This window comes from Arthrobacter agilis (assembly GCF_006494655.1).
Lineage (GTDB): Bacteria > Actinomycetota > Actinomycetes > Actinomycetales > Micrococcaceae > Arthrobacter_D > Arthrobacter_D agilis.
This window is the reverse complement of record NZ_VHIM01000002.1, coordinates 227,328-449,572: the sequence shown is the minus strand read 5'-3', so window position 1 is coordinate 449,572 and position 222,245 is coordinate 227,328. Positions and strand designations below refer to the sequence as shown.

Genomic DNA, 222,245 nt, shown 5'->3' with positions numbered 1-222,245 from the left:
CCGTGAACGGACTCATCGAACTCCACCGCCGCGTCGCCCGAGGATTCCGCAACCGAGACAACTACCGCCTACGCATGCTCCTCATCGGCGGCGGACTCAGCCACTCCCACCTCAAGTAAGAAGAGCCGCTTTTGCTACCACTTTGGCCACATATGCAGCCACCGATTCGGCCGTCATCGCTCGCCGCCTAATCGCAAAGCCAGTTCAAAACGGCGCTCCTGAGTAAGGGCCGGCTCTGCGGCGAGTGCTTCATCGATAGCGCGGGCGAGTTTAGCGGCGGTGAGATCACGCCGGGCCGCGGTTGCAGCTTCTATATTTCCGTGCCTGGTCGCTAGGGCAACACGGGAACGCGCGGTGAGGACTGGATCGGACATCAAGAACTCCTGTTGAAGAGGCGCATCTTGATGTCGAGTTGTCGGGTCTTAGCCGCGGGCCGTTTTCCTTCTGGCCTCGAAGGGTGAATCTTACGAGTTGCCTCGATGCGCGAGGGCTGATTGATACACAAGTAAGTCTGAACTACTTTTGCACTTAATTCAAGTACACGCGCGCATTAATCAATTGTCAATCCGAATTGTTGCGCCACGTAACTTGAACCTGTTCTGGCGTGAACCTGATACCGGGTCCGCTGGGCAAAATGGAGATCGTGGCGAGTGTACGAATGATGAGCCGCCGTCGCTCGATGGACGCAGCGGCCCACGCCTTCGCTGCACCCGGTCCCGTCATGCCATCGAGCACCCTCACCGGCTGATACCTCCGCACGTCGGTCTCAGCGGCTGAAAGTTGCACTGTTAGTTGCTCGTTGATCCGGGCCAGTTGCCGGCCCGTGATGTCGCCACGCGCGAAGCTGTCGGCGGCGGTGTCCATCCGCGCCAGCACAGCATCGCGCGTGGTCGCAGCGGTCGTCAGAGCGTCAGGCTGATCGGCAAGGTGAGCGAGTACATCCGGCTGTGAGAGGCGAGCAACCATGACTGCGTTTACGACGTCGTGCACCGGTTCCATCTGCCGCGCGAGCTTCATACAACCTGGGCAGGCGTAGGTCGGCTTGCGCTTAGGACTGATGTTGGGGCGCATCTCGGTGCCACAGCGCCCACATTGGACCAGCCCGCTAAGGAGGTACTTGATCTCGACGCCGCCCGTATGACGCCTGCCCGGCGCTGTTAGGACCGCTAGCGCCTGATCGTAGGTATCCTGGCTGATGATCGGCTCCCACGCGGCTTTGCCGATGTCTTGCTTGGCATGCGCGTAGCGCCCGGCATAGCGAGGCTTCCGAAGCATGTTGCCGACCACGTTGCCTTGCCAAGGGTTGCCGCGGATTGTCTTCATACCTTTTTCATTGAGGTACTTGGCGAGGCTCCGCAGAGAGTCACCCGCAATCACCATCCGGTAAATCTCCCTGATGGCTTCGGCTTCTGCAGCGTCGATCACGTCCTGCGTTCCCACTACACGACCGGACTCATCTAGGACGGGCTGGCGTCGGTAGCCAAACGGCGTGATGCCGTGCGGAAGACCTTGCTTGCGGTTTTCCTCGAACTTCCGCTTAAGCCGCTTAGACAACTGCTCAATTTCCTGCCGTGCCACAGTGCCCTTGATTCGGGCAGTCATCCTGCCGTTGGGCGTGGAGAGATCCGTATCTCCGCCAACATTGGCGAGCTGCAGACCGTGACGGTCTGCTAGGTCGATGATGTCCTCGAGCTCGCGCGGCGTACGGGTCAGCCGGTCGATGTCCCAGACGACAAGCGCGTCTATCTCGCCAGCCCGGATCGCTTCGAGCATGCGCTGATACTGCGGTCGAGCCCTCGACCTACTGGCGCTAACGTCGTTGTCTACGAACTCGGCGGCGACGGTCCAGCCGCGGCGCACAGCCTCCTTACTGCAGTCGTCTACCTGCCGCGCCACGCCCAGAGCAGAACCATCATCAGAGGAGATTCGGGCGTAGATGCCGCAGGATCGTGCTGGATCGCTCATGATTGCCAGTATGCGCCCGAAACAACATAAATGGAATCTTGGCTGGTGCGTTGATCCAGACCTCCTCGACCGTAGGGTCGTCGAGGAACGGCTGCAGGGCGCCGAAGCCGGCAACCGCGTCGTATACCTGCTTGCGCGCCACATCGAGTCGTCCGAGCGGGGGAAGGACGCCCAGCATGGACCTTTCGTCATAGTCGGCAACGGCGTCGTTGACCAGGACCTGCACCTGGGAGGCCTGCCGCGACGGATCCAGGCCACGACGGCGGATGAGTTCCCGAACTTCCCCCTCGACGAGCCGCACACCGTCCATCCGAAACTCCCATTGTCATGGTTCCGCATAGCCCCCGGGCCGCTCCGCGCCGGCGCGTCCGACCTTCACCCTACTGAAGCCCCCGCAGGGCGACCAGAGTTATCTGCAGATGTGGACATCCTGCGTTCACGGCGTCTTTATTGCGGAATGGACGTGTGCCCATCGACACGCCGACCCAAATACGATGACAGGCGCAGGTTTTACCTAAGATTCTTCCTTCACTTCCGAAACGTGGGTCCCACTAGTAACAGGGCTGTACTCTTTCGAGCAATCACTCAGCTGGCTAACGCCCGGATTCTGCTGGAGAAACCCGTGACTTTGCCCTCCCCCGCCCGGCTTCTGTGTGCCGCTTTACTGTCCATCAGTCTCATGGGCAGTGCGGTTCCCGCAGTAGCAATGAACGAGGCGCCCGCCCCGTCGCCGTCCCCCACGACAAGCACGGCCCCGCCGGACCTGGCCGTACCGGAACCGGCGACGACGTCGGCACCTGTCGCCGAAGAAGCGATCCCGGAAGCGGTTCCGGTCCCGGCAAGCGAGCCGGCCACGACCGAGGAGGTACCGACGGAGTCGGTGTCGGATCCCGAATCAGACCCGGCTGCGACGCCGGACGAGATCACGTCCTTCGTTCCTGATCTGACGTGGAACCCGCTCGAGGATCCGGACTCCAACGCTCGGTACGGAGAGCACTTCGCCGAACCGGTCACGCCGCTGAAGGCGTCGTCCTCCCTCGGGGTCGACGACAGCGAGGGAAACGCGGCCCTCGCGCCGCGGACGGGCGACTTCAAGGTCACCCTGGTCACCGTGCAACTGTCGGGGAAGACAGTTGCAGACACCGACGCCATCAATATGACTGCCGCGCGCAACTCCATCACGAGTGCCAACAAATACTGGAACTCCGCGTCGGCCGGCCGGCTGACCTTCGCGAAAGTAAACGAGTACCGGCATAAGTCCGCGGCGAAGATCACGGATTCCTACGGAACCATCATGGCGACCGTGACGAAGGAATTGAACTGGCAGTACCGCGCCTACGAGTCGCTCGTCATCTTCGTGCCGCACGCCGACCTCAACTACAACGGCTCCTGGGGAATCCTCGGAGGCGGGTTCACCGACAGCGCCACGAGCGGCCGGGTCATCATGCCCTACCCCTCCGCGCTGACGAACAACGTCATCACCCACGAATTCGGTCACGTCCTCGGCCTCCATCACGCGAACTCACTGGCGTGCTCCAACGCCCGGGCCGACGTGCCGCGCGCCTCCTACGGCTGGGCCGACAGCTCCTGTTGGTCCTCCGAGTACGGTGACACGTCCGACCTCATGGGATACGCCCAGGTGAGCTCCCCCCAGATCAACGCGTTCCTGTGGGAGTACGGAGGGTTCGGTCGCGGGAACGAGATACGCAACCTGGGCACACCGTCGACGACGGCCAGGACCACCCTGAAGGCCTGGGCTGGGACCGAGGCGGGACGAGCGACCAAGTTCACCGATCCGGTCAGCAAGGACGTCTACTACCTGGAGCTCCGTCTTCCCGTCGGAAATGACACCGCAACCGCTGCGGGCGGTAACCGTGGCGTCAAGATCACGAAGATGGACGTGCTGGGCTGGAGTGGCAATGCTTCGGTGGTCCTGACCCCCAACAGCCTCCGCTCGGGGTGGGGCAACACGTCGCTGACCTGGCAACAGGGGCAGACCTTCAAGACGCACGGGGGAACCACGATCAAGATCGACTCGATCGGGACCTCGAGCGCAGCTGTGACCATCACGCCGCCGGGTGGAGGTGTGCCGGCTGTGGTTCCGGTGGTGGTTCCGGTGGTGTTGGACAAGTCGTTGATGACGGTCAATGCCGGGGATTTCAACGGTAACGGGACCGATGACCTGATCTCCCGCCGTACGGACGGAACCCTGTGGTTCCACGACGGGACCGGATCGGGCTCGTTCCGGACCGCTGTGAAGATCGGATCGGGGTGGGGTATCTACAGCCAGCTCGTCGGCGGCCAGGACTTCAACAACGACGGCCGCCCCGACGTCCTCGCCCGCAAGACCGACGGCACCCTGTGGTTCTACGCAGGAACCGGGCGCGTCAGCTCCGACACGGAGGGCTACAAACCAGCCGTCAGGATCGGCTCGGGCTGGAACATCTACGACATCATGGTCTCCCCCGGCGACTTCAGCGGCGACGCCAGGCCCGACCTCATCGCCCGCAAAGCCGACGGCACCCTCTGGCTCTACCAGGGCACCGGCCGCAGCGACAACCTGCTCGGCACCCCCGTACGCATCGGGACCGGCTGGAACACCTTCGACATGATCACCGGAGCCGGGGACTACACCGGAAACGGCAAAGCCGACCTCCTGGCCCGGAAGGCCGACGGCACCCTCTGGCTCTACGAAGGCACCGGGAACGCCAGCGCCACCAACCCCGGCTACACACCAGGACGCAGCATCTCCAAAGGCTGGTCGGCCTACGCCGACGTCATCGGAGCCAGCGACTTCAACTCCGACCGCAGGACCGACCTCGTCGGCTTCAAATCCGACGGAACCCTGTGGTTCTTCGCAGGCACCCCCATGAACGACAACGGGTACAAGCCCGCCACCCGCATCGCGACCACCGGATGGCAGAACTACGACATCCTCCTGTCCCCCGGCACCTTCAACAGCGGCAGCACCAACGACCTCATCGGCCGCAAGAAAGACGGAACCCTCTGGTTCCACAACGGCGACGGCAAAGGCGGCTACGGCAAAGCCGTGAAGATCGGCTCCCGCGGCTGGAACGCCTTCACCCAGATCCTCGCCCCCGGAGACTTCAACGGAGACGGCAAACCCGACCTCCTCGCCCGACACACCGACGGCAGCCTCTGGTTCTACGCCGGCACCGGAACAGTCAGCACCACCAGCGAAGGCTACAAACCAGGCCGCAAGATCGGCAACGGAGGCTGGCAGAACTTCGACCGGCTCCTCACCCCCGGAGACTACAACGGAGACGGCAAACCCGACCTCCTCGGCAGCAAGGCCGACGGAACCCTCTGGCTCTGGGCCGGAACCGGCACCATCACCAAAACCAACGAGGGCTACACCAAAGCCCTCAAAATCGGCAACGGAGGCTGGCAGAACTTCACCCAGATCATCACCCCCGGAGACTTCAACGGCGACAAACGAACCGACCTCATCGCCCGCAAACCCGACGGAACCCTCCTGTTCTACGCCGGAACCGGAAAAGCCTCCACCACGAACCAGGGCTACACACCAGCACGCACCATCGGAACCGGCTTCAACATCTACACCACCATCCTCGGCCCCAACGACACCACCGGAGACGGCAAACCCGACCTCCTCGCAACCCGCACCGACGGATCCCTCTGGCACTACACCGGCACCGGCATGCCCACCACCCCGGGCCACAAAACCCCCACCACCGCCGGAAAACTCTAACCACCGCGGCGACTGGCGATCGCAGCCAATCGAAGCCCTCTATCTGGAGATTCATCGTGATTTTGCCTGACCGGACAAGGCTCCTCGCCGTGGCTGTACTCACCACAACCCTGCTGGGCGGGCTCACGCCTGCGGTCGCACAGGAGACGCCCGTCGGGGTGCAACCGTCTCCGTCTGCGACCGCACAGGAATCACCTGCTGCAGGAGTGGCCGCTCCTACCCCGGGAGTACCTTCGCCGACCTCGGCGGCAACGGCACCTCAGGTGCCCCTGCCGCCGAAGGGGTCATCGGAGGAGGAGCCGTCATCATCGACGGCGGCTCCGGCTGAGGAGGGGACCGAGCAGGCAGGTCCCGATCCAGCAGAATCGGCCGATCTGTCCCCGGACGAGTTGGCTCGCAACATGACCGCGCTGTCCGAGCTCATCGGCCCCCTCGGAGCAAGTCTCGGCCAGGGCGTCGAGCGGATCGCCGAGACCGGTGACCCTCAGGTGCCTACGGAAGAGGAGTATGCCCGGCTGAGCGAGGAGCAGGCGTCGACCGGCGGCGTCGATCCGGCACCACTGCCCGGTACGACGACGGACGCGGATCAGGCCGCGTCCGCCACATCATCCCTCCAGGGCGGGGCTCCGATGGCCGCCCAGACGGGACTCCAGGCCATGATCAACTACTGGAGGCCTGCCGGGATCCTGGGCGTCGACGTCAGTAGCTACCAGGGCAACGTCGACTGGGCGGCCGCCTACCGGCAGGGATCCCGGTTCGCCTACACGAAGGCGACAGAGGCAGTCGTCTACAAGAACCCCTCCTTCGGCAGCCAGTACCAGGGGGCCGAAAGCGCCGGCATGGTGCGGGGTGCCTATCACTTCGCCATCCCGAGCGTCTCGAGCGGCGCGGTGCAGGCCGACTACTTCATCAGGAACGGCGGCGGCTGGTCTGCTGACGGGAAAACCCTCCCTCCCCTCCTGGACGTCGAGTACAACCCCTACGAAGAACTGGGGAACGCCTGCTACAACATGAGCCCAGCCCAGATGGTCACGTGGATCCGGGATTTCTCCACCACGATGGTCCAGCGGACCGGCCGCCTCCCCATGATCTACACGACCACCGACTGGTGGAACACGTGCACCGGGTACAGCACCGCGTTTGCGAATCACCCGCTCCACATCGCGTCCTACAACAACTGCTGCGCGGGTGCGCTCCCAGCGGGCTGGCGGTCGGATGCCCTCTGGCAGTACACCTCCGAAGGCCCCGTGGTCGGGGACTGGAATCGCTGGAGCGGAACCGCAGCCGGCCTTGATGCTTTCGTACGCAACAAGACGGCGTCGGCCGTGACTCCTGTGGTTCCGGTGGTGGTTCCGGTGGTGTTGGACAAGTCGTTGATGACGGTCAATGCCGGGGATTTCAACGGTAACGGGACCGATGACCTGATCTCCCGCCGTACGGACGGAACCCTGTGGTTCCACGACGGGACCGGATCGGGCTCGTTCCGGACCGCTGTGAAGATCGGATCGGGGTGGGGTATCTACAGCCAGCTCGTCGGCGGCCAGGACTTCAACAACGACGGCCGCCCCGACGTCCTCGCCCGCAAGACCGACGGCACCCTGTGGTTCTACGCAGGAACCGGGCGCGTCAGCTCCGACACGGAGGGCTACAAACCAGCCGTCAGGATCGGCTCGGGCTGGAACATCTACGACATCATGGTCTCCCCCGGCGACTTCAGCGGCGACGCCAGGCCCGACCTCATCGCCCGCAAAGCCGACGGCACCCTCTGGCTCTACCAGGGCACCGGCCGCAGCGACAACCTGCTCGGCACCCCCGTACGCATCGGGACCGGCTGGAACACCTTCGACATGATCACCGGAGCCGGGGACTACACCGGAAACGGCAAAGCCGACCTCCTGGCCCGGAAGGCCGACGGCACCCTCTGGCTCTACGAAGGCACCGGGAACGCCAGCGCCACCAACCCCGGCTACACACCAGGACGCAGCATCTCCAAAGGCTGGTCGGCCTACGCCGACGTCATCGGAGCCAGCGACTTCAACTCCGACCGCAGGACCGACCTCGTCGGCTTCAAATCCGACGGAACCCTGTGGTTCTTCGCAGGCACCCCCATGAACGACAACGGGTACAAGCCCGCCACCCGCATCGCGACCACCGGATGGCAGAACTACGACATCCTCCTGTCCCCCGGCACCTTCAACAGCGGCAGCACCAACGACCTCATCGGCCGCAAGAAAGACGGAACCCTCTGGTTCCACAACGGCGACGGCAAAGGCGGCTACGGCAAAGCCGTGAAGATCGGCTCCCGCGGCTGGAACGCCTTCACCCAGATCCTCGCCCCCGGAGACTTCAACGGAGACGGCAAACCCGACCTCCTCGCCCGACACACCGACGGCAGCCTCTGGTTCTACGCCGGCACCGGAACAGTCAGCACCACCAGCGAAGGCTACAAACCAGGCCGCAAGATCGGCAACGGAGGCTGGCAGAACTTCGACCGGCTCCTCACCCCCGGAGACTACAACGGAGACGGCAAACCCGACCTCCTCGGCAGCAAGGCCGACGGAACCCTCTGGCTCTGGGCCGGAACCGGCACCATCACCAAAACCAACGAGGGCTACACCAAAGCCCTCAAAATCGGCAACGGAGGCTGGCAGAACTTCACCCAGATCATCACCCCCGGAGACTTCAACGGCGACAAACGAACCGACCTCATCGCCCGCAAACCCGACGGAACCCTCCTGTTCTACGCCGGAACCGGAAAAGCCTCCACCACGAACCAGGGCTACACACCAGCACGCACCATCGGAACCGGCTTCAACATCTACACCACCATCCTCGGCCCCAACGACACCACCGGAGACGGCAAACCCGACCTCCTCGCAACCCGCACCGACGGATCCCTCTGGCACTACACCGGCACCGGCATGCCCACCACCCCGGGCCACAAAACCCCCACCACCGCCGGAAAACTCTAACCACCATCAAGCCTTCGCCCCGGGGGGGGGGGGGAAGCCGTGCTTCTAGTAAGCTGACGTGCAGCATGAATAATCTCCTAGCGACTCTTCGGCCCCTCCTCGCAACACTCCCCGCAGGAAGCCGACGGTTCCTCATCGGCTACGGCATCGCTACCGCATGTCTGTCCCTGTTGGACATCATCTCGCTCGGGCTCATCGCGGTGCTGCTTCCCTCCCTGGTCGGAGGTGCATCGGTCGAGTTGCCCATCATCGGAAGCGTGGCCAGCCAGACCCAGCTGCTCACACTCCTGGGCATCGCCTGCGCGCTGGTCGTCGCGAAGGGAGTCTTCGCCGTCCTCATCCTGAGGTCTGCGACTGCTCGTTTCGCCAAGCACGAGGTGGCGATCGGAGATCGTCTCCTTGCTTCCTACTTGTCATCGCCATGGGAAAAACGCCTGCAGACGAACTCCAGCGAGTTGGTCCGTGCAGTCGATGTCGGAGTCGGTCTTTCGGTGGCCGGCGTCCTGATTCCTGCGATGACCCTGTTCGGTGAGATCGGGACCCTCATCGCCGTCGGGGTCGTCCTCGCCGTGGCCCAGCCGGCCATCGCCGTGGTCAGCATCGTCTATCTCGCACTCGTCGCACTCCTTCTTGCCCGGGTCATCTCACCGCTGTCGGTGCGGATGGGCCAGAAGAATCTGAAGTGGTCGGCGAAGACCGTGAAGATCCTGACCGAAGCCCTAGCAGCCTTGAAGGAGATCACGCTGGCCGATCGGGCCGCCGAAGTGCGCGCGCAGGTCCACGAGACCCGCACGCATAGCTCGGCGGCACGGGCCAACTCCGTCTTCCTCGCTCAGGTGCCCCGGTACGTGCTCGAATCGGCCCTGATCGTCGGTTTCATCCTGGTCGGAGGAGTCGGATTCGCCACCGGGGGAACCGAGGGCGCGGTGAGTGCCGTCGGCCTGTTCGCCGTGGCGGGGTTCCGCCTCGTCCCCTCGCTGACGCGGCTTCAGGCCGTGCAGTCCCAGGTGAACTCGAATTCCGCCTTCGCCCAGCAGGTGGTGGCCGACATTCGCGAGAGCGAGCAGTTGCTGGCCGAGACGTCGAAGGAGCACCCGCAGCATGACCTCGGTACCCATCACGTGGACATCGTGCTGCACGACGTCACCTTCACCTATCCCGGTGCCGGCCAGCCTGCCCTTCGGGGGGTCAGTGCGACGATCCCGGCAGGTAGCCATGTCGCGTTCGTAGGGTCGTCCGGCGCAGGGAAATCGACGATCGTCGACATCCTTCTCGGGCTGCTGAAACCGACGTCAGGCCATGTGGAGGTGGATTCCGAACGCATGGACCGAGTGATGAAATCCTGGCGCAAGCGGATCGGATACGTCCCGCAGGACGTCTCACTCTTCGACGCCTCCGTGGGTCAGAACGTGGCACTGTCCTGGGACCCGGACAACGTGGACCACGCCAAGGTCGAGGCGGCCCTTCGGCGCGCCCAGATGTACGACGTCATCATGAACCGTGAGGGCGGGAGGGATGCGCTGATCGCGGAGCGGGGCCTCGCCCTGTCGGGAGGACAGAGACAGCGCCTCGGTATCGCTCGCGCCCTCTACAACGAGCCCGACGTGCTGGTGATGGACGAGGCGACGAGCGCCCTCGACACAGCCACCGAATCGGCCGTCACCACCGCTATCCGGGAACTTCACGGCCAGGTGACGGTCATCACCGTCGCCCACCGCTTGTCGACCATCCGATCCGCGGACATCGTCTTCTTCATGCAGGACGGACGGATCGTCGCCCAAGGAACGTTCGACGAAGTAGTGGCCAAGGTTCCGGATTTCGCCCGTCAGGCACAGCTCGCAGGTCTAAGCTAGACCGGGAGGATGGCCTCCTGCCGGGAACCCGGTGCCGGACAGGGCGACACACTCGAGCTATCCTCGGCCGCCCGGACGGGTGCTGACACCCTTCCGGGTTCGTGGACTAGAGCCGCGCGGCGGCGTAGATGGTGCGGAGCCGTTCGACCGTCGCTGCGGGGTCGTGATGAGCTGTGATCCAGCGCTTGCCGGCCACTCCCCGGCTCCGTAACGACTCGCTGTCCGAGAGCTCGGCGGCGATGAGTTCTGCCATCGCTCGCGGCGATTCGCAGCCCTCCTGTCCGACGGGAATGTCCGGCGGGTAGAAACCCGGAGTGAGGGTGATGAACAACGGCACGCCCAACGCCATGGCTTCCAACTCGCTCGCCGCAAGAATTCCGGCAGACTGCCCGATGGCCGCGTCCGAATTCACGATGTAGTCGAGGTACTCGGGATGGCTCATTCTCGGCACGAGCCGCACACCGGCACGCTCGGCGTCGGCGGCCTGCGGGCCCCAATCGAGCCCGACGACGTCGAAGGTCCGTCCTTCGATCTTCAACAGCTCTCGGGCGAGCTCCATCTGGCCCTCCGCATTCTTCGATTCGTCCCACCGGGAGACGAAGAACACCCTGGCTCTACCCTCACGGCCGGCGGTCGATGTGGGCAGTCCGCCCACATCGATCGACACGGGCAGATACACGGCGTCGGGCCGATGCGGCAGGATGTGTTCGCGAAGGTCAGGAGTGGTGTACATGACCGCTTCCGCATTGCGCACGCCGTCGAGGATGACCTTCCGCCACCGCTCCTGGTACTGGAGCGTGCGGATGTCGGTCCCGTGCAGCGTCAGCACGTACTTCTTCGGCACGAACCTGGTGTGCTGCGTGACGCTCCCGGAATGGACATGCAACAGGTCCGACGTGATTGCCCTGCGGACGAGCCCGGCGAGCCATAGGGCGCCGTCGACCGCGAAACGGGCACGGCCGACGAGTCCCGCCACCGGGTAGTTCGCCACCGCCCGCGGGTAGTAGCTCCAGGGCAGCCCGTCCTTCGATGCGGTGGCGAGGATCCGTTGGGCGTAGAAGGCGCAGTCGTTGACATGGACGACCCTGGTCTCGCCCTGGTCGCCTTTCGCCTCAGCGCCCGCCATCGGTAGCATCCCGCTCGTCCTTCGTCTCCCAGGGCCGCACGGCTTCGTCGAGGGCGATGCGCCGCGAGAGCTTCGTCAGCGTCATCTCCATGGAGTGGAAGCGCTGGTGCGTGGTGGACATGTAGACGAGGAACGAGACGATGAAGGCGTACAGCATGAGATCGGTCCCACGCCCGACTCCTACGACGCCGGCCAGCCGAGACAGAACGGTCGGGAAGAAGATGGAGAGGACCGCGGCAACGGCGAACAGGAGAACCATGATCCGCCGGATCGCCATGTGCTTGGCATTCGACCCGCCGCGGATGAGCACGAGGGAAACCCCGAGTACAACGAGCACGAGGACGATCTGAAAGACAATGATCATGTGACTTACCTAAAGAGCAGGTCCGCAACGATGTTGACGGAGTTGAGGAGGGATTGCCCCTTGGACTTCGAATATTCGGTGTAGATGATCTCCACGGGATGCTCGGCCCACCGAGGTTGCATGGCGGCAATCATCTGAATCAGCTCCGAGGCATGTGCCATGCGGTTCTGCGTGATGTGGATATGGCTCGTGACGTGGCGGTTGAACGCCCGGAGACCGTTGTGTGCGTCTGTGAGGGGCATTCCGGTGCTCCACCGGGTCTGCAGCGCCGCGGTCCGCAGCACGAGTCGTTTCACCGGTCCGATCTGCGTCCGATCATCCAGGAACCGCGACCCCAGAACGACGTCGGCCTCGCCCGATTCGATCCTCTGCACCATGGCAGCAGCATCGACCACCCGGTGCTGACCATCGGCGTCGAAGGTGACGATGCTGGTCATCGCCGGATCCTGCAATGCGTACTCGATGCCCGTCTGCAGCGCTGCGCCCTGACCGAGGTTCACCGGGTGATCCACCACGATGGCTCCTGCTGCACGAGCCGTGTCCGCCGAGGCGTCCGTACTGCCGTCATTCACGCAGACCACATGAGGGAACACCGGGAGAAGTTGTTCGATCACTGAGCCGATGACGGAGGCTTCGTTGAACAGCGGTATAACGACCCAGGTACGACTCACCGATCCAGTATCGCATGGTGCTCGCGTCGGAATGCCTAGGCTCCCCGCGCTGGCCGGGTCGGTGAACGTGACCGCGTAGGCTAGGAATATGGATGAATCAATGGATGCGGAGTCCTGACGAATGGCGCCCAGGATACTGTGCATTTCTTTTTCGGATATCTCCTCGGACGCTCGAGTACTGCGTCAACTGCGTCTCCTCGGCGAAGCAGGCGACGTCACCACCCTCGGATACGGAGGGCATCCCGAGGGGGCGCTCGAGCACCTCGAGCTCGACTCCGCCCTCCCCTCACTCCCCCAGACCGTATCCGGCGTCGCTCTGTTGGCCCTGAGGAGACACCGTCAGGTCGAGTTGGCCGCGCCGGCCGTCAAGGCTGCCCTTCGGCTGCTCGAAGGACGGCGCTTCGATCTCGTCATCGCCAACGAAGCACGTGCGCTTCCGCTTGCGCACCGAGTGGCGGCGGGCGCTCCCATCTGGGGTGATATGCACGAATGGGCGCCGGAAGAGCGGACCCAGCTCCTGTCCTGGCGACTCCTCGTCGCCCCGCACATGCGCTACGTCTGCCGGACCTATCTCCCCAAGACGGACGCCGTCACCACCGTCAACCAGTCCATCGCCGATCTGTACGATCAGCAATTCGGCCTCCGCACCGAGGTGGTTCGCAACTCCCTCCCTGACACTGGGCTGGCCGTCGCACCCCTCGACGGTGAGCGGATCCGGCTCGTGCACAGCGGCGGAGCGGTCCCTGGACGCAATATCGAAAGCATCATCGAGGCTGTCCGCGATCTCGACAAACGCTTCACCCTTGACCTGTTTCTCGTCGAGGCACGCGACGGCGGGCGCTACCTTGCGAAACTGAAGCACCTCGCTGGGGATTCGGACCGCATCACCTTTCATCCGCCGGTTGCTCCGGCCGCGCTCCCGGTCACGCTCAACGCGTTCGACATCGGCGTGTACCAACTGCCCCCCGCCACGACGAACCAGCGGCTCGCGCTTCCCAACAAGTTCTTCGACTTCGTGCAGGCCCGCCTGGGCCTGGTTTTCGGACCGTCGGAGGAGATCGCACGGCTGATCCGTGAGCACGACCTGGGGCGGGTCACGTCCGATTTCACCGCGGAGTCGCTCCGGACGGCTCTGGCGGACCTGACTTCCGAGCAGGTCATCGACTTCAAGGAGAACGCTGATCGGGCGGCATCAATCCTGAGCTCGACAGCGGATGAGGCAGTTGTACGGGGCATACTGCAGCGGTTGACGGTGGCGAAGCAGCACTAGCCACGCCACGCCGGCGACGAGGCAGGTCGTCCTCGAAGCCACGGCCGTCGAACCGCAAGGTCGTATTGCCGGCCCCTCCGGTCCTCGACCCGGCAGCGTGTAGAGAGCCCCCCGCAAACGCTAAGGTTGAAGTCATGCGTATCCTCAGTGTGGTTGGAGCACGACCCCAATTCGTCAAACTCGCCCCCATCGCGACAGCGATGAATGCTCACGCCCAACACCTCATCGTGCACACCGGGCAGCATTACGACGAGATGATGTCCGATGTCTTCTTCAAGGATCTCGGCATCCCGGTCCCCGACTTCAACCTCGGCGTCGGCTCCGGCAGGCATGGCAAGCAGACGGGCACCATGCTCGCCGGCCTCGAGGAGATCTTCGAGCAGGAGCGACCCGACTGGGTCCTGGTATACGGGGACACGAACTCGACGCTCGCCGCAGCAATCGCCGCAGTCAAACTCCACATTCCCCTTGCCCACCTCGAAGCCGGACTTCGTTCGTTCAATCGCAGGATGCCGGAAGAGCACAATCGCGTCCTGACCGATCACGCGTCGGACCTGCTGCTCGCGCCGACGGAAGTCGCAATGGCCCATCTAGCGAACGAGGGTCTGGCGGAGCGCAGCAGCCTCGTGGGAGACGTCATGACAGATGTGCTCTTCAGGACTCGGGAGACGGTGCAGGCGAGGAGCATGGCTCTACCTGCCGGCGTCGATACCGGCGAGTACTATGTCAGCACCATCCATCGTCCGGACAACACCGATGATCCGGCCCGGCTGTCCCAAATCGTCGACTCCCTCGCCCGCCTCGACAAGCCCGTGGTCCTCCTCGCCCATCCTCGACTGGTCGACCTCGCACGCCGTCACGGTCTGAATCTGTCGACAGGCGCGATTAGCGTTGCACCGCCGTTGGCCTATCCGCAGCTGATCAACGCAGTGATGAACAGCGCCGGTGTCATCACCGATTCCGGCGGTCTCCAGAAGGAAGCCTTCCTCCTCCGCGTCCCCTGCACCACGATCCGCCCGGAGACGGAATGGGTCGAGACGGTGGACCTCGGCTGGAATGTCCTCGTCTCGAAGGACCTCGGCTCACTCACCGCGGTCGTCGAGCGACCAGCACCCGCGCCCACCACGGCTACCCCCTACGGCACTGGCGTCGCAGCAGAGGCCGTGGTCAGCGCCCTTCTCGGAGGGCGCTGACCACTTCAGCCGCGGCCCGCCGTCCTGTCACCCGCAGCGACGCATTCGCCTCCACCCAGGCCGATCGCCGACCCCTGTCAGTGTCCTCGTGCAGGAGGAAGTGCAGCATCGTCCTGGCGACATCGGACACGGTGTAGGCGCTCGCCGCGCCCAGTCCGCTGTTGCTGACCATGTCAGCCGCGTCCCCGACACCGGCATAGACGACAGGCGTGCCGCAAGCCGCCGCTGCATAGATCTTCGTCGGTTTGGCGAAGTCGTATCCCTGACCGGGAACGATGCTGACGAGGGACGCCGCAGCACCACGAATCCAGCGGGCAGCTTCGTCCGGTGGCACGACCCCGCTGAAGATGATCCGGTCCGGGGCGACGTCCAGTGCCCTGGCCCGCAGGGCCTCTTCGGCCGAGCCCTGCCCGAAGAAGTGGAGCCGCACATCGGGGAACTGCTCAAGCACCGTGCGCAGGGCATCGATGAAGATCTCGGCTCCCTGCCACTCGGACATGGTGCCGGTGTACACGAAGTAGCGGTATCCCGGGTCTGCAGCCTGCCCGCGCGCAGCGAAGATGTCGGTGTTGACACCGTTGCCGACGACGACGACCTTCCCGGGATCGACGTTGAACTGCCGAGTCTGCCGGGCGACGCCGTCGGAGATGGCGATCACCTTCCCGGCCCGACGCAGGGCAATGCCTTCGATCGCGCGCATCACCCTCACCACGAGGGCAGGTGCAGCCGTCGCAGCGAGCGCGTCCGTCCAGATGTCCGCCGCGTAGTAGACGTACCCCCGGCGCCGCAGCAGAGTTGCGGCAGCAACCATCAGACCCGTCGTCGGGGGCGGCTCGGAGATCACGATGTTTCCGCGCGAGACCAGAAGGCGAAAGAACAGGGGCAGATCGAAGGAGAGGTACTGCACATAACCACGGACATTTCCCCCGCGGTCGCGCAGAACCGGCCACCGCTTCACTGCCGTGGTGGAAGATACTCCCTGGACCGGTGGCCGCGTCGTGAGCACCAGGACCTCTGCACCGGACTCCTCGAGGCCGCGAGTAAGTGCTTCGAGCCGAAAGGCAGCGGCTCCGACCTCCGGAGGGTACAGCCTGGTCGCTACAATTGCTCTCACCCTCACGCAGGAAGGCCGATCGTCGAGTTCGTGTTCGCGGCCTCGATGATCGCCTCCGCAACGCGAAGCGTGTTGAGTCCCTCCCGCATCGTCACGGTGTTGTCCGCCACACCCAGGACAGCATCTCGGAAGGCTTCGAGTTCGGAGCGCAGGGGTTCCCGCTTTGTGAGCGCCAGGCGGGTGATATTGCCCTCCGACACGCCTCGGAAGTTGGATACGGCTTCCCATTCCGTAGCGAACGTCCCGTTCTCGTAGAACGTGAGATCGGCGGTGAGTGTGTCGGCAACGAAGGCCCCCTTCTCTCCGGTGACCACGGTCAAACGCTCCTTCATCGGGGAGAGCCAATTGACCAGGTGACTCGTGATCACGCCGTTCTCCAGCTGACCCGACGCCGTGACCATGTCTTCGTGTGAGCGGCCGGAACGCATACTCGTGCGCGCCGAGACCGACGAGTACGGCGATTGTGCCAACCAGGCCGTGAGATCGATGTCATGCGTCCCGAGATCCTTCACGACCCCGACATCCGCGATCCGCGCCGGGAACGGGCCTTGCCTGCGCGTGGCGATCTGGTAGACGTCACCAAGGTCACCGGCTTCAAGACGGACCCGGAGTGACTGCAGTGCCGGATTGAACCGCTCGATATGCCCGACCGCACCGATCAGACCTGCACTCTCGAAGGCGTCGACCAGCCGCCGCCCGGCCTCGACCGTGTCCGCGATCGGCTTCTCGACCAGCGTGTGGACCCCTGCTTCAGCCAGTGCGAGGCCGACGGACTCGTGGAGGCCTGTCGGAACGGCGCACACCGCAAGGTCCAGTCGATGGGCGATCAGCTCGTCGACCGATCCGCACAGGGGAAGATCCCCCGCGACCCCGTGCGGATCCCCGTAGGCATCAGCCAGCGCCACGAGCTCGAGTCCGTCGACCTCGCGAATGGCACGGGCATGGTGACGTCCCATCATCCCGAGGCCGATCAGTCCTACTCTGAGGTCCCCCATGCCCTACGCACCCGCCTTCGCCAGAGCGTTGACGGCGGTGACGATCCGATCGAGGTCTTCCGCGTCGAGCGACGGGTGGACGGGTAGCGAGAGAACCTGCCGGGCCGCGGTTTCCGTCCTGGGGAGATCCTCCGTCCGGGCGAACGAGGGCAGGCGGTGGTTGGGAATGGGATAGTACACGCCGGAGCCGATGTTGTACTCGTCCTTCAGCGCGGCAGCGAAGCGGTCCCGGTCCCCCTCCACCCGCACGGTGTACTGGTGGTAGACATGGACGGCGTCCGCCGCGACCTTCGGCGTCGCCAGCCCTTCGATGTTCTCCGTGAGGAACGCCGCATTGGACTGACGCTGCTCCGTCCACCTGCCCACCTTCGTGAGCTGAACCCGTCCGATCGCTGCGTGCAGGTTGGTCATGCGCGCGTTGAACCCGACCAGTTCGTTCTCGTACTGCTTTTCCATTCCCTGGTTCCGCAGGAGTCGCAGCCGGCGCTCGATCGCGGGATCTCCCGTGGACACCATTCCGCCCTCGCCCGAGGTCATGTTCTTCGTCGGGTAGAGGGAGAACATGGCGAACTCCCCGAAGGTCCCGACCCTGCGACCACCCAGTGATGCACCGTGTGCCTGGGCAGCATCCTCGAAGAGCGCGATACCGTGCCGGTCAGCGAGCGCACGGAAGGCGACGACGTCGGCCGGGTGGCCGTACAGGTGCACCGGCATGATGCCCTTCGTCTTCTCGGTGATCAGGCTCGTCACGTGATCGACGTCGAGGGCATAGTGGTCCAACTCGATATCGGCGAAGACCGGGGTTGCTCCGGTCAGGGCGACGGAATTCGCCGTAGCCGCGAAGGTGAAGGAGGGAACGATGACTTCGTCACCCGGCCCTATCCCGGCGGCGAGCAGCCCGAGGTGCAGACCGGTCGTGCCGGAGTTCACCGCGACGGCGCTGCGCCCGTCAAGGAGTTCCTCGGAGAACTCCTTCTCGAACTCCGCGACCTCGGCGCCCTGCGCCAGCATGCCGGAGAGCAGGACGGCGTCGACCGCCGCACGCTCCTCATCGCCGACGATCGGTTTCGCCGCGGGAATGAATCCGTTACTCATGCCTCTACCCCTACCAGTGTCAATGTTCCGTTCGATTCCTCGTAGACGTCGGCGGTCTCCGGGCAGACCCAGCGACCACCGTCGTTCCTCAATGGCTGCCCTGCCCGCCCTACCCAGCCGATCCGCTTCGCAGGCACACCGGCGACGAGCGCATGAGGTGGCACATCCTTCGTCACGACGGCACCCGCAGCTACAGTCGCCCAGGCGCCGATGGTGACCGGAGCGACACACACTGCGCGGGCGCCGATGGCAGCACCGCGTTCGACCGTGACGCCCACCGGGATCCAGTCGTGAGCGCTCTTGAGCGCTCCCTCGGGCGTGATGGAACGCGGGTAGGTGTCATTCGTCAGGACGACGGCCGGACCGATGAACACGCCTTCACCCAGTACCGCGGGCTCGTACACCAGGGCATAGTTCTGGATCTTCGAGTTCGCTCCGACCTCGACGCCCGTGCCGACGTATGCGCCGCGACCCACGATGCAGTTCTCGCCGAGGCGCGCGCCCTCGCGCACCTGGGCGAGGTGCCAGATCTTCGACCCCTCACCCATCACGGCGTCCGGCGAGACATCGGCAGTGTCAGCTATGTAGTTCACGACGGTTCGTACCCCTTTTCATCATGCTGCAGAACTGGCTCCGACCTCGCACGTCCGGACGAGACCGACCCTCGGGACGTAGCAAGAGGAGGCCGTGAGAGTGCGACGGCGACACACGCGAACAGAACGATCCCCAGCATGGTCGGCACGCCCCGGTAGGCAAAGAAGGTGTGGATCTGTGAATGGTTGCTGAGCACCTCGTACCAGACCGGGATGATCAGAGCGGGTAGGGACAGCACGACCGCCGACAACGCGCCCCACACGCCATGGCGCCGGAGGACGACGATCATCACGATACAGACGAGCACCGACATGACGAGAAGAGTCCAGGGTGCGGTCGGTATCTGATCCCACCAGTACAGGACGTTCTTCCTCGTCGGCACCCCGAATGCATCTTCCACCCCTGGCCATTCACCCGTGGTCCGGTACTCGACATTGCTTCGCACGAATGCCATGACCTCCTCCCAGCCGAGGAAAGCCGCGGCGATGACCCACCGCGATACCCAGGTCAGACCGAAGCTGAGCGGCCAGAGGACGGCGATCCCCACGCCTGCAATGGATGCTCGGCCAAGACGTCCGGACCGACAGAAAACGATGACAGCGCCGACCACCGCGCCGAGCGCCCAGGGAATGGCAGGAGTCGTCAGCAGATCGACGAAACAGAAGAGTGCTGCTCCCAACGATGTCGAGCAGATCAGTCTGGTCCAACTCCCTCCCGCTCCCCAGGCGACGAGAGCGGTGCTGATCATGATGAAGGAGATCGACATCGCCTGGCTGAACGAGGTGGAGGGGGTGGACATGAGATTCGTCGAGATCACCAGCGGAGCCAGAAGACCCAGGGACGCAAATCCGCTGGTCCTTCGTGCTATCTGGGAGAAGGCCAGTGCCAGTGAGCCGAGAAGCATGGCACCCGCTACGATCCGCAGCCCCTCAAGGCCTGTCGCCGCCAGGACCGGACGGGTGATCGCGGTGTAGCCCGCCCAATACTTGTAGTAAGCGCCGTGCGCCGAGTCCTGATCCGCCGCCAGCGCCCGGATGTCGTCGGCGCCCTGCTCGCAGTTGGAGATACGTGGCATGTATACCGCGCGGTCCAGCGCGGTCTCCCCATCGAGGGCGCTGAGTCCTGTGCCCACGACCACGCATTCGGTGAAGGTGTCCGACACGCCGCCCATGCGGTCCGGCGCTCCCGATGGCCCGTAGGTGCCCGCATCCACCGAGTTGACGAGGTTGGCGATGATCGGCTCGTCCGGCACGGCCTGTCCTGCGATCAGCAGGAGGAAGAAGGTCACCTGGAGAAGCAGGAAGCCGCCGACGATGGACAGACTCTTCGCCCATAATCTGGGCTTGGGGCCGGTCGTTGTGGTGTCAACGGACATGACCGACCACTTCCCAGGAGAGGTACGCCAGGCGGGAGCTCTCATCCCGGATCTTTCGCAGGACGTCCATGAGCATGCCGACGATGAGTGCGAGCCCGGAGAGGATCATGAGCGAGGAGGCCAGGAGGGCAGTCGGAAGTCGGGGAACGAGGCCGGTGCTGATGAACTCGACGACGATCGGGACGCCGAGGATCAACGCGACGGCCGCGAGCAGGGCGGCGATCATCCCGTAGGCCTGGACAGGTCTTTCGTGAAGGGCGAGTTTGAGAACTGTGCGCAGGATCCGCTGGCCGTCATGATAGGTCCTCAGTTTGCTTTCGGTGCCTTCCGCGCGGTCGCGGAACCCTACGGACAGCTGTGCCTGTGGGATACGTGCACTGATGCTGTGGACCGTCAGTTCGGTCTCGATCTCGAAACCGCGCGAGAGCGCGGGAAACGACCGCACGAAGCGCTTCGAGAAAACGCGGTATCCGCTCAACATGTCGTCGACCCTGTAGGCGAAGATCATGCCGACGATGCCGTTGAAGAATCGATTGCCCAGAGCATGGCCGGATCGGTAGGCAGCATCCGATTCCGGCCTGCGCACTCCCGTCACCTGATCGTAGGGTCCCTCGAGCAACTTCTCGATGAGCTGCGGCGCAGCAGCTGCGTCGTAGGTGTCGTCTCCGTCAATGAGGAGGTAGACGTCGGCATCGATGTCGGCGAACGCTCGCCGGACGACATTGCCCTTGCCTTTTCTCTCTTCGAACCGCACGATCGCTCCAGCGGCCCGCGCCACGTCAGCAGTATTGTCATCGCTGCGATTGTCATAGACGTAGACTTCTGCCGCTGGAACAGCGGCCTGAAGCTCACGCACGACTTTTCCTATGGCCCCTGCTTCATTGTGGCAGGGCACAATGGCTGCTATCCGCATGCTCGACGTCACGCTAGGCCTTGCCGATCACGCGGTAGGTCACGCCGTGCCATCGGTCGGCGCTGCTGACGCGGCGCCCGTCGATGAATGCTGTGATTCCGGGCAGGTCTGCCGGAGAAAGATTCACGTACTCCGCATGATCCGCCTGCACCACGGCGGCATCCGCCGGCTCTCCGAGATGATATGGCGTGAATCCGAACTTCTCGAGTTCCTCGTCCGTGTACATCGGATCATGGACCAGCGGAACTGCGCCCCGGGACGCCAGCGATTCGACGGCGGCGAAAACACCGGAGAATGCCGTCTCCTTGACGCCCCCGCGGTACGCCGCACCGAGCACCACCACGCGCGCCCGGTCGAGGGGCCCGTATGCGCCCTCGAGGAGGCCGATGGTGTAGTCCGGCATCCCTGCGTTGGCTTCCCTCGCTGCCCTGACGACAGTGGCCGCCGGATCATTCCACAGATAGAGGCGCGGGTACACGGGGATGCAGTGTCCACCGACGGCGATGCCCGGCTGATGGATGTGACTGAATGGCTGGGAGTTGGACGCGTCGATCACCTGGTAGATGTCGATGTTGACGGTAGAGGCGTAGCGCGCGAACTGATTGGCGAGACCGATGTTGACGTCCCGGTAGGTCGTCTCGGCCAGCTTCGCCAGTTCCGACGCCTCGGCAGAACCGAGGTCCCACACGCCGTTGCCTCGCTCCAGGTCAGGCCGATCGTCGAAGTCGAGGACTGCCTCGTAGAAGTCGATCGCAGCCTTGGCCCCGGCAGGGGAGAGTCCTCCCACGAGCTTCGGATACTTGCGCAGGTCCTCGAAGACGCGCCCCGTGAGCACCCGCTCGGGGGAGAACACCAGGTGGAAGTCCGTTCCCTCGACGAGGCCGCTGCCGGCCTCGAGAGCAGGCTTCCACCGATCGCGGGTGGTGCCGACAGGGAGGGTCGTCTCATAGGACACCAGTGTGCCGGGGGTGAGATGCTGCGCCAGTTCGGTAGTGGCTGCATCCATCCACCCGAAGTCGGGCTTGGCCTCGGTATCGACGAAGAGCGGAACAACAAGGACGACGGCGTCCGCGCCGGGTACGGCCTCGGAATACTCCGTGGTCGCTCGGAGCTTTCCCGCCGGCACGAGCTCCGACAGCTTCTCCTGGAGGTGAGCCTCCCCGGGGAAGGGTTCGGTTCCTTCATTGACGGCGGCCACGATGGTCGGGTTCACATCGACACCGACCACGTCGTGGCCTTTCGAGGCGAATTGCACTGCCAAGGGGAGACCGATCTTGCCGAGTGCAATCACAGCGATCTTCAAGTAACACCTTCTTCATACGCGAGCTCCGCTCATCGCGGGTTGTCCCGATCAAGCTTATAGCCAGTCGCCGTAGCGCTTTCACGACGCTCGGCACTCGCTGCGCCACACCGCGCCAGTGTTCTCACTGCCCGCAGGCCTCGATGGCGAAGATCTTTGCACCGTCACCGCTACTGTCGACGAGATCGAGGTCAGCCGGGTCGACCCCCGCCGCCGTCAAACCGCCCATGTCCTTACGGTGAATGATGTCCGGCAGATACCTATGGTCATCGTCGTAGAAGTGGGTGACGCCGAAGCGTTCGATCAATTGACAGACGCGCGGATCCGAGTCGATATGGTTGAAATTCCTCGCGAGATACTTTGCGTCGTCCTCCCATGTTCCAGCCATGGTCCTGAAGACGGTATCTTTCCCCGCCAAGGAGTAGACGAGGGCTGCGCCCGACGTCGGGTCTCCCAGCACCACGGCATCATCAGGCAGCTCCTCTGCCAGACGCTCGATGAACTCGAGCTCATCGAGGCTCGCAATGCCGCCGTCCCATTCGAGATGCTCCCAGTAATCAGCGGCAAGCCGACCGGACTTCTCGTCCGCTCTTAGCTCGTCCGTCATGGGATAGACGGCAGCCATGACGCCGATCAGCACGACCAGCGATGAAGCGACAACCATCTCCTCCTTCACTCGTGATGGGAATGGGATCCACCCGAGGAGCACGACGATGGCCTTCAGCACCGCGTAGGACGCCAGTAATGACGTGAAAAGCGGAACGAGGCCTCCTACTCGCACAGGGTCCGAATACCACAGGCCGACCAGAGGACGCAGCATCGTCTCCTCACCCGCAGCAACGACGTACAGCACGACAGTGATGATCCAGCCCGCCGATATCCAGCGGTACTCGCGGCTCACGAGTGTAGTGATCAGTCCGGCGATCGCCAGCACGCCGCCCAGCCAAAAAGGCTCGGTATTGCCATGCCCCAGCGGCGCGAGCATCGTGTCGAAGATGGCAGCACCGACCGCGTCAGTCGCAGGGCCGACCGGGGTCGTGCGGAAGAAGAAGACGGTGCGGACTGCAGGCACAGTCATGACAACAACCGCGGCCAGTGCGCTGACGAACAGGGGCACCGCGATCAAAGCTCCAGCAGTGAGGCGCCTACGCCGACGCAGACACTGTCGCAGCACGCCATAGTAGCGGACGACGATAAAAGGCAGGCAGAGGTACGCTACGGCGACTGTTGCGGTCGGATGGCAGAGAGTCGCTCCTGCCAGTCCGACGAGTAAAAGCAGAGCGAGACGGAAACGTGCTGAGGGTCGTGTTCCTGGCGCCGTGATCACCAGCACCAGCGCGATGAGCGCGGGGACGATCGCAGTACCCATCGCCGCCGGCCAGATCGTGCCATAGGAAATCATGCGCGCGGGGAAAGCAACGAAGCCTGTGGCGACGATCGGCGCGAGGAGTGGCATCCACACCAGAGTCGGGAAGGCGATGCGCGCAAGGTAGGCGACCGACAAGGGCCAGATCAGGCACGCCATGGTCAGCGCAGCCACGTTGATGCTGGCGGATATGGGGAAAGAACCAACGGTAAGACTCACCAGGTCGTGCCAGGCGCCCGGATAGAACCGCGCGGCGTCGTTGTTCGACGCGACACCTCCCAGGTTCAGGCTTGAGCCGTCCCCCAAGTCGGTGATGTAGCGGATGGCGCTGTGATGGTGGATGGAGTCCCAGGTGAGAGCGGGAAGATCCACGCGGCCCATGCCCTCCTGGAGGGGCCCGAGACTGATGAGGCCGGCCGCCACGACACCACCCACCGGCGCCAGGATCGACGGAAGCGCTCTCGACGATCGCGCGGCCAGCACTCCGCGACTACCTCTGATGGACAGGGCACGCGCTTCGGGTTCCGCGGCGAAGAAACGTCCGGCTGCCTTCCTGCTGACGAGAATCGACAGCGCAAGCGCGACAGCGGTAGCGAATCCGAGATAGCTCGCCAGGCTCCATCGGAGGCCGAGGACGCTGAGGACCACTGCGCCGACCCCTGCGATGCCGAGAGAGAGCGCAGGTGCAAGCGCTGCCACACCCAGGCCGCGTACACCAGCGAGCAGGGCGATGACCATTCCCGGCAGGAAGAAGCAGGCGATCGTCGCGAGGGCGATTGGGAACGCATCACCCCAACTCATATCAACAATCCCTCTCTTCGCTCCAAACCGTAGGACCTAATGTCGATTCCTGAGGGTCTCCACCGCGTCAGCCACGTCACCATCCATGACTATGCGGCCGTGCTCGAGCAAGACGCCCCGACGACAGACCTTCGAAACGAGGTCGAGGTCGTGACTCACCACGATGAGGGTCTTTCCTGCATCGCCCAATTCCTTGATCTTGGCCAGGCATTTCTTCTGAAAGGGCTCGTCACCCACGGCGAGGATCTCGTCGATGAGGAAGATCTCGGGGTCCGTGTGGATCGCGACGGAGAACGCAAGCCGCAGGTACATGCCGGAGGAGTAGAACTTCACCTCGGTGTCGATGAACTGTCCGATCTCCGAGAAGTCGAGGATGCTCTCGAAGCGCTCGTTGATCTGTTCCTCGGACATCCCCAGGATGGCGCCATTGAGGTAGACGTTGTCACGACCGCTGAGATCCGGATGGAACCCGGCACCGACCTCGATGAGCCCTGCGACTCTCCCGCGGGTCCGCACTGTGCCGCTGTCGGGGAGCATGACCCCGGAGATGTGTTTCAGGAGCGTGGACTTGCCCGAACCGTTGAGGCCCAGCAGTGCCACCGACTCCCCCTGCTCCACCTGGAGCGAGACGCCATCGAGCGCATGGAACTTCTGCGAGAGATCGCCCTTCCGCCCCTTCACGATCCACACGAACGCCTCCTTGATGGACCGCGTGTGTCGAAGGACGAACTGCTTCGAGATCGACTGCACGTCGACGGCAACAACCATGTCACAGCTCCTGAGCGAATCGGCCTTCGAGGCGCCGGAAAGTCAGCTGGCCCCCCAAGATCACGGCGAGGGCGATCCCGAGTCCGATCGGCGTCCAGATGTCCAATAGATTCGGGGGGACGGCTAAGAGGGGATCCGTACGCGGCATGCTCGTCGTCGGCATCCAGAAGGCGAAGTGGAACAGTTCGACGGCGATGGTCAGTGGGTTCGTCTGGTAGACCGTGTGGAGCACTTCGCCCGGACCGCTCCCGAAAGCATCGAAGAGTCCGTCGCGCACCATCGTCCATGAGTAGAGGACAGGCGAGGCCCAGGTGGCGATCATCAGCAGCATGTCGACGAAGTTCTCCGAGTCGCGGAAGTAGACGTTGGCGGCACCGAAGAAGAGCCCCAGACCGACAGCGAGCATCGTGACGATCGCGAACCCGGCAACAGCAGCGGCGATCTGCACCGGGCCGGGCGACCAGCCACCGATGAAGCATGCGACCAGCAGGACGAGGAGTTGCGGCACGAAGTGCACGGCCGAGACCCAGACGGAAGCGACCGGGAACAATTCGCGCGGAAGATAGATCTTCTTGATCAAGCCTCCGTTGCCGACGATCGACCGTGCCGCGTTCCCCAGCGCCTCATTGAAGTAGTTGATGAGCACGATCCCGGAGAACAGGTAGATCGGGTAGTTCTCCGTGTTGCGGTTCATGCCGAGGAAGATTCCGAGTGCGAACCAGAAGACCACGAACTGCACGCCCGGTTTGACGTATGACCAGAGGAGACCGAGAACAGACCCCCGGTACCGCACCTTGAGCTCCTTCGCCACCAGGAGCCGCAGGAGATAGCGCGACCTGAGGACATCGCGTAGACCACCTCCGAAGCCTGGGGTCACCAGTTCGGCGCTGGACACCTCACTGATCCTTGGCCGAGTGGGACTCAAAAGTCTTCCTCCATGAGTCGAAGGAGGTGATGTCCTCGAGCGCGGCGCGGTACTGCTCGCGGAGGGTGGGCCAGCGGCGGAGGATCTCCGCGTTCAGGCGGGCGGCCTCGGCCAGAAGTGCACGCATCTCCCGAGGGTCGCGTCGATACCAGGACGCGCCGGTACCTTCCGCGTTCGAGACGATCGCGCTGTCGTACTGCGACATGCGCCACCACTTATTGTCCTGGTGCGCGATGAACGCCTGCGGCCTGTCCTGGCTGGACGGTGCAACCGGCGAACTGAGTTGGCGCGCTATCGTCTTCATCGCCCAGGGGACGAGCGTGGTGTACGACGGGGCCCGGAAGCCCTGTCCGTGCCGCGGGGGCTTGTCCATCTTCGGCGTCGGGAAGGTGTCCGGGTCGGACTCGAACTGCGCGTCGGAATACCCCTTGGCCATGGTCCGGATCTCCGGCAGCTTGGTGCTCAGGATCGAGTGCAACTGGTCCGGCCCCTTCAACACATCGCGCATGGCCATGACGCGCCCCCGGGCGGTGTGGTACTGCATCGAGACCAGGTGCTTGATATCCGAGTAGCCCGACTCACGCACCACCCGTCCGCCGCGCTCATAGGGGCTGTGCAGCAGGGCGGCGACCATGCGGTTGCGCGTATGGAAATAGGCCTGCCACCCCACCATGTCGTCCTTGTCGATCCACGAGACGTGCCAAACAGCCGCTCCTGGCATCGAAACGGTCGGGTAGCCCGCCTTCTTCGCACGCAGTCCGTACTCCGCGTCGTCCCACTTGATGAAGATCGGCAATGACAGTCCGATCTCCCGGATCACAGTCGTAGGGATGAGGCACATCCACCACCCGTTGTAATCGACGTCGATGCGGCGGTGCAGCCAGGGCGTCCGTCGGAGGTTCGCCCGCGCGAAGTCGTGTCCGAGAACCTGCTCGGCAACCGGTTGGTCGGGCTGGAACCGGTAGGGGTTCACGATCTCGCCGAAGGTGTGGAGTACCGTCCGGTTGTAGAGATCGAACATGTGACCGCCGACGATCGTCGGTGACTTGCAGTGTGTCGCGAACGAGAGAAGGCGTGGGATGCTTTCCGGCTCCATGACGACATCGTCGTCGAGAAGCAACGCGAAGTCGCTGCCGTTTTCGACGGCCTCGTACATCCCCCGGGCGAAACCGCCCGAACCACCCAGGTTGTCCTGATCGATAATGCGCAACTTCTGTCCGAGTTGCTCCTTCACCGCGTCGAACCCGGGTTGGTCAGCTACCTTCTGCGTGCCCTGATCCACGATGAGGATCTGGTGCACATCCTCGATCGCACTGGGATTGCCGGCGAGAATTTGGAGATTATTCAGGCAGAAGTCCGGCTTGTTCAGCGTCGTGATCTCGAGCGTGATACTCCCGCGTTCGGGCGCGGCGCCCTCCGCGAGCCAGTCAGCCTCGCTGAGCACGAAGCTGTCACTACCCGCGACGAGATCGAACCAGTACCAGCCGCCGTCTCCGAAAGGCTGGAGCGACAGATCGAAGGTACTCTTGGTCGACCCCTCGACCCGGGACGTCTCGACGTGCTGCAGGGCGCCCCGCGCATTCGACTTGTAGACGGAGACGACGCCGGAGCCTTCAGTGCGCACCTGGAGCCGTACCGCGCGAACGTTCGTCCACCGACGCCAGTAACTCGCCGGGAACGCATTGAAGTAAGACCCGAAGGACACACGTTCGCCAGGTCGCACGGAGGTCGACCGACGGGACCGGACATCCTCGACGTGCAATTCTGTCGTCGAGTCGGACGCCGCTCCGGTCGTCGACCCACCACCCACGGCGCTGCCGTCGGTGGTGTTCAGCTGGCTACCGAAAGCGCTGCCCGTGTCCATGTACAGCGCAGCAGTGTCCATCTGGCTCTGCTGCGGCAGCACGACCCGCTGAAGGATGTGCCAGGTCCGGTCCCTGTCCTGTGCATCGTCGGACATGATGGCCGATTCCGTCTCCGTCATGCGTCTACTCCGCCGCTCTCGAGCTTCTGCCCGCTGGTGAAGTGCGGGGCGATCTTGTTGTCGAACATGCTGAGTGCCGATCCGATGGCCATGTGCATGTCCAGGTACTTGTAGGTGCCGAGGCGCCCGCCGAAGAGCATCGACTTCTCGCCCTTGGCCAGATCGCGATAGGCGAGCAGCTTCGCGCGGTCCTCCGCGGTGTTGATCGGGTAGTACGGCTCGTCGTCCTTCTCCGCGAAGCGGGAGTACTCGCGCATGATGACCGTCGCGTCCTTGGTGTAATCGCGCTCCGGGTGGAAGTGCCGGAATTCGTGGATTCGCGTGTAGGCGGCGTCCTCGTCCGGGTAGTTCATCACCGGGCAGCCCTGGAAATCCTCGATGGGCAGGACCTCCTCCTCGAGGTCGATGGTGCGCCAGGAGAGATCACCCTCGGCATAGTCGAAGTAGCGGTCAACCGGGCCGGTGTAGATCACCGGAACCTGGCCGAGCGTCGTCGAACGCGAGTATTCGTGACCCTCGTCGAAGAAGTCGGTGTTCAGGTGGACGTCGATATTGGGGTGGTCCGCCATCCGTTCGATCCAAGCGGTGTAGCCGTTGACGGGCAGGCCTTCGTACTTGTCGTTGAAGTACCGGTTGTCGTAGGTGTACCGCACGGGCAGCCGGGAGATGATCTCGGCCGGCAGGTCCTTGGGGTCGGTCTGCCACTGCTTTCCCGTGTAGTACTTGATGAACGCCTCGTAGAGGGGACGGCCGATCAGCTGGATGCCCTTGTCGTTGAGGTTCTGGGGGTCGGTACCCGCGAGCTCCCCGGCCTGCTCCTGGATGAGGGCCTTCGCCTCTGCCGGGCCGAGTGCGGCACGAAAGAACTGGTTGATGGTGCCGAGATTGATCGGCATCGGATACACCTCGCCCTTGTGGCGGGTATAGACCTTGTGGACGTACTGCGTGAACTCGGTGAAGTTGTTGACGTAGCCCCACACGCGCTCGTTGGAGGTGTGGAAGAGATGGGCACCATAGCGGTGCACCTCGATTCCGGTCCGGGCCTCGTTCTCGCTGTAGGCGTTGCCCCCGATGTGGTGACGACGATCGAGGACAGCCACTTTGAGACCGAGCTGGGTGGCCGCCCTTTCCGCAACGGTCAGGCCGAAAAAGCCCGACCCTACGACAACGAGGTCAACGTTCACAAATGCTCCTGAGTTGGTTTCGACAACAGACACGCCCGGTCAAGGTTACCTGACCACGCGTCTCGAGGACGTCCCCTGGAGGAGAGCCGCGCACCCAGAGGCACAGGTGTCCCCTCTCGATTCTTCCCACGGTCACCGACGAGAAGCGTTTGTCACGAGCCTCACCGACTGCTCGGCGCTCCGCATGGCGGCCGGGGACGCCGGCAGCGTCCGCGACCTTGCTGTGATGCAGCTTTGAGGACGTGAAGGACACGCACGCCCTCCTCGGCGGTTGTCCACAACGGCCGCCCCGCCCGCTCTGCTCCGATTCGTCGGCCCTAACCTCGAGGGAGCCCGACGCCTGGAGGCACCTGTGGACCTGCATGTCACCCTCGTCTTCGCTCCTCCTTCGAGCGCTCCTTCCCGTGAGATCGTGATCGACACGACAGCCCTGCCGACCGGCGCCCTCCTGGCCGAGCGGCTCGAGGCTGCTGGCTACCCCCGTCCGTTCATGATCGGCGGGGTTTCCCTCACGATCATCGCGCCCGACTCCTCATCCGTTGCCCAGGGGTCGGTGATCACGTGCGGGGCGGCCGGCACCGTGCTCCCCGCGCCCGCCCCGTCGCATCTCGTCTTCGTAGTGCGGTCCGGGCCGGATGCCGGGCAGGTGGTGCCCCTGCGGCGCGGTACGTACACCATCGGGCGCACGGCGAACGACATCACGCTCTCCGATCCCTGCGTCTCCCGGCGACAGGCGCACCTGACCGTGACGAAGGACTCGATACTCCTCGAGGACGTCGGCTCGGTCAACGGAAGCTTCGTGGATGAGGAGTGCATCACCAGGGCGCAGCTCACCGTGGCGTCCCGGATCCGGCTGGGTACGAGTCGGTGCAGTATCGATCTGATGGATGGCGACCCGTGGCGGCCGGACCCCGAGGACGCCCTCGAGCCCATCACCGTGGGAGCCGCGCCCGGGAAACCACCGGGAGTCCTCACCCTGACGGCCTTCCTCCCACTCGTCCTGGGTGTGGTGCTGGCCTTGACCACAGGCATGTGGTTCTTCCTTGCATTCAGTGCGCTGTCCGCAGTCACCGGTCTCATACCGCTCATCACGTACCGCAGGGCGTCGGCCGCGTTCGAGGAAGTGATGCGCGACGCCGTGCTGCGGGACCACGGCCGCAGGACGCGTGCCGTCCCGGACGCGGGACAGACGGTGCTCGACGCGGTGCGCGCTACTGAGCCCGGCCGCCCGTCCGTGCCGGCCACGGGCCCGCCGGACCCACGCACGCCACGTCATCTCCTGAGGCTGGGTACGGCCCATCAGCCCGCGAACCTCCTCGTGGAGCGCGCTCGTCCCCCCTTCGCCGTGCCGAACCTGCGCGACTCACCCTTCCTGGTACCCGTCCAGGGTCCGGGCGCGGACGGGCGCACCTTCACGATCACCGGCAACCCGGAGGCGGCGCAGGCTCTTGTCCGGGCCATCCTGCTCCAGCTCTCCCATCCGAACTCACCGCCCCTTCGCGTCGTCTGCTGGGCGACCCTCGACGACGTCCCGCATCAGGCACGGTTCCTCCCCCACGTGCGGATCACCCATGATCCTCGCGTCCTGCTCGACCTGACACGATCGGGTGAACCCGTGCTCGTCCTCCGATGCTCGGCTGGACTGCCTGCTATCGACGCGTCCGCCCCGGTTTTCACGATCGGCGTCGTACCGGAAGGCAGCGGCTGCCCTGAGTCCGAGGACACGCCCTGCCCGACCGGTGACCACATCCTGCTCCGGACCGACGGCAGGGCGAGCGCCGTGCTCGGCGCTCGCTCGTTCGACGTCGAACCCGACGGCGTCTCGGCACGCGTCTTCGACTGGGCAGCACGCGCGCTCGGCCGCTCCGCAGACCATCGAACGGCAGCTCGCTACAACGAGCGAACGGCCCCCGGGCTGACGAGGAGCCTGCCGGTCAGGGCATCCGTGTGGACCCCGCACCTGAATCCTGACGTACTCCGGGACAGGATTCCCACCCGCTGGGACACTGCCGACCCCGGTCATCTCCTGAGCGACCTCGGCGTGTCAGCGGCCGGGACCCTGTCGATCGACCTCGTGACGGACGGTCCGCACCTCCTGGTGGCAGGAACGACCGGCTCGGGGAAATCCGAGCTCCTGAGGACCCTCGTCCTCGGACTGGCGCTGAACCAGCCGCCCGACAATCTGACCCTCCTGCTCATCGACTACAAGGGCGGGGCCGGTCTGGGCGTCCTGACCTCCCTCCCCCACTGTGTCGGCAGCCTGAGCGACCTGTCGTCGGAATCGACGGCCCGGGCGCTCGTCTCCCTGCGGGCCGAACTGCGTCGGCGCGAGGCCCTGTGCGCCGACAACGGAGCCGCTGACCTCGACGAACTGCGGCGCACCTGCCCGGCCCTTTGCCCGCCACGACTCGTGGTGGTCATCGACGAGTTCCGGGCCCTGATCGACGACGTCGCGACGGCCGTCACCGATCTCGCCAGGATCGCTGCGCTGGGCAGGTCGCTGGGCGTCCACCTCGTCCTGGCCACGCAGAGAGCACAGGGCGCGGTCACGCCCGACCTGCGCTCCAACGTCACCTCGAGCATCCTGCTGCGCGTGCAGACGGCCCTGGAGTCACAGGACCTCCTCGGCTCGGCTGTCGCATCCGACCTACCGGTCGGAACACCCGGTCGAGCCTTCTTCCGCAGGGGCTCGGACCCTCCGATCGCCTTCCAGGTGGCCTCATCGACCGAGGCACCCCCGATCGACCACCCCGCCGGCTGGATGGATCTGCGCGAGTACCTGGGTGGCGGACCTGCCCGTGTCGATGCAGAGAGGACAGCTGCTCCCGTTTCGACAACACACGAACAAGGGTCGGCCGGTCCGGACGGCCCCACGACCCTGCCCGGGGCAACACCGGATCCGATGCACGCCGACGGCATTTTTCGGCGGGTGGCGGCGAACCTCTCGGACCTGGCCCGCGACCGATCGACACCGCGCCCCCACTGCCCCGTCCTCCAGCCGCTCCCTGCCGTCCTGTCGACCGAGGACTGCCGGACCTTCCCGGACATGGCGCATCGGACCGAGGCCGGCCAGCCCCGCGGCATGTCCGAGCCGGGATCCGCCGGCGGCCCCCCGCCCGTCGGTCTCGGAGTCATCGATGCCCCGGACCGCCAGGACCAACGACGGCTCGTCTGGCACCCTGCCGACCACTCCCACCTCGCCTTCGTCGGGCTGCCGGGAAGCGGGGCTGTGGAGGCGATGGCTGCGGCTACGGCAGCCCTGACCGAGGCCGACCCCGATCTCCATCTCTATCTGCTCGACGGCGACGGGTCACTCGGGCAGCGCGGCGGGGAGCCACAGGTCGGCGCGTATGTTGCCCACCACGAGACCAGGCGGGCTGCCCGGGTCCTCGAACGCCTCTCCGCCCTGCCGGTCGGGTCGGCAACCGGGCACAGCATCGTGCTCGCAGTCACCGGATGGGGACGGTGGGCCGGCAGCTTCCGTCAGGGCCGTCTCGCCCGCGCCGAGGAGGATCTGCACACCCTCCTGCGGGACGGTTCGCGGTGCGGCGTCACCGTCCTGCTCAGCGGGGAACGGGAGATCACGGCATCCCGCTTCTTCTCCCTGCTGCCCAACAGGATCTACCTTCCGCTCGGCGCTCACCAGGAGACCACGCTGACGTGGCCGAAGATGCCGCCGGTCGCGGCTTCTGCCGGCCGGGGCTTCGCGCAGGGCCGCATCACGGGCGCTCTCGGTGACAACATCTGCCAACTGGTCCTGGCCGCACCACCGCCGGCCCGTCCCCCTCGACCACCGATCAATCCGCCCTTCCCCGTCCACCCGCTGCCGACCCTGCTGACCATCGGGGACCTTCGCCGACGCGCCGGACGGCCGATCGCGCGGAGCTCGGGAGTCGAGCTCGCCCTCGGGGTCCACGGGGACGAGCTCAGCCCCTACAGCATCGTCGCCCGTGACGGCGAGAGCTTCCTGATCCTCGGACAGGCCTCGACCGGCAGGACGAACGCGCTCCGCGTCCTGCACGACGCGGCATCGCGTCTGCCGGGCGACCTCCGGATCCTGCCGGCGCCGTCCGGCTCCACGCTGCGGGAGCAGGTTCAGTACTGGCGCAGCGTCGACGTCGAGTGGAGTGCCGTCGGAGACGGCACCTGCCTGGTCCTCGTGGACGACACCGACGACCTGCCGATGGATGTGCAGCAGGTACTGTCCGGCCTCGTGGCCCACGGCGCGGCGGTCATTGCAGCAGCCCGCCCGGGGCCGTCACTCATGGCCCGTGTCCCCCTGGCACTCCAGGCGCGCAGCTTCGCGCGCGGATTCGTCCTGTCGCCCACCTCGCCGACCGACGGGGACTTCTTCGGAGTCAGGCTCGACGTCGAACCGACGGGTATCGCCGGACGCGGGGTCGCCTGTACACCCCAGGGCGTGCAGGATGTCCAGGTGGCTGTCATGCCTGCGCCACGCTCGTCGCGACAGTGATGATCGCGGTCCGTCGACCGGTGCTACAGCGCTTTCCCCGCGCCGGTCGTCCTCACCGTGAACCCGAGGACGGGCCGCGAGAACAGCAGGACGATCACCGCGGCGGCCGGCACCATGAGGACGAACCCCAGGATCGGATCCCCAGCGGAGAAGTAGGGGAAGGACAGGATCACGAGGAAGAGCTGGATCACGAGGGCCGGCGACCGGGGCCACCGGAAGCCCTGCAGTAACCGTGCGGCGACAGTCGACAGACCGGCGGCGACCGCCAGGAGCAGAACGGTCAGAAAGACGGACCCGCCGACCGACACGGGTTCTGCGGTGAAGACGGTGACCAGGGAGGCGACGGCGAGCATGACGAGTGCAACTGCTTCGAGCACCAGGACGAGGGCGATGACGATGACGCCGAAAGGCGGAGCCGGTGTGCGGGAGGCGGAGGGAGGAGCCACTCTCGCACCCTACCGGACCGTTCGTCGCACTCTCTCACGGCCCGGTAGGCGCCCGCTGTGACAAACCACTCATCGACACCGGTAATTAGGGAGGTCGAACCCCTTGTTTACCCGCAGGTAACGTGACAGCCTTAAACGCAGAGCAAATCAGGGGGCCGAGATCGGCCCCTTTACTATGAGCCCCCTCGTGAATGTTTTCACAAAGCATCCGTGCGTGAGGCTGAAGGAGAATGTGATCACCATGGATTGGCGTAGTCGCGCAGCCTGTCTGGACAAGGACCCGGAGCTGTTCTTCCCGGTCGGCAACACCGGACCGGCGCTTCTTCAGATCGAAGAGGCCAAGAGCGTCTGCCGTCGCTGCCAGGTGCAGGATACCTGCCTGCAGTGGGCCATCGAGTCCGGCCAGGATGCAGGTGTCTGGGGTGGCCTGAGCGAAGACGAACGTCGCGCGCTCAAGCGCCGGGCGGCAAGGGCACGCAGAGCTTCCTGACCGGCACCGGTGGCAGCACCGGCAGTCAGGACCGGACGATCAGCATGTGGTACGAACGAAGGGCCGCCCTGTCGGGCGGCCCTTCGTCGTCGTGTCGGAGGTGTTGTCCGTGGAGCCGGCGGTCGGGAGCACCTGCCGTCCGCCGGAGTCAGCGCGTCATGGAACCCGCCCCAGGATCACGATCCCTGGTTCAGTCTCAGTCCCAGCTCAAGGGTGACCGACGTGCCCCCGCCGGTCCTCGTACTCCATTCGATGGTTCCGCCGAGCTCGCTCGTCACGAGCGTCCGGACGATCTGCAGACCCAGACCCTCCGCGTGGCCGCCCGCGGGCAGACCCACTCCGTCGTCGGCGATGGTCACGCGCAAGGTGTCCTCGCCGTCGGGCTCCGTCCGCCGGTCGGCCATCAGCCACACCGTCCCCGCACGACCGGACAACCCGTGCTCCACGGCGTTCGTGACGAGTTCGTTGATGACCAGTGCGAGGGGCGTGGCAAGATCGCTCGGCAGCTCGCCGAAGTCTCCGCTCCGTTCGGTCCGAACGGCCTGGGAGGGGGATGCGACTTCCGCGGACAGCCGGAACTGCCGTGAGATCAGTTCGTCGAAATCGACACTCTGCGCCAGGCCCTGGGAGAGCGTCTCGTGAACCAACGCGATCGTGGACACCCGGCGCATCGCCTGCTCCAGTCCGAGCTTGCCCTCGTCGCTGACCATCCTCCTGGACTGCATGCGCAGCAGCGCTGCAACCGTCTGGAGGTTGTTCTTGACCCGGTGATGGATCTCCCGGATCGTCGCGTCCTTCGACACGAGCTCCATCTCCCGGCGGCGGAGCTCGGAGACGTCCCGGCACAGCACGAGCGCGCCGAAGCGCTCCTTCTCGTCGCGCAGCGGGATCGCGCGGAGCGACAGGCTGACGCCGCGGGATCCGATCTCCGTGCGCCAGGGCATGCGGCCCGTCACCACCAGTGGAAGCGTCTCGTCGACCATCCTGCGGTCCTTGAGCAGAGCGGTGGTGATCTCGGCGAGAGGCCTACCCTCGAGGGTCTCGACATCGCCCAACCTCCGGAAGGCGGAGACCCCGTTCGGGCTGGCGTACTGGACGATCCCGTCGATGTCGAGCCGGATCAGACCGTCACCCACGCGCGGAGCGCCCCGCCGGGATCCCGTGGGCGTGGCGAAATCGGGCCACAGGCCGAGAGTGCCCATCCGGAGAAGATCGTAGGCGCACTGGCGATAGGTCAGTTCGAGACGCGACGGCATGCGGGAACTGGAGAGATCCATGTGCGTGGTGACGACGGCAAGGGTCCGCCCGTTGCGGACCATGGGTACTGCCTCGACACGCATCGCCATCTCGGTGGTCCAGTTTGTCTCCCCCGAGCGCTCGATCCGCTGGGATTCCCAGGCGACGTCGACCAGGGGTTGGAGGTCGGCGCGGATGCGCTCGCCGACGAAGTCACTGTGGAAGACCGTGTGTGAGGTCGAAGGCCGGGCATGCGCGAGGGCCACGTAGCCACCGCCGTCGAGCGGGAACCACAGGGCGAGGTCCGCGAATGCGAGATCCGCCACCATCTGCCAGTCACCCACGAGGAGGTGCAGCCACTCGGCGTCGCCGGGCTCGAACCCCGCGTACTCGCGGATCGGGTCAGTGAAGATGGCCATGGGATTCCTCTGGTGCTCGGGATGTGGAGTGCGGACCGGCCGGACAGCCGTGACCGTGCCGGGCGGTGATCGGACGGCCGCGGACCTCCAGTCTTCCACCCACGGTCGGTACGCGCCGACCGTGGGTGCCTGCGTGGGCCGTCGGCGGGTGCTACCGCACGATGGAGCGCAGGAGTCGCAGGGCTACGGACAGCGACGAGATGTCGTCCTGTTCCAGCCGGTTGACCTCAGCGAACATAGTGCTCGCGCGCTGAAGTTGGTCCGAGTTCTGCTCCTGCCAGGCCTCGAGCCGCTCGGTCGCATCGTGGTCGCGCAACTCCTGCGAGGCACGCATGACAGCGACGGCGATGTCGGCGATCGTGGAGTACAGGTCGTCCCGGAGGGCTGCCCGGGCCAGCGCCTGCCAGCGATCCGTCCGTGGCAGTGTGGTGATCCGCTCGAGCAGGTTGTCCACCTCGAAGCGGTCGTACACGGCGTAGTACACCTCCGCGATGTTCTCGACGGGTTCGTCGACCCGGCGTGTGCTGTAGGCGATGTCCAGGAGGGCGAAGGATTCGAACTGCTCCGCCCAGTGCCGGCCGAGTTCACCCGGGAGATCCCAGGCGGTGGCGGTCCGGACACCTGCCTCTGCGCGCTCCAGATCGCAGCCTCGAAGGTACTCGGAGAGCCGGGCCCGGAACGGGGCGATCAGGGGCTTGAAGGCGTCGATGTCCGCGTCCACCGGAGTCCCCTGCTCCACATGGTTGACGAACCACCGCACGGCACGGTCCAGCAGCCGGCGCAGGTCCAGATGGATCGTGGTCCACCGGTCCGTCGGGAAGTCCGCCGGCAGGGCCGCGAGTGCGTCGACGGTCTCGTCGAAGGAGTAGATCTCGCGCAGGGCCACGAAGGCGCGTGCGATCACCGGCTCGGTCACCGACGTCTCCTCCATGACGCGGAACGCGAACGTGATTCCCCCCAGGTTGATGACATCGTTGGCGACGATCGTGGAGATGATCTCGCGCCGGAGCGGATGCGTGTCGAGCAGATCGTCGAAGCGCTCCACCAGCTGCCGCGGGAAATAACGCCGGAGCGTGCCGCTGAAGTAGGGATCATCGGCGAGATTGCTCGCGGACAGTACACGGGTCAGTTCGATCTTCGCGTAGGCGGCGAGCACGGACAGCTCAGGAGCGGTCAGGCCGTGGCCGGACTCGATCCGCCGTCGGAGTTCCTGGGTGGTCGGCAACGCCTCGAGGCCCCGGTCCAGGTCGGCCTGTGTCTCGAGCCAGTCCATCATGCGCTCGTAGCTGGGGCTCCATTCGACGACCCGCTGCCGGTCGTTGAGCAGCAGGACGTTCTGGTCGATGTTGTCCTGCAGCACCAGCCGCGCGACCTCGTCCGTCATGGAGTGGAGGAAGGCCGCCCGTTCCTCCGGCGCGAGGCGGCCCGCACGGACCATCCGGTCCACGAAGATCTTGATGTTGACCTCGTGGTCGGAGCAGTCCACGCCCGCGCTGTTGTCGATGGCGTCCGTGTTGAGGATGACCCCCGACAGTGCTGCTTCGATCCTGCCGCGCTGCGTCATCCCGAGGTTGCCGCCCTCGCCCACGACGCGTGCCCGGAGATCGCGCCCGTTCACCCGGATGGGATCGTTGGCTCGGTCTCCGACCTCGGCATTCGTCTCGTCCGATGCCTTCACATAGGTCCCGATCCCGCCGTTGTACAGCAGGTCGGCGGGTGCTGTCAGAATCGCCCGCAGGAGCTCGGGCGGACTGAGCGACGTCGTTCCGTCGTCGAGCGCCAGTGCTTCCCGCACCTGCCCGGAGATGGGGATCGACTTCGCCTGCCGGGGGTACACTCCCCCGCCCTCGCTGATGAGCGCGGAATCGTAGTCCTCCCAGCTGGAACGCGGGAGGTCGAACAGCCGACGACGTTCCGCGAAGGACGTCGCGGCGTCCGGGTTCGGGTCGAGGAAGATATGGCGGTGGTCGAACGCCGCCACGAGGCGGATGCGCTCGGAGAGCAGCATCCCGTTGCCGAACACGTCGCCGCTCATGTCGCCCACGCCGACGACGGTGAACTCGTCGGTCTGGGTATCGACGTCGAACTCGCTGAAGTGGCGCTTCACGGATTCCCAGGCGCCACGGGCCGTGATGCCCATCATCTTGTGGTCGTAGCCGACGGACCCACCGGACGCGAAGGCATCCCCCAGCCAGAAGTCGTACTCGGCCGACAGTTCGTTGGCGATGTCCGAGAAAGCAGCGGTCCCCTTGTCGGCGGCGACCACGAGATAGGTGTCGTCGTCGTCGTGCCGGACGACCCTGGGCGGTGGGAGGACGCTCTCGGAGGTGCCGTTCGTGACGATGTTGTCCGTGATGTCGAGGAGGCCCCGGATGAAGGTCCGGTAGCTCGCCTGTCCCTCGGCGAGCCACGCCTGCCGGTCCCGTGACGCATCCGGCAGCTGCTTGGCGAAGAAACCGCCCTTCGCCCCCGTGGGTACGATCACGGCGTTCTTGACCGTCTGGGCCTTCACGAGCCCGAGGACCTCGGTGCGGAAGTCCTCGCGCCTGTCCGACCAGCGCAACCCGCCGCGGGCGACCTTGCCGAAGCGGAGGTGCACGCCCTCGACCTGCGGCGAGTACACCCAGATCTCGAACTTCGGCCGCGGAAATGGCGCGCCGTCGATGCGCGGCGTGTCGAACTTGAAGCTGACGTGCGGCTTGTCCTGGAAGTAGTTCGTCCGGAGTGTCGCCTCGATGAGATTCGCGAAGGTGCGCAGCACGCGGTCGGCGTCGAGCGTCGGAACAGCCTCCAGCGCGGTGTCCAGGGCAGCGCGGGCCCGGTCCGACGCCGTCTGCCGGTCCTCCGCGAGGTCGGGGTCGAACCGCGCGGCGAAGAGATCCACGAGCCCTCGCGCCACGGCGGCGTTGCGCAGCAGCGTCTCACCGACGAAGCCGTAGGAGTTCGTGTTGCCCATCTGACGCATGAACTTCGCGTAGGCGCGCAGGATCAGCACCTGGCGCCAGCCGAGCCCGTCGCTGAGCACCAGTCGGTCGAAACCGTCGGACTCGCTCCTGCCCGACACCGCGGCGCTGAAGGCGTCCTGCAGCAGGGCCGCGGTGTCGAGCGGGGAGATGCCCGCCGGGTATTTGAGCCCGAGGTCGTAGAGGAAGAACGAGCGTCCGTCCGAGCGGGTGATCTCGAAGGGGCGCTCGTCGAGCACCTCGAGGCCGAGGTTGTGGAAATACGGAAGGATCTGCGTCAGACTCTTCGCTTCCGTGAGGTAGAGCTTGAGCCGGGCGTCCTCGGCGTCGTGGTTCTCGGGCACGTAGACGTGCAGCAGCGGTGCGGCCGACTCCGCCGCGGCAAGCCGCTCGAAGCGGGCAACGTCCTCCAGTGCGTCCTCGACCTCGTAGTCGACGCGGTAGCCGAGGGGGAACGATTCGGCCCAGAGGGAGGAGAGGCGCTGTGCCGAATCCTGCTCGAAGCGGTCCTGCGCCACTTCCACGATGCCCTCGGACCAGGACCGCGCTGCCCGCACGAGCCGTTCCTCGAGCGCAGCGGCATCCACCTCCGGGATCTCCACTCCACGCTGGAGCCTGATCCGGAAGAACAACCGGGCGAGGGCCGATTCGCTCATCCGGGCCTCGAAGTCGATCGACTCGGCGTGGAGCGCGGCACTCAGTTCATCCTCGATCCGCCGCCGGACGCTGGTCGTGTACCGATCACGGGGAAGATAGACGAGGGCCGACATGAAGCGCCCGTAGACATCAGGACGGAGGAACAGACGCGTTCGACGTCGTTCCTGGAGCCTCAGGATGCCCAGCGCCGTGGAGACCAGGTCGGTGACCTCGATCTGGAAGAGCTCGTCACGGGGATAGGTCTCGAGGATGGACAGGAGATCCTTGCCCGAGTGGGAATCCGACGGGAACCCGCAGCGGCGGAGCACCTCGGAGACCTTGTCCCGCACGAGGGGAACGTTGCGGACCGACCCCGTGTAGGCACTCGTCGCGAACAGGCCGATGAACCGCCGCTCACCGCTCACATTGCCCTGCGCGTCGAAACTCTTGATGCCGATGTAGTCGAGGTACGCAGCCCGGTGGACGGTGGACCGTGAGTTGGCCTTCGTGATGACGAGTGCGCGGCGCTCCCGCGCCTTGGCTCGACCTGCAGCGGTCAGCTGTTGGACGTGCCCGCCGGCGGTGCCGTGCCGGAGCAGGCCGAGCCCGCTGCCCTCACGCACCCGGAGCGCGTCCACCCCCGCCTCGTCCGTCACGAGGTCGTACTCCTTGTACCCGAGGAAGGTGAAGTTGCCGCCGTCGAGCCACTGCAGGAGTTCCTGCGCCTGTCGGAGGTCCGGTATGTCTGCCGCACCCGCGATCGAATCGAGCGACGACTCGATGGCGCGGACCGTGGCGCGCATGGCGGCCCAGTCCTCGACCGCGGCGCGGACGTCACGCAGCACACGGTGCAGTCCGTCGATGACGGAGTCCTTCGACTCGGCGTCGGTGAGCCGACTGACCTCCACGGACATCCACGACTCGATATGCGTGGACCGCCCGTCGAGCCCCACGAGTTCGGCGATGTTCGGCAGGGCCGCCGTGTCGCCGCTGGACGCACCGGCCGTGGACGGCACCCGGCGCAGGGCCGTCAGGGCATGCGACTCGTCCTCCCGCACGGCGAGGAACGTGGGGTGCACCACGAGGCGGATCGCCGCGTTCTGCCGGACCAGTTCGGCTGTCACGGAGTCGACCAGGAAGGGCATGTCGTCGGTGACGATCATGACGATACTCGACGTCCCCTGGTCCATGATGCCGATCGCCGCAGTGCCCGGCTCACGCGACTCCGCCAGGTCACGGTGGGCAAAGGACCGCTGGCGCAGGTCGTCGGTCGAGTACCCGACGGCATCCTCGCGCGCGAGGTGCTCGAAGTAGTGCTCTACGAATTCCTCCCGTGACGTGTCCGACTTTGACTGATCCGTTGTCCTGGATCCAGACGACATGGAAAGGGCCTCCGTAACGAAATTAAAGGCCGCTCCATCGCGACCTCTTACCGTGGAAGCCTAGCCCGGTTACCGGGAAACTTCACGTTGCGGCCGCGCCCCAGCGGACCACGACGTCGGTGTCCCGCAGCCGGAACCTCGGCGAGTTCGGCGATGGCTGTGCGAAGTGGCGAGCCAGGGGTCGTCTCCAGCAGCGCGGTCCCCGCCAACAGTGCCTGATCCGCCGCCGCATAGTCCGCGGGCAGGAAGGCCGAGATGGCCAGGGGCGGGCCGAATCGTTCCCATGCCTCCCGCAGCTGTGTCTCCGGGGCCCGACCCGCGGCCGTGGGGCGGACCCTGTTGAACACGACCCTCGGAACAGCCGTCGGAACGGCGTCGCCGAGTTCCGTGAGCGCCTTGACCAGCCGAGGTACTCCGACGGCATCCGCGGCACCCACCGCGAGCACCGAATCGGCGATCTCGAGGCATTGGAGGGTGGCCCCGTTACGCCGCGGAGCCAGGGTGTCGAAGCTCAGCTCCTCATCGGCTTCGAGGCAGAATCCGCAGTCGACCAGCGTGACCTCCGCGAGCGATCTCGCCGCCCCCAGCACCCGGCTCAGCGCGGCCGGACGCACTTCGGGCCAGCGATCCGCCCGTGTGATCCCTGTCAGCACCCGCAGCCGCCCACCCTTGATGGCCACACTGACCGCGATGCGGTCCAGTGCCGCGCTGGTGAAAGCTCCCTGATCGGCGACACGGCAGGCCTGGGCGAGTCCGGCCGATTCGTCGAGCAGTCCGAGGAATACGCCGGCGCTGGCACCGTAGGTGTCGGCATCCACCAGAAGGACCGAGACGCCGGTGGCGGCGAGCTCGGCGGCCATGTTCACGGCCACCGTCGTCCGTCCCGGAGCGCCGGAGGGACCCCAGACGGCGAGGACACGTCCGTCACCCGTTGCCGTCGCGTCCTCCGTCTCGGGCCGGGCAGCGAGCGGGGCGACGTCGAGTGGATCCGCGTAGGCGAGGGAGCCGTGCGGTCTGGCATCGGCGTCGAACCGGTCGACGGCGCGCGAGACGGCGTCCGCCAGGGCAGTGGGCTCGATCGTCGCGTCCACGTAGTCGACGCCGTCGATCCTGGGCCCGGCGCCCCCGTCGGACAGTGCGACCACCACGACCCCGGCGAAGCGCAGCCGGTCGATCAGGGAGGCGCTGAGGTCGGCCGCGCCGGGAGCGATGATCGCGGCCCGCGCGAGCCCTGCCTGGCACGCCGCGATCAGCTCGGCCAGTTCCCCGCAGCGCCGGACCACGGTGACCGGCCCTCGCAGCTGCTCGAGTCCAGGCACATAAGCATTCGCGCCCGCCCCGAGGGTGATGACCGGAATGCTCACGACCCGGCACCGGGATTGAGCACGACCGCGATCCGCGCGTCGTTCGACAGGGCGTCGAGGAGCGCGGGCAGTGTCTCGTCCTCGACGAGGACCTGGACCAGCGTGGACGAGCTGGACCCGAGTGCCGACTCACCGACCGTCAGTTCGGCGACTTCCGCGGCCTCGAGCAGCCGCTGTGGTTCGTCGTAGCTGTTCGTGTCCGTGCGCAGCGACACCCAGACGTCGACACGGTCCCCCGCTGCGGTGCCGGTCGGCAGAGGATCCTCGACGGTGAGTCCGATGGGCTTCCTGTCGAGCTCGTCGCTCGTTCCGACGGCGGTCAGGGGTAGCAGTTCTCCCCCCGCCACGAGTCGGGTGACCACCGCTCGTTCGGCTATCCCATCGGCCACGCGCAGATAGGACCCGGACGCCTCACCGAGTCGCACCGGCATCGGCACGAGGTCCTCTGCGACGAGAGGGGCCCCCACCGGCAGATCGACACGTGCCGCGTACACCTGGGTCGTATCGTCCTGACTCTCGAGCAGAGCGACGATCCCGGCCGTCGACGCGACGACGAGCAGGAGCCCGATCAGCAAGCGTGGGTCCTTCCACGAGGGCTTCTTCAAGCGCGGAGCCTCGCCCGATGACTGCATGGTGCGCGAATCGGTACTCACACTCAACCCCCGACGGCCGGCACGGCCCCGATCGGGCCACGTCTCCGTGTCATTGTTCTGCACCGGCACTCGTAAGGGAACCGAATGGGGACAACGTGCCGTGAAGTGTGGATATCGTCGATCGAGGTCGCAGCGGATGGCAAACTTGGAGCATGATCGGAACCGACCATGAAAGGCGGACAGGTGGCCGAGCGGCGCTTCCTCACCCTCACTGACGTGGGGGAAGTACTGAACATCAGCTCGTCGCAGACCTACGCACTGGTCCGCTCCGGCGAGCTTCCGGCCATCCAGGTGGGCGGCCGCGGGCAATGGCGCGTGGAGACCACGGTGCTGGAGGACTACATCGCGAAGGCGTACGAGAAGACAGCCTCGGCCCTGAAAGCCGATTCCGCCCCCTCCCTCTGACGCTCCCGCACCCGGCTCCGTCCTCCTGGTGCTCGTCCTGGGCCTGGTCCGGGTGCATCCGGCTCTGTGGTCGATGCGCGGTATCGATCGTGCCGCGACGATCCACGGCCGACCCTCCGTCGGTCCCTGGGCTTTCCGCGTCCGAGGCTCAGTCCGGGGGGCGTGCAGCGTCCACGGTGTCGATCGAAGCGAAAGGCACCGTGACGATATCGCGACGGGTTGCGGGGCCCCGGGCGTCCCCGTCAGCGGTGCCCCCGAGTTCGAGGAAATCGGCGCCCACCCTGTCGATCACGCCGTCGAAGCGTGACGCGGGGGTGATCGACCACAGGGAGACCGGCGATCGGTTCCTCGAGAGGACCCGAAGGGCCGATCCCAGCCCGAGTCTCGCGTTGATCCCCGCCAGCGGCTGACCGACGCTTCGCCCCAGTCCCCGGAGGACCTGCAGGGAGCCGACGGGTACGAGAATCGACCGCTGGTCCGAGAGCAGGGCGATCCACCCCGAGCCGACGTTCGTGAGGACCCCGGTCAGCGTCCGTCCGCCACGCGTACCCACGGCAACATGCCCACCGATGTGTCCGCCGAGTCTCTGCGCCAGGGTCAGTCGTGATTGCTCGGCGCGCGTCCGGTCCCTGATCTCACCCTCCTGCTCGAGGGTCATGGCGGTCTGCAGCTGCAGTTCGAGGTCCGTGAAGAGGTCATCCCAGCGCATCGTCCCACGGTAGGCCGCCTGTTCCGGCCGGTCAATCGAGGTCAAACCGTATCGGCGGATTCAAACGTAGACAAATGGCGCCAAATAGCATCAAACTGGAGTCCGGAAAGGAACCCCATGACTTCAGGTGATGCAGCACAAGCGGGAATGCTCCTCGGGACCGGGGCCGTCTCGGGCTGGGCGGGTCAGACCATCGGCCGTGCGCACACGGACGGAGCGGTCTGGGGGTTCGAAGCCCTGCTCGGCGCCGTCCTGTCGGGCGTGGGCTTCGCGCTCGTCGCGTGGTGGATTCTCGCGCTCTGCATGGCCGTCCTGGCCGAGGCCGTCCTTCGGAATGGGCCGTCCGCGGCAGCGGTCCTGGCACAGCGGTGCACACCGGCGCTCATGCGGCGTCTCGCTGTCGCGGCGCTGGGCGTCAACATGATCGCTGTCCCCGCGGTCGCGCAGGCCGCCGGGGACCCGCCCGGACGACCGCCTGCCGGTGGCGTCCGCCAGGCGGCCGCGCCCGACTCGCCGTTGGTGCTCGCGCCTGACGGCCTTGCCGGCCCGCCCGGATCGCCGGGGTGGGACATGGACACCGCCGACGGGTCCGGCGCCGTGCACGAGCACCGGACGGGCATCCTCCAGGTGGAGGAGCCACGGCACGCCGCAGAAGACGCGGAACCCACCGCCGCGCCTGAGACTCCCGGGGGATCCGTGTCCCCCGCCTGGAAACCCGTCGCGATGCCGGTCCAGGGAGGAGCACTCCTCCGGGGGCCGACACGCGCTGTCGACCGGCCGGCGGAGGTGGTGGTGGTCCCCGGCGACTCGCTGTGGTCGATCGTCGAACAACACCTCGGCCCGCTGGCCACCGCAGCCGACATCGCGGAAGCCTGGCCCGCCTGGCACTCCGCGAACAAGGCAGTGATCGGCGACAATCCGTGCCTCCTCCTACCGGGCCAGGTTCTTCACGCGCCTCCACCCTGAGTCACACCGAACCCGGAGCCGCCCCGCCCCGCACCGGCGGTGCGCAACGATCAACCACCCCGGCCCCTCGTTCCCCAGCGCGCCCGTCGCCGACGCACGAAACTGCAGCCCCTCCACCCGAAGGAAAGGGAACCGATGTCATCCGTCACCCAGCTCCGCCGTACCGCAGATTCCCTGCTCGCCGACGCGAGCGGGGCACCGAGACCGGTGGTCGCCGCACCTCTTCTGCCGGCAGGGGCGACGGTCATCCAGCTCAGACCCTCACCGGAACCGGAGGCCCCGTCGACCACACCACCGCCGGCTCCTCCGTCGACGGCTCTGCCATCGGCTCCCGCCGGGCCGGAGGAGCACAAGGGTCACGGCTCAGAAGCGGTCCCGGGCTGTCAGGGCACGACCGGTTCTCCAGCCTCCCCGGCCCTCGAGGACGGCGAGACGATGCACCGGATGGCCGGCATCGCGCGCTGTGTCGCCCAGGGCTCGCTCGAAGTGCTGGCGGGTTCCCGCCCGCTCCAGCAACTGTCGCGGTGGCTCGACCCGGAGAACTACGAACGTCTCCAGCTCCGGGCGAACCTCGTCCGCTGCATCAACGGTTCCCGGACGGCCGGAGCGGGGCCCTCCTGCGCGCTGCGGCAGGTCGTGGTGCGCTCGGCCCGCGTCTGCAGGATCGACGACGGCGTCTTCGAGGCGTCGGTCGTCGCCTATGACCAGAAACGCGTCCGCGCCGTCGCTCTGAGGATCGAGCGACGGCGCGGGACGTGGCGGGTCACCGCCCTCGAGATCGGCTGACTACTTCTTCCTGGTCTTCTTTCCCTTGGCCGGCGCAGGCTGGGCCTTGCTGCGCTCGACGTGCATCTCGGCCTCGCCCTGCGCGTTCGGCGCGGAGAAGTTGAGGGTTGCAGGCTTCGCGGGTGCTTCGAGACCTGCCGCCTTGATCGTCGGCGCCTGCACGATTCCCCGGGCATCCGTCACGCCGGGCAGGCCGGTCTGCGCGGGCGCGGACACCTCGACGTCGAGGTTGAAGAGATATCCGATGCTCTCCTCGCGGATGGACTCCATCATCGCCTGGAAAAGGATGAACCCTTCACGCTGGTACTCGACCAGCGGGTCCCTCTGCGCCATCGCCCGGAGGCCGATTCCCTCCTTGAGATAGTCCATCTCGTAGAGGTGTTCCTGCCACTTACGCCCGATGACCGACAGGACGACGCGTCGCTCGAGCTCCCGGAGGGTCTGCTCCCCGAGCGCTTCCTCCCGCGCCTGGTAGGCGAGCCTGGCGTCCGAAAGGATCTCGTTGTGCAGGAAGTCGCGTGTCAGCCGTGAGGATCCCCCGGCCTCCTCGATGACCTCGTCGGCCGAGAGCGTGATCGGGTAGAGCGTCTTCAGGTTGGTCCACAGGAGTTCGTAGTCCCAATCGTCACCGTGGCCCTGCGCCGTCGCCTCGTCGACCATCGCCGTGATGACGTCCTCGAGGAAGAACTGCACCTTTTCCTTGAGGTCACCGCCCTCGAGGATGCGACGGCGGTCACCGTAGATGGCCTCGCGCTGGCGGTTCAGGACGTCGTCGTACTTGAGGACGTTCTTCCGCTGCTCGGCATTGCGTCCCTCGACCTGGCCCTGGGCGTTCTCGATGGCCTTCGAGACGAGCTTCGACTCCAACGCGACATCGTCGGGCATGGTGGAGCTGTTCATGATGCGCTCCGCACCACCGGAGTTGAACAGGCGCATGAGGTCGTCCGTGAGCGACAGGTAGAAGCGCGACCGCCCGGGATCGCCCTGGCGACCCGACCGGCCTCGGAGCTGGTTGTCGATCCGTCGCGACTCGTGGCGTTCCGTCCCCAGCACGTAGAGCCCGCCGAGCTCGCGGACCTCCTCCTGCTCGGCCTTCACGGCATCCTTGGCGGCATCGAGGGCCTCCGGCCACTTCGCCTCGTACTCCTCGACGTTGTCCGCCGGATCGAGGCCGAGCTTCTCCAGCGCGGCGACGGCGTTGAACTCGGCGTTGCCGCCGAGCATGATGTCGGTCCCTCGACCGGCCATGTTCGTCGCCACGGTGACCGCACCCTTGCGGCCCGCCTGCGCGATGATCGCGGCCTCGCGTGCGTGGTTCTTCGCGTTGAGGACCTCGTGGCGCACGCCGGCCTTGGCGAGCTGCTTGGAGAGGTACTCGCTCTTCTCGACGCTGGTGGTGCCGACGAGCACGGGCTGGCCGCTCTCGTGACGCTCGGCGATGTCCTTGACGACGGCGTCGAACTTCGCGACCTCGTTCTTGTAGATGAGGTCGGAGAGGTCCTTGCGTGCCATCTCCCGGTTGGTCGGGATGGGCACGACGCCGAGCTTGTACGTCGACATGAATTCGGCGGCCTCGGTCTCGGCCGTACCCGTCATACCGGACAGTTTGTCGTAGAGGCGGAAGTAGTTCTGCAGGGTGACGGTCGCGAGCGTCTGGTTCTCGGCCTTGATGTCCACCCCCTCCTTCGCCTCGATGGCCTGGTGCATGCCTTCGTTGTAGCGGCGACCGGCGAGGATGCGGCCCGTGTGCTCGTCGACGATCATGACCTCACCGTTGAGGACCACGTAGTCCTTGTCCCGCTTGAAGAGCTCCTTCGCCTTGATCGCGTTGTTGAGGAACCCGATCAGCGGCGTGTTGGCCGATTCGTAGAGGTTGTTGATGCCGAGGTAGTCCTCGACCTTCTCGATGCCGTCCTCGAGGACGCCGACCGTGCGCTTCTTCTCGTCCACCTCGTAGTCGACCTCGACGGTCAGCTTCTGGACGACCTTCGCGAACTCGTTGTACCAGCGGTTGACGTCTCCTGACGCCTGCCCGCTGATGATGAGCGGGGTGCGCGCCTCGTCGATGAGGATGGAGTCGACCTCGTCGACGACGGCGAAGTTGTGGCCGCGCTGCACGAGTTCGGCGGCACTCCATGCCATGTTGTCCCGCAGATAGTCGAACCCGAACTCGTTGTTGGTTCCGTAGGTGATGTCCGCGGCGTACTGCTCACGCCGGGTCGCGGGGTCCTGCTTCGAGAGGATGCACCCACTCGTCAGGCCGAGGAAACGGTAGACGCGGCCCATCAGGTCGGACTGGTACTCGGCGAGGTAGTCGTTCACCGTGACCACGTGGACGCCCTTGCCGCTCAGGGCGTTGAGGTAGGCGGGCGCCGTCGCCACCAGGGTCTTGCCCTCCCCGGTCTTCATCTCCGCGATGTTGCCGAGGTGGAGGGCTGCCCCACCCATCAGTTGGACGTCGAAGTGGCGCAGGCCGAGGGTACGGCTGGACGCCTCCCGCACGGCTGCGAACGCCTCGGGCAGCAGCTCGTCGAGGGATGCGCCGTCCGCGTGGCGCTTCTTCAGCCGGTCGGTCTCGCCGCGCAGCTCTGCGTCGGACATTCCACGGAATTCGTCCTCGAGGACGTTGATGGCGTCAGCGTAGTTCCGGAGTCGCTTCAGTGTCTTCTTATCGCCGGTGCGGAGTACTCGTTCAAGAAGTGATGGCACTGGTATCTGCTCCCAATCTGATGCTGCCCAAAGTTGGCGTTTCTAGTCTACGGGAGAGACGTTCGGCTCCCCGTCGTGGTTCCCGTGCGGCACGGTCCTGCGAGTCGGGACAGCGTGTCCGCTCAGGGTAGCCTGCCGACCTGAGCGGCGAGCGCGGCTGCGAGATCGCCTCGCATCTCCACGACGATCTCGTCCAGGCCGAGCCAGGTCGCGAGCAGTCGCAGCTCCGCCGCCAGTTCCGCCGCAGTATCCGGCGGGGCTCCCGCTTCCGCGTAGCTCCCCCGCACGAGCAGCCGCCCGTTCGCCCTGTCCGCCTTCAGATCGAGGCGCGCCACGATGGCGTCGCGGAGGAGGAACGGCAGGACGTAGTAGCCATGGACCCTGCGTTCGGCGGGCGTATAGATCTCGATGCGGTAGTGGAAGCCGAACAGGCGGAACAGCCTGTCGCGTTCGAAGACGAGCGAGTCGAAGGGGCTGAGGAGCGCCCGGCCCTGCGCCCGCCTGGGGATCGCGGCCGCTGCGGGGTGCAGGTACCAGGGCTCGCGCTCCCCTTCGATGCGGACGCGGTGCACCGATCCGGAGCCGGCCAGGACCTCGAGGGCGGAGCGGGTCTCGCGCACGGGCGTCCGGAAGTAGTCGGCCACCGAGCGGGCCGAGGCGACGCCGAGCGGGCCGAGTGCACGTTCAGCCAGAACCACGAGAGCATCGGCGGCATCGAGACGACCTCCGGCGGCCGCAGCGTTCGGGAGTACGTCTGCCAGAGGGGCGTACAGCCGCTCGAACTGGGCGTTCCGTCCCGCGGAACCGATCTCCCCGCGGGCGAAGAGATCCTCCAGCACGCGCTTCGCAGCGGTCCAGCGCCAGCCCCAGCCCTCCGATGGGCGGGTCGGGTCGCCTCCCACCATGCGCTGGACGGTGGACGCTGTCAGCGGGACACCCTGGTCGAGCAGCTCGAGGATGGCTGGCTCCAGGAGCGCCCGCTGCTCGTGCGGAAGGTTCGACGCGCCCATCCAGGTGCGCCGCTGATGCGTCACCAGGTGGGGGTACAGATCCGGCGGGACCAGGCTCGCCTCGTGCGCCCAGTATTCGACCAGCGCGCGCGGCGCGGCGGAAAACATCGCGTCGAGGCGGCCGCGCTCGTAGACGCCCACCCGGGAAAAGAGGGGGAGATAGTGGGCGCGGACCAGGACGTTGACGGAGTCGATCTGCAGCACCTGGAGGCGGAGCGCTTCCCGTCGAAGCGCCCGCACCGAGGTCGGCGCCTCGAGCCGCGGGCGGTGCAGCCCCTGGGCGGCAAGCGCGATGCGGCGGGCCTGGGCGATGGTGAGGGTCTGCATGCTCCGGTGAACGGTCTCCTGCACGGAGCTGCCCCCGCGCGGGGCGCGGGGGCAGATCCTCGTCGTTGGCGGGCGTCAGACGCTATGGACCTATGCGGTGGCCGCTTCCTTGGCGCGGTAGGCGAGCAGCTCCTCATGGGGCTCCTCGGTGCCTTCCGCGCACTTCGCGTCGAGCGTGATGACGCCGTAGGTCCACGCCTGACGGCGATACACCACCGAGGGCGCACCGGTCGCCGAATCCACGAAGAGGTAGAAATCGTGTCCGACGAGTTCCATGTTGTCCACGGCGTCATCGAGGGTCATGGGAGTACCGGAGAAGACCTTGCGCCGGATCAGCACCGGCGAATCGCCCGCCGGGATGTCATCGGGCGAGGAATAGGTATCGGTATCTTCTTCCCGGGCCTCGGGCTCGTGCACGGTCTGGTCGACATCAGCTGTCGCCAGGTAGATGGGCTGTGCCGTGTCGGCAGGTTCGAGGTCGGCGGTGGCCACGCGAACGGCCAGCGGGGTGTGCCGGCCGTGGTGCACCTTGCGTCGGTCCCGCGCCCGACGCAGACGCTCCAGCAGCTTCGCATAGGCGAGATCGAAGGCCGCGAACTTGTCGGCGGCCGAAGCCTCTGCCCGGACGACCGGACCCTTGCAGAGCACCGTCAGCTCGACCGTGAGCGAGGTGTCCGCCAGACGTGCGCTGGGCTCCTTGGTGATTTTCGCATCGACGCGCTGTACCTTGTCGCCGAGCTGCTCTATCTTGTCGATCTTCTCCGTCGCGTACTCACGGAAACGGTCCGATACCGCCAGGTTCCGACCATTGATCACAAATTCCATGGTGCCCTCCACATCGCTAGGTGACACGACGACGGCCTAGGCGTTGTGCAGAGCCGCCGCCGACGGGTACGTGTCGTCACTGCGTGGTACCCGTACTTCACGGTAGTTCACGGGTGTCCGTTATTCACCCCTCCACGCTGCAAAAACTTCCGCTGGTTGACTGGGGACTGACTGGAGGTCGACTGAGGGTTCAGCCGGCTGCACGGGTGCCGGGAGCGGGAGGTACGGCAGCAGAAGCCGGCCCGGCCGTGGCGGCGATCACCACGGCACCGAGGACCGTCGCAGCTTCGCCCCGGAGCACGCGATGGACCTCGCCGATCGTGGCGCCGGTCGTCAGGACGTCGTCGACGATGATGCACTGCGCCCCGGCCAGCCGGCGGTGTGCGCCCGTGGTCGGCGCCATCGACAGCAGGACGTTCGTGCGGCGGCTACGGCGTCCGAGACCCTTCTGCCCGCCGTTCCCGCCGCTGATGGACCGCCAGGCCCGGAGTCCGGTGGGACGCGTCGCCCCCGACCGCGCGAGCATCGCGCGGATCCGGTGCACGGCGGACACCTGCCGGACGACAGGAGCCAGCACCGTCCCGGCGGGGAGGAACTGCATCCGGTCGAGGCGGGTCAGGAGGACCATGAGCGGGTCGTATCCTCGTCGGCGTCGGGACGAGGACCGCGTGGGTACCGGCACCAGCAGGACGGGAGACGCTCGTGTGCCGCTCGGGCCCAGTTCCGTGCAGGCCATGTGCAGTGCACCCGCCAGGGCTGCGGCGATCGGGGCCGCGACGTCGACCCGGCCGTGGTTCTTGTACGCGAGCAGCACGCGAGACACCGCGGACCCGTATCGTCCGGCCGCGATGACGGGAAGCGGCCCGTAGTCCGCGTCGTGATCCGCGGGCGATCGGGACGTCCCTGCGGCCCGGTCGACATCCGGCAACGCCTCCGCCCCGTCCTCGGCGCGGAACGGGCACGACGTCGCCCGCCGGAACGTCGTGGCGCAGGACCGGCAGAGGGAGGTGTTCCATGCGCCGCACAGCAGGCAGGACGACGGCAGGAGGAGGAAGGCGAAGGCGTTGGCGGCGCCCCTCAGCATCCGGGCCGTCCGCCCGAAGAAGAGCCGGTCGAGGCGGCCCGCGATCGACGAGGCGGAACGGGTGGAGGACGGCGCAGTGGGCATGGCACCACTTCAGCACCGGCGACGGTCACCGTCCCCGGTGCCGGGCCCATATGTGGACAGGGTCAGCCCGGGAAGGCGGGGTCCAGGACATCCAGGTTCTCGTCCACCCAACTGGTGCCGAGCCGGCTGAACAGCGTCTCGGCCGTCTGCGCGTAGAAGGTGTCCTCCGCGTCCGACCCCGCGCTGATCCCCAGCACGCCGACCAGGGGCGCCATGGTCTCCTGCTCGCCGCTCAGCTGGAGCACCGTCGGTTCCACTTCCGCGTCGGCGGACACGGGGGAGGCCACGATGGTGCTTTGGCCCGCCCATTTGGCGGTGTCGACGGCCACCGCGACGGGCAGCGACAACGGCGTGGTGAGGGTCTGCGGTGCACCCTGCGCGGAGCGGGTGATGCCTGTGAGCAGGAGTTCGCCGGTCTCGCCGCGATCGGTCACGATCAGGGCCCGCGATCCGTCCCGAGAGACGCGCAGATCCTTCACACGACGGTCACCGAGCCACCCCGCCGCGAGGACGACGGCGTTGTCCTTGGACCCGCCGGGTGGGATCGCCAGCACCTCGGTGGTCCCGTCGACACGCCGCGAGGTCCACACCCAGTTGTCGGGATCGAACGACGGCTGGGTCAGCGATTCCCCGTCGGCGATCTCGCGCACCTCGCTCCCCGGCGCGGTCACGAAGAGCTTCGTGCGGTCCTCGTCCAGGAAGGAATAGGCACTGCCCGAGACCGACGTGGCCGGTTCCCTGGGGTCGAAGGACGACACGGACGGGAGGCCTTCGATCTCGATCACCGATCCATTGCGCACCCGCACCAGCTGGTTCCCGCTGATGGCCACCTGCTCGCCACCGACGTCGGGCGTGAGCTCGGGGACCACGAGGTCCGGCGCGGCGTCGCCCAGCTGGATGGGCTGGCCGCTCGTCATCTCCACCGAGGTGACATCGTTGAGACCCACCAGGTTGGCGCTGAGCTGCTGGTTCATCTGCTGGAGCGCGAGATCGGTCGCGTTGTCGAGGACTTCGGCCGTGAGATCGACCGAGGCCTTGCCCGAGGTGATGGGGACGGAGTCCCGCGCCAGTTTGACGCCCTCGGGGAAAGCACTGGTCACGGAGCCCTGGAGGTAGGTGACGGGGCCCCCGAGCATCGCGGCGACGATCCGCGCGGTGACTCCCGTCCGCCGGACGAACCAGCGGGCATCCGGTACCCAGTAGCGGTAGTTGCTGCTGTAGAAGTACAGGCTGTGCGAGATCAGGAGATCCCTGGCGCTGCTCTGCGCGATCATGATGCCGTCGGGTATCTCGTCGATGCGCCACTCACCGTCGACCTGGACCATGCGCACGCCGAGCGTCTCGGTCGACGGCACGGTGGTGTTGCTCCGGACGCCCCTGGCGTCGATCGTCCCGGTCGTCTCGAGCTGGATCTGGTAGACCCCTTCGGCCTCCCGCTTCTCGACCCGCGGGTCGGACCGGAACAGGACGATGCGTTCCTCGGGCTGCCAGGTGTCCTGCAGGCTGGTGGTCAGGAACTGGCGGGCCACGCTGTAGCCCTCACCGGCACCGGTCCCCGCCGTGATGAAATCCAGCAGGATGCGCTCGGGCGAGGCACCGGGGGCCGGGCCCTGCGGGTCGAAGACCGGTTCCACGGCCTCGGCGTCCCCGTCCGCGGCGGAGATGACACCGACGGGACCCGAGGTGGGGATGGCAGCACACCCGGTCGCGAGGAGGACGAAGGCCAGCAGGAGGGCGAGGACCGCCCGCGTCGCGCTACCTGCCATGGCTCCCCCTCGGGTCGGGTGTGGCGCCGGACCGGTGGGACTCGACCTCCGAGATCACCACCCGCCCGACGTCGTGCGTGACGGCCGACGGCGGAAGGGCCAGGGGCGACGCCGCAAGCTCGGCGCCCTCGTGCCGGGGCAGCGTGAGCCGGAAGCAGGCGCCGTCGCCCGGCATCCCCCACGCCTCCAACCAGGCGCTGTGCAGGCGGGCGTCCTCCGTGGCGATCGAGAGGCCGAGGCCGCTCCCTCCGGTGGTGCGTGCGCGCGCCGGATCAGCGCGCCAGAAACGGTCGAAGACACGCGAGGCCTCCAGCGGCGCCATGCCGATCCCGTGGTCCCGCACCGCGACGGCAACGGCTTCCGGATTGCAGGCGATGTGGACTTCCACGGGCTTCGACTCGCCGTGCTCCAGGGCGTTGACGATGAGATTGCGGAGGATTCGGTCGATCCGCCGGGCATCGGCGTCGGCGATGCACATCGTCTCGCTCGACACGATGGTGACCTGTGATCCGAGACGCTCCGCGAGGGGGCGCGCACCGTCGATGGCGTGCTGAGCGAGTTGCACGATGTCCACCGATTCCGCTTCCAGGACCGCTGCCCCCGCATCGAAACGGGAGATCTCGAGCAGATCGGCGAGAAGCGCCTCGAACCGTTCCACCTGGTCGAAGAGGATCTCCGCGGACCGCTTGTTGATCGGGTCGAAGTCCTCACGGGCGTCGTGCAGGACTTCCGCGGCCATGCGCACCGTGGTCAGGGGGGTCCGGAGCTCGTGCGACACGTCGGACACGAACCGCTGCTGCATCTGGGACAGCTGCGCCAACTGCGTGATCTGGTCCTGCAGGCTTCCCGCCATGTGGTTGAAGGAGACACCGAGCCGTGCCACTTCGTCCTCGCCGGTCACTTCCATGCGTTCCTGGAGTTCACCCGCTGCGAGCTTCTCCGACACGGACGCGGCATAGCTGACCGGCAACACCACGCTGCGCGTGACGTACCAGGCGATGGCGCCGATCACGACGAGCAGGACGAAGCCAGCGAACCAGAGGACGCGGTGGATGTCGTCGAGGGTGGACTGCATGGTGGACAGGTCGTAGTAGACGTACAGCGCATAGGGGGTCTGATCGGGAGGGAGCGCCACCTGGGTACCGAATGCCAGGCCCGGCGCGCTCGTCGAGCCGTTCTCCGTCACCGGGATCACCACGGGCGCCCAGTAGACGTCCTGGCCGGTCGCCACCGCTGCCTGCAGGTCCTCGGGCAGCATGCTCGCCGTGACCCCTTCCTGGCTGCCCGTGGTCGGGATGACCAGGTCCTCGTCCGTCGCGATCTGCACCAGGATGGCCTGGCGGGGTGCGTCGGAATCCATTCCGACGAGACCGCTGATGGAATCAACGACAAGCCTCGTGGTGGTCCCACGGTCCGTTGCCGACGAGTCCCGGAACACCGCCTTCGTCTCGTCGAGGGCTTCGGTCGCCTCGGCACTGAACTGGTCGAAGCGCTGGTCGTAGAGCGCATCGGCGATCTGGGTCGAGAGGAATCCGCCGACCGCGACGAAGGATACGGAGGTCAACAGCATCGTCGCGACGACGGTCCTGAACTGCAGCGACCTGCGCCAGTGGAGCGCCACAGAGGCGAGGGAGGATCCGACGGCGGACCGGGTCCGCGACCAGCCCTCACCGAGACGCTCGGTATACCGCGGGGATCCGGCCCCGACCCGGGGGGCGTCCGCTGCGGAGCGGACCCGGGGGGTGTCGTCCGGCTCCGAAGGGTGGCCGGAGTGCCCGACGTCGGAACCCTTTCCGCCATTCCGGCGGAGTCGGTCGAGCACGGTCACGGGGTGCTCGACGGTCGGCTGTTGCGCGACACCCGCCGGCGCCCTGCCGACCGATGCCTGCAGGACGCCCGCCTGACCCCCGCCGGGCTGCGGGGACTGGACCACCGGGGTGCCGGGAGAGTCGTCACGACCCCCCGCACCGCCGGCATCAGCCCTGACCGGCCTTGTACCCGACACCACGCACCGTCAGCACGATCTCGGGCGCCTCGGGGTCCCGCTCGATCTTCGAGCGCAGGCGCTGCACATGGACGTTGACCAGCCGCGTGTCCGCGGCATGGCGGTATCCCCACACCTGCTCGAGGAGCAGCTCGCGGGTGAAGACCTGCCAGGGCTTCCGTGCGAGCGCCACGAGGAGGTCGAACTCGAGGGGGGTCAGCGACACGCGCTCCCCGGCACGCGTCACCTCGTGCCCGGCGACGTCGATGCTCACCTCGCCGATCGTGAGAGTCTCGGGGGCCTTCGACTCGGCGGGCCGGAGGCGTCCGCGGACACGTGCCACGAGCTCTGCCGGCTTGAACGGTTTGGGCACGTAGTCGTCGGCCCCGGACTCCAGACCGCGGACGACGTCCGACGTATCGGACTTGGCCGTCAGCATGACGATGGGGAGATCGGATTCGGCACGGATCTGCCGGCAGACCTCGATGCCGTCGATACCCGGCAGCATCAGATCCAGCAGCACGAGATCGGGATTGCGCGCCCGGAAGACACCGAGCGCGGCCGACCCGTCAGCGCAGAACACCGGGTCGAAACCGTCGTTGCGGAGGACGATCCCGATCATTTCGGACAGGGCCTCGTCGTCGTCGATGACCAGTATGCGAGCCTTCATACCCCAATACTGTCCCATCAGGCCCGCAATGTCGCACCGGCCGGCGCGCGCGGCATGTCCAGGCCCACCGCGCCGCTGCCCGACCCGACCGGAGGAGGGCGGCTTCGCTCCCTCGTTCGAGCGCAGTCGTCACTATGATGCACAGGGGATGCAGCGGGTGCATACCGGAGCATCGATCGAGGGGACGCGATGATTGACCAGCCGACAGAGGGGACGGATTCCGACGGGATCCGGCCCGAGGGGGGCACCGCCCCGGAGCCTCCGGCCGCGGCACCCTGGGCGCCGCCGGGGAGTTCTGCCTCCGCAGCAGGCGCGCCCGGCAGTCCCTGGCACCCGCCGGGAGCCTCGCAGCCGGGACCACCGCAGGCAGACCGGCCGCAGCCGGGACTACCCTCCGATCCGCCGGCCGGCGGATCGCCATGGCCCCCCTCGGCCTCCGGCGTCCCACCGACCGCACCCCCACCGCCCGGTCCCTGGGGCAGGCAGCCGCCCGGCCCGGGCTGGGGCCAGCCGCACGCACCGCAGCTCCCCTGGCAGGGACAGCCGGCCTATGGAGCACGCATGCCGCTGCCTCCTGCCGGGTACCAGGCGCCGCCCAAGCCGGGAGTCATCCCGCTACGGCCCCTCGGCCTCGGTGAGATCCTCGACGGGGCATTCCAGGCCTGTCGCCGCAATCCCCTGGCCACCTTCGGCACTGCGATCCTCCTCCAGGCCGTCGTCGCACTCGTGACGGTTCTGCTCTTCGGCAATCTCCTCTCCTCCTTCGAAGTGTTCGACTCGCCGAATCCGAGCACCGACAGCCTCATCGGCGCCTTCGCGAGCCTCGGGGTGTTCGCCTCGGTCGCCGGCGTCGTCACGGCCGTCGCCCTGCTCGTGCTGCAGGGAATCCTCGTGATTCCGATCGCCAGGGCCGTCATCAACCAGAAGACCGGCTTCGGTCAGGCCTGGCGGCTCGCCCGCGGCCGCATCCTTCCGCTCCTCGGTTTCGGGCTCCTCTCGTTCGGCCTCGGGACTGTGGGCCTTGCGCTGCTCGTCGGGATCTCGGCGCTGGCCATCGCCGGCCTCCAGGAGTACTCCGCGCTGCTGATCATCCCGCTCGCCATCGGAGCGGTGGTCCTGATGATCTGGGTGAGCATGAAGCTCGTGGTCGCTCCTGCGGCGCTGATGCTGGAGGGAACGGGCCCCTGGACCTCCATCCGGCGTTCCTGGAGCCTCACGCGCGGCAACTGGTGGCGGACCTTCGGCATCGTCCTGCTGACGAGCATCATCGTGTCCGTGATCGCCTCGGTCATCTCGACCCCGCTCACCTTCGCGGTGTCGCTCTTCCTCGGGTTCAGCACCGATGCCTCCACCGCTCCCGACGCGCTCGATTCGCTGCCCGTGATCGCCGCGACCCAGGCCATCACGGCGCTCTTCACGGCCATCGGCTACGCCTTCCAGGCGGGGGTGACATCGCTGCTCTACGTGGACCTCCGCATCCGCCGTGAGGGATTCGACGTCGTCCTCATGCGTGAGCACGAGCGGGCCGGCACGGTGCCGTCGGACATCCTGCCCGGCGGCACCGGAGCCTTCGGGCACCAGCCGGGCGGACCGGCCTGATGGCCGTAGGGCCGGGCGTCCGTATCCGTGGCGCCGGCGGGACCGGCGGATGACCAACCGGTCCCTGCCACTGCTCGCGCCGGATGCCGAGGAGGCCCGGCGGCTCCTGAGGGAGGAACTGGAGAAGGCACCCTACGTGGACGCCCGCCCCGGCCTCCTCGAACGCGTCCTGACCGACGTCCTCCAGGGCATCCTGGGCGTGTTCGACGGCGTCCGGGGGCTCGATGCGGGGCTCGGCACGCTCGTCGTCGCGATCGGTGCCGCCGTGCTGATCGCGGTGGCGATCGTCCTCATCCGGCCACGGCTCAATGCCCGGGGCCGAACGGCCGATGCGAGCGTCTTCCAGGACGGGGCGCGTCGCTCGGCCGCACACCACCGCGATCGCGCCTCGGCGTGCGCCTCCGTGGAGGACTGGAACGGCGCCGTGGCCGAGGTGCTCCGGGCCGTCATCCGCTCCGCCGAGGAACGCGTCCTCGTTGCCGAGCAGCCGGGCCGGACGGCCACCGAGGCCGCCCTGCAGCTCGGAGCGGTCTTTCCCGCGTGCACCGGGGAGATCGGTCTCCTCTCCGATCTCTTCAACGAGACCCACTACGGCAGCGGGAGGGCGACGGAGCGGGACTATCGGCAGGCAGCCGGCCTCGATCAACGGCTGGAGACCGAGGACCTCCGCCGCGCGGACGCAGGGGCCGGAACGACGGCGCCGGCGGTGCCGCGATGAGCGCGGGTCCCCTGGATGAGGACAGGACGGCCCGGAACCGCAGGAACCCGAACGGGATGACCCAGGACCGGGACGTCGACGGCGCCGGCGCGATCCGTCATGAGGTCAGCCCTCCGGGTCGCGAGATCATGGGGGACGGCGGAAGCGCCCTGGGGACCGTCCGCTCCCGAGCACGGCGCGCACGTCCGCTGATCATCGGTGCCCTCGTGCTCGCGCTGATCCTCCTCATCAACCTCCTCCCCGGGTCCGACGGGGACGACGGCGCACTCTCACCCGGCAACCCCGCCCCGGCGGGAGCGCGCGCGCTCGCCGAGGTCCTGGCCGAGGAGGGCGTCGAGGTCGTCCGGGCGAGATCCTTCGATGCCGCGCGGGACGCTCTGGAGGGCGGGCCCGCCACCCTTCTCCTGAACGATGCACAGCAGTACCTAAGCGCCGACCAGGTCGCCGAGCTGGCAGGGCTGGCGGACAGGGCCGTCCTTGCCGCTCCTGGTGACCGTCAACTCTCACAGCTCGACGACGACTTCGCCCTGGTCGGGACGACGCCGTTCTCGTTCGGCGGTGATCCGGCCGTCCTGGCCGCGGAGTGCTCCGACCGGCACGCGCAAGCGGCCGGCAGCTTGTCGGGAGCCGGCAACCTCTACGCCGGCGGTGTCGAATGCTTCTCCCGATCCACCGACGGTGGAACAGTCAGCACGCTGGACGACGCCGGTATTGCCGGTACCCAGGACGACGGCTCCGGGGAGGACGGCGCGCCGGAGGGAGCCGGGGCGGGCGGCCTGTACGTGACGAATGCCGACGGCTCGGTGGCCCTGCTCGGAGCGCCCGGCATCCTCTCGAACAGCGCCATCACCGACGAGGGCAATGCTGCCCTCGCCCTCCGGGCGCTGGGCTCCTCACCCACGCTCGTCTGGTACGAACCCTCCGGAGGGGACGTCGTCTCGACCGGTGAGGGTATCGACCCCCTCACCCTTCTTCCGCCGTGGGTGGATCCGCTCCTGGTGTGGCTGCTCGTCTGCGCGGTCCTGGCCATGCTCTGGAAGGGGCGCCGGCTCGGCCCCCTCGCGACCGAACCGCTCCCCGTCGTCGTGCGCGCGGCCGAGACCGCGGAGGGCCGCGCGAGGCTCTACCAGGACTCGCGCTCCGTAGGACATGCGGCGACGAATCTCCGGGCAGCCGCCCTGGCCCGGATGGCCCGGCGATTACGGGTGGACCGGTCGGCGTCGCCGCTGGAGGTCGTCGACGCCGCCGCGCGGTACTCCGGACGGCCACGGGCCGAGCTCGAGGAGCGGCTGCTCCGCTCCACACCGACCACCCCCCGCGATCTTGTGCTCTGGGCACAGGAGATCCTCGACCTCGAGAAGGAGATCACGTCACCATGACAGACACCGAAGGCCGCCAGGACACCACCGCTCTGACGTCCGGAGCCGCCGACGGCGCGTCCCGGGCGCACCCCGACCCGGACCATCACCGCCCGCCCGAAGGCGCAGAGTACCGGAAGGCGGCGCAGGCGCGGGAGGACGACGACAGCGCCGCGCGAGCCGCACTGCTGCGCGTGCTGGCCGAAGTGGGCAAATCGATCGTGGGGCAGGACGCCGCCGTGACGGGGCTGCTGATCGGGCTGCTGGCGGATGGCCATGTGCTGCTCGAGGGGGTGCCCGGCGTCGCCAAGACGCTGCTCGTGCGGACGCTCGCGACGGCACTGGACCTCGGTACCAAGCGCGTGCAGTTCACCCCCGACCTGATGCCCGGCGACATCACCGGCTCACTCATCTACGAGTCGAAGACCTCGGAATTCACGTTCCGCGAGGGGCCGGTCTTCACGAACATCCTGCTCGCGGACGAGATCAACAGGACCCCGCCGAAGACACAGGCCTCGCTCCTGGAGGCGATGGAGGAACGGCAGGTCTCGGTGGACGGGGTCTCCCGGCCCCTGCCCTCGCCCTTCCTCGTCGCCGCCACCCAGAACCCCGTCGAGTACGAGGGCACCTATCCCCTGCCGGAGGCGCAGCTCGACCGCTTCCTGCTCAAGCTGACCCTCCCGCTGCCGGACCGTGATGACGAGATCGAGGTCATCCGGAGGCACAGCACCGGTTTCGACCCCCGGAACCTGCAGGCCGCCGGCATCCGTGCCGTCGCGGACGCCGACGACGTCGTCCGCGCGCGGGCCGCCGTCGAGCGGGTGGCCATCGCGCCCGAGGTCATCGCGTACATCGTGGACCTGGTGCGGGCCACCAGGGTGTCGCCGTCCTTCCAACTGGGCGTCTCCCCCCGCGGTGCCACCGCCCTGCTGAACACCTCCCGGGCCTGGGCCTGGCTCTCGGGCCGGTCCTTCGTGACGCCGGACGATGTGAAGGCCCTCACGCTGCCCTGCCTCCGCCACAGGGTGGCGCTCCGACCCGAGGCGCAGATGGACGGTGTCGACGTCGACGACGTCCTCAGCGGGATCCTCAGCACCGTCCCCGTCCCGAGGTAGGACACCCCATCCCCGACGCGGGAGCGAGCCCGAATGCCCGCGCCCGAGAGGAGACACCTTGGTCATCACCGGCCGCTTCGTCCTGCTGGCCCTGCTCGGCGTCCTGCCCGTCGTCCTGTTCCCCGAGGCCACCTCCCTGCTGACGTGGGCCGCGCTCCTGGTCCTGCTGGCGGTCGCGGACGTGGGCCTGGCCGCGTCACCGAGACGCGTCGGCGTCCTGCGGACACTGCCGGACAGCGTGCGGCTGGGTGAGCAGTGCAGCAGTGAGCTGGTGGTGCGCAACGACACGACGCGGCGGCTTCGCGCCACGGTGCGCGAGGCGTGGCAGCCCTCGGCGGGTGCGCAGGACCCCGAGCAGGGCGTCGTCGTCCCTGCCGGCGAGGCGAGGCGGATGACGATCACCCTCCGGCCGTCCCGGCGCGGCATCCTGCGCGTGGACGCCGTGAGTATCCGCAGCACCGGTCCCCTCGGTCTCGCGGCCCGCCAGGTCACGGTGCCCGCCGCCGGCGTGCTGCGCGTGCTGCCGCCCTTCGCCTCGAAGAGGCATCTGCCGTCGAAACTCCGCCGGCTGCGCGAGCTGGACGGCCAGTCCGCGGTCCAGATCAGGGGAGCCGGCACCGAGTTCGATTCCCTCCGCGATTACGTCAGGGGCGACGACGTCCGGTCGATCGACTGGCGGGCAACCGCTCGACGTCGTGACACGGTGGTGCGGACCTGGCGTCCGGAGCGTGACCGTCGTGTCGTCGTGGTGCTGGATACCTCCCGGACCTCGGCGGCCCGCGTCCTCGACGAACCGCGCCTCGACACGGGGATCGAGGCCGCACTGCTGCTGTCCGTCCTCGCGGAGCGCGGTGGCGACAAGGTGCACTTCCTGGCGTTCGATCGCCGGCTGAGGGCACGTGTGGACTCGACGGCGAAGGGGAATCTGCTCAGTTCTCTGGTGACCGCGATGGCGCCGCTGGAAGCCGAACTGATCGAGGCGGACTGGTCACGGGTCCCGGCGCAGGTCCGGGCCGCATCGCCCCACCGCTGCCTGGTGGTGCTGCTGACGTCTCTCGATGCGGGCGCCGCCGAGGAGGGCCTGCTGCCGGCGCTGCCGGGACTGACGCAGCGGCACGTGGTCGTCGTCGCGTCGGTCAGGGACCCCCGCCTGGACGAGCTGCGCGCAGATCGGTCGACGGCGACGGCGACCTTCCGCGCTGCGGCGGCGGAGCGCGCGCTGCTGGACCGCGCCGCCATCGCGCACCAGATCAGGCTGCTCGGTGCGGAAGTGGTGGACGCCGTACCCGCCGAGCTGCCGCCCCAGCTCGCCGACACCTACATCCACCTGAAGGCGGCCGGGCGACTGTGAGCGGCGTTGATTCCTGCCAAACGGTGCACGGGCGGATTCGGGGCGCGCGGCGGCGTGGTTGACTGGTGGTCCGAACGACGGAAGTGGGCGGGATGACCTCGATCTACCAGCAGGCGATGGGCAGCGAGTTCGGGCGCCTCCAGCCGGAGCTGCGCGAGTACTTCGGCACGGATGCCGCGAGCGGTCTCGCCGGCCATGGACGCGGCGTCTTCGATGTCGCAGGCTCCCCCGCCTGGTTCGCCCGGCCCGCCTTCCGGCTGACGGCCCTCGAGAACGCGTTCTTCCCCGAGTACAACACCGACGTCCCCTTCACGATCGACAATTATCCGCACGTCGATCCCTTCGGGCGTCCGGCCCTCACGGCCCGGCGGGAGCTGGACTTCGGCACCGCTGTCCGGCTCTTCGAGGACACCACCTCGCTGCAGGACGGCGTCCTCACCGACTACGTGGGCAGGCACCGCCGCATGGCGACCCTCCTGACCTGCACCGCGTCCGACGAGGGCCGGATGCGCATGGTCTCCTCCCGGACACGCCTCTTCGCGGGGCTGCGGCTCCCGCTCCCCGACGCCTTCGGCGCGCTCGCCTACGTGGAACAGTGGTGGGACGACGACGCCGGGGCCTTCCGCATCACGACGAACGTCGTGCATCGGCAGCTGGGCACCCTGCTCGTGTATGCGGGCCTCTTCGAGTACTCCACCCACCCGTTCGACGGCGTTCTGCCGCCGGCTGCGGAACCGGACCGGTGGGAGCGGCGGGTCTGAGGACCGGCGCGGCAGGCGAAGGCTAACCCTCGGCCCGCACCTGCTCGAGCGCATCGGCGGCCTGCACGAGCCGCGTGAGGGCCCGCACGGCCTCCGACGGCGACCTCGCGCCAAGTCCCGCGGACGACTGGAGGGTCACTGCCGAGAGCGCCTGGACCGGAAGGCCGATCCTGCGCCACGCTGCCAGGACCGGCTCGACGAGGGCGGTCACCTGCGGGACGGCGGCACGGGCGTCCAGGATAGCGAGCCAGAGCCCCTGCCCTGCTTCGACGTCTTCCGCCAGCAGCTCCCACTGGCGATCGGTGATCGCCGGTAGCGCCAGGGCCAGTGCCGTGGTGGACGCAGCCCGGGCCGCCTCCAGCACCACGTCGCCATCGCCCGGCGCAAGCACCGTCCCGGAGGCGCCCGCGGCGAGGACCGATGAGGTCAGGAGGTCCCACGCCTCGGTCGCCTCGCGCCGGTCAACCGCCCGCAGCGTGCGGTATCCGCTTGCCGTCGGTACCCGACCGGCGAGGACCCTGCCGGCGTCGGGCTCGTCGATCTGGACGAGGATCTCGGCGCCACGGGCGACGGCGGCCACGCGACGCACGAGTGCCGCCGCTCCAGCGGCCAGGGACGCGGCGAGCTCCCGCCGCGCACCATGGTCGACGAGGACGCGTTCACCGTTGTGGAGGTGCACCCCGGCGGCCAGGGACAGCGGGCCCTGCAGGTGCAGCTTGAGCCGGCCCGCGGCACGATCCTCTGCTCCGGCGATGTCTCCGAGCGCGTTGAGATCGGAGGACAGCGCGGATTCCGCTCTCCGCTGGTCGGCGCCGGGTCGCTGGACCAGACGCCAGCCGTGCGGCTGGAGGTCGAAGGGCAGCTCCACGAGGATCCCGAGCGTGCGCCCGACGTCGTCGCTCCCGGGCCCCCGCGCGGATAAGGCGGGAAGGAACGGGAGGTTCGGGTCTCCGAGCTCTCCGCGCACCGACCGCTCGGCCTCGAGGGGATCCGTACCGGGCCAGTCGCCGGCTGCCGTGGCGCGGACCGCAGCGGAACCGACCTCGTCAGGCACGAAGTTCGCCCGGGTCGACTGAAACGCCCTGGCCCGCCGGGTCGGATGCTGCCGGGTCGGCTGAACCGCCCTGGCCCGCCAGGTCGGATGCTGCGGAGTGGGCCTCGGCGGTGCCGGTTCTGCGGGTCGGGTCGGACCCGGGCCGGCGGTTCTCCGAGATGGCCTGATGGTGCCGGATGACCTCGGAGATGATGAAGTTCAGGAATTTCTCGGCGAAGGCCGGGTCCAGCTGGGCTTCCTCCGCGAGCATCCTCAACCGGGCGATCTGGGCGGCTTCGCGCTGCGGGTCACCCGCCGGGAGGTCGTGCTCGGCCTTCAGGTGGCCGACCCTCTGCGTCGCCTTGAATCGCTCGGCCAGCAGGTACACGAGGGTCGCGTCGATGTTGTCGATCGAGCTCCTCACGGAGAGCAGTTCGGCCATCACCTCCGGCGCCACGCCTCCCGCGAGGGAGCTGGCGGCCGGGTCGAAGCCACTGCGGGGATGCGTCATGACTCCAGTCAAGCAGACCCCGCCGGGGGTCCGTGAACTGCGACTACCCGTCGACCGCCGCGAGATCGGGGCGGAGGGCGCTGCGTGCCGAGTCGATGGTCGCCTGTCCGAGCACACGTGTGCCCTGGTAGAGCACCACCGTCTGGCCCGGTGCGACGCCCCGCATCGGCTCCACCAGGCGCACCACGAGGTGCGGGGCGCCGTCCGAGGTATCCACCCGGGCGCGAGCGGCAACAGGATCACCGTGCGCCCGGACCTGCGCCATGCAGTCGAACTCCTCGCCGGTGCCGGCCTCGGGGATGGGCAGGCCGGCCCAGGACACCTTGATCCCGCGCATCTCGTCGATCGCGAGCAGGTGCTCCGGGCCCACGACGACCTCGTTCTGCTTGGGACGGATCTCGAGCACGAAGCGCGGCTTGCCGTCGGCGGCGGGCGTACCCAGCTTGAGCCCGCGCCGCTGGCCGACGGTGAAGGCGTTGGCTCCTGAGTGGCTGCCGATCCGCTCGCCGTCGACATCGAGGATGTCGCCCTCGCTCATCTCGATACGCTTCTCGAGCCAGCCGCGCGTGTCACCGTCGGGGATGAAGCAGATGTCGTGGCTGTCGGGCTTGTTGGCCACCGACAGGCCGCGCCGCTCCGCCTCGGCGCGCACCTCGGCCTTCGACGGCGTCTCGGCCAGCGGGAACAGGGAATGCTTGAGCTGCTCGTGGGTCAGGACGCCGAGCACATAGGACTGGTCCTTCGCCCAGTCGGCGGCGCGGTGCAATTCGGGATTGCCGTCGGGGTCCTGGACGACCTTCGCGTAGTGACCCGTGCAGACGGCGTCGAATCCGAGCGCGAGCGCCTTCTCGAGGAGCGCGGCGAACTTGATGCGCTCGTTACAGCGCATGCAGGGGTTGGGCGTGCGCCCCGCCGCGTACTCGGCGACGAAGTCGTCCACGACGTCCTCCTTGAAGCGCTCGGAGAAGTCCCAGACATAGTAGGGGATCCCGAGGATGTCACAGGCCCGCCAGGCGTCCCGTGAGTCCTCGATCGTGCAGCAGCCCCGGCTGCCGGTGCGCAGGGTCCCGGGCATGCGGGACAGGGCGAGATGGACCCCGACGACGTCGTGCCCGGCCTCGACGGCGCGTGCCGCCGCCACGGCGGAATCGACGCCGCCGCTCATCGCTGCCAGTACCCTCATGATGAAAAACCCGTTCCTGCCGTCTGAATGGTCGATGCGTGCCCTGCCATGCCGGCCTTCCGTGCGCGCTTGTAGGCCTCGCCGATGGCGGCCACCACCGCGTCAACGTCCCCGTCCGTGGATGTATGCCCGAGGCTGAACCGCTGCGCTCCGCGGGCCTCGTCCTCGGCCAGTCCCATCGCGAGCAGGACGTGCGAGGGCCGGGGGACCCCTGCGGTGCAGGCGGAGCCGGTGGAGGATTCGATGCCGACGAGGTCGAGGAGGAACAGGAGCGAATCGCCCTCGCACCCGGGAAAGGTGAAGTGCGCGTTGCCCGGGAGGCGGGCGCCGGGGCGCGCCGGGTGCCCGACACCGCGCAGGACGGCGTCCGGCACCTCCCGCCCGATACCGTCGATGAGGCGGTCCCGGAGCGCTGCGAGGCGCTGTGCCTCGGCGGCGAGGTGCGTGACGGCGTCGTCGGCCGCGGCCGCGAAGGCCGCGATGCCCGCACCATCCAGCGTGCCGGACCGGATGTCGCGCTCCTGTCCGCCGCCGTGCTGGACGGGCGTGAGGACCACGTCACGGCGGACGAGAAGGGCCCCGACGCCCACGGGGCCTCCGATCTTGTGCGCGCTGACGGCCATGGTCGCGAGACCGGATGCCGCGAAGGAGACGGGCAGGGAGCAGAAGGCCTGGACGGCGTCACTGTGGACGGGGATGCCGTAGCGGGCGGCCTCGGCTACGACGGCCTCGACGGGCTGGACCGTCCCGACCTCGTTGTTGGCCCACATCACCGTGACGAGGGCCGTGCGCTCGGGTGCCTCGGCGAGCGCGGCGCGCAGGGCGTCGAGGGACACCACACCGGCGCTGTCGACGGGAAGCCACACGACCTCCGCGCCTTCGTGGCGTCCGAGCCACTCCACCGTGTCCTGGACCGCGTGGTGCTCGATCGCGCTGCAGAGGATGCGGGTACGCCGCGCATCGGCGGAGCGGCGGGCCCAGAAGAGGCCCTTGATCGCGAGATTGTCGGCCTCGGTGCCCCCGGAGGTGAAGATGACCTCCGAGGCGTGAGCTCCCGCCGCGGCGGCGACGGTCTCCCTCGAGTCCTCGACCGATCGCCGGGCACGGCGACCCGAGCCGTGCAGGGAGGACGGATTTCCACTGCGGCTGAGTTCGAGGGTGAGGGCGGCGAGCGCAGGCGCCGAGATGGGCGTGGTCGCCGCGTGATCCACATACACGGGCATGATCCGATTCTACGGGCGCCACGCCGTGCGTCCCATTCCGGTGGCGCCCATCACGGGAAGTCAGCGGCCGGCCGGACGCCCGGCCTCCGGTGGTATGAATGCAGGGTGCACAGTCAGGCAGCGACTCCTTCCTCCAGTACCTTCGTGCCCGCCTTCCGGCACGCGGTGCACTCCTTCGGCGCGCGGACGGTCGACTTCGACCGCCAGATCGCCCTGATGGCCGTGATCAACCGCACCCCCGATTCGTTCTACGACGCTGGGGCCACCTTCGCCCTCCAGGCCGCGGTGGACGCGTCCCTGGCCGCCGTGCGCGACGGCGCGGACTGGGTGGACATCGGTGGCGCGCCCTTCTCTCCCGGCGAACCGATACCCGCCGAGGAGGAGGCGGAGCGGATCGTCCCCGTGATCACCGCCGTCCGGGCCGCATCCGACGTCATCATCTCCGCCGACACGTTCCTCCCGGAGGTCGCCCGCCTGGCCCTCGCGGCCGGCGCGAACGTCGTCAACGACACCACGGGCCTGCGCGACCCCGACATGGCCGCCGTGGTGGCCGAGGCCGATGCGCACCTCGTCATCACGCACAGCCTCGCCGCGCCCCGCACCGTCTATCCCCGGCCCACCTACGGGGACGTCGTGCAGGAGGTCTCGGAGTTCCTCCTCCGCAAGGTCGACGATGCCGTTCGCCTGGGCATCGGCGAGGACCGCATCCTCCTCGACCCCGGGCACGACCTCAACAAGAACACGCTCCACTCGCTGGAGATCACCCGCCGGTTCTCCGAGATCGCGGGCCTCGGTTTCCCGACTCTCGCAGCCGTCTCCAACAAGGACTTCATCGGCGAGACGCTCGACCGCCCCAAGGGCGAACGCGTGGAGGGGTCGCTCGCGGCCGCCGTCATCTGCATCCTGGGGGGCGCCCGCGTGGTCCGCATGCACAACGTCGCGGCGTCCCGCGCAGCCGTCGACCTCACCGAGGCAGTTCTCGGCTGGCGGGAACCACTCCACCTCCGCCACAACATGGGCGACTACAACGAACCGGCGGCACCATGATCACCTCCCTCATCCCTTCCGCAGCAGATCCCACCGCCCCGTCGAGCACGGGGGCGGTGGACGACGGGGCCCTGCATCGCATCTACGCCTACCCTGCGGCGGACCGCCCCTACGTCCGCTTCAACTTCGTGGCCGCGGCGGACGGCGCGGCGACGAGCGGTGGATTCTCCGCCGGCCTCGGGAACGACGGCGACAAGCGCATCTTCACGGTGCTGCGCCGTCTCGCCGACGTCGTCCTCGTCGGCGCGGGCACCATCCGCGCCGAGGGCTACGAAGGAGAACTGGTGGACGACGACGCACGCGCCTGGCGCTCGGACCGCGGACTGGCCGGGCACCCGGGAATCGCCGTCATCTCCGGCAGCCTCGACCTCGACCCGGACAGCGGCTTCTTCACGAGGGCGCCCGTCCGGCCGGTGATCCTCACCTCGGGCAGCGCCGACGCCGGCAGGCGAGCAGCCCTGGCGGCCGTGGCCGACGTCGTCGATTGCGGCGCCGAGTCCGTGGAGGCAGCCGCGGTCCTCGCCGAACTCGGGCGGCGCGGGCTCCTCAAGGTCCTGTGCGAAGGAGGCCCGGCCGTGCTGGGCGACTTCACGCGATCCGGGGCCGTCGACGAGCTGGCGCTGTCCATCAGCCCGCTCCTCGCCGGTGGCGACGGACCGCGGATCGCGGTCGGTGACAGCCCCGAGGACGCCCTCCCCCTGACCCTCGTCTCCCTTCTCACCGAGGATTCCGCGCTCTACACCCTGTACCGTCGGAGCTGACGCCGCCCGCGCGCCCCGCGCCGACCCGTCCCGGGTGCTCGATAGATCACCCGCGCCGACGGGCACTGGCTGTGAGACGTGTCACCAGCGCGAACCGACGCCTCCCGTGCTCCGTTGAACCTGCATCGGGCTGCGCTGCGATTCCTCCGCCGGTGGCCGACACGAAGCGCCACGACCGGGTTTTTGTCCGCAGCCGCCCCCGACCTCTAGTCTCGGGTGATACCGGGCCGGCGCCGTCGGGGCCGGGCCGGCCTCCGAGAGGCACCGCACATCCCAGGAAGGCTCATCGATGGCAGAGGCACCACGGACGTCGTACTACGACATCCTCGGCGTGCCCACCGAAGCAGATCCGAAGGCCATCAAGAACGCCTATCGACGTGCAGCCCGCCTCGCTCACCCGGACCTCGGGGGCAGCGCGGCCCGCTTCCACGACGTGAGCGTGGCGTACGAGACCCTCGGTGATCCGCAGCTGCGGGAACGGTACGACGCCGAGACCGGGCGCCGGCGCACCCCGTCCCAGCGCGGCGCGGAGACGGCTCCCCCCGGTGCCGGCCCGGCGCGTGCTCCTCAGCCCGCCCGCACGCGCGCCGAGGACGAGGACGCCGCCAGGAACGCGCCGACCTACCTCCCACCCTTCTCACCGTCCGCTCCCCCGGCAGTGCCCCTGATCCTCGCCGGGAAGCAGGTCCACGGCTCACCACGGCAGCCCGGTATGTTCGGCAGGCTCAACGCCGGCGTCAGGGCCCGGATCGACGGCGAACTTCGGACCGCGGCCCTCCTCGAGCGAACCCTGTTGCCGACCTACCCTGCGGCGCGGCTGGTCAACGGGCTCGACTTCGACGACAGGAACGGCACGGAGGCGGGGCATGTCCTCCTGGCCGGCTACCGCCTGGCCGTCATCGACTCCTTCACGGCACCGCCGGGCAACTTCTCCTGGGACGGGCAGTCGCTCCGGCATCAGGGCCGCCCTGTCGAGTACCGCACGCCCGCAACGGTCAGGGCTGTCCAGGAACTGTTCCCTGACGTCAACGTCTCCGGGTGGGTGGTCATCCACGGAGCTCCCGACAATCCCTTCGCCCCGGTGATCGACGTCCCTCCGGGATTCGACAGGACGGCACCCGGATTCGTGCAGGTGGTGAATGCAGGAACCGCCGTCCGCACCATCCGGTCCTTCCTGGCGTCGGGGCCGTCCCCGAACGCCGTCCAGTTGCCCGTTCTCGCGCGGCTGCTCGCCTCGGCCGGAAGCTAGGATGGACGGGTGTTCCGCATCCTCTTCCATACCCCCGAGATTCCGGGCAACACCGGAGCGGCCATTCGTCTCGCCGCCGTCGCCGGCGCCGAACTGCACCTCGTGGAACCCCTCGGTTTCAGCCTCGAGGACTCCAAGCTGAGGCGGGCCGGCCTGGACTACCACGACCTCACCGTGCTTCACGTGCACCGCAGCCTCGAGGACGCCTGGGCGGCGCTCCAGCCCCGCCGCGTCTTCGCCTACACCTCCGACGGCGACGCCTCCTACACGGACATCGCGTACGAGCCCTCGGACGTCCTCATGTTCGGCCGGGAATCGGACGGTCTCCCCGAGGACGTCAAGCACGATGCCAGGGTCACCGCCCGCGTCCGGGTGCCCATGCTCCCGTCACGCCGCTCGCTCAACCTCGCCAACACCGCATCGATCGTCCTCTACGAAGCCTGGCGCCAGCAGGACTTCGCAGGCGCGCAGCGATGACCGAAGCTTAGGAGCACCCATGCCCGCTCGCCATGCCGCAACCCTGCCCGACGGCGGCGCGGAGGACTTCGACAGGCTCGCGCCCGCCGTGTGGAACCCGGTGAGCAACGCCGTGGTCGCCGCCGCCGACATCCTGGTGGGTGAACGCGTCCTGGACCTCTTCGCCGGCACCGGAGCAGGCACGGTGCCCGCGGCTCAGCTGTCCGGTCCCGACGGACACGTGGACGCCGTCGACCGGTCCTCGTCCATGCTCGACCTCGCAGCCGCCAAGGCGGAAGCGCTGGGCCTCGACAGCATCTCCTTCCACCGGACCGATCCCGCGGACTGGACTCCGGACGTGCCCTACGACGCCATCATCAGCTGCTACGGAGTGTTCCTCCTACTGGACATGGACACGGAGATGGACGGCCTCCTGCGCCTGCTGAGACCCGGCGGACGCGTGGCGCTGAGCGCGTGGGACGACGGCGCCCTCGAACCCTTCGGCACGATCCTCCTGGAGACACTGCAGGCCACAGTCGTGGGCACGGATGACGGACGCGTCGCCGGTGACGCGGCGGTACCCGTCTTCGTCGAGAACTGCGGTCGCCTCGCATCGGCCGAACGCCTGAAGGACTGGCTGACGGCGCGAGGCCTCACGCAGGTCACCGTCGAGCGGCTGGGACTCGCCGTGCCCCTCGAAGCCGACCTCGCATGGTCCCTCGCGCTGGGAAGCGGCTACCGCGGCCTCCTTCCCGACGATCCCGCTGAGCTGCACCGCGTCCGTGAGGCCTTCCTGGCGAGGCTCGGGGAGGACTTCGTGCTGAACGCGGACTCGCTGATCGGTGTCGGTACCTACCAGCCGACGGCCTAGGTCCACCCGGAACACCCTGTACACCTGGCGCACCGCCCGGCCATCCGGGCCCCGACCAGCTCCGAATGCTCAATGACAGCAGCGGGCAGGACTGGCGGGAGAGGTGAGATGGTGCTAGTGCAGAAGGAACGCGTCCGTTCTTCGCGGCACGAACCGCCCCACCCTGTTCGGTCTGGAGCACCCGGCGCTTTATGCTGGAGCCCTATGGAAACGCCACGAGTAAGCCGGGTCAATCCCCCCTCACCCGCAGCACACGAGTCGGCCGTTGATCCCAACGCCGGTCCGAGCCTCACCGATCTGCTGCTGCGGATCGCACGGCAGGACCGGTCCGCGTTCGCTCTGTTCTACGAACAGACATCGAAGCGCGTGTACGGCCTGGCACGACGGGTCCTGATCGACCCCGACCTCAGCGAGGACGCCACCCAGGAGGTCTATCTCCAGGTATGGAACACGGCCGAGCGTTTCAATCCGGCCCTGGGCAGCCCCATGGCCTGGCTCATGACGCTGGCCCACCGGAGGGCGGTGGACAAGGTGCGGTCGGAACAGAGCGCCACCGACCGGGAAGCCCGCTACGGTGCGGCCACGCAGACCATAGACCACGACGATGTCGTCGACACCGTGACGCAGCGTCTCGAGGCCGAGAGTGTCGTCAGGTGCCTGGACACGCTGACGGAGACCCAGCAGGAGTCGGTGAAGCTCGCCTACTACGGGGGGCTGACCTACCGTGAGGTGGCCGAGAAGCTGGGCGTCGCCGTACCGACCATCAAATCGAGAATCCGCGACGGATTACTTCGGCTCAAGACATGTTTGGGGGTGACCTGAGATGCAGGACAAGGATATGAACAGACAATTCGCAGCTGACCTCGAGACCGACCTTGCTCGTGGACACGTCCTCGAGTGGGCCGAGCTTTACGCGCTCGACGCGATCAGTGCCGAGGAGCGCCGCGCCATCGACGCCTTCGTCGAGGATGCCGCCCCGGCGATCAGGGACACCTTCGCGGACCGCGTCCGTACCTGCCGCGAGACCGTCACAGCTGCGTACGCCTCCGATCAGGTGGACCCTCCTGCGGATCTCTTCGAGCGCATCATGGATCGACTCCCGGGCGGTACCACGACCGGTTCATCCGATCACACCCGTGGTCCGGCTGTGCTGCGGTCCGTCGGATCGACCGGCAGCCCGCTCACCCCCGACCCCGGGACCGAAACCGAGGACCTTCGGACCGGTCAGGAAGTCGGAGCGGACGAGCTCTCGCAGCGACGATCCGCCAGGGCCTCGGTGTCCTCGCGTGCCGCCCGCTGGGTGGTTGCTGCAGCGGCAGCAGTCGTTCTGGCCGTGGGTGGTGTGACGATCGCCCAGAATCTGCAGCAGACGTCGCTCGAAGAGCAGATTCTCGAGGCCTCCGATGTCCGCACGGAGCAGCTCGCTCTGCGGGCGGGCGGGACGGCCGATCTCGCGGTCTCGACGGAGGAAGACGCAGCCGTGGTGACCCTGACCGGCGTGCCCGCTCCTGCGGACGGGTTCGTGTACCAGATGTGGCGTATCCCCGCGGATGGTGCTGCGCCGATCTCCGTAGGGACCATGACGGGTGAGGACGTGGCTGGATCTAAGGTCACGGAGCTCCCCGGGATCGGGGGGACGAGCGCGATCGCGCTCACGGTCGAGCCGGAGGGTGGCTCGGAGATACCCACACTCCCGATCGTCGCGCAGATTCCGCTGGGAGCCTGAGCCACACCGGGAGCAGGACGCACCTGACAACGGCCCCGACGATCATCGTCGGGGCCGTTCGCGTCGGGTCAGGGCCCTGGCTCTTCCCATGGGCCTCGTTCCCTGGGCGCCCCAGGGAGCCAACGGGGAGATCGGGAGGCAGGCGACGGTCGCTTCGCTCAGAATCCCGCGATCGTCGTATCGGTGTTGACACCGACCACGTGGAAAGCCTCCGCACTGCGCCCCTCGGCCAGTCCGCCGCGGCGGCCGTTCTCCTGGAGGAACTGGCGGACCATCGACTGCATGCGGTCGACGTCCGGATGCTGGCTCGCGTGCGCCGTGATCGCTGCGACCTTCAGGTCCTCCGAGCCGGTCACGTCGACGAAGCGGTTCTCCTGGTGTGCAGGTGCGCCGTAGAACCAGAGCCAGGGCACCCGGTAGCTCAGGAGTCCGGCCGCCTCCAGCTCGGGGTAGGCGAAAGGATTCTCGACCGCTGGGTAGATGGCGCGCGTCACTGCCTCACCACAGGCCAGGTGATCCGGATGGCTCTTCTGGATCCGGTCCCAACTCCGCTCCGGATGCATCGACACCACGATCTGCGGACGGACCTCGCGCATGCGTCGGACGATCTGCCGGATGACGTTGTCGCTCGGGGCGAGGTACCCATCCGGTTCCCCGAGGAACGTGACGTCGGTGACGCCGACGATCGCTGCCGCAGCGCGCTGCTCGTCCCGGCGGAGCTTCGCGACACCCGACCGGTCCTCGTCCGAGAAGCCGCCGGCATCGCCGTCCGTCAGGATGCAGTAGCTGACGGACGCACCGGCAGCGGTCCATCCCGCGATCGTCGCAGCGGCCCCGAAGTCGATGTCGTCGGGATGGGCGGCGAACACCAGGACGCGGTCCGGGGCCCCCGGGAGGGGTTCTGGGACCACGCTACAGTCCGCGCTTCCTGATCTCCTCCGTGGCCTGAGGGAGCACCGAACGAAGATCACCCACCACTCCGAAGTCAGCGATCTCGAAGACCGGTGAATCCGCGTCCTTGTTGATGGCGACGATGACCTTCGAGGTCTGCATGCCGGCCTTCTGCTGGATGGCGCCGGAGATCCCGACCGAGATGTACAGCTGCGGGGAGACGGTCTTCCCCGTCTGCCCGATCTGCGCGGAATGCTCGATCCAGCCCGCATCCGTCGCGGCGCGCGACGCCCCCACTGCCCCGCCCAGGACGTCCGCCAGCTCTTCGAGCGGACCGAAGTCGCCGTCGACCCCACGACCGCCGGCCACGATCACCCGGGCCTCCGTCAGCTCCGGCCGGCCGCTGGCGGGCTTCTCGGTGCGCCCCGTGACACGAGCCGCCGCGACCGGCACGTCCACCGCGAGTCGCTCCTCGCGGGGACTGGAGGAGATTCCGGCCTCCGCTGCCTCGACGCTGTTCGGCTTGATCGTCAGGATCGGAATTCCGGTCCTGACGCGGCAGTCGACCGTGTAGGAGCCGGCGAAATCGGCTTTCGTGGCGGTGAGATCGCCGTCCAGGGCCACGACATCCGTGATGACACCGGATTCCAGCCGCACTCCCGCGCGTCCGGCGATCTCCTTCGCCTCGTAGGAGTTCCCGAGCAGCACGATCCCGGCACCGGCGGCACGAACGGCCTCGGTGAGGAAGACCGCCTTGCCCGCGACCAGGACGTCGGACACCTCGGCAGACGCAGGACGGTACACGGTCCCGACGCCGTAGGAGCCGATCCCGTCGAGATAGGTCTGCTCGGCTTCGCCGGCGAGCGCCACCGCGACGTCTCCCAGCGAAGCGCCGAGCGAGAGCAACTCACGCTCACCCTTGGCGAGGCTCGCTCCGGCGTGGTCGAGGTAAACGAGGACTGTGGTCATGTCGGGGTCTCCTGGGACGAAGGGTGCGCGAAGAGGATCAGAGGAGCTTTTGTCCGGCGAGGAAGTCGACCAGCCGGATACCGGCGTCGCCTTCGTCCATGATGACGACACCCTGGCTGCGTGGCGGTCGCGGCGCGGCGGCCTCGACGCTCGTCCAGGATCCCGCGCGTCCTACCTCTGACGCATCGAGCCCGAAATCGGCGACGGACAGGGTTGTGATCTGCTTCTTCTTCGCCGCCATGATCCCCTTGAAGTTCGGGTAGCGCGGGTCGTTGATCTGGTCGGTCACCGAGACGAGCGCCGGCAGCGGCGCTTCGATGGTCTCCGCGTAGGTGTCGTTGTCCCGCCGAGCCGTCAGCATCCACCCGTCGCCGGCCCGGCCGAGGTCGAGGGACGCGGCGAAGGTGACCTGGGGAAGGGACAGGCGTTCCGCGAGCTGCGCCGGCACCAGTGAGGTCTCGCCGTCCGTCGACGCCATGCCGGTGAGAATCAGGTCGAAGGGGCCGCTGTGCTGCAGCAGCGCTGCGAGAGCCCTGGAGGTGGACGACGCATCCGAACCGGCCAGGGCACCGTCGCTCAGGTGGACGCCGTCGTCGGCGCCGATCTGGAGGGACTTCTTGACCGCGGCAACGGCCGCTGCGGGACCCATCGTGATCGCCGTGATGCGATGGCCGCCCGCCGCTCCGCCGTGCGTCTCGACGAGCTGCAGGGCCGCCTCCAGGGCGTACTCGTCGAGCTCGGACAGGATGCTCTCGGACCGGTCCGTCGTCAGGTCCTCACCGCTGATGTGCCGGTCGAACTGCGCGTCGGGAACATGTTTCACCAGGACCGCGATACGCAGTCCTGCTGCTGGGGCCTCGTCCATTGATGACCTTCCTCGTTCGGGGATCTTCCCTTCGACAAGCTAACCACAGCGCACCGACGCCGCGATGCCGCCGGGGGCATCGCGGACCGTGGTCCCGCGGACCGCCGCGCCTGCAGGCCACGCGGTCGGACACAGCGAAGGCGGTCCCGACTCCCGGGACCGCCTTCTGGGTGCTTCACCGCCGAGCGGCCTCCTGCGCCACGCGCACCGGACTACCGGCGGCTGCCGACGAGCATCGAGGGCGGTCGACGGCGATCGACGGCTACGGTGTCGGCGCCTGCGCGAGCTCGATCTCGACGGTGCGCGTCTCCCCGCCCCGGACGATCTCGACGGGTACCTGCTGGCCCACGGTCTGGATGCGCCCCGCAGCGGTCAAGGACTGGGGATCGGTGATCGTGTAGGTACCCACCTTCGTGATGACGTCCCCGACCTCGAGTGACGCGCCTTCCGCCGGGGAACCCGGTTCCACCGACTCCACGAGCGCTCCCGCGGAGAAGGTCGAGGTACTCTGCGCCCCGTCGCCCGAGGCCGCAGTCACGCTGACGCCCAGGAATCCGTGGGTGGCCTCGCCGTTCGCGATGATCTCCTTCGCGATACGGTCCGCGTAGTTGATCGGGATGGAGAAGCCGACACCGATGTTGCCGGTCGATTCGCCGGATCCTCCCGAGGCGATGGCGACGTTCACTCCGATGATGTGACCATCGGCGTCGACGAGCGCCCCGCCGGAGTTGCCCTGGTTGATCGCGGCGTCGGTCTGGATGACGTTCAGGTAGATGGAGCCCTGGGACTGCGTCTGCTGTTCGCCGGATCCTCCCGGCGGCAGGAAGTTGAAGCCCTCGCCCTCCTCCGTCTGCGCACTATCGGGCTGGTCCTCGGGGACGGCCGACGAGGCGACGCTGATGGTGCGGTTCAGGGTGGAGACGATCCCGTCGGTGACCGTGCCGCTCAGTCCGAGCGGAGCGCCGATGGCGATCGCGGTGTCGCCGACGTTGAGCTCGTCGGAATTGCCGAGAGTGGCGGCGGTCAGGTCCGGTGCGTCGATCTTGATGACGGCGAGGTCGCTGAGTGGGTCGGTACCGACGACGGTGGCCGGGTAGACGCGCCCGTCGTCGAGTTTGACCTCGACCGTCGGGTCGGAGACCTGTCCGCCGAGAGTCACCACGTGCGTATTGGTGAGGATGTGTCCGTCCGTGTCGAGGATGATCCCGGACCCGGAACCGCTGGCGGTGCCCCCGTTCACGGCGATGGTGACGACGCTCGGCGATGCGGTGACTGCCGCGCCGGTGATGGTGTTCACATCGTCCGTGTTGTTGACGACGATGGACTCGGGCGCTGTCCGGGACGTCGCGGTCGTCGTGCTGTCGTCCAGTGCGGAGATGGCCGCCGTCCCCACACCGCCGCCCACGAGTCCCGCCACGAGGACGCCGGCGGCGAAGGTGGTGAGGCCCACGCGCCTGCGCTCCCTTCGCACCGGCCGGTTGCCCTGCGGTGGCTGACCGTACGAACCCTGCCCGCCGTAGAAGGGCTGGTGCCCCGCGTAGGCGGGATGCGTCGCCGGCCGATTCTGCCCGGCGCCTTCCTGACGTGGCTCGCCGGCCTGGCCCCGGGCCGTCCGCTGGCCGGAGCTCTGCTGGGAATCCCAGCCCGAACCCCAGGTGGGCGGGGTCTGCGGCTGCGGAGGGAGGGCGCGCTCGGGCTTGCCCTGGGAACCTGGCTGCTCGTTCATGGGAGGTCCTTTCGTTGCTGTTGACCACATCATGGCAACCGACGCTGAGCAACACTCACGTGTTTGCTGTGCGGTGTCTGAGAAGTCGCTGAGCCGTCCACCGAATCCTGCACAGGAGTCCATCGTCTCCCGACCGAACCGCCCGGCAACCAGTATCGCCGCATTCGCCCCCGGTGCGTGCGGTTTCACTCCTCCCTGAGCGACTCCACCTGTGCTTTCGCTAGGGGCGCAGGAGGCATGGTGGACGCTCCCCCCACCCCATCCATAGAATCGGAAAGACAGGGAGCCTCCGGCGTCCGTCGACCCAGTCCTGGGATCGGAGTGGTCCGGAGGACGTGCCGAAGGGTCGAAAATGCGAATGTTGAGCAGGCGCACCCGCGTCTCTGCTGTGGTGGGCGCCGTCCTGGCGATCCCGCTGATCTCGAGTACCGCCGCGCTCGCCGATGAACCGATCACGTTCCCGCAGGGAGATTTCGTGGTCGACAACGCGGGCGTGCTCAGTGACGGCGACGAGGCCGAGCTCCAGTCCGCGATCGAGGATCTGCGGGCGAACGAGAATTTCACCGTGCGGGTCGTCTATGTCGATACCTTCGAGAATCCCAGCGATGGCGAGGCCTGGGCCGCTGCAGCCGCTACCGAGAATGCGACCTCCGCCGATGAGGCGCTCCTGGCCGTCGCCGTGGAACAGCGGAACCTGGGGTTCGTCGCCGGCGAGCGCTCCGGCATCTACCCCTCGGTGCAGGAGATCCGCACCGACGCCGTGACTCCGGAGTTGCAGGCGGGCGACTGGCTCGGTGGCGGACTGGCAGCCGTCGACGGCGTCGCGCAGGCGCTCAACGGCAGCAGCATCGGCGGTTCGGGCGGTGACGGAACGTCCACGGGAACGGGCACCGGTACATCGACGGGCGGCAGCGGGATGGGCGGGCTCGTCCTGGTGGGCGGGCTCGTCGCGATCGCCGGCGCCGGCGGCTACCTGGTCCTGAAGAACCGCGGCGGCACCAGTGCCCAGCGCCGACGCGAGGAGTACGGCTACGGTCCTGTACCGGCGGCGAGCGGCGAGGTGGTCGATCCCCTGGCTGCACTCAGCGTCGAGGATCTGCGGACGCGGGCCGGAAGCCTTCTCATCGCGGCCGATGACGCCATCAAGTCGAGTGAGCAGGAACTCGGGTTCGCCGAGGCGCAGTACGGCGCTGATGCGATCGCACCGTTCTCGGAGGACATCGCAGGCGCCAAGCGCCACATGAGTGAGTCCTTCAAGCTGCAGCAGCAGTTGGACGACCACATCCCGGACACGGAGCAGCAGCAGCGTGAGTGGCTCGGAGAGATCATCCGGCGCTGCGAGGACGTCAACGCCTCCCTCCAGGCCCACAAGGACGACTTCGATGCCCTGCGGGAACTCGAACGCAACGCGCCCGACGCGCTCGCAAAGGCGCAGGCGAGTGCCGGCGAGGCACAGCGACGCCTGAGCTCTGCCGAGCAGACCCTGCGGACATTGGAGGCACGCTACCTCGAGACTGCGACGTCGCAGGTCGCGGACAACATCGAGCAGGCACAGGAACGGCTGGCCTTCGTGAACAGCGCCGCGACCGAAGCGCAGTCCCGGATGTCCGACGGTGACACCGGGCGTGCTGTCGTGGCCGTCCGCGCGGCGGAGGAAGCCGTGCATCAGAGCACGGTCCTGCTCGATGCCATCGACAAGCGGGCAGAAGAACTGGCCGTGGCAGAACGCGACCTCGAACGAGCCCTTCCGGAGACGGAGCAGGACCTCGCCCAGGCGCAGGCCATGGATCGCACCGGGCAGTACCGCGACCTCGCCGGCCCCGTGGCGGCCCTGCAGACCGCGGTCACGACGGTGCGGCAGGAACGCCAGAACGCGAGGAGCAACCCTGTGGCACTCCTGCAGCGCCTGAAGGCTGCGCATGCTCAGCTCGATGCCGCGCTGGGCAACGTCCGGGATCAGGCCGAGAACGCCCGCCGCGCCCAGGAATCGCTCCAGCACGCACTCATCGCCGCGCAGTCCGCCATCTCGGGCACGGCGGACTACATCCGCGCACGCCGCGGCGGCGTCGGGAGCGAGGCCCGAACACGTCTCGCGGAGGCCGAACGCAACCTGCACGTCGCCGTCGACCAGCAGCGGTCCGACCCCGTCACGGCCCTGTCACATGCCCAGCAGGCCGCGCAACTCGCAGATCAGGCCGCGCAGCTCGCGCAGCAGGACGTCGACGGTTTCGGCCGCGGCGGAATGGGCGGGATGGGCGGAATGTATGGTGGCCGCCGGGGCGGCGACGGCATGGGCGGAGCACTCCTCGGTGGAATCCTCCTCGGCGGACTCCTGAACGGCGGAGGCGGCGGGGGGATGTTCGGCGGTAGCGGCGACGGTGGCGGGGGCTTCGGAGGAGGCGGCGGCAGCTTCGGCGGCGGCGGCTTCGGCGGGTTCGGCGGCGGTGGCGGAGGCTTCGGCGGGTTCGGCGGGGGCGGCGGCGACTTCTAGTCGACCGACCCGGCGGATCAGCAACACGTAAGGATCATCATGAAGAATCGAAAGGGAAACCCCATGGTAAAGCAGTCAATATTCGGCAGGATCGCCCAGCTCACGCGAGCCAACATCAACGCGTTGCTCGATTCGGCGGAAGACCCGCAGAAGATGCTCGACCAGATGGTGCGTGACTACACGAACAGCATTGCCGAGGCCGAGAGCGCCGTCGCGCAGACCATCGGCAACCTGCGCATGATGCAGGACGACTACAACGAGGACGTCGACAACGCCCGGAGCTGGGGCAACAAGGCCCTCGCCGCCTCGCGCAAAGCCGACGAGTACCGCTCGACCGGTGACACGACCGATGCCCAGAAGTTCGACAACCTCGCCAAGGTCGCCATTCAGCGGCAGATGGCTGCGGAGAACGAAGCAAAGGGTGCCGAGCCGACCATCGCGTCGCAGACGGAGATCGTCGACAAGCTCAAGGACGGCCTGAACCAGATGAAGGGCAAGCTGGGCGAGCTCACCGTCAAGCGGGACCAGCTCATCGCCCGTTCCCGCACCGCCCAGGCACAGCAGCAGGTGCACGACGCCGTCAAGAGCATCGACTTCATGGACCCGACGAGCGAGGTGGGTCGATTCGAGGAGAAGATCCGCCGCGAGGAGGCGAAGGTCCGTGGTCAGCAGGAACTCGCGTCGTCGAGCCTGGACGCCCAGTTCGAGAGCCTCGAGGATCTCGGCGAGCAAACGGAAATCGAAGCCCGCCTCGCGGCCCTGAAGTCGGGATCCGGAAGCCCGTCCGCGATCGGTCAGGGAGCCGGCACGGGCGCCGCCTCGGGTACGCCGTCGACCACGGGCGAGACCACCTACTGATATCAGCAGGGCACCGCAAGCCCCCGCATAGCACAGGGGAACCACGGTCACCAGAGCGTGGTTCCCTTGCCGTTCCGCCCGGTCCTGGGTCCCCTCGGCGCGGGTTAGATTGAAGTCATGGCTGTGACTCTGGTGTGGTTCCGCGACGACCTCCGTATCTCCGACAACCCCGCGCTCGTCGCGGCGGCGGAGAGCGGGGATGACGTGGTCGCCTGCTATGTCCTCGATGAGGAGACGGAGGGAATCCGGCCGCTGGGGGGCGCCTCGAAGTGGTGGCTGCATCACTCGCTCGATGCTCTGGCCGGATCACTGGCAGAGCTCGGGGTCTCCCTGGTCCTCCGCAAAGGGCCCGCCGAGGTTGTTCTTCCGCAGCTCGTCGACGAGAGCGGCGCGCACGCCGTCGTCTGGAACCGACGCTACGGTCTGGCCGAGCGCACGATCGACGCCGCACTCAAAGCCACGTTCGGTGACCAGGGCATCGAAGCGACGAGCTACCAGGCCAACCTGATGTACGAGCCGTGGGAAGTCACGGCCGGGTCCGGTGAGGCCTACAAGGTGTTCACACCCTTCTGGCGGGCATGCCTCGTCCTCCGGACACCCCGCAGGCCCCTCGCCGCACCCGAAGCCCTCCACGGGCCCCCGCCGGACTCTGAGGCGCTCGATGCATGGCACCTGCTACCCACGACGCCAGACTGGGCCCGGGGGCTGCGGGAGACCTGGGTACCCGGGGAGGCGGGCGCTCACGCGCGGCTCGACGACTTCCTCGACGACGCCGCGCACGGGTACAAGGACAACCGCGACCGGCCCGCGCTGCAGGGGACGAGCATGCTCTCCCCGCACCTGCGCTTCGGCGAGATCAGTCCGTTCGAGGTCTGGCACGCAGCGCAGGACCACAAGGATCCGTCCACAGCCGAAGACATCCGGGTCTTCGGCTCCGAGCTCGGCTGGCGGGAGTTCAGCTGGCAGCTGCTCTACTTCAATCCCGAACTCGCGACCGTCAACTACCGCCCCTCGTTCGACGGCTTCGCGTGGGAGCGGTCCACCCGGGACGAGCTCACGGCGTGGCAGCGGGGCCGGACGGGATACCCGCTGATTGACGCGGGGATGCGTCAGTTGTGGGAGATCGGCTGGATGCACAACCGGGTGCGGATGGCGACGGCGTCATTCCTCATCAAGAACCTGATGATCGACTGGCGCGTGGGCGAGAAGTTCTTCTGGGACTGCCTGGTGGACGCCGATGCCGCCAGCAACGCGGCGAGTTGGCAATGGGTGGCCGGCTCGGGAGCCGATGCAAGCCCCTACTTCAGGATTTTCAACCCTGTCCTCCAGAGCAAGAAGTTCGACCCGGACGGAGCCTATCTTCTCCGTTTCGTCCCGGAGCTCGCCGAGGCGGAGAACCTGCACGAGCCCTGGAAGGGTTCGGCGCCCGAGTACTCGCCACCCATCGTGGACCTCAAGGAGAGCCGCGAGCGGGCGCTCAGCGCCTACAAGGCTCTGTCCGACTGAATCCGGCGCTCAGGAGGCTGCCCCGAGCCGGCGGAGATCGATACCTGCGGAGGACGTGCGCCGACAGGGCCCGGACCATCGGCGCCTGACGAGGGAGCCCGCCCTGCTGCGTCCGACCCTGATCGGCACACCACGTCGATCCGCTACAACAAGAAGTCCGGCCCACCCGAAGGTGAGCCGGACTTCTATCCGTTGCGGGGACAGGATTTGAACCTGTGACCTCTGGGTTATGAGCCCAGCGAGCTACCGAACTGCTCCACCCCGCGGCGTGTAACTAACGTTACCGGCCGCGGGGCCAGGAGGCAAATCGAGCCGGTGCCCGGCCCCTTGCGGGCCTAGCCGGCGTCTCCCGCGACCTGCGCCTCGGCGTCCAGGGCCCGCTGCAGGGCGTCCTGCAAGCGCTCCTGGGCTTCTCCGTAGGTGGCGAAATCGCCAGCCGCGAGCGCCGCGTTACCTTCCTGGATGGCCGTGTTGGCATCGTTGAGCGCAGTCCGGAGATCAGCTGCAGGATCGCCCGTGGTCGTTCCGGGGCCTGCATCCGGCGTCGGAGCGGGCGTAGGCGTCGCTCCTTCTCCGCCCTCTTCCACCGGCGGAGCAGCCGGGTCCTCGGGGGTCTCCCCCACGTTGTCGCTGTCCCCCGTGGTCGCACCCGAGTCGCCACCGAAGACCTGGTCGAGCGCCTCGGCGAGCGTCGGAGCGAATCCGACATCCTCGCCGAAGCTCACGAGGACGCGTCGCAGGACGGGGAAGGACGAACTGCCGGACGACTGCACGTACACGGGCTGCACATAAGCGATGCCCCCGCCGATCGGTAGTGTCAGCAGGTTGCCGTTGATGACCTCGGATGCGCCCTGCCGCAGCAGGTTCAGCTCCTGGGACACGGTCGTGTCCGAGTTGAACAGGTTCTGCGCCTGTCCCGGACCGACGACCGAGTCCTGTCCGGAGCTGTCGAGCAGCGTGAGCCGGCCGTAGTTCTCGTTCTTGACGCCGTCCTCGCCGGTTCCCGCATCGCCGTTGGCCGCGAGGAACCCGTAGAGCACATTCCTCGGAGTCTGGCCAGCAGGCACGAAGGGGATGTAGGGCGTGGTCAGCGAGAAGGCCGCCTCGTCCTGCTCGGGCATCTGCAGCGTGAGGTAGAACGGCGGCTGCCGGGGCGTGCTCGCCGTCGCCGTTCCGTCGGAGAGCGCGCCGGGATCGGCCGGGACGCTCCACGCCTGGCTGTTGTCGAAGAACTCATTGGTGCTGGTGACGTGGTACCGCGCCAGCAGCTCCCGCTGCACCTTGAACAGATCCTCCGGGTAGCGCACGTGCGCGAGGAGGTCGGCGGACATCTCGCTGTAGGAGGTGAGCGAGGACGGGTAGACGTTCTGCCATGCCCTCAGGATGGGGTCCTGATCGTCCCACGCGTACAGGGTCACCGAGCCGTCGTAGGCGTCGACCGTCGCCTTCACGGCATTGCGGATGTAGTTCACCTGCTCGGCAGGCAGCGCTGCCGTCAGGCCTTCCGCGGTCTGCGAATCCTGGGTGGCCGTCTCGAGGCTCTGTTCCTGCGAGTACGGGAAGTTGGAACTCGTGGTGTACCCGTCGAGGATCCACTTCACGCGCCCGTCGACGATCGCCGGGTAGCTGTTGCCGTCGAGCGTCAGGTAGGGCGCAACCTTGCGCACGCGGTCCACCGGGTCGCGGTCGTAGAGGATCTGCGATTCGCTGTTGACCTGATCGGAGAGCAGGAGGTCCGTGGACTGGAACTTCAGGGCGTAGACGAGGCGGTTGAAGGGGCTGCCGACCATTGGCCCACCGTCGCCGTCGAACGTGGTCCTGGAGTCCGTGTCCGAGTTCTCATCCTGCGGGCGGTCGATCTCCGCCGGGTCGGACCCCTCGGGGGCGCCGACCACGGAGTACAAGGGAGAGCTCTCGCCGAAGTAGATCCTCGGCTCGTAGGTGGACTCGTCTCCCAGCAGACCGGTGGAGGGGATGCCCGACTGCAGGAACTCGGGGCGGCCGTCGGGCTGCACCGTGGCGCCTGCAGCGGCGACCACGCCGTAGCCGTGCGTGTAGAAGGCGTGCTCGTTCACCCAGCCGGTCGGGACGCCGTCGGTGTCCAGTTCGCGGACGGCGATGACGGTGTCCTGGATCTCCCCGTCGATCTCGTAGCGGTCGACGTTGAGGGTCTCGGGGAACTGGTAGTACTGGCGGAACTGCTGCAACTGGCTGAATGCGTCGGAGACGAGATTCGGATCCAGCAGGCGGATGTTCGCGGTGGTCTCACCATCGGCGTTCAGCGCGCCCGCCTGGGGGTTGTCCTCCGGCCGGTAGGTCGAGGTCTCGACGCGGTCGAGTCCGTACGCCTCCCGGGTCATCTCGATGTTGCGGTCGATGTACTCACGTTCCGCGTTCAGCTGCGAGGGGTCCACCTGGAAGCGCTGGACGATCGACGGGTAGACGCCACCGGCCAGGAGCGCCGTGATGATGAGCATCGCGGTCCCGATGAGCGGCAGGCGCCAGCGCCCGATGAAAGCGGACACCACGAACAGCACCGCGACGATGATGGCTGCGACGGCGAGGATGGCCTTGGTCGGGATCACGGCGTTCACGTCCGTGTAGAGCGCACCGGCCCACCTGCCCTGATTGAGCAGCGTGTCGTAGCGGTCCACCCAGTAGTTGACTCCCTGCAGGATCAGGAAGAGGGCTGCCACGATCGCGATCTGGAGCCGTGCCGCCTTGGTGGTGAACAGCCCCTTCTCCTCGAGGCGGATGCCGCCGTAGAGGTAGTGCGTCAGGACGGTGGCGATGGCGCTGATGATCACCACGCTGATCAGGAACCCCGTGACGAAGCTCAGGAAGGGAAGCGTGAACATGTAGAACGCGTAGTCCATCCCGAACTCCGGGTCCTGGCGGCCGAACGGCACCTGGTTCAGGAACAGCAGCACCTGTTGCCACTGCGACGAGGCCGCGGTCCCTGCGAAGGCGCCGAGAACCACCGGGATGCCCAGCATGAGCAGGCGACGGATGGGTTCGAGTTGCGCCTGGTACCGGTTCAGATTGTCCTGGACCGCGCTGTCCGGCGCGTAGATGGGCCTACTGCGGAACGCGATGCGGAGGCTGAAGTACACGGCACTGGCCATGATGAGGAAAGCGGCCAGGAAGAGGACTATCCGCGAGAGGTTCTCCGTCACGAAGACCTCCAGGAAGCCCAGCTGGTTGTACCAGAGCACGTCCGCGTAGACCTGGGACAGGTAGACGAAGGCTATGACGATCACCGCCACGACGATGATCGTCGGGATCAGCGGATTGCGTCGCCGATTCGTTGATGTACGGGCTGAGCTCGGCCTGCTGCCGAACGGACGGTCTGGTCCGGATGTCACATCTACCTCATCGTTAGGTGCTGCGGGTCACGACGACCGGTGTTCCGAGCCGCCCCTGTGCCCGCGCACGGGTAGAAGACAGCATGCAGTCACGCCCCTCGTGATTTCATTCTGCCCTGTCCACGCTCGGCCGGACCAATTAGGTTCCCGGTGACCGCCGACCCGACGCGATCGTCACCGAACCGTGTCCTCGCGTCTGCACCTCGTCGGGCCGGCTCCCGGGATCAGCAGGACGCGAGATCCTCCGCGCCGTCGCCGGACCCGAGCGTCTCCACGGCCTCCACGGCATCGTCGAGCGTCTGCACACTCACCACCGTGAGCCCGTCCGGGATGTGCCCCACGACCTCCTCGCAATTGGCGGCAGGGGCGAGGAAGAACTCGGCACCACCGGACCGTGCCCCCACGAGTTTCTGGGCGATGCCCCCGATGGGACCGACAGCGCCGGCCGAATCGATGGTGCCCGTGCCGGCGAAGTGCCGACCGCCGGTCAGGTCGCCCTCTGTCAGAGTATCGATGATGCCGAGGGCGAACATGGTCCCCGCCGACGGTCCGCCGACGTTGTCGAGCTGAATGGTCACGTCGAAGGGGAAGTCGAACGTCGACGTCAGGAGAATCCCGAGCTGGAACTCGCCGTCGGCCGATTCCTTCGGCGTCACGGACAGCTCGAGGTCCTCGCCATCCCGCACCACGGCCAGCGTGGCGGGGGCGCCTTCCGCATCCGTAAGCGCGGACCGCAGCGTCTCGATCGTGTCGATCGCCGTCCCGTCGATGGAACGCAGGACATCCCCCTCCTGCAGGATGCCCGCGGACGCCGAGTCGCCCGGCAGGCCGGCAACGGAGAGTTCCTCGCTGAAGGGGATGTCCTCGTGCGTGAGCGCGGCGGCGATCGCTGACTCCTGGGAGGACGTCATGGCCACCGCGTTCTGCTCCTGGAGCTCGGACGACGTGGTCCCCTCCGGGTAGACGAGCTCCTCGGGCACCACGTTCTCGCTCGGGTCCACCCACGCCCGGAGGGTGTCGAGGACGTTGACCTGGCCATTGGGACCCCCTCGGACGAAGACCGTCGTGAGATCCAGCTCGCCTTCCGGAGGGTAGCTCTGCGTTCCCTCCACCCGGATGAGCGGCTGCCCGTCGACTTCCCCGATGGTGTTGAACGTGGGACCCGGGGCCTCGATGATGTACGGCGAGGGAAGCAGGACGGCAGCAGCACAGAGAACGACGGCGAGACCTCCGGACACCGCCATCGCCCGGAAACGCGGGTCGCGCGGGGTCGGCGTCCCATGACTGGTGGTCTCGACCTGGACAGGCTGCGTCACTGTACTTCTCTCTGTAGGGCGGGCCGTGCGATGCGGTAGCTCAGCATCCGACCGGCACATTCAGGGTAAACGCTGGAACCGGCCGGACCGGTTCCACTCGGGGCTGGACGATCGGGAAAACGCGAGGCAGTGCCGGGCACGGGCCTCCGCGTCGCGTCCCCGGCCCCGCCGGGACGGCGCCGTGGCTCCCTGCGCACGGTGCTTTGCCCTCAGCGAACGAAGCGCGACGGGCCGGACACGGGCACGTCCGGGCCGGTAGCGTGTTGCCCACAGCCGCCCGGCGTGGGTCACACCCCCCGGCCGGACCCACAAGCTACTCCCAGGACCGGTGGTATCAGTGACCAACCCATCCAACCCGTCGAACGGCGACGACGACTCGCCCCAGGATCCGCTGTCGGAGATGCTGGCGAAGATGTTCGGCGGGGGCACCGGAGGGATCGACCCGCAGGAGATCGCGAAAGCCGCAGGGCTGCCGTCGGACCCCGCGGCCATGGCCATGATGATGCAGCAGGTTCAGGCGATGTTCTCCACTCCGAGCGAGGGCCCCGTCAACTGGCAGATGGCCCACGACCAGGCCCGCAGGGTGGCGGCCTCCGAGAACGACCCGTCGGTGACCCCGCTGCAGCGCCGGAGCGTCGACGAGTCGCTGAAACTCGCCGAGATGTGGCTCGATCCGGTGACGGATTTCCCCAGCACGGGCCAGCTCGGACGCGCGTGGTCCCGTGCCGAATGGGTGGAAGCGACGATGGCGACCTGGCGGCGGCTCACGGAACCCGTCGCGACCAGCATCGCCAAGGCGCTGTCGGATGTGATCTCCGAACAGCTTCCCGAAGAGATGAAGTCGATGATGGGCATGATGGGAGGCCCTGCCTCCATGCTGCAGAACGTCGGCGGTGCGATGTTCGGGATGCAACTCGGACAGGCCGTCGGCGCACTGTCGAAGGACGTCGTGGGTTCGACGGACATCGGCGTGCCGCTCGCGGAGGGCCGTATGGCGCTCCTGCCGACCAACGTCGCCGCCTTCGGTGAGGGCCTCGATATTCCCGAGCAGGAGGTCCAGCTGTTCCTCGCCGTCCGGGAAGCGGCGCACGTCCGACTCTTCACGCACATACCGTGGCTGACGGGACATCTCCTCGGGAGCGTCGAACGCTACGCGCGAGGCATCCACATCGACATGGACAAGATCGAGGAAGCTGCACGGGACATCGACCCCACGAATCCCGAAAGCCTCCAGGGCGCACTCTCGCAGGGCGTCTTCATGCCCCAGCGCACCCCCGAGCAGGACGCGGCGCTGGTACGACTCGAAACGACCCTCGCCCTCGTGGAGGGTTGGGTCGACGAGATCACGGCCGCGGCCGCTGCGAACCTCCCGTCCGCGGGTGCCCTGCGCGAGATGGTGCGCCGCCGGCGGGCGACCGGTGGACCGGCGGAGCAGGCCTTCGCGGCCCTCGTGGGTCTCGAACTGAGGCCCCGACGACTCCGGGATGCCGCCGCGCTGTGGTCCCTCCTCACCGCGGAGCGCGGTATGGAAGGCCGAGACGCGCTGTGGCAGCACCCGGACCTGCTGCCGACCGCCGAGGACCTCGACGACCCGGCCGGCTTCTCCGAGAGGCGCCGGCTCCTCGAATCCTCCGACGCTGATGTCGACGCCGCACTCGAGCGTCTGCTGGACGGTGGCTTCGAATCCTCGGACGCTCCCCATCCGGAAGAAAGCGGCGCCGCGTCGTCCGACGCCGGCGAGGGCTCCTCCGGCGCTGGCTCCGATGCCCCGGATGCGCCCGGTCACGACGCCGCCGCGGACGACGACGACCCCTCGGGCGACGCCGCGTCAGGGCGGTAGTCGACACCGGAGGGACCGGCACGGGGAGACCACGCACGACGGTCGCCGGCGCTGCCGCCTCCCGCGCCACCGCGACCGGTTCGTCGCCGTCTCTGGTCGCGACTTGGCCTGCCACGGTCGGGGCGTTTGCGACCGGTGTGCCACGGTCTCTCTGCTCTCGCCGTTGCCTGCCACGGTCGGGGCGGTCGATGCCCAGCCGGTTCGCTGTGGGACCGGCCGGGCCAGGGCCGACCACGGCACGGCCGTCAGGCCGGGTGCGCCGGGCTTCGTTGCGCAGCGAAAGCAGCGCCCTCGAGGAAGGCCTTGGCAGTCTCGGTCCGGGGATATCCGGTGAGCAGGGCCCAGAAATGCGCATTGTGCGACGGCTCGATCAGATGCGCCATCTCGTGCAGGATCACGTAGTCCACCACCCAGTCCGGCATCCCCTGCAGTCTGTGCGACAGCCGTATGGTCCGAAGCGCAGGGGTAGCGGACGCCCAGCGGGTGTTCTGGTTCGTCACCCACCCGATCGACGCGGGTATCCCCTGGCCGCCCAGATACCGGCGGGACAGGCTTATTGCCCTCTCGAGGAGCGCGGGAACCGGCTGATCGTCCACCACAGCCGGTTCCGTGAAGTATTTGGCCGACATGCGTTCGACCATCCGCTCCACCCAGTGGCGTTCCTGCCGGACGGAGAAGTGGCCCGGGATCGACACGCGCAGTACGCCGTCGCGGATGTCGGCGCTCACGGTCCGCTTGCGGCGGGCCGACCGCCGCACCTCGACCGGCAGCCGGGGATGCTCTCCGGGACCCTGCGGGTCAGGCCGGGTCATTGATGATTCCGAGCACGGCGTCGCCGTAGCGCTCCAGCTTGGACGTTCCGATGCCGGCCAGCGCACCCAGCTCCTCGGCGCTCCGGGGTTTCGCCTCTGCGATCGCCACCAGTGTGGCATCGGTGAAGATCACGAAGGCCGGCACGTCCTTCTCCCTCGCCTCGGTGAGCCGCCAGGCACGCAGGGCCTCGAACGTCTCCTCCTCATAGCTCGCCGGGCACTCCGTACACCGGCCGATCTTGCGCTCGGATCCCGTCAGAAGAGGGCGCTTGCAGACCCTGCACATCACCGGCCCGGTCGACGTGCGGGCAGACTTGGCGCGCGGCTGCCGAAAACTTGCCTTCCCGGCCGTGGCCGGTCTCAACGCGTCCAGGAAGCGCGACGGCTTGCGGCTGGCCCGACCTCCGGGGGAACGGGAGGTGGACCAGGACATCGACAGGTGGATGCGGGCCCGCGTGATGCCCACGTACAGGAGTCTCCTCTCCTCGTCGATGCCCTCCTGCGTGTCGGCGAAGGAGATGGGCATGAGCCCCTCGCTCAGGCCCACGAGGAACACGGCGTCCCACTCGAGCCCCTTGGCCGAGTGGAGCGACGCCAGGGTGACGCCCTGCACCGTGGGGGCGTGCTGCGCTGCAGCTCGCTCCTCGAGCTCGGCCACGAATGACTGCAGTGTGAAGGACTCCGGCCCACGAGTCCTGTTCAGCTCGTCCGCCAGCCCGACGAGGGCTGCCAGCGACTCCCACTTCTCCCGGACGGCACCCGAGTTCTGCGGGGCCACCGAGGTGTAGCCGAGCGAGGCGAGGACGTCCCGCACCTGTTGGGGCACGTCGTCGTCGCCCTCGGTCCGCGCGGCCGCGCGCAGCTGAAGCAGGGCGTCCCGCACCTCCCGCCGCTGGAAGAAGCGCTCGCCGCCCCGGAGCTGGTACCCGATGCCGGCACTGGCCAACGCCTGCTCGTAGGCTTCGGACTGCCCGTTGGTGCGGTAGAGGATGGCGATCTCGCTGGCTTTCACACCCTGATCGAGGAGGACACCGATCCGTCGTGCGCACTCCGCGGCTTCGGCCTCGTCATCAGTGCACTCGGTGAACACGGGCTCGGGTCCGGCGGAGCGCTGGGCGATCAGCTCCAGGGGCTCCGACCAGGTGGTACCCGCGGCCCGCCGATCGGCCTCGCTGCTCCGCGCTGACAGCAGTGTGTTCGCTGCGCGGACGACCTGCGGCGTCGAGCGGTAGTCACGGACCAGTTTCACGACCTGCGCGCCCTGGTACCTCTTGGTGAAGTCGAGGAGGTGGCGCGAGGTGGCTCCGGTGAAGGAGTAGATGGTCTGGCTCGCATCCCCGACCACGCACAGTTCCCGCCGCTCCCCCAACCAGAGGTCGAGCAGGCGCTGCTGCAGGGGCGAGACGTCCTGGTACTCGTCGACGACGAAGTGGCGGTACTGCGACCGCACGGTCGCCGCGACCTTCTCGTCCTCCTCGAGTATGGCGACGGTGGTCAGCAGCACGTCCTCGAAGTCGATGAGGTTGCGATCGATCTTCAGGTCCTCATAGGCCGAGAAGATGCGGGACACGGTGATCAGATCCATCCCGGCAGGCTCCGACCGGCCGGCGGCTGCTGCTACGTAGGCGTCGGGAGTGAGCATCGAGACCTTGGCCCATTCGATCTCGGCCGCCACGTCACGGATCGCCGCCCGGTCCGTGGACAGCCGCAGGCGCCGGGCCGATTCCGCGATGAGCTGGGCCTTGTGATCCACCAGGGCAGGCAACGGCCCACCGACGGCCTGGGGCCAGAAGTACTGAAGTTGCCGCAGCGCCGCCGCATGGAAGGTGCGCGCCTGCACTCCTCCCGCTCCGAGGTCCCGCAGGCGCGTGCGCATCTCCGCCGCCGCCCGCGCCGTGAAGGTCACCGCGAGCACCTGCTGCGGCGTGTAGACGCCGGTCTGCACACCATAGGCGATGCGGTGGGTGATGGCCCGGGTCTTCCCTGTACCGGCTCCGGCGAGGACGCACAGCGGACCGGTCAGCGTACTCGCGACGGTGCGCTGTTCCTCGTCGAGCCCATTGAGGATGCTTTCCTCGAGCAGTGCTCCGGACACTAGGGACGCGCCTCCGACGGCTCCTCGTCCAAGGGTCCGCCGTACCATCGCTCGATCAGGGCGCGCGCAATCGATACGCCTCCGGCCACGGCGATCCTGCCCTCGCGGACCTCGGCGAACAGCTCGGCGCGGGTGAACCACCGCAGGGATCGCATCTCGTCGCGGTCGGGCACCGCGTCGGTCGTGACGGCGCGCGCCGTGAACCCGAGCATGAGCGAGGCAGGAAAAGGCCACGGCTGTGAACCCAGGTACTCCGGTGACTCGATCTCGATGCCCGACTCCTCTCCGACCTCCCGGATGACGGCGGCCTCGAGGGACTCCCCTGGTTCGACGAAACCGGCGAGCGTGGAATACCTGTCCTCCGGCCACGCCATGGCCGAGCCGAGCAGCAGGCGATCGTCGTCGTCGATCACGGAGACGATGATCGCAGGATCGGTCCGTGGGTAGTGCTGCGACTGGTCGCGCGGGCACTGGCGCACCCATCCGCCGTCGCGCAGTTCGGTGCCTGCGCCGCACCGGGGACAGTGCGTGTGCGTGGAATGCCAGTTGGCGACCGCGGCCGCAGCGACGAACAGGCCCGCGTCCCGCGCGTCGAGGGATGCGGCGATCTCCCGCAGTCCCAGCCAGTCGCCGGCCGGGGCCAGTGCGGGATCCTCCTCCGGGAGAACCGCGAGCAGCACGCGCTCCCCCGCGTCGGCGGCACCCTCGTTGATCCGTCCCAGGTACACGAGCACGGCAGGCCGCGCCAGCTCTGAGGTCCGCGCGAGCCGGAGCGCGTGCCCCTCGATGGGGGCCTTGCCGCCCGCGAGCGCCAGGACCCGTGTGGAGGGCGAGGCCCAGAGGAGATCGAGCAGGTCCTTCGAGGTCCGGGCTTCCCCGTCGCGATCCGAATCGGCGCGGGAAAGAGGAAGCGAACCAAGGGGCGGAAGGACCAGGGTCCGGAGGGGTTCGGTCATGGTTCTACGGTACGTTCTCGGTCTCCCAAAACACATTCACGGGCGACCACGTGGAGGAGTAGTGCAGACGCGAAGACGAGTAGTCCATCCAGCGACTCGCCGCACCGGACGGAGCGGCGGATCGCGGAACAGCCTACGGTGGACTTTGTGAAACGGACACCCATGGAACTTGCTGCCATCGCCAGTGCCGCAGTACCTGGCCTGGCTCCGACAGGCGTCGCCGGCGCCCCCGACGACGCAGCAGATTTCGACTCCGCGCTGCTGGTCGACGACGCCGGCAAGCAGTGGCGCGTGCGATCGCCCCGCCACGCGGAGGCGAGCATGAGGCTCGAGACCGAACTGCAGGCCCTGCGGGCTTTCACCCACGCGGTGAAGGCGGAGCTTCCGTTCCTCGTCCCCCATATGGCCGGCAGCGTCCGCCAGGGTGAGCTCAGCACCTTCGTCTACTCGCATCTCGCGGGCAGCACGCGTCCCCTCGAGGGACTTGCCGCGGGTGGGCGCGCGATGGCCCAGGAACTCGGTCGCGCCATCGCCGCGATCCACGAGCTACCGAAGGAGATGGTGCAGCGCGCCGACCTTCCGAGCTACGAGGCGGAGGAATATCGCCAGCGGAAGCTCAACGAACTGGACCAGGCCGCGACGACCGGCAAGATCCCCGCCATCCTCCTGCGGCGATGGGAGCATGCCCTCGAGGATGTCAGCCTCTGGCGGTTCGGTCCGACGGTGATGCACGGTGATCTCCACGAGGACCACCTGCTGATCTCCGCCGGGCGCGTGTCCGCCGTGACCGGGTGGACCGACCTGAGTGTCGGCGATCCCGCCGAGGACTTCGCCTGGCTCGCCGCCGCCGAGGACACCGCTTTCGTGGAGGCCGTCTACGCCGCATACACCGGAGCCAGGACCGCCGCCGTCGATCCCCACCTCGCCCGCCGCGCGGCCCTCGCCGCCGAGTTCGCCCTGGCACAGTGGCTGGTGCGCGGAGTCTCGCTCGGCGACGCGGCCATGGTCCTCGAGGCCGAAGACATGCTGGGCACCCTGAGCGCCGATGTCGAGTCGATCGAACGCGAACAACTCGAGGCCGCCGAGCGCGAACGGCGGGCGGAGGAGGAACGCATCGAGTGGGGTGACGACAACGGCGAGGACGACGTCGACCTGGACCTGGACCTGGACCTGGACGACCGCTATACCGTCGTCGGGCACATCGACTCCGCTGAGAACTCCGCTGATAGCACCGACGGCACCGACGGCACCGTGCACAGCACCACGGCACCGGCGCCCGCGCCCGCGCCCGCGCCGAACGCCGCTTCCGGGAGCGGAAGCTCGGCGGTCGACGGCTCGGGCTCCGAGTCGGACGGCGCCGAGCAGACCCCAGGGCAGGGTGAGGACACGTCGTCCGTGAGTTCGGGAACGAGGGAGAGCCACTCCTCGCCCCATGCTCGCGGACTGCGGGAAGGCCGGGACACCCCCTCGGGGTCATCCCTCGCCCACGCACGCCTCGTAGCCGCCCGCCAGCCGCGGCCGACGAACGCCGGGACCGGTTCCTCGTCGGTCGCACCGGCGACGGACGAGGCGACGACGGACGCGGAAGGCACCGGGCGTCCCGCCTCTTCTCCGGACGACGTCCAGACCACAGCGTTGCCGATCATCTCCTCCAGGCGCTGACCCGGCTCCTCCCTGCCATCCGCGCCCGTCCCTGCGCGGGCCGCGCAGTCGGCAGTCGGCAGTCGGCAGTCGGCAGTCGGCAGTCGGCAGTCGGCAGGAAGATCATCTCCGGTCCCTCGACGGAAGGCTCCTCGAGCGCTAGAACGGCCGACCGGTTGCCGCATGTGCACGCCCGATGATGGCTTCGAGCTCGTCCGCCTCCGCGAGGTCATGGGGCCGGACCACCAGGTTGTCCGCGACGTAGAAGAACGCCGCCCGCACGGTGTCGAGGGGCACCTCTTTCAGGCGTGACCATGCCAGCCGATAGACCGCGAGCTGAACTGCCTTGGCCTCCCGCTGCTCGCGGCCGGGCGGTCGCCCGGTCTTCCAGTCGATGAGATCCCACCCGCCGTCCGCGTCCCGGAAGACGGCGTCGATCCGGCCGCGCACGACGACGCCGCCGATCTTCGTCTCGATGGGAGCCTCGACCGCGAAGGGCTCGCGCAGCGCCCATTCGGAGCGTTCGAAGATGTCAGCCATTTCCTGCAGGCCCAGCGTCTCATCGACGTGAGCATCCGCCCCGCCCGGGTACTCCCCGAGGTCGAGCATGCCGCCAGATCCGTAGAACTCCTCGATCCAGGCGTGGAAGGCGGTTCCTTTCCGCGCAGCCGAGCCCGGCCGTCGGGGAAGGGGGCGGCGTAGCTGCTCCAGCACTGCTTCCGGGTCCTCGCCGAGCTGCACGAGCGTGGATGCGGAGATGTGTGCCGGCAGCACCAGCGGGAGCCGCTCGCGCTCCCGTGCCTGGCGGGCCAGCAGGAGCCTCACCTCCCGCCCCCAGCGTCCGTCATCGACCTCCACCCCCGGGGTGGGTTCGGCGGCCTGCTCGAGGACGGCGCGCGCGGCCCGCTCGAGGTCGTCCCGCCGTGCACCGAGCGGGTCGAACGGCCAGACACCGCGTTCGGGGCGGGAGATCGCCGGGTTCGTCTCCCCCTCGGCGCCATCTTCCAGCCAGTGCGGCGTCGAGAAGCCGGGTGCGCCGCTCCCGGCGATCGTCAGGAGGTCCATGAGGTACGACGACGGCGCGGACGGCCGGGACCGCCCCCCACCCCAGGCGGATGAGGTGCAGACGAGGACGTGCTTGGCGCGCGTGAACGCGACGTAGGCCAGTCGGCGTTCCTCACGCTCGGCGTGAACCTTTGCGTCGTCGGCGAACTCCTTCTCACTCGTGAGCCACTGCTTCTGGTCTGGTTGCTCCCAGTCCCACTGGGGAAGCTCCGCCGCGTCTCCGCGCAGAGGCCACGGGATGGCTGCGTCACCGCTGCTCCACCGCGAGTCCTTGCCGCTCGGAAAGGACTTCTCGTTCAGGCCCGGAACGAAGACCACGTCCCATTCGAGGCCTTTGGAGGCGTGCACGGTGAGCAGCTGCACCGCGTCCCTGCTGGCTTCGAGCTGTGTGACCGGCAGGCCGTCCTCCTCCTGGTCAGCCGCCTCCAACCAGGAAAGGAAAGCCGCGAGGTCCACACGTTCTGCGCTTGCCACGAACCCCGCCGCGGCCTCCGTGAAGGCGTCGAGGTTGCGTCGGGCCTCGTGAATGCTGACGCCGGGTTTCGCAGCCACCTCGATATCGAGCAGCATGGTGCGTTCGACCTCGCCGATCATGGTGCCGAGGTCGTCGCCGACGAACGCGCGAAGGCCCCGCAACTCGCGGCGCAGGACGTCGAGCCGTTCCCGGGCAACCGGGCTGAGCGATCGACCGGCCGAGGACACCCAGTCCGCCGGCGGAAGATGATCCACGGCTTCGACCAGACTCCCGGCCTCGGCGAGGTCGGGAGCGACCACGAGATCCCGGATCTGGTCCTCGTCGGGGTCCTGCTCACCGGACGTTCCGCGCCGGAACATCGCTTCCCGTGTCCTGGCGAGCTGCTTCGACCAGTCGCCGAGCGCCATGAGGTCGGCCGGCCCGAGCCGCCAGCGGGCTCCCGCCAGGAGCCGCAGCATCGAATCCGACCGGTCCGGATCTCCGAGGACCCTGAGCGTCGCCAGAAGATCGACGACCTCGGGAGTGCGCAGCAGCCCGCCGAGTCCCACCACCTGAACCGGCACACCGTTCCGCTCGAGCTCCCGCCGGATCGGTTCGAACTGCTTGCGCCCTCGGCACAGCACCGCCATCGTCGGCCGCAAGGGACTTCCGTCGTCGTCCGCCTCGAACGAGCGCCGCCGTTGCCGCAGCACCTCCAGGGCGACCGCCTCGGCTTCGCTGATACTGCGGCCGCCGTCCGTGCCGTCCGTGCTGTCTGTACTGGCCGTGCTGGTCCTGCTGTCTGTGCTGGCCGTGCTGGTCCCGCTGTCTGTACGGTCCGTGGTGGCCGTGGTGGCCGTGTTGGTCCTGCCGGCCCTGCTGCCGTGCCCGACGTCGTCCGGGATCGGGGCGTCCGTGAGGAAGCGCCCCAGGACGACCTCTCCGAGCGGCGCGCGCGGACGCGCTCCGAGGCCGGGAACCTGCTGGACCGCGGTGTTCCGAAGCCAGAGCGCGGCCCGGTTCAAAGGCGCGGAGACCGTGTTCGCGGCCTCGAGGATCGCCGTCGAGTTACGCCAGGCCACGGAGAGGTGGGCCACGGAGGAGGGCTGCAATCCGTCGGGCGAGGAGCGGGGAAACGCCATACGGAACGTGCGCAGCTGTCCTGCAGACGCTCCCCGGAATCCATAGATGGACTGGTGGGGATCACCGACCGCCGTGACGGATCGTCCGTCGGCGAAAAGACGCGAGAACAACACCATCTGCGCGTGCGAGGTGTCCTGGAACTCATCGAGGAGCACGACACGGTACTTGTCCCGCTCGGCCACGCCGGCCTCCGGCACGTCCCTCGCGATTCTCGCCGCGAGGGACACCAGGTCCCCGAAATCGAGATTGCGCCGCGCGAGCTTCGCCGAGCCGTATAGTTCGACGAGCTCGGTCACCGTCACACGTGTCCGCAGCTTGTCGAGAAGCTCGTGTACTTTCTGCGCGGCCGGCCTGGTGCTGCCGGCTACGTAGGGCAGTCCCACGACGTGGTCGATGGTTCGCCGCAACTCCTGACGGACCATGGATGGAGCGACGAGGTGTTCCGCGCATTCCCCGGCCATCCCGAGAACCGCCTTGACCAGGGTGCTCTTCGCCGCCGTGAAGTGCTCCCACTCGCCGTCGTAGCCCTCCAGCACGGCATGCGCCAGCTGCCAGGACTGCGCGGTTCCCAGCATCACGGAGTCACGCTCCACGCCGATCCGGAGCCCGTAGTCCTGAACGATCCCGTTCGCGAAGGAGTGGTAGGTCGAGATGGTGGGATCGAGGCGGTCCTCGACGTCCGTGTCTCCGCCCACGCCGGCGCTCGCCCGCGCTGCATAGAGCTGCGCCAGGCGCTGGCGGACCCGCGAGGACAGTTCACCGGCCGCCTTGCGCGTGAAGGTCACTCCGAGAATCTGCTCCGGGCGGACCAAGCCGTTCGCGACGAGCCAGACCACGCGGTCGGCCATGGTCTTGGTCTTTCCCGATCCCGCTCCCGCGATCACGAGGAGTGGCTCGAGCGGCGCCTCGATGACGCGTGCCTGCTCGTCGGTGGGATACTGCACATCGCTGTCCGCGTCGGCGTGGAGGAGCTCCGCGAGCCGGCGCGCGCTGTAGCGCACCCGGCCGAGAACCGGCGCGTTGTCCTCTCCCTCGGGAGATGAGGGCGAAATCGGCGACTCGCTCGTCGTCGAGGGGTTCATGGTTGCGTCACCTGGTGTCCTTCTTCACACAGTGGGCAGATCTCCGGCAGGCGGCAGCCGCTGCCGCCGAAGCCCGAGCGCCGGGGGTCGTGAATGGTCTCGAAGGTCGAGGCCGCCATCAGACCGGCGGCGTCCTCGATCATCGCGTGCGCCCACGCATCGTCGGTGCCGATCGGCGGCTGCTGCTGGACGGCCACGCCCTTCGATGTCGTCCCCAGCTGCACCAGGGCCGCGCCACCGGGCCTGGTGGCATCGTGAGTCGTGGCATCGTGAGTCGTGGCATCGTTCTGAGGATCGAGCGGGCCGCCGGGCGGCTGCGAACGGGCCGGGTCGTCGGGCTGATCGTCGTCCTTCGCCAGGGCGCCGGCTGCCACCGCGGTCTGGTAGGCGGCGAGCTGCGGATGGCGGACGATGTCGGCGACCGCCGGAGCACTCCTGCCGGTCTTCAGGTCGACCACGACGAAGCGTCCTTCCTCGTCCAGTTCGAGCCGGTCGATCTGTCCGCGCAACCGTGCCACTCTCGCGGCTCCGTCGATCTCGACGTCGAGATCGATGGAGAAGTCGACTTCCGTGGCCAGAAGTGAGCGACCGTCCTTCCGGGACGCCAGAACGTAGGCGGCGAGTTTCCGGACCATGCCCTCTGCTCGCTTGAAGTCGGCGTGGCCCTCCCAGGTGTCGCCGATGCCCAGTTGAGGCCAGCGGCGCTCGAGCTCCCGCACGTACTCGTGGCCGGTCGCGTCCGGCAGGTCCTGGGCGATCTGGTGGACCAGCGTCCCGAGGGACCGCGCGAAGTCGGTGGTCCGCTCACCCCCTGCAGCCGAGACGAACCAGCTCAGCGGCGAGGTGAGGACCGACTCGACCTTGGACGGCGACACCGGCACCGGCTGCCCGGCCGGCACCACCGGTTCCGCGGAGCTCAGCCCCAGGACCCCCCACCATTGCCCGGGGTGGGCTCCGGGCACGGGTGGTTCGGTGATGGACATCCGCCCCAGGTGCCCGACCGCCTCGTCGGCGACCGTCCCGCCTCGGGGGTCCTGGGCGAAGGTGCGGAGTTCTGCGACGAGCGCGCGCAGGGTGACCGGGCGGAGGACCTGCGTGCGGGGCCTCTCCCCGACACCGGCCGGCAACGGCGCGAGGACATCGAGGAATTGTGAGGGCTGCTCGTCCTGCGAGGAGACCGCGCAGCAGATCAGTTCCTCGGTGGCCCGCGAGACCGCGAGCGAGAACGTGCGGAGTTCGTCGAACCGGATGTCCTGCACCTGCGAGACCGGGTCGCGCGTCGCGCGGAAGGAAGCGCCGTGGTCCAGCAACGCGCGCAGCTCACCCGACCCGAGAAGCTCCCCGCGCAGGCGCAGGTTCGGCCAGGTGCCGTCCTGGACGCCCGCCACGATCACGAGTGGCCAGTGCCGCCCTGCCGCGCTCGCAGGAGTCATGACGGAGACGGAGGCCTGCCGTCGGGTGCGCTCCGCCAGGGTGTCCATCGGGATGTCCTGGCTGAGGATGTAGTCGAGGAACAGTCCAGGGTCTGCGCCCGGCATCTGCTCGACGAAGCGTTCGGCGGTGTGGAACAGAGCCATCATGGCGTCGAGGTCGCGATCCGCGCGCGCAGCGGATGGCCCCTCCGACAGTGCTGAGGCAGACCACGTGCGGGCCAGCCCCGAGGCGGACCAGAGAGCCCACAACACCGTTTCGGGGTCGCGGGCAGGATCGGCGACGGCCTGCCGCCCCGCTTCCAGCATCCGGAACAGACGACGTGCCGGGGCGCCTTCCGTGGGGAGCGCTGCGATCTCCTCCGGGGAGGAGAACAGGGCCGTGAGCAGCTCGTCGCTCGTGCGTCCTCCACCCTGCAGCAGTTCGGTGCGACGCAGGACCTGGCGCAGCCTGCGCAGCTCGAGGCTGCCCGCACCACCGATCCTCGAGGTCAACAGCGAGACACAGAGCTCGGTGTCCAGTTCGGCCCGCCCGACGACGACCGCGTAGAGCTCCAGGAGCGGCCGCACGGCCGGTTCCTCCCGGATGGCCGTCTCGGCTGCAGGGACATTCACCGCGATACCCTGTGCGGTCAGGAAGCGTTGCACCGCCGAGACCTGCGCCCCGTTCCTGACGATGACCGCGATGTCGTCGAGGCTGCGTTCGGAGTACAGGTGGGCTTCGAGGATGCGCTGCGTGATGAAGCGTTGTTCGTGGAACGCGCTGTCGAGGAGGTGCGCGGACACGGCGGGTCCCGGGCGTCCGCCCACCGGGACCGGCGTCGTGAGCAGAGCATCCTGGGTGGTCGATCCCGGCGCCGCACCGCCCGGCGACCCTCCTTCCTCCGGGCCGGCCATGATTGCGGGTAGTGCGCGGTACGCCGTGCTGACACCCGTCGTGGCGATCCGGGACGCCACGCGTGTCCACCCTGCGGCGAGTGCGCCCGAGAGGGTCAGGGATCCGGGCAGCGTCACCGTGCTGAGACCGGGCCCGCGCCGGAACAGCGTGGAGAGGCGTCCCACCAGTTCGGGCCGCGCGCCGCGGAATCCCTGGGCCACGGTGTCGGGGCAGGAGGTGATGACCACGTCCCTCTTCTCCCCGATCAACCCCAGCAGGGCGTGGACGGCGGGGTTGGCCTCCTGGTAGTCGTCGACGAGGACGAACTGGAGGCGGCGCCGTTCTCCGTCGAGGAAGTCGCGGTCCGTCTCGAGGATCTCCCGGGCCGCCGTCAGGATGCCGGCGGGATCGAAGGCCTCGGGCATCCTCAGATCGAGCACATCGCGGTATTCCCGGTAGAGCTCCGCCGCTGCCACCCAGTCCGGCCGGTCGAATCTCTCACCCCAGGAGGAGAGGTCCTCCGCCGTCACGCCGTACTCGCTCACGCGGTCGAACAGGTCCCGGATCTCCTGGCGGAAGCCGCGCGTCGGGAGTGCGAGCGCCAGCCCCGGGGGCCAGTCGAGAGCCGGGGCGCCGTCACGTCCGTGGCCGGACAGGAGCTCCTTGATGATCAGATCCTGCTCGGCACCCGAGAGCAGGCGCGGCGCCCGCGGGATGCCGGGGGTTCGGCCCTCGGCCCGGGCGCGGCGGATGAGGTCGAACGCGTAGGAGGCCCAGGTGCGGGCCGGCGCCGTGCTGATGCTCCGGTCGAGTTTGGCGGTCAGCTCGTCGCGCAGCCGGGTGGCGGCGGCACGCGTGGGGCCGAGCAGCAGCAGGCCTTCGGGATCGACGGCGCCGGCCTGGATGCGGTGGACCGCCAGATCGGTGAGGAGCGATGATTTCCCGCTGCCCGGCGCACCGAGGACGAGGATCTGCCCGGATCGGTCCTGCAGAGACCGGAGCACGGTCTCGTAGCCGGTCACCGCCTCATCGGAGAGTGACCCGGTGGATTGCTCGATCGGAGCCTCGTGGACGGTGCTGGTCATGTCTCAACACCACCACACGCCACGGACAAACAGCGGTACCGCAACGGCGCCGCTCCCCTACGGGCCGAATCCTTCCAGAGCGCTGCTGAGCGCTTCCACTGTCGCGTGGTCCGCCTCCGACGGCCACCAGCGAGCGGCGGCGAGATCCACCCGGTACTCCTCAGCACCGTGGGCGCCGGCGGGAACGCGCAGCGCCGTTCCCTCCGCCTCGTAGTGGGGGCGCGCCCGGAGCGCCAGGCCGACGGCGGGGTGGCCTCCCGAGCGCAGCACGCGCCACCAGGGGACCTCCCGGGAGCCACGTGACAGCGCTCTGCCGACCTGGCGGGGACCGCCGTGGCCCAGGAGTTCCGCGATGTCTCCGTAGGTGAGGACATGACCCGACGGGATGAGGCAGGTGACATCGAGGACTGCCTCGGCGAAGGCCGCCGCGTCGACCCGGGTCCGCGCCCGTCCACCGGCGCGGTCGGGTCCCTCGTGTCCGCACGTCCTGAGGGCTCCGGGTCCGTTCAGCATGCAGTCCACCCTAGTTGTTCTGTGTCATGACCTCGGCGAGATCGGTGCGGTGCCCTCAATTGGTCGGAGCACGCCAGTACCGTGTGTCCATGACGAGCTGGCACATGGAGCCGAGGGCGGCCTTCGACCTCGAGACGACAGGACGGGACCCGATGTCCGCCCGGATCGTCACGGCGACGGTCATCCTGGTCGATGGTCGCGGCGACGTGCTCGAACACCACGAATGGCTCGCCGATCCCGGCGTGGAGATCCCGGAAGGAGCTTCGGCCATCCATGGCATCACGACGGCCCAAGCACTCGCTCACGGGCAGCCCGCGGCCGACGTGGTGCGGAGCATCGCCGGAGTCCTCGCGCGACTGTTCGCGGACGGCGTCCCGGTGCTCGCCTACAACGCACGCTACGACTTCACGGTGCTCGCGCAGGAGGGACGCCGGCACGCGATCGACGTTCCGCTGCCGGGCCCCGTGATCGATCCGTTCATCATGGACAAGCAGGCCGACCGCTACCGGCGCGGCAAGCGGACCCTGACGGCGCTCTGCGAGCACTACGGCGTGGATTTCCAGAACGCCCACACCTCGTCGGCCGATGTCCTCGCGACACTCGAGGTCGGGCGCGTCCTCGCCGACCGGTACGCCTTCCTGCAGCGCCCCGCCGTCGACCTCCATGCCTCACTCATCGTGTGGGCCGACCGGCAGGCCGCGAACTTCGAGGAGTACCTCCGCCGCAGCGAGCCGGGCGCCGTCATCGAGCGGGCGTGGCCCGTGGTCCCGGACCGCGTGGCGTCTCCGGAGCCGGGGCGATCGATCACGGAGCCCCGGCTCACGGCCGTCGTCTGAACAGTGCGGGCGGTCACCACCGACGGGCGGATCGCGCAACGATTCCTCGGAGCAGGACCGTTCCCTCCGCCGGGCTTCTCCCGCTTCAGTCCACGGGCACGGCTTCCGCGGCCACTCGGGCCGCAGCGGGCAGCGCCGCATGGATCCGCTCCATCGCGGCGTCATCGTGTGCTGCGGACAGGAACCAGGCCTCGTACACAGACGGCGGCAGGTAGACGCCCGAGTCGAGCATGGAGTGGAAGAAGGCGCCGTAGCGGAAGGCCTCCTGGCCCTGCGCGTCGGCGTAGTTGCGCACGCCGTTCTCGGCCGTACCGAAGGCGACGCTGAACAGGTTGCCCGCCCGCTGGATCGAATGGTCGACCCCCGCTGCGGAGAGCTCTGCGGACAGTGCCTCGCTCACCTCGAGCGACCGCGCGTCAACGTGGCGGTACACGTCCTCGGTCGCGGCCGTCAGTGTCGCGACGCCCGCGGCCATGGCGATCGGATTGCCCGACAGCGTTCCCGCCTGGTAGACGGGCCCGATCGGGGCGAGGTAGTTCATGACGTCGGCCCGCCCACCGAGGGCAGCGGCCGGGATGCCGCCGCCGATGACCTTGCCGAACGTCAGGAGGTCGGGTGTCCAGGGGTGCTCCGCGTCGTCGGCACCGCCCGTCAGCTTCCAGTAGCCGCCGGCATGCGTCCTGAACCCGGTCATGACCTCGTCGACGATGAACAGCGCTCCGTGCTCGGAGGTGATGCGGCTCAGGAAGGCGTTGAAGCCCGGAGCGGGTGTGACGACACCCATGTTCGCGGGCGCCGCCTCGGTGATCACGGCCGCGATGTGCTCGCCGTGCGTGCGGAAGGCCTCCTCGACGGCTTCGACGTCGTTGTACGGCAGCACCAGGGTCTCCGCGGTCGTGGCCTCGGTGACACCTGCGGAACCCGGCAGGGCGAGCGTCGCGACACCGGAGCCCGCCGAGGCGAGCAGGCTGTCGACGTGGCCGTGATAGCAGCCGGCGAACTTGACGATCAGGTTGCGCGAGGTGAACCCGCGTGCCAGGCGGACGGCCGTCATGGTCGCCTCGGTGCCGGTCGAGACCATGCGCAGGAGCTCCACGGCGGGCACCCGCTCCTTCACCAGCTGCGCGAGGTCCGCCTCGGCGGGCGTCGAGGCTCCGAAGGTGAGCCCGTGGTCGACGGCGCGGTGCACGGCGGCGATGACCTCCGGGTGCGAGTGCCCGAGCAGTGCCGGTCCCCACGAGCAGACGAGGTCGACGTACTCCTTGCCGTCGGCATCGGTCACGTAGGCGCCGTGCGCATCGACGAGGAAACGCGGCGTGCCACCCACCGACCCGAAGGCGCGGACGGGTGAGTTGACACCACCCGGCATGAGGGCGCGGGCGCGGTCGTAGAGGGCGTCGGACGTCGAGGGGTTCATGTCAGGGTTCCTTAGCTGTGGGATTCGTCGAGCCAGAGCGCAAGCTCGGAGGCCCAGTAGGTGAGGATCATCTGCGCGCCGGCGCGCTTGATCCCGAGGACGGATTCCTCGATGGCGCGACGGCGGTCGATCCAGCCGTTCGCGGCGGCGGCCTCGATCATCGCGTACTCGCCGGAGATCTGATAGGCGGCCACCGGGACGGGGGACATCGCAGCGACGTCGGCGAGGATGTCCAGGTAACTCATGGCGGGCTTGACCATCACCATGTCCGCGCCCTCCTCGATGTCGAGTTCGACCTCGAGGATCGCTTCCCGGCGGTTGGCTGCATCCATCTGGTAGGTCCGGCGGTCGCCGGTGAGCTGCGAGTCGACCGCTTCGCGGAACGGACCGTAGAACGCCGAGGCGTACTTCGCCGCGTAGGCGAGCACCACGGTGTCCCGGTGTCCCGCCTCGTCGAGCGCCTGGCGGATGACGGCGACCTGGCCGTCCATCATCCCCGAGGGGCCGAGCACGTGCGCGCCTGCGTTGGCCTGCGCGACGGCCATCTGCGCGTAGAGCGCGAGCGTCTCGTCGTTGTCCACCGAACCGTCCTCCGCGAGCACGCCGCAGTGCCCGTGATCGGTGAACTCGTCGAGGCACACGTCGCTCATGACGACGAGTGCATCGCCGACCTCGGCCCGGACGTCGGCGATCGCCCGGTTGAGCACACCGTCGGGGTCGATTCCGGCGCTGCCCGTGGCGTCGCGGTGTTCGGGGATGCCGAACAGCATGATGCCGCCCACGCCCCGCTGGACGGCTTCCGCCGCGGCTCGTCTCAGCGAGTCCGTGGTGTGCTGCACGACGCCGGGCATGGACAGGATGGGTGAGGGCTCGGTGAGCCCTTCACGGATGAAGGCGGGCAGGATCAGCTCGGACGGATGCACGCGGTACTCGGCCACCATGCGTCGCAGCGCGGGTGTCGAGCGCAGCCTGCGTGGGCGGTGCTGGGGGAAACTCATGGCTGATCTCCGATCGATGATGCTGAAGCGGGTGCTGGCGATTGTGCAGACGATGCTGAAGCGGGTGACGACGGTGGTACCGGTGGTACCGGTGGTACCGGTCCCAGGATCTCCGGCGTCCTGCTGAAGGCGGTGCCGACAGCCACAGAGATGGCTTCCGGGGTCGGACCCGACGCCGTTGCTCCCGGTTCCCAGCCCTCGCCGCGCAGCGCCGCTGCGGTCGTGGATCCGATGGCGACGGGGTGGAACGCCAGGGACCCGCCGCCCAGCTTTTCACGGAACTGCTTCACCGTGCTCGGCGCGGTGAAGACGACGGCGGGCTGGACACCCGACGCCGCCAGGGCAAGGACGTCCGCCGGTGACACCAGGGGCGGCGGCACTCCGTCCTCAACGACCCCTGGTACACGCCTGGTGGTACGAGCCGGGTACGGGACCGTCCGATAGGCCTCCACGCGGTCCACCGACCACCCGAGATCCCTGAGTCCAGCACGGAGGTCGTCGGGTGCGAGGTCCGCCTGCGGGAGGAGAATCCTCCCCTCACCGCCCCCGAGGGCGCGCAGCAGGCCCCGGGCGGACGCCTCCGCCGGCACCAGGTCGACGGTGACCCCCGCCTCCTCGAGCAGGCGCGCGGTGGCGGACCCGACGGCGGCGACTCCCGTTCCGCCGCCCACGGCAAGCCGTGCTGCACCCGCGGTACGTTCACGGGCCATGAGGTCGAGAGCCCGCACGGCGTTGCCGCTCGTGACCACGAACCACCGGTAGTCACCCCGGGCCAGCGACGCGAGCGCCCCCGTGACGGCCTCGACGTCCAGGGGCAACTCGGTGTCGGTGAGCGGCATCGCCGAGACGTTCATCCCCGCGCGCGCCAGGGTGTCGGCGATCCGGACCGCCCGCGACGGGTGCCGCAGCACGATCACGCTCCGGCGGGCGCGTTCGTCGACCACCGGAACTAGCTGCTCAGCGGCGCGATGTCGGCGGCGCCGGCAGCGAGGAGGTCCTCGGCGAGTCCGAGGCCCAGCCGCGCCGCCGCCGTCGCATCGGTGGCGGGAGCCGAACGCGTCAGTCGGAGGATCGACCTGCCATCGAGACTGCACACCACCGCTTCGAGTGCCAGCTGGTCGCCCCGGAGATGGGCCAGCGCGCCGATCGGCGCCGAGCACCCTGCCTCGAGCTGCAGCAGCACGGCGCGCTCCGCGGTCACCGCGAGGCGTGTCGGTGCGTGGTCGTACGCGGCGAGCGCCTCACGCATGCCGGGGGTCGTGTCGGCCTCACGGCATTCCACGGCCAGCGCTCCCTGTCCGGGAGCGGGGAGCATGACGTCGGTATCGATCAGTTCGGTGATGGCGTCGTCGCGCCCCAGCCGGCGAAGGCCTGCGGCGGCGAGCACGACGGCGTCGAGGTCGCCGGGCGCGCCGATGACGAGTCCTGCGACTCGGCCGAGACGCGTGTCGACGTTGCCGCGGATGTCCACGACGTCGAGCCCGGGGCGGGCCGCGCGGAGCTGGGCGGCCCGGCGCGGCGATCCCGTTCCGACGCGCGCGCCGTCGGGCAGTGTCGCGAGCGTCAGCCCGTCACGGGCGCACAGGGCGTCACGGACGTCCTCGCGCTCCGGGACGGACGCCACCGTGAGACCGGGTGCCGGCAGGGTCGGAAGGTCCTTCAGCGAGTGCACGGCGATGTCGCAACGCTCCTCCAGCAGGGCGTCCCGCAGCGCGGCGACGAAGACCCCGGTGCCGCCGATCTGCGAGAGCGATCCCCGGAGGACGTCGCCCTCGGTCCGGATCCGCACAAGCTCGTACGGAAGTTCCGCGAGTTCCGCCACGCGTTCCGCGACCGTCGTCGTCTGGGTCATCGCAAGGGCGCTGCCCCGCGTTCCCACCCGGATGGCCGCGGGCCCACCGGAGGGCCGTGTGCCGTCCCGCATGTCCGTACCCGTCGACATCACATTCCCGGGTTGGGCAGCGGCGTCCCCACGGTGGAGTCGACGGCTGCGATGGTCGGCTTCTCGCCGCGCCGATTGGCGCAGCAGTTCGGCCGGCAGACGTCGAACCACGGACCCAGGGCCGTGGCGGACGGGCGGTCGGCGATGTTGTTCTCGACGGTCCGTTCGAGGATGAGATCGATCAGGCCCTCGACGAACTTCACGTGCGTCCCCGGCGTGGGCACGCGGTCGGCCACGATGCCCAGCTCGCCGCAGGTCTCGAGCGCCTCGGTGTCGAGGTCCCACGCGACCTCCATGTGGTCCGAGACGAAGCCGAGCGGCACGATGACGACGCCGCGCGTGCCACCCTCGTAGCGATCCCTGAGGGCATCGCTGATGTCGGGTTCGAGCCACGGGATGTGCGGGGCGCCCGAACGGGACTGGTAGACGAGCGACCACTCGACGCCCGCGGCCTCCGGAATCCTGTCGAGCACGGCCTGCGCGGTGGCGAGGTGCTGCGCCACGTAGGCGCCCTCCTCGTAGGCCGGCCCGCCCTCAGCGTCGTGCGGTCTGGCGGCCTCGGCGTCGCCCATCGGGATGGAGTGCGTGGAGAACATGATGTGGACTGGCGCGTCCGGAGTGCCCTGCTCGGCCAGGCCGGCGCGGACTTTCGCCAGGCCTTCGCCCACGCCCTCCACGAAGGGCTCGACGAAGCCGGGGTGGTCGAAGTACTGGCGGACCTTGTCCACCTCGAGGCGCCCCTCGAGGCCCGTCTTCACGAGGGCCATACCGAGGTCCTCGCGGTACTGGCGGCAGCTGGAATAGCACGAGTACGCGCTCGTGGTCACGGCGAGCACCCTGCGGTGGCCGGCGTCGTACGCCTCCTGCAGCGTGTCGGCGATGAACGGCTCCCAATTGCGGTTGCCCCAGAAGACCGGGAGATCGATGCCACGACGGCGCAGCTCGGCCTCCATCGCAGCCCGGAGCGCGCGGTTCTGGCTGTTGATGGGGCTGACGCCTCCGAAGGCCCGGTAGTGGTGCGAGACCTCTTCGAGCCGCTCGTCGGGGATCCCACGGCCACGCGTGACATTACGGAGGAAGGGGATGACGTCGTCCTGCCCCTCCGGGCCTCCGAAGGAGGCGAGGACGACGGCGTCGTACGCCTTCGGAGCCATCCGGCCGTTGTCGTCGACTCCGTCGAGCGGGTTGAATGCCTGTGTCGTCACTGGAGCACCTCTGCAATCTCGTCGTGGTTGATCCGCCGGCCCGTGTAGAACGGCACTTCCTCGCGGACATGGCGGCGCGCCTCGGTCTCCCGGAGGTACCGCATGAGGTCCACGAGGTCCACGAGGTCGGGTGCCTCGAGTGCCAGGATCCATTCGTAGTCGTTGAGGGCGAAGGATGACACCGTGTTGGAAATGACCTGGGGATATTTCCGTCCCTTGAGCCCGTGGTCCATGAGCATCTCCCGGCGCTCGTCCGTGGGGAGGATGTACCACTCGTAGGAGCGCACGAACGGGTACACACAGACCCATTCGGCGGGAGCCACGCCGCGCGAGAACGCGGGGCTGTGGGACTTGGAGAACTCGGCGTCGCGGTGCACCCCCATGGCGGACCACACCATGGTCGTCTCGGCGAACACCTCGGTCCGCCTCAGCTTCCGGATGGCGGCCTGGAGCTCCTCCGGGCGGGGGCCGTGCAGCCACACCATGACGTCCGCGTCGGCCCGCATGGCCGAGACGTCGTAGAAACCGCGGAGCACCACGCCGTCGGAGGCGAAGAACGCGACGACCTCCTCGAGGGTGTGTGCGCCGGAGTCCGTGGTCGCCGAACCTCGCTTGAAGACCGTCCAGAGCGTGTAGAACAGTTCGCCGGGGGCGTCGTCGCCCTCACTGGTCTGCTGCGGCGCGTGGGAGGGGTTGCTACCGGTGGGCTCAGTCATGCTCCTAGTCTGCCCCTTGCCGGAAGTCGAACCGAATTCTTTCTCTTCTACAGAGAGTAGAAGAGATGAACGTCACAGCGGGTCGGCCGTGGACCCGAGATCCAGCGCATCGGCGAGGGCCGTGGCCCGCGCCCTCGCGTCGTCGATCACGGCCACGAGTCCCGTCCCCGCGAGCCATCCGCCGGTCACGGCGAGGGAATCCGACGCCGCAGCCACGATCGAGCGGATGCGTGCGACGCGCTCGCGATGCCCCACGGAGGCGTGCGGCAGGGCGCCCGCCCAGCGCACGACGTCCCAGTCGAGCACGTCGGCCTCCCCGATGGCGACATCGAGCAGGGTCGAGGCGTCCGCGAGCGCGTGCCGGTACAGGACGTCGTCCGGCGAGCCGAGCCCGACGTCGGCGGGCGAGTCGCCGACGCGACCGAAGGACAGACGCAGGACGTGCGACCCGGGACCGGCCTGGTCCCGCAGCCACGCCCACTTCGCGGTGGAGTGGGTCAGGGCCTTCGCGGCCACACCTTCGACACCGCGTGCCACCAGGACGCCGGTACCACGTGGCCGTGCGTCGAGTTCCGGCACGTCGACGATCAGGGTCACGAGGGCCACGCCGGGGACAGGATCGGGGCGCTCGCCGGCGAGGGACGGAAGGGCAGGGGCCAGGAGGTCGACCGCCGAACGGCCTTCCGTCGCCACGACGACGGCGTCGGCCCCGATGCGGCGGGTGAGGCCCGAATGCTCGGTCGTCACGCTCCAGCCCGCACCGGCACGGGTCACGACCGAGACCTGCTCACGGGTCCGCAGGTCGGCGCCGTCCGCCCTGAGCCGCTCCACGAGGGCGTCGCGGAGTTGCGCCATCCCGCCCGCGAGGCCGCCGACGGCGGCGCCGGCCGGTGCCGCCGCGCGGAGGGCTCCCGCCGCCGCTCCGAGGGACCCGACCCTGCCCATGGTCGACCGCAGGCCGGGCGCCACGGAGTCGACGTCGAGGTCGTCCGGGTTCGCGGAGAACACCCCGCCGGCGACGGGCGCGACCAGGCGGGTGAGCACCTCCTCGCCCATCCGGGTCCGGACGAGTTCACCGAGGCTGACGCCACTGCGGGTCGCCAGGGAGCCGACCGGCAGCACCCTGTCGAGCGCCGCGCGCAGGGAGCCGGCGCGGCCGATCACCGCAGTGATGGCCGGATCGGACGGATCAGCCGGGATCCCTAGCACCCCCGAGTTGGGCAGGGGTTGCGCCGAAGCACTGAGGCTCTTCCCCGGAAGCTGTACCCAGGCGCCGGTGGCATCGGGGGCCACGATGCGCTCCGCCAGGCCGAGCTCGGCTGCGAGCGTGGGCACGGTGGCCGACCGCGTGGAGAACGACTCCGCGCCACTGTCGAGCCGGAATCCGCCGAGGGACCTGCCGTCGACGGTCCCGCCGAACCGTTCGGACTTCTCCAGCACCATCACATTCATCCCCCGGGCCAGCAGGGTGCGGGCGGCGACGAGGCCCGCCATTCCGCCACCGATGACGACGACGGTGCATCGCGGCTGCGGCCGTGAGCTCGCCGATCCACCCGGTGCCGGCAGCTCGTTCGCCGCGACACCAGCATCCGCTCCGCCAATCTTCGATCCCGACTCCGATCCCGAGGGCGGCTGCGGTACCGACGGGGACGGGGATGCCGACGCCGACACGGGCCCCGAGGCCGGCTCCGATACCGGCTCGTGGTCGACGGCGGCACCCCCGAGGGCGCCGGTCGCGGGCAGCGGGTCCCTCCGGCCTAGGCCCGTCCCCCTGGCCACGCCTAGGGCTCCACGGAGTGGATGAGCTCCACGATCCGCGTCAGTACGTCGGGATCGGTATCCGGCGGCACGCCGTGTCCGAGGTTCACCACGTGCCCGGGCGCCGACGCACCGGCGGCGAGCACCTCGCGCACGTGCCGTTCGAGCACGGGCCAGGGTGCGGGCAGCAGCGCCGGGTCGATGTTCCCCTGGAGCGGAACAGCACCGCCGAGGCGCCGATTGGCCTCGTCGAGGGGCAGCCGGTAATCCACACCGATCACGTCCACGCCCACCTCGTGCATGGCCACGAGCAGTTCCGAGGTTCCGGTGCCGAAGTGGATGAGGGGCGCACCGAGACCACGGACGTGATCGAGGGCCCGGCGTGACGCTGGAGCGACGTGCGTCCGGTAGTCGACCAGGCCGAGCGATCCCGCCCATGAGTCGAACAGCTGTGCGGCGCTGGCGCCGGCCTCGAGCTGCGCCCGGAGGAAGGCACCGGAGGCATCGGCAGCCCAGGCGGTGAGCGCCGCCCAGGTCTCCGGATCGGCATGCATCATGGTGCGCGGGCCGAGGTGGTCCCTCGACGGCTTCCCCTCCACCATGTAGGCGGCGAGGGTGAAGGGCGCGCCCGCGAAGCCGATGAGCGGCGTGGTCCCGAGTTCGGCAACGGTCAGTGCCACGGCCTGTCGGATGGGCTCCAGGGCCTCCTCCGTCAGGGTCGGGAGCGCGGCGACGTCGGCGGCGGAGCGGACCGGCGAGCCGAGGACCGGTCCGACGCCCGGCACGATGTCGACGTCGACCCCCGCCAGCTTGAGCGGGATGACGATGTCGGAGAAGAAGATGCCGGCGTCCACATCGTGGCGGCGGACGGGCTGCAGCGTGATCTCGGACGCCATCGCCGGGTCGAGGCAGGACTCGAGCATGTTCGTACCCTCACGGAGCGCACGGTACTCCGGCAGTGACCGGCCGGCCTGGCGCATGAACCAGACGGGACGCCTCTGCGGAGTCTGTCCCCGATAGGCCGAGATGAGAGCCGAACCGGACGTGCGTCCGTCGACCAGCGGGTGTGATGCTCCAAGGTCCATACCGCCGATTCTGCCGAAGATCGCATCGTTTGGATAACCGGGCCGGTTCGGGCGACGTCGAGCGTGGCCAACATCACCCCCCGGACGGAGGCGGAGAATCCCGCATGATTCCGCGGATTGCAAGCCCCGGTAAGGCTGACCTATTCCGTGGGGAAGGAGCCTTCTCGGTATGATCGAGGAGTTGTGGTACTTCTTTCTCTCGTAGCGACGCACTCGAACGTGGACCTGGAAACCGTCGCCCGGCTCAGTGTCGGGGCACCCCAGGTCCCTTCAGTCGCGCTCGCCGATGACAGGTCGGTCTCCGGTGCCGTCGTGCTGGCGACCTGCAACCGCTTCGAGATCTACGCCGAGGCGCCGTCGGACGAAGACGTCGAAGCGGCACGCTCGGCGATCGTCTCCACCATCAGCGAGTACTCCGGCATCCCTGAGCAGTCGGTCTCCGCCTCGTTCGAGACCCACACGGGACAGGACGTGGCCGAGCACCTCTTCGCCGTCGGCGCGGGCCTCGACTCCGCCGTGATCGGCGAGCGGGAGATCGCAGGCCAGGTCCGTCGGGCGCTCATCGACGCCCAGGGCTCCGGCGCCGCCAGCGGCGGCCTCGTCCGCCTCTTCCAGGCCGCATCGAAGACGGCGAAGGATGTCGGCGCGCAGACCGCCCTCGGCACCCGCGGGCGGTCCATCGTGTCCGTGGCCCTCGAGCTCGCCGGGGACCTCTCCGACACTGCTGACTGGTCACGCAAGACCGTCGTGCTGTTCGGGACGGGCGCCTACGCGGGTGCGGCCATGGCCGCGCTGAAGGACCGGGGGTGCACGGACATCTCGGTGTTCTCCTCCTCCGGCCGGGCCGAGGCATTCGTCGCGACGCGCGGCGGTACCGCCGTCACCGCTTCCGACCTGCCGGGAGCCATGCGGCGGGCCGACGCCGTGATCGGCTGCAGCGGCAGCGACGCGCGGATCGACGCCTCGGATCTCGCGCGCATCCGCGAGGGGAGCAACCGGCAGCTCGTCGTCATCGACCTCGCGCTCAGCCACGACTTCGATCCGGCCGTGGGCATGCTCGACGACGTCGAGCTCATCACCCTGGAATCGGTGCGGGCAGCAGCTCCCGAGGAACAGGCTGACGCGCTCGCCCAGGCCACCGACCTCGTGCGCAACGCCGCGCGCTCCTTCGAGGAACAGCAGGCGACGCGGGCCATGAACGCCGCGATCGTGGCCCTCCGACGGCACACGCAGGCGGTCCTCGACTCCGAGATGGAGCGGGTCCGCGCCCAGCACGGATGCACGGCTGCCGCCGAGGAGGTGGAGTTCGCCCTCCGCCGCATGGTCCGCCAGCTCCTCCACGTCCCGACCGTGCGCGCGCGGGAGCTCGCAGCGGAAGGTCGGCAGGACGACTACACCGCAGGACTCGAGGCCCTCTACGGTATCGACCTGATGCTGCCGGCCGAACAGGCTGCCGGGCCCGCGGCACCTGCCGGTGGCGCCGTCGTGCCGGTCGCAGCTCCGACCTCCGCGGCTCCCCCGGCCCGGACCGACGCGCGCGCCGAGGGCCCCGTCTGCCCCGTCGACCACGAGCGGCCCGCGCAGACCCGTCGACCACGAGCGGCCCGCGCAGAGCGCCTGAGCCTCCCGCACGGCTCTCCTCACGGCACTCGTCCTGAACACAGCCAGGAACCGCGTCTAGTAGCTGGGTTTGTCCGGTTCGATCCGACGCACCCACTCGAGGATCCCGCCGTCGACGGATCGCACATCGGGGTGGCCCTGTGCACGGAGGAATCGGACGACGTCGGCTGATCGCACTCCTGATTTGCAGTGGACGAGCACCGTACGATCGGTGCCGATGCGCTCGTCACCGTCGAGGATGAGATTCTGCGGCACGAGCCTCGCGCCCGCGATGCTCACCACCGCGTACTCCTCCGGAGTCCTGACGTCCAGCAGGTCGAAGTCCGCGGTTCCGGCCGCCCGCCCGTCGAGCAGGGCCGCCAACTCTGCCACGGAGACCAGGGGAACGCCGTCCGCCCCGGCGGTGCCGGCTGCGGCGTCGGTGCCGGGTTCCGCGGGCCGGACGCCGCAGAACTGCTCGTAGTCGATGAGCTCGGTGATCCTCGCGGCAGCGGGGTCGGGGCGGACGCGCAGCTCCCGCCAGCTCATGTCGAGCGCATTGAACACCAGCACACGGCCGAGGAGCGTCGAGCCCACTCCGGTGATCAGCTTGATGGCCTCGTTGACCATGACCGACCCGATCTGCGCACACAGCACCCCGAGCACGCCGCCCTCCGCGCAGGACGGCACCGAGCCGGGCGGCGGCGCCTCCGGATACAGGTCGCGGTACGTGGGCCCGCGGTCCTGCCAGAAGACGCTCACCTGTCCGTCGAACCGGAGGATGGAACCCCAGACATAGGGCTTGCCGAGAAGGGCGGCGGCATCGTTCACCAGGTAGCGCGTGGCGAAGTTGTCGGTGCCGTCGACGATCAGGTCGTACCCGGCGAACAGCTCGAGCGCGTTCCACCGATCCAGGCGCTCCTCGTGCAGCACCACCTTCACGAGCGGGTTCACCCCGAGGATGCTGTCCCGGGCGGACTGCGCCTTCGGCCTGCCGAGATCCGCCATCGAGTGGATGACCTGCCGCTGCAAATTGGAGAGTTCGACGTCGTCGTCGTCCACGATGCCCAGCGTGCCGACCCCCGCGGCGGCGAGGTAGAGGAGCGCAGGAGAGCCGAGCCCACCGGCACCGATCACGAGTACCCGCGCGTTCTTCAGGCGCAGCTGCGCATCGACGCCGAACCCGGGGATGATGAGGTGCCGCGAATAGCGGAGGGTCTCGTCCCGTGTGAGGCCCGCTGCCGGCTCCACGAGCGGCGGCAGCGGCCCGGACGCGGTGCCGGGGTTCTGATCGGTCGGCGAAGCAGTCATGCCCAAGGGTATTCCGCAGTACGTCGGCGGAGCCACCGCGACGGCCGGGGCGGCCCACCGGCCGCCTGCCCGGTGGCGTCGTCGGACGGAGGCGGTGGCCGCGTGGGTAGACTGATCGGGCCCCATCGACCCGCAGTACCGGAGAGGATCCTCCCGTGAGTGCCGAACCCACCACCGCAGGGAAAGCCGTCCGGCTCCCGCGGGACGAGCGCCGACGGCAACTGCTCGCGGCAGCCCAGGAGGTCTTCGTCGGCAATGGCTATCATGGCGCCGCGATGGATGACATCGCGGTCGCGGCGAAGGTCAGCAAGCCCGTGCTGTACCAGCACTTCCCCGGCAAGCGGGACCTGTATCTCGCACTCCTCGACAGCCACCTCGCAGAACTGACGCAACTGCTGCAGGGCGCCCTCCGCTCCACGGACGACAACAAGCTCCGCGTCCACGCGACCATGCGCGCGTACTTCCAGTTCATCGCGCAGGACAGCCAGGCGCACCGGCTCGTCTTCGAATCGGACATCGGCAACGAACCCGACGTCAGCAGCAGGCTCGAGGAGTTCAACGCCCAGTTCGCGAGCGCGATCGCCGGCGTGATCGCCGGGGACACGCAGCTCTCGATCGTCGAGGCGACCCTGCTGGGGCGCGGACTCGCCGGGATGGCGCAGATCAGCGCTCGGTACTGGCTGGAGACGGATGGCAGCCTCGATATCGATGCTGCCGCGGAGCTGATCTACCGTTTAGCTTGGCGCGGAATCAGCCGCTTCCCCAAGGAGATCTAGAGTAGGTTCGAAGCAGTAACGCTCACTACACAGGAGGCATCCGCCGTGGAAGTCAAGATCGGTATCCAGAACGTCAACCGGGAGATCGTGGTCGAGTCCTCCGAGAGCGCCGACGCGATCGCCGAGCTCGTCGCAGCAGCAATGGGCGGTGGCTCCGAGCTCCGCCTGAAGGATTCCAAGGGACGTCAGGTCATCGTTCCGACGTCGGTCCTCGGGTACGTCGAGATCGGCGCGGAGGAGTCCCGCCGGGTGGGCTTCGGCGCCCTCTAGCACTTCTACGCACCACCACGAGAACCCGCGGCCCCTTATGGGTCCGCGGGTTCTCGTCCGCCGGAGGGCGGGACAGGGTCGCCCCCGCAGAGGGCCCGGAGCCGGATGCCTTGGGCAGCGGGTCCTATGCGGTCAGGCCCAGGGCGCTCATGCGCCGCGAGTGGTTGCGCGTCAGCTGTGAGAACAGCGCCGTCGTGTGCTGATCGTGATCCGCCTCATCGGCGAAGAGTAGCCCCGCCAGGTACTCGCGCTCCATCCCGACCCGCTGCGCCTGCGTCAGCGCCTCCCCGACGAGCCGTCGGCCCCAGAGGGCGAGCCTGGACGCGAGCCGCGGGTCGTCCGCCAGCGCCTCCTTCAGGCGCCGCTGCAGGTGGTCCGCGCCGTCGCCCGAATCGATCGCGCTGATGAGTTCACGCGTCCGCGGGTCGAGGCTGTCCGCGAGGGCCCTGTAGAAGTCGCCGGAGAAGGCGTCGATGACGTAGGCCTTCATCAGCGATTCGTACCAGTCGCCGGGGCGCGTGCGCTCGTGGAAGGCGTCGACGGAGACCTGGAACGGCGCCATCGCCTCCTCGATCGTCACACCGAGTCCGCCGACGAACCGTCCGACCATCTCGAAATGCTCGAATTCGAGCACTGCGAGCCGCCCGAGGCTCGCGCGGTCCGCGAGGCTGGGCGAGAAGCGGGCGTCGGAGGAGAGCCGCTCGAAGCCCGACAGCTCGCCGTAGGCGATGACTCCCAACAGATCCGTGACGAACCGCGCATAGCGGGGGTTCGCGAGGGCGTCCTCCCCCGCGCTGGCCGGGGTGGGCGCTGCGTCCTGGGAAACGGCAGGGGCCGGTGAGCGGTCGGTGACGGCCGCGGGGGACCGGTGGTCCTGCGTGCGGTCCGTATCTGTCGCGGACAGGGCCGTTCTGTCGGAGGAGCCGTTGTTCATTCTGCTAAGGGTACGCAATCCGAGGAGTCGGGCAATCCCCGTCAGCGCGGAGCACCGCGCCGCCGCGGGCCGGCGAGTCACTCCGGACGGCGTCCGGCTGAGCGCGACTCCGGGCGATGCTCCTGCCCGGTGTCTGTGACGTGCATTACGGTAAGGCCTGTGCCAGCACAGCATATGGACCTGAGGGACCGGGAGTCCCAGCAGCGCCTCACGGAGTCGCTGAGAAACCTGCGTGAGGAGCTCGGCGTCCGCGAGGAGTTCCCGGCCTACGTCCTGCGCGAGGCCGAGGCCGCCGTCGCGTCGCATCGCCTGCCACCGCAGGATCTGCGGGACCTGCCGTTCCTCACCATCGACCCGCCCGGCTCCACGGATCTCGACCAGGCCGTCCACCTCGCCAGGAGACCGGACGGGGACACCCCCGGGTACGAGGTGCACTACGCCATCGCGGACGTCCCGCTCTTCGTGGCACCCGGCGGTGCCATCGACACCGAGGCACGCCTGCGCGGGCAGACCCTCTACGCTCCGGACGGGCGGATCTCGCTGCACCCGGAGCTCGTGTCCGAGGGCGCCGCGAGCCTCCTCCCCGACCAGGACCGGCCGGCCTTCGTCTGGCACTTCGTCCTCGACACCGACGCCGTGGTGCAGTCGGTCACCGTCGGCCGGGCCGTGGTCCGCAGCAGACGGCAGCTCACCTACGGCGAGGTGCAGACAGCCATCGACGACGCGACGGCCGACGAGCAACTGGTGCTGCTGAGGGAGATCGGCCTGCGGCGCATCCAGCAGGAGCTCGATCGCGGCGGCGCGAGCCTCAACCTTCCCCGCCAGGAAATCACGCACGACGGCGAGAGCTACGGCATCCTCACCGAGCCCGCCCTCGCGTGCGAGGACTGGAACGCGCAGATCTCCCTCATGACCGGGATGGCAGCCGCTCAGATCATGATCGACGGGCGCATCGGCATCCTGCGGACCATGCCGGAGCCCGACGACGCCGCGCTCGGGAGATTCCGGCGGCAGTCCGAGGCGCTCGAGCACCCCTGGCCGGCGGGCGTCGCCTACGGCGCCTTCCTCAGGACGCTCGATGTCACCGATCCTCCCCAGCTCGCCCTCATGCATGCTGCCGCGTCCCTGTTCCGCGGCGCGGGGTACACCGCGTTCGACGGCGAGGTGCCGGAGGCCGTGATCCAGTCCGCCATCGCCGCCCCCTACGCTCACACGACCGCTCCCCTCCGGCGGCTCGTGGACCGCTTCGTCCTGGTGACCTGCGCATCGCTGAGCGCCGGCCAGGACGTCCCGCAGTGGGTCCGCTCTGCCCTGCCGGAGCTGAACTCCCTCATGGCGTCGTCGAACCAGACCGCATCCCGCCTGGATTCCGGCGCCATGGACGCCGTCCAGGCGGCGCTGTTGAGCAACCGGATCGGCGAGGCGTTCTCCGCCGTCGTCCTGCAGGGCTCACCCCCCGCGGTGGAGGACGCGCCGGGTAAGCAGGCGCCCCGCCTGTCCGGGACCGTGCAGGTCACCGAACCGCCGCTCGAGGCCACCTGCTACGGCGAACTCGTGGCAGGCGAGCGGGTCACGGTGATCCTGCTCGAAGCGGACATCGGCCGGCGGCGCCTCCGCTTCGAGGTCAAACCGACGGACGCGCCCCGTGAACCGCGGAATGACGCTCCGGGCAGCGGGCAGGGTAGTCTTTAAGGCGTTAGTAGTCATGGATGCCCGGTCGTTATCACTCTTGGATAACCCGCAGTACCTACTCGATCCCGAGTTTCCCGCGGGCGCAGGTCTCCCTCCGCAGCCCGCACGCAGTTGCAAGCCCGCGATCGGCTTCCACTGGACGCCCTGCGCCCGCCGACACGCTCCGCACCGGATGGAACCCATCCGGGCGTCGAGCCTCAGCGGCCGCACGGCCTGAATGAACGGTAGAACGTGCAGAATACAGATCACGACACGAACAGCACACCCGCGGACGACGCGCACCACCTCGTCGCCGACAACTCGTCGGATGCCATCGACGTCGAGGAGACGCTGGTCACCACCGAGGAACCTCACGCTCCGGTCGCCGAGACCTTCGCGGACTTCAATGTCCGTCCCGACATCGTCGAATCGCTCGCCGACGCCGGCATCACCCACCCCTTCCCCATCCAGGCGATGACGCTGTCGATCGCCCTCGGCGGCCACGACATCATCGGGCAGGCGAAGACCGGCACCGGCAAGACCCTCGGCTTCGGCATCCCGGCCATCCAGCGCGTGGTCGGGCCCGACGACGCCGGCTACGAGAAGCTCCCCGTCCCCGGGGCGCCGCAGGCACTCGTGGTCGTCCCGACCCGCGAGCTCGCCGTGCAGGTGGCGAACGACCTCACGACGGCGGCGAAGAAGCGCAACGCACGCATCGTGACCATCTACGGTGGCCGCGCCTACGAACCGCAGATCGAGGCGATCAAGAACGGCGTCGAGATCGTCGTGGGAACCCCGGGCCGCCTGATCGACCTCTACCGGCAGAAGCTCCTGGTCCTCAAGAACGTGAAGATCGTGGTGCTCGACGAAGCCGACGAGATGCTGGACCTCGGCTTCCTGCCCGACGTCGAGACGCTCATCGCCGCGACGCCTCCCGTCCGCCAGACGCTGCTGTTCTCCGCGACCATGCCCGGTCCCGTCATCGCGATGGCGCGCCGGTACATGACGCAGCCCACGCACATCCGGGCCGCGGACCCCGAGGACGAAGGCATCACCAAGAAGGACATCCGCCAGGTCATCTACCGGGCGCACAACCTGGACAAGGCGGAGGTCGTGGCCCGCATCCTCCAGTCACGGAACCGCGGCCGTGCCATCATCTTCTGCAAGACCAAGCGCACCGCCGCGAAGCTCTCCGAGGAACTGATCGACCGCGGTTTCGCTGCCGGCGCCATCCACGGCGACCTCGGTCAGGGAGCCCGCGAACAGGCCCTCCGTGCGTTCCGTGGCGACAAGATCGACGTGCTCGTCGCGACCGAGGTCGCGGCTCGAGGGATCGATGTCGAGGACATCACGCACGTCATCAACTACCAGTGCCCCGAGGACGAGAAGGCGTACCTGCACCGGGTCGGCCGGACGGGCCGCGCCGGCAAGAAGGGCACGGCGGTGACGTTCGTGGACTGGGACGACGTCCCGCGCTGGGGCCTCATCAACAAGGCGCTGGGCCTGGACACCCCCGAGCCCGTGGAGACCTACTCCTCGTCCCCGCACCTCTTCACGGACCTCGATATCCCCGAGGGCACCAAGGGCCGCCTCCCCCGCAAGGACCGCAAGCTGGCCGGCATCAATGCGGAGGTCCTCGAGGATCTCGGTGAGACCGGGAAGCGCGGCGGTGGGCGCAGCGACGGCGCAGGCGGTTCGGCCGGTTCGGGCGGTTCCGGCTCCGGCTCCGGGAGCAGCGGAGGCCGCGGGCAGCGGCGTGACGGCGGCCGCGGTGGCCAGCGGCGCGACGGCGGCCCTGCTGCGGAGCAGGGCGAGTCCGGGCAGGGATCGCGGGGCTCTCGCGGCCGGGGACGCGGTGGCAACCGGGGAACCGGGAGCGCCGGTCCGACCGACGCGGCGCCGGCAGCATCCGTGCCCGTGAGCGGCGACGCCGAGGGGGGACGCCGTCGGCGCTCCACCGAGGGCGCCGGAACGGAGACCGTGGCGAGCGACCGCCCCCGGCGCACCCGTACGCGCCGCCGCAACGGCGAGGTCGTCGGGAATCCGGCCGGCGGCGCGGAGGACTAGTCCCCGGTGACGGAGCTTCCTGCGCCGTCCGCAGCTCCTGCATGGAGGGCGGACGGCGCCAATCTCGTGGTGCATGCCGACAACGCGGACTACCTGTCCACCCTGGCGAATGGCTCCTTCCGCATGATCTACGTGGATCCCCCGTTCAACACCGGCCGCGTCCAGCGGCGCCAGCAGACCTCCATGGTGCGGGCGTCGCAGGGTTCGGGCGACCGGGTGGGGTTCAAGGGCCAGTCCTACTCGACGGTCAAGGGCATCCTCGCGAGCTACGACGACGCCTTCGAGGACTACTGGGACTTCCTGGCGCCACGGCTTGCAGAGGCCTGGCGCCTCCTCGCCGATGACGGCACCCTCTACGTGCACCTCGACTACCGCGAGGTGCACTACGCGAAGGTCATGCTGGACGCCCTCTTCGGCCGGGACAGCTTCCTCAACGAGATCATCTGGGCGTACGACTACGGCGCCAGGGCCAAGCGGAAGTGGCCCGCGAAGCACGACAACATCCTCGTGTACGTGAAGGACCCTTCGGGCTACTACTTCAACAGCGACGAGGTGGACCGGGAACCGTATATGGCGCCCGGGCTGGTGACGGCCGAGAAGGCGGCACTCGGGAAGCTGCCCACCGACGTGTGGTGGCACACCATCGTCTCCCCCACGGGTCGTGAGAAGACGGGATATCCCACGCAGAAACCGGAGGGCCTGCTGCGCCGCGCCGTGGCCGCGAGCAGTGCGCAGGGTGACTGGGTGCTGGACTTCTTCGCCGGGTCGGGAACGCTCGGTGCCGTGGCCGGGAAGCTCGGCAGGCGGTTCGTCTGCGTCGACCGCAATCCCCAGGCCGTCGAGATCATGCGGGCGCGCCTCGGACCGTGGCTCCAGGGCTCCGGCGACCGGACGGACGGCCTTAGCTGATCCGGGAGCCCGTCGCGAGGCCGACGATCGCCTCGTAGGTCTCACGGGTGGTGGTGTTCTCGCCCAGCAGATTCGGCTTGCCCGACCCGTGGTAGTCGCTGGAGCCGGTCACCAGGAGGTCGTTGTCCCGTGCGATCCGCCGAAGCTCCACCCTCGCATGCTGCGGATTGTCCCGATGTTCCACCTCGAGGCCCTTGAGCCCCGCGTCGATCATCTCGTCGATCACCGCCCCGCCGACCACGGCCCCGCGGTTGAACGCGGACGGGTGGGCGAAGACGGGCACTCCCCCTGCCTCCCTGATCAGGGCGACGGCGATCGCCGGGTGCGGCGCGTAGTGGCTCACCCAGTAGGGCGAGCGGGCCGTGAGGACACTCTCGAAGGCCTCGGAGCGGGTCGTGACGACACCGAGCGCGATCAGGGCGTCGGCGATGTGGGGGCGCCCCACCGTCGCGCCCTCCGTGACGTGCTCCTGCACCAGCTCCCAGCTGATCGGATAGTCCTCGGACATCAGCTCGACCATGCGGCGTGCGCGGGTGAGCCGCGCCTGACGGGAGCGCTCGATCTCGTCGCGCAACCCGACGTGCAGTGGATCGTGCAGGTAGGAGAGGACGTGGACGCTGATGCCGGTGTCGGTGCGGCAGGACACCTCCATGCCCGGGATGAACGTGACGCCGTGGGCACGCGCCGCGACCCGTGCCCTGTCCCAGCCCGCGGTCGAGTCGTGATCGGTGAGTGCGACGGCGTCGAGACCCGCCGCCGCGGCGGACGCGATCAGGACAGCCGGATCCTCGGTGCCGTCCGAGACATTGGAATGCGTGTGCAGGTCGATTCTCACCGGAACCAATGTACGCGCCGGCCGCGGGTGCGCCCGCCAGGCGCCACCGGTGGTCGCGCTGTTCTCCCATGGCGTGGTGCGGTCCGGATGGACTGCGCGTCCGGTCGGGCCTCGCGCCTCCTATCGGACGACGCCGCGGGGTGCCACGCCGCTTGATGAATGCCGTGCGGAGCTTCCCGACGGCGTCGAGCACGATGTGTCCTGATCCCTTGGTAATCACCTCAGCTTCTGATGCATCTGCGTGGCCAGACTTTCCCGCCCCGTCGCCACGGTGAGACGATGGCGGGGTGAGCACCGATGACACAGCACCCGCAACCCTGAATCCCACCGACTCCCCGGAGGGCCAGCCCCTCTCCGCGCGCAACGAGAACCGGTCACAGCGGCCGGACTCCGACGCCTTCAAGGCGTTCATGGCCGGCGACTGGGAGCCGGCCTCCGACGACCTCCCGGCCGCATCCGCCGTCGCAGCCCATGCCGCGCGACGCCGTCGCGCTGTCTCCGAGCGTTTCCCCGGTGAGCGGATCGTCATTCCCGCCGGGCCGTTCAAGGTCCGCTCGAACGATACCGACTACCGCTACCGCCCCCACTCGGGCTTCGCGCACCTGACCGGGCTCGGCCTGGACCACGAGCCGGACGCCGTCCTGGTCCTCGAGCCCGTGGACCCCGGCACGGGCGACGACGGCGGCCACCACGCAGCAACCCTGTACTTCCGGGAACTCGCCGGTCGCGACAGCGCCGAGTTCTATGCCGATGCCCGCTACGGCGAGTTCTGGATCGGCCAGCGGCTCTCCATGGCGCAGGTCCGGGCACAGCTCGCTCTCGAGACGGCGGACCTCGCCGAGCTCGAGGTCGCCATCACGAAGGACGCGGGCGTCGTCGAGATCGGCGGAACCAGCATCCGGCTGCTGCGCGAGGTGGATCTCAACGCGGACGCCCTGGTGGACACCTCACGCATCAACACGGGAGTGGACCTCGAGCGGGCCGATGCCCTGGATGCGGTACTCGCCGAGGTCCTGTCCGAGCTCCGGCTCATCAAGGACGCCTGGGAGGTCGAACAGATGGAGGCAGCCGTCGCGGCGACCGTCAACGGCTTCCATGACGTGGTCCGTGCGCTTCCCCGCGCCATCAGTCATGCGCGCGGCGAGCGCGTCGTCGAGGGTGCATTCTTCGCCCGCGCACGCGAGGAGGGGAACGACCTCGGATACGACACCATCGCAGCCTCCGGCAACAACGCGACGACACTGCACTGGATCCGCAATACAGGTCAGGTGAGATCCGGGGAGCTCCTGCTGCTCGACGCCGGCGTCGAGGCCGAAAGCCTCTACACCGCCGACATCACGAGGACGCTGCCCGTCAACGGCCGGTACACCGATGTGCAGCGCAAGGTCTACCAGGCGGTGCTCGACGCCGCCGACGCGGGCTTCGCCGCCGCACGGCCGGGACGCAAGTTCCGCGAGATCCACGTCGCCGCGATCACCGTGCTCGCCGAGAACCTCGACGCGTGGGGGCTGCTGCCCGTCCCGCTCGACGAGGCGCTGGCCCCCGAGGGCCAGCACCACCGACGGTGGATGCCCCACGGCACCAGCCATCACCTCGGCATGGACGTGCACGACTGCGCCCAGGCCAAGCGGGACCTGTACCTCGACGGGATCCTCACGGAGGGCATGGTCTTCACCATCGAGCCCGGCCTGTACTTCAAGGCGGAGGACCTCGCCGTGCCCGAGGAATACCGCGGCATCGGGGTCCGCATCGAGGACGACATCCTCATGACCGCCGACGGCCCGGTGAATCTCAGTGCCGCGCTCCCGCGCGCACCGGAGGACGTGGAGACCTGGATGTCCGGCATCTGGAGCCCCACCGGCGAGTAACCGACGGACATGGAGAAGGCAGGGACCCTCGGGTCCCTGCCTTTTCCATGCGGTCCGCGCTCCTACCGGACGGTCAGCGGGAGCCGAGCGGGGTCAGCGGGATTCGCCCGCCGGCGAGGATCCCGACCTGCCGTCGTCGCCCCCTCCTGCGGTCGGACGAGCATCGGCTGCGTCCGCCGGTCCGTGTGCCTCGGCCGGCGCCGCACCCTGCGAGGGGGCGTCGGGCTGCGACTGGTCCTCGACCCGAACGCCGTACTGCGGCCTGCCGTCCGGCAGATCGGGGAACTGTCCGCGGCGCGGTCCCGTGGTGCCGGGGCCCGCCGTCCGATCCTGGGCGTCCGAGGGCTCCTGGGACTGCTGGTCGGGACGCGGGTACGGGTCGTTCCAGGCGGCAGGGCGCTCCGGCGCCTGCTGGTTCTGGGTGGGCTGGTTCTGGGCGGGCTGGTTCTGGGCGGGCTGGTTGGGCCGGGCCTGGTTCCAGCCGGCGGGATCGGACCCGGGATGGTGTGCCTGTCCGTTCATGGGGAGCTGCTGCAACAGGCGGCGCGCCTCGCCCGCGACGGCCGGGTCGACGAGGACGTCGTAGCTGGTGGCGATGACCTGGTTCGTCGATGTGAAGTCACGCTTGCCGCGCTGGAAGGCATAGGTCAGGACGCCGAAGAGCATCCAGAACACGGCGCCCAGCAGGATCGAGGAGGGGACGGTGCTCACCATGTCGCTGTCCGCGAAGAGGCTGAGGATCAGGCCGACGAACAGCCCGAACCAGGCACCCGTCAGGGCGCTGCTGAGTGCGACGCGCGGGTAGCTGAGGCGCCCGGTGACGCGCTCGACCGCTTTGAGGTCGTTGCCGATGATGGAAACACGCTGCACGGCGAACTTGTTGTCGGCAAGGTAGTCCACGGCCTTCTGCGCATCGAGATAGCTCGTGTACCGGCCGATAGTCTCGCCCGTGGGCAGCACCCGGCCGAGATCGCGGGAGGAGGTGGTTCCGAGTTGTGGTGTCGACATGCCTTCCATTGTCGCCCACCTCTCCATCGGATGGGCCGCGTATCGCCGGGAGTGAACGATCGACACCTCGTACCCGCGCCGGCGGGATGCCGTGGCTCGCCCCGCGGTGGCGCTCCCCCGCACGTCCCACCGTGCTGCGCCCGATGCTGCCCGTTGGGTACCGCCCGATAACCTAGGACTGTGACTACCAATCCGACTCGCGTGTTCGTCGCCCGGCTCCTGGGCCTCGATGTCTTCGACCCTCTGGGTGACCGCCTCGGCCGGCTGCGCGACGCCGTCGTCCTCGATCGCGGTCCGGCGAAGCCGCCGCAGGTGATCGGCCTGGTGGTCGAGGTTCCCGGCAAGAAGCGCGTCTTCGTCCCGATGACCCGCATCACCTCCATGGACCCGTCCCAGATCATCTGCACCGGGCTCGTCAACCTGCGCCGGTTCGAACAGCGCGGGGCCGAGATGCTCGTGGTCGCGGAGCTCTTCGACCGGCGGCTGACCCTGCGCGACGGCAGCGGGAGTGCCGTCGTCGAGGACATCGCGATGGAGCGCGACCGCGCCGGTGACTGGCACGTGTCGCAGCTCTTCGTCCGCAGGGGCGGCGCCGGCTCCCCGCTGCGGGGCCTGCGGCGCGGGGGCGAGCGCATCATCATCGACTGGGTCGACGCCTTCCACGGCACCGCCGACGAGCCCCAGGGCGCCACCCAGTTCGTCGCCCAGCACGACGATCTGAAGGCGGCGGACTTCGCCGACGCGCTCCACGAGATGAATGACAAGCGACGCCTGGAGGTCGCCGGCGAGTTGCAGGACGACCGCCTCGCCGACGTGCTGCAGGAACTGCCCGACGACGACCAGGTGCAGATCCTCACCTCGCTCACGCGGGAACGTGCTGCGGACGTGCTCGAGGAGATGGACCCTGATGATGCGGCGGACCTCCTGAACGAGCTGCCCGAGGCGCAGAAGGAGGAGCTCCTCCAACTCATGGAGCCCGACGACGCCGAGGACGTGCGCCGTCTGCTCGAGTACGAGGAGGACACGGCCGGCTCACTCATGACGACGGTCCCGGTCATCCTGCCGCCGGAAGCGACGGTCGCGGAGGCGCTGGCGCATGTGCGCCGTGAGGAACTGACGCCGGCCCTCGCGTCCTCGATCTTCGTCTGCCGACCGCCACTGGAGACGCCGACCGGCCGGTACCTCGGTGTCGTGCACATCCAGCAGCTCCTCCGCTTCCCGCCGCCCGAGCCGCTCGGCAACATCATCGACACCGACCTCGAAGCTGTCGGCGACCAGGCGAACGTGAGCGAGGTCTCCAGGATCCTGGCGACCTACAACCTCAATTCGCTCCCCGTGGTCAATTCGGAGGGGCGCCTCGTGGGGGCGGTGACGGTCGACGACGTCCTCGACCATCTGCTGCCCGACGACTGGAGAGCCCAGGACGATACACCGGTAGCGAAGCGGGGTGGCCGACGTGGTTGAGAAGATCAGGTCCAGTTCGAGCGGACTGGACACCCCGAGGGAGGCGCGCAAGCGGTTCCTGAACCGTCCCCGCCCCAACCCGGACCGCTTCGGCAGCGCGACGGAGAATTTCGCCCGCTTCATGGGCACGCCGCAGTTCCTGCTCTACATGACCGTGTTCTGCATCATCTGGCTGTGCTGGAACACCTTCGGTCCGGCCGATTTCCGGTTCGACAGCGCGGCCCTGGGCTTCACCGCGCTCACCCTCATGCTGTCCCTCCAGGCCTCCTACGCCGCCCCCCTGCTGCTGCTCGCGCAGAACAGGCAGGACGACCGTGACCGCGTCTCGCTGCGGCAGGACCGCCAGCGTGCCGAGCGGAACCTCTCGGACACCGAGTACCTGACGCGGGAGATCGCCGAGCTCAGGATCGCGCTCCGCGAAGTCGCGACGCGCGACTATGTGCGGTCCGAGTTGCGGTCCGTCCTCGAGGAACTCCTCGAGACGACCGATGGACAGGAGCTCACGCTGAAGCGAAAGCCACGCAAGCCGTCGGACGCCACGGTGTCGCTGCCCAAGGTCCAGCCCAGGTCCCAGTCCGCAGGGAGGAAACCCGTCCGGTGAGTCCTGATCTGCCCACGGACCGATCGGCCGACCCGCCAGGGGCCCCGACACCGGTCCTACCCACGCAGGAGTCGGTTCGCGCTGCCCTCGCCACCGTCATCGACCCCGAGCTCCGCCGCCCCATCACCGAGCTCGGCATGCTGGACACGGTGGCCATCGACGGCCACGCCGTGAGCATCCGCGTGCTGCTCACCATCGCCGGATGCCCGCTCCGCGACACGATCGTGCGTGACGCCGGCAGGGCCCTGTCCGCCGTCGACGGCGTCGACCAGGTCGACGTCGAGCTCGGCGTCATGGACCAACGGCAGCGCGACGCCCTGAAGGACCTACTGAAGGGCGAGGGCGGGCGCCGTGGCATCCCCTTCAACACACCGGAGTCCCTCACCCGCGTCTATGCTGTCGCGAGCGGCAAGGGGGGTGTGGGGAAGTCGAGCGTGACAGTCAACCTCGCGGTCGCGATGGCGGCACGGGGGCTCCGCGTCGGTATTGTCGACGCCGACGTCTACGGCTTCTCCGTCCCGGCGCTCATGGGAATCACCCAGCAGCCCACACGTGTGGACGAGCTCATCCTGCCGCCGGTGGCACACGGCGTGAAGGTCATCTCGATCGGCATGTTCGTGGAGGGCAACCAGCCGATCTCCTGGCGCGGCCCCATGCTGCATCGTGCCCTGGAGCAATTCCTCACCGATGTGTACTTCGGCGACCTGGACGTGTTGTTCCTCGACCTTCCGCCGGGCACCGGCGACATCGCCATCTCCGTGGCGCAGCTCCTGCCGTCCTCCGAGCTCCTCGTGGTGACGACGCCGCAGAGCGCCGCCGCCGACGTCGCCGAGAGAGCGGGTGCGATGGCAGCACAGACAGGCCAGCGCGTGGCGGGCGTGATCGAGAACATGTCCTGGCTCGAACTGCCCGACGGCGGTCGGCTCGAACTCTTCGGAGCAGGCGGCGGCGCAACTCTTGCAGCGCGGTTGTCGACTGCGCTGGACGCCGATATTCCGCTGCTCGGCAGCATCCCCCTCGATGTCGCCCTGCGCGAGGGGGGCGACATCGGCAGACCGCTGGTCCTCGGTTCGGCCCCCTCGAAGGCCCGGACGGAATTGACAGGTATCGCTGCGGCCCTGGCACGTCGGCCGAGGGGCCTGGACGGACTACGGCTCCCCGTCAGCGTGCGCTGAGGGCGGCGGAGCGGGAGCGTGCGCTGAGGGCGGCGGAGCGGGAGCAGCTGCTTCAGACCGCGATGATCACGTGGCTTCCAGGTCGTAGGGAGCAGCCTGTCCTGCGCCGAGCCTGGGCCCTACAGGCACCGAGAGGGAAGCCCGTGCGGCGCCGAGGGCAGCGGCCGGAGCGGTCGCGGCCACAGCGGTGGGAGCGCCCTCGCTGACGGGCTTGAAGACGTCCTCGATGTCGTCCAGCAGTGCTTCCCTGATGATGCGGCGGGGGTCGTACTGGCGGGGGTCCAGCTTGCGCCAGTCCACCTCGTCGAGTTCCGGCCCCACCTCCTCGCGGAGCTGTTCACGTGCCCCGGTGGCCATCCGGCGCAGCCCCTTCACGAGGCGCGCGAGCTGGGAGGCGTACTCCGGAAGTCGCTCCGGGCCGAGCACCACGATGGCGATGATCGCCAGGACCACGAGTTCGAGGCCGTTGATTCCCAACACGAGAAAAGACTACCTTCCAGGACTTGGGACTTGTGCCGTTCACATCCGCGCCGGGGGCGGGCCGGGCCGTCGACTCTACCGCGAGCTGCCCCCGGGCTGCGTGATCCTGGAGAGCCCGCGGTGGATACGGTCCATCATCGAATCGTCCTCGGCCCGCGGCGCCAGGGCCAGCTGTGCGTGCTCCGTCGCGACCAGCTGGCTGACCGTCCGGGGCATGGCCGCCGCCGGCATGGAGGACATCACCGTGTAGGTCACCGTGGGTGAATCGAGCACCACCTGCCATGGCTTTCCCGGGCGCACCCAGAGGTCCCGGTCCACGGCGCCCACATGCTCGAACCCGTCCATGCTGACACTTCGACCTGTGACGGCACTCACGGGCGCGGAGGCTGTGACACTGCCGACCTTCCGCTGCTCGTAGACCGTCACGGTCTCGCCGTCGTTCTCCAGCACCAGTTCCAGTGTCGGACTCCCTGCGACCGTGATGCCCTCCGCGCTCTTGAGCACGAACCCGAGGGACTCAAGCTCCGGGCAGTACCAGCCCCCCGCCCGCAGTGTCTCCAACTGGGTGGTGTCGAGGTAGGTGGGCGTCAGCGGCGCCACCGACTCCCAGCCGGCCTGCAGGGCTCCGGTGCCGGACGAGGCGTCGGGCACGACCGGTCGCGTCTCGGATCCGACGACGTAGGCGCTTCCGAGGATGACGGACACTACGACGGCGGTGCCGCCCGCCGCGGCGACGAGGGCACGACGCCGGGGATGAGCGGGAGTCCGCTCCCGGTGATCGCGGGCGCTGTGGGCGCCCGACGAGCCCGGCACCCCATGCTCTCGCCGGGGTGCACCCTCCGCCGAGACCGCCGCGGAGAGGAGCCGTCGCTGGAAGGCCGCGTCGGGTGCGGGCCGGCGCAATCCCAGGAGCTCGCTCTTGAGCGCACGTAATCTCGCCACGACGGCGGAACACGCGGCGCAGTCATGGACATGGCGTTCGACAACCACCCGGCGCCGGTCCGACAACTCACCATCCACGAGGTCCTGCAGGGAGCGATGGGGATGCAGCATGCAGGCCTACCCGAGACCGGCGATCCGAGGAACACCGAGCGCGGGCCCGTTCCCTCCGGAGCTCCGAGGGTCGCGGTGGGCGAGCTTCTCACGCAGCATGGTGCGCCCACGGTGGATACGGGAACGGACCGTCCCGAGCTTGACCCCGAGAACGCGCGACACCTCGTCATAGGCGAGTCCCTCCAGGTCGCAGAGGACCACCGCGGCGCGGAAGTCCGGGGGAAGCTCCTCGAGGGCCGACTGGACGTCGATGTCGAGATTGTTGAACTCGAAGCTCCGCTCAGGTCCGGGGTGCTTGCTCGGAAGCCGGCTCTCCGCTTCATCCGTGAGACCGTCGAAGCGGATGCGCGTCTTGCGTCGCGCCTGGTCCAGGAACAGATTCGTGGTGATGCGGTGCAGCCAGCCGTCGAGTGTTCCCGGCTTGAAGTTGGCGAGGGAGCGGAAGACCCTGACGAACACCTCCTGCGTGAGGTCCTCGGCGTCGAACTTGTTGCCCGTGAGTCGGTAGGCGAGTCGGTACACCTTGGGCGAGTAGGTGGTGACGACCTCTTCCCACGACGGCGCAACCCAGGGGTTGCCGTGCTCATCGAGGATGGGCGCGTCCGTGACCGCGTCCATTCCGGAGGCGGTCCGTGCCGCCCTTACGCTGGACATCATGTTCCCCTTCGTACCGTGAATACCCCGTCCCAGCCCCCGGACCTGACGGCCGGGTACTGCTGACAGGGATTCGGGACGGCGCGGAGGCCGGATGTCCCGAAGCAAAAGTCTTTCTCACCAAGCTGGGAGCAAGCTGGCAGGGAGTGAGCGCGATGCAGCGCGTGCCGGGCGCAGCAGGTGGCGGCCTGCGGTGACCGGTCGAGGTGGGCCGGGGCGCATGGCAGCGCGGTCTGCGGTGCCAGTAGTGTTGGGGCTGGGCGTTTGCCCTCCGACCGCTGCCCCAGCGGATTCCTGCCGCCAACCACAGAACGGATGTCCATGGCCGCCGACAAACACAGCAGCTGGTCCTACACCGAGAGCCTTCCGGACGAGGACGACATCCTGCTCCGGGCGCGCGACCGCTCGCACGAACTGGGAGTGGCACCCGTGACTCCTGCTGTCGGCGCGGCGCTGACGGTGCTCGCCGCGGCGTCGAAGGCCACCACCGCGGTGGAGGTCGGCGCGGGAGCAGGCGTTTCCGGGGTCTGCCTCCTCCGTGGACTCGGCGGCACCGCGGTCCTGACGACCATCGACTCCGACGTCGATCACCTCCGGGCGGCGCGTGAGGCCTATGTGGAGGCCGGCATCCCGTCCAACCGGACGCGGACCATCTCCGGTCGCGCGGCGGACGTCCTGCCGCGCCTCACGGACCGCGCCTACGACCTCGTCTTCCTCGATGCCGACAAGGCCGGGCTCCCCCTGTACGTCGAACAGGCCATCAGGCTGCTCAAGAACGGCGGGATCCTGATCGTCAACGATGCCCTCGACCAGGACCGCGTCGCCGAGCCGGCCGTCCGGGAGCAGTCGACCAACACCCTGCGCCAGGTCGGTCGCATGGTCCGCGACCACGACGCCCTCGTCTCGGCCCTGCTGCCCACCGGCACGGGACTTCTCCTGGCGGTCAAGCAACAGGCGTGAGTACCCGGCCGGCGGGCCGATCCGGCTGGGTCAGCCCGTGACCGTGAGCAGGCAATCCCTGAGGTTGCCTGCTTCCTCGGCGTTCAGTTCGACGACGAGCCGCCCACCCCCGTCGATCGGCACCCGCATGATGAGGCTGCGCCCCTCCTTGGTGACTTCCATCGGTCCGTCGCCGGTTCGCGGTTTCATGGCAGCCATGGGGGTGTCCCTTTCAACAGGGCGCAACCGCGGTCAGCGGTAGCGCGACAGTAAACAGTGCTCCCTGACCGGATGCCCGATCAGACGGGCCGGCGGTGCACAACATTTCTTTCATTATTCAGTACAAGGCCTGCACCTACTAATTCCGGTGCGTTGTGGATCACACTCAGGGGGGATAGTCCCCGTCCGGGCCTGACGGCGTCCAGACCCACAGCCGGTCCACCCACAGGACCTGGAGCACCACGGAGATCGGAACCACGATCCACAGGGCGCGTCCGCCTCTCGGCGTGGCGACGGCCAGTGCCAGCGGGAAGAGCGGGACGAGAATGCGCCAGGTACTCGACTGCGGGTCCCAGAAGGCGGCGAGGTACAGCAGGTAGCCCGCGCACCAGGCCGTGAGGACCGGGCCGAGGCGCCGGACCGGGTGCGTGAAGAATAGTGCAACTGCCCCGAGAACGAGCGCCACCACCAGCAACCCGCCCGCCACCGGGCCCAGAACAGCGGACGGCGCGTCGAACCACGGGAGGAACGGCGCGAGGGGCTCGCCGCGCCAGGCGGTCTCCGTGGCCACATAGGCATCGCGGCGGCCGGTGGCGACCCACGCGATCAGCGGCCAGGTCACGGCGGCCGCGGCGGCGACCAGCCCGAGCAGGAACAGCGGGAACACGCCGTCGCGCGCCCCGCTCCGTTCGCCCTCCGTCGCGCCCCGTCGTGCGATCCACACGGACCGGAGGAACAGGATGCCGACCGCGACGGCGAACGGCACACCGGCGGGCCGCGAGAAGCACATGAGGACGACAACGGGCATCACGGCGTAGTACCGTCCGCAGGCGAGCAGGTAGAGGGCTGCGGCGAGGAGCAGGAGGTGGAGCGACTCCGCGTAGGGGATCTGCAGGATCGCCGCGACCGGGGCGAAGGAGACGACGGCGACACCGGCGAGGGCCGCACGGTGCGCGGCGTACAGCAGGAACAGCCGGTAGACGATCAGGGAGGCCGCGGCTGCGGCTGCCACCGAGACTGCGGGTGCCAGGATTCCCCAGCCGAGGCCGGTCACGATGTCGAGCACGCGCACCACGCCGGGGAACAACGGGTAGAACGCCCACTGGTTGTGGACGACGGTCCCGAACTGGTCCACGGGCAGGACGGACGGATAGCCCTCCCGGAAGATGCGCTCGTACCAGCCGCTGTCCCAGAAGGTGATGAACGTGCCGTACCCCGGCGCGGGTTCCGCCCACGGGCTCACCCCCTGGCCGGCCGCGGCCCGCACCAGGATCAGCGTGCTGACCAGTCGTCCTGCGAGGAAGATCGCAAGGACCTGCAGGGACCAGTGCACGCGCGCGGCACCTGGCGCTGCCGTGTCCGAGGACTGCGCGATCGGTCCGTCCGACGTGCTGCTCACGGCAGGGGGTCGTGGATGTCCGGCGTGGCGGCGTCGATCGACGCCTGGACCGCGTCCCGCACCCAGCAGTCACGGAGGTGATCGTTGACGTAGCCGATGGCCTGCAGCATGGCGTAGGCGGTGGTGGGGCCGACGAAGCGGAAGTTGAGGGCCTTGAGTTCCCGGGCGAGCGCCGTGCTCTCGGGGGTGATGGCCGGGACGTCGGAGAGTGAGACGGGCGCGGGCGCCGGGGCCGGGCGGTGGGCCGCGAGGACACCGCCGAGCCCTTCGCCGTCGAGTTCCAGGAGGGCCCGTGCATTGGCGATGGTGGCCTCGATCTTCCGCCGGTTGCGCACGATTCCCGTGTCCGCCATGAGCCGCTCGACGTCCTCCGGCCGGAATCGGGCGACGGCCACGGGGTCGAACGCGGCGAAGCAACGCCGGAACGCCTCCCGCTTCCGGAGGATGGTGATCCAGCTCAACCCCGACTGGAACGCCTCGAGGCTCAGGCGCTCGAACAGGGCAGCCTCGCCGCGCACCGGCCTGCCCCATTCCTCGTCGTGGTACCGCTCGTACTCGGCGCTCGCAACGGCCCAGGGACAGCGCCGGCGGCCGTCCGTACCCGGCCCCGGATCGCTCACCGGCTTCCCGGTACGGCCGACTCCGCGCGCAGCCCGGCGATGACGGCGTCCTTCTCGGCGAGGGCGGCTGCCAGCCGGTCCAGCACCTCGTCCACCTGGTCCATGCGGTACCCCCGCAGCCCGAGGCCGAAGCGCACGGCGTCGACGTCTCTTGCGGTGGGCTTCTCGGGGAGCAGGACGGGTGGCAGGCTCGCCACCGGTTCCACGAGCCCGAGGCCGTCCCCCCGCAGTCGCCCGGCCTCCCGCACGCTCTCCCCCGCGCCGCGCCGCCCTGGCAGCGGAGCACCGCGTTCGGACACCAGCACGGCCGTGCCACCCATCACCAGGATGGCGAGGATCACCAGGAAGATAGTCACACCGCTATGGTGCCAGAATCACCGCTCACACCGGCCACGCCACCGAGCCGGGAGGCTCAGAAGCCCGACCCGTGACCGGCGGAGGCTGCCACGACGCGCACCGCCTCCTCCGCCGTGTCCACGAGTTGCACCAGGGACAGGTCCTTCTGCGAGACGGTGCCCTCCGGGATCAGCGTCCCCTCGACCCAGTCGAGGAGGGGCTGCCAGTAGTCGATGCCGATCAGGACGATGGGGAAGGACGTGACCTTCCCCGTCTGGACGAGGGTCATGGCCTCGAAGAGTTCATCGAGGGTGCCGAACCCGCCCGGAAGAACCACGAAGCCGCTCGCGTACTTCACGAACATGGTCTTCCGGGCGAAGAAGTACCGGAAGTTGATACCGAGGTCCACCCACTCGTTCATCCCCTGCTCGAACGGCAGTTCGATGCCGAGCCCCACCGACACGCCACCCGCCTCGCACGCGCCCTTGTTCGCGGCTTCCATGGCACCCGGACCCCCTCCGGTGATGACGGCATATCCCGATTCCACGAGCCGCCGGCCGACCTCCTCCCCCATGGAGTAGTACACGGAATCCCGGGACGTCCGCGCCGAGCCGAACACGCTGATGGCCGGCCCCAGATCCGCCAGGGTCCCGAAGCCCTCGACGAACTCGCTCTGGATGCGCAGGACCCGCCAGGGATCGGTCCGTGTGAAAGCCCGTGAATCCGGGGTGTCGAGAAGCATGTTGTCCGATTGCGGCGTCGCCGCCTGCGCGCGCCGCAACTCCACGGAGCCCCGCCTGCGGGTCGTGTCCGCCGGGCTGTCACGGCCCGGTGGCACGCGGGGGTCGGCGCTGGTCGACGCCTGCGCGTCGTCGGGCAGGGGCTGGTGGGAAGGAGACATTTCCCTAGGCTAGCCAACACGCCGCGCTGCCCGCCGATTTGGTTGCTCTTGAATCACAATCGACGTCGCCGCGCCGCTTCGTATTGCCGGATGGGAATAGTTCGCTAGATTTCTCCCATGACACGTGAAGCGCAACCGTCTTCTACGCCAACGTCCTCGGACAGGCCCCTCGTCTCCCTCACGAACGTGAACAAGCACTTCGGGGAGCTGCACGTGCTGCGCGACATCAACCTGGACGTTGCGCGCGGCGAGGTCGTCGTCGTGATCGGGCCCTCGGGGTCCGGGAAGTCGACACTCTGCCGGGCCATCAACCGCCTCGAGACGATCGACGACGGCCAGATCATGATCGACGGCGAGGTGCTGCCGGCGGAGGGCAAGGCCCTCGCGAAACTGCGCGCCGATGTGGGGATGGTCTTCCAGTCCTTCAACCTCTTCGCGCACAAGTCCATCCTGGAGAACGTCACGCTGGGCCCCATCAAGGTCAAGGGCATGAAGGGCGGCGAGGCGAAGGAGCTCGCCATGTCCCTGCTGAAGCGCGTGGGCGTGGACAACCAGGCGCAGAAGCTCCCGGCGCAGCTCTCCGGCGGCCAGCAGCAGCGGGTCGCCATCGCACGGGCGCTCGCCATGAAACCGAAGGTCATGCTGTTCGACGAGCCCACCTCGGCACTGGACCCCGAGATGATCAACGAAGTGCTCGACTCCATGGTGGCCCTCGCCAAGGAGGGCATGACGATGATCGTGGTCACCCACGAGATGGGATTCGCCCGCAAGGCCGCGGACCGCGTCGTCTTCATGGCCGACGGCCAGATCATGGAGGAGGCCACACCGGAATCCTTCTTCACCAATCCGCAGAGCGACCGCGCCAAGGACTTCCTCGGCAAGATCCTCTCGCACTGACCCCACACGCATTCCACTCGAACCCAGCAGGCCCTCCCCGGCCTCGACCCAAGGAGAACCAATGCAGAAGACCCGATACGCAGCAGCCGCGGTGGCTGCGGTGGCCGCACTGACCCTGTCCGCCTGCGGCGGCGGCGGAGACAGCTCCGCGGAAGCGAGCGGCGAGGCGGGCAGCGAGACCCTCCGCATCGGCATCAAGTTCGACCAGCCGGGCCTCGGCTACGACGAGGGCGGCTCCTACTCCGGCTTCGACGTCGACGTCGCCAAGTACGTCGCCGGTGAACTCGGCGTCAGCGAGGACAACATCGAGTTCGTCGAGGCTCCCTCGGCCAACCGCGAGAACCTCCTGTCCAACAACCAGGTGGACATGATCTTCGCGACCTACTCCATCACCGACACCCGCAAGGAGACCGTCGACTTCGCCGGGCCGTACTTCGTGGCCGGCCAGGACCTCCTGGTCCCGACGGACAGCGACATCACGGGGCCCGAGGACCTCGAGGGCAAGAACCTCTGCTCGGTGACCGGTTCCACCTCCGCGCAGAAGATCAAGGACCAGTACCCGGGCGTGCAGCTCGTCGAGCAGCCCGGCTACGCCGAGTGCGTGACCGCCATGGGCGGTGGCCAGATCGACGCCGTCACCACGGATGACATCATCCTCGCCGGCCTCGCCGCGCAGGAAGCCAACGCCGGCAAGTTCAAGGTGGTCGGCAACACCTTCTCCGAGGAGAACTACGGTGTGGGCCTGCCCAAGGGCAGCACCGATCGTTGCGAGGAGATCAACGAAGCGATCACCAAGATGATCGACGAGGGTGCCTGGGAAGACGCGATCACCAACAACACCGAGGGTGCCGACTACGAGTACAACGCGGACCTGAACCCACCGACGCCGGCGCCCTGCGCCTAGCATCGCTTCCATTGGTGGGGTGGTCCGCTCAGGGCTGCCCCACCAATGCCGTGTTCCCACCAGGAAAGAGGTGAAGCGTGGAGAACTACCTGTCGCTGTTCGAGACCTACGACGTGCCGGCCGCGTTCTGGGTCAACATCCAGCTGTCGTTCTGGGCGGCGATCTTCGCGCTCGTGATCGGCACCGTCCTGGCGCTGTTCCGCATCTCCCCGATCCCGAGCCTCCAGTGGTTCGGTGCGGCGTACGTGAACATCTTCCGCAATACCCCGTTGACGATCATCCTGGCCTTCGGCTTCCTCGGGCTGTTCTCCGTGATGCAGGTCAGCCTCGCAGGTGACCTGAACGCCAGCCTGTTCCGCATCGCGATCGTGGGTCTGGCGCTCTACCACGCCGCCTTCGTGTGCGAGGCCATCCGCAGCGGTGTCAACACCGTTCCGCTCGGCCAGGCAGAGGCAGCCCGGGCGATCGGTCTCGGCTTCCTCCCCGCGGCCCGCCTCGTCATCCTCCCGCAGGCCTTCCGGGGGGCCATCGCCCCGCTCGGCAATGTGCTGATCGCCCTCATCAAGAATTCGACCGTCGCTGCCGCCGGCTCGGTGGCGACCGAGTCCTCCAGCCTCATGAAGACCATGATCGAGTTCCGCTCGGACCTCGTGATCCCGATCTTCCTCACCTTCGCCCTGGGGTTCGTGATCCTCGTGATCCCGATCGGCCTCCTCACCACCTGGGCCTCACGGAAACTGGCGGTGGCCCGATGAGCGCACAGCAGGTCCTCTTCGACGCACCGGGCCCCCGGGCCAGGCGCGTCATCCTGATCGGGAACATCGTCGGCGTCCTGATCGCCCTCGCGATCCTCTGGTGGGTTGTCGCGGCCCTTGCCGAGCGCGGTCAGCTCACAGGCAGCATGTGGTCCCCCTTCCTCGAATCGAGGACATGGCAGTTCTTCATTCTTCCCGGACTGCTCAACACCCTCCAGGCCGCGGGCATCTCGATCGTCACGGCCGTCGCGTTCGGCCTGGTGTTCGGCGTCGGCCGCCTTTCGAACCTGGCGCCCGTCCGGTGGATCGCGGGCACCGTCGTCGAGTTCTTCCGAGCCGTGCCCGTGCTGCTGATGATGATCTTCTTTTGGCTCGCGCTCGGCAGGTCCGGTGTGGTGCAGCCGCAGGACGCCCCGTTCATCGCCGTGATCATCGCCCTGACCCTCTACAACGGTTCGGTCATCGCCGAACTGGTGCGGTCGGGGGTCCACGGTCTGCCCAGGGGCCAGCGGGAAGCCGGCATGGCGATCGGCCTCACGCGGTCGCAGTCGCTGCGCACCATCGAGGTGCCCCAGGCGCTGGTCGCCATGCTGCCGGCCCTGGTCAGCCAGTTCGTCGTGATCCTCAAGGACTCGGCACTGGGCTTCATCATCACCTACCCCGAGCTGCTGCAGTACACCCGGCGCCTCGGTGTCGGCGAGGGCAATGTGATCCCCTCGCTGCTTGTCGCAGCGACGATCTTCATCGTGATCAACTTCGCTCTGTCCACCCTCGCGACCCGCCTGTCGGTCCTCCTCAGCTTCAGGGCGAAGGGCCAGAAGCCGGTGGCGCGGGAAGCACTGGCCATGGACGCCAGCTCGAGCTGACGCCCCCGCGGGAGGCTGAGACCGACGGTAGGGAGGGCCCGAGCAGGGCGACGCCTCAGGACAACCAGGTCACCAGCGCGCGGAGACAGGCCCGAACAGCGTCGGCGTGGACGTGCTCGTCGTCGGTGTGCGCGAGGAGAGCGTCGCCGGGCCCGAAATTGACGGCCGGGATGCCGAGGGCACTGAACCGCGCCACGTCCGTCCAGCCGTACTTGGGCTTCGGGTCCGCTCCGACGGCCGCGACGAAGGCGGCTGCGGCCGGATGCTGCAACCCGGGGCGGGCGCCGGCGGCGACATCCGTCCGCCGGACGTCGAATCCCTCGAGCAGCTGCCGCACGTACTCCTCGGCCTGCTCCGGTCCCTTGTCCGGAGCAAAACGGTAGTTGACCTCGATCACCGCACTGTCGGGAATGACGTTGCCCGCGGTCCCGCCCACGATCTTCACGGCATTGAGGCTCTCCCGGTAGTCCAGCCCGTCGACGTGGACCGTGGCCGGCTCGTGGTCCCGCAGGCGCACGAGGACCTCGGCTGCACCGTGGATGGCATTCACACCCATCCACGCACGCGCCGAATGGGAGGCCTTGCCCGCGGTGCGGACCTCGAACCGCGCGGTCCCGTTGCAGCCGCCTTCCACCGTGCCGTCCGTCGGTTCCAGCAGGACGGCGAAATCGGCGACCAGCCAGTCCGGATGGGAATCGGCGACCCGACCGAGGCCGCTGAGGGAGGCCTCGACCTCTTCGTGGTCGTAGAAGACGTACGTGATGTCGCGCGTCGGCTCGGTCAGGGCGGAGGCGAGCGCCAGCTGCACTGCCACGCCGCCCTTCATGTCCGTCGCACCCCGACCGAAGAGGACCTCGCCGTCCCACACCGAGGGGACGGTGCCCCTGGAACCGGCCGTCGACGGGAGGGGGACGGTGTCGATGTGGCCGGCGAGGATCACCCGTTCGCTTCGTCCGAGCGACGTTCGCGCCATGACGCAATCACCGTCCCGGACCACCTCGAGGTGGGCGAGCGGGCGGAGGGCCCGCTCGATCGCGTCGGCGATCCCCCGCTCGTCACCCGACACGCTCTCGATATCGAGGAGGACCGCTGTCAGGTGGGCCACGTCGGAGGTCAGATCGAGCTCCGCGGAGGGTGTCTGAATCATGCTGCCACCCTATCCCTCGGTAGACTGCTGCCCATGACGCCTTCCTCCCCGGACTCCCCCATGCCCGAAACCCGACGGCGGACGGCCGGCGGCCTGGGTCTCGCGACCGTCACGCCGGACGGCACGGTCCTCGACACCTGGTTCCCGGCGCCGTGGATCGGCGAGGACGCCCTCGACGCCGGCGGCCGCGGCGCGCTCCGCACGACCCTCGAGGACCTTGCGTCGGCAGGGACGGACGACGCCCGCAACGTCTCCCAGCGAGTCGTCGACCTGACCATCGATCCCGATGCCGCGCCGACCGGCACGGAGGACGCGTACCTCAGGCTCCACCTCCTCTCCCACCGGCTCGTGCAGCCCAATACCGTCAATCTCGACGGCGTCTTCGGGCTCCTCGCCACCGTGGTCTGGACGAACCACGGTCCTGCCGCCGTCGACGGCTTCGAGACCGTCCGTGCAGCCCTCCGGTCGCGTGGCCCCGTCGCCGTCCACGGCATCGACAAGTTCCCGCGCATGGCCGACTACGTGGTCCCCGCGGGAGTCCGCATCGCCGACGCCGATCGCGTACGACTCGGAGCGCACCTCGCCGAGGGCACCACCGTCATGCACGAGGGATTTGTGAACTTCAACGCGGGCACCCTCGGCCACTCCATGGTGGAGGGCCGCATCTCCGCCGGGGTGGTGGTCGGTGATGGTTCCGACGTCGGCGGCGGCGCCTCGATCATGGGCACCCTCTCGGGTGGCGGGAAGCAGCGCATCACCATCGGTGAACGCTGCCTGCTCGGGGCCGAATCCGGGGTCGGGATCTCCCTCGGCGACGATTGCGTCGTGGAGGCCGGGCTCTACCTGACGGCGGGCACGAAGGTGACCCTGCAGGACGGCGCCATCGTCAAGGCCACGGCGCTCTCCGGGGAAGCGGGCATCCTCTTCCTGCGGAACTCCACCACGGGTGCCGTCGAGGCGCGGCCCCGCACGGGAGAGGGCATCGCGCTCAACCCGGCCCTGCACGCCAACTGACGCATGTCCCCCAGGCAGCCCTCCGCCGCCGTCCGTCGGCGCAGGCGTCGGCTCCGCACGGGAGCCATGCTCACCGCCCTCGCCGCGGTCGTCGTCGGGGGCTCGGTGGTCGCGCTCGGACAGCTCGACCGCAGCGAGATCCTGGTCCGCGAACGCTGCAGCGCGACGGTCGGGCCGGACACCTTCGAACTGACGCCGGAGCAGACCGGCAACGCCGCATTGATCTCGGGGGTCGCCGTGAACCGCGGGCTCCCGGCGCGGGCGGCGTCGATCGCGATCGCCACCGCCATCCAGGAGTCCCGGCTCGAGAACATCGACTACGGGGACGACGCCGGACCGGACTCCCGCGGACTCTTCCAGCAGCGACCCTCTCAGGGCTGGGGCACCGAGGAACAGGTCATGACGCCGCTCTACGCCACGAGCGCCTTCTACGATGCACTCGTCCAGGTCCCGGGGTACGAGACGCTCCCGATCACGGAGGCAGCGCAGACCGTGCAGCGCTCGGCCTATCCGGAGGCGTACGCGGACCACGAGCCGGAGGGGCGTGCCTTCGCCTCCGCCCTGACGGGCAACTCCCCCGCCTCGATGAACTGCACCCTGCGCGCGCCCACGGGAGCCGGGGACGCCCTGGCCGTGTCGACAGCGGCCGACGAGATCTTCGGCCCGCTCGGCGGCGCCGTGGACGGCACGCGACTCACGCTCGACGTCTCGGGGACACTCGGCTGGGCGACCGCACAGTGGGCCGTCGCGAATGCCTCGATGCTGCACATCACCTCGGTGGCGTACTCCGGTCTCGCCTGGGACCGCGCGGAGGGCGGCTGGTCCCAGACGGCCTCGGAACCGGGCGTCCTCACCGTCGAGGTCGCGGGCGTCACGCCCTGACGACCGTGCGCCTCCTGCTCCTGCTCCTGCTCAGGCCAGCATCCTGACGACGGGTTCCACGTAGCTCCGGAAGGACCGCTCGTCGTCGAACAGCTCCTGGCACATGAGCAGTGTCTCCGGTTCCACCCACCAGGCGCGCCGCACGCCGAGCGGCAACTCCACCACCTGGAGCGTGAAGCGGCGCGAGGCACGGCCCAGTTCGAGTTCCCGTTCCTGGATGATGCGCGCGAGGAGGTATTCCATGCTCTCCGCGCCGCGCGACCCGGCGTGCAGCGCGTATTCGGCACATCTCTCCTGCGCCCACGCCATCGCCGCGCCGAAGTGTGCCCGCAGCAGTGCCTTCAGGGACTCCATGCCGTTCAGCGCCTCGAAGAGCGGCGGCGCGGGCAGGACGGCGTCGTACACGCGGTGGCGCAGCAGCTCGTGCCACCACGCCTCCCATTCGACCCGCAGGGCCGCCTGCCCGCCGACGGGCTCCGTGAGGCGCCTCGTCTCCACCCTGCGGACCGCGGGGATGAGGGGTGGCAACGCCGGCCTGCCCGCGCCGCGGAGTCCGGCGCTGTCGCGGAGGTACAGGGCCACGAGCAGTACTTCCGAGGTGTCGACGGTGAAGTACGTGCTGTATCCGGACTCGGTGTACGACATGGGCCTCCTTCATACCGGTCAGGCTGCTCCTACAGTAGACCCCGGACCGGCGGCGCTCCAGAGGCCGGGGAGCGGTCGGAGGAGTCGCTCCCCGGAGCCGTCCCGGAGCCCACCTAGGATGGGATCATGAGAATCCTCGTTACCGGTGGCAGCGGCTATATCGGCTCGCACACCGTCCTGACACTGCTCGAGAACGGCCACGACGTGGTTGTGGTCGACAACCTGCTCAACTCCACCGAGACCTCGCTTCGGCGCGTCACGGATCTGGCAGGCCGGGCACCGGTCTTCTACCGGGCGGACCTCCTCGACGAGGCGGCACTGCGGGAGATCTTCGCGGCGGAGGAGGTGGACGCCGTCATCCATTTCGCGGGGCTCAAGGCCGTCGGGGAGTCGGTGGACAAGCCGCTGTACTACTACCACAACAACGTGGGCGGCACGCTGAATCTGCTGCGCGTCATGGACGACGCCGGCGTCCGCACCATCGTGTTCAGTTCGTCCGCCACCGTGTACGGCGCCTCGGAGGAGGTACCGCTGACGGAGAAGCTGCCGCTCGACGCCGTGAACCCGTACGGGCGCACGAAGGAGCAGATCGAGGACATCCTGAGCGACCTCGGCGCGGCCGATCCCCGCTGGAGCATCGCCCTGCTGCGCTACTTCAACCCCGTGGGCGCCCACGCCTCCGGCACCATCGGGGAGGACCCCACCGGCGTCCCCAACAATCTCCTGCCGTTCGTGGCGCAGGTGGCCGTGGGACGCCGGGAGAAGGTCCTGGTGTTCGGCAACGACTACCCGACGCCCGACGGGACGGGTGTGCGCGACTACATCCACGTCGTCGACCTGGCTGCGGGCCACCTCGCGGCCCTCGACTACCTCGTGGCGTACGGCGGTGTGCATACGTGGAACCTCGGCACGGGCAACGGCTCCTCGGTCCTCGAGGTCCTCGCCGCCTTCTCCGCCGCGGTAGGTCGAGAGGTCCCCTACGAGTTCGCCCCCCGACGCCCGGGCGACGCAGCCGTGAGCTACGCCGACCCGTCGTCCGCCCTCGCCGATCTCGGTTGGTCCGCCACCCGCACGCTCGCCGAGATGTGCGAGGACCACTGGCGCTGGCAGAGGAACAACCCGCAGGGATACGCGACCGCGCCCGAGGACTCCTGACCCACACCGGTACGACGACGGCCGCCCACCTGCAGAGGTGGGCGGCCGTCGTCGTACCGGTCGGGCCGAGCTGCTAGCTCGCGGGGTAGTGGCGTTCGCCCTCACCCGTGTAGAGCTGCCGCGGACGACCGATCTTCGTCTGGGGGTCCTGCATCATCTCGCGCCACTGCGCGATCCAGCCCGGCAGGCGTCCGATGGCGAACAGGACGGTGAACATCTTCTCCGGGAATCCCATGGCCTTGTAGATGAGGCCCGTGTAGAAGTCCACGTTCGGGTACAGCTTGCGCTCGATGAAGTAGTCGTCCGCCAGCGCCTTCTCCTCGAGCCGCATGGCGATGTCCAGCAGCTCGTCGTTGCCGCCGAGCTTGCTGAGGATGTCGTGCGCCGTGGCCTTCACGATCTTCGCGCGCGGATCGTAGTTCTTGTAGACGCGGTGTCCGAAGCCCATGAGCTTCACGCCGTCTTCCTTGTTCTTGACCTTCTCCATGAAGTCCTCGGGCTGCATGCCCTTGGCCTTGATGTCGCGGAGCATGTTCAGCACGGCCTCGTTCGCGCCGCCGTGCAGCGGGCCGAAAAGGGCGTTGATGCCGGCCGACACGGACGCGAACATGTTCGCGTTCGAACTGCCGACGAGGCGGACGGTCGACGTCGAGCAGTTCTGCTCGTGATCGGCGTGCAGGATGAGCAGCAGGTCGAGTGCCTTGACCATCATCGGATCGAGGTCGTACGGCTCGGCGGGAAGACCGAACGAGAGCCGCAGGAAGTTCTCCACCAGGTTCATGGAGTTGTCCGGGTAGAGCATCGGCTGGCCGATGGACTTCTTGTGCGCGTAGGCGGCGATGACGGGCAGCTTCGCCATGAGGCGGAACGTGGAGAGCTCCACCTGCTCGTCGTCGAACGGATCGAGGGAGTCCTGGTAGAACGTGGACAGCGCCGAGACCGCGGAGGACAGCACGGGCATGGGGTGCGCGTCCCGTGGGAAGCCGCCGAAGAAGCCCTTGAGCTCCTCGTGGAGCAGCGTGTGGCGGCGGATGCGGCCGTCGAACCCCGAGAGCTCCTCGGGCGTGGGCAGGTTGCCGTAGATGAGGAGGTAGGAGACCTCGAGGAAGCTCGAGTTCTTGGCCAGTTCCTCGATGGGGTAGCCGCGGTAGCGCAGGATCCCGGCGTCACCGTCGATGTAGGTGATGGCGGACGTGGTGGCCGCGGTGTTCATGAACCCGGGGTCGAAGGTGACCTGGCCCGTCTGCTTCAGCAGCTTCGAGACGTCGTAGCCGTTGTTGCCTTCGGCCGCGGGCACCAGTGGCAGGCTGAGTTCCCCGCCGTCATAGTGCAGGGAGGCAGCATTCTGCTCTGTCATTGATTCTCCTTCAGGAGCTGGAGCGAGGGGTCGCCACAATCATCGCTACGCAGGAGGACACGCGTCTCCGGCAATCGCACAGTCAGCTGAAACGCTACCGTCCGGTAGCCCTCCATCGCTAATCCTGCCGGGCTTCGTTGTCGAACAGCAATGGCAGGGACCTCAGCGTGGGGCGTCTGCCAGCCGGTCGACGGCAGCGCGGATCCTCTCGTCGCTGCCGGTCAGCGCCACCCGGATGAAACCCTCTCCCGCCGCACCGTAGAACACCCCTGGTCCGGCGAGGATCCCGCGCTCCGCGAGGCGGCCGATCGTCTCCCAGGTGGACCTGCCGTTGGAGGCCCACAGGTAGAGACCGGCCACGGACTGCTCGATCGTGAAGCCCGCCGCTTCCAGCGCGGGTACGAGCAGGGCGCGGCGCCGTCGGTACACGTCCTTCTGGGCCGCGACGTGGGCGTCGTCGGCGACGGCGACCCGCATGGCCTCCTGGACGGGATAGGGCACGATCATCCCGGCATGCTTGCGCGAGTTCACGAGGCTCCGGATGAGGTCCGGATCCCCCGCGGTGAAGGCCGCACGGTACCCTGCCAGGTTGGACTGCTTGCTCAGGGAGTACACGGCCAGGAGTCCGCGGTGCGAGCCGCCGGAGACGCGAGGGTCGAGCACGCTCGGGACCGCCTCGCCGCCGTCGGCCGGGTCCCAGGCACCCCAGCCCAGCTCGCCGTAGCACTCGTCGGAGGCGACGACGGCGCCGAGCGCGCGGGCTTCCCCCACGATCGTCCGGAGCGTGTCCACGCCCAGTACGTTCCCCGTCGGATTGCCGGGTGAGTTGATCCAGACGAGCCTCACCCTGCCGCGGACGTCCGCCGGGAGGTCGGCGAGCGAATCCGCCGCTACGGGCGTGGCCCCTGCGAGGTGGGCACCGATGTCGTAGGTGGGATAGGCGACGGTGGGACGCACGACGACGTCGCCTGCGCCCAGCCCGAGCAGGAGCGGCAGCCAGGCGACGAGTTCCTTCGAGCCGACCGTCGGCAGGATGTCCTGCGGGTCGAGGCCCGGAACCCCGCGTCTACGGGCGAACCACTGCCCGATCGCGGTGCGGAGCGCGAGCGTGCCGTGCGTGGTCGGGTACCCGTGGGCATCCGCAGCCGAGGCGAGGGCGGCCTGGATGAGGCCCGGTGTCGGATCGACGGGCGTCCCGATGGAGAGATCGACCACGCCGTCGGGATGCTTCGCCGCGATGGCCTGATAGGGCGCCATGGCGTCCCACGGGTACTCCGGCAGGTTCAGGCCGGTGACCTCCGGCTCGCCGGGACCCACCTACGCCGGCTGGTTCTGGGGCGGGAGGGCCGCGATGATCGGGTGGTCGAAGCCGGCGTTGCCGACCTTCGCGGCGCCGCCGGGCGAACCGAGAGCGTCCCCGGTGGGCGCCGGAACGTCGAAGAACTCGACGTTCGCCTTGTAGTACTCGGCCCACTGCTCGGGGGTGTCGTCCTCGTAGTAGATGGCCTCCACCGGGCACACGGGCTCGCAGGCGCCGCAGTCCACGCACTCGTCGGGGTGGATGTAGAGCGATCGCTCGCCCTCATAGATGCAGTCGACAGGGCATTCCTCGATACAGGCCTTGTCCTTGACATCCACGCATGGCTGCGCGATTACGTAGGTCACTTCCCACGCCTTTCCTGGTGACTGGGTCGGCTGACGCACCCGGGGGTACGGATTCCAGCTTAACGCAACGGCTCGCGCGGACCTGACCGGGCCGGTCGGCAGGGCCTACCCTTGACGGGTGCAGACTCCCGTCGCCCTCCTGGCCTCCCTCCCCCTGGGCACCCGGGTCGTCGTCCGCCGCCGGTTCGGGGACGGCGTCACCGATTCGCTCGGCGACCTCGTGGCCCGGAACAGCACCACCTGCACGGTGCGGACGCGCCGTGGCGACGACGTCGTGCTCCTGGCGGAGGTGACTGCCGCGAAGACCGTCCCTCCGGCGCCGCCCCGTCGCGCACCCCGCTCCCGGTGAGGCACCGGGACACGAGGCGTCACAGTGATTGGCACCTGTCAATCATTGGACGCTCCTCCCGTATCATCGGGGGATGGATAGTGACGAGGACCTCCAGGCCCGCGGCAGGGCGCTCAGCTCCCCGGTCCGGCTCCGTATCCTCCGCCTGTGCCTGCACCGGCCGAGGACCAACAAGGAGATCGCGCAGACCCTCGAGCTGAATCCCGCGACCTCCCTCCACCATGTGCGGACCCTGCTGTCCACCGGATTCCTTGCCGCCGATGATGCCCGGAGCGGCAATCGCGGCGCGAAGGAGATCCCCTACCGCGCCACGGGCCTCTCGTGGACCAGCCGGATCCCCAACGCGGCTCCCGTCCTCGTGGAGACGTTCCTGCAGGAGATCGAGGGCCTCCAGCCGTCGGAGATCGATGTGTGGCGTCTCGGCGTGAAACTCAACGACGCGCACCGCGACGAGATGATGGGACGCATCCGCGAGGTCCTCGAGGACTACGCCCGCCGCGAGCCGGACGCCGATGGCACGGCGACGTCCATCATGCTCGCGCACCACCTCGACCGCACGGCAGGCTGACGCACACGAACCGGGCCTCCTGTATCAGATCCCCGCGCGTCGCGGCCGCAGCAGGACCGTTCCCCCCACGACGGCGGCGAGCGTCACCACCAGGACGCCGAAGAGCCAGAGGTTTCCCGCCAGGGCGGTACCCGGCGACACCTCCGACGTCCCCGTGAGGATCAGGGTCTTCGACGACGTCGATAGCATCGCCACCACTCCGTACGCCACGGCTCCGGCCACGGCCGACAGCATGACGTTCCGCGCCCACAATCCGCAGAGCAGGAACAGGCTCGCCGAGAGGACCAGCGCACCGAGTGCCCCCACGGGCAGGGCCGTGCCGCCGACGTAGAGCAGCTGGCCGTGCAGGACCGTCCCGAAGACGGCGGCCACGACCCCGGCAGCGACGGCTGCCACGACCGCCACCGGCCGCCGCGGAGCAGCGGGACCATGCCCCGCCCGGCCTGATCCCGCGGGTGGCGCGAACGCCGAACGCCGGCCCTCCCCTGCTGGGGAGGAACCGGCGTCGTCGTGTGTCATGTGCTGCCCGTCGGCAGGAGTTATGCGCGGGCCCGCGAGCGGGATGCGCGCATCCGCTCGTTGGCGTCGAGGATGACCTTGCGGATACGGATGCTCTCCGGCGTAACCTCCACGCACTCGTCCTCGCGGGCGAACTCGAGCGATTCCTCGAGCGTGAGGTTGCGCGGCGGGGTCAGGTTCTCGAACGTGTCGGAGGACGCTGCACGCATGTTGGTGAGCTTCTTCTCCTTCGTGATGTTGATCTCCATGTCATCGGCACGCGAGTTCTCGCCGACGATCATGCCCTCGTACACCTCGGACGTGGGCTGCACGAAGAAGGAACCGCGCTCCTGCAGGTTGATCATGGCGAACGGGGTCACGACGCCGGCACGGTCCGCGATCATCGACCCGTTGGTGCGGTACTCGATGTCACCGGCCCACGGCTCGTAGCCCTCGGAGATCGACGCCGCGATGCCGGCACCGCGGGTGTCGGTCAGGAAGCGGGTGCGGAAGCCGATCAGGCCTCGTGCCGGGACGATGAACTCCATGCGGACCCAGCCGGTGCCGTGGTTGGCCATGTTGGTCATGCGGCCCTTGCGGGCGGCCATGAGCTGCGTGACGCCGCCGAGGTACTCCTCGGGCACGTCGATGGTCATGTGCTCCATCGGCTCGTGGATCTTGCCGTCGATGGTCCTGGTGACCACCTGGGGCTTGCCGACCGTGAGCTCGAAGCCCTCGCGGCGCATCTGCTCCACGAGGATGGCCAGCGCGAGCTCGCCACGGCCCTGGACCTCCCACGCGTCGGGACGCGCGGTGGGCAGGACGCGCAGCGACACGTTGCCGATGAGCTCCTTGTCGAGGCGGTCCTTGACCTGGCGGGCCGTGACCTTGGCACCCTTGACCTTGCCGGCGAGCGGCGAGGTGTTGATACCGATGGTCACGGAGATCGCGGGATCGTCGACCGTGATGAGCGGCAGCGGCTGGGGGTTGTCGACGTCGGTGAGCGTCTCGCCGATGGTGATGCCCTCGATACCGGCGACGGCCACGATCTCGCCGGGTCCGGCGGAATCGGTCGGGACGCGGTCCAGTGCCTTGGTGGCGAGGAGCTCCGTGATCTTGACGGACTTCAGCTCACCGTTCTGGCGGGCCCAGGCGACGGTCTGACCCTTGCGCAGCGTGCCGTTGAAGATGCGCAGCAGGGCGAGACGGCCGAGGAACGGCGAGGCGTCCAGGTTGGTCACGTGTGCCTGCAGGACACCCTCGGGGTTGTAGCGGGGTGCGGGGATGTGCTCGATGATCGTCTGGAACAGGGGCTCCAGGTTGTCGTTCGACGGCACGGTACCGTCCGCAGGCTGCTCGAGTGACGCGGCGCCCGCGCGGGCGGCGGCGTAGACGACGGGAACGTTGAGGATCGCGTCGAGGTCGAGGTCGGGGACCTCGTCCGCGAGGTCGGAGGCGAGGCCGAGGAGGAGGTCCATCGACTCGCTGACGACCTCCTCGATGCGGGAGTCGGGGCGGTCGGTCTTGTTGACCAGCAGGACCACGGGGAGCTTGGCCGCGAGGGCCTTGCGGAGGACGAAGCGGGTCTGGGGCAGCGGGCCCTCGGACGCGTCGACGAGGAGGACGACGCCGTCGACCATGGACAGGCCGCGCTCCACCTCGCCGCCGAAGTCGGCGTGGCCCGGGGTGTCGATGACGTTGATGGTGATCGTCTCGCCCTTGGCGGACGGGCCGTCGTAGAACACCGTGGTGTTCTTCGCGAGGATGGTGATGCCCTTTTCACGCTCGAGGTCGCCCGAGTCCATGACGCGATCCGCCACGTCGCCGTGGGCAGCGAACGAATTGGTCTGCTTGAGCATGGCGTCGACCAGGGTGGTTTTTCCGTGGTCAACGTGAGCCACGATGGCTACGTTGCGGAGATCGCTGCGGACAGCGGTGTTGCCTGTGGTTTCAGACATGCGTAATGACTCAATTCGGTATCTACTGCGGGGAAAATGACGGCGGCTGCACTGCACGCCCTCTTACCAGTCTAGGGGACGCGGCAAAAACAGACCTAATGCGCCCTGTCAATGGCCGGGTGGCCTCTACTCCCGGACGCGCCGACGGCGGCCCTCCGGGTGGAGGACCGCCGTCGCGGACGCAGGGGCGTCAGGGGTGCCGGCGTTGGTCGGACCGGCCGATCAGAGTTCCCGACCGCTGCGCCGGTCGCCCGTCACGGGCCCGCCGGGCGCGGCGGGCTGCTCACTCGAGTAGTCGGCGAGGTGTTCCTGGACCTGGCGTTCCACCTGGCCCGACATCGACTCGCTGACCTGGTCACTGACGCGGTCCGCCATGGCCGCGGCCGCAGCCTTGCGCTGGGCTGCCTGCCAGGCCTGGTGCTCGCCGTGGAAGGCCTTCGCCGTCGCGATGCACATCAGCAGCATGACGATGCTGAACGGCAGCGCGGTCAGGATGGCGGCGGTCTGGATGGAGCTCAGGCCGGTGTCCCCCACCAGCAGCAGGGAGATGGCGACGAGCGCGGCGAGAGCCGCCCAGAAGACCCGCACCCAGTTCTTCGGATTGGGATCTCCACCCGTGGAGATCATGCTCATCACCAGGGCACCCGAATCTGCGGAGGTGATGAAGAAGATGGCGATGAGCAGGATGGCGCCGATGAGCAGCGCAGGCCCGCCCGGCAGGTCCCCGAGGAGCCCGAACAGGGCGTTCTCGGTCTGCACCGAGCCGTCCTCCGCGATCAGGCCACCCTGACCGAAGATCTCGCGGTAGATGGCGGAGCCCCCGAGGACGGAGAACCAGAGGAACCCGAGCGTGGTGGGCACCAGCAGCACGCCCGCCACGAACTCGCGCACGGTACGGCCCTTGGAGATCCGGGCGATGAAGATCCCGACGAAGGGAGCCCAGGACATCCACCAGCCCCAGTAGAACGTGGTCCAGGCGGCCTGCCAGGCCTCGCCCTCGGCGCCGGAGAACGCCAGGGTGTTGAAGGTCAGCCCCACCACGTTCTGCAGGTAGTTACCGATGGACTGCACGAACTCGCGCAGGAGGAAGAGGGTGGGTCCGGCGAACAGCACCACGAGCAGCAGCAGCCCGGCGAGCACCAGGTTGATGTTGGACAGCCACTTCATGCCCTTGCCGACACCCGAGATGACCGACACGATGGTCAGCGCCGTGATGCAGAGGATCAGGCCCACCTGGGTGGCCTTCGTCGCTGCCAGGATGCCTGCTGTGTCGAGACCCGACGAGATCTGCAGGACACCGAGCCCCAGCGACGTGGCGACACCGAAGAGCGTGCCCACGAGGGCGACGACGTCGATCGCGTGACCCCAGCCGCCCTTGACGCGGTCGCCGAGGAGCGGTTCGAGGGTCCAGCGGATCGAGATGGGACGCCCGCGCCGGTGCACGGCGTAGGCGATCGACAGGCCGACCACCACGTAGATGCTCCAGGCGTGCAGTCCCCAGTGCAGGAAGGTCTGGGTGATGCCTGCTGACCCAGCTGGACATCCGTACCGGAGACACCGGGGCGGGGGCTCGCGAAGTGGTTGAGCGGCTCCGCGACACCCCAGAAGACGAGGCCGATGCCCATGCCTGCCGCGAACAGCAGTGCGAACCAGGACATGAGGGAGAACTCGGGCTTGTCGTCGTCCTTCCCCAGCCTGATGTCACCGTAGCGGCTGAAGCCGACCCACAGGGAGAAGACGACGAAGAAGGCGACGAGGGCCACGTAGTACCAGCCGAAGGCACCGATGACGTTCTGCTGAATACCGGCGAAGAGCGCGGAGGCGGAGTCCGGCGCGATCAGCGCGTACGCCACGAACAGCACGATCAGTGCCGCGGCCGGGATGAAGACGGGGAGCGCCAGTCGCGCTTTGTGCTCCGGCCTCGCTCGAGGGACCGGATCTCCTGCTGGGGGCGGGCTGGTAGCTGCCTCTTCCCTCGATTTGATGCTCACGGAAGTTCTCCTTCGTTGATGCGTGGCGGGCGTGACGACTCTTCCGGCCCGCACTCCGGACAGGATGACGGATACCAAGCCTACAGACGGCCTGGGTGTCAAGACCCGGAGAAAAGGCTGTTGCAGCGGGCCGCCGCGTGAGGGAAAACACAGTAGGCCGTCGGAGGATTCCGTCGGATGCGCATGAGCGCAACGATCACAGCGGCTGACGTGACCGTCATATCGCAGGAACGCATCGTGGGTCAATCGTTATCTCGGCTGGACGTGGGGGTGTCCCAGGACCACGAAAAACGGCACCCGTTGCCGGGGGCCGTTTTTTCGTCGTGTTTCTGTGGTGCCTGTGCAGGTGTCGACGGCGAAGGGGCTACGCCACCTCGGGCGGCAGCACGAGCCCGGCACCGGGGATCGCCGCGAGCAGGGCCTGCGTGTAGGCGGTCTTCGGGCTGTCGAACACGTCGTTCGTGGCACCCTGCTCCACGAGGGTGCCCTTCTCCATGACGGCCACGTGGTCGGCGATCTGACGGACCACCGCGAGGTCGTGCGTGATGAAGAGGTAGCTCAGCCCGAGCTCGGACTGCAGGTCGGCGAGCAGGTTGAGGATCTGCGCCTGCACCAGCACGTCGAGCGCCGAGACGGCCTCGTCGCAGATGACGACCTCCGGGTCGAGGGCCAGCGCGCGGGCGATCGCCACGCGCTGGCGCTGCCCGCCGGAGAGCTCGTTCGGGAAGCGCTGCATCATCGCGGACGGCAGGGCCACCTGGTCGAGCAGCTCACGGACCTTCTTCTCGCGGGACGTCGCGTTGCCCACGCCGTGGACCCGCAGTGGCTCCTCGATGGTCCGGTAGATGTTGTACATCGGGTCGAGGGAACCGTACGGGTCCTGGAAGATCGGCTGCACGCGTCGCCGGAAGTCGAACATCTCCTTGCGCCCCAGCGTGGTGATGTCCACGCCGTCGAAACGGATACTGCCCGACGTCGCACCCTCGAGCCCGAGGACCATCTTCGCGACCGTCGACTTGCCCGAACCGGACTCGCCGACGACGGCGGTGGTGGTGCCGCGCGCGATCGAGAAGGACACGTTGTCCACGGCGGTGAAGTCGGTGGACTTCCCCCAGCTCCCGCGGATCTTGTAGACCTTCGTCAGGTCCTCGACCTCGATCACGGTGTCGGTACCGTCCGTTACCTCACCGTTCGGCGCCAGCCGCTCGTGGGTCTCGACCCCGGTCTTCACGGCCGTCTCGATGCGGCGCGACGCGATGGACGGCGCCGAGGCCACGAGCTTCTGCGTGTACGGGTGGCGGGGGTTGGTCAGCAGCTCGAGGGCCGGTCCGGCTTCCACGACCTGTCCCTTGTACATGACGACCACCTTGTGCGCGCGCTCGGCAGCGAGGCCGAGATCGTGCGTGATCAGGAGCACTGCGGTGCCGAGTTGCTCCGTCATGGTGTCCAGGTGGTCGAGGATCTGGCGCTGCACCGTCACGTCCAGTGCCGACGTCGGCTCGTCCGCGATGAGCAGGCGGGGCCTGCAGGAGAGCCCGATGGCGATCAGCGCGCGCTGGCGCATACCGCCCGAGAACTCGTGCGGGTACTGGTTGGCGCGCGATGCCGCGTCCGGCAGTCCGGCTTCCGACAGGACCTTGGCGACATCCTGGGGTCCGCTGGGCAGGCCGTTGGCCTTCAGCGTCTCCTTCACCTGGAACCCGATCTTCCACACGGGGTTGAGGTTGGACATCGGGTCCTGGGGCACCATCCCGATCGACGAGCCGCGAAGCTCGACGATGCGCTTCTCCGAGGCGTGGGTGATGTCCTCCCCGTCGAAGATGATGCTGCCGTTGGACACGCGTCCGTTGCCGGGCAGGAGGCCGATCGCGGCCAGCGCCGTCGTCGACTTGCCGGACCCGGACTCCCCCACGATCGCCACGGTCTCGCCGGGCATCACGGTCAGGTGCGCATTGCGGACCGCAGGGACGTCCCCGTTCGACGTCGAGAAGGTGATGGCGAGGTCCCGGAGCTCCAGGAGGGGCTGGGGTGTGCCGGTCGGCTCGTTGCTGGTGCTGTGGCTCATCGCTTGCGCGCCTTCGGGTCGGGAGCGTCACGCAGGGCGTCACCCAGCATGATGAAGCTCAGAACGGTGATGGACAGGGCGAGGCCCGGCCAGAAGATGGCCATCGGGTTGCTCCGCAGCGAGGGCTTCGCCGAGAAGATGTCGTTGCCCCAGGACATGACGTCGGGGGGCAGCCCGATGCCGAGGAACGAGAGCGTGGACTCGGCCACGATGAAGGTTCCGAGCGAGATGGTCGCGATCACGATCACCGGCGCCAGGGCGTTGGGGATGACGTGCTTGACGAGCGCGCCGAGCGGCGACACCCCGAGCGACCGCGCCGCGGTCACGAAGTCCGCGTTGCGCACCTCGATCACCGCCGCCCGGGTGATGCGGGCTATCTGCGGCCAGCCGAACGTGACGAGGATGACGACGAGCGTCCACACGTTGCGGTTCTGCTGGAACGCGGGCAGCTGCACGACGACGATCGCCCCGAGAATGAGCGGGAGCGCGAAGAAGATGTCACCGATGCGGGCGAGGATCGCGTCCACCCAGCCTCCGAAGAAGCCGGCGAGGGCACCGATGAGGCCGCCGATCAGGACCACCCCGAGGGTTGCGAACAGCCCGACCGTGAGGGACGACTGCGTTCCGTACACCACGCGCGAGAGGATGTCGCAGCCCTGGACGGTGAAGCCGAGCGGGTGTCCGGGAGCGGGCCCGCCGTCGGAGTTCTCGAGCAGGCAGTTCTCGTTCGGCGGCTCGTTGGTGAAGACACCGGGGAACAGCGCCACGAAGATCACCGCGAGGATCAGGAGCGCGCTGATGATGAACAGCGGCTGGCGTCGCAGGCTCCGCCAGGCCTCGCCCCACAGGCTCCGGGGAGCGGCGTCGGTGACGGCGCTGTCGGTCGCGCGGACGGGGGTCTCGTCGGGATCGGCGACGAAGTGCTCGATCGGATAGGCGGAGGTCTTGGTGCGCCCCCGGGGCGCAGGAGACTGCGCTCCGAGGGGGGTGTGTGTTGGTTCAGGCATATCGAATCCTTGGGTCCAGCCACGCGTACAGAAGATCCACCAGCAGGTTCGCGAGGCAGAAGATGAGGATCAGGAACGTGACGATCGAGACGACCATCGGCCCGTCACCGTTGAGCACGGCCCGGTAGAGGGTGTTGCCGACGCCGTTGACGTTGAAGATGCCCTCGGTCACGATCGCCCCACCCATGAGCGCGCCGAGATCGGCTCCCAGGAAGGTGACGACGGGGATGAGGGAGTTGCGCAGGACGTGCACGACGACCACGCGGCGCCGGCTGAGGCCCTTGGCGGTCGCGGTGCGCACGTAGTCCGCGTTGACGTTCTCGATGATGCTCGTCCGGGTGAGGCGGAGGACGTAGGCGAAGGAGACGAGCCCCAGGACCACGGCGGGCAGGAGCAGCTCGGTGAAGGTCGCATCCCCGCTCACGGTCGGATTGGTCCACTGCAGCTTCACGCCGATGAGGAACTGCATGAGGAAGCCGAGCACGAAGATCGGGACGGCGATCACGATCAGCGAGAGCACGAGGACGGACGAGTCGAAGATCTTCCCCTTGCGGAGACCGGCGACGAGGCCGAACACGATGCCGAAGAACGCCTCGATCACCAGGGCCATCACGGCGAGCTTCGCCGTGGTCGGGAAGACCTCGGCGATGATCGTGGCGATGGGCCGGCCCGAGAAGTTGGTTCCGAGATCGAAGGTCAGGACACCCTTCAGGTAGAGGAGGTACTGGATCCAGAAGGGCTGGTCGAGGTTGTACTGCTCGCGGAGGCCGGCGACCACGCCGGGTGTGCAGCCGCGCTCTCCGCAGATCGCCGCCGTGGCGTCTCCGGGAAGACTGAAGACGAGGAAGTACACCAGCAGGGTGGCGCCGAGGAAGACGGGGATCAGCTGGAGGAAGCGCCGGACGATGTACCAGACCATCAGCGCCTACCTCCCGGGACGGGCATCCGGACGGGACGCATGTGGGGGTTGCTCATGAGGTGGGAAGCCTTTTCGTTGGAGCACGGAAAAGGGGCCTGCCCTGCCGGGCAGGCCCCGTCACCGCTAGGGGTTACTTGCCGGTGATGGCGTAGTAGAGCGGAACGCCGTTCCAGCCGAACTCGACGTTGTCCACGTTGCTGCTCCAGCCGCCCTGGGCGACCTGGTACCACAGCGGGATGGCCGGGAGGTCTTCGAGAAGCTCCTCCTGTGCCGTGTTCATGGCCTCGTTGCCCTCCTCGACAGTGCTGGCGGCGAGTCCGTCGGTCAGCTGCTGGTCGAAGTCGGGGTTCGAGTAGCGGGCGTCGTTGGAACCGGCACCCGTGGCGTAGATCGGCCCGAGGAAGTTGTACAGCGACGGGTAGTCGGCCTGCCAGCCGGCGCGCAGGGCACCGGTGAGGGTCTCCTCCGTGGCTTCTGTGCGTGCTTCCTTGAACGTCGCGTAGGGCTTGCCCGCAACCTCGATGCCGAGGTTGTTCTTGATGTTGTTCACCACGGCCTCGACCCACGTCTTGTGATCGCCCTTGTCGGCGTTGTAGCCGATCGTGAGGGGCTCCGACTCGTCGTAGGGCGTGATCTTCTCGGCCTCGGCCCAGAGCTTCTTGGCCTCGTCCGGGTTGTACTCGAGGTTCTCGCTGCCGGGCAGGTCAGCGTTGTAGCCGTCGAGGACGGGGGCGGTGAAGTCCTTGGCGGGCTCGCGACCACCGTTGAAGATGACGTCGGTGATCTCGTCGCGGTTGATCGCCATCGAGATTGCCTGGCGGCGGAGCTTGCCCGCCTCGCCGTCCCAGTTCGGGAGGTAGTACGGGATGGCGATCGTCTGGTTACCCGCGTACGGCGACTCGATCGAACGCTCACCGAGGTCGTTCTTGAAGTTCTTGATGTCGCTCGTCGGGATCGTCTTCAGGACATCGAGGTTGTCCGAGATGAGGTCCTGGTAGGCGGTCGTGTCGTTCTGGTAGATCTTGAACGTCACGCCGGCGTTCTGCGCTTCCTGCGGGCCCTCGTACTCGTCGTTCGGGACGAGCTCGATCTGCTGGTTGTGCTGCCAGGCACCCTCGGAGGCGAACATGTACGGTCCGTTGCCGATCGGGTTCTCACCGAAAGCGGCCGGATCCTCGAAGGCGACGGCGGGCAGCGGGTAGAACGCGCTGTAGCCGAGGCGCAGGGGCCAGTCGGACTCGGGCTGGGACAGCTTGACCGTGAAGGTGCGGTCGTCGACGACCTCGAGACCGCTCATGGTCTCCACGGTGGATCCCTCGGCGCTCGCCTCGTCGTACCCTTCGATGCTCTCGAAGAAGTAGCTGGAGAGCTGTGCGTTCTTCGCAGCCGCTCCGTAGTTCCATGCGTCCACGAAAGAGCTCGCGGTGACGGGGTCACCGTTGGTGAAGGTCTTACCCTCCTTGAGCGTGATCGTGTAGTTCTGTGCGTCCTCGGTCTCGATGGACTCCGCCATCTCGTTCTGCGGCTTGCCCTCGGCGTCGTAGCTGAGGAGCCCGGCGAAGACCAGGTCGAGGATCGCCCCGCCGCCCACCTCGTTGGTGCTGGTGGGGATCAGCGGGTTCTGGGGCTCGGATCCGTCCACCACGATGACGGCATCGGTGGTGCCCTCGCTCGTGCCGGATTCATTGCTTCCGCCGCCGCATGCACTCAGCGACAGCGCGGCGATGGCCGCGACGCTGAGCATTTTGGAAGTGCGCGTGAAACGCATTCCGCCTCCTAGGTATTGGGTTCTCCCGGCGCTGATGTGGCCGGTCTGGTGACTCCGCAGAGAGCGAGAGCCAACTCACACCGCAAGATCATATGCCCGTTTTGTTGCTTCCCTGAACATCAGGGATGCGGAAGGGAGAGTGGAACCTCGGGGCGCGCCGAGGGATCCGCACGAAGACGCAGACCAGCGCGCGACGTAGATGGAGGTCACGCCTTGGTAACGAATCCCTGAGGATGCCCCGTCAACCGTGCGTCAGGCGCGTGTCCGGGTCAATCCGACGTCGCGAGGAGTTTGGCGCGCAACTCCCGCCGCTCCCGCTGCTTGGCAGGATCGGGCAGCGGCACGGCCGCCAGCAGGCGCTGCGTGTACGGGTCCTGCGGGCTCCGCAGGATCTGGTCGCGGCTGCCCTGCTCCACGATCCGGCCACGCTTCATGACACAGATGTAGTCGGCGAGCACGTCCACCACTGCGAGGTCGTGCGTGACGAAGAGGCACGCGAAGCCCAGTTCCCGCTGGAGGTTCTGGAACAGCTCCAGGACCTTGGCCTGCACGGAGACGTCCAGTGCCGACGTCGGCTCGTCGGCGACCATCAGCTTGGGCCGGAGCGACAGCGCCCGGGCGATCCCGACGCGCTGCTTCTGCCCGCCGGAGAGCTCGTGCGGGTATCTGTTCCGGTAGGAGCGTGGGAGCTCCACCTGGTCGAGGAGCGTCTCGATGCGCTTCTGCAGGTCGTTGCCCTTGGCCTCACCCGCGAGGAACATCGGCTCGCCGATGCTCTCGCCGATCGGGAGCCGGGGGTTCAGGGAGGACGACGGGTCCTGGAACACCATGCCGACGTGCCGGCGGACGGCGCCCAGCTCCTTGGAGGACGGGCGGAACCCCGAGATGTCGGTCCCGACGACCCTCAGCGAGCCGGCCGCGACGGGCAGGAGCCCCACGGCGGCACGCCCGATGGTCGTCTTGCCCGAGCCCGACTCTCCCACGAGGCCGATCACCTGGCCCGGATATACCGTCAGATTCGCGCCCTCCACCGCCCGGAACGCGGGTACGCGTCCCTGCTTCGGGTACTCGATGGCGACGTCGTCGAGCTCGAGGACGGGATCGGCGTCAGGGCGCGTCACGGCGCTGGTCGCGCGCGCGAGGACCTCGTGCTCACGCCGCTCGAGTTCCGCAGGGTCGATCGACTGCAACTCGGTGTGCGTCGCCGCCGCGAGTGCCGCGGTGATGTCGACGCCGTCGTTCCCGCCGCGCTGGCCGAGGTGGGGTACGGCCGCGAGCAGCGCCCTCGTGTACTCGTGCTGCGGGTTGTTGAAGATCGCGTCCGCCGTCCCCGTCTCCACGATGCGGCCCTTGCGCATCACGGCGATCCGGTCGGCTAGGTCCGCCACCACGCCCATGTCGTGCGTGATGAGGACGATCGCACTGTTGAGCTGGCTGCGCAGGTTGCGCATCAGGTCGAGGATCTCGGCCTGGACGGTGACGTCGAGGGCCGTGGTGGGCTCATCGGCGATCAGCAGCTTCGGATCGCAGGACAGCGACTGCGCGATCATCGCGCGCTGACGTTGGCCCCCGGACAGCTGGTGGGGATAGGAGCGGAAGGCCTTGTCGGGATCCGGCAGCTCGACCATCTGCAGCAGCCGCAAGGCACGCTGCTTCGCCTCGTCCGGCGAGATCTCGTTGTGCAGGCGGAGGGTCTCGACGATCTGGAACCCGACGGTGTACACAGGATTCAGAGCCGTCATCGGCTCCTGGAAGATCACGGCGACGTCGTTGCCGCGGATCTGCCGCATCCTCGCGGGCGACATGGTCAGGACCGATTTGCCGTTCAGCAGCACCTCGCCGCTCACCCGACTGTTCGACGGAAGGAGCCCGAGCAGTGACATGGAGCTGGCACTCTTGCCCGAACCGGATTCCCCCACGATCGCCAGGACCTCCCCCGCATTCACGTGGTAGGTGAGGTCGATCGCTGCGGGAACCCACTGCTTGTCCACGCCGAAATCGACGCTGAGGTTCCGGACCTCGAGCACCGGTCCCTGTGACGCCGGCTGATCGGCGCCTGCGTCCCCCGTGCCACCGATGACCTGAGTGCTCATGAACGGTTCTCCTTCGTGATGGATCGTCCGCCTGTGCGCGGGGTCTCCTCGATTGCAGCGGTCGGCTGCGGTACTGGGACGATGGAGCCATGGAAAGCTCCGGGGTGGCGGTGGCCACCGTCTTCAGATCCCGCACCAGTGGCTGGTTCACGGGTATCGCCCTGCTCGTCGCGATCGGCGGCATCGTGTCGATCGCCGCGACGGACGGTCCGTCGGGACTCCCGGCCGCATGGCCCTTCGTCGCCGTGGCCTTCGCCGGCTGGTGGTTGTTCTGGTATCCGTCCGTGGTGTTCGCGGCCGACGCCGTCACGCTGCGCAATCCCCTCGCCACCGTGCAGGTGCCGTGGGCCGCGCTGATCGACGTCGACACGAAGTACGCTCTCAAGCTGGTCACTCCGACGGGTTCGTTCACCGCGTGGGCGGCACCCGCGCCCGGCGTGTGGGGCACGCACGCGGGGAAGGTCGAGCACCTGACGAACCTGCCCGCCACGAGCTACGGTCCCGGCGGTTCCGTCCGCCCCGGCGACCTGAAGAACACCGACTCCGGCTACGCCGCGTACGTCGTGCGGTCCCGCTGGCAGGACCTCGTCGAGACGGGCGCAATCGATGTGGATCATCCCGACCATGCCCGCCGCTCGTGGAACTGGCCGGCGATCGCCGTACTGCTGCTGGTGATCGGCGGCATCGCCGCGACCACGCTGGGCGGTCCGTCCCTCTAGGAGGCCCCTCACGCCGCTGCCGGCTTCCGGGCATCCTTGACCCGGCCTGCGTTGAACTTCTTCTGCCGCGGGTCGAAGGCATCGCGCAGGCCGTCGCCGATGAAGTTGATGCAGAGGCAGATCAGCACGATGAAGAGGCCCGGGAACCAGAACAGCCAGGGGCGGGTCTGGAAGGCCTCCTGGTTCTGGCTGATGATCAGGCCGAGGGACACGTCGGGAGCTTTCACGCCGAAGCCGATGTAGCTCAGGGCCGTCTCCAGGAGGATTGCCGATGACATCAGCAGCGTGGTGTTCACGATGATGACGCCCACGGCGTTCGGCAGGATGTGCTTGAAGATGATCCGGGTGTTGGAGGCTCCCGCGATCTTCGCGGCATCGACGAACTCCCGCTCGCGCAGGCTGAGGAACTCACCGCGGACCAGTCGGGCGAGTCCGGTCCACAGCACGAGCCCGAGGAAGAGACCGAGGAGCCAGATCTGGGCACCGGCACCGACGAAACGGTTGACGGCCTCGCCGAGCGTCGCGGCGGCGAGCACCACGGGGATGATGATGATGACGTCGGTGAAGCGCATGAGCACGGCCTCGGGCCAGCCGCGGAAGTAACCCGAGCAGGCTCCCACGACCACACCCACGAGCCCGGCGAGGGCTCCGATGATGAACATGATGATGAGGGAGTTCTGGGTCCCCCGCATGGTCATCGCGAAGTAGTCACGGCCGATCGAGTCCTGGCCGAAGGGGTGCTCACCCCAGCTGAAAGGGCCCGTGATCGTCGGGACGCCGCCGTCGAGCAGTGGCACGAACTCGGTGTGGTTGTACTTCCACCACCCGGGGATGCCGGCGAAACCGACGGAGGTGAACGCCAGGACGAAGATGATCGCGAAGATCACGAGGCTGACGATCGCCGCGGTGTTGTCGAAGAACTTCCGGCGGACGATCTGCCCCTGGGAGAGGCCCTTCGCCTCGGTCTCGGGCACGGGGTGGGTGGGACCGGTGACGGTCGCCGCTTCGCCTTCCGGGAGGTCCGGAGAATTCTGGATGGTCATGCTTTCACCCTTACGCGTGGGTCGAGGAAGGAGTAGACGATATCCGCGACGAGGTTGAACACGAGCGCCAGGATGCCTGCCACGAGGAAGAAGCCCATGATCGGGTCGGGGTCCGTCCGTCGGAGCGCCTGGACGAACAGCTGCCCCATCCCGGCGAAGGCGAACACCTGCTCGGTGATGATGGCGCCGCCTATCAGCGCTCCGATGTCGAATGCCACCAGCGTGGCGAGCGGGATGAGCGCATTGCGGAACGCGTGGCGCATCACGACGGTCCGCTCGCTCAGCCCCTTTGCCCTCGCGGTGCGGATGTAGTCCATATTCATGATCTCGAGCATCGAGGCACGGGAGTACCGGCTGTAGCTCGCGAGCGATGCCAGGAGGAGCGCCAGCGTCGGCAGGAGGAGGTGGGTGAAGGTGTCCAGTCCGTTGATCCAGAAGGTGCCGTCCAGTCCGGGCGTCTCCGCACCGACGGTGGCTATCGGGCGCCCGCGCACGCGCGAGTTGCCCACGTAGGCGGGCCAGGTGACCATGAACCGGTCGATCACGATGAGCAGGCCCATGAACACGCCCGTGAGGGCCGCCGCCCGCATGCTCTGGCCGCGGTCGTAGCCGCCCAGGAGGAAGCCGACGCCCATGCCCACCAGGATCGTGATCACCGCGAGGATGATGATCATCCAGACGGTGGCCCCGTTGAGGATCGGGTTGACCACGTAGTACGCCACGAGGCCGAGGGCCACCATGATGAGCGACGCGTACAGCGCCTTGCGGTTGCGCAGCCCCGCGGTGAGCAGCACGACGCCGAAGGCGATACCGACGCCGGTGACCAGGATGACGATCGGTCCGAGGCCCGGGCTGGTGAACCAGTCAGCGAGATCGAGCAGGAACAGGAGCGCTGCGGCGGCCACCGCTCCGAGGAGGAAAGCGATGCCCTTGCGTTTCCAGGAACGGCTCGCGAAGAGGGACCAGATGAGGCCGCTCGCGATCGCGACCACGACGATGGTGGTGGGCGGGATATCCGGGTCCGCCAGGAAGTTGTTGAAGCCGATGGCGCCGAACTCCTTGAGCAGCACGGCGAGCCAGAAGATCGGCAGGGAGAAGAACAGGAAGGACAGGAAGGTGACCCCGTAATCGAGCCCGCTGTACTGGCGAAGCGCCGTGATGATGCCGAGTGAGACGCCGATGATGATCGCGAGCACCGTGGCCGTGGTGACGAGCGTGATGGTGTTGCCCATCGCCCGGGCGAGCGCCGTCGTGACCGCCTCACCCTGGATGCTGGTACCCAGGTCGCACGTCGCCGCGAACGGCACGAGGCACTTGGCTGCACCGGCGAGCCACCCGAAATAGCGCAGGGGCGCCGGGGTGTTGAGATCCAGCAGTTCGGTGCGCGCCTGGATGAGCTGCTCCCGGTTGGGCGCGTTGCTGGCCCTCAGGTCCTCGAGCGGGTCACCGGACAGTGCCGTGAGCTGATAGACGACGAAGGACGCACCGAACAGGATGAGGACGGCCGTCACAAGACGCCGAACGATGTAGGTCACCATGGGTTTGAAGCCTCAATGTTGGATCGGGTGGGTGTTCCCGTACTTTCGCAGAAGTGTAGTGCAGCGCATCCGAGTGGCAGGCGAAGGACGCACCCCTCATGCCCAGGCGGGCGGAGAGCGCCGGCTACGGGGTGTGCCGTTCGGCGGAGTGCCACAGAAAAAGGCGCCGGGACGGGCGAGTTCCCCGGTCCCGGCGCCTTTCCTGGAGGCGTACCTCGTGTCGCCGTGAGGCTACTGCACAACCTGCCAATCCCAGAAGTTCCACCAGACGCCGGTCTGGTTGGGCATGTAGACGATGCCGGTGACGTTGTCGCTGTACGCGTCGACGCCGGGCACCTGGAACAGGGGCAGTCCGTACTTCGAGTCCCAGATCAGCTTGTCGATCTGGACCTGCAGGGCGTCCTGCTCGTCGGGGTCCGTGGTGACGATGAGCTCGTCCATCAGCTCATCGGCCTCGGGGCTCGAGAACCCGTTGAAGTTGGAACCGTTGCCGGTGCGGAAGATCTGCGGCACACCAGAGACGCCCACTCCCGAGTTGATCCAGCCGAAGATGGTGGCATCGTAGGTGCCGTTACCGAGCGCGGAACCCCAGTCGGAGGCCCCCAGTCCGCCGTCGACGACCTTGAAGCCGGCCTGCGATGCGGACTCGGCGATCAGGGTGTACGAGTTGAGGCGGTTCGGGTTGTCGCGGTTGTACATGATGCGCACCTCGGGAGTGGCGCCGTCGAGCAGTTCGCGCGCACCCTCGATGTCGACCTCGGCGAAGGCGTCCGAGCCGTTGTTCGCGGCGGACTCCTCGTACGGTGCCTGGTCGGCCAGGAACAGCTGGGAATCCAGCGGCTCCGCATCCGGGTTGATCTTCCTGACGATCGTCTCGACGATCTGCTCGCGCGGGATCGTCTTCATGAACGCCTCGCGCACGTTCTCGTCCTCGAAGACGCCGCTGTAGTTGAGGTCGATGTGGTCGTAGGAGAGCTGGTTGCCCTGCTCCACCGTGACGCCCTCGAGGGCTTCGAGCTGCTCCACCGTGTCCGCCGACGCCTGCGGGGCGATGATGTCGACTTCGCCGTTCTGCAGCGCCTGGACCTGGGCGGGTGCCTCACCGATGTAGCGGACGGTGATCTCGTCCACGTTGGCTTCGGGGCCCCAGCTGTAGTCCGCGTTCCTGGTCAGGGTCATCGACTGGTCCGGTGTGATGGCCGAGGCGATGAACGGACCGTTCGAGAGGAACAGCGAGGTGTCGGACGGCAGTGACTTGGTGTCGAAGCCGGTGTTCCAGAAGTCCGCGAGTGCCTGGACCTCGGGGCGCTCCTCGGGGTTCTCCGGATCGCCCGCGGGTGCGGTCTCGATCAGCTCGATCAGGGCGTCCTCGTCGGCGAGTCCGCCCTTCTCTGCCAGGACGTGGGCCGGAGTCGAGATTCCGCCCTCGGTCATGGTGCCGAAGGCCACTTCGTAGTCCGCGAAGGGCTCCGAGTAGTTGAGGGTGATGGAACGGCCGTCGTCGCCGATCTCCGGGAGTTCCGTCAGCGCGAGTCCGCCCGTGTCACCCGCGTAGTCGAAGTAGGTGGTACCCGAGACGACCTCGCCGGCATCGTCGGTCTTGGCGTCGTTGAAGTAGCCCGAGCCGATCGCCCAGGACAGCAGGAGGTCTCCGCCGTCGACCGGTTCGCCATCGGACCAGTTGACGCCCTCGTTGACCGTGTACTTCACGCTCAGGGGGTCCTCGGAGAGCACCTCGATCGTTCCGAAGTCCTCGTTCGCAACGACCTCGAGGTCGTTGTTGATGTAGTTGAAGCCGGAGTGGGTCGCGTAGGCGATCTTTCCGTTGATGTCCACGTTGCCCTCGGAGCTGTTCGAGTTGAACGAGCTGAAGGCATTCACTTCTACAACGCGGATGTTTCCACCCGTTGCTTCGCCCTCGGTGCTCTCCTCGGGAGTTTCAGTTCCCGTGTTGGCAGCGCAGGCGCTCAATGCGAGTGCTGCGACAGCAGCGACCCCCAAAGCCTTGGAAGTACGTCCGAAACGCATTCCGCCTCCTATTTCTCAGTGTGGTTCCAGCGTCACGCGGTGTTGCGCGACAGCCGATACGCGACCCTTGAGGGTGACGTCACTCACGTGCGCAAAAGCCTAGGTGCACATTGTTACCAACAGGTATCCATCGACAGAGGCAGTTTCGTGTTGTTACCGAGCTGCAACCAAAGACCTCCCGTCACTCCCCTGCCGAGCGCTCCCTCCGGCAGGGCGGCCGCCCCGCCCACCCCGCGGACCGCCGAGCCGGGCTGCCAGACGCGCGGGGGCGGTCCACCGGCTCTGGCACGCTGCCGCGGGTTTGTCGCGCACGACGACGTCGGCCCGTTCCCGCTTGTCCGTCCGACGCCGCGATGCTTTGCTTGGTCGACCGGGCGCCGGAGCGCCGACGGCGTCGTGGACGGTGGTCCGGGGCGGAGTGCACGGATCACTGAGGAGCACGATGGCCTGGCTGTTCGTCGACAAGCACGCGGCAGTGTGGGACGACGACGCGAACGTGCAGGCAGCGATCGGCGCCCTCAAAGTCCGGCTGGACCAGCACGCGGAGGTTCACCTCTCGATCCAGAGCAAGGGGCTCAAGGGGCCGGTCTTCGTGATCACCAGGGACACCGTGCTGAGTTCGCCCGAACTCAACAACCGGTTCAACGCGGATCTCTTCGCCGAGCTCACCACGCCGACGGCACGGACCAGTCCGACGGTCCACTGGTTCTCGGACGGACGCGGCTTCCTCTCGGAGACGAACAGCCGCATGTGGTGACAACGAGCGCCCGAACCCCGCCTATCGCTGAGGTTCGGGCGGCCTGGCGCGAGCGGAGCGTGACCTCCCTGTCGCAGGTGTGACAGGCGACAGCTCCGTGTCGATGGCTTGGATGCCCTTCTCAGGACGCCTCGAGCGGTCGTCGGGGAAGCCACGCGTTCAGTGTCACGGATTGAGAATCCATGAGGTCAGCCGGCGGCAACTTCTTCGAGCGTGATGACGAGGTCCGCTCGGTCCCTGGTGGTGCCGATGAGTCGTCCGTTTGGCTCGTCGACTTCGGCTACCCACTTGGCGGCAGCAAGAGGACTTTTCCCGAAGCGGATGTGGCGGGCGATCAGGCGTTCCACCCGGAGCTCGTCATCCTGCTCGCAGTACCAGATCTCCGTGCACTGCTTCCGCACCTCACGCCAGCCCGGCTCGTCCAGCAGGAGGTAGTTGCCCTCGGTGAGGATTGTGCTCGCCGACGGGTAAACCGGGATGGCCCCTGCGATGGGTTGCTCGATGGTGCGTTCGAACCCGGGGGCGTGGACGACGGCGTTGCGTGGTTCTCGTAGACGTCGCAGGAGCGACGCATAACCGTGGGCGTCGAAGGTGTCGGGTGCGCCTTTCCGGTCGAGCCTGCCCAGTCGGGAGAGTTCGACGTCGGCAAGGTGATACCCGTCCATCGGCACGTGCGCGTAGTGCTGCTGAGCGGATATCTCCTGCTCAGCCATCAGGCGCTTCATGAGCTGCTCGACAAGGGTCGTCTTCCCAGCCCCGGGTGCCCCTACCACCCCGATGATCACCGGGCCGGTGTGCTCCTTCTGGAGGTGCTCGATCCGCTGGAGGAGGTCCTCCGATGTCACCGGTTCACCTGGTTCGCATGCAGCTGATTCTCCATGAAGGTCCGTGCATGGACGGCGAGGTCCTCGCTGTCGGTCCACAGGTTCCGCCACACGGCGAGGTCGTTGGACAGACCCCGGGCGACGACGGCGGAGGAGAAGCTCTCGAAGGTGATCGGGCCCGTGTAGTTGATGCCTTCGAGGGCGTGGAAGAACGAGGTGAAATCGAGGTGCCCTGACCCGAGGTAGCCGCGGTGGTTCTCTCCGATGTGGACGTAGCCGAGCCGCTCCCCGACCTCGTAGACCGGGGTGACGAGATCATTCTCCTCGATGTTCATGTGATAGGTGTCGAGGTGGATCAGGACGTTGTCGGCGCCTATGTCGTCGGCCAGACGTAGTGCGTCGTGTGCGGTGTTGATGACGTTGGTCTCGTACCGGTTGCAGATTTCCAGTCCGAGTGTCATCGAGCGCGACTGGGCTTCGGCGGCGAGTTCCTTGAGGACCTTCACCACGTTGTCCCTGCCAGCGGCTGTCATGGGTGCCCCGTATTTGCCGAGGGCACTGAAAAGGGCGCCGGTGAAGTGGGTGCCGCCGAGTTCGTGAGTGATTTGCAGGGAGTCCTGCAGCAGTTTCGCTCCACGCTCCACGGTCGCGATGTCGTCGCTGGAGACGTCCGCGTCGAAGGCGAGTCCGCGCGAGCAGACGACGCCGAGGTTGTTGTCGGTGAGGAGCTTCCTGGCGTGGTCGACGTCGAGGTTGAGGGAATCGTGCAGGGAGAATTCGACCAGATCGTAGCCGGCTGCTGCGGTACGGGTGATGACGGTTTCGACGGACTCGCGGGAGGTGTCCCCCGCCCAGACGAGGGCGTGGACTCCGAGGGGATTCGTGGTGGCCATGTTCTGTGGTTTCCTTTGCTCTACTGCTCGCGGGAGCCGGTGATGAGGGCGACGATCTCGTCGCCGGTGGTGTCGGTGGTGCGTCGGCCGGCGACGCAGCGCCCGGCGCGCATGACCCAGACCTGGTCGCTGAGACGCATGACCTGGCTGAAGTTGTGGCTGATGAGGAGCACCGAGTGTCCGTCGTCGCGCAGTTTGAGGATCAGTTGCTCGACTTTCGCGGTCTCCTGGACCCCCAGGGCGGCTGTGGGTTCGTCCATGATGACGAGCTTGGAGCTGAAGCCTGCGGCGCGGCAGATGGACACGGCCTGGCGCTGACCACCGGACAGGCGCCGGACCTTGGACTTCACGGCCGGGACGTTGACGGCAAGGGTGGAGACCATGCGGTCGGCTTCCTCGCGCATGGCTTTGCGATCGAGGAAGCGGATCGGTCCGATGCCGCGGGTGAGCTCACGGTTGAGGAAAAGGTTTTGCCAGACCGTGAGGTCATCGACCAATGCCAGGTTTTGGTGCACCGTCTCGATGCCCTTTTCCCGGGCATCTTCCGGGCTCCGGAAGTGCGTCTTCTCGCCATCGAATTCGATGGTGCCCGACTGGGCGCGGTGGATCCCCGAGATGCAGCGGACGAGGGTGGACTTACCTGCGCCGTTATCTCCTACGATCGCGGTGATCTCGCCCGGCGCGAGGGTCAGGCTGACGTTCTGGAGTGCTTTGACATTGCCGAAGGACAGGCACACATCGCGGACGTCGACGATGGGCCTGGTGCTGGTGGTGGTCATTTTTGGAACCTCGAGAGTAGGGCGGCGAGGATGACGACGATGCCGACGGCCAGGGGCTGGTAGAACTGCGACACGTTCATCAGGGTGAGCCCGTTGGTGAGCACGGTGAGGAGCAGTGCACCCACGATGGGGCCGAAGATGTTTCCTTTTCCGCCGGTGAGGCTCACTCCTCCAAGCACGACCGCGGCGACCGAGTTCAGCAGGAACGTGGTGTTCGCTGCCGGTTCCGAGGCGCCCACGCGTGCGATGAGCATGATGGCCGCGATTCCCGCAAGCACCCCGGAGATGGTGTAGACCGCGATCTTGATGCGTGCCGTGCTGATACCGGTCGCCTGCGCTGCCTCCTTCGACCCGCCTGTCGCGAACAGGTGCGTTCCGAACCTCGTCCTGAACAGCAGAACGTGGGCCAGGACGGCGATCACCGCGGCGACGACGAACGGAAAGCCGAAGATCAGCAGGCCATGCGTGGAGAAATTGACGAGACCGACGCTGAAGACCGAGATTGGCTTGCCGTCGGACAGCACCAGGGCAAGCCCGGACGCCACGGAGAGGGATCCCAGGGTCACGATGAAGTCGGTGATCTTTCCCTTGGCCACCAGGATCCCGTTGATCAGCCCGATCAGTGCGCTGGCTACGACCGCTGAGAGCATGCTGACGAGCAGTCCTGCTCCCTGGGAGAAGGCGATACCGAAGGCGATCACCCCGAGGGTCATGGTTGACGCAACGGAAAGATCGATGCCGTCACTGAGGATCACGAAGGCCTGACCGACCGTCAGGACCATCAGGATGGACGCTGCGACGAGAATTGATTGGACGTTCCCGAGGGTCAGGAAGACCGGGTTCAGAGCGGTGAAGACGAGGACGAGCAACACGAGGCCGATGATGGCAGCGTGGTCGGCCCAGAACCCGATACGCCGCAGGCTGGTGTGCCAGCGGTCGCCCTGCGGCGCGTCCGGGCTGGTGGTCCGTTGTGTAGTGGTTGCCGGCGGTGTCTTCGCTACCGGGGGCGGGGATGTATGCGGAACGGAGGACATGGCGCCTGGCTTCCTTGGTCGGGCCTGAACGGCTACTGGGCGAACGGGTTTTCGTATTCTTCGAAGGGCGCAGGCGCGGCGGCGAGGGCGTCGGAGACGTTGTCCTTGGTCACCAGGGCAACCGGGGCCTCGACGTTCTCGGGGAGTTCGTCACCTGCAGCAGCTGCCGCACAGGCCTGCGCGCCCATCTCGCCGATGGCGTAGGGGTACTGTGCAACGGTCGCCGTCAGTTCACCGGACTCGACGCCGGAGAGGCCTTCGGGAACCCCGTCGACGCTGATGATGGACACCTCTCCGGTCAATCCGGCATCAGCGACGGCACGGGCAACGCCAAGGCCCATGACATCGTTGGCAACGAAGAAACCGGCGATGTCCGGGTTGGCCCGCAACAGGTCGCCGGCCTTCGTCAGGGCCACCTGCCGGTCCCAGTCCGCAGAGACGGTTTCCAGCACCTCGCCCTTGTCGCCGAGACCTTCAGTGAACCCCGTCACGCGGTCCCCGCTGGTGACATCACCGGCGATACCGCCGATCACCGCCACCTTCGCTCCATCCTCGATGAGGCTCGCCATATGTTCGCCGGCGAGGTTGCCTGCCGAGACATTGTCGGTGCCGATGTAGGTGTCGGGGGTGGCATTCGCGGACGCGGCGGCGTCGGGATCGACAGGGCTGTCGATGTTCACGACGGTCTTGCCGCTGGACTTCAGCTGCGCCACTCCCTGCAGCAGGTTGTTCCCACTGATCGGATTGATGATGAAGCAACTGAAATCCTGCCCCGCCAGCGATGCCAGCCGGTCCGCCTGTCCACTCGTATCGGTGATGTCCTGCGCTGCCTGCACGGTGATGGAATCGTCCGCCGCCTTGATGCCCTCCTCCATCGACTGGAAGAACGGGTTGTCCAGGCCCTTGATCACGGCGGCCGTCTTTGCCTCCGCACCCTCGGATGAAGCAGGGGTCGTAGCGGTGGTACTGCAGCCGGCGAGGGAAAGAGCCCCTGCAGTAGTGGCGGCGAGAACGATCAAGGTATTCCGTAGCTGTGGCATCATTGCCCCTTCTGACTTTGAAAACCATATGTACGTCGAAGTAACGTTGGGTGTTAGCATAACTACAGGTTGTGACGCACGCAACTACGAGGTCGAATCGGGTTAACATGGCAAGCAGAGTCCGCAACGAAGGGGCGACAGTGGTCGACAATCCGTACGCACCACCGGCCGCAAGCGGTGCAGCTGGTGGCACCGTCGAGATCCTGCAGCTCCTTCGCTCGGGACTTGTGCTCACGAAATCAGAAGTCGCTGCACGCACAGGGCTTTCCCGGTCCACGATCAACCAGCGCATCGACACCCTCCTTGAGACGCACCTCGTGGTCCCGTCAGGAGCAGAATCCACAAAAGGGCGCCCCGCGGAGTCCTTCGCCTTCAACCGCACGGGCGGGCATCTGTTGGTCGCCGACATCGGTGCCACCGGCATGCGCGTCGGCCTCTGTGATCTGGCGGGAACCATCCTGGCCGAAGTGGAGCTGACCATCTCCGTCACAGAGGGGCCCGACGTCGTCCTCGGTCTGGTGGCGGACGAGTTCGCCACGCTGTTGGACGGCGCCGATGCCTTCCCCGATTCCGTGGTGGGCATTGGAGTCAGCGTGCCCGGCCCAGTGGACACCGCCTCCGGACAGGTCGTGCATCCGCCGATCATGACCGGTTGGGACCAGTACGACATTCCTGGCTGGTTCACCCGCAGCTATGACTGCCCTGTCGTCGTGGAGAAGGACGCCAACGCCATGGCGTTCGGTGAACAGCAGGTCTCCCACCCGCACATCCAGCACCTGCTGATGGTGAAGGTGGGTACGGGAGTCGGCTCTGGTCTCATCTCCGACGGGCGGCTGCACCACGGCGCCGACGGCGCCGCAGGGGACATCGGCCACAACTATGTCCCCAAACCCGCCTCTGTGCAGGACGAGCCCGAGTGCCGGTGCGGCAACATCGGCTGCTTGGAAGCCTACGCGGGCGGCTGGGCAATTCTGCGTGATCTGCAGGCCCTCGGCATCGACGCCGATTCCGTGGACGACGCCGTCCGACTGCTGCGCAGCGGCAACCGGGATGCGGTTCGGCTGGCACGCAACGCCAGTCAACTCCTGGGCGAAGCGATCGCCGTCACGGTGAACCTCTTCAACCCCCAAGTGGTCGTCATCGGGGGGCAGCTCGCCGCGGCTGACGACTACCTCTTCGCCGGGATCAGGAGCGCCGTATACCGCCGCTCACTTCCTCTTGCCACCCGCAGGATCCAAATCGTCGGCGCCACCCAAGGCAAGCAGGCCGGCGTCATCGGACTCGCACTACTCGTTGCACAATCCGTCTTCTCCGACCTTCCCCTACCCACGCTGAGCTCAGCGAGCCCTCAGAAAATGAATGTGTAGCACGCCCATCGATCTCCTGCCGGATATCGGACTGCTGATGAGCGACGCCGCGTGATGACAAAGGTAAGACATCGATGTCGACGTGCGGTCACCGCGTGGGGGCATCGTCAGACCGCGGTGATGACCAGGGCAGTGCTGTGGCCGCCGAATCCGAAAGCGTTGGCGATGGCAGCTTTCGATCCGGCGCAGCCGGTCGTCGTGCCGACGATATTGAGGTGGATGTCCGGGTCCGGGTTCTCATGGTTGAGGGTCCCGGGAAGCCGTTCTGTCCGGAGGGCCTGAAGGGCCACGATGGCACCCAGCGCCCCGGCACCCCCTAGCAGGTGCCCTGTCATGGACTTGGTAGAGGTCACGGACACATCGTTGCCGACCACGGCGCTGATCGCACCGGCCTCGAGGAGATCGCCGACAGGGGTGGAGGTGGCGTGTGCGTGGACGAAGTCGATGTCCGACCCTGCGAGCCCTGCGGCCGCAAGAGCTTTCTGCATCACTCGCTGCTGAATGGCCTGATCGGCGGCCACGATGTCCCCTGCATCGGAGGTCACGGCGGTCCCGGCGATGCGCCCGAGTATGTCGGCTCCCCTCGCCCGGGCAAAGTCCTCCCGCTCGAGGACGATGATCCCGGCTCCCTCGCCCATCACGAACCCGTTCCGGTCACGGTCGAACGGTCGTGAAGCCGCGGCCGGGTCCCCCTGACTCGTGGACAGGGCCCGGAGCTGAGCGAAACCGCTGATCGCCAGGTCATTGACGCAGGCATCCACTCCCCCGGCCACGATGACATCCACTATTCCAGCGGCAATCATCTCGACACCCTGGGCAATCGCCTCGGCCCCGGAGGCGCAGGCACTCACAGGGGTGCGGGCCCCTCCCTGCGCGCCGATGTCCATCGACACCCACGCCGACGGCCCATTCACCATGATCTGGGTAAGCGTGTGCGGAGAGACCCGACGAGGACCCACATCATCCAGGACCCGAACCTGGGACAACACCGTGCCCAAACCCCCGTAGCCGGACCCGATCACGACACCGAGCCGGTCAGGTTCAACAGCCGGCATGCCGGCCTGCGCCCACGCCTCCCGCGAGGCGATCAGTGCCAGGTGCCCACAGCGATCCATCCGCCGGTACTCCCGGGTGGACAGCGACGCTGCCGGCTCGGTGGTGACGAGCCCGGCAATCCGGACCGGCAAGTCCTGCGCCCACGGTTCGTCTATCCCCCGAATACCGGACCTACCCGCAATGAGGCTGTCCCACGTCTGCGTGACCGTCCCTCCGACGGGCGTCATGGCACCCATCCCGGTCACCGCTACCCCAGGCACGTTTGTCATCACGGAAAACCCGTCCTTCTACCCATCGAGCCACTGCTCGAGCCGAAACGTTCAGACTGCCCTTAGCGCTGTTTCCAACGGGCTGGGCTCATTCCAGTACCTCACAAAGCCATCCCCTACTCCACCTGGGAACCATGACTTCGGGTGCAGCGTCGCCGAGTCCGATCGTCCACGCAACTGCTCCATACGATCAGGGGCGCTCGGACGATTCCCTAGGGCGGGACCTTCACGACGTCGTCAGGAACGCACAGCACGCAGGCTTCGAGGCCATGCGGCCGGCTACGGCGACTACTTCCTTCACCGCGTCGGGCACGGGAGCGGGCTGACCACCCTCTCCCGGCAGCGTCACTGGCGGGGGCGCCTGAATGGATCGGGCCACCACCAGCGATGCCGCGATTGGCGCTCCTCCCTGCGTCGGGCCGCGTCGAAGTAGTCCTCGCGCGCCGGACCATAGACAGACTGAGGCAAGGCCAACGGTGCACGGCTCAACTCGCATCCTGCCAGCAGATCACTCATCGCGATCGGGATCGACCGCATCCCCTGACTGCCTTTCACCGACCGCCTGAGCTGTCCGCCTTGCTCCGTAATCCGCATCCCCCAGGAAGAGTCGACCTCGGCAAGACCGGAACCGACCAAGATCGATATTGCAGTCTCTACTTGTTCCCGTGAGGGAACGTCGACCTGCAGCATGTCCCACCCCGACAGAATCGACCTGATCGACGAAGGGTGCTTCGAATGACGCAGCACGGTCATGAGCGTTGCAGCGTCATCAATGTCTCTTCGGTCCACGCCGTTCAGGTTAACGCATTCCCAGACTTCGTCGCTCTGGACGTGCCGGGCACCTTCCGATGCAGCCATTACACACCTCAGGGAAATGAAAGGCTTCAGAATGTCACAGCATTCCGAGCCTTTTTCACGACCTGAACCGGACCGGTCGTACGTGTTGAACCTGTATTCAACTATGTTCCGTAGCCGAACTACCTTGGAGGGCGAGATCCTCTTCCCTCCTGTCAGGAAGCCATGGTCCTGTGCAATCGCAGTACGAACCTCGACACTGGCTCGGGGGTGAACTAGAGCTAGCAGAGCTAGTGCCCACCGGATCATCGAGCGCAGGAACGGCATGACCTCCACCATCCAGCGGTCGCGTTGGCGGTGATCCCGAAGGCAACGGGTATCACAGCATTTCGAAGGGTTCTGGGTGTGTCGGCGGGGGGAAAGCGCGATCGAGGCGCTCGAGATCGGTGTCGCTGAGGTGAACGTCGCGGGCGGCGGCGTTCTCGAGCACATGCTCGGCGGTCGAAGCCTTCGGGATGGCGAGCACACTACTGGTGCGCATCGTCCACGCCAGAGCGACCTGCGCGCGCGTCGCGCCGAGCTCACGTGCGATCTGCGTCAGATCCGGGTTGCCGAGTAGTCGTCCCTGCTCCACGGGTGAATAGGCCATCACGGGCATTTTCTTCGAAGCGGACCATGGCATCAGGTCGAACTCCGGACCGCGACGGGTCAGGTTGTACAGCACCTGATCGGTCTGGCACCCCTCCGGCAGACTCTGGAGCTCGTCGGTGTCGAGGTTACTCACACCCCACGCACGGATCGAGCCCTCGTCGATGAGGGACTCGAACGCCGCGACGGTCTCCTCGAAGGGGAATCTCCCCCGCCAATGCAGGAGGTACAGGTCCAGGCAGTCGGTGCCCAGACGGTCCAGGCTTGCGTGACAGGCCTCGATCGTCCCTGATGCGGAGGCGTTCGAGGGCAGGACCTTGCTCACCAGGAAAACCTCATCCCGCCTACCGCTGATGGCTTCTCCGACCAGGTCCTCACTGCGCCCACTACCGTACATTTCGGCGGTATCGATCACGGTCAGACCCAGATCGATACCTGTGCGCAGCGCCTCGATCTCAGCGTTCCGGCTGGCAGGAGACTCACCCAGGTTCCACGTTCCCTGCCCCAGAGCAGGAACCACAGTGCCGTCCGGAAAAGTAATCACACGCCAACGCTACAACCAGGGCCATCAGCCAGCGAGGCGTGATGGAAGCCGAACCATGGGTCACGTCAAAGGACCACCGATCGGTGCAGTAACCCGTGCGCCACAATTAGTAGGTTCCATGACCTCTACACTGCTTAGGTGAACTGGCTTTACTACTGCTCGGCCGCAGGAGCGGTGCTCGGTCTGTTCCTGGTGAGCAGGATGCCACTACCGCCCATCGTCCGGGTTCTTGCAGCTGCCTTCTTTGCCTTTCTCGCTGGGCTGTTCCTCCTCAGCGGTATCGTCCCGTCAGGGGACACCCTTGCGGCCTTCACTTTTGACACGCTGGCAATCGGATCCATGATCGCGCTGTTTCTTATTGTGGGGTCTTGGCTCGCGGATCGTGCCGAAATCAGCCGTCTTCGCAGCATTGCGCAGCGGAACGCAGATCAGATCTCCGTAGTGAGTCATGAGATCCGTACCCCCCCTCGCACTGATTCGTGGCGCGGCGGATCTCCTCGCCGAGCGGTCGCCCGGACCGTTGACCGACAATCAGGCCCGATTTGTTTCCACGATCAGCGGTAATTGCCACACGGTGATTGCCCTGGCTGAGGATTTGCTGACTCAAGCGCGAATCGACGCTGGCATGTTCGAACTTCATCTCCATCGCGTTAACCTGCGCACGCTAGCCTCCACGGCAATCAGCGAGCTTCAACAGTTGCACACTATTCAGTTCGCCCTCGACTGCCCCGGTGCTCCACCGAGAGTTTGGGCAGACGACGCCCTGATCCGGCAAGCCATGACCAACCTCATCAACAACGCGGTGGCCCATGCGGCTAACGCCAGCCTCATCACGGTGCGAATCGTCAACGCCGACGACCAGGTTCTCATTTCCGTGAGCGACGATGGCGACGGCATGCCGGAGGCCCAGCGCAAAGAGTTATTCACCCGGTTCTCGAGTGGCAGGCCGCTGCAAGACGGCACAGGACTTGGGTTGGTGATCACGCGCCAGATCGTCCAGATGCATGGGGGTGACGTGTTCGTCGACAGCACCCCTGGGCGGGGGACCACCATGCTGTTCAGTCTGCCGGAACGAGCTCCGGGTATGGCACTCCCACGAGTGGCGGCGGCCAGCTGATGGACCATCCGCACCTCGCCCTGGTGGTCGACGATGAACCGCAAATGCTGGACATCGTTACGTTCGCCCTCGAAACCCAGGGCTTTTCGAGCGTCTCCGCGAAGGACGCCGAGTTCGCATGGAGCGTTTTCCGGACCCGCCAGTTCGATCTGGTGGTGCTGGATGTGATGCTCCCGCAGTCCTCAGGTCTTTCGCTGTGCCGCCGCATTCGTGAGGTGAGCTCCGTGCCCGTGCTCCTACTCACGGCCAAAAGCGGCGTGCAGGACCGGATTGCCGGCCTCGAGGCTGGGGCGGACGATTACGTCACCAAGCCGTTCCATCCGCGCGAGCTCGCCCTCCGTGCCGAGGCGATCGTACGCCGCACCACGGTCACATCCGCGCATGCGGAACTGGTGCACGGACCGCTGCGCATCGGGCAGGACGGCGCGACCGTTCACGGACGGTACCTGCATCTGTCCGCCCTGGAGCTAAGGCTCTTGCGTCGACTCGCCAGCGCGCAGGGCCAGCCCGTCTCCTTTCGCGACCTGCTCCTGTCCGGTTGGCAGATCGACGAAGGGCCAGGTGGCCGCGAGATGTTGAAAACGGCGCTGTATCGCGTCCGCAAAACGCTGCAGGGTGAGGGGATACCGAGGGCCATTCGGGCCGTCAGGGGAGTCGGCTACGAGCTTCCCCGCCCCGGGCGCGACTGAGGGTTCGCCTGCACAACGACCGCTCAGCGGCTGTGGCAGGTTCAGGGCATGAATGTCACAGGGCTGTGACCGACCGTGACCGTCGTCCGCGTTACGGCCTGTCACCGGTCGATACGGTGAAGTGCATCCTCCACCCGGCATCCGGGTGGCCGACGGGCAGCGACGACGCTTCCCCCCACGAAAGGCAAGCCCATGAAGCGCACCGCAGCGCTCACCGCGGCCCTCCTCGGCTCCGCCACCCTCGGACTCTCCGGCTGCGTGGTCGACGACACCCAGCAGGCATCGGCGGACGGCGAACTCGGCGGCACGCTCACCGTGGCCTGTGGGGCCATGGAGGACTGGTGCCAGGCCATGACCACCGCATTCACCGAGAAGACGGGTGTCCAGACGGACTTCGTCCGGCTCTCCTCCGGCGAGACGGTGGCCCGCCTCGAGGCGGCCAAGGACTCACCCGAGTTCGACGTGTGGCACGGCGGTCCCGCCGACGGCTACGGCACGGCTGCCGCCGCCGGGCTGCTGGAGCAGTACGAGTCCCCGAACGCGGCCCAGATCCCCGAGAAGTACCGGGACGAGGACGACTACTGGACAGGCGTCTATGTCGGAGCCCTCGGCTTCTGCTCCAATGCGGCGAAGCTCGACGCCCTTGGCGTCGACGTGCCGACGGCGTGGTCGGACCTGCTGGTCCCCGAGCTCAAGGGCCAGGTGTCGACGGCACACCCCTCGACCTCGGGCACCGCGTTCACCACCCTGTGGACGCAGGTCACCCTGGCCGGGGGCGACGAGGACGCCGCGTTCGACTACATGCGCGGACTCCACAACAACGTCCTGCAGTACTCCAAGAGCGGCACCGCGCCGGGCCAGGCGGCGGGACGCGGCGAGGTGGCGGTGGGCCTGGTGTTCACCCACGACTGCGTCAAGTACAAGGAGGCGGGCATGAACGACCTCGAGGTCTCCCTGCCCGAGGAGGGCACCGGCTACGAGGTGGGCGGCGTGGGGATCGTGAAGGGCACCGACAACCTCGCGGCGGCGGAGGCCTACATCGACTGGTCGCTCACCCCCGAGGCGCAGGACATCGGCCCCACGGTGGGCTCCTACCAGGTGCTCACCAATCCCGAGTCGGTGCAGGACGACCGCATGATCGACCTCGAGACCACCAACCTCGTGGACTACGACTTCGAGGCTGCAGCTGCGGCCAAGAAGGAGCTCACCACGCGCTTCGACGAGGAGATCGCGGCTCAGCCGCGCGAATAGCCGGCACCCTCTCGCCGACCGCAACCCTCCCCCGCCGAAGGAGTTCCCCGTGAGCCTCGACACGCTCCCCGCCGCCGCCCTGCCGGCCGCCCCGCCACCCCGCAGAGGGTCCCGCCAGGGCGGGGCGAGGATGGACACCGTCACCAAGCTGGTGATCACCGCCGTCGTCCTCATCCTCGCGATCCTCATCGGCTATCCGCTGGTGCGGATCCTGACCCAGGCCTTCGGCGCGGAGGGCCTCGAGACGCTGCGGAACATCGCGACTTCACCGGCCAACCGGGCGGTGCTGCTGAACACCGTGGTGCTGGGCGTGCTCGTGGGCGCGGTCGGCACGGCGATCGGCTTCGCCTTCGCCTACGCGCAGGCCAGGCTCGACTTTCGGGGCAAGAAGCTGCTCCACCTGATAGCGCTCCTGCCCATCGTCTCGCCGCCTTTCGCGGTCGCCACCGCCGTCATCACCCTCTTCGGGCGGAGCGGGCTCGTCACTAACAAGATGCTGGGCCTGGACTACAACATCTACGGGCTCACCGGCCTGACCCTGGTGCTGTCCCTGTCCTTCTTCCCCGTGGCATACATGAACCTCCTCGGCATGCTGCGCAGCCTGGACCCCGCCACGGACGAGGCCGCGTCCAGCCTCGGCGCCAACCGCTGGAAGATCTTCCGCAGCGTCACCATCCCCATGCTCATCCCGGGATTCGCGAGCTGCTTCCTGCTGCTCTTCGTCGAGGCGATCGCGGACCTGGCGAACCCCCCGTGATCGGCGGCGACTTCACGGTCTTGTCCTCCCGCGCCTACATCGCCATCACGGGCGAGTACGACGTCGCGAGCGGCGCGGCGTACTCCCTGGTCCTCCTGCTGCCGGGACTCCTCGTCTTCCTCGTGCAGCGCTACTGGGCCGAGCGGCGCAGCGTGGTGTCGGTGACCGGCAAGCCGTCCGGCAACATCACCCTGCTGCGCTCGCCCCTGGCCCGGATCCCGCTGCTCACGGTGGTCCTCGCGATCACGGCCCTGATCGTGGCCATCTACGTCACCGTCTTCGTAGGTGCCTTCACCGCGATCCTCGGGGTCAACAACACGTTCACGCTCGCGAACTACCGATACGTGCTCTCGGGCATCGGGTCGGACGCCATGTTCACCACCACCATCCTCGCGCTGATCGCCACCCCGGTGGCCGGTGTCCTCGGGATGATCCTGGCCTGGCTCGTGGTCCGGAAGGTCCGGCGGGGCCGCGGCGCCCTGGACTTCCTGGGGATGCTGGGCCTGGCCGTGCCGGGCACCGTGCTCGGCATCGGGTACGCCCTGGCCTTCAACAAGCCCTTCATCATCGGCAACATCCAGCTTCTGCCGGCACTGGCCGGGGGCGGTGCCATCTTCGGCGGCGCCTTGGCGATCGTCATGGTCTACGTCATCCGGTCCATGCCGTCCGGGCAGCGCTCCGGGATCGCCGCGCTGCAGCAGATCGATCCCGCGATCGACGAGGCGTCCACCTCCCTGGGGGCATCAGGGCTGCGGACCTTCCGCAGCATCACTCTCCCCCTGATCCGGCCCGCGCTGCTCTCCGGGCTGACCTACGCGTTCGCCCGGGCCATGACCACCCTCTCCCCGATCATCTTCATCACCACGCCGCAGACGAAGATCATGACCTCGCAGATCCTGTCCGAGGTCGATTCCGGCCGATTCGGCAACGCCTTCGCCTACTGCACGATCCTCATCGCGATCGTGCTCGGGGTGATCGGACTGATGAACCTCCTGATCCGGGACCGCCGCACTCCTGCGCGCGTCAACTGACTCCCTCCACCTGCCGTAGAACACGGAGTACACCCATGGCAACCACCACCAGCACCAGTACCAGTACCAGCAGCGGCACCACCGCACAGGCGGGTCCCTCGGGCAGCCTGCACCTCGACAACCTCGTCAAGCAGTACCCCGGCGGCGCCAGCACCGAGCCCGCGGTCGCCGGCATCGACCTCGACATCCGGCCCGGCGAATTCCTCACCCTGCTCGGCCCGTCCGGGTGCGGCAAGACCACCACCCTGCGCATGATCGCGGGCTTCGAGACGCCCTCCCACGGATCGCTGACCCTCGATGGCGAGGACATGGTGGCTCTCACCCCGGACAAGCGGCCCATGGCAATGGTGTTCCAGTCCTATGCCCTCTTCCCGCACATGAGCGTGTTCGACAACGTGGCCTACGGTCTGCGGCTCCAGAAGCTGCCGAAGAAGCGAGTCCAGGAAGAGGTCGACTTCGCGCTGGCCTCCATGAGCCTGACGAAACTCGCCGACCGCGCCCCAAACCAGCTCTCCGGCGGCCAGCAGCAGCGGGTCGCGCTTGCCCGCGCCATGGTCATGAAGCCCAAGGTCCTGCTCTTCGACGAGCCGCTTTCCAACCTCGATGCCAAGCTCCGCGTCCAGATGCGCACCGAGATCCGCGCGCTCCAGCACAAGCTCGGGATCACCAGCGTCTACGTCACCCACGACCAGGACGAGGCGATGAGCCTCTCGGACCGGATCGTCGTAATGCGCCAGGGCCGGATCGAACAAGTGGCCACGCCGGAGATCGTCTACCGGAAACCGGCGTCGGTGTTCGTCGCCGACTTCATCGGCCGCGCAAATTTCCTAGACACGTCGATCGGGCACCTGACCCTTCACGCCGACGGCGCCCGCGCCACCGTCCGGGCCCTCGGCACCAACTACACGGTCCCCGCCCATGACGGAATCGACGCCAGCAGCCAGGTCTGCTTGATGGTCCGGCCCGAGTCCGTCGTCCTGGCGCCGGCACCGGACGCACGCGAGGTGTCCGGCGACGAAGGACGCGTCCTCAAGTCCGTCTTCTACGGGGCTTGGGTCGAGTACGAGATCGAGACCGTGGACGGCAATGTCACGGCCGTCATCTACGATCCAGCGCCGGGAGACATCCTGGACCATGGCACCTTCGTCCGGGTCTCCTTCGAACAGGACCGAGCCTGGCTGCTTCCCGCCGAGGACTGACCTACCTGCACCACCCCACACCTGCACCACCCCACGCAGCATCATCGAAAGACAGTGATCATGACTCAATCCACGACAAATGGCACCGGGGCTGACAAGGGACCCATGATGTTCCTCGCCGCGCCCCCACCCACCGAACGTCTCGACGACACGACCGTGGCGAAGCGCTACCCCAAGCTGCGACTCCAGGTGTTCATGGGCATCTTCATCGGGTATGCCGGCTTCTACCTGATCCGCAACAACATCCCGCTCGTCGGGTCATTGCTCATCGACGAAGGCCGGCTCGACGAACTGGGCATCGGCATCATCGCCAACGCCGCACTGATCGCCTACGGGTTCTCCAAGTTCCTCTCGGGAACCGTGTCCGATCGATCCAATGCACGATACTTCCTGCCGATCGGGCTTCTCCTCTCGGCCGTGGCCAACCTCGTCGTCGCCTTCGTCCCCGCGGTCTCGGCATCACTGGCACTCTTCGCTGTCGTCATGTTCATCAACGGCTGGTTCCAGGGAATGGGATGGCCCCCCTGTGGCCGGGTCCTCGTCCACTGGTTCTCGACCAACGAGCGCGGTATCAAGACCTCGATCTGGAATGTCGCGCACAACGTCGGCGGGTTCGCCGTCGGAGTACTCGCGGCCCTCGGCCTCTCGCTCACGGACAACGACTGGACGGCGGTCTTCTGGCTGCCCGCACTCGTGGCGATCGTCGTGGCCGTCATCGCCTTCTTCCTCATCCGCGACACACCCGAATCCCAGGGGCTGCCGACGATCGAGGAGTACCGCGACGATCCCGCCAAGGTCGAGGACGACGCCGCCGACGCGGAGCTGAGCATGTGGGCCGTGGTCCGGAAGCACGTGCTCCGCAATCGGACGATGGTCCTTCTCGCGCTCGCCAATGTCTTCGTCTACGCGCTGCGGTACGGCGTCCTGACGTGGACGCCGATCTACCTCTCCCAGGTGCGCGGAGCGTCACTGGCTGGCGGCATCGCAGGCTTCTCACTGTTCGAACTCGCAGGAATCGTCGGAACGCTCCTGTGCGGATGGGCGTCGGACAGGATATTCCGGGGGAACCGCTCGATCACGGGTATCGCCTTCATGGTGGCCGTCGGTCTCGCCGTGGCCGTCTACTGGCTCACGCCTGAGTCATCACCCCTGTGGGTCTCGCTTGTCGCAGTGACCTTCATCGGTGGGTTGATCTACGGGCCCGTCATGCTCATCGGGCTTCAGGCACTGGACCTCTCGCCGCGTCGCGTCGCCGGTACCGCGGCCGGGTTCACCGGATTGTTCGGCTACGTCATCGGGGCAACGCTCGCCTCGTCGGGGATCGGCCTGGTGGTGCAGAACTTCGGCTGGGACGTCACCTTCATCATGTTGCTCGTCTTCGTCGTGATCACGGTTGTGTTCTTCGCGATCATCAACAAGGACGAGAAAGTCGCGATCGAAGCGCACCGCCGCCGCACGGACACCCTCGCGTGATGCTCGTTCCCTTCCGCGGTACGCCGAACTGACAACGACAGGTTAGGGCGGCCCCGCCCTAACCTGTCGTTGTCGACCTCCAATGTCCCGGACGTCCCGGACGTCGGAGTAAACTGCCCAGAGTTCGTTGGAGACGACATGCCCCGAGTTCCGTGGAGTCGGTGGTGTATCCCAGCTTTCGCATAGTCCGAATTACTCGGATTCTCATGCCACGGTGATGGCGCGATTGCGCTGAAACCGTATAGGGCTGAGCCTACCCAGCTTGCTATGACGACGCTTACTACTGCGCCAGATCTCTAGGTTGTCGAACATCACATTCGCCCGTTCGAGCCGGGTGTTCAGCGTCTACCGGTTCAGGAGCTCGGCCTGCATCCATGACCAGAACGACTCGATCTTTGGGTTGTCGCGACAATCACCGATGCGACCCGTCGAGGCCAGCAAGCCAGAATCACGCGCCCCCGCTGTGAAGGCCCAAGAATCGACCCATGAGAGTCCCCTTCGCCAACAGAAGAAGTTCCCCCCCAGGACGATTCACCCAGGTGGATCAGGTCGAGTATGTCGTTGGTGCCTTATCAGGCCGGCTACCCAGTAATCCTCAGAGCCGGGGTTTTACTTATGTTCCGCTTATTCGGACAACGCACGTACGTATGTCGAACTAAACATTGAATCTGAATTCCACCACGTCGCCGTCGGACATGACGTATTCCTTGCCCTCGATGCGGACCTTGCCGCGGGACTTCGCCTCGCTCATGGAACCGGCGTCGACGAGGTCGTCGAAGGAGACCACCTCGGCCTTGATAAACCCTCGCTGGAAATCGGAGTGGATGACCCCCGCGGCCTCGGGCGCCGTCGCACCCTTCTTGATGGTCCAGGCACGGCTCTCCTTCGGACCCGCCGTGAGGTAGGTCTGCAGTCCGAGGGTGTGGAACCCGACGCGCGCTAGCTGGTCGAGGCCGGACTCCTCCTGGCCGTTCATCTCGAGCATCTCGCGGGCCTCGGCCTCGTCGAGCTCCACGAGGTCGGCTTCGAGCTTGGCGTCGAGGAAGATCGAGTCCGCCGGCGCCACGAGGTCGCGGAGCTCCTGCTGGCGGTCCGGGCTGCCGAGCACGGCGTCGTCGACGTTGAACACGTAGATGAAGGGCTTGGCGGTGAGCAGGCTCAGTTCCCGCAGGTGCTCCATCTCCAGCTTGTCCTTCGCGACGGACGAGAAGATGGTGTCGCCGCGCTCGAGGACCGCCTGCGCGGCCTGCATCGCGGTCAGCTGCGCGGCCTCGCGCTTCTTGATCTTCACTTCCTTCTCGACGCGCGGAATGGCCTTCTCGAGCGTCTGCAGGTCGGCGAGGATCAGCTCGGTGTTGATGGTCTCCATGTCGGAGCGCGGGTCCACCTTGCCGTCCACGTGAATGACGTCGGGATCGTCGAACACGCGGATGACCTGGGCGATCGCCTCGGCCTCGCGGATGTTGGCGAGGAACTGGTTGCCGAGGCCCTCGCCCTCGGACGCGCCCTTCACGATCCCCGCGATGTCGACGAAGGACACGGTGGCGGGAAGGAGTTGCTTCGAGCTGAAGACCTCGGCGAGCTTCGCCAGGCGCGGATCGGGCAGGCTGACCACCCCGACATTCGGCTCGATCGTTGCGAACGGATAGTTCGCCGCGAGGACGTTGTTCCGCGTCAGTGCGTTGAAAAGTGTTGATTTGCCGACGTTGGGCAGTCCGACGATGCCGATAGTAAGAGCCACGGGAGACAAGTCTACCGGCCGTGGGCAGGCCGCCCTGCGGTGCGTCCCCGCCTGAATGTCGGAGGTTCCTGCGACAGTATGGCCATGAGCACCACAGCCGTCCTCCTGGTCATCCTCGCTTTCGTCATGGGCTGCGTCCTCGGTGCCTTCCTCGTGGCTCGCACCCTGCGATCGCGGGCCGAGACACTGCAGACCGAGCTCGACGACGCCACGGCGCGGCTGGGCAGGACGACGACGGAACTCGCGGCCGCGGCCGCGCAGCGCGACCTCCTGCAGCAGCACAACAGGGAGCTCTCGGGCAAGACGTCGACGGACCAGGAGGTGCTGCGCGCACTCGCGCCGGTCGCGGAGAAGCTGTCGCAGGTGCAGCGCCAGGTCGGCCTGCTCGAACGCGACCGGGTGGAGCAGTACGGGCAGCTCGCCCGGCAACTCGAGGAGGCCCGCGAGGTGGACGCCCGCCTGCTCTCCACCACACACACTCTGGCCGGAGCACTGCGCAGTACCAGCGCCCGCGGGCAGTGGGGCGAAGTGCAGCTCAGGCGCGTCGTCGAGGCCGCGGGAATGCTCTCCCGGGTGGACTTCCTGGAGCAGGTCTCCTATGCGGCGGCCGACGGCGGTGAACGGTCACGGCCCGACATGGTGGTGCAGCTGCCCGGGGACAAGCAGCTCGTGATCGACGCGAAGGTGCCGCTGAGCGCCTTCCTGGCCGCTCAGGAGCTGGACGGGTCAGCGGTCGGCCGAACGGACGCCGACGCCTCGGCCACGGAGGCCCGCCGTGTGGAGCTGCTCCGCCAGCACGGGAAGGCACTGCGTGCCCACGTCGACGCGCTGGCGAAGAAGAAGTACTGGGAGGGCGCCGCCAACTCTCCGGAACTGGTCATCTGCTTCATTCCCGTCGAATCGGTCCTCTCCGAGGCGCTCCGCGCCGACCCCGAACTGCTGGACTACGCCTTCTCGCGCAATGTCGCGCTCGCCTCTCCTGTCTCACTCCTCGGCATCCTGAAGGGTGCTGCGTTCAGCTGGCGCCAGGCCGTCCTCACGGACAATGCCCGTGAACTGTTCGACCTCTCCAAGCAGCTCTACGAGCGCCTGGGCACCATGGGTGGCCATGTGACGAGACTCGGCGCCTCGCTCAAGACGTCGGTGGAGCGCTACAACTCCTTTGTCGGAGCCCTCGAGACGAGGGTGCTGCCCACGGCGCGACGCATCGGCGCCTTCGACTCGGCCTCGCTCGACGTCGTCGATGCAGCCGTGGACGGGAACGCACCGACGGCCGGCCAGGCGGCCGCCGAGGTGAGCAGCCTGGGGACGGCCCGGGCACACCGGGCCGGTACGTCTCCTGCTCCGGGTCCGGTGGCTGCCACGGTCGATGCCACCCCGAGGTCCCTGACCGCCCACGAACTGCTGGACGGCACCGCCGGGTGAGCCGGGGCCCCGCGGCATCTGAGACGAACCGGCGGTCGGAGCATCCGCCCGACGCAAGGCGCGGGTGGTCAGCGCCGCCGGCGTCGGGACGTCAGTTGAGCGAGGAGCGGTCCGGACGCGGTCCGCGCCCGCCACGGCCCTGGGAGGAATCGCCCATCGCCTTCAACGCCGAGCGGATCTCCTTCGGCAGCGAGAAGATGATGTCCTCCTCGGCCGTCACCACTTCCTCGACCTCGCCGTACCCGTACTCGGCCAGCAGTCGCAGCACGTCCTGGACCAGGTTCTCCGGAACGGAAGCACCGCTCGAGATCCCGACCGTGCGGACCCCCTCGAACCAGGACTCGTCGACCTCGTTGGCGAAGTCCACACGGTAGGACGCCTTGGCTCCGTACTCCAGGGCCACCTCCACCAGGCGGACCGAATTCGACGAGTTCGCCGAACCCACCACGATCACGACATCCGTCTGCGGCGCGATCTTCTTGATGGCTGCCTGCCGATTGGACGTGGCATAGCAGATGTCGTCGCTCGGAGGGTCCTGCAGGGTGGGGAACCGTTCCTTGAGGAGGTTCACCGTCAGCATGGTCTCGTCCACGCTGAGCGTGGTCTGCGAGAGCCAGATCAGCCGTTCCGGATCGCGGACCTGGACCTTGTCCACGTCCTCGGGACCGTTCACGATCTGGATGTGCTCCGGAGCCTCGCCTGCGGTCCCTTCCACTTCCTCATGCCCTTCGTGGCCGATCAGGAGGATGTCGAAGTCGTCGCGCGCGAATCGCTGCGCTTCCTTGTGGACCTTGGTGACGAGAGGGCACGTGGCGTCGATCGTGCGGAGTCCGCGATCCTCGGCGGACTGCACGACGGCCGGGGAGACGCCGTGGGCGGAGAAGACGACCAGCGCCCCCTCGGGCACCTCGTCCGTCTCGTCGACGAAGATGGCGCCCTTCGCTTCGAGCGTCGACACAACATGCAGGTTGTGGACGATCTGCTTGCGCACGTAGACCGGGGGCCCGTAATGCTCGAGAGCCTTCTCGACGGCGATCACCGCGCGGTCCACACCCGCGCAATACCCTCGGGGCGCCGCCAGCAGCACCCTCTTCTCCCCCACCACGGGAGCAGCCGCGAGGACGTCCTCCGGTGATCGGCGCCTGCGGGGGATGGTGGGCATGGGGACCTGAACGGTGGTACTGGTCATGCCGCGATTCTACCGGGTCGACGTCCGACCACCGGCTGATACGCCACCTGCTCCGCTGTGAGCTAAGCCCTACGGCGGCGTCCGAAAGCCACCTGGAGCACTAGCCCGAGGACGAGCGCGACGAGTCCTCCGACGATCACCGGGAGGCTCGCGGAGGCGATGTCCGCTCCGGCACGCGTCGCCAGTCCCGTGAGGAAGACGTCCGCGATGGCGTTGGTTCCGGGCGTCTGCCCGGCCAGCGAAGGAACCCAGTGCCGCGCGAGCAGCCCGAGAAGGCCGATGCCCGCCACCCCGAGCCCGAGCAGCGCGAGGGTGGTACCTCGGCGTCGCGCAATCACGACCGCCAGGAGGGCGAGAACCGCGGCGGCTACGAGGTACAGCCGCCAGGGCTGGACGACGTCGGCGATTCCGCTCAGCAGACCGCCGCGCTCGATCGACCCGATGCCCACGGTGGTGTCCGACGGGGCAGGGATCTCCAGGCCGAGACCTCCGCCGACGCTGTCCGTCACGAGGTGCACGACGGGCCCGAGGTCGAGCACGAGGATCGCTGGAGCAGGCTCCGAGGGATCGGGGGCCCGCGCGAAGGTCAGCGCGTGGGAGAGCTCCAGCGTCTCCGTCCAGGTGGCGGGGTAGGCGGCGGACCGCGTGACGGCTCCTGCGGCGTTGCGGATGAGCGGCTCCACGACGCCGTCGAGCTGTTCGGGAAGCCCCACCGACCCGGTCACCTCTTCCACCAGCGCGTCCGACAGTTCCGCCTGGAAACCGGCGTCGTCCGCCAGGGGGGCCGCGAGGGCGACGAAACCGGACTCCTGCACGAAGTTCTCGTCGACCCACGCCGAGGCGAGACCCGCGGCTGTCATGGCGAGCGCGAGCAGAGCGAGCAGGGCAGAGATGATGGTCCGCATGTATTCCTTGGACGGGGGCTGGAAGTCACGATTATGCCGGGTCGGCCTGGTGGCGGCGCTCGCCTCCGCCGACCGCGTGGCGTGGAGGAGGCGAGGAGCAGAACCCACATACCTGTGGTGGAGCCCTGTTCAGGGGGTCGGGAATGGTAGAGATGAAGGGTGAATGCCAGCCAGGGAAGAGGATCGCCATGACGAGCGACGGACCGACGGCGCCTGCCCCGTCCGCCTCTCGGGGCACGCCGGTACCTGCCGGAGCAGGTCGGACGACAGCTGACTCCCCCTCGACCCTCCCGGCGACGGCCGGCGAGACATCACCCGACTCGCCCTGGCCGCTGCACCTGCTGTCCGAGAAACTCAAGGCGCATATCGAGCGGGCGCCCGCGGCGTGGGTCGAGGGCCAGGTGATCGAGCTGAATCGCCGCGCCAGCATGTGCTACATCACGCTGCGGGACGTCGATTCCGAGGTCTCGCTCTCGCTGTCCGTCTACGGCACCGTGATGGACAGGACCTCCTCGCCGCTCGAGCGCGGCTCCCGTGTGGTCGCCCGCCTGAAACCCGACTTCTGGCTGAAGACCGGGCGCCTGTCGATGCAGACGATCGACATCCGCCCGGTCGGGATCGGCGATCTCCTGGCCCGCATCGAACGGCTGCGGCAGGCTCTGGCGGGCGAGGGTCTCTTCTCGGACGCGCGCAAGAAGCCCCTGCCCCTGCTCCCCCACCGCATCGGGCTGATCACCGGTCGCGATTCCGACGCCATGAAGGACGTGATGCGTAACGCCGCCCTGCGATGGCCGGCCGTCGAGTTCGAGGTGCGCGAGGTGGCGGTGCAGGGTGTCAGCAGCGTCGCGCAGGTGACGGCGGCCCTGGCCGAACTCGACGCGCACGAGCAGGTCGACGTGATCATCATCGCCCGCGGAGGTGGTGCGCTCGAGGACCTTCTTCCCTTCAGCGACGAGTCCCTGGTGCGTGCGGTCGCGGGCACCGCCACGCCCGTGGTCAGCGCCATCGGCCACGAGGCCGATCGCCCGCTGCTCGACGACGTCGCCGACCTGCGTGCCTCCACACCGACGGATGCGGCCAAGCGCGTGGTCCCCGACGTGGGTGAGGAGCTGGCGCGGATCCGGCAGGCGCGCGCGGCGCTCGAGCGGTCGATCCGGGTGCTCGTGCACCGCGAGAGCGACAGCCTCGCCAACCTGCGCTCGCGTCCCTCCCTCTCGAAGCCCGAGGGCATGATCGACGTGCGGGAGGCGGACATCGAGCGCCTCCGATCGCGGGCCCTGCGATGCGTGACGGCGGCCGTGGACAGGGAGGCGGACGCCGTCCTCCATCTTCGACAAAGGGTACGGTCCCTCTCTCCGCAGAAGACCCTCGACCGCGGCTACGCCGTCGTACAGACCATCGGCGGACAGGTGATCCGGGACCCGGCCGACGTCGGATCGCACGAACCCCTGCACGTGCGGGTCGCGGGCGGCCAGTTCGCCGTCCGCGCCGAGGAAACCCTCGCCGTCCCGGAGCGCGAGTGAGACCCGCCGTGGCGGGAATCCACCGTTCCCATGGAACCGCGTACCGAGCCCGTGCCCTCCGCACGAAGACCTATCCCGCCCGGAATCGGTCGGACCACCAGATGAGGGAGACCCCATGACCGAGAACACGCACAGCGCAGCCAAGCCTGCCGATATCGATTCGCTCTCCTACGAGCAGGCCCGCGAGGAGTTGGTCGCCGTGGTGTCCCGCCTGGAAGCGGGTGGCGTGAGCCTGGAGGAGTCGCTCGCGCTGTGGGAGCGTGGCGAGGCCCTGGCCGATCGCTGCGAGGGCTGGCTGGAGGGCGCGAAGGCCCGGTTGGCCGCCGCACGCACCAGGGCCGAGGGGCAGTAGAACGCAGCTTCCGGGGCCGGACCTGCCGCACAGGACGCCGCGGCCGTCGGCGTCACAGAAAGGACCGCCGCGTGCGTTGCGTGCGCTGGTGCGTCACGTCACCCACATCAGGTCCCGGCAGGTCCAGACAAGTCCGGGCTGGTCCGTCGCGTCACCCTTGTCAGCTCCAGGCAGGTCCGGGCAGGTCCAGGCCGGTCATCGATCGTGGGGCGCATCCGGATCCTCAGGCGCGTCCTCCCGGCGTGCATTGATCAGTTCCTTGGTCCGGACGAGGCGGAGCAGCGTCACGAGAAGGAGCCCGCCGAGCACGTTGAAGAGCAGGGTGTACCCGAACCAGCCGAGCCACTGGCCGTACGTGATATCCGCCCCCGACTGGATGGCGCCGAAGATCAGGAGCGAGTCGAGGATCGAGTGGAAGAGCTGGAGCCCGGCCAGGAGGAACCCGCCGATCATGGTGGCGATGATGCGTGCGACGTCGTTCTCCGTCCCCTGCTGCATGCGGCTCATCAGCGTGATGGTGCTGCCGCCCAGCAGCGCGAGGGCGATGCTCTGCAGGGAGAAGGGAGCATCCACGTAGTGGTGGGCGCTCTCGCTCACCGTCGCCGCCCACTGCGGGAACGCCTGCATGACGATCCAGACGAAGAGCCAGCCACCGGCGAGGTTCGCCGCGAGCGTCCCGCCCCACAGCTTCGCCAGCTGCCCGAGGCTGCCCTCCTTCGCCACGACCGCCGCGACGGGCATGAGGAAGTTCTCGGTGAACAGCTCGCTGTGGGCGAGCAGCAGCGCCACCAGTCCCACGCCGAAGGCAAGGCCCGCCAGGAGTTCGTTGCCGGTCTCGTGCATCACCGCCAGGTAGGCCATGATGCCGAGACCTATCTCGAACCCGCCGAAGATCCCGGTGACCAGGATATTCCGCATGGTCCGCTGCAGCCTCTCGGCGCCCTCGGTGACCGTCTTGTCGAATGATTCCTTCAGCTCGTCCTCGACTGGTGCGTCGGAGTCCCCGAGTTCACGTCTGCGCTCTTCGCTCATGGCCGTCCTTCCTCGTCCTGGACCCGGCCGGGAGCAGCCGATCCCGTTTTGGGGGACATCAGGTGGCCGCCAATCGGGCTTTCTCCGCCTCGACATCGAAGTCCGCCCTCGGCCAGCTCAGCTGCATGTCCTCGAGCGTGGCGGTGAGCAGCTGCTGGACCGCCAGCCGTGCGTACCACTTGCGATCGGCAGGAACCACGAACCAGGGCGTGTCCGGGGTGCTGGTCCGGGCGATCGCGACGTCGTATGCCTCCTGGTACTGCTCCCAGTAGCCCCGCTCGTCGACGTCGCCGGGGTTGTACTTCCAGAATTTGTCCTTGCGATCGAGTCGCTCGGCGAGGCGGTCCTTCTGCTCGTCCTTGCTGATGTGCAGCATGACCTTGAGCACCCTGGTGCCCGAGGCCACCACCTTCGCCTCGAAGGTCCTGATGGCGGCGTAGCGCTTCTCGATCTCCTCGGCGGGTGAGAGTCCCCGTACCCGGTGGATCAGGACGTCCTCGTAGTGCGACCGGTCGAACACGCCGATCATGCCGGCCTTCGGCAGCTGACGGCGGATGCGCCAGAGGAAGTTGTGACTGCGCTCCTCCTCGGTGGGCGCCTTGAAAGCGTGGTGCTGCACACCCTGCGGGTCCACGAGTCCGACGACGTGCCGGACGACACCTCCCTTGCCGGAGGTGTCCATGCCCTGCAGGACGAGCAGCACGGAGATCTCACTGCCGGCACGGCTCTCGGCGAACAGCTTCTCCTGCAGCGAGGAGAGAGCGTCCGCGCCCGCCTCGAGCGCCGCTTTGCCCTTCTTCTTGCCGCCGTCGAATCCCGGCGTCGAGCGGGGGTCGACCTCCGACAGCGCGAGATCCGGACCGGCCATGAGGAGCCGACGCAGGTCGGTGACCTTGTCGTGTGCGTGTGCCATGGGTTCTCCTGTGATCGGGGCCGGGCGTGGTCAGGGCTTGTAGGTCGTCAGGGCTTGTAGCTGGAGAGGAAGTCGGCGAGGCGACCGATGGCGTCCTCGATGACCTCCACACTCGGCAGGGTCACCATGCGGAAGTGGTCGGTGTTCACCCAGTTGAACGCACTGCCGTGGGAGATCAGGATCTTCTGCTGCTTCAGGAGGTCCAGCGCGAACTTCTCGTCGTCGCGGATCGGATACACCTCGGGGTCCAGCTTCGGGAAGAGGTACAGCGCACCCTGCGCCACCTCGCAGCTGACGCCGGGAATGGCGTTGAGCATCTGCGCCGCCTTATCGCGCTGCTGCTTCAACCGGCCGCCCGGGAGGATGAGGTCGTTGATGCTCTGATAGCCGCCGAGGGCCGTCTGGATGGCGTGCTGGGCGGGAACATTCGCGCAGAGCCGCATGTTGGCGAGGAGGTTGATGCCCTCGATGTAGTTGGCCGCCTCGCGCTTGGGCCCCGAGATGGCCATCCAGCCGCTGCGGAACCCGGCGATCCGGTAGGCCTTCGACAGCCCGCTGAACGTGAGGCACAGGACGTCGTCACCCGCCACGGACGCGGCATTGATGTGCACGGCGTCGTCGTACAGGATCTTCTCGTAGATCTCGTCCGCGAACAGGATCAGCCCGTGCTCCCGGGCAAGCCGCACGATCCCCTCGAGGACCGCTTTCGGGTAGACCGCGCCCGTCGGATTGTTCGGGTTGATGAGGACGATGCCCTTGGTGTTCGGCGTGATCTTCGAGGCCATGTCCTCGAGGTCCGGCCACCAGTGCTCGTCCTCGTTGCACAGGTAGTGCACAGGGGTTCCGCTGGCGAGCGCGACGGACGCCGTCCACAGTGGGTAGTCCGGGGTGGGGATGAGGACCTCGTCGCCCGCGTTCAGGAGCGCCTGCATGGAGAGCGTGATGAGCTCGCTGACCCCGTTGCCGAGGTAGACGTCGTCGACGTCGATCGAGTTGATGCCGCGGCTCTGGTAGTACTGCACGACGGCGGTGCGCGCGGAGTAGATGCCGCGGGAGTCGCTGTAGCCCTGGGCCTTCGGCAGGTTGCGGATCATGTCCACGAGGATGGCGTCCGGTGCCTCGAACCCGAAGGGTGCGGGGTTGCCGATGTTGAGTTTCAGGATGCGGTGGCCCTGGGCCTCCATCGCCATGGCGTGTTCGAGCAGCGGCCCCCTGATGTCGTAGAGGACGTTACGGAGCTTATCCGACTGCTTGTAGGTGGCCATTGGTTCAGGATGCCACAGCAGGGGCCCGGTGCGCGGGATAGCAATGCCGCGCACCGGGCCCCTCACAGCTGGAACCGGGGGTCCGCGGAACTAGCCCGCGAGGCCCTTGTCCGCCAGCCAGTCCGCTGCCGCGTCGGCCGGGGCGCGCTTCTCGTCGCCGCTGACCTCGCGGTTGAGCGAGAGGAGATCCTCCGTGGTGAGCTGCGCCGACACCTCGTTGAGGACGTTCTGCGCCTCCTCGCTCACGGTGTCCGTGTTGATGAGCGGCAGAACCTGCTGCGCGATGAAGTTGTCCTCGGGGTCCTCGAGGACCACGAGATCGTTGTCCTCGATGGACGGCGTCGTCGTGTAGATGTCTGCCACCTGCACGTCGTCGTTCAGCAGGGCCTGCAGTGTCAGTTCCCCACCGCCGTCGTTCAGGGCCTCGAAGCCGCCGGGCTCGCAGTTGTACTTCTCCTTGAGGCCGGGAAGTCCGTAGGCCCGCTCCTGGAATGTGCTCGGGGCGCCGATGGTGATCTCGCCGCAGACCTCGGCGAGATCCGCGATGGACTCGAGGCCGTACTCCTCGGCCGTGGCCGCGGTGACGACGAGCGCGTCCTTGTCCTCCGCCTCGCTGGGCTCCAGGACGCCGAGGCTGGCGTCCGGGGACTTGGCGTCGAGGGCGTCCGGCAGTGCTGCCATGATGTCCTCGGCGGACGCAGCGGTGGCCTCGGGGTCCGCGAGGAGCAGCAGGTTGCCGCTGTACTCGGGGATGACGTTGATGGACCCGTCCTCCATCGCCTGGTAGTAGATCTCACGGGAGCCGATGTTCGGCTTCGTGCTGGCCTCGATACCGGCGCCGTTCAAGGCACCGGCGTAGATCTCCGCGATGATCTGGCTCTCCGGGAAGTCAGCTGAGCCGACCACGATGGACCCTGCGGGTCCGGCGCTCTCGGTCTCCCCCTGCGGGTCGCTGTTGGCACCGCAGGCAGTCAACGCCAGCATGGCCGTCAGGCCGCCGGCCAGTCCCATCATGGCGCGCCGTCCGGCGCGCGGGTGTGACAGGTTCTTCATGTTGTTCCTCCTTGTGCACTGGCGACGGCCTCTTGCCGGCCAGATTCTTCCGACGATCCCGCGGGCGGCGGCGTGGCACGCAGCCCCGGCGAGATCGCAAACTTTTGGATGAGCGCCATCAGGCCGTCGACGGCGATCGCGAGGACCGCGATCACCACCGCGCCCCCGAAGAGCCGCCCGTTGTCGTTGATCTGCGTGCCCTCGACGAGGAACACGCCCAGTCCGTCCGCTTTCGCGTACGCCACGACCGTGGCGGTCGCGACGACCTGCAGGATGCCGGCGCGGACACCGCCGATCATGACGTGGAGTCCGTTGGGCACCTCGACGCGGAACAGGATCTGCGCTTCGGTCAGCCCCATGCTGCGGGCTGCGTCGACGACGGTGCGGTTGACCGACGAGATGCCCGCGTACACCCCGCTGAGGACGGGCGGCACGGCGAGCAGGACCAGCGCCCACACCGAGGGCAGGACGCCGCGGTAGAAGAGCAGGGCGAACAGGAACACCATGCCGAGGGTGGGCAGCGCCCGCAGGATGCCGATACCGGAGACGATCAGGACCCGTCCGCGCCCGGTGTGGCCGACGTACATCCCGAGCGGCACGGCGATGGCGCAGGCGATCAGCATGGTCAGGCCCACGTAGCCGAGGTGCTCGAGGACACGCATGGGGATGCCGCGCGCTCCGCTCCAGTTCGTCGGATCCGACAGCCACTCGCCCATCTGGACGAAGAGATTGCTGCTCGAGTAGTCCATCAGGCGGCCACCGTCCGTGCGTCGAGGGCCGCCGCGCGTGCGGTGCGCGAGGACGTGGCGCGTGTCCACGGGGTCAGGACTCGTTCCAGGAGCACCAGCAGGAGGTCCAGGACAAGGGCCAGCAGCAGGGTCGCGATGATGCCGACGGCGATCTGCTCCGGGTAGTTGCGCGTCAGGCCGTCGGTGAAGAGGCGCCCCAGACTCGGGACGCCGATCAGCGCGCCGACGCTGACCATCGAGATGTTGGTGACGGAGATGACGCGTATCCCCGCGATGAGCACGGGGACGGCCAGCGGGAGGTCGACGGTCAGGAACCGGCGCAGCGGCGTGTACCCCATGGCGACGGCGGCCTGTCGGACGCCGTCGTCGATCGAGTTCAGGGCGTCGACGGTGGAGCGCATCAGGAGCGCGACGGCGTAGATCGTCAGGGCCACCACCACGTTGACCATGCTGAGGATGCTGGTGCCGAGCACCAGCGGCAGGAAGACGAACATCGCGAGCGAGGGGATGGTGTAGAGGAGCGACGACGCGGTCAGCATGACCGCGCCCGCCGACCGGTTGAGGCGGGCGATCTGCGCGAGGGGTACGGCGATGATCACTCCGAACACGATCGGCAGGATCGACTGGACGAGGTGGTTGCCGGTGAGTTCGCGCAGCAGCGCCGCGTTGGCGGGGACGTAGTCGATGACGCCCTGGATCCAGTCCACGCCTAGACCGCCGTGTTGTGGTCGGCGCGGCCGCGGTCCACCCGTGCTGATTCGATGAGGTCGAAGACTTCGGCGGCGCGCACCACACCGATGGCCCGGCCGTCGTCGTCCACCGTCACGCCGAGGCCCGAGGGCGAGGAGAGCGCTGCGTCGAGGGCCCGTCGCAGGGTGTCGCCGCGGGTGTAGAGCGAACCACCCGGAACGGCCTCTGCCTGCGTGGTGATGCTGCTGCGCGTGGCCTGCGGCACCCAGCCGTGGGGACGCCCGTCGGCGTCGACGAGGAGGGTCCACGGCGAGAGGACTGACACCGTGGGGTCGCCCAGCTGTTCGACCTCGATGGTCTCGATGGGGTGGACGGTGACGTGCCGCCCCTCCTGGAAGGAGAGGTGGCGGAACCCGCGGTCGCGGCCCACGAAGCCGGCGACGAAATCGTCGACGGGGGCCCGGAGGATCTCCTCGGGTGCCGCGAACTGTGCGAGGCGCCCGCCGACGGCGAAGACGGCGACCTTGTCGCCGAGGATCGTGGCCTCGTCGATGTCGTGCGTGACGAACACGATGGTCTTGGCGAGGTCCCGCTGCAGGCGCAGCAGCTCTTCCTGCAGTTCGGCGCGGACCACGGGGTCCACGGCGCTGAAGGGCTCGTCCATGAGCAGCACGGGAGGGTCTGCGGCGAGTGCGCGGGCCACGCCCACGCGCTGCTGCTGGCCGCCCGAGAGCTGCCCCGGGTAGCGGCGGCCCAGCTCGGAGGCGAGGCCGACGACGTCGAGCAGTTCGCGTGCGCGGGCGCGAGCCTCGGTTCGTGGGACGCCGTTGAGCCGGGGCACGGTCGCGATGTTGTCGATCACCGAGCGGTGCGGCATGAGTCCCGAGGACTGCATGACGTAGCCCATGGAGCGTCGCAGCTCGGAGGCCTTCTGCTGGGAGACGTCCTGCCCGTCGAGGAGGATGGTGCCAGACGTGGGTTCGACCATGCGATTGATCATGCGCAGCGAGGTGGTCTTTCCGCAGCCTGAGGGGCCGACGAAGACCGTGATCTCGCCACAGTCGATGTCCATGGTGAGGTCGTCGACCGCGGGGCGGCCGGCGTCGTAGGTCTTGGTGACGCCGTTGAACCGGATCATGGGGAGCGGGCTGGACGATTGCTCTGGGACTGTCATGGCAGCTGTGCCTTTCCGGGCAGGAGCTTCTCGGCCGGGCTGCGCCCGCGGGTCCGTACCAGGTACGGGTCCGGCTTGCCGTCTGGTTGTTCGCTGGGCGGGGCGCGCAGCGGTCAGTTCAAGCTGTCGGAGGTTCTGAGTCTAACCATGTCTTCGGAGCGGTGAGGATTCCGTCTGGGTCACGAGTGCGTCTCGTCGGCGATTCCTACGCCCCTCGCCGGCCGCCGCGTGGGCGCCGAAAGGTTCGGGCGCAGCCGGAACGCTAGGACGCCTCGTCCACGAGGAAGCGGACGCCCATGACGGGGTCCGTGTCGAGGAACACGACGTCGGTGATTCCCTCGTCGTGGAGCAGTGCCACGAGGCGTGCCTGCAGGTCCGGCTGATGCATGGCGAGCCCGCCGCCGAGCACCACGGGGCCCGGGAGGCCGATCACGGTGACGACGTCGAGCACGAGCCGCGTGAGATCGACTGCAGCCCGCTGAATGATGCCCTGGGCATCGGAGTGGCCGCCCAGCGCGGCGTCGAAGACGGCGCGCGACTGGGACGCCCAATAGGTGCGCCCCGCACCCGAATGGAAGAGGCCGATGAGCTCGGTGGGCGTGGAGACTTTGTTGAGTGCGAGCACGGCGGTGTCGAGGGCATCAGGGTGCTGCCCGAGATCGTGCCGGTGCAGGGCGCGGCGCACGGCCTCGCGTGCTACCCAGTACCCGCTGCCCTCGTCCCCGAGCAGGTAGCCCCAGCCGCCGGAGCGGGCTTCCCGACCGTCCTCCCCCACACCCCACGCCACGGACCCCGTGCCCACGATGACGGCGATTCCGGTCCGCGCTCCTCCCGCCGCCAGGATCAGGCGTGTGTCGTGGACGACGTCGACGGCGGCTCCGGGCGCATGCGGAGCGATGAGTTCGCGGAGCCGCTCCGCGTCCGCTGCGGTGTCCACTCCCCCGGAGCCGGTGACGACACGGGATACCCCGCGATGTTCTCCCGGCAGGAGGTCGTGGAAGAGCTGAGTCAGGCTGCGCGCGGCGTCATCCGGCGTCACGTTCTGCACGTTGGCACTGCCCGACCTGGCTTCCGCCACGAGGGTACCGCCCGCCCACACAGCGCCGTGGGTCTTGGAGCCGCCGATGTCGAGCCCGACGACGAGGGGACCCGGCGGCACGACGCCCCAGTCGTCCCGCTCGTCCCGCTCGTCCCGGGCGGCGGGTGGTGGGGACTCGAGAGAATCAGGCATGCCTACAGCCTACAAAGCGCTCGGCCCGTCCAGGCGACGCCTCCGGGCCCCCACCGCCGGAACCACGCCGCCGGGGCTACCACTCGATCGACGCCCCCTGGATCCGGGTGGCTGCGCGCGGTCAGCGCACCGGGCGATGCCTGCGGACGAGGGACCCGACCGCGAGGACCGAGCAGATTCCGGCGATCGTCAGCGCGAAGACGGTCACGGAGACATTCAGTCCCCAGATTCCGGCCGCCGCACCGAGGCCGAGCACGGGGACGGCGCTGCCGAGGTAGGTGATCACGTACACGGCGCTGATCGTCTGTGCGTGCAGCGACGGGTCCACCCGGACGGACACCTCGTTGAACACGACGCGGAATGCCATGCCCTGCCCGAACCCCGCGACCAGACAGGCGCCGACGAGCAGCGGGAGGCTCCCGGTCACCTCCGCAGCAGGGAGCAGCCCCACGCCGACGGCCATGGCGGCCAGGCCGACCGGTACGACGAACCGGCCGCGCGGCGAGATCAGTTGGCTCACTGCCGAGGAGCCGAGCACCAGCGCCGCGAGGAGACCGATCAGTGGCCTGGAGGACGTCCCGGCGATCTCGGCGAACCAGGTGGGTGCGAGGCTCAGCGTGAATCCGAAGACCGCGAAGCTCAGGAAGCCTACGGAGGCAGCCGTCCAGAAGGATCGGCGCGCGTCCGGTGAGACCGCGGGGCGCCTCGGCCGGAGGGCCGAGAGCGGATTGACGGCAGCCGCCGCTTTGATGGCCGGCCGTGCCCGGAGAAGGACCAGCGGGATCAGGAGACTGGCGAGCACCCCGAGGTACAGGATGAACGGTGTGCGGGTCGGGACGGGCAGCAGGGAGAGGAGGCCGCCGATGACCGGCCCCGCCGCGACTCCACCTGCCGAGGCCATGAGGGTGAAGCGCGACGCCCAATCCGGGCGGCTCGGCAGCAGATCGCGCAGCGCCGCAGCGCTGGCGCCGGTCGCCAGCGCGACGGCACCTCCCTGGAGGGCTCGACCTGCCGCCAGCATGGGCAGCGACGTGGCGACCGCGAACAGCGCAGCGCCGAGCAGGCCGAGGACGACAGCGAGGACGAGCGCGGCGCGGCGACCGATGTGGTCCGACCAGTGGCCGGCCAGCACGAGTCCCGCGATCAGCGCCACCACGTAGGAGGCGAAGGCGACCGTGACGGCGAAGGAGCTCAGGTGCAGGTCGGCCTGGATGAGCGGGTAGATGGGCGTGGCGAGGTTCGCGCCGATGAGCAGCGTCGAGATGACCGTCACCGCGAGCGCGAGCCGCACGGCAAGGGACGCATCCCAGCTGCGGCGCTCGGCCAGGGGAGCTCGCATCCGCAGCTCGTTGATGACGCTCATGCCGCCGCTTCTCCTCGCACCCACGCGCCCAGAGTAGGCGCTCCCTCCGGGCAGCATTCGGCCCGTTTCTCTATAGAATGGAGCCGACTGCTCGTACTGCTGCGCTTCTTGTGCCGCTTTTGAGCAGCGTGCGCAACAGACGTCGTGCGGACTGACGGAAAGTGATCGTGATGAGCAATCTGGACAAACTGGACCTGCGCCTGCTGCTGGAGCTCGTGCGGGACCCCCGCGTGCAGGTGAGCGACCTCAGTGAGCGCCTCGGTGTGGCGCGCAACACTGCGCAGACGAGGATCCGGCGCATGCTGCGCGCCGGGACGCTGCGGCACAACGGCCGGGACCTGGACCTCGAGGCGCTCGGCTACGACGTCGTCGCCTTCATCACGATCGAGGTGGCGCACCGCGAACTCGACGGCGTGATCGCCGGACTGCGCACGCTGACCCAGGTGCTCGAGGTCCACGAGATCTCCGGCCGGGGAGATGTGTGGTGCCGGATCGCCGCCACCGATACGCACAATCTCCAGGCGGCGCTGCGCTCGGTGCTGCGCATCAAGGGCGTCATCCGCACGGAGACCGTCCTCGCGCTGCACGAGCACATCCCGTACCGCACCGAGCCACTGCTCGAGCGGCTCGCCCAGCGCCCACCCGATAACTGACCCACCCGAGTCCTGACCCACCGGGGTGCCACCGTGACCGGCTCACCCGCCGGCCCTCACTATTTCCGAGACCCCCGAGACCCCCCACCTCACGAGGAGACCATCATGACCCTTCCCACCGCTGACACCCTCGTCACCTATCCCGCAGGCGACACGGAATCGTCGTCGCGGGTGATCCACGTCGAGCGGCGCGACGACGGCCGGGTCGCCGTCCTGCTGGACACCACCGCGTTCCATCCCGTGGATGCCGCCTGGCCGGACCAGGGAGCGGATCGGGGAGCCCTCCGGGCCGGCGGCCGCTCGTGGACGGTCTCCGACTGCGTGGTCGGTGCAACCGACGGTACGGCACTCCATCTGGGTGACGAATCGCCGGTCCGGAAGGGCACGGAAGGCTGGGCCTTCGTCGTCGTGCATCTGATCGGGCAGGCATACGCCGGTCTGGATGCGGACGCGACCGGTGGTCCCGATGACCTGGACGCAACCGCGCTACCGGCTGAGGGGGACGACGTCGTCGTGCAAGTCGATGCGGCCCACCGCGCCGCGGTGTCCGCAGGGCACACGGGGTGCCATCTTGCATCGTTGGCCCTCAACCGCGCGCTGGCGGATCGGTGGAAGAAGGAGGTGGCGCCCGACGCGCTGGGCGCCCCGAACTTCGACGCGCTCGCCATCGACACCACGGTCATCGGCGAGTTCGGCTCCGTCGACCTCTACCGGCTGGGCAAATCCCTGCGCAGGAAGGGTTTCACGGTCGACGGGCTCGATCGGGACGCCCTCGCGGCCACGGTGAACACGACGTTGGCGACGTGGACGGCGACCGGCGCGCCGATCTCGATCAGGACGGACGGTCCGGGACTGACCGATCGGCGCAGGTGGGTATGCGCACTGCCCGGAGAGCTCGCCGAGATCCCGTGCGGCGGGACCCATCTCACCTCGCTCGCAGGCACCGCCGTCGTCGTCCGGCTGGATCTGGGCGACGCGGACGGGACGCCCCAGCTGCGCATGCGAACGCGTGTCGCCACTGCAGGCAACGGCGACCACGGCGGCGACGGCGTAACCGCCTGACCGACCAGGAGGCGAGGACGGGACCCACGCCGCGCTCGCGTGTCCCGGGTTCGCCGCCCGCTCATGTGTCCCGAGTCCGCCGCGCCCTCAGACCCCGCAGATCCGCCGAAGGCTCACACGTCCCGGCTCCGCCACACGCCGCGTGAGGGGCCGGGCCGCCCGCCTTCCGCGAGGAATTGCTCCGCGACCATGAGGCGGGAGAGCGCCTCCTGCTCGCACCCGTCGCTGCCCGCCCGGTTCCCCGCCCCGGCAACCAGGGTGAGACTGACCGCGGCGGCCCTGCTGCGGAGAGCTGCAGGTCCACGTACGTGTCGAAAACCGAGAGGAAGCGGGTGAGCGCCTCGGGCACGTGGGAGTACCCGGCATGGAGCCCGGGCAGCACCGCCAGATGTCCGATGAAGCACGCGAGGTCGTCGACCAGGTGCCCCGGCCCCACGGCGTCGACATCGAGCAGGCCCGAGACCCGTCCGTCGTCGATCAGGAGGTTGCCCTCGTAGAAGTCGCCGTGGGAGGGCACCAGGGGGCCGGCCGAGCTCGCCCGGACCGCGTCGTCGATCGAGGCGGCAAGCCGTCGGATGCGGCGCGCGTGTGCCGGCAGGGCTGCGGCCGCCCCTTCGCCGTAGTCCCGGATACGCGCCGACCACGGCGCTCGGGCGGGGAGGGAGAGCACATCGCCCGGCAGGCTGCGCAGCGTGCGGACCAGCTCGTGGGGTGCGAGACCGGCGGCGCCGTCGGCCATGAATAGTTCGGCGAGCGGTGTACCGGGCGCGCTGCGGAGGGCGAGCACATCGAGCGTCGGCGCTCCCACGAGCTCGGGAACCGGGACGCCGGCGTTCCGCAGGAGCCGGTGCCGGGCGGCCAGCGGTCCGGCCGCGCCCTGGCGCAGGACCTTCAGGTAGCGTCGCTCACTCCCGACCCGGACCACGACGACGGCCCGCCGCAGCGGACGATAGCTGCGGATCTCGACGACGGCATCGCCGGGCGTGCCACCCGGGCCGAAACCGATGCCGGCGGCGCGGTCGGGATCGAGGGACGCCGGAAGACCCGGCAGGAGCGGGTCCCGGGGATGCACCCAGGCGGTCAGTTCGCCGCCGCCCCCGGCAGAGTCCACCACGCGGCTCTCCGGGCCGGAAGGGCGCGCAGCTCCGGGGACGGCGCAGGACGTGATGCAGACGTGTGTGGGCATGGAGGGCGGGGACATTGCGGGAGCCGGCTCCGTGCGGCTCACCTCGACCGGGAAGATACCGGTGACTCCGGCTCCGGGACGGTGGTGCAGCGTTGCGGGTCGCCATGCCACGAGCGTCCACCCGTCCGCGTCGAGCGCCCGTCGCAGAATCCGCGCGGGATCACCGTATCGGAGGAAGGCGAGGACCGCCCGCTCACCGCGGCTGCGCGTCTCCCTGGCCTTCACGGAGTCTCCACGCCGTCCTCGATCGTCCTCATGAGGAGCACAGACCGGTCATCGGGGTGTCAGGTCCCCAGGGTGCTCGGACCGGTCACGCGCGACGACGTTGCAACACGTCGTCCAGATTGATAGCCCTCGCCGACGCCTCATCGCCCGTCGAACCACCGCTCACGGCGCTTCCGGTCAGCGCGTCACCGGTCAGGGACGAACCGTCACCCGGGACGACGGCAGCACGGGCAGCAGCTTCGGAGGCCTTGATGGGTGTCTTCGAAACCGGCCTGGGCGCGACGGGCAGGTCGAGGGGTGCAGGCGCCTGGCGCTCGGCCTTCGCGGCGTCCACGTAGGTGGGACGAGGCACCTCGACGGGCTCCCAGCCTGCGGTACCGGACCCGGGAACGGTCGCAGCCTGCGGCACGCGCACATCGAGGGCAGAAGCGCCGTTCGCCACGGCGAGTGCAGCCGTGCGCAGTTCCATCGCGGTGAGCGGGCGCTCGGGCGTCTCCTCCGCGTCGAAGAGGGCGGTGGGGCGTCGGGGCGCCGCCGGCAGCACAGGCTGTGCAGCCACGGGCTCGGGAGTGGTAGCCGCTTGCACGGGAGCCATGGCCTCGAGGAAGGCGCGATCCACTCGTGCCCGGCGGGATCGGATGGCCAGTGCCCTCAGGACGGCGATGCAGGCCGCGGCGACGACGGCGCTGACCGCGGGGACGAGGAACGGGACGATCCCCAGCGCGGCGAGGACGAGCGTGACCGGCAGGGCGATCAGAGCGAGTGCGCCGACCAGGGCCACGCCGATACGACCCCACCTCGGCGAGAATCGCGTCGACCGGACGCGGCTCGGCCGGCCGGGCAGCTCAGACCGGTCCGTGGCGGGAGCGGTGCGACCGGACGAGGCGGGCGAGGGACGTTCGGCAGCGGCGGGCGTGGGACGCTCGGCAGGCGCTCCGCCCGACGTCGTGCCCGCGGTGGGGGCTTGGTCCTGCTGCGTGGTCATGGTCATCATGCTCCCCCCGGAACGTCGCGTCCCGGCTCGCTTGGGCCGGCGTGTGATGCCGACGAAATCCGGCATGGTCCCTCGGAGGAGGAAGGGCGCCACCCACACCAGCCAGAGACCGACGATCGCGACGAGCACCAACGAACTATCCAGGGAGAAGACCACACTCAGAACGGTAGGAGCAAGGTACCCGTCGTCCCTGCATTGCGGCCGGTGTGTCGGCCCTTGATATGCAGCACGAGGCATTGGATGCTGCGTGCCGACCCACCTCAGTCGTGCCGCTGGTGGAGGCTTTCCAGCCACGGGGTCAGAAGGCCGCGGGGCACGTCCTCGGAGGTCAGCGCGAAGCTGCGGTGATCCGCCCACTCGCCGGCGATGTGCAGGTACCTCGGACGGAGCCCCTCGTCACGGAACCCGAGCTTCTCGACCACCCGAAGACTGGCGACGTTCTCGGGCCGGATATTGATCTCCATGCGATGCAGCCCCAGCTCACCGAGACAGTAATCGGTGACGAGCGCGACCGCCGTCGGGGCGATCCCACGCCCGGCCCGCTCGGCGTCCACCCAGTAGCCCAGGGTCGCCGTCATCGCCGATCCCCAGGTGATTCCCGAGACCGTCAGCTGCCCCACGAGGCGCGCGTCCCGAGACCCGGGATGCTGCTCCGTGATCAGGAACGGAAGGGCCGCACCGGCCCGCGCCTGTCCTGTCAGCGATCGCACCATCTGGTGATAGGTCGGCAGGTAACCCTCGGGGTCCGGGTTGGACGCTTCCCATGGCGCCAGCCACCGGGCGTTGCGGTGCCGCAGCGCGGTCCACGCCGCCCGGTCCCTGTGCCGGATGGGCCTCAGGACCAGTGAACCCGTGCTCAGGGTCACCGGCCAGCTGGGGGCCGACCACATGACGGACTAGTCCGCGATGTTCTTGCTGAAGTCCTTGATCCAGGCACGCAGGTCGGGGCCGAGGTCCTCGCGCTCGGACGCCAGGGTCACCACTGCTTTCAGGTAGCTCAGCTTGTCGCCGGTGTCGTACCGGCGGCCGCGGAACACGACGCCGTAGACGCCGGAGCCCTCCCCCTCGGCGGAGGCGAGCGTCTGCAGCGCGTCGGTGAGCTGGATCTCGCCGCCCCGGCCCGGCTCGGTGGTCTCGAGAACCTCGAAGACGCGGGGGTGGAGGACATAGCGCCCGATCACGGCCAGGTTCGACGGCGCGTCCTCGACGGACGGCTTCTCCACGAGCTGGTTGACGCGCACGTGGTCCTCGCCGTCGACCTCGCTGATGTCCGCACAGCCATAGGCGCTGATCTGCCGGGGATCGACCTCGATGAGCGCGATCACGGATCCGCCGGTCTTCGCCTGGACCTCGATCATCGTCTCGAGCAGCGGATCCCGCTCGTCGATCAGGTCATCGCCGAGGAGGACGGCGAACGGCTCGTCGCCGACGTGCAGCTTGGCCCGCAGGACTGCGTGACCGAGACCCTTCGGGTCGCCCTGGCGGAGGTAGTGGATGTCGCCGAGCTCGGACGGACGCCTCACTGCCGCCAACTTGTCGAGATCACCCTTGGCTTCGAGGGTCTGCTCGATGAACGGGACGCGGTCGAAGTGATCCTCGAGCGCTCGCTTGTTCCGGCCCGTGATCATCAAGACGTCGGACAACCCGGCGTCCACGGCCTCCTGGACCACGTACTGGATGGCTGGCTTGTCTACGACGGGAAGCATTTCCTTCGGCATCGCCTTGGTAGCGGGAAGAAAACGGGTCCCCAGGCCGGCCGCGGGGATAACGGCCTTCGTCACGCGTGTTCGCAAAGTCATGGCACCACACTACATAACGGGGCCCTGATCGCCGGGGTGATGCGCACAATGGTGGAATGAGTCCAGCACTACGTGATACCGACCGGCACGGCAGCGCGAGTGCCGACAAGGCGGCGCTCCGCGCGGAACTGCGCGCTGCGCGAGCAGCGATGGTCCCCGGCGACCGCAGGAAGCAGTCCGAGGCACTGGCGCACGCGGTGACGGAACACCTCGGTGGCGGGGCGGCGCCGGGCAGGATGCCCGGCGGCGCCCGCCCGGTCGTCACGGCGTACCTCGGCATCGATCCGGAGCCGGACACCACTCTCATCCTCGAGGCGCTGTACCGACGCGGCTTCGACGTCGTCCTCCCCATCTGCGAACCGGCCTACCGGATGTCCTGGACCTCCTGGTCTCCGGGCGTGGCGCTGCAACGGTCCGTCCGCGCACCGGTGGCAGAGCCCGTGGGCCCCCGACGCGCCTTCGACCAGCTGGCCGACGTCCGCCTCATCCTCGTCCCGGCGCTCGGCGTGGACCTCTCGGGCCAGCGTGTGGGCCAGGGCGGCGGGTACTACGACCGCTTCCTCGCCCACCATCCCCTGGCCGCCTCGAACGCCGTCCCCCGCCTGGGCGTGGTGTACAGGTCGGAGGTGCTGCCTGCGGGCGCCGTCCCGGCCGAGCCCCACGATCAGCCGCTCACCGGTGTCCTCACCGCGGACGGCCTCCATCGCTTCGAGGGTGGCACAGAGCCGGTGTAGACTGGCACTCGCCCCAGGAGAGTGCCAGCAGCAGTCGCAGGAGAGCCATCCGGGGGATCACGACGCCCGTCCAGGAGGAACTCCATGCCCACGTACGCCTATGCCTGCAAGGACTGCGGCCACGCCTTCGACATCCAGCAGTCCTTCTCCGATGACTCCCTCACCACGTGTCCCCGGTGCAGCGGCACCCTCCGCAAGAAGTTCAACAGCGTAGGGGTGGTGTTCAAGGGCTCGGGCTTCTACCGCAACGACTCCAGGGACACCAAGACCAGCACCGATGCGGGCGCGTCCTCCGGCACGGCGCCCGCGGCTGCATCCGCCTCCACCGCGGCAGCCTCGACCGGCTCTGCGAACCCCACCAGCACGCCCGGTTCGCCGACCTCCGGCGCGTCGTCCACCTCCGCCGGATCATCCGCCGCGACGGGCTCGTAGTCCCGCTCAACCCCGGACGCACCCGAGGACGATGATCAGGGCTGCTCCGGGGCAGCGAGTGAGTAGGCCCGCGAGTCTCCACGGTGGCCGGTTCCGGCCACTGGGCCGAACCGGATCACTGTCCACATAGCAGCGGTACCGCACATCCGGAGGAACCCTTCCCCTACCGTCGATGCATGACGATCCTCGATCAGGGTGTACCTCCGCTGCGGCGCCGCCTCCGGAGGCTGGTGCACCGCCACCGGCGGCTCATCGCGTGCCTGCTCTTCAGCGCTGCGGCGGGCGTGGCCGTCGAAGCGGCCGTGGGGGACGACGTCGCGACGACGACCATCATCACCGCGGCTCGTGACCTTCCCACGGGCACCGTGCTCACCGACGGCGATCTCGTTCCGTGGGAAATGCCCGACGCGGCCGTGCCTCCCGGCGCCCTCCGGCAGGCAACCGACGTCGTGGGCCGGCAGGTGGCCACTCCCCTGTTGCGGGGCTCCCCGATCCCATCCACGAATCTCGTGGGGGACGGGCTCCTCGCCGGCACGCCACCGGGGACCGTAGCGGTCCCGCTTCGCCCGGCGGACCCCGCCACCGTCCGGCTGCTGACACCCGGGCAACGGGTCGACGTCATCCTGCGCACCGGCAACGGCTACGACGTCGCCGCGGATTCCACCGTGCTCGCCCGATCGGCCGCCGTCCTCTGGACCGATTCCGGCGCGGAGGCCCCCTCCTGGCCGGGAGCGGACGCCGAGGGCGGCCTCGTCGTCGTGGCCGCCGCGCCCGGGGAGGCCGCCGCGCTCGCCGGCTCCTCGAGCTCCGGCGATGTCCACCTGATCCTCACCGGGCCGTGAGTCTCACCCGATCAGCCCCAGTGCGGAGGGCGCTGCTCCCTGAGCCAGTCGTCGTGGTTCTCCTCTGTCTCGCCCCACGAGCGGGGATTGTCCTCAGCCGCGGTCCTCGGGACGGACTCCGATGCGTCGGCAAGCTCCTCGGGCCCGCGTCCGACGTTCGTTCCACGGCCCGGGTGTTGCTCGTCCTTGCGCATCCTGGCGGCGTCCTTCCGTGTCCTGGGTTGATCGGCGACGTCCCGCGTCGGCAGTCCGACCACCGCAGAGGCGCGCTCCGCGCAACCGTCGGGATCGGTGAACACCTCGATCGTCCACAGCGGCATGTACCGCCAGCCCATCCGCTCGAGGATCTGGGGGCGCAGCCGGCTGCGCTCACGGACGGACATCGAGCCGTAGCGGCCGGTGCCGTCCGACTCGATGGCGAGCGGGGCGGGCCGCGCATCCCCGGCTGCCGCGGGGGCTCCGTCGGGGCCCCGGTCGGCGGGTCGTACGGCCACGATGTCGAGGACGCCGGCGTAGTGGTCCCACACTTCAGCTCCCCGGTACCGCAGCCTGTCGACGAGGTCCGCAACCAGCGGGTCCTCGTTGGCGGAGGTGCCTCCGGACAAGGTGTCGGGACGCGCCGCACCGTTCCCGAGTTCGCGCTGCAGGAGTTCGAAGAAGTCCACGGCGCCCGCGGTGAGCCTGTCCCGATCGAGATCGGACGGCTCGAAGCACGTGAGCACGTGCTGGAGGCGCCGCGCCCTGGTCATGGCCATGACGAAGTTCCGGCGACCGTCCGGACCGGAGAGCGGCCCGAAGGAATGCAGCGCCCGCCCGTGGGGCGTCCGCCCGAATCCCAGCGAGAAGATGATGTCGTCCCGGACGAGTCCGCCCGCGCGCTCCACCGGAACCACACGGAAAGCCTCGCGTCCGGGTGTGAAGAATCCGGCGGCCCACGGGAACTCTGCCATCTGGAGACGGATCGCCTCACCCACACGGGCTGCATGCCGGGCGCTGACCGTGACGACGGCGAGGGAGGAGCTCGGACGACGGCGGATGTGCTCGAAGACGAGTTCGACGACGCGATTCACCTCCACGGCGACGCTTTCGACGCCCTCGTGCTCGGAGCTCGGCATCCCCGTGCCGTTCGGAAGGTACTCGACGACGAGTCCGCGACCTTCTCCGGTGACCTCCGAGGCCAACGGGAGCCGCGAGAGCTTTCCGTCGTAGAACGCCTCGCTCAGATAGGTGTCGAGACTCCTGTCCACTCCGCGGTAGATCTCCGTCAGGCCGCGGACCGGCAGGACCTCCCGCAGTGCGTCGAAGGCACTCGGCAGGGGCTCGAGGGTGGACGCGCGATCCGCGGACTGCACCTCGATGCTGAAGCGCGTGGGTCCCGCGAGCCGGTCGTCACCGAAGACGACGACCTGCCGGGCCCGCGCGATACACGGCACCGCACTCTGCAGGGACATCGATTCGCCATCGAGGATCACCGCGGTGTCGAATCGGAAGCGCTCGGGTACCGATCCCCTGATGGTCAGCGGGCTGACCGCCCAGACGGGCACGAGCGCCGCGACGAGATCGCGGTGCAGGCCGGAGAAGACCTCCAGGGTGAGGGTCCCGTCCTTCAGCTCCTGGCGCAGGCGCGCCGCATCCTCCGCGTGCGCTGTGACAGCGGCGCGCCAGCGCTCGGCCAGCGCCCACCGGATGCGGGCGGGTCCGGAGGCGATGTGCGCGTTGTCGGCCAGCCGGAACTCGGCTTCGAGCGTGCGCAGACTCGTGCCGTCGGACATGGCCAGGTAGTCGTCGCCGCTGATCATGGCCTCGAGGGCGGACTGCCACCAGGCGAGCTCCAGTTCCGAGCCGACGCGGTCAGCGGGAACCTCGCGGGCGGCGAGGTCGTCCAGCAGCTCCGCCAGCCCCTGCTCCCGCATCTCGTCGAGGAGGAGTGTGCGCTCTGGCAGGGTTTCCAGGGTCTCGCGGTCTGCGGCGAGACCGGTGAGGACGGACTCGAGATCGTCCAGTCCGACGCCGGCGAGATCGGGGCGTCCGGGGGTGGAATGCAGGATTCCCGTCAGCTCCATGAGACGGGTTCCCACCGCGTGGTAGGCCGCATGGATCTCCGCCAGCCCGGTCGGCACCGACGGGTGCCGTTCCGTGAGGGCGTATCTCGTCCACAGGGTGCGCTGCTGCTGCACCTCGAGGAGTGAGGAGTGGAGGTCAGAGATGTGCACCCCGGGCCGGATGTACTCCTTCGCGACCCGTCGCAGACGCGAACGCGTCATCGTGCTCATCTCGATCTCTCGCTCCTTGCGCCAGGACGTCGGCGCCGTGGCGGAGATGAGATCCGTGACGGGCCGGTCGAAGATGTCCGGCGTGAACTTGTCGAGGCTCTCCCGCACGGCGACCAGCAACTCCAGCTGGTCACCCCACTCCGAGAATGTGGCACCGACGGTGATGTGCGAGTGCTCGGCCACGCGCTGGACCCGCAGGCGGAGATCCGGGATCTCCGTCGCGAGGGCCTCGGCGAGACCGTGGGCGTGCTCGGTCTCCTTGCGGTTGAGCAGCTGCGCGCCGTACCAGGGACTCTGCGTCGCCGCTCTGCTGAAGCTGCCGAGTTCGGCGGCGCGCTGCAGACGTCCGGTGAGTTCCGCGCGGTCGGCGATGGAGTCCAGCACGCTGCGCTTCAGTCTGACCGTCGTGGAAGGGGCTGGATCGAGCGCGGTGAGTCCTGCCAGGGACTGCATCGCCTGGTAAGGCGAACACCCCCACCGGCTGCGCACGTTGTGAAGACTCCGTACGTGCTCCGTCAGGTGGTGACGATGAGCGCGCAGGGTGGAGTGCAGGGTGTCGAGCTGCGGTTCCACGGCCTTCTCGTTACGCACGAGCGCGCGGATGACGGCCTCGCGGAGCTGGGCGGAGCCGGTCTGGCTGCCCGCCTGCAACACGAGCGAGCCGAGGTCGAGGCCGTCGAGGTCCTGCACGAATTCGTTCAGGGTGCCGCGGCGCTCGGCTGCGATCGCCACGAGCGATCCCGTCGCCGCCGCCCGGGCAGCCACGTTCAGGGCGGTCTGCGTCTGGCCCGTTCCGGGTGGTGTGGCCACGGCGAGGCTGACGCCGGCTGCCGCGAGATCGAGGACCTCCTGCTGGGCCCGGTCGGCGTCGAGGACCAGCACTTCGCCCGCCGGGTCCCGGTCATCCGCGGTCGGGAAGTCCAGGTGGTCCGCGGCGCCCTCGAGTGCCGACGTCCCTTCCCCGTCTCCGCGAGCCGCCGCCATGAGGGCGGCGAGGACGGGATGCTCGGGGCTCAGGGCGGGATCACCCTTGACTCCTGCGAGATCGGCGAAGGTCGACACGAGGACACGGTGTTCCACCGACATCCCCCGGACACCTTCGGCCAGACTCCGCATCCGCTCGAGCACCGGGTGGGGATCGAACCGTGCCGTCCCGTAGGCGAGCCGGGCGATGGCGACCGGGTCGACCTGGAGTCCCTGGTGGTTGCGCAGGTGCCGGACGAGCGCCGGGTTCATCCTCGCCTGCTCGGTGATCTGCAGCTCGTAGTCGTCCTGCGAGGCGTGGACGGAGAGAGAGATCGCGGTCAGGAGAACCGGGGCATTCAGGGTTTCCGAGCGTCCTGAGGCGTCCACGGCCCGCCAGGAGGCGGTGCCTGCGGCGAGGAAGCCGACATCGATGCCGCGTTCCGTCCCGAGTTCGAAGATCTTGGCGCGCAGCGCCCGGGCGGCCGCTTTCGCGGCACTGTACTGGACCGGATCGCGCAGGAGCGTGGACAGGCGCGTGCGCCGGCCCGCCAGGAGTTGGGCGAGCCCGGAGGGATGGGCATGCGTCAGATCGATGCTCGTCCCGGCTGACGGCCGGAAGTGGAGCAGCGTGTCCCCGGTCGCCTGCGGTCCGAGCCCCTCGAGCCACGGCACCAGGAAGTCCTGCGCGGTGGAGGGTGCGTCCGGGCGTTCTGCCCCGGCATCCTGAGCAGGGCGTGCGGGAGCCGGGCGTGCAGCGGAATCATCCTTCGAGCCGTGGCCGCTTCCCTCACCCGTAGCACCGCCGTCGTCCTCGGCCGGCTGCCTGGATTCGGCGCCCTGACGATCGTCGTGCTGCGCACCGTGCGGACCGTCCTGAGCGGTGTCGGGCGGTGTCCCTTCGACGTCCCGCTGGTCCTGCTCCGGCACGACGGCCTTCTTCCCTGCATTGTCACGAGGTGATCTCGACCAGATGGGCATGTTCTCCAAGCTATCCGAAAAGCGTCCGGACCCCGCGGATAGCAACGCGGCCCGAGCGGACGGGAGTGGGGGTCATCCCCGCCTCCGGTGTCCGCCTATTCCCATTCGATGGTTCCCGGCGGCTTGCTCGTCACGTCGAGCACCACACGGTTGACGCCGTCCACCTCGTTGGTGATCCGGTTCGAGATGCGCGCTAGCAGATCGTACGGCAGGCGCGACCAGTCCGCTGTCATCGCGTCCTCGCTCGACACGGGACGCAGCACGATCGGGTGCCCGTAGGTCCTGCCGTCGCCCTGCACACCGACACTCCGGACGTCCGCCAGGAGAACCACGGGCATCTGCCAGACGTCGTTGTCGAGCCCGGCAGCGGTCAGTTCGGCCCGGGCGATCGCATCGGCCTTCCGCAACAGGTCCAGGCGCTCCTGGGTGATGTCGCCGACGATCCGGATGCCCAGACCCGGTCCGGGGAACGGCTGCCGCCCCACGATCTCGGCGGGCAGGCCGAGCTGAGCACCGACGGCCCGCACCTCGTCCTTGAACAGCGTGCGCAGTGGCTCCACGAGCTCGAACTGGAGATCCTCGGGGAGCCCGCCCACGTTGTGATGGCTCTTGATGTTCGCCGCGCCTTCGCCACCACCGGATTCCACGACGTCGGGGTACAGCGTGCCCTGGACGAGGAATCGGATCGGCTCGCCCTCGGCGGCCGCCTCGCGCATGATCGCGCGTTCTGCCTCCTCGAACGCCCGGATGAACTCGCGGCCGATGATCTTGCGCTTGGTCTCGGGGTCGGAGACACCTGCGAGAGCGTCGAGGAAGCGCTTCTGCTCGTTGGCCACATAGAGCTTCACGCCCGTCGCGGCGACGAAGTCGCGCTCCACCTGCTCGGCCTCGCCCTCGCGCAGCAGTCCGTGATCCACGAAGACGCAGGTCAACTGCTCGCCGACGGCCCGCTGGACCAACGCGGCCGCCACTGCGGAGTCGACGCCGCCGGACAGACCGCAGATCACGCGGGCGTCCCCGATCTGCTCGCGGATGCGCTCCACCTGCTCCTCGAGGATGCTGCGCGTGGTCCAGTTCGGGTCGAGGCGCGCACCGCGGAAGAGGAAATTCTCGATGACGGCCTGCCCGTACTGCGAGTGCTTGACCTCGGGGTGCCACTGCACACCGTAGAGGCCGCGCTCCTCGTGGGCGAAGGCCGCGACCGGCGCACCCGCCGTGCTGGCGAGGACCTCGAAGCCCTCGGGAGCAGCCTGGACGCTGTCGCCATGGCTCATCCACGCATTCTGGTGCTCAGGTGTCCCGGCGAGGATGGAGCGGGATTCGCCGTCGGCGGTGATGTCGGTGGAGCCGTATTCCCGCAGCCCCGTCTTCGCGACGGTGCCGCCGAGGGCGTTCGCCATGGCCTGGAAGCCGTAGCAGATGCCGAGCACGGGCACCCCGGCGTCGAACAGGGCCGGCTCGACCACCGGCGCCCCGTCCGCGTAGACACTGGACGGTCCGCCGGAGAGGATGATCGCCGAGGGGTTCTTCGCGAGGATCTCCTGCGTGCTCAGCGTGTGCGGCACGATCTCGGAGTAGACGTCGGCTTCGCGGACACGCCGCGCGATGAGCTGGGCGTACTGGGCACCGTAGTCCACGACGAGGACAGGGCGGTGTTCGGAGCCGTTCTCGGGGGTAGTCACCCGACAACAATAGTCGGCGGACCCTTGCGGTCGCACCTCGGCGGACGTCCGGGGTCAGTAGCGCGGTGCAGCCTCCGGGTGGGCCGCCAGGTCCGTCTCCGCCTGACGGTGGATACGCTTCTCGACCACGAAGGACAGCAGTGGTACCACGCCCCCCAGGGCGATGAGGATGAATCGGCCGAAGGGCCAGCGCATGAACTGCCACAGCCGGAAATCAGCGATCAGGTAGACCACGTAGAGCCACCCGTGCACGATCAGCACGGCGGTGGACAGGTTGAATCCGCCGGCCGTCTCGGCCACCACCTCCGGCAGGAACTGGAGGGGCGCACCACCCCCGGCGACGATCTCCGTTCCGTAGCCGTACTTGGCGATCATCTCGACGACCACCAGCAGCAGCATCACACCGGTCGCATACGCCAGCACCTTGTAGAACGCGAGGGCGGAACGGATCTGCGCGTGCGTACCCCCGAAGCGCCGCTTCGGCGCACCGGGCGCCGGCGTGCCGGAGTGTCCTGCCGGGGAGGTGCGGGAGGGTTCAGTCACGATGCATGCCGCTTTCACTAGGAGTACTGGGGGACGACGGGTCGCCGGGGAGGGCGACGGGACGGTCGACGGCACGGCCGGCAGTGGCTCGGTCGAGACCGGAGGCTTCGCGCCTCCCCCCGGTCTCCCCCACCTGCGACCCCTCCCGGCTGTGCGATGCCTCGGCGGCGTCTGCGGCGTCCTCGAGCGAGCGCCGGTGATCGTCGGCGACGAGCCGCCACCAGAGGAAGAAGGCGAAGCCCGCGAAGACCACCCACTCGATGGCGTAGAAGATGTTGAGCCAGTTGACGGGGGTCTCCTGCGGTTGCGGGCCGACCACCACGCGCGTCATGTCGCGGTCGAACGGTACTGCTGCCCCGCTGGCGTCCACCTCGGAGGCCACGACGAAGGCGGAGTAGATCGGGGCGTCCCACAGGTTCGAGAGCTCGGCGGTGGAGAGCGTGGGCACCTCGCCCTCGACGGGGCGCTGCACGGCCGGCGCTTCGGGGGGAAGCAGGCGTCCCACGATCGACGCCGCACCTTCCTGCTCGGGGACCGGGACCACATCCTCCGGATGCTGCACCCAACCCAGGACCACGGGGATGACGGCCTCGTCACCGGGAGCACCGGGAGGACCGGAGGAACCAGGAGAGCCAGGAGTACCTGACGGTGCCGTTCGAGCTGAGGAGTTCGACGATGCGTCGACGGCGAAGCCCTGCACCACCCACAGCCCGTCGTCACCTCCGAGCAGGCGGTCCTGCACCAGGACGCGGGTCCCCGGAACGAATACGCCGTCGAGCGAGACCATCTGGTCCGCGTTCGTGGCGTAGAGCGGCGCCAGTGGGTCGAGGACCTCCGTGAGGGGGCGGACGGTCTCCGTGGTGGTGGGTGAGGGCGGCGGCTCGTCCCGCGAGGAGCTGAACTGCCACTGGCTGAGGAGCACGAAGACCGCGGCGATCACCATCGCGAGGATCAGCATGAGGATCCATCGTGGCTTGAGCGCGGTCTTCAACACCCTTCAACGGTACTTCGTACCTCTGTAGAACAACGAATGCGCGGGTGGGTCCCGCGCCGGCCGGACGGGCACCCCCGTGCCCTGTCGTGACCGCTCCCATGAAGTGATTGGCACATCTCTATCGCTTCTGCCCGGGGCCGTCTACAGTGGATCCTCGTGCGCTCCTTCCCCTACTCCCTGACCGATGCGCCGGACCTGCGCTCGCCCACGCGGTACCTGCTCTGGCTGGGCGGGTTCCAGAAGGCCACGCTCGCCGTCGGGATACTCCTCGGGACCGTGTGGATGGCATCGCAGGCCGTGATGCCCTTCGTGCTCGGCCGGGCGATCGACGACGGCGTGATCGCGGGCGATACCGGCTCGCTCGTCGGCTGGGCAGCGGTCCTCCTGGCACTCATGGTGGTGCAGGCGGCCTCCGACACGGCGACGCACCGCGCGGGCGTCAGCAACTGGATGCAGGCGGCCTTCCGTTCCGTGCGGCTCGTGGGCCACAAGATCAGCCGTACCGGCGACGCCCTGCCCGCCGCGCTCTCGACGGGCGAGGTCGTCTCGACGGCGGCGTCGGATGCGTTCCGGCTCGGCGAGGTGTACGAGGTGCTCACGCGGCTGGTCGGCGCAGCGGCCGCGTGGCTCGTCGTGACGGTCCTGATCTGGCAGACCTCCCCCGTGCTCGGCGTCGTGGTACTCGCCGGCGTCCCGGTGTGCTGCGGGCTCCTGCTCTTCGTGGTGCGTCCGATGCAGGCACGGCAGCGGGAGCAGCGTGAGGCATCGGGGGCCATGACCGCGGTGGGCGCGGACACGGTGGCCGGTCTGCGCGTGCTGCGCGGCATCGGCGGCGAGCACATCTTCGTGGACCGCTACCGGGCGAAATCGGCGGCGACCCGTGATTCGGGTATCCGGGTGGCTCATTCGCTGGCGGATCTCGAGGCCTCGCAGGTGTTCATCGCCGGCACCTTCAGCGTGGTGTTCACCTGGGTGGGTGCGTCGCTGGTCCTCGCCGGAGACATCACTCCTGGTGAACTCGTGGCACTCTACGGCTTCTCCATCTTCCTCATGACGCCCATCCGCGCGGCCGCCGACTCCGTGGCCCGTTCTATCCGCGCGCACGTCGGCGCGAGGAAGATCATCGCCGTGCTGTCCGTCGATGCGAATGTGTCCGCGAGCACAGCGCCCGTCGCCGCTCCGCCTGCGGGCTCGGTCCTCGTCGACGAGCGTTCCGGCGTCGTCGTCGCTCCCGGCCTCGTGACCGCCGTCGTCTCCCGCGAACCCGCCGAGTCCACCGAGGCCGTCACGCGCCTCGGTCGCTTCGAGGACGCCGTCCTCGCCGAAGCGACCGTCCGGTGGGGCGGGGCGGACCTCCGTCATGTGCGGCTGGAGGACATCCGCTCCCGCATCGTGGTCAGCGAAGCAGCCCCCCAGCTCTTCAGCGGACCGCTGCGCCGTCAGCTCGACCCCCACGGACGGCACGACGACGACGCCGTGCTCGCGGCGTTGGAGGCGGCGAGCGCGCTGGACATCCTGGAGGGCCTCGACGGCGGGCTCGACCACGAGGTCACCGAGCGCGGCCGGGGTTTCTCGGGCGGCCAGCGCCAGCGCCTTGTTCTCGCGAGGGCCTACCTGACCGACGCCGAGACCCTGGTCCTCGTGGAGCCGACGAGCGCCGTCGACGCCCATACGGAGCAGCGCATCTCCGCCCGCCTGGCGGGAGCACGTCGCCGGGAGGACAGGGCCACGGTCCTCGTCACCGCCAGCCCGCTCATGCTGCGGACGGCGGATCGCGTGCTGTTCCTCGAGGACGGCCGCGTCACAGCACAGGGCAGCCACCAGGACCTCATGAGAAGCAATCCCGCCTACCGGAACGTGGTGATCCGCAGTGAGTAGTACGGCCAGGCTTCCCGTCGCCGGACCGAAGAGCGTACGGGACGAAGCCGCACGGCTGATCCGGCACCACCGGAGGGGGCTCGGCGCGGTGATCACGCTGTACGTGGGCTCCGCCGTCGCGGGGCTGGCCGGCCCCCTCCTCCTCGGCATCCTGATCGATGCGCTGTCCGCAGGTGCCACGTCCGGTTTCGTCGCCGCCCTGTCGCTCGCGATGCTCGGGTTCCTCGCGGTGCAGGCGGTCCTCCGCCGCTACGCCGTGCGATCCGGCATGGTGTTCGGGGAGCGTGTCTTCGCCGAACTGCGCGAGGACTTCATGCGGGACGTCACGGCGCTTCCCCTGTCCACGGTCGAGAAGGCGGGCACCGGGGACCTGGTGGCCCGCACCACCAACGACATCGACGCGGTGTCCCACACCGTCCGCTTCGGCGTGCCGCAGGTGGTCGTGTCGGTCGTGACGATCGTCCTGACGCTCGGCGCCGCCGTCGTCACCTCGCCCGTCCTGTCCCTGGCGCTCCTCGTGGGCCTCCCCCTGCTGTGGCCCGTGACGCGCTGGTACCTCAGGCGCAGCGCCGCGGGCTACATGCGCGAACGCGAGACCTACGCCGTGGTGAACGGGACCATCACCGAGACGATCGAGGGCGCCCGCACGGTGGACGCACTGGACCTCGGGGGGCTGCGCCGGACGGACCTCGACGAGGCCCTGGGCAGCAGCTACCGCGCCGAGCGCTACACCCTGTGGCTGAGGTCTGTCCTCTTCCCGGCTGCGGACGTCGCCTTCTGGCTGCCTGCTGCCGCCGTGCTGCTGTGGGGCGGATGGCTCGCGGGGCAGGGTCTCGTCACCGCGGGCGCCGTCGCCGCCGTCGCCCTGTTCGCCGTGCGCCTGATCGACCCGGTGGACCTGCTCATCATGTGGACCGACGAGATCCAGGTGGGCGCGGCCTCGCTGGCTCGGATCGTGGGCATCAAGGATGTGGAACCCGACCGCGAGGCGACGACGGCGGAGCCCACGAACGAGGACATCGTCGTGTCGGGCGCCACGTACGCCTACCGGCCGGGGCACAACGTGCTGCACGGCGTGGATCTGACGCTGGTACGGGGCGAACGCCTCGCCGTCGTCGGCCCCTCGGGCGCCGGGAAGTCCACGCTCGGTCGCCTGATCGCCGGCATCCACCCCCCGACGTCCGGGTCCGTGACGGTGGGCGGCGTGCCGCTGGTCGACCGTCCGCTCGACGACCTGCGGCGCGAGGTGGCGCTCGTGACGCAGGAGCACCATGTGTTCGTGGGGTCGGTCTCCGACAACGTGCGACTCGGCCGGGCCGATGCGCGCGACGGCGAGATCGAGGACGCCCTGCGCGCCGTGGGCGCTCTCGACTGGGTCAAGCAGCTTCCCGAGGGTCTGGCGACCGAGGTGGGCTCGGGTGCCCACGAACTCACGCCCGCGCGAGCACAGGAACTCGCACTGGCCCGGCTGATCCTCGCGGACCCGCACACCCTCGTCCTGGACGAGGCGACATCGCTGATCGATCCGCAGGCGGCCCGCGATCTCGAGCGCTCGCTCAACGCAGTGCTCGAGGGGCGCACGGTCATCGCGATCGCGCACCGGCTGCATACCGCGCACGACGCCGACCGCGTGGCCGTCGTCGACGCCGGGCGCATCACCGAACTCGGCTCGCACGAGGAGTTGCTGGCGCTCGACGGAGCCTATGCCTCGCTCTGGCATTCCTGGCGGAGCGAGTAGCGGACCTCCGTCGCAGGGGCCCTAGTGGTCGAAGAAGACCAGCGACGAGTTGATCAGCTCGGCGATCACCTCGGCGTCGTGCGCGCGGCGCAGCGACTCGCGGAAGTTCTCCTTGAAGAGGCTGCGGGCGATCGTCGCGAGGACCTCGAGGTGCTCCGAGAAGGACTGCGCGGGCGTGGCCATCAGCAGCACGAGCGTGGCCGGTCCGTCCACGGCCCCGAAGTCGAGGCTGTAGCCGAAGCGGGTGACACCGACGGCGATCGATGTCTGGTTCACGTACTCGCTGCGGGCGTGCGGCAGGCCGACGCCACCGGGGAGCCCGGTGGCCATCTGGTGCTCGCGGGAGTTCACCTGGTCCAGGAACGCCTGGAGATCGGAGATGCGTCCGGCCTCGAACAGGCGGCCCGCGAGTTGCGCCGAGGCTTCTTCCCTGGAGCCGGCCTCCATCTCGAGGATCACGAGATCCGGGGTGGTGAGCAAGGCGTCGTGCAGCTCGAGGGAGAGGTCGCTCACTGGATGCCTTTCGAAGATCCCAGCGGCCGCCGCGTTGCCGGCCGCCGCGCACCGGGATGGGCCGCTCGTCGCGGCCTCCCCGGCCCCTCTAGCTTAGCGGGACGATGTCGTGGACATTCGTCCTCGCACTGTCCGCGGACACGTCGTCGGGCTGTTCCTGGCTCAACCGCTCCGCCTCCACGCGTGCGCGGTAGTGCGTCACCTCGCGATCCACCTGCTGTTCGCTCCAGCCCAGCAGCGGGGCCATGAGGTCGGCGACCACGGGGGCGGCAGAGACGCCCCGGTCCCACGATTCGATGGAGATGCGCGTGCGGCGCGTGAGGACGTCGTCCACGTGCCGGGCGCCCTCGTGCGTGACGGCGAAGACCACCTCCGCCCTCAGGTAGTCGTCCGCGCCCGGGAGCGGCTCACCCAGCGCGGGATCCTCGGTGATGAGCTCCAGCACGGCACCCGCCTGGGTCCCGAACCGCTGGAGCAGGTGCTCCACGCGTGCCACGTGCACGCCGGAGTCGTCGGCCAGCTTGCCGCGCATGTTCCAGGCCGCCTGGTAACCCTCGGCGCCCAGCAGCGGGACGGTCTCGGTGCAGCTCGCCGGGATCTTCTCGTCCAGCGTGCGCGTGGCCTCGTCCACGGCGTCCTTCGCCATCACACGGTAGGTGGTCCACTTGCCGCCGGCGACGACGACGAGACCGGGCACGGGGTGAGCCACGACGTGCTCGCGGGAGAGCTTGGCAGTGGAGTCGTTCTCCCCTGCCAGGAGCGGCCGGAGCCCTGCGTAGACGCCCTCCACGTCCTCACGCGTGAGGGGCCGCTTGAGCACGCGGTTGACGTGGTCCAGGACGTAGTCGATGTCCTTGGAGGTGGCGGCGGGGTGTGCCTTGTCGAGGTCCCAGTCCGTGTCCGTGGTGCCGATGATCCAGTGGCGGCCCCAGGGGATGACGAAGAGCACGGACTTCTCGGTGCGGAGGATCAGGCCCACGGTGGACTGGAAGCGGTCCTTGGGCACCACGAGGTGGATGCCCTTGGACGCCCGGACCTTCATCTGCCCGCGGTCGGTGACCATGGCCTGTGTCTCGTCGGTCCAGACCCCGGTGGCGTTGACCACCTGCTTGGCCCGGATGTCGAACTCGTCGCCGGTCTCCTGGTCCTTGACCCGCGCGCCCACAACGCGCTCGCCCTCCCGCAGGAAGTCCACCACGCTGACGCGGTTGGCTGCCTGGGCGCCGTAGTGCTGGGCCGTCCGGACCATGTTCACCACGTACCGCGCGTCGTCGACCTGGGCGTCGTAATAGCGGATGGAGCCGACCATGGCATCGTCCTTGAGGCTCGGGGCGGCACGCAGGGTGCCTTTCCGGCTCAGGTGCTTGTGCAGTGGGACGCCGCGCGAGTTGCCACCCGTCATGCTCATGGCGTCGTAGAGGGCTATGCCCGCACCCACATAGGGTCGCTCGACGAACCGCTTCGTCAGCGGATACAGGAACGGGACCGGCTTCACGAGGTGCGGGGCGATCCGCTGGATGAGCAGGCCACGCTCCTTGAGCGCCTCCTTGACCAGCGCGAAGTCCAGCATCTCGAGGTAGCGCAGCCCGCCGTGGATCAGCTTGGAGGAGCGCGACGAGGTACCGGAGGCCCAGTCACGCGCCTCGACGATCCCCGTGGTGAGACCGCGGGTCACGGCATCTAGGGCAGCTCCCACGCCCACCACGCCTCCACCGACGATCAGGATGTCGAGTTCGCGGCCGGGCTGCGAGGTGGCCCTCAGCGCTCCCAGCGCGTCGTCGCGGTTCTGCGGACTGAGTGCACCGGATGCCATGGCCGTACCCTTCGTTGGGAGGTTGCGGTAGCTCCCGAGGGAGCTACCGCAACTCTAATCCCATCAATCGACCGACACATAGGGTGAGAGGACCACTTCCACCCGCTGGAACTCCTTCAGATCGGAGTAACCGGTGGTGGCCATCGCCCGGCGCAGCGCACCGATCAGGTTCGAGGTGCCGTCCGTGTGGTGCGAGGGCCCCCACAGCACTTCCTTCAGCGGCCCAACGGTGCCGATCCTCACCCTGTCGCCACGGGGCAGTTCGTGGTGGTGGGCCTCCTGCCCCCAGTGCCACCCCTGGCCGGGGGCTTCCTCGGCGCGGGCCAGGGCGGAACCGAGCATGACGGCGTCGGCGCCCATCGCGATGGCCTTGACGATGTCGCCGCTGGCGCCCATCCCGCCGTCCGCGATCACGTGCACGTACCGGCCGCCGGACTCGTCCATGTAGTCGCGACGCGCTCCCGCGACGTCGGCGATGGCCGAGGCGAGCGGCGAGTGGATGCCGAGCGCGCGGCGCGTCGTCGTCGTCGCCCCTCCCCCGAAGCCGACCAGGACCCCGGCGGCACCCGTACGCATGAGGTGCAGCGCCGGGGTGTACCCGGCCGCCCCGCCGACGATCACGGGGACGTCGAGTTCGTAGATGAAGGTCTTCAGGTCGAGCGGCTGCTCGTTCTTCGACACGTGCTCGGCGGAGACGGTGGTGCCGCGGATGACGAAGATGTCCACGCCCGCCGCCAGGACGGTCTTGTAGAACTGCTGCGTGCGCTGCGGGGTGAGGGAGCCCGCGACCGTCACCCCGGCCTCCCGGATCTCGGCGAGGCGGCTGGTGATGAGCTCGGCCCGGATGGGCGCGTCGTAGAGCTCCTGCATGCGGCGCGTGGCAGCGGGACTGAAGTTCTCGCTGCTCAGTCCTGCGATCTCGTCGAGGACCGGCTGGGGATCCTCGTACCGGGTCCAGAGCCCTTCGAGGTTGAGGACCCCCAGGCCGCCGAGGCGCCCCATGGCGATCGCCGTGGCCGGGGACATCGCCGAGTCCATGGGTGC

The 222,245-nt window shown here is 68.1% G+C and carries 180 protein-coding genes, 1 tRNA gene and 2 pseudogenes (1 of these 183 only partly in view); 69 read left to right on the top strand and 114 right to left on the bottom strand.

The genetic code is table 11. The annotated features are described in order from the left end of the window. Positions 1-561: 561 nt before the first annotated feature. Positions 562-1,965: a recombinase family protein gene (locus FJV46_RS04800; RefSeq protein ID WP_087025293.1), complete on the bottom strand. Its 1,404-nt coding sequence runs from the start codon at positions 1,963-1,965 to the stop codon at positions 562-564. After that, positions 1,916-2,266 carry a hypothetical protein gene (locus FJV46_RS04795; RefSeq protein ID WP_186336548.1) on the bottom strand — a complete coding sequence of 117 codons (351 nt, stop codon included), beginning with the start codon at positions 2,264-2,266 and terminating at the stop codon, positions 1,916-1,918. Before FJV46_RS04795 ends, FJV46_RS04800 begins: the two co-directional genes overlap by 50 nt. 579 nt (positions 2,267-2,845) lie before the next feature. Between FJV46_RS04795 and FJV46_RS04790 the strand changes: the two genes are divergently transcribed. The 3 genes from FJV46_RS04790 (at position 2,846) to FJV46_RS04780 (ending at position 10,523) form a co-directional block, all read left to right on the top strand. After that, positions 2,846-5,698 carry an FG-GAP-like repeat-containing protein gene (locus FJV46_RS04790; protein WP_126130625.1) on the top strand — a complete coding sequence of 951 codons (2,853 nt, stop codon included), beginning with the start codon at positions 2,846-2,848 and terminating at the stop codon, positions 5,696-5,698. Positions 5,699-6,099: 401 nt separating this feature from the next. Further along, positions 6,100-8,670 carry a GH25 family lysozyme gene (locus FJV46_RS04785; protein WP_087029436.1) on the top strand — a complete coding sequence of 857 codons (2,571 nt, stop codon included), beginning with the start codon at positions 6,100-6,102 and terminating at the stop codon, positions 8,668-8,670. Positions 8,671-8,735: 65 nt separating this feature from the next. After that, positions 8,736-10,523, top strand: coding sequence for an ABC transporter ATP-binding protein (locus FJV46_RS04780; protein ID WP_087029438.1), 1,788 nt, complete (start codon positions 8,736-8,738; stop codon positions 10,521-10,523). A 106-nt stretch (positions 10,524-10,629) separates the two neighbouring features. On the opposite strand, the gene FJV46_RS04775 is transcribed toward FJV46_RS04780, so the two are convergent. The 3 genes from FJV46_RS04775 to FJV46_RS04765 are packed head-to-tail and all read right to left on the bottom strand — an operon-like array spanning position 10,630 to position 12,828. After that, positions 10,630-11,649, bottom strand: a complete 1,020-nt coding sequence (locus tag FJV46_RS04775) for a glycosyltransferase family protein (protein ID WP_087029439.1) — start codon at positions 11,647-11,649, stop codon at positions 10,630-10,632. After that, a complete protein-coding gene (locus FJV46_RS04770; protein WP_087029441.1) occupies positions 11,636-12,013 on the bottom strand; it encodes a DUF2304 domain-containing protein in 378 nt (125 codons plus the stop codon). Before FJV46_RS04770 ends, FJV46_RS04775 begins: the two co-directional genes overlap by 14 nt. Before the next feature lie 5 nt (positions 12,014-12,018). Continuing rightward, positions 12,019-12,828 (bottom strand): glycosyltransferase family 2 protein, encoded by an 810-nt coding sequence (locus tag FJV46_RS04765; RefSeq protein WP_087029442.1) that lies wholly within the window; start codon positions 12,826-12,828, stop codon positions 12,019-12,021. On the opposite strand from FJV46_RS04765, the gene FJV46_RS04760 reads away from it, so the two are divergent. Together FJV46_RS04760 and wecB are read left to right on the top strand one after the other, a co-directional pair. Next, entirely contained in the window at positions 12,806-13,954 is a 1,149-nt protein-coding gene (locus tag FJV46_RS04760) for a glycosyltransferase (RefSeq protein WP_087029444.1), read from the top strand. The genes FJV46_RS04765 and FJV46_RS04760 overlap by 23 nt on opposite strands. A gap of 134 nt (positions 13,955-14,088) precedes the next feature. Then, positions 14,089-15,147 (top strand): non-hydrolyzing UDP-N-acetylglucosamine 2-epimerase, encoded by a 1,059-nt coding sequence (gene wecB / locus FJV46_RS04755; RefSeq protein WP_087029446.1) that lies wholly within the window; start codon positions 14,089-14,091, stop codon positions 15,145-15,147. Here wecB and FJV46_RS04750 read toward each other — a convergent pair. From FJV46_RS04750 to glf, 12 genes are all read right to left on the bottom strand, one after another. Continuing rightward, the gene (locus tag FJV46_RS04750; RefSeq protein WP_239961512.1) at positions 15,122-16,261 is read right to left on the bottom strand and encodes a glycosyltransferase; all 1,140 of its coding nucleotides are present in this window, start codon (positions 16,259-16,261) and stop codon (positions 15,122-15,124) included. The genes wecB and FJV46_RS04750 overlap by 26 nt on opposite strands. Positions 16,262-16,263: 2 nt before the next feature. Then, positions 16,264-17,256, bottom strand: a complete 993-nt coding sequence (locus FJV46_RS04745) for a Gfo/Idh/MocA family protein (protein WP_087029449.1) — start codon at positions 17,254-17,256, stop codon at positions 16,264-16,266. Positions 17,257-17,259: 3 nt separating this feature from the next. Then, on the bottom strand, positions 17,260-18,351 hold the full coding sequence (locus FJV46_RS04740; protein WP_087029451.1) for a DegT/DnrJ/EryC1/StrS family aminotransferase: 1,092 nt from the start codon (positions 18,349-18,351) through the stop codon (positions 17,260-17,262). Further along, positions 18,348-18,899 carry an acyltransferase gene (locus FJV46_RS04735; protein ID WP_087030272.1) on the bottom strand — a complete coding sequence of 184 codons (552 nt, stop codon included), beginning with the start codon at positions 18,897-18,899 and terminating at the stop codon, positions 18,348-18,350. Before FJV46_RS04735 ends, FJV46_RS04740 begins: the two co-directional genes overlap by 4 nt. Positions 18,900-18,940: 41 nt before the next feature. Further along, entirely contained in the window at positions 18,941-20,320 is a 1,380-nt protein-coding gene (locus tag FJV46_RS04730; protein WP_087029453.1) for a hypothetical protein, read from the bottom strand. Further along, on the bottom strand, positions 20,310-21,233 hold the full coding sequence (locus FJV46_RS04725; protein WP_087030275.1) for a glycosyltransferase family 2 protein: 924 nt from the start codon (positions 21,231-21,233) through the stop codon (positions 20,310-20,312). Before FJV46_RS04725 ends, FJV46_RS04730 begins: the two co-directional genes overlap by 11 nt. A gap of 13 nt (positions 21,234-21,246) precedes the next feature. Continuing rightward, on the bottom strand, positions 21,247-22,536 hold the full coding sequence (locus tag FJV46_RS04720; protein ID WP_087029455.1) for a nucleotide sugar dehydrogenase: 1,290 nt from the start codon (positions 22,534-22,536) through the stop codon (positions 21,247-21,249). 121 nt (positions 22,537-22,657) lie between these two features. Further along, entirely contained in the window at positions 22,658-24,700 is a 2,043-nt protein-coding gene (locus FJV46_RS04715; RefSeq protein WP_087029457.1) for a DUF6541 family protein, read from the bottom strand. 36 nt (positions 24,701-24,736) lie between these two features. Beyond that, complete coding sequence (locus FJV46_RS04710) at positions 24,737-25,468, bottom strand: ABC transporter ATP-binding protein (RefSeq protein ID WP_087029459.1); 732 nt, start codon at positions 25,466-25,468, stop codon at positions 24,737-24,739. A 1-nt stretch (position 25,469) separates the two neighbouring features. Beyond that, positions 25,470-26,372, bottom strand: a complete 903-nt coding sequence (locus FJV46_RS04705) for an ABC transporter permease (protein WP_370684695.1) — start codon at positions 26,370-26,372, stop codon at positions 25,470-25,472. Next, the gene (locus FJV46_RS04700) at positions 26,365-28,377 is read right to left on the bottom strand and encodes a glycosyltransferase (protein ID WP_370684682.1); all 2,013 of its coding nucleotides are present in this window, start codon (positions 28,375-28,377) and stop codon (positions 26,365-26,367) included. Before FJV46_RS04700 ends, FJV46_RS04705 begins: the two co-directional genes overlap by 8 nt. Continuing rightward, positions 28,374-29,561, bottom strand: coding sequence for a UDP-galactopyranose mutase (gene glf / locus FJV46_RS04695; RefSeq protein ID WP_087029463.1), 1,188 nt, complete (start codon positions 29,559-29,561; stop codon positions 28,374-28,376). The genes FJV46_RS04700 and glf overlap by 4 nt, the downstream gene beginning before the upstream one ends. Positions 29,562-29,973: 412 nt before the next feature. Between glf and FJV46_RS04690 the strand changes: the two genes are divergently transcribed. After that, the gene (locus FJV46_RS04690; protein WP_140995573.1) at positions 29,974-34,035 is read left to right on the top strand and encodes an FtsK/SpoIIIE domain-containing protein; all 4,062 of its coding nucleotides are present in this window, start codon (positions 29,974-29,976) and stop codon (positions 34,033-34,035) included. Between the two features lie 23 nt (positions 34,036-34,058). On the opposite strand, the gene FJV46_RS04685 is transcribed toward FJV46_RS04690, so the two are convergent. After that, on the bottom strand, positions 34,059-34,481 hold the full coding sequence (locus FJV46_RS04685; protein ID WP_087029467.1) for a hypothetical protein: 423 nt from the start codon (positions 34,479-34,481) through the stop codon (positions 34,059-34,061). A 241-nt stretch (positions 34,482-34,722) separates the two neighbouring features. Here FJV46_RS04685 and FJV46_RS04680 point away from each other — a divergent pair, with 241 nt between their 5' ends. After that, positions 34,723-34,971, top strand: a complete 249-nt coding sequence (locus FJV46_RS04680; RefSeq protein WP_055769355.1) for a WhiB family transcriptional regulator — start codon at positions 34,723-34,725, stop codon at positions 34,969-34,971. 176 nt (positions 34,972-35,147) lie between these two features. On the opposite strand, the gene FJV46_RS04675 is transcribed toward FJV46_RS04680, so the two are convergent. From FJV46_RS04675 to FJV46_RS04660, 4 genes are all read right to left on the bottom strand, one after another. Further along, positions 35,148-36,626 carry a sensor histidine kinase gene (locus FJV46_RS04675; RefSeq protein WP_087029470.1) on the bottom strand — a complete coding sequence of 493 codons (1,479 nt, stop codon included), beginning with the start codon at positions 36,624-36,626 and terminating at the stop codon, positions 35,148-35,150. Between the two features lie 151 nt (positions 36,627-36,777). Further along, entirely contained in the window at positions 36,778-41,607 is a 4,830-nt protein-coding gene (locus FJV46_RS04670) for an NAD-glutamate dehydrogenase (RefSeq protein ID WP_087029472.1), read from the bottom strand. A gap of 47 nt (positions 41,608-41,654) precedes the next feature. Next, a complete protein-coding gene (locus tag FJV46_RS04665) occupies positions 41,655-42,971 on the bottom strand; it encodes a CpaE/TadZ family protein (protein WP_087029473.1) in 1,317 nt (438 codons plus the stop codon). Further along, positions 42,968-43,576, bottom strand: coding sequence for a CpaB family protein (locus FJV46_RS04660; protein ID WP_239961508.1), 609 nt, complete (start codon positions 43,574-43,576; stop codon positions 42,968-42,970). The genes FJV46_RS04665 and FJV46_RS04660 overlap by 4 nt, the downstream gene beginning before the upstream one ends. 216 nt (positions 43,577-43,792) lie before the next feature. Between FJV46_RS04660 and FJV46_RS04655 the strand changes: the two genes are divergently transcribed. Then, positions 43,793-44,029, top strand: a complete 237-nt coding sequence (locus FJV46_RS04655; protein ID WP_087029477.1) for a helix-turn-helix domain-containing protein — start codon at positions 43,793-43,795, stop codon at positions 44,027-44,029. A 148-nt stretch (positions 44,030-44,177) separates the two neighbouring features. Here the strand turns inward: FJV46_RS04655 and FJV46_RS04650 are convergent, their stop codons facing one another. Beyond that, positions 44,178-44,738 (bottom strand): hypothetical protein, encoded by a 561-nt coding sequence (locus FJV46_RS04650; RefSeq protein ID WP_087029479.1) that lies wholly within the window; start codon positions 44,736-44,738, stop codon positions 44,178-44,180. A gap of 117 nt (positions 44,739-44,855) precedes the next feature. Between FJV46_RS04650 and FJV46_RS04645 the strand changes: the two genes are divergently transcribed. After that, positions 44,856-45,704: a LysM peptidoglycan-binding domain-containing protein gene (locus tag FJV46_RS04645; protein ID WP_126130627.1), complete on the top strand. Its 849-nt coding sequence runs from the start codon at positions 44,856-44,858 to the stop codon at positions 45,702-45,704. A gap of 444 nt (positions 45,705-46,148) precedes the next feature. Next, positions 46,149-46,490 carry an Rv3235 family protein gene (locus tag FJV46_RS04640; protein WP_126130628.1) on the top strand — a complete coding sequence of 114 codons (342 nt, stop codon included), beginning with the start codon at positions 46,149-46,151 and terminating at the stop codon, positions 46,488-46,490. Here the strand turns inward: FJV46_RS04640 and secA are convergent, their stop codons facing one another. The 7 genes from secA to mtrA form a co-directional block, all read right to left on the bottom strand. Then, entirely contained in the window at positions 46,491-49,199 is a 2,709-nt protein-coding gene (gene secA / locus FJV46_RS04635; RefSeq protein ID WP_087029484.1) for a preprotein translocase subunit SecA, read from the bottom strand. Positions 49,200-49,321: 122 nt separating this feature from the next. Then, positions 49,322-50,536 carry a winged helix-turn-helix domain-containing protein gene (locus tag FJV46_RS04630; RefSeq protein WP_087030281.1) on the bottom strand — a complete coding sequence of 405 codons (1,215 nt, stop codon included), beginning with the start codon at positions 50,534-50,536 and terminating at the stop codon, positions 49,322-49,324. 90 nt (positions 50,537-50,626) lie between these two features. Further along, on the bottom strand, positions 50,627-51,361 hold the full coding sequence (hpf, locus tag FJV46_RS04625) for a ribosome hibernation-promoting factor, HPF/YfiA family (protein WP_087029486.1): 735 nt from the start codon (positions 51,359-51,361) through the stop codon (positions 50,627-50,629). Between the two features lie 190 nt (positions 51,362-51,551). Next, a complete protein-coding gene (locus FJV46_RS04620; protein ID WP_087029488.1) occupies positions 51,552-52,529 on the bottom strand; it encodes a ComF family protein in 978 nt (325 codons plus the stop codon). A gap of 62 nt (positions 52,530-52,591) precedes the next feature. Continuing rightward, complete coding sequence (locus tag FJV46_RS04615; RefSeq protein ID WP_087029490.1) at positions 52,592-54,295, bottom strand: LpqB family beta-propeller domain-containing protein; 1,704 nt, start codon at positions 54,293-54,295, stop codon at positions 52,592-52,594. Then, on the bottom strand, positions 54,285-55,916 hold the full coding sequence (gene mtrB, locus FJV46_RS04610) for an MtrAB system histidine kinase MtrB (protein WP_240046474.1): 1,632 nt from the start codon (positions 55,914-55,916) through the stop codon (positions 54,285-54,287). The genes FJV46_RS04615 and mtrB overlap by 11 nt, the downstream gene beginning before the upstream one ends. 355 nt (positions 55,917-56,271) lie before the next feature. Continuing rightward, positions 56,272-56,949 carry an MtrAB system response regulator MtrA gene (gene mtrA / locus FJV46_RS04605; protein WP_087029491.1) on the bottom strand — a complete coding sequence of 226 codons (678 nt, stop codon included), beginning with the start codon at positions 56,947-56,949 and terminating at the stop codon, positions 56,272-56,274. 561 nt (positions 56,950-57,510) lie between these two features. Between mtrA and FJV46_RS04600 the strand changes: the two genes are divergently transcribed. The 6 genes from FJV46_RS04600 (at position 57,511) to FJV46_RS04575 (ending at position 63,851) form a co-directional block, all read left to right on the top strand. Beyond that, entirely contained in the window at positions 57,511-58,548 is a 1,038-nt protein-coding gene (locus tag FJV46_RS04600) for a DUF7847 domain-containing protein (RefSeq protein WP_087029493.1), read from the top strand. A gap of 49 nt (positions 58,549-58,597) precedes the next feature. Then, positions 58,598-59,266, top strand: a complete 669-nt coding sequence (locus FJV46_RS04595) for a DUF4129 domain-containing protein (RefSeq protein ID WP_087029495.1) — start codon at positions 58,598-58,600, stop codon at positions 59,264-59,266. A gap of 56 nt (positions 59,267-59,322) precedes the next feature. Beyond that, positions 59,323-60,645 carry a DUF4350 domain-containing protein gene (locus tag FJV46_RS04590; RefSeq protein ID WP_158250135.1) on the top strand — a complete coding sequence of 441 codons (1,323 nt, stop codon included), beginning with the start codon at positions 59,323-59,325 and terminating at the stop codon, positions 60,643-60,645. Continuing rightward, on the top strand, positions 60,642-61,739 hold the full coding sequence (locus tag FJV46_RS04585) for an AAA family ATPase (protein WP_087029499.1): 1,098 nt from the start codon (positions 60,642-60,644) through the stop codon (positions 61,737-61,739). Before FJV46_RS04590 ends, FJV46_RS04585 begins: the two co-directional genes overlap by 4 nt. A gap of 58 nt (positions 61,740-61,797) precedes the next feature. Further along, positions 61,798-63,090, top strand: a complete 1,293-nt coding sequence (locus tag FJV46_RS04580; protein ID WP_087029501.1) for a DUF58 domain-containing protein — start codon at positions 61,798-61,800, stop codon at positions 63,088-63,090. Between the two features lie 92 nt (positions 63,091-63,182). Then, on the top strand, positions 63,183-63,851 hold the full coding sequence (locus FJV46_RS04575) for a DUF4166 domain-containing protein (protein ID WP_087029503.1): 669 nt from the start codon (positions 63,183-63,185) through the stop codon (positions 63,849-63,851). Between the two features lie 22 nt (positions 63,852-63,873). On the opposite strand, the gene FJV46_RS04570 is transcribed toward FJV46_RS04575, so the two are convergent. The 4 genes from FJV46_RS04570 to FJV46_RS04555 are packed head-to-tail and all read right to left on the bottom strand — an operon-like array spanning position 63,874 to position 67,801. After that, positions 63,874-64,905, bottom strand: coding sequence for a uroporphyrinogen decarboxylase/cobalamine-independent methonine synthase family protein (locus FJV46_RS04570; RefSeq protein ID WP_087029504.1), 1,032 nt, complete (start codon positions 64,903-64,905; stop codon positions 63,874-63,876). Continuing rightward, complete coding sequence (locus tag FJV46_RS04565; protein ID WP_370684684.1) at positions 64,898-65,395, bottom strand: chorismate mutase; 498 nt, start codon at positions 65,393-65,395, stop codon at positions 64,898-64,900. The genes FJV46_RS04570 and FJV46_RS04565 overlap by 8 nt, the downstream gene beginning before the upstream one ends. A gap of 43 nt (positions 65,396-65,438) precedes the next feature. After that, positions 65,439-66,578 (bottom strand): tRNA 2-thiouridine(34) synthase MnmA, encoded by a 1,140-nt coding sequence (gene mnmA, locus FJV46_RS04560; protein WP_087029506.1) that lies wholly within the window; start codon positions 66,576-66,578, stop codon positions 65,439-65,441. Further along, positions 66,575-67,801, bottom strand: coding sequence for a cysteine desulfurase family protein (locus FJV46_RS04555; protein ID WP_087029507.1), 1,227 nt, complete (start codon positions 67,799-67,801; stop codon positions 66,575-66,577). Before FJV46_RS04555 ends, mnmA begins: the two co-directional genes overlap by 4 nt. Before the next feature lie 144 nt (positions 67,802-67,945). On the opposite strand from FJV46_RS04555, the gene folP reads away from it, so the two are divergent. From folP to FJV46_RS04520, 7 genes are all read left to right on the top strand, one after another. Then, a complete protein-coding gene (folP, locus tag FJV46_RS04550; protein ID WP_370684685.1) occupies positions 67,946-68,848 on the top strand; it encodes a dihydropteroate synthase in 903 nt (300 codons plus the stop codon). Further along, on the top strand, positions 68,845-69,609 hold the full coding sequence (locus FJV46_RS04545; protein ID WP_087029509.1) for a pyrimidine reductase family protein: 765 nt from the start codon (positions 68,845-68,847) through the stop codon (positions 69,607-69,609). The genes folP and FJV46_RS04545 overlap by 4 nt, the downstream gene beginning before the upstream one ends. A 289-nt stretch (positions 69,610-69,898) precedes the next feature. After that, positions 69,899-70,858: a J domain-containing protein gene (locus FJV46_RS04540; RefSeq protein WP_087029511.1), complete on the top strand. Its 960-nt coding sequence runs from the start codon at positions 69,899-69,901 to the stop codon at positions 70,856-70,858. A 9-nt stretch (positions 70,859-70,867) separates the two neighbouring features. After that, the gene (locus FJV46_RS04535) at positions 70,868-71,335 is read left to right on the top strand and encodes a tRNA (cytidine(34)-2'-O)-methyltransferase (protein WP_087029512.1); all 468 of its coding nucleotides are present in this window, start codon (positions 70,868-70,870) and stop codon (positions 71,333-71,335) included. Positions 71,336-71,354: 19 nt separating this feature from the next. Then, positions 71,355-72,185, top strand: coding sequence for a class I SAM-dependent methyltransferase (locus FJV46_RS04530; RefSeq protein ID WP_087029514.1), 831 nt, complete (start codon positions 71,355-71,357; stop codon positions 72,183-72,185). A 204-nt stretch (positions 72,186-72,389) separates the two neighbouring features. Next, the gene (locus tag FJV46_RS04525) at positions 72,390-73,007 is read left to right on the top strand and encodes a sigma-70 family RNA polymerase sigma factor (protein ID WP_087029516.1); all 618 of its coding nucleotides are present in this window, start codon (positions 72,390-72,392) and stop codon (positions 73,005-73,007) included. Between the two features lie 16 nt (positions 73,008-73,023). Further along, positions 73,024-73,911, top strand: a complete 888-nt coding sequence (locus FJV46_RS04520) for an anti-sigma factor (RefSeq protein WP_158250134.1) — start codon at positions 73,024-73,026, stop codon at positions 73,909-73,911. A gap of 158 nt (positions 73,912-74,069) precedes the next feature. On the opposite strand, the gene FJV46_RS04515 is transcribed toward FJV46_RS04520, so the two are convergent. The 4 genes from FJV46_RS04515 to FJV46_RS04500 form a co-directional block, all read right to left on the bottom strand. Next, positions 74,070-74,822 carry a PIG-L deacetylase family protein gene (locus FJV46_RS04515; RefSeq protein ID WP_087029520.1) on the bottom strand — a complete coding sequence of 251 codons (753 nt, stop codon included), beginning with the start codon at positions 74,820-74,822 and terminating at the stop codon, positions 74,070-74,072. 1 nt (position 74,823) lies between these two features. Next, positions 74,824-75,771 carry an electron transfer flavoprotein subunit alpha/FixB family protein gene (locus FJV46_RS04510; protein WP_087029521.1) on the bottom strand — a complete coding sequence of 316 codons (948 nt, stop codon included), beginning with the start codon at positions 75,769-75,771 and terminating at the stop codon, positions 74,824-74,826. 37 nt (positions 75,772-75,808) lie between these two features. Further along, a complete protein-coding gene (locus tag FJV46_RS04505) occupies positions 75,809-76,636 on the bottom strand; it encodes an electron transfer flavoprotein subunit beta/FixA family protein (protein WP_179195220.1) in 828 nt (275 codons plus the stop codon). A 262-nt stretch (positions 76,637-76,898) separates the two neighbouring features. Next, a complete protein-coding gene (locus FJV46_RS04500; protein WP_232008418.1) occupies positions 76,899-78,362 on the bottom strand; it encodes a S1C family serine protease in 1,464 nt (487 codons plus the stop codon). A 352-nt stretch (positions 78,363-78,714) separates the two neighbouring features. On the opposite strand from FJV46_RS04500, the gene FJV46_RS04495 reads away from it, so the two are divergent. The 3 genes from FJV46_RS04495 (at position 78,715) to FJV46_RS04485 (ending at position 83,217) form a co-directional block, all read left to right on the top strand. Then, positions 78,715-80,853, top strand: coding sequence for a TPM domain-containing protein (locus tag FJV46_RS04495; RefSeq protein WP_306298289.1), 2,139 nt, complete (start codon positions 78,715-78,717; stop codon positions 80,851-80,853). Between the two features lie 63 nt (positions 80,854-80,916). After that, positions 80,917-81,711: a PspA/IM30 family protein gene (locus tag FJV46_RS04490; protein WP_087029526.1), complete on the top strand. Its 795-nt coding sequence runs from the start codon at positions 80,917-80,919 to the stop codon at positions 81,709-81,711. 117 nt (positions 81,712-81,828) lie between these two features. Continuing rightward, positions 81,829-83,217: a cryptochrome/photolyase family protein gene (locus tag FJV46_RS04485; protein ID WP_087029527.1), complete on the top strand. Its 1,389-nt coding sequence runs from the start codon at positions 81,829-81,831 to the stop codon at positions 83,215-83,217. Between the two features lie 192 nt (positions 83,218-83,409). Here FJV46_RS04485 and FJV46_RS04480 read toward each other — a convergent pair. The 3 genes from FJV46_RS04480 to FJV46_RS04470 form a co-directional block, all read right to left on the bottom strand. Next, a tRNA-Met gene (locus tag FJV46_RS04480) sits at positions 83,410-83,483 on the bottom strand. A gap of 69 nt (positions 83,484-83,552) precedes the next feature. Further along, positions 83,553-86,504, bottom strand: a complete 2,952-nt coding sequence (locus FJV46_RS04475; protein ID WP_239961516.1) for a UPF0182 family membrane protein — start codon at positions 86,502-86,504, stop codon at positions 83,553-83,555. A gap of 302 nt (positions 86,505-86,806) precedes the next feature. Further along, positions 86,807-87,898, bottom strand: coding sequence for a YlbL family protein (locus tag FJV46_RS04470; protein WP_232008419.1), 1,092 nt, complete (start codon positions 87,896-87,898; stop codon positions 86,807-86,809). Between the two features lie 400 nt (positions 87,899-88,298). Here FJV46_RS04470 and FJV46_RS04465 point away from each other — a divergent pair, with 400 nt between their 5' ends. After that, entirely contained in the window at positions 88,299-89,738 is a 1,440-nt protein-coding gene (locus FJV46_RS04465; RefSeq protein WP_087030296.1) for a zinc-dependent metalloprotease, read from the top strand. A 245-nt stretch (positions 89,739-89,983) separates the two neighbouring features. Here FJV46_RS04465 and FJV46_RS04460 read toward each other — a convergent pair whose 3' ends face one another. The 3 genes from FJV46_RS04460 to nudC are packed head-to-tail and all read right to left on the bottom strand — an operon-like array spanning position 89,984 to position 93,601. Continuing rightward, positions 89,984-90,550 carry a M48 family metallopeptidase gene (locus FJV46_RS04460; protein ID WP_087029530.1) on the bottom strand — a complete coding sequence of 189 codons (567 nt, stop codon included), beginning with the start codon at positions 90,548-90,550 and terminating at the stop codon, positions 89,984-89,986. Next, positions 90,537-92,693, bottom strand: a complete 2,157-nt coding sequence (locus FJV46_RS04455; RefSeq protein ID WP_087029532.1) for an ATP-dependent DNA helicase UvrD2 — start codon at positions 92,691-92,693, stop codon at positions 90,537-90,539. Before FJV46_RS04455 ends, FJV46_RS04460 begins: the two co-directional genes overlap by 14 nt. After that, entirely contained in the window at positions 92,645-93,601 is a 957-nt protein-coding gene (nudC, locus tag FJV46_RS04450; protein WP_087029534.1) for an NAD(+) diphosphatase, read from the bottom strand. The genes FJV46_RS04455 and nudC overlap by 49 nt, the downstream gene beginning before the upstream one ends. Positions 93,602-93,763: 162 nt before the next feature. On the opposite strand from nudC, the gene FJV46_RS15735 reads away from it, so the two are divergent. Beyond that, positions 93,764-95,263: a macrolide 2'-phosphotransferase gene (locus tag FJV46_RS15735; RefSeq protein ID WP_306298290.1), complete on the top strand. Its 1,500-nt coding sequence runs from the start codon at positions 93,764-93,766 to the stop codon at positions 95,261-95,263. A gap of 138 nt (positions 95,264-95,401) precedes the next feature. Here the strand turns inward: FJV46_RS15735 and FJV46_RS15515 are convergent, their stop codons facing one another. From FJV46_RS15515 to FJV46_RS04430, 3 genes are read right to left on the bottom strand one after another with little or no spacing between them, the layout of a single operon-like run. Beyond that, positions 95,402-98,986, bottom strand: a complete 3,585-nt coding sequence (locus FJV46_RS15515) for an ATP-dependent helicase (protein WP_232008420.1) — start codon at positions 98,984-98,986, stop codon at positions 95,402-95,404. Further along, positions 98,983-102,378 (bottom strand): ATP-dependent helicase, encoded by a 3,396-nt coding sequence (locus FJV46_RS04435; RefSeq protein WP_232008421.1) that lies wholly within the window; start codon positions 102,376-102,378, stop codon positions 98,983-98,985. Before FJV46_RS04435 ends, FJV46_RS15515 begins: the two co-directional genes overlap by 4 nt. A 57-nt stretch (positions 102,379-102,435) precedes the next feature. Next, positions 102,436-102,891 (bottom strand): MGMT family protein, encoded by a 456-nt coding sequence (locus tag FJV46_RS04430; protein WP_087029538.1) that lies wholly within the window; start codon positions 102,889-102,891, stop codon positions 102,436-102,438. A gap of 89 nt (positions 102,892-102,980) precedes the next feature. Here FJV46_RS04430 and FJV46_RS04425 point away from each other — a divergent pair, with 89 nt between their 5' ends. Next, positions 102,981-103,727: a 3'-5' exonuclease gene (locus tag FJV46_RS04425; RefSeq protein WP_087030305.1), complete on the top strand. Its 747-nt coding sequence runs from the start codon at positions 102,981-102,983 to the stop codon at positions 103,725-103,727. Between the two features lie 85 nt (positions 103,728-103,812). Here FJV46_RS04425 and hemL read toward each other — a convergent pair whose 3' ends face one another. From hemL to hemE, 8 genes are all read right to left on the bottom strand, one after another. Beyond that, positions 103,813-105,144, bottom strand: coding sequence for a glutamate-1-semialdehyde 2,1-aminomutase (hemL, locus tag FJV46_RS04420; protein ID WP_087029539.1), 1,332 nt, complete (start codon positions 105,142-105,144; stop codon positions 103,813-103,815). An 11-nt stretch (positions 105,145-105,155) separates the two neighbouring features. Then, a complete protein-coding gene (hemB, locus tag FJV46_RS04415) occupies positions 105,156-106,142 on the bottom strand; it encodes a porphobilinogen synthase (RefSeq protein WP_087029541.1) in 987 nt (328 codons plus the stop codon). After that, the gene (locus FJV46_RS04410) at positions 106,139-107,086 is read right to left on the bottom strand and encodes a uroporphyrinogen-III synthase (protein WP_087029542.1); all 948 of its coding nucleotides are present in this window, start codon (positions 107,084-107,086) and stop codon (positions 106,139-106,141) included. Before FJV46_RS04410 ends, hemB begins: the two co-directional genes overlap by 4 nt. Before the next feature lie 5 nt (positions 107,087-107,091). Next, on the bottom strand, positions 107,092-108,084 hold the full coding sequence (hemC, locus tag FJV46_RS04405) for a hydroxymethylbilane synthase (RefSeq protein ID WP_232008422.1): 993 nt from the start codon (positions 108,082-108,084) through the stop codon (positions 107,092-107,094). Further along, entirely contained in the window at positions 108,084-109,238 is a 1,155-nt protein-coding gene (locus FJV46_RS04400; protein ID WP_087030312.1) for a ferrochelatase, read from the bottom strand. The genes hemC and FJV46_RS04400 overlap by 1 nt, the downstream gene beginning before the upstream one ends. A 47-nt stretch (positions 109,239-109,285) precedes the next feature. After that, positions 109,286-110,005: a hydrogen peroxide-dependent heme synthase gene (gene hemQ / locus FJV46_RS04395; protein ID WP_087029544.1), complete on the bottom strand. Its 720-nt coding sequence runs from the start codon at positions 110,003-110,005 to the stop codon at positions 109,286-109,288. 72 nt (positions 110,006-110,077) lie between these two features. Further along, on the bottom strand, positions 110,078-111,571 hold the full coding sequence (gene hemG, locus FJV46_RS04390; RefSeq protein ID WP_275668126.1) for a protoporphyrinogen oxidase: 1,494 nt from the start codon (positions 111,569-111,571) through the stop codon (positions 110,078-110,080). Between the two features lie 215 nt (positions 111,572-111,786). Continuing rightward, positions 111,787-112,848 (bottom strand): uroporphyrinogen decarboxylase, encoded by a 1,062-nt coding sequence (gene hemE, locus FJV46_RS04380; RefSeq protein WP_087029547.1) that lies wholly within the window; start codon positions 112,846-112,848, stop codon positions 111,787-111,789. 183 nt (positions 112,849-113,031) lie between these two features. Between hemE and FJV46_RS04375 the strand changes: the two are divergent. Beyond that, positions 113,032-114,315, top strand: a pseudogene (locus FJV46_RS04375) (glutamyl-tRNA reductase); the annotation flags it as partial. A 210-nt stretch (positions 114,316-114,525) separates the two neighbouring features. Here FJV46_RS04375 and moeB read toward each other — a convergent pair. Then, positions 114,526-115,758 (bottom strand): molybdopterin-synthase adenylyltransferase MoeB, encoded by a 1,233-nt coding sequence (gene moeB / locus FJV46_RS04370; protein WP_087029550.1) that lies wholly within the window; start codon positions 115,756-115,758, stop codon positions 114,526-114,528. A gap of 155 nt (positions 115,759-115,913) precedes the next feature. On the opposite strand from moeB, the gene FJV46_RS04365 reads away from it, so the two are divergent. Both FJV46_RS04365 and FJV46_RS04360 read left to right on the top strand, forming a co-directional pair. Beyond that, positions 115,914-116,534, top strand: coding sequence for a TetR/AcrR family transcriptional regulator (locus FJV46_RS04365; RefSeq protein WP_087029552.1), 621 nt, complete (start codon positions 115,914-115,916; stop codon positions 116,532-116,534). Between the two features lie 45 nt (positions 116,535-116,579). Then, entirely contained in the window at positions 116,580-116,804 is a 225-nt protein-coding gene (locus tag FJV46_RS04360; protein WP_087029553.1) for a DUF3107 domain-containing protein, read from the top strand. 124 nt (positions 116,805-116,928) lie between these two features. On the opposite strand, the gene FJV46_RS04355 is transcribed toward FJV46_RS04360, so the two are convergent. Then, positions 116,929-117,738: a ferritin-like fold-containing protein gene (locus FJV46_RS04355; RefSeq protein ID WP_087029555.1), complete on the bottom strand. Its 810-nt coding sequence runs from the start codon at positions 117,736-117,738 to the stop codon at positions 116,929-116,931. 159 nt (positions 117,739-117,897) lie between these two features. Between FJV46_RS04355 and FJV46_RS04350 the strand changes: the two genes are divergently transcribed. From FJV46_RS04350 to FJV46_RS04340, 3 genes are all read left to right on the top strand, one after another. Then, positions 117,898-119,430 carry an RNB domain-containing ribonuclease gene (locus FJV46_RS04350; RefSeq protein WP_306298291.1) on the top strand — a complete coding sequence of 511 codons (1,533 nt, stop codon included), beginning with the start codon at positions 117,898-117,900 and terminating at the stop codon, positions 119,428-119,430. Positions 119,431-119,661: 231 nt separating this feature from the next. After that, positions 119,662-121,476: a DEAD/DEAH box helicase gene (locus FJV46_RS04345; RefSeq protein WP_087029558.1), complete on the top strand. Its 1,815-nt coding sequence runs from the start codon at positions 119,662-119,664 to the stop codon at positions 121,474-121,476. Between the two features lie 6 nt (positions 121,477-121,482). Then, positions 121,483-122,385, top strand: a complete 903-nt coding sequence (locus FJV46_RS04340) for a DNA-methyltransferase (protein ID WP_087029559.1) — start codon at positions 121,483-121,485, stop codon at positions 122,383-122,385. Here FJV46_RS04340 and FJV46_RS04335 read toward each other — a convergent pair. Next, a complete protein-coding gene (locus tag FJV46_RS04335; protein WP_087029561.1) occupies positions 122,378-123,220 on the bottom strand; it encodes a PHP domain-containing protein in 843 nt (280 codons plus the stop codon). The two genes, FJV46_RS04340 and FJV46_RS04335, sit on opposite strands and share 8 nt — an antisense overlap. 287 nt (positions 123,221-123,507) lie before the next feature. Between FJV46_RS04335 and FJV46_RS04330 the strand changes: the two genes are divergently transcribed. Continuing rightward, positions 123,508-125,088 (top strand): aminopeptidase P family protein, encoded by a 1,581-nt coding sequence (locus FJV46_RS04330; protein ID WP_370684686.1) that lies wholly within the window; start codon positions 123,508-123,510, stop codon positions 125,086-125,088. Between the two features lie 93 nt (positions 125,089-125,181). On the opposite strand, the gene FJV46_RS04325 is transcribed toward FJV46_RS04330, so the two are convergent. Next, positions 125,182-126,096, bottom strand: coding sequence for a general stress protein (locus tag FJV46_RS04325; RefSeq protein WP_179195221.1), 915 nt, complete (start codon positions 126,094-126,096; stop codon positions 125,182-125,184). A 180-nt stretch (positions 126,097-126,276) separates the two neighbouring features. Here FJV46_RS04325 and FJV46_RS04320 point away from each other — a divergent pair, with 180 nt between their 5' ends. The 3 genes from FJV46_RS04320 to FJV46_RS04310 are packed head-to-tail and all read left to right on the top strand — an operon-like array spanning position 126,277 to position 129,336. Beyond that, a complete protein-coding gene (locus FJV46_RS04320) occupies positions 126,277-127,560 on the top strand; it encodes a magnesium transporter MgtE N-terminal domain-containing protein (RefSeq protein ID WP_087029563.1) in 1,284 nt (427 codons plus the stop codon). After that, entirely contained in the window at positions 127,544-128,161 is a 618-nt protein-coding gene (locus tag FJV46_RS04315) for a DUF1003 domain-containing protein (RefSeq protein WP_370684687.1), read from the top strand. The genes FJV46_RS04320 and FJV46_RS04315 overlap by 17 nt, the downstream gene beginning before the upstream one ends. An 8-nt stretch (positions 128,162-128,169) precedes the next feature. After that, positions 128,170-129,336, top strand: coding sequence for an Mrp/NBP35 family ATP-binding protein (locus tag FJV46_RS04310; protein ID WP_232008699.1), 1,167 nt, complete (start codon positions 128,170-128,172; stop codon positions 129,334-129,336). A 66-nt stretch (positions 129,337-129,402) separates the two neighbouring features. Here FJV46_RS04310 and FJV46_RS04305 read toward each other — a convergent pair whose 3' ends face one another. From FJV46_RS04305 to sigE, 3 genes are all read right to left on the bottom strand, one after another. Beyond that, a complete protein-coding gene (locus FJV46_RS04305; protein WP_087029564.1) occupies positions 129,403-129,816 on the bottom strand; it encodes a twin-arginine translocase TatA/TatE family subunit in 414 nt (137 codons plus the stop codon). A 75-nt stretch (positions 129,817-129,891) separates the two neighbouring features. Beyond that, positions 129,892-130,869, bottom strand: coding sequence for a zf-HC2 domain-containing protein (locus tag FJV46_RS04300; RefSeq protein WP_087029566.1), 978 nt, complete (start codon positions 130,867-130,869; stop codon positions 129,892-129,894). A 6-nt stretch (positions 130,870-130,875) separates the two neighbouring features. After that, the gene (sigE, locus tag FJV46_RS04295; RefSeq protein WP_370684688.1) at positions 130,876-131,526 is read right to left on the bottom strand and encodes an RNA polymerase sigma factor SigE; all 651 of its coding nucleotides are present in this window, start codon (positions 131,524-131,526) and stop codon (positions 130,876-130,878) included. A 318-nt stretch (positions 131,527-131,844) separates the two neighbouring features. Here sigE and FJV46_RS04290 point away from each other — a divergent pair, with 318 nt between their 5' ends. Beyond that, complete coding sequence (locus FJV46_RS04290; protein ID WP_087030324.1) at positions 131,845-132,483, top strand: O-methyltransferase; 639 nt, start codon at positions 131,845-131,847, stop codon at positions 132,481-132,483. A 30-nt stretch (positions 132,484-132,513) separates the two neighbouring features. Here the strand turns inward: FJV46_RS04290 and FJV46_RS04285 are convergent, their stop codons facing one another. The 5 genes from FJV46_RS04285 to FJV46_RS04265 form a co-directional block, all read right to left on the bottom strand. Beyond that, positions 132,514-132,681 carry a DUF3117 domain-containing protein gene (locus tag FJV46_RS04285; RefSeq protein WP_087029568.1) on the bottom strand — a complete coding sequence of 56 codons (168 nt, stop codon included), beginning with the start codon at positions 132,679-132,681 and terminating at the stop codon, positions 132,514-132,516. Positions 132,682-132,847: 166 nt separating this feature from the next. Further along, positions 132,848-134,080, bottom strand: a complete 1,233-nt coding sequence (locus FJV46_RS04280; protein WP_087029570.1) for a hypothetical protein — start codon at positions 134,078-134,080, stop codon at positions 132,848-132,850. Then, positions 134,077-134,700 (bottom strand): DNA-3-methyladenine glycosylase I, encoded by a 624-nt coding sequence (locus tag FJV46_RS04275; RefSeq protein ID WP_087029572.1) that lies wholly within the window; start codon positions 134,698-134,700, stop codon positions 134,077-134,079. The genes FJV46_RS04280 and FJV46_RS04275 overlap by 4 nt, the downstream gene beginning before the upstream one ends. Further along, positions 134,697-135,056, bottom strand: a complete 360-nt coding sequence (locus tag FJV46_RS04270; RefSeq protein WP_232008423.1) for a DivIVA domain-containing protein — start codon at positions 135,054-135,056, stop codon at positions 134,697-134,699. The genes FJV46_RS04275 and FJV46_RS04270 overlap by 4 nt, the downstream gene beginning before the upstream one ends. A gap of 56 nt (positions 135,057-135,112) precedes the next feature. Continuing rightward, on the bottom strand, positions 135,113-135,937 hold the full coding sequence (locus FJV46_RS04265) for an LOG family protein (protein WP_087029574.1): 825 nt from the start codon (positions 135,935-135,937) through the stop codon (positions 135,113-135,115). 117 nt (positions 135,938-136,054) lie between these two features. On the opposite strand from FJV46_RS04265, the gene FJV46_RS04260 reads away from it, so the two are divergent. The 4 genes from FJV46_RS04260 to FJV46_RS04245 all read left to right on the top strand — a co-directional run bounded on the left by FJV46_RS04260 (position 136,055) and on the right by FJV46_RS04245 (position 139,359). After that, positions 136,055-136,834, top strand: coding sequence for an amino acid ABC transporter ATP-binding protein (locus FJV46_RS04260; protein WP_087029576.1), 780 nt, complete (start codon positions 136,055-136,057; stop codon positions 136,832-136,834). 61 nt (positions 136,835-136,895) lie between these two features. Continuing rightward, positions 136,896-137,738, top strand: coding sequence for a glutamate ABC transporter substrate-binding protein (locus FJV46_RS04255; RefSeq protein WP_087029578.1), 843 nt, complete (start codon positions 136,896-136,898; stop codon positions 137,736-137,738). Positions 137,739-137,815: 77 nt separating this feature from the next. Beyond that, positions 137,816-138,493, top strand: coding sequence for an amino acid ABC transporter permease (locus tag FJV46_RS04250; protein WP_087029582.1), 678 nt, complete (start codon positions 137,816-137,818; stop codon positions 138,491-138,493). Beyond that, positions 138,490-139,359 carry an amino acid ABC transporter permease gene (locus FJV46_RS04245; RefSeq protein WP_087029585.1) on the top strand — a complete coding sequence of 290 codons (870 nt, stop codon included), beginning with the start codon at positions 138,490-138,492 and terminating at the stop codon, positions 139,357-139,359. Before FJV46_RS04250 ends, FJV46_RS04245 begins: the two co-directional genes overlap by 4 nt. A gap of 55 nt (positions 139,360-139,414) precedes the next feature. On the opposite strand, the gene dapE is transcribed toward FJV46_RS04245, so the two are convergent. Further along, a complete protein-coding gene (gene dapE / locus FJV46_RS04240) occupies positions 139,415-140,506 on the bottom strand; it encodes a succinyl-diaminopimelate desuccinylase (RefSeq protein WP_087029588.1) in 1,092 nt (363 codons plus the stop codon). Between the two features lie 33 nt (positions 140,507-140,539). On the opposite strand from dapE, the gene dapD reads away from it, so the two are divergent. Both dapD and FJV46_RS04230 read left to right on the top strand, forming a co-directional pair. Further along, on the top strand, positions 140,540-141,520 hold the full coding sequence (gene dapD / locus FJV46_RS04235; RefSeq protein ID WP_087029590.1) for a 2,3,4,5-tetrahydropyridine-2,6-dicarboxylate N-succinyltransferase: 981 nt from the start codon (positions 140,540-140,542) through the stop codon (positions 141,518-141,520). A 3-nt stretch (positions 141,521-141,523) separates the two neighbouring features. Further along, entirely contained in the window at positions 141,524-142,402 is an 879-nt protein-coding gene (locus tag FJV46_RS04230; RefSeq protein ID WP_087029593.1) for a hypothetical protein, read from the top strand. 30 nt (positions 142,403-142,432) lie between these two features. Here the strand turns inward: FJV46_RS04230 and FJV46_RS04225 are convergent, their stop codons facing one another. After that, positions 142,433-143,047, bottom strand: coding sequence for a hypothetical protein (locus tag FJV46_RS04225; RefSeq protein ID WP_087029596.1), 615 nt, complete (start codon positions 143,045-143,047; stop codon positions 142,433-142,435). Positions 143,048-143,173: 126 nt separating this feature from the next. Here FJV46_RS04225 and galE point away from each other — a divergent pair, with 126 nt between their 5' ends. Further along, entirely contained in the window at positions 143,174-144,202 is a 1,029-nt protein-coding gene (gene galE, locus FJV46_RS04220; protein WP_087029599.1) for a UDP-glucose 4-epimerase GalE, read from the top strand. A 73-nt stretch (positions 144,203-144,275) separates the two neighbouring features. On the opposite strand, the gene FJV46_RS04215 is transcribed toward galE, so the two are convergent. The 3 genes from FJV46_RS04215 to fdxA form a co-directional block, all read right to left on the bottom strand. Beyond that, positions 144,276-145,559 (bottom strand): citrate synthase, encoded by a 1,284-nt coding sequence (locus FJV46_RS04215; protein ID WP_087029601.1) that lies wholly within the window; start codon positions 145,557-145,559, stop codon positions 144,276-144,278. Positions 145,560-145,721: 162 nt separating this feature from the next. After that, positions 145,722-146,876 (bottom strand): succinyldiaminopimelate transaminase, encoded by a 1,155-nt coding sequence (gene dapC / locus FJV46_RS04210; RefSeq protein ID WP_256940819.1) that lies wholly within the window; start codon positions 146,874-146,876, stop codon positions 145,722-145,724. Continuing rightward, entirely contained in the window at positions 146,877-147,224 is a 348-nt protein-coding gene (gene fdxA / locus FJV46_RS04205; RefSeq protein ID WP_087029604.1) for a ferredoxin, read from the bottom strand. 118 nt (positions 147,225-147,342) lie between these two features. Between fdxA and FJV46_RS04200 the strand changes: the two genes are divergently transcribed. Continuing rightward, positions 147,343-147,573, top strand: a complete 231-nt coding sequence (locus FJV46_RS04200; RefSeq protein ID WP_087029608.1) for a putative acetyltransferase — start codon at positions 147,343-147,345, stop codon at positions 147,571-147,573. 73 nt (positions 147,574-147,646) lie between these two features. Then, a complete protein-coding gene (locus tag FJV46_RS04195) occupies positions 147,647-148,141 on the top strand; it encodes an ArsR/SmtB family transcription factor (protein ID WP_087029611.1) in 495 nt (164 codons plus the stop codon). Between the two features lie 24 nt (positions 148,142-148,165). Here the strand turns inward: FJV46_RS04195 and FJV46_RS04190 are convergent, their stop codons facing one another. From FJV46_RS04190 to FJV46_RS04155, 8 genes and pseudogenes are all read right to left on the bottom strand, one after another. Beyond that, the gene (locus tag FJV46_RS04190) at positions 148,166-148,660 is read right to left on the bottom strand and encodes a hypothetical protein (protein ID WP_126130629.1); all 495 of its coding nucleotides are present in this window, start codon (positions 148,658-148,660) and stop codon (positions 148,166-148,168) included. A gap of 20 nt (positions 148,661-148,680) precedes the next feature. After that, positions 148,681-150,597, bottom strand: a complete 1,917-nt coding sequence (typA, locus tag FJV46_RS04185; protein WP_087029616.1) for a translational GTPase TypA — start codon at positions 150,595-150,597, stop codon at positions 148,681-148,683. 222 nt (positions 150,598-150,819) lie between these two features. Next, a pseudogene (locus tag FJV46_RS04180) lies at positions 150,820-152,498 on the bottom strand (BCCT family transporter). 454 nt (positions 152,499-152,952) lie between these two features. Next, positions 152,953-154,653 (bottom strand): ABC transporter ATP-binding protein, encoded by a 1,701-nt coding sequence (locus tag FJV46_RS04175; protein WP_087029619.1) that lies wholly within the window; start codon positions 154,651-154,653, stop codon positions 152,953-152,955. Continuing rightward, positions 154,650-155,660 (bottom strand): ABC transporter permease, encoded by a 1,011-nt coding sequence (locus FJV46_RS04170; RefSeq protein WP_087029622.1) that lies wholly within the window; start codon positions 155,658-155,660, stop codon positions 154,650-154,652. Before FJV46_RS04170 ends, FJV46_RS04175 begins: the two co-directional genes overlap by 4 nt. Next, positions 155,653-156,579: an ABC transporter permease gene (locus tag FJV46_RS04165; RefSeq protein WP_087029624.1), complete on the bottom strand. Its 927-nt coding sequence runs from the start codon at positions 156,577-156,579 to the stop codon at positions 155,653-155,655. The genes FJV46_RS04170 and FJV46_RS04165 overlap by 8 nt, the downstream gene beginning before the upstream one ends. A gap of 130 nt (positions 156,580-156,709) precedes the next feature. After that, complete coding sequence (locus FJV46_RS04160; protein ID WP_087029628.1) at positions 156,710-158,347, bottom strand: peptide ABC transporter substrate-binding protein; 1,638 nt, start codon at positions 158,345-158,347, stop codon at positions 156,710-156,712. Between the two features lie 269 nt (positions 158,348-158,616). Further along, positions 158,617-160,440 carry an ABC transporter ATP-binding protein gene (locus FJV46_RS04155; RefSeq protein ID WP_087029632.1) on the bottom strand — a complete coding sequence of 608 codons (1,824 nt, stop codon included), beginning with the start codon at positions 160,438-160,440 and terminating at the stop codon, positions 158,617-158,619. Between the two features lie 89 nt (positions 160,441-160,529). Between FJV46_RS04155 and FJV46_RS04150 the strand changes: the two genes are divergently transcribed. Continuing rightward, complete coding sequence (locus FJV46_RS04150) at positions 160,530-161,159, top strand: PH domain-containing protein (protein WP_087029635.1); 630 nt, start codon at positions 160,530-160,532, stop codon at positions 161,157-161,159. An 8-nt stretch (positions 161,160-161,167) separates the two neighbouring features. Here the strand turns inward: FJV46_RS04150 and FJV46_RS04145 are convergent, their stop codons facing one another. The 3 genes from FJV46_RS04145 to FJV46_RS04135 all read right to left on the bottom strand — a co-directional run bounded on the left by FJV46_RS04145 (position 161,168) and on the right by FJV46_RS04135 (position 165,621). Next, positions 161,168-162,202: an ABC transporter permease gene (locus tag FJV46_RS04145; RefSeq protein ID WP_087029637.1), complete on the bottom strand. Its 1,035-nt coding sequence runs from the start codon at positions 162,200-162,202 to the stop codon at positions 161,168-161,170. Beyond that, positions 162,199-163,740, bottom strand: a complete 1,542-nt coding sequence (locus FJV46_RS04140) for an ABC transporter permease (protein WP_087029640.1) — start codon at positions 163,738-163,740, stop codon at positions 162,199-162,201. The genes FJV46_RS04145 and FJV46_RS04140 overlap by 4 nt, the downstream gene beginning before the upstream one ends. A 231-nt stretch (positions 163,741-163,971) precedes the next feature. Beyond that, positions 163,972-165,621 (bottom strand): ABC transporter family substrate-binding protein, encoded by a 1,650-nt coding sequence (locus FJV46_RS04135; RefSeq protein ID WP_306298292.1) that lies wholly within the window; start codon positions 165,619-165,621, stop codon positions 163,972-163,974. A gap of 589 nt (positions 165,622-166,210) precedes the next feature. Here FJV46_RS04135 and FJV46_RS04130 point away from each other — a divergent pair. Continuing rightward, entirely contained in the window at positions 166,211-166,525 is a 315-nt protein-coding gene (locus FJV46_RS04130) for a hypothetical protein (protein WP_087029646.1), read from the top strand. Between the two features lie 188 nt (positions 166,526-166,713). Here FJV46_RS04130 and FJV46_RS04125 read toward each other — a convergent pair whose 3' ends face one another. The 5 genes from FJV46_RS04125 to FJV46_RS04105 are packed head-to-tail and all read right to left on the bottom strand — an operon-like array spanning position 166,714 to position 171,155. Continuing rightward, entirely contained in the window at positions 166,714-167,370 is a 657-nt protein-coding gene (locus FJV46_RS04125; protein ID WP_087029649.1) for a nucleoside/nucleotide kinase family protein, read from the bottom strand. Then, positions 167,367-168,242, bottom strand: coding sequence for a sugar phosphate isomerase/epimerase family protein (locus FJV46_RS04120; RefSeq protein ID WP_087029653.1), 876 nt, complete (start codon positions 168,240-168,242; stop codon positions 167,367-167,369). The genes FJV46_RS04125 and FJV46_RS04120 overlap by 4 nt, the downstream gene beginning before the upstream one ends. Before the next feature lie 20 nt (positions 168,243-168,262). Further along, complete coding sequence (locus FJV46_RS04115; protein ID WP_087029656.1) at positions 168,263-169,021, bottom strand: ATP-binding cassette domain-containing protein; 759 nt, start codon at positions 169,019-169,021, stop codon at positions 168,263-168,265. Further along, on the bottom strand, positions 169,018-170,055 hold the full coding sequence (locus FJV46_RS04110; protein ID WP_087029659.1) for an ABC transporter permease: 1,038 nt from the start codon (positions 170,053-170,055) through the stop codon (positions 169,018-169,020). The genes FJV46_RS04115 and FJV46_RS04110 overlap by 4 nt, the downstream gene beginning before the upstream one ends. Positions 170,056-170,087: 32 nt before the next feature. Beyond that, entirely contained in the window at positions 170,088-171,155 is a 1,068-nt protein-coding gene (locus FJV46_RS04105) for a substrate-binding domain-containing protein (protein WP_204840862.1), read from the bottom strand. 47 nt (positions 171,156-171,202) lie between these two features. On the opposite strand from FJV46_RS04105, the gene FJV46_RS04100 reads away from it, so the two are divergent. Beyond that, the gene (locus tag FJV46_RS04100) at positions 171,203-172,462 is read left to right on the top strand and encodes an ROK family transcriptional regulator (protein WP_087029664.1); all 1,260 of its coding nucleotides are present in this window, start codon (positions 171,203-171,205) and stop codon (positions 172,460-172,462) included. Between the two features lie 107 nt (positions 172,463-172,569). Here the strand turns inward: FJV46_RS04100 and FJV46_RS04095 are convergent, their stop codons facing one another. The 3 genes from FJV46_RS04095 to FJV46_RS04085 all read right to left on the bottom strand — a co-directional run bounded on the left by FJV46_RS04095 (position 172,570) and on the right by FJV46_RS04085 (position 175,750). Beyond that, complete coding sequence (locus tag FJV46_RS04095; protein ID WP_420836683.1) at positions 172,570-173,745, bottom strand: beta-ketoacyl-[acyl-carrier-protein] synthase family protein; 1,176 nt, start codon at positions 173,743-173,745, stop codon at positions 172,570-172,572. 387 nt (positions 173,746-174,132) lie between these two features. Continuing rightward, positions 174,133-174,645, bottom strand: a complete 513-nt coding sequence (locus FJV46_RS15180; protein ID WP_158250133.1) for a hypothetical protein — start codon at positions 174,643-174,645, stop codon at positions 174,133-174,135. Positions 174,646-174,961: 316 nt separating this feature from the next. Next, a complete protein-coding gene (locus FJV46_RS04085; RefSeq protein ID WP_338078830.1) occupies positions 174,962-175,750 on the bottom strand; it encodes an aldo/keto reductase in 789 nt (262 codons plus the stop codon). A gap of 472 nt (positions 175,751-176,222) precedes the next feature. Between FJV46_RS04085 and FJV46_RS04080 the strand changes: the two genes are divergently transcribed. The 7 genes from FJV46_RS04080 (at position 176,223) to FJV46_RS04055 (ending at position 183,291) form a co-directional block, all read left to right on the top strand. Then, positions 176,223-176,891: a sensor histidine kinase gene (locus FJV46_RS04080; RefSeq protein WP_087029672.1), complete on the top strand. Its 669-nt coding sequence runs from the start codon at positions 176,223-176,225 to the stop codon at positions 176,889-176,891. Then, positions 176,891-177,580, top strand: coding sequence for a response regulator transcription factor (locus tag FJV46_RS04075; protein ID WP_087029674.1), 690 nt, complete (start codon positions 176,891-176,893; stop codon positions 177,578-177,580). Before FJV46_RS04080 ends, FJV46_RS04075 begins: the two co-directional genes overlap by 1 nt. A gap of 192 nt (positions 177,581-177,772) precedes the next feature. Further along, on the top strand, positions 177,773-178,831 hold the full coding sequence (locus FJV46_RS04070) for an ABC transporter substrate-binding protein (protein WP_087029677.1): 1,059 nt from the start codon (positions 177,773-177,775) through the stop codon (positions 178,829-178,831). 49 nt (positions 178,832-178,880) lie between these two features. Continuing rightward, positions 178,881-179,588 (top strand): ABC transporter permease, encoded by a 708-nt coding sequence (locus FJV46_RS15510; protein WP_232008424.1) that lies wholly within the window; start codon positions 178,881-178,883, stop codon positions 179,586-179,588. Further along, the gene (locus FJV46_RS15505; protein WP_232008425.1) at positions 179,585-180,619 is read left to right on the top strand and encodes an ABC transporter permease; all 1,035 of its coding nucleotides are present in this window, start codon (positions 179,585-179,587) and stop codon (positions 180,617-180,619) included. The genes FJV46_RS15510 and FJV46_RS15505 overlap by 4 nt, the downstream gene beginning before the upstream one ends. Before the next feature lie 35 nt (positions 180,620-180,654). Then, complete coding sequence (locus tag FJV46_RS04060) at positions 180,655-181,818, top strand: ABC transporter ATP-binding protein (RefSeq protein ID WP_087029680.1); 1,164 nt, start codon at positions 180,655-180,657, stop codon at positions 181,816-181,818. Positions 181,819-181,878: 60 nt separating this feature from the next. Continuing rightward, complete coding sequence (locus FJV46_RS04055; protein ID WP_087029683.1) at positions 181,879-183,291, top strand: MFS transporter; 1,413 nt, start codon at positions 181,879-181,881, stop codon at positions 183,289-183,291. 655 nt (positions 183,292-183,946) lie between these two features. On the opposite strand, the gene ychF is transcribed toward FJV46_RS04055, so the two are convergent. Continuing rightward, positions 183,947-185,032 (bottom strand): redox-regulated ATPase YchF, encoded by a 1,086-nt coding sequence (gene ychF, locus FJV46_RS04050; RefSeq protein WP_087029686.1) that lies wholly within the window; start codon positions 185,030-185,032, stop codon positions 183,947-183,949. An 84-nt stretch (positions 185,033-185,116) separates the two neighbouring features. Between ychF and FJV46_RS04045 the strand changes: the two genes are divergently transcribed. Then, a complete protein-coding gene (locus FJV46_RS04045) occupies positions 185,117-186,457 on the top strand; it encodes a DNA recombination protein RmuC (protein ID WP_087030336.1) in 1,341 nt (446 codons plus the stop codon). A 91-nt stretch (positions 186,458-186,548) separates the two neighbouring features. On the opposite strand, the gene FJV46_RS04040 is transcribed toward FJV46_RS04045, so the two are convergent. Then, positions 186,549-187,646 carry a 4-hydroxy-3-methylbut-2-enyl diphosphate reductase gene (locus tag FJV46_RS04040; protein WP_087029689.1) on the bottom strand — a complete coding sequence of 366 codons (1,098 nt, stop codon included), beginning with the start codon at positions 187,644-187,646 and terminating at the stop codon, positions 186,549-186,551. A gap of 62 nt (positions 187,647-187,708) precedes the next feature. Then, complete coding sequence (locus FJV46_RS15350) at positions 187,709-188,551, bottom strand: hypothetical protein (protein WP_087029691.1); 843 nt, start codon at positions 188,549-188,551, stop codon at positions 187,709-187,711. Between the two features lie 188 nt (positions 188,552-188,739). Here FJV46_RS15350 and xseA point away from each other — a divergent pair, with 188 nt between their 5' ends. Continuing rightward, positions 188,740-190,074, top strand: a complete 1,335-nt coding sequence (xseA, locus tag FJV46_RS04030) for an exodeoxyribonuclease VII large subunit (protein ID WP_087029693.1) — start codon at positions 188,740-188,742, stop codon at positions 190,072-190,074. A gap of 115 nt (positions 190,075-190,189) precedes the next feature. Continuing rightward, positions 190,190-190,426, top strand: coding sequence for an exodeoxyribonuclease VII small subunit (locus tag FJV46_RS04025; RefSeq protein ID WP_087029696.1), 237 nt, complete (start codon positions 190,190-190,192; stop codon positions 190,424-190,426). A gap of 195 nt (positions 190,427-190,621) precedes the next feature. Here the strand turns inward: FJV46_RS04025 and FJV46_RS04020 are convergent, their stop codons facing one another. The 9 genes from FJV46_RS04020 to FJV46_RS03980 all read right to left on the bottom strand — a co-directional run bounded on the left by FJV46_RS04020 (position 190,622) and on the right by FJV46_RS03980 (position 199,896). Further along, positions 190,622-191,458: a formate/nitrite transporter family protein gene (locus FJV46_RS04020; RefSeq protein ID WP_087029699.1), complete on the bottom strand. Its 837-nt coding sequence runs from the start codon at positions 191,456-191,458 to the stop codon at positions 190,622-190,624. Positions 191,459-191,516: 58 nt separating this feature from the next. Further along, on the bottom strand, positions 191,517-192,326 hold the full coding sequence (locus FJV46_RS04015; RefSeq protein WP_232008701.1) for a PPK2 family polyphosphate kinase: 810 nt from the start codon (positions 192,324-192,326) through the stop codon (positions 191,517-191,519). Between the two features lie 92 nt (positions 192,327-192,418). Then, positions 192,419-193,636, bottom strand: a complete 1,218-nt coding sequence (locus FJV46_RS04010) for a pyridoxal phosphate-dependent aminotransferase (RefSeq protein WP_087029705.1) — start codon at positions 193,634-193,636, stop codon at positions 192,419-192,421. A 90-nt stretch (positions 193,637-193,726) separates the two neighbouring features. Continuing rightward, entirely contained in the window at positions 193,727-194,689 is a 963-nt protein-coding gene (locus FJV46_RS04005; protein WP_087029708.1) for an ABC transporter substrate-binding protein, read from the bottom strand. Continuing rightward, positions 194,686-195,438, bottom strand: a complete 753-nt coding sequence (locus tag FJV46_RS04000) for an ABC transporter permease (RefSeq protein WP_087030339.1) — start codon at positions 195,436-195,438, stop codon at positions 194,686-194,688. Before FJV46_RS04000 ends, FJV46_RS04005 begins: the two co-directional genes overlap by 4 nt. Continuing rightward, positions 195,438-196,145 (bottom strand): ABC transporter permease, encoded by a 708-nt coding sequence (locus FJV46_RS03995; RefSeq protein ID WP_306298293.1) that lies wholly within the window; start codon positions 196,143-196,145, stop codon positions 195,438-195,440. Before FJV46_RS03995 ends, FJV46_RS04000 begins: the two co-directional genes overlap by 1 nt. Positions 196,146-196,147: 2 nt before the next feature. Beyond that, positions 196,148-197,266, bottom strand: coding sequence for an ABC transporter ATP-binding protein (locus tag FJV46_RS03990; protein ID WP_087029711.1), 1,119 nt, complete (start codon positions 197,264-197,266; stop codon positions 196,148-196,150). A 298-nt stretch (positions 197,267-197,564) separates the two neighbouring features. Further along, a complete protein-coding gene (locus FJV46_RS03985; RefSeq protein ID WP_087029714.1) occupies positions 197,565-198,533 on the bottom strand; it encodes an N-acetylglucosamine kinase in 969 nt (322 codons plus the stop codon). A 121-nt stretch (positions 198,534-198,654) separates the two neighbouring features. Further along, a complete protein-coding gene (locus FJV46_RS03980; RefSeq protein WP_087029717.1) occupies positions 198,655-199,896 on the bottom strand; it encodes an MFS transporter in 1,242 nt (413 codons plus the stop codon). 170 nt (positions 199,897-200,066) lie between these two features. Between FJV46_RS03980 and FJV46_RS03975 the strand changes: the two genes are divergently transcribed. Continuing rightward, positions 200,067-200,549: an Lrp/AsnC family transcriptional regulator gene (locus tag FJV46_RS03975; RefSeq protein ID WP_087030345.1), complete on the top strand. Its 483-nt coding sequence runs from the start codon at positions 200,067-200,069 to the stop codon at positions 200,547-200,549. Positions 200,550-200,654: 105 nt separating this feature from the next. Further along, complete coding sequence (locus FJV46_RS03970) at positions 200,655-201,611, top strand: alanyl-tRNA editing protein (protein WP_087029720.1); 957 nt, start codon at positions 200,655-200,657, stop codon at positions 201,609-201,611. A 61-nt stretch (positions 201,612-201,672) separates the two neighbouring features. Here the strand turns inward: FJV46_RS03970 and FJV46_RS03965 are convergent, their stop codons facing one another. The 4 genes from FJV46_RS03965 to galU form a co-directional block, all read right to left on the bottom strand. Further along, positions 201,673-203,022 carry a phosphotransferase gene (locus tag FJV46_RS03965; RefSeq protein ID WP_087029723.1) on the bottom strand — a complete coding sequence of 450 codons (1,350 nt, stop codon included), beginning with the start codon at positions 203,020-203,022 and terminating at the stop codon, positions 201,673-201,675. Positions 203,023-203,107: 85 nt separating this feature from the next. After that, on the bottom strand, positions 203,108-204,172 hold the full coding sequence (locus FJV46_RS03960) for a hypothetical protein (protein ID WP_140995571.1): 1,065 nt from the start codon (positions 204,170-204,172) through the stop codon (positions 203,108-203,110). Positions 204,173-204,276: 104 nt separating this feature from the next. Further along, positions 204,277-204,906: a GNAT family N-acetyltransferase gene (locus FJV46_RS03955; protein WP_087029729.1), complete on the bottom strand. Its 630-nt coding sequence runs from the start codon at positions 204,904-204,906 to the stop codon at positions 204,277-204,279. Positions 204,907-204,912: 6 nt separating this feature from the next. Then, positions 204,913-205,815 (bottom strand): UTP--glucose-1-phosphate uridylyltransferase GalU, encoded by a 903-nt coding sequence (gene galU / locus FJV46_RS03950; RefSeq protein ID WP_087029732.1) that lies wholly within the window; start codon positions 205,813-205,815, stop codon positions 204,913-204,915. 56 nt (positions 205,816-205,871) lie between these two features. Here galU and FJV46_RS03945 point away from each other — a divergent pair, with 56 nt between their 5' ends. The 3 genes from FJV46_RS03945 (at position 205,872) to FJV46_RS03935 (ending at position 207,823) form a co-directional block, all read left to right on the top strand. Continuing rightward, complete coding sequence (locus FJV46_RS03945; protein WP_087029736.1) at positions 205,872-206,549, top strand: 5-formyltetrahydrofolate cyclo-ligase; 678 nt, start codon at positions 205,872-205,874, stop codon at positions 206,547-206,549. Positions 206,550-206,633: 84 nt separating this feature from the next. Continuing rightward, positions 206,634-206,981 (top strand): FmdB family zinc ribbon protein, encoded by a 348-nt coding sequence (locus FJV46_RS03940; protein WP_087029739.1) that lies wholly within the window; start codon positions 206,634-206,636, stop codon positions 206,979-206,981. A gap of 176 nt (positions 206,982-207,157) precedes the next feature. Beyond that, the gene (locus tag FJV46_RS03935; protein WP_087029742.1) at positions 207,158-207,823 is read left to right on the top strand and encodes an RcpC/CpaB family pilus assembly protein; all 666 of its coding nucleotides are present in this window, start codon (positions 207,158-207,160) and stop codon (positions 207,821-207,823) included. 11 nt (positions 207,824-207,834) lie between these two features. On the opposite strand, the gene FJV46_RS15680 is transcribed toward FJV46_RS03935, so the two are convergent. The 4 genes from FJV46_RS15680 to FJV46_RS03915 all read right to left on the bottom strand — a co-directional run bounded on the left by FJV46_RS15680 (position 207,835) and on the right by FJV46_RS03915 (position 215,259). Then, on the bottom strand, positions 207,835-211,989 hold the full coding sequence (locus FJV46_RS15680; RefSeq protein WP_269461562.1) for a DUF4011 domain-containing protein: 4,155 nt from the start codon (positions 211,987-211,989) through the stop codon (positions 207,835-207,837). 146 nt (positions 211,990-212,135) lie between these two features. Then, positions 212,136-213,722 (bottom strand): glutamine-hydrolyzing GMP synthase, encoded by a 1,587-nt coding sequence (guaA, locus tag FJV46_RS03925; protein ID WP_087029745.1) that lies wholly within the window; start codon positions 213,720-213,722, stop codon positions 212,136-212,138. A 54-nt stretch (positions 213,723-213,776) separates the two neighbouring features. Further along, positions 213,777-214,265 (bottom strand): DUF3817 domain-containing protein, encoded by a 489-nt coding sequence (locus FJV46_RS03920; RefSeq protein WP_087029747.1) that lies wholly within the window; start codon positions 214,263-214,265, stop codon positions 213,777-213,779. Beyond that, positions 214,258-215,259 (bottom strand): SURF1 family protein, encoded by a 1,002-nt coding sequence (locus FJV46_RS03915; protein WP_232008426.1) that lies wholly within the window; start codon positions 215,257-215,259, stop codon positions 214,258-214,260. The genes FJV46_RS03920 and FJV46_RS03915 overlap by 8 nt, the downstream gene beginning before the upstream one ends. Positions 215,260-215,415: 156 nt before the next feature. On the opposite strand from FJV46_RS03915, the gene FJV46_RS03910 reads away from it, so the two are divergent. Both FJV46_RS03910 and FJV46_RS03905 read left to right on the top strand, forming a co-directional pair. Then, positions 215,416-217,137 (top strand): ABC transporter transmembrane domain-containing protein, encoded by a 1,722-nt coding sequence (locus FJV46_RS03910; RefSeq protein ID WP_087029754.1) that lies wholly within the window; start codon positions 215,416-215,418, stop codon positions 217,135-217,137. Further along, positions 217,130-218,875, top strand: coding sequence for an ABC transporter ATP-binding protein (locus FJV46_RS03905; protein ID WP_087029757.1), 1,746 nt, complete (start codon positions 217,130-217,132; stop codon positions 218,873-218,875). Before FJV46_RS03910 ends, FJV46_RS03905 begins: the two co-directional genes overlap by 8 nt. A 21-nt stretch (positions 218,876-218,896) precedes the next feature. Here FJV46_RS03905 and FJV46_RS03900 read toward each other — a convergent pair whose 3' ends face one another. The 3 genes from FJV46_RS03900 to FJV46_RS03890 form a co-directional block, all read right to left on the bottom strand. Next, a complete protein-coding gene (locus FJV46_RS03900) occupies positions 218,897-219,388 on the bottom strand; it encodes a PTS sugar transporter subunit IIA (RefSeq protein WP_087029760.1) in 492 nt (163 codons plus the stop codon). Positions 219,389-219,476: 88 nt separating this feature from the next. Next, on the bottom strand, positions 219,477-221,201 hold the full coding sequence (locus FJV46_RS03895; RefSeq protein WP_087029763.1) for a glycerol-3-phosphate dehydrogenase/oxidase: 1,725 nt from the start codon (positions 221,199-221,201) through the stop codon (positions 219,477-219,479). Positions 221,202-221,264: 63 nt separating this feature from the next. Then, on the bottom strand, positions 221,265-222,245 hold the 3' portion of the coding sequence (locus tag FJV46_RS03890; RefSeq protein WP_087029766.1) for a GuaB3 family IMP dehydrogenase-related protein. The gene runs 159 nt beyond the window's last position; the window shows 981 of its 1,140 coding nt (coding positions 160-1,140); its start codon lies off the right edge, out of view; its stop codon occupies positions 221,265-221,267.

Excerpts from the sequence above, each read along its gene's own strand:
- FJV46_RS04455 (WP_087029532.1), bottom strand. The coding sequence starts at position 92,693 with ATGGTACGGCGGACCCTTGGACGAGGAGCCGTCGGAGGCGCGTCCCTA.
- FJV46_RS04620 (WP_087029488.1), bottom strand. The coding sequence starts at position 52,529 with ATGCCCACTGCGCCGTCCTCCACCCGTTCCGCCTCGTCGATCGCGGGC.
- sigE (WP_370684688.1), bottom strand. The coding sequence starts at position 131,526 with ATGATGTCCAGCGTAAGGGCGGCACGGACCGCCTCCGGAATGGACGCG.
- FJV46_RS04510 (WP_087029521.1), bottom strand. The coding sequence starts at position 75,771 with ATGACCACAGTCCTCGTTTACCTCGACCACGCCGGAGCGAGCCTCGCC.
- FJV46_RS03985 (WP_087029714.1), bottom strand. The coding sequence starts at position 198,533 with ATGCCTGATTCTCTCGAGTCCCCACCACCCGCCGCCCGGGACGAGCGG.
- FJV46_RS04130 (WP_087029646.1), top strand. The coding sequence starts at position 166,211 with ATGGCCTGGCTGTTCGTCGACAAGCACGCGGCAGTGTGGGACGACGAC.
- FJV46_RS04785 (WP_087029436.1), top strand. The coding sequence starts at position 6,100 with ATGACCGCGCTGTCCGAGCTCATCGGCCCCCTCGGAGCAAGTCTCGGC.
- typA (WP_087029616.1), bottom strand. The coding sequence starts at position 150,597 with ATGTCTGAAACCACAGGCAACACCGCTGTCCGCAGCGATCTCCGCAAC.
- FJV46_RS04285 (WP_087029568.1), bottom strand. The coding sequence starts at position 132,681 with ATGGCTGCCATGAAACCGCGAACCGGCGACGGACCGATGGAAGTCACC.
- nudC (WP_087029534.1), bottom strand. The coding sequence starts at position 93,601 with ATGACCGAACCCCTCCGGACCCTGGTCCTTCCGCCCCTTGGTTCGCTT.
- FJV46_RS03895 (WP_087029763.1), bottom strand. The coding sequence starts at position 221,201 with ATGGCATCCGGTGCACTCAGTCCGCAGAACCGCGACGACGCGCTGGGA.
- FJV46_RS04730 (WP_087029453.1), bottom strand. The coding sequence starts at position 20,320 with ATGTCCGTTGACACCACAACGACCGGCCCCAAGCCCAGATTATGGGCG.
- FJV46_RS03975 (WP_087030345.1), top strand. The coding sequence starts at position 200,067 with ATGAGCAATCTGGACAAACTGGACCTGCGCCTGCTGCTGGAGCTCGTG.
- dapE (WP_087029588.1), bottom strand. The coding sequence starts at position 140,506 with ATGATTCAGACACCCTCCGCGGAGCTCGATCTGACCTCCGACGTGGCC.
- FJV46_RS04595 (WP_087029495.1), top strand. The coding sequence starts at position 58,598 with ATGACCAACCGGTCCCTGCCACTGCTCGCGCCGGATGCCGAGGAGGCC.
- FJV46_RS04615 (WP_087029490.1), bottom strand. The coding sequence starts at position 54,295 with ATGGCAGGTAGCGCGACGCGGGCGGTCCTCGCCCTCCTGCTGGCCTTC.
- FJV46_RS04040 (WP_087029689.1), bottom strand. The coding sequence starts at position 187,646 with ATGACCAGTACCACCGTTCAGGTCCCCATGCCCACCATCCCCCGCAGG.
- FJV46_RS04255 (WP_087029578.1), top strand. The coding sequence starts at position 136,896 with ATGCAGAAGACCCGATACGCAGCAGCCGCGGTGGCTGCGGTGGCCGCA.
- FJV46_RS04630 (WP_087030281.1), bottom strand. The coding sequence starts at position 50,536 with ATGCAGACCCTCACCATCGCCCAGGCCCGCCGCATCGCGCTTGCCGCC.
- FJV46_RS04650 (WP_087029479.1), bottom strand. The coding sequence starts at position 44,738 with ATGCGCTGGGATGACCTCTTCACGGACCTCGAACTGCAGCTGCAGACC.
- hemQ (WP_087029544.1), bottom strand. The coding sequence starts at position 110,005 with ATGACTGAGCCCACCGGTAGCAACCCCTCCCACGCGCCGCAGCAGACC.
- FJV46_RS04495 (WP_306298289.1), top strand. The coding sequence starts at position 78,715 with ATGCGAATGTTGAGCAGGCGCACCCGCGTCTCTGCTGTGGTGGGCGCC.
- FJV46_RS04740 (WP_087029451.1), bottom strand. The coding sequence starts at position 18,351 with ATGAGTAACGGATTCATTCCCGCGGCGAAACCGATCGTCGGCGATGAG.
- FJV46_RS04225 (WP_087029596.1), bottom strand. The coding sequence starts at position 143,047 with ATGTCGTACACCGAGTCCGGATACAGCACGTACTTCACCGTCGACACC.
- FJV46_RS04015 (WP_232008701.1), bottom strand. The coding sequence starts at position 192,326 with ATGGCCGGTCCGGATCTCGCGCTGTCGGAGGTCGACCCCCGCTCGACG.
- FJV46_RS04735 (WP_087030272.1), bottom strand. The coding sequence starts at position 18,899 with ATGGGTGAGGGGTCGAAGATCTGGCACCTCGCCCAGGTGCGCGAGGGC.
- FJV46_RS04245 (WP_087029585.1), top strand. The coding sequence starts at position 138,490 with ATGAGCGCACAGCAGGTCCTCTTCGACGCACCGGGCCCCCGGGCCAGG.
- FJV46_RS04300 (WP_087029566.1), bottom strand. The coding sequence starts at position 130,869 with ATGCTGCATCCCCATCGCTCCCTGCAGGACCTCGTGGATGGTGAGTTG.
- hemC (WP_232008422.1), bottom strand. The coding sequence starts at position 108,084 with ATGTCGACGGGTACGGACATGCGGGACGGCACACGGCCCTCCGGTGGG.
- FJV46_RS04325 (WP_179195221.1), bottom strand. The coding sequence starts at position 126,096 with ATGTCGACACCACAACTCGGAACCACCTCCTCCCGCGATCTCGGCCGG.
- hemB (WP_087029541.1), bottom strand. The coding sequence starts at position 106,142 with ATGAGTTTCCCCCAGCACCGCCCACGCAGGCTGCGCTCGACACCCGCG.
- FJV46_RS03990 (WP_087029711.1), bottom strand. The coding sequence starts at position 197,266 with ATGATCCGGTTCAACGGCGTCACCAAGACCTACGACGCCGGCCGCCCC.
- FJV46_RS04155 (WP_087029632.1), bottom strand. The coding sequence starts at position 160,440 with ATGAGCACTCAGGTCATCGGTGGCACGGGGGACGCAGGCGCCGATCAG.
- FJV46_RS15735 (WP_306298290.1), top strand. The coding sequence starts at position 93,764 with ATGGAACTTGCTGCCATCGCCAGTGCCGCAGTACCTGGCCTGGCTCCG.
- dapD (WP_087029590.1), top strand. The coding sequence starts at position 140,540 with ATGACGCCTTCCTCCCCGGACTCCCCCATGCCCGAAACCCGACGGCGG.
- xseA (WP_087029693.1), top strand. The coding sequence starts at position 188,740 with ATGACGAGCGACGGACCGACGGCGCCTGCCCCGTCCGCCTCTCGGGGC.
- FJV46_RS04400 (WP_087030312.1), bottom strand. The coding sequence starts at position 109,238 with ATGGCTCCGAAGGCGTACGACGCCGTCGTCCTCGCCTCCTTCGGAGGC.
- FJV46_RS04540 (WP_087029511.1), top strand. The coding sequence starts at position 69,899 with ATGGCAGAGGCACCACGGACGTCGTACTACGACATCCTCGGCGTGCCC.
- hpf (WP_087029486.1), bottom strand. The coding sequence starts at position 51,361 with ATGGAATTTGTGATCAATGGTCGGAACCTGGCGGTATCGGACCGTTTC.
- FJV46_RS04675 (WP_087029470.1), bottom strand. The coding sequence starts at position 36,626 with ATGGCCATCTTCACTGACCCGATCCGCGAGTACGCGGGGTTCGAGCCC.
- FJV46_RS04265 (WP_087029574.1), bottom strand. The coding sequence starts at position 135,937 with ATGTCTCCTTCCCACCAGCCCCTGCCCGACGACGCGCAGGCGTCGACC.
- FJV46_RS04530 (WP_087029514.1), top strand. The coding sequence starts at position 71,355 with ATGCCCGCTCGCCATGCCGCAACCCTGCCCGACGGCGGCGCGGAGGAC.
- FJV46_RS04725 (WP_087030275.1), bottom strand. The coding sequence starts at position 21,233 with ATGCGGATAGCAGCCATTGTGCCCTGCCACAATGAAGCAGGGGCCATA.
- FJV46_RS04565 (WP_370684684.1), bottom strand. The coding sequence starts at position 65,395 with ATGACGCATCCCCGCAGTGGCTTCGACCCGGCCGCCAGCTCCCTCGCG.
- FJV46_RS04670 (WP_087029472.1), bottom strand. The coding sequence starts at position 41,607 with ATGTCGTCTGGATCCAGGACAACGGATCAGTCAAAGTCGGACACGTCA.
- wecB (WP_087029446.1), top strand. The coding sequence starts at position 14,089 with ATGCGTATCCTCAGTGTGGTTGGAGCACGACCCCAATTCGTCAAACTC.
- FJV46_RS04425 (WP_087030305.1), top strand. The coding sequence starts at position 102,981 with ATGACGAGCTGGCACATGGAGCCGAGGGCGGCCTTCGACCTCGAGACG.
- galE (WP_087029599.1), top strand. The coding sequence starts at position 143,174 with ATGAGAATCCTCGTTACCGGTGGCAGCGGCTATATCGGCTCGCACACC.
- FJV46_RS04655 (WP_087029477.1), top strand. The coding sequence starts at position 43,793 with ATGAAAGGCGGACAGGTGGCCGAGCGGCGCTTCCTCACCCTCACTGAC.
- FJV46_RS04355 (WP_087029555.1), bottom strand. The coding sequence starts at position 117,738 with ATGAACAACGGCTCCTCCGACAGAACGGCCCTGTCCGCGACAGATACG.
- hemE (WP_087029547.1), bottom strand. The coding sequence starts at position 112,848 with ATGGACCTTGGAGCATCACACCCGCTGGTCGACGGACGCACGTCCGGT.
- FJV46_RS04190 (WP_126130629.1), bottom strand. The coding sequence starts at position 148,660 with ATGACACACGACGACGCCGGTTCCTCCCCAGCAGGGGAGGGCCGGCGT.
- FJV46_RS04105 (WP_204840862.1), bottom strand. The coding sequence starts at position 171,155 with ATGCTAACACCCAACGTTACTTCGACGTACATATGGTTTTCAAAGTCA.
- FJV46_RS15515 (WP_232008420.1), bottom strand. The coding sequence starts at position 98,986 with ATGAACCCCTCGACGACGAGCGAGTCGCCGATTTCGCCCTCATCTCCC.
- FJV46_RS04760 (WP_087029444.1), top strand. The coding sequence starts at position 12,806 with ATGGCGCCCAGGATACTGTGCATTTCTTTTTCGGATATCTCCTCGGAC.
- FJV46_RS04800 (WP_087025293.1), bottom strand. The coding sequence starts at position 1,965 with ATGAGCGATCCAGCACGATCCTGCGGCATCTACGCCCGAATCTCCTCT.
- FJV46_RS04165 (WP_087029624.1), bottom strand. The coding sequence starts at position 156,579 with ATGGTCTGGTACATCGTCCGGCGCTTCCTCCAGCTGATCCCCGTCTTC.
- FJV46_RS04010 (WP_087029705.1), bottom strand. The coding sequence starts at position 193,636 with ATGGCCACCTACAAGCAGTCGGATAAGCTCCGTAACGTCCTCTACGAC.
- FJV46_RS04020 (WP_087029699.1), bottom strand. The coding sequence starts at position 191,458 with ATGAGCGAAGAGCGCAGACGTGAACTCGGGGACTCCGACGCACCAGTC.
- FJV46_RS04120 (WP_087029653.1), bottom strand. The coding sequence starts at position 168,242 with ATGGCCACCACGAATCCCCTCGGAGTCCACGCCCTCGTCTGGGCGGGG.
- FJV46_RS04075 (WP_087029674.1), top strand. The coding sequence starts at position 176,891 with ATGGACCATCCGCACCTCGCCCTGGTGGTCGACGATGAACCGCAAATG.
- FJV46_RS04160 (WP_087029628.1), bottom strand. The coding sequence starts at position 158,347 with ATGCGTTTCACGCGCACTTCCAAAATGCTCAGCGTCGCGGCCATCGCC.
- FJV46_RS04485 (WP_087029527.1), top strand. The coding sequence starts at position 81,829 with ATGGCTGTGACTCTGGTGTGGTTCCGCGACGACCTCCGTATCTCCGAC.
- FJV46_RS04520 (WP_158250134.1), top strand. The coding sequence starts at position 73,024 with ATGAACAGACAATTCGCAGCTGACCTCGAGACCGACCTTGCTCGTGGA.
- FJV46_RS04230 (WP_087029593.1), top strand. The coding sequence starts at position 141,524 with ATGTCCCCCAGGCAGCCCTCCGCCGCCGTCCGTCGGCGCAGGCGTCGG.
- FJV46_RS04005 (WP_087029708.1), bottom strand. The coding sequence starts at position 194,689 with ATGAAGAACCTGTCACACCCGCGCGCCGGACGGCGCGCCATGATGGGA.
- hemL (WP_087029539.1), bottom strand. The coding sequence starts at position 105,144 with ATGAACCCCTCGACGTCCGACGCCCTCTACGACCGCGCCCGCGCCCTC.
- FJV46_RS03940 (WP_087029739.1), top strand. The coding sequence starts at position 206,634 with ATGCCCACGTACGCCTATGCCTGCAAGGACTGCGGCCACGCCTTCGAC.
- moeB (WP_087029550.1), bottom strand. The coding sequence starts at position 115,758 with ATGACTGCTTCGCCGACCGATCAGAACCCCGGCACCGCGTCCGGGCCG.
- FJV46_RS04780 (WP_087029438.1), top strand. The coding sequence starts at position 8,736 with ATGAATAATCTCCTAGCGACTCTTCGGCCCCTCCTCGCAACACTCCCC.
- FJV46_RS04290 (WP_087030324.1), top strand. The coding sequence starts at position 131,845 with ATGGCCGCCGACAAACACAGCAGCTGGTCCTACACCGAGAGCCTTCCG.
- FJV46_RS04070 (WP_087029677.1), top strand. The coding sequence starts at position 177,773 with ATGAAGCGCACCGCAGCGCTCACCGCGGCCCTCCTCGGCTCCGCCACC.
- FJV46_RS04430 (WP_087029538.1), bottom strand. The coding sequence starts at position 102,891 with ATGCTGAACGGACCCGGAGCCCTCAGGACGTGCGGACACGAGGGACCC.
- FJV46_RS04715 (WP_087029457.1), bottom strand. The coding sequence starts at position 24,700 with ATGAGTTGGGGTGATGCGTTCCCAATCGCCCTCGCGACGATCGCCTGC.
- FJV46_RS04045 (WP_087030336.1), top strand. The coding sequence starts at position 185,117 with ATGAGCACCACAGCCGTCCTCCTGGTCATCCTCGCTTTCGTCATGGGC.
- FJV46_RS04640 (WP_126130628.1), top strand. The coding sequence starts at position 46,149 with ATGGCCGGCATCGCGCGCTGTGTCGCCCAGGGCTCGCTCGAAGTGCTG.
- FJV46_RS03970 (WP_087029720.1), top strand. The coding sequence starts at position 200,655 with ATGACCCTTCCCACCGCTGACACCCTCGTCACCTATCCCGCAGGCGAC.
- FJV46_RS03955 (WP_087029729.1), bottom strand. The coding sequence starts at position 204,906 with ATGTGGTCGGCCCCCAGCTGGCCGGTGACCCTGAGCACGGGTTCACTG.
- galU (WP_087029732.1), bottom strand. The coding sequence starts at position 205,815 with ATGACTTTGCGAACACGCGTGACGAAGGCCGTTATCCCCGCGGCCGGC.
- FJV46_RS04025 (WP_087029696.1), top strand. The coding sequence starts at position 190,190 with ATGACCGAGAACACGCACAGCGCAGCCAAGCCTGCCGATATCGATTCG.
- FJV46_RS04775 (WP_087029439.1), bottom strand. The coding sequence starts at position 11,649 with ATGGCGGGCGCTGAGGCGAAAGGCGACCAGGGCGAGACCAGGGTCGTC.
- FJV46_RS04590 (WP_158250135.1), top strand. The coding sequence starts at position 59,323 with ATGACCCAGGACCGGGACGTCGACGGCGCCGGCGCGATCCGTCATGAG.
- FJV46_RS04545 (WP_087029509.1), top strand. The coding sequence starts at position 68,845 with ATGATCACCTCCCTCATCCCTTCCGCAGCAGATCCCACCGCCCCGTCG.
- FJV46_RS04145 (WP_087029637.1), bottom strand. The coding sequence starts at position 162,202 with ATGACCATCCAGAATTCTCCGGACCTCCCGGAAGGCGAAGCGGCGACC.
- FJV46_RS04710 (WP_087029459.1), bottom strand. The coding sequence starts at position 25,468 with ATGGTTGTTGCCGTCGACGTGCAGTCGATCTCGAAGCAGTTCGTCCTT.
- FJV46_RS04525 (WP_087029516.1), top strand. The coding sequence starts at position 72,390 with ATGGAAACGCCACGAGTAAGCCGGGTCAATCCCCCCTCACCCGCAGCA.
- FJV46_RS04150 (WP_087029635.1), top strand. The coding sequence starts at position 160,530 with ATGGAAAGCTCCGGGGTGGCGGTGGCCACCGTCTTCAGATCCCGCACC.
- FJV46_RS04175 (WP_087029619.1), bottom strand. The coding sequence starts at position 154,653 with ATGAGCCACAGCACCAGCAACGAGCCGACCGGCACACCCCAGCCCCTC.
- FJV46_RS04100 (WP_087029664.1), top strand. The coding sequence starts at position 171,203 with ATGGCAAGCAGAGTCCGCAACGAAGGGGCGACAGTGGTCGACAATCCG.
- FJV46_RS04260 (WP_087029576.1), top strand. The coding sequence starts at position 136,055 with ATGACACGTGAAGCGCAACCGTCTTCTACGCCAACGTCCTCGGACAGG.
- FJV46_RS04095 (WP_420836683.1), bottom strand. The coding sequence starts at position 173,745 with ATGACGCCCGTCGGAGGGACGGTCACGCAGACGTGGGACAGCCTCATT.
- FJV46_RS04585 (WP_087029499.1), top strand. The coding sequence starts at position 60,642 with ATGACAGACACCGAAGGCCGCCAGGACACCACCGCTCTGACGTCCGGA.
- FJV46_RS04700 (WP_370684682.1), bottom strand. The coding sequence starts at position 28,377 with ATGACGGAGACGGAATCGGCCATCATGTCCGACGATGCACAGGACAGG.
- FJV46_RS04110 (WP_087029659.1), bottom strand. The coding sequence starts at position 170,055 with ATGTCCTCCGTTCCGCATACATCCCCGCCCCCGGTAGCGAAGACACCG.
- FJV46_RS03945 (WP_087029736.1), top strand. The coding sequence starts at position 205,872 with ATGAGTCCAGCACTACGTGATACCGACCGGCACGGCAGCGCGAGTGCC.
- FJV46_RS03980 (WP_087029717.1), bottom strand. The coding sequence starts at position 199,896 with ATGAGCGTCATCAACGAGCTGCGGATGCGAGCTCCCCTGGCCGAGCGC.
- FJV46_RS04680 (WP_055769355.1), top strand. The coding sequence starts at position 34,723 with ATGGATTGGCGTAGTCGCGCAGCCTGTCTGGACAAGGACCCGGAGCTG.
- FJV46_RS04080 (WP_087029672.1), top strand. The coding sequence starts at position 176,223 with ATGAGATCCGTACCCCCCCTCGCACTGATTCGTGGCGCGGCGGATCTC.
- FJV46_RS04460 (WP_087029530.1), bottom strand. The coding sequence starts at position 90,550 with ATGACCCGGCCTGACCCGCAGGGTCCCGGAGAGCATCCCCGGCTGCCG.
- FJV46_RS15180 (WP_158250133.1), bottom strand. The coding sequence starts at position 174,645 with ATGGCTGCATCGGAAGGTGCCCGGCACGTCCAGAGCGACGAAGTCTGG.
- FJV46_RS04500 (WP_232008418.1), bottom strand. The coding sequence starts at position 78,362 with ATGAACGAGCAGCCAGGTTCCCAGGGCAAGCCCGAGCGCGCCCTCCCT.
- FJV46_RS04645 (WP_126130627.1), top strand. The coding sequence starts at position 44,856 with ATGACTTCAGGTGATGCAGCACAAGCGGGAATGCTCCTCGGGACCGGG.
- FJV46_RS03935 (WP_087029742.1), top strand. The coding sequence starts at position 207,158 with ATGACGATCCTCGATCAGGGTGTACCTCCGCTGCGGCGCCGCCTCCGG.
- FJV46_RS04140 (WP_087029640.1), bottom strand. The coding sequence starts at position 163,740 with ATGGTGACCTACATCGTTCGGCGTCTTGTGACGGCCGTCCTCATCCTG.
- FJV46_RS04195 (WP_087029611.1), top strand. The coding sequence starts at position 147,647 with ATGGATAGTGACGAGGACCTCCAGGCCCGCGGCAGGGCGCTCAGCTCC.
- FJV46_RS04490 (WP_087029526.1), top strand. The coding sequence starts at position 80,917 with ATGGTAAAGCAGTCAATATTCGGCAGGATCGCCCAGCTCACGCGAGCC.
- mnmA (WP_087029506.1), bottom strand. The coding sequence starts at position 66,578 with ATGAGGGTACTGGCAGCGATGAGCGGCGGCGTCGATTCCGCCGTGGCG.
- FJV46_RS15350 (WP_087029691.1), bottom strand. The coding sequence starts at position 188,551 with ATGCGGACCATCATCTCTGCCCTGCTCGCTCTGCTCGCGCTCGCCATG.
- FJV46_RS04765 (WP_087029442.1), bottom strand. The coding sequence starts at position 12,828 with ATGCACAGTATCCTGGGCGCCATTCGTCAGGACTCCGCATCCATTGAT.
- FJV46_RS04435 (WP_232008421.1), bottom strand. The coding sequence starts at position 102,378 with ATGACCAGCACCGTCCACGAGGCTCCGATCGAGCAATCCACCGGGTCA.
- FJV46_RS04055 (WP_087029683.1), top strand. The coding sequence starts at position 181,879 with ATGACTCAATCCACGACAAATGGCACCGGGGCTGACAAGGGACCCATG.
- FJV46_RS04745 (WP_087029449.1), bottom strand. The coding sequence starts at position 17,256 with ATGGGGGACCTCAGAGTAGGACTGATCGGCCTCGGGATGATGGGACGT.
- FJV46_RS04215 (WP_087029601.1), bottom strand. The coding sequence starts at position 145,559 with ATGACAGAGCAGAATGCTGCCTCCCTGCACTATGACGGCGGGGAACTC.
- FJV46_RS04060 (WP_087029680.1), top strand. The coding sequence starts at position 180,655 with ATGGCAACCACCACCAGCACCAGTACCAGTACCAGCAGCGGCACCACC.
- FJV46_RS04505 (WP_179195220.1), bottom strand. The coding sequence starts at position 76,636 with ATGGACGAGGCCCCAGCAGCAGGACTGCGTATCGCGGTCCTGGTGAAA.
- FJV46_RS04770 (WP_087029441.1), bottom strand. The coding sequence starts at position 12,013 with ATGATCATTGTCTTTCAGATCGTCCTCGTGCTCGTTGTACTCGGGGTT.
- FJV46_RS04170 (WP_087029622.1), bottom strand. The coding sequence starts at position 155,660 with ATGCCTGAACCAACACACACCCCCCTCGGAGCGCAGTCTCCTGCGCCC.
- FJV46_RS04575 (WP_087029503.1), top strand. The coding sequence starts at position 63,183 with ATGACCTCGATCTACCAGCAGGCGATGGGCAGCGAGTTCGGGCGCCTC.
- FJV46_RS04555 (WP_087029507.1), bottom strand. The coding sequence starts at position 67,801 with ATGCCCGTGTATGTGGATCACGCGGCGACCACGCCCATCTCGGCGCCT.
- mtrA (WP_087029491.1), bottom strand. The coding sequence starts at position 56,949 with ATGAAGGCTCGCATACTGGTCATCGACGACGACGAGGCCCTGTCCGAA.
- FJV46_RS04000 (WP_087030339.1), bottom strand. The coding sequence starts at position 195,438 with ATGGACTACTCGAGCAGCAATCTCTTCGTCCAGATGGGCGAGTGGCTG.
- FJV46_RS04600 (WP_087029493.1), top strand. The coding sequence starts at position 57,511 with ATGCCGCTGCCTCCTGCCGGGTACCAGGCGCCGCCCAAGCCGGGAGTC.
- FJV46_RS04115 (WP_087029656.1), bottom strand. The coding sequence starts at position 169,021 with ATGACCACCACCAGCACCAGGCCCATCGTCGACGTCCGCGATGTGTGC.
- FJV46_RS04465 (WP_087030296.1), top strand. The coding sequence starts at position 88,299 with ATGCTGGCGAAGATGTTCGGCGGGGGCACCGGAGGGATCGACCCGCAG.